Here is a 229,481-nt window from a genome sequence, read left to right on the forward strand (position 1 = left end):
CGCCCATATGCCACTGCCGGGGGAATCCCTGGTGGCGTTTCTGTCCGATGGCGCCGCGGAAGAGCAGCGGGGCAGCGACTGGATACCGCGTTGGTGGCGAGCCGAAGACTGCGGCCTGGTGATGCCGATTATGATCGCCAACGGCCGGCGTATTGAGCAGCGCACGGAACTCGGAACCCGAGCCGGCCTTGAACGTTTCGAAGAGCATCTGGCGGCGCGCGGCTTCGATCCCTACCCCTTCGACGGCCGGGATCCGGCGGCCTTTGTCTGCGCGCTGTTTGAAATGGAACAGTCGCTCAAGGCAAGCGGAGAGAAAGCGCTTCAGGGCAAGATCCGTTATCCCGTGCGCATACCCTACGGGATTGCAGAAACGGTCAAGGGCTTTGGCTTCTACGGTGCCGGCAGTAACGCGGCCCACAACCTGCCATTGCCCGGCAACCCGCGCCTGGACGCACCCGCTCGGGAACTCTTCAACCAGCACGCAGCCAGGCTCTGGGTAGCACCGGACGAGCTGAACCTGAGCATCGCCCGCATTTCCGAGCACGCCCGGCAATGCCGGCCTCTGGAACGAGACCACCCTCTGGCTTTGCGGAATCCGCAGGAGCCCACTTATCCACACCTGCCTCCCTGCGAAAACCGACGCTCCCCCATGAGCGCGGTGGACGACTTCTTTTGCGCTCTGGTCGACGCCAATCCCGAACTACGGGCCCGGGTTGGTAATCCCGACGAATTGGCCAGTAACCGGTTGAACGGCGTACTGGCAGCGCTCAAGCATCGGGTCCTGGAGCCGGAAAACGAACAGGAATCCATTCACGGCAAGATCATCACCGCGCTGAACGAAGAGGCAGTGGTATCCGCTTGCCTGGCCAACAAGGCGGGGCTGAATCTGGTGGCGAGCTACGAGGCCTTCTGCGTCAAAATGCTCGGCGCCATTCGTCAGGAACTGATCTTCTCACGCCATCAGAAGGAAATCGGGCGGCCAGCACAGTGGCTCGGCGTTCCCGTGGTTGCCACCTCCCATACCTGGGAAAACGGCAAGAACGAGCAATCCCACCAGGACACCACCTTCTGCGAAAGCCTGTTGGCCGAGATGAATGACGTCTCCCGCGTGCTGTTCCCTGCCGATTACAACAGCACCCTGGCCCTGCTACCCAGCGTTTATCGTCGGCGCGGGCAGATTTCCACCCTGGTGATCCCCAAGCGGGAACGCCCGTGCTTGTTCTCCTGGGATGAGGCTGAGGCGCTGTCCGAACGGGGAGCCATCGTGGTGGACGAGGATACCTCTGGCGGCGAACCACTTTTGCTGATGGCCAATGGTGCCTACCAGCTGGCCGAGGCGATTCGGGTGTGCGAGCGGCTACGAGAAACAGGCACGTCATTCCGGCTGGTTTACATTCAGGAACCCGGACGACTCCGCCAGCCCAGAGACGCCATGGAGGCGGAACAAACACTGCCTGACTTTGCCCGGGAACAGCTATTCCCCGCCCAGATCACTCGGCGCGTGGCGCTAACCCATATGCGACCGGAAGTGTTCAGGGGACACCTGCACAGTTTGTTTCCGAAAACCAAGCACAGTCGGGTGCTTGGTTATCTCAATCGCGGCGGTACGCTGGATACTGCGGGCATGCTGTTTACCAACCGGTGCTCATGGGCGCACACTCTGGCGGCCTGTGCGCAGGTGATGGACAAGCCTCCCGGCGAGTGGCTGTCGGCAGCGGAACTGGCCGCCGTAGAGGGCCGGGGCACCCCTGGGGTGATCACCGGGGTTTAGCGCCCTGACACGAAAAAGGGAGCTCCCAAGCTCCCCTCTTTGATTACGATCATGGTAAACCGGCGGCACGGCCAGGCTCTTCCCGATACCCGACCGGCCTCACGTCACCCGCTAACGAACACCGGGCCAACACCCCAGTTCCAAAGGATCACCGAGCCAACCCGTGTGGTGACCAGAATCACCAGAGCCACGGTGAGGATTGCACCACCGTAGAAGACCGCGCGGTCTTTTTCTACGCCCATGACGATCGGCAAGCCGTCATACATGAGCCACGCCCCGTAACAGGCCGCCGCCAGAAAGACGATGGCGTTGAACCAGGGCACCGGATAAAGGAGGGCAAAGCCCGCCAGGAACAAAGGCGTGCACGAATAGGCCGCCAGCGCGATACCGTAGGAGGGCACGTGTTCTTCCCTCGCTCCGTAGGTTTTGGCCATCCAGTTAACGGCATAACCGAGGGCAAACACACCGACCAACATGGCGATGTAGGTCAGGACGCTTAACTGCAGCGCACTTATTTGAGTCAACTTGATCAAGCGATCGTTTCCGACCGTCCAGCCAAAGAAGGCGGTCGAGATGTAGGCACAGATTGGAGCAATGGCTGCGAGAACAACCACGTAGGCCACGTACAGTCGGCGAGGAGTTTCGTGTTCTTTTCGAATGGAAGCCCACTCTTCGTCCGGGTGGGTGAATAAACCAAACGCGTGAGTCAGGAGCATGGACGACCCCCTTTAGAGACCTATTGTTAATATTATGAGATACGGGTAGGCAAATTGCTCAGATCAACCCACCTCCCTCAATTTAAATATAGACAAGATCAAAGGAGCCGAAAGGGAATTCGGTAAAAATTTGCTGCCTGTCTCACCTCACGGCAAGTGATCGCCCGATGGAGCTCCATGGGCGATCGGCAGGATCACAATCAGCCGCGTGGATCGGTACGGGCTACCCAGGGCTCGTCCTGATGGCGATCCCGGAATGACAGCAGACTCTCGATGCCGGTCCACTCCACGAGGCTGCGGAAATCCAGCCAGTCGACCAGGCAATACAGGCACATGGAGGGATAATCCCAGTCGTCGAAGTGCCCATCATCAACCATGGCGGCGAGGGTGCGCAGCGTCGTCAGGATGCGCTCCCGCTGCAGGTTGTAGAACATCAGGTCCTGCCCCGTGTCGATACCCGAGCGCTCGGACAGCAGCATAATGACGGCCGAGTCGTTGGCACCATCGATCAGCGTCAACTGATTTTGCTGGTCCCAGGTCAGCGGATCCCGGCCCTGCTTTGCGCTGATGTACCGGGCAATGATCCGGGAGTCATAGATCTCCTGCCCTTCGTCCTCCAGCACCGGAATTTTCAGGGTTGGATTGGTTTTTCGCAGTTCATCCCGGCCTTCACCATAAATATCCAGATTCACGAACTCGTGGGGCTCTTCCCCCAGCAGGATTCGAATACGCCGGACGTAGGGCGAGGTGGTCGATCCAATCAGCTTCATCATGCCTCCCAGTGGATTACAGCTTATATTCCCAGCAGGGATGCCGGGTTGGTGTACGAATGCCCGGTGGCCTCAGCCACTTCCCGATAGGTGACCTTGCCATCGTAGACGTTCAGACCGGCGAGCAGATGCGGATCATCTTTCATCGCCTGATCGGCGCCCTTGTTGGCAATGGCTGATATAAACGGCAAGGTCACATTGTTCAGAGCCAGGGTAGAGGTTCTGGCGACAGCCCCGGGCATATTCGCAACGCAGTAATGTACCACGCCATCAACAATATAGGTGGGATCTGCATGAGTGGTCGGTTTCGAGGTTTCCGCACAACCACCCTGATCGATGGCCACATCCACCAGCACACTGCCCTCCGGCATCCGACTGATCATGTCCCGAGTAATCAACTTCGGGGCCGACGCGCCCGGAATCAGCACACTGCCTATCACCAGGTCCGATCGGGTGACGGCCTGATCCAGCGTATGCGCGGTGGAAAACAGAGTCGCGATCCGGTTGCCATAGCGGTGGTCGAGGCTGCGCAGAACCTCCATATCACGATCCAGTACTGTCACCTGGGCGCCCATTCCCACCGCCATCGCCAGGGCGTTCTGGCCAACTACGCCTCCACCCACAATGGTGACATGGGCGGCCTCGACCCCCGGCACACCACCGAGCAGAACACCGCGGCCACCCACGGACCGTTCGAGGCAGTGGGCACCCGCCTGGATCGACATTCGGCCAGCCACCTCGGACATAGGGGCCAACAGGGGCAGCCGCCCCCAACGGTCGGTCACGGTTTCATAGGCAATGCAGGTTGCCCTGGAAGCCACCAGGTCATCGGTTTGGGGCTTGTCCGGCGCCAGATGCAGGTAGGTGAACAGTGTCTGACCGGCAGTCAATCGGGCCCGTTCTTCAGCTTGCGGTTCTTTGACCTTGACGATCAGTTCCGCCGCCTCAAACACCTCTCTCGCGGTATCCAGAAGGCAGGCGCCTGCCTGCTGGTAGTCTTCGTCGGTAAAGCCAATCGCATTGCCTGCGTTTGCCTCGACGAATACCTCGTGCCCCTGACCCACCAGTTCATGCACAGCCGCTGGCGTCATGCCCACCCGGTATTCGTGATTCTTGATCTCTTTCGGCACCCCAATTTTCATGGCTCACCTCTAGAATTCGACAAATTCGTGTACCTGAGCCTCAATTGTAGTCAAAAGGCACAACATCGAAGCCCTCCTGAATGGGCAGAGGTCCGGGCATCGGATGCGCCCTTTTGCTCGTATCAGACTCTCGCAAACAGGATGAATCACAAGGAGCAGGATCATGACGAGACTTACAGCACTTGCCTCCGCCGCAACCCTGGCTATGGCATTGATCGGCCAACAGGCAACGGCAGCCATGAAAACCGAGACCATCGAATACCGGATCGGCGATGAAACCTTCTCGGGATTCATGGCCTGGGATGACGAGTTTGACGGCAAGCGCCCCGGCATACTGTTAGTCCACGAGTGGTGGGGGCACAACGAGTTTGTTCGGGAGCAGGCCCAGAAGCTGGCCAAAGAGGGCTATACCGCCTTTGCACTGGACATGTACGGCAAGGGCAAGCTCGCGGAGCATCCGGATACGGCCAAGCAGTTCATGCAGGAAGCCACGAGCAACTTCGAACAACTCAAGGAGCGCTTCCTCGCGGCCAAAGGCCTGCTCGAAGAACATGACACTGTCGATGGCGGCAAGATTGCCGCCCAGGGATATTGCTTTGGTGGCGCAGTGGTGCTGAATATGGCCCGTAGCGGCGTGGATCTGGACGGCGTGGTCAGCTATCACGGCTCACTGGCCAGCCCGATCAAGGCGGAACCGGACAAGGTCAAAGCCCGGGTTCAGGTGTACACCGGGGGCGCAGACCAGATGGTGCCGCCCGAACAGGTAGCCGGACTGGTGGAGGAAATGCAACTGGCCGGCGTGGACCTGACCCTGGTCACCTTCCCGGACGTTTTACACTCGTTCACCAACCCCGGAGCCGACAAGATTGCCGAACAGTTTGGCCTGCCCATTGGCTACGACAAAAATGCCGCCATGCGCTCCTGGCAAGGCACACTGGATTTCTACAACGCCATATTCAGTCAGTAAGCACCGACCCTGGCCGTCCCCCGGCCAGGATTTCCTTACGACAAGGCAGAGCCAATGGTGTCCCGCACCGCTTTCATGAGGGGCTCGATTGGCTCGTCCCCCACAACCACCGGCGGGTGAATCACAATGTCGATAACACCGGGGCTGAACGCCGCATGCCCTTTCGGCAAGCGGTCGTGGGAACCTCTGACGGTGACCGGCAGAATCGGCAGTCCGCTCTGACCGGCGATCACAAAACCGCCCGGTTTGAACGGCAGAAGCTCTCCGTCCCAGGATCGGGTGCCTTCGGGGAACATCAGGATACTGGTGCCATCCGGCAACTGAGCCACGCCGTTTTTGATACTCTCCAGAGCGTCACTGCCCTTCGAGCGGTCAATAAACAGATTTCGTGATGTCTCCAGTGCCAGCCCGAACAGAGGCACCTTGCGAAGTTCCTTTTTGATGACCCAGCGATATTGCAGCCCAAGCGATAACACCAGCGCGGGCGGGTCGAAGTAGGAGGCATGGTTGCTCAAGATAACGTATTTCTGGTCAGGCTGGATGTGCTCCTTGCCGGCAACCCGCAGCCGGATGCCGCACACCTTCAAAATACACCAGGCAAAAACCTGAGTTCCGTGAAAGGCGGCGTCGCCACGTTTGCCCAGCAAGGCCGCGACAACAATCGGACCAAACAGCGCAAGCGTGAGCACAACAGCCCAGCTACAAATCCACACCGCTTTTAGCAGATTCAGCATGAAGAGATTCCTGCAACTCTCGACAACGTAAGCAAGCTACACGGTAACAAGCTTGCTCAGAGCTTACACAGGAAATATAAAGCGGCACAACCGACAACATGCCAAAAGACAGGCATTAAAAAAGGCAGCCGAAGCTGCCTTTTTTCAAGCGGTTACTGCCTGTAATCCATTAGGAATTACAGCGCAACAACGTTCTCCGCCTGAGGACCTTTCTGGCCCTGGGTAATAGTGAATTCAACCTGCTGGCCTTCTGCCAGAGTCTTGAAGCCGCTACCTTGAATAGCGCTGTAGTGAACGAATACGTCCGGGCCGCCTTCACGAGTAATGAAACCAAAGCCTTTTGATTCGTTGAAGAACTTAACGGTGCCGGTAGTAGTAGACATACTTAATTTTCCTGAAATCAATCACATAATCTATAGCCTGACGCCTTCATGGCTCAGACCGGGGGTAGGGAAAAACTGAAATCGCGGAATCAAAAACAGGGACGGTCACTACTAACTGCGGAAGTACGCCTTATTCATGAAGTGCATTACTAATCTTTCCTTACTGAGCCACTCTACTCCTGAACCAAAGTGATGCCAAGAGATATTTCAATAATTTAAGTACGTACTCGTACCCATGACAGGGAGGCCTCTAGGTCCTCAACAGACCATAGCTGTACAGACCAAGAGCCGTCATAATCAGCGAGCCAACCACGTGAGCCAGAACACCGGCCAGCGCCATTCCCCACTTGCCTTCCTGAAGGGCGGAAAACATTTCCAGTGAAAAGGTCGAGAACGTCGTCAGCGCCCCGCACAGGCCGGTGATGGCGAACAGCCGCCACTCCGGAGAGAGGCTGCTACCCGTGCTGAAGTAGCCGATCAAAAAGCCAACAAACCAGCCGCCGGCCAGGTTGGCCACCAGAGTACCCAGGGGAATCGGGTGGTAATTGCTGTTCAGCCAGAGTCCCAGCGCCCATCGCAGATTGGCACCTATGACCGCTCCGGCACTCACCGCCAATACGGAAAGCCACATGCGTCTGATATCCATTCACGTTGAAACTGCACCGCCGGGCGGCAACCAGATTTCAGTATGCCGACATAAAACCAACAAGTTAAGGCCAAAAAAAGAGGGGCACCGATCGGTGCCCCTCCACTGACTTTCAATGCCTTGCCATCAGGCTGCGTTGTGTTTGATGACCGCTTTCTTGTTACTGGCGAACTCATCAAAGGCAAAGTCGTCCACGGTCAGCATTTCAAGCACCACCGCCTCGTACTTGCGCATGAACTCAGCCTCTTCTTTGCTGAACACGCCTGCTTCCAGAGCCGCCTCGAAGCGATCCTCAGGGTGCAGCGCGGTCATTGGCAGTTCACCCTTGGCGTAAGCTTTGGTGACCTTGCGATACAGCTTTTCGGCCCGGTCGTAATCTTTAAGCAGACCATTGTACTGTGCCAGCGGGTTTTCAATGCCACCCGCACCTTCGGTCGTCCACACGCCCGCCAACAGCTTGGAGCGGATGGGCGTATCGGTGGAGACCGCACGGGCGATCTTGCGGGTCAGATCGTCAGCCGGCCCATGCCAACGGCGCCCAAGAGGCAACGTGATGCCCCGAAGCACCAGAGCTACTGCACGGTTTGGCATGTTGTTCAGGAACTCATCCAGGGCCCGCTCAATACGGTTCAGCAACAGCGTCATGCTGTACTCCATAAGCTCGCGCTCACCCTGAGCCGGCTGCCCCTCATGCCAGTTCTTCAACACCATCGAACCCAGATACAGGTTCGACAGCATATCGCCCAAGCGTGCAGAGATCAGCTCGCGCATTTTCAGTTCACTGCCCAGCGTCGTCATGGCGGCATCCGAGCAGAGGCCAAAGGCCGCACTGAAGCGGGACAGCGCCTGAGCATATCGACGGCTGGCACTGTCAAACGGAACCTCCGCACGCCCCAGACCCAGTGCCTGGGTGAAGGAACGGGCGGCGTTGCCGAAGATCAGGCCGGCATGGCCGAAGAAGGCCTTGTCGAATGCCTGGATGTCATCGGCATCTTTGGCGGCCAGTTCCTTCAGCACATAGGGATGGCATCGGATTGCACCCTGACCGAAGATCATCAGGCTGCGGGTCATGATGTTGGCACCCTCAACGGTGATGGACACCGCCGCACCACTGAAGCTGGTGCCCAGGTAGTTGCGGGGACCCAGGGTAACCGCCTTGCCACCATGGACATCCATGGCGTCCGTGAGCACGTCACGCTGGAACTCGGTCAAATGGTATTTCAGGATCGCAGACGGCACTGCCGGCTTCTCACCCTGATCAATCATGTTCGCGGTGTGATTGACCGCGGACTGGGCGATGTAGGTTTTGCCCGCAATACGAGCCAGTGGCTCCTGCACGCCCTCCATGTCGGCCACCGGCGTATTGAACTGGCGGCGAACCCGGGTGAAGCCACCCGAAGTGCCCGCGGTATAGGCTGCAATGCCGGCCGCGCCGGATGGCAGCGTAATGCAGCGACCCACCGACAGGCACTCAACCAGCATACGCCAGCCTTCGCCCGCCATATCCTGCCCACCGATGATGTAGTCCAGCGGGATGAACACGTCCTTGCCCTTGATCGGGCCGTTCATGAACGGCTGGCCGATCGGGCAATGACGGCGACCGATCTCCATGCCCTTGGTATCCCGGGGGATCAGGGCACAGGTGATGCCGATGTCTTTCTCTTCGCCCAGGAGGCCGTCCGGATCAAACATCCGGAACGCCAGTCCAACCACCGTGGCAATCGGCGCCAGGGTGATCCAGCGTTTTTCGAAGTTGAGCTTGATACCAACGACTTCCTTGCCATTGAACTTGCCCTTGCACACGATGCCGGTATCCGGAATGGAGGTCGCATCGGAGCCAGCCCGCGGGCCAGTCAGGCCAAAACAGGGAATGTCACGCCCGTCGGCCAGACGCGGCAGGTAATGGTTCTTCTGCTCATCGGTACCGTACTTGACCAGCAACTCGCCCGGGCCGAGTGAGTTGGGCACACCCACGGACACCATCAGCATTTCGTTGGCGGCCAGTTTCTGGAGCACAGCTGTCTGTGCCTTGGCAGAGAAGCCCAGCCCGCCAAATTCCTTGGGGATGATCATGCCGAAGAACTTCTCTTTCTTCAGAAAATCCCACAGTTCCTTGGGCAGATCAGCACGCTCGATGGCCAGGTCCCATGCGTTACACATGGAGATCGCCTCGGTGCACTGGTTATCGACGAAGGCCTGCTCTTCTTCCCGCAAGCCGTCGTGGCGGTTGGACAACAGGCTGCGCCAGTTGGGCTGCCCGGTGAATAACTCGCCATCCCATCCAACAGTGCCGGCCTCAAGGGCCACTTTCTCAGTGGCGGATACCTTCGGCGCCACCTTCTTGAACATGGCGAAAATTTTCGGCGTCAACCACCCCTGACGGAAGCCTGGCAGGCCTGCTGCTGCCGTTGCGCCGGCACCCAGGAACAGAACCAGGGTCAGCCATCCAGAGCCAAAGATCCACGACACAATGCCCACCGCGACCATGACACCAATGGCCGGCATGGCTCCGGCCTCACGGCGCATGACGATCAGCAGACCAGCCAGCGCCACCAGAAAAAGAATGAAAGTCATCATAGGTTCTCTCTGTCACCCGTATTTCGGAAACACATTAAGACTAAAGTTGGTACGCCAACAGTACCGCATCAGATGAAAGCTGAACAGCCAGCGATCACCAGAGAGCCAAGCGGCTCACACTGATCAGGAGGTCACGATAACGCGGATGCCTTCCAGTGCCAGAGTGGCATGGCCGATGGCATCCCGGGCCGCTGCCAGCTGCTCGCGGAAGTAGTTCACCTCTTCCTCGCGGATGGCGGGGTTCACGGCCTGCAGGGCTTCCAGCCGTCGGATTTCCGGCGTGAAATGGGATTCCACCTGTTCCAGGGCTTTCTGTCGCATGGGTTCCAGATGCGGCCGGGACAGAGTCTCTGCATGGCCGACCAGGGTTTCCACCTGGCTACGGATTTTCGGCACGATGGCCTGGGCCGTGCGGCGGCGGATGTTGGAGCACAGATCATTCAGGCGATCATGGGGTAACGCCGCAGACAGATCCTTGCCGGTCACATCCACCAGCAGGCGCAGCGGCGACACCGGCAGGTAACGGGTCAGCTGAAGCGTTTCCGGTGCCGGGCAGTGGACGGAGAACAGGGCTTCCAGCAGCAACGTGCCGGGCGGCAACGCCTTGACGCTGAGATTCGCCAGCGCCGCCTTACCCAGGCCACTGCTGATGACTGAGTCCATCACCCCGGTCACCATGGGGTGCTCCCAGCTCATGAAACCCAGGTCCTCCCGCTCAAGGGCGTCCTGACGGTCCCAGGTAACAGTAATACCGTCTTCCGGCAGTTCTGCCACATGTCCCGCCTGGTACTGCTCGCCGGGCTTGAGCACGTCGGAATGCTCGCCATGGTCCTCGACATCCACCCCAAGAATGTCAAAGGCTTCCAACATATAGTCACGGACCCGGGCGGATTCTTCCTCGGTCTCAATCGCCTCAATCAGCGACTGGGCCACCTCCGGGCGGCAGGAATTCAATTCAATCAGGGCATCACGGCCCTTCTGCAGCATGGCTTTCAGGCGTGCAGTTTCCTCCGCGGACACGGACACCAGCCTGTCCACGGCGGATAAATCCCCATCAATGGCGGCCCGCCAGTCGTCCTGAACCTTATCCTGCACACTGACGCCAACCGCACAACTTTCAGCAAAGGCGTTCAGGCCTTCATCAAACCAGCGGTACTGAACTTCCTGCGCGGTGCCCTGAAGGTACGGGATGTGTATCTTGATGGTCTCGGTCTGGCCAATACGATCCAGGCGACCGATGCGCTGTTCCAGCAGGTCCGGGTTAGCGGGAAGATCGAACAGCACCAGATGGTGGGCAAACTGGAAGTTACGGCCCTCGCTACCGATTTCCGAACAGATCAGCACCTGGGCACCCTGTTCGCTGTCGGTGAAATAGGCTGCGGCGCGGTCGCGTTCAATCAGGCTCAGGTGTTCGTGGAAGGCAGCGCTCCGAATACCGGCCCGCAACTGAAGGTAGTGTTCCAGTGCCATGGCCGTCTCGGCCCGGGCACAGATGACCACCACCTTCTGTGGTCGCAGTGAGGCAAGGGTTTTCTCCAGCCAGGGAACCCTAGGATCGTCTGCCAGCCACATGTCTTCAGTGACTTCCTGCTCCGGCGCCAGTCCGGTTTCGCCCCAGGCGTGGGGTCGATACATCTCCGGACAGGGTATCGCAGCCGGCCTGGGTTCTCGTTTCGGAAAGCCCTGTATCGCCGCACGGGTATTCCGGAACAGTACGCGCCCGGTACCATGCCGATCCAGCAATGCATCAATGATGGCCTGCTCCGGGGCCTCTCCCGCCAGCAACTGATCCAGTTCGTCGCCCAACCAGCCTTCCAGCGCCTTGCGATCCTCTGCCGTCAGCTCAGACGAGCCGGATTGCAGATGGCGGACCACACGGTTGATCGCTTCGTACTGCTGCTCTTGCTTCTGGAACGCCTCCAGGTCGTGAAAGCGGGCCGGATCCAGCAACCGGAGACGGGCGAAATGGCTGGCCACCCCAACCTGCTCGGGTGTGGCTGTTAACAGCAGCAGCCCCTGGCTTTCCGCTGCCAGTTCCTCAACCACACGGTATTCAACGCTTGGCTCTTGCGGACTCCAGGCCAGGTGATGGGCCTCGTCTACCACCATCAGATCCCACCCGGCTGCGCTGGCATGTTTCTGGGCGCGGGTGCTGTTGGTCAGAAAATCCAGACTGCACAACACCAGCTGCTCGGACTCGAAAGGGTTTTCGTCGTCATCATCGCCGAAGATATGACTGACCAGCGCATCGACATCGTCTTTCTGCGCGTCCAGAGCCTCGTAGCGCTGCTGGTCGATGATGGAGAAACGCAGGTTGAACCGCCGGAGCATTTCCACCAGCCACTGGTGGATCAGGGAATCAGGCACCACAATCAGGGCACGCTTGGCCCGGCCCGTATGAATCTGGTAGTGCAGGATGAGGCCGGCCTCGATGGTTTTGCCAAGCCCCACTTCATCCGCCAGCAGCACCCGGGGCGCATGGCGCTTAGCCACCTCATGGGCGATATAAATCTGGTGCTGCAGATGCTGGGTTCGCGCCCCGATCAGCCCCTGGGCCGAGGAGGCCCGCAGGCGCTCCAGATGCTGCATGGTCGCCACCCGAAGCCGGAACGCCCCATTCCGATCGAACTGGCCGGCAAACAGGCGCTGGTGGGGGGCCGAGAAATTGACCGCGCCACTCAACTTCACTTCGGAAATCTGGTGCGTCTGCTCACCATCGTCAGCCTCGTACATCAGCACACCAGCGGCTTCCTCGACCGCCTGCACCACGTAGCGGCTGCCGTCATAGATTTCAATTTCCTCGCCAACCTGAAACATGATGCGAGAGAGCGGCGCGTTATCAATCGCGTAGGTGCGCTCCTCGTCGGCCGAAGGAAAACCCAGCGTGACTCGGCGGCCAGAAATGTCCGTCACGATACCAAGCCCCAATCCGGTATCGCTGTGGCTGACCCAACGCTGACCTATGACAAAATCCAGTTTTTCCAAGTAACCTCCGATCAGACAGACTTGCGGGCAGCGCCTTTTTCACGCACCCAGTAAGCTGTGCCGCCACACACCGCAGCCGGCACGACAATAAGATTAAGCAAAGGAACCATGGCCGCCAGGGCGACCGGCAGCCCAAACCCGAGGGCGGACAACCGCGTTTCACCCAGCAAGCCTCTCAGCCCCTTGAAACTGACCTTGTGGTTATCTGCAGGATAGTCCACATACTGCAGAGCCATCATCCAACTGTTGAACAGGAACCAGAGCACCGCAGCCACAAGATTGACCACTGGAATGATGCCGATGATAAAAAGGCCCAGTGCACGCGGAAGGTAATAGAGAATTTTCTGAACTTCGCGACCAAGGGCCCGGGGAATGTCTTTCACGATCGCCTGCCAGCTGTCGTCCGTATTCAGCTCTTCTCCGGTCAGGTGTTTTTCCGTCAGTTCTGCCAGATAGCCGTAGAAAGGAGAGCCGATCAGATTCGCGACAATGACAAAACCGTAGGCAAGCATCAGCAGAATGACGGCGCCGTACAGTATCCAGAACAGCCAATCCAGGGCTTGCAACCACGTCCAGTCAGGCAGCCAGGCCATGGCGCCGGCAATCATGACGGTGAACAGTTCGGCAAGGAAATAGAACAACAGACCAAACAGAACGATATTCAGAACCAGAGGAATGATGACAAACAGGCGCAGGCCGGGCTGGCGAATCAGGCGAAATCCCTCGCCGAGGTAACCCAGTCCACGAAAAAAATTTCCTTTCAGCATACTTGGCTTACGCTCCCCTTCGATGACAGTGGCGGGGCGCAGAGCATATCATGTTGGTGTTATTCACACAGCCAGCCAGCAGTAGCGGGATTCCCCCATGGTGCCAGTAAAAGCGCTTGTTCTTGATGTTCTTAATTGCCGTCCACTCTGGCGAGCGGCGCTTGCTCTGTCCGTGCTGGCCATTGCGATCCTGGCCACAACCAGCAAGCCCTACCTTATGCCGGCACAGGGCCACGACAAACTAATCCACCTGCTGGCTTTTCTGGAACTTACCATCCTGATCCGGCTGGCCTGGCCCAAACCCCATCCGCTGTTGTATGCCCCGGTGCTGCTGGCCTTTGGACTGATCATCGAAGGCGTGCAGGAAACGCTGCCCTACCGCGTTTTTTCCACATCGGATCTACTGGCAGGTGCTGCTGGTGTGGCGCTGGGAATGCTGCCGTGGCCACGCAGCCTGTTGCCCGCCACGGATGCCGAATCGCATGGGTAGGAAATCCCCCACTCATCTTGTGCGATATTTCCCACAAACATGTGAGAAGTTCCTGATACGTGTCGTACGAAACGTGGAGAAAAAATCCGACACCACTCTGTAACTCCCTGTAAATAAGGGTTACACAATATGTCAGCTTTCTTTACCGACCGTTACAGGGCGTTTTGTCACACACATGCAATCTAGCCCTTGCTATATTGAAAGCGTCAGGGATGACAGGGAAAAGGAAGACGCTAGGAAGCACCCCGGCAAGGAATGCAGGGAGAAGCAGGGACACAAGGAATAATCGCTTAGGGATAATTTTTCGGATGACCGGCTAGGATGCCGGCATCAGGGAAGATCAGGGATACCGGCGACAAGGTTGTTGCCAGGCGCAGGAACGCGCTACCCGCTTAAGAAGGGCAATCCAACTGGATTGCCCTTTTCTTTTCTGCCAGACATTACTCACCCGCGAGATAAACGCGTACCCGGTTGAACTCTTCGAACTCGTTCAGATCTGGCCAGGTACGAGCCTCCACTGTGGTCAGCAGCCGGTAGGCCTCATCGCCGAGGTTCTTTACCCGGGAATCCGCCAGCAACACCCGGGGCGCGGCTGACCGGAACACCTGAAGCAGAGGCCGGTTGTCCGGATCGTAGAGCACATCCGCCGCGGTAATTACCTCAATATCCTCAGGTCGCACATCCCAATCCCGACACAAGGACACCGACACGCCATTCAGTTCGGCATTGGCCGCCACGGCATCCAGAGCTGCCTCATCGAGATCACAGGCAATCACCTCGCGGGCTCCTGCCTTTGCCGCCGCCACCGAAACAACCCCGGACCCGGCACCGAAATCCAGTACTCGCTTGCCGGCCACCCACTGCGGATTGGCCAGAATCCAGCTCGCCAATACCTGCCCGCTGGCCCAGCAGAAGGACCAGTAGGCCGGCTCGGCCACAACCGCCTGAGCTTCGTCGTGGCTTAATGGACCTTCCAGTACCGAAGGGTCGAACAGGTATAACGGCAACTGCTCGCATCCCGCCGGCCGGGACACGGCAACCCGCCCACGACTCAGTGTTTTTTGTAAGTGACGATCTAAACAATCCAACGCCATCGACTCCCCTGCTACCCCGGTAATTGGCCTGTCCGCTATTGTAGCGGCGGCTCTCGCCGGATTCAGCGCCGGTGAGCGTTGGAATGGCATTTTCGGTATACTGCCGCCTCCGCTGTCGTTCACCAATCAGATACCCCAATGGCCACCAGACCTGACACTGACGATTACCTGTCGCTGTTCCTGAACGATGTCCCGCTGATGGACGTTCGAGCTCCCGTGGAATTTACCAAGGGCAGTTTCCCGTGCGCGATCAACGCCCCTCTGATGAACGACGAGGAACGTCGCCGGGTTGGCATCTGCTACAAGGAAAAGGGGCAGGATCAGGCCATCGAGCTGGGTCACCAGCTGGTATCCGGCGACATCAAATCACAGCGTCTCGAAGCGTGGAAACGCTTTGCTGCCCAGCACCCCGAGGGCTACCTGTTCTGTTTCCGGGGAGGGTTGCGTTCCCGGTTGACCCAGCAATGGATCAAAGAAGCAGGCATTGATTACCCGCTGGTTAAGGGCGGCTACAAAGCGCTGCGCCGGTTTCTGATAGACAGCCTGGAAGCCCAGATTGCCGAGGGGCAATTCCGGGTGCTCAGCGGAAAAACCGGCACCGGCAAGACCCGGGTTCTCCAGCAGCTTCCCAATCCGGTCGACCTCGAAGGCCTGGCCAACCACCGGGGTTCCAGTTTTGGCCGCCAGGTAACGCCCCAGCCATCCCAGATTGATTTCGAGAATCGTTTGGCTGTGGCCATGCTCAAGGCACACCATCACATTGGTGGTCCCATCTATCTGGAAGACGAAAGCCGTCTGGTGGGCCGTTGCGCCCTGCCAGAAACCCTGAAGAATCGCATGGGTGAAGCGCCACTGCTGATTCTGGAAAGACCGCTATCCGATCGTATCCAGATTATTCGCGAAGACTATGTCGAGGGCATGCTCGCCGATTACCTTGGCCGGGATGGCGAACAGGCGGGCTGGATCAATTTCCGCGATTATCTGCTCAGCGCCCTGGATCGCATTCGCAAGCGACTGGGCGGAGAACGGCATCAGCATCTTCGAAACCTGATGGAAGACGCGCTGGACCATCAGCACGACAGTGGCGAGACCGACCGCCACGACCGGTGGATTCAGGCGCTGCTCCAGGACTACTACGACCCCATGTACGACTATCAGCTCGGCCAGAAAGAAGGCCGGATCCTGGTGCGGGGTGAGCCCGACGAGCTGTTGGACTGGGCCAGCCACAGCGGTTGCGCGTAATTATTCCCCAATCACCACCAGATTTGGCAAGTTATTCCTTTGCCTGCTATGGCCGCCTTGGCTAAAGTGGTGGCGTTTACGCTGTTTGCTTTGATACAACCTTTCCGTGACAACCCAAGAACAAGGAGTTCTGGTAATGGACGATCTTTTTGGCGCCGACGGACGCGCCTCAGAATGGATGGATCAGGCGGTCAGCATGGTGATGGCCTACGCCCCGAAAGTGTTGCTGGCCATCGTCACCCTGATCATCGGTCTCTGGATCATCAATCGCTTTGTCGCGATTCTCGACACGAAGCTGAGCAACAAAGACCCTTCCCTGAATAAATTCCTGTGTGGCCTTGTCAGCGCCATCCTGAAAGTCCTGCTGCTGATTTCCGTAGCCTCCATGGTCGGAATTGCCACCACCTCCTTTGTCGCCATTGTCGGTGCCGCCGGCCTCGCCGTGGGCCTGGCACTGCAGGGCAGTCTCGCCAACTTTGCCGGCGGCGTACTGATCCTGATCTTCAAGCCGTTCAAGGTGGGAGATGTGATCGACGCCCAGGGCTACGTTGGAACGGTCCGCGAAATCAGCATCCTCTACACCATCATGGACACCTTCGATAATCGCCGCGTCATTGTCCCTAACGGGCAACTGGCCAATTCCAGCCTGACCAACAACAGTGCCTACGAAACCCGCCGCTGCGACCTGACCTTTGGTATCGGCTATGGCGACGATATCGACGCCGCCAAAGCCATCATCCAGCGGCTGATTGATCAGGACGAACGAGCCCTGAAAGAGCCGGAGCCTGTGATTGTGGTGGGCGGACTGGGGGAGAGTTCTGTAGATCTGACCGTTCGGGTATGGACCAAATCAGCCGATCTCTGGCCCTTCTACTGGTCTATGCAGGAAAGCGTGAAGAAAACGTTTGACGCCGAAGGCATCAGAATTCCCTTCCCCCAACGGGATGTTCACCTGTTCAAGACCGAATGATGACCGGAACTGATGTCTCAAATTTAAAGCCAGTCATTCGAAAACTGCGCAACCCCGAACTAAGCTGACGGTGAATGGCGGGCGGACGAGGCCCCGCCAGGCCGTCGGGGCCTGCAAACCAACAACGATCGGCCCCGTGACGCTGTCATTGCTGGTAGGAGGTTGTCACTATGCCGGTACAGCAGTTAAAAAAGTTCCTTGATGAGGCAGGCGTCGAATACATGTGCCTCTCTCACCCGCCCGCTTTTACCGCAAAAGAACTTGCCCACCATGTTCAGATTGCCGGAGACCGCGTCGTCAAAACGGTCATCGTCGAGCTGGATGGAAAGATGGCCATGCTGGTCATGCCCGCTACCTGGCGCGTACGCTGGGACCGCCTCTCACGCACACTGGATACCGACTTTGTCGATCTGGCTGACGAACAGGAGTTTCAAGACCGCTTCCCCAATTGCGAGGTGGGTGCGATGCCTCCCTTCGGCAATCTCTTCGGCATGTCGGTCTATTGCAGCGAAGTGCTGACCGAACAACCGGAACTGGCGTTTGCCGCAGGAACCCACACTGAATCTGTGCACATGAAGACCGGGGATTTTTTGAATCTGGTACAACCCATGGTGCTTAATCAGGGTTTCGTGAAGCCGGGCGCGAAGAAGCCCGCCTGGCTCGCCAAGGGCCGACGACGGCCCGACGATGTGGAAACGGGCCTGACCGGTGCCGCCGGTTACTGATCCTTGACTGAACGCAATTTCGGGCCGTTTGTCTGAGCGCTGCCATCGCGTAAACTGTTGGCATCAGACAGGAACCCGATATGACACACGCTTATGACATTGCGGTGGTTGGCGCAGGCATGGTTGGCGCTGCGCTGGCCACTGGCCTGGCACAGGATGGCTTCACGGTTGCGCTGATCGACCGCGCGCCAGCCCCAGAATTCGCACCGGACGCGGCTCCCGATATTCGCGTCTCCGCTCTGAGCGCCGGTTCAGAGCGTTACCTTCAACAGTTGGGCGCCTGGCCACAGATAACCGGCATGCGGGCCACCCCCTATCGGCGCCTCGCCGTCTGGGACCAGACCCCCCATCCACTGAGCGGCCTCGTTCCCCGCAAATTCACGGAAGTGGAGTTTGATGCTACCGGCCTGGGTACCAGCCACCTCGGGCACATCGTGGAAAATGCGGTCACCCAGCAGGCACTCTGGCAGGTGGCCGGAGCAACGGCCGGCGTGACCTTTTTTACCGGTCACGGCGTGTCGGCACTGACGGAACGTCAGGACAAGGTCACGCTGGCACTGGATAACGGAACACAAGTTGACGCGAACCTGGTGGTTGGCGCTGATGGCGGGCAATCCAAGATCCGTGAGCTGGCCGGCATCGGGGTCAGCCGTGACCAATACGCCCAGCAAGCCATGGTGTTGTCCGTGCGTTACCAGGGCCCGGTGGAAGACATTACCTGGCAGGGGTTTTATCCCTCCGGTCCGCGAGCGTTTCTGCCCCTGCACAGCGCGGGCCCTGAACATCCGGATGAAAGCTGGGCTTCACTGGTGTGGTACGACTCGCCGGAGCAACTCGCCCGCCTGAAGGCGATGCCTGACAGCGAACTGCTGGCAACCATCCAGAAGGCGTTTCCTGCCACTTTGCCGTTACTGACCCACCTGGACAGCAAGGCCAGCTTCCCCATCGCCCGCCAGCATGCCTCACGCTATTTCTCTGGTCGTGTGGTACTGGCCGGTGACTCTGCTCACACCATCAACCCATTGGCGGGCCAGGGTGTCAACCTGGGCTTTCAGGATGCCCAATGCCTGCAGACTGTGCTCAAAGAGGCCCGGCGCGCCAACCAGGACCTGGCGGATCCCGACCGACTGGCTCAGTATGAACGGCAACGCCGGCCGGCCAACCGCCGGATGATGCTGACCATGGATCTGTTCTACCACCTGTTCAGCAACCGGATTCCGCCGGTGCACCTGCTGCGCAACCTGGGCCTCGGCGCCGCTCGCGCTCTGCCCTTTGCCCGCAACCGGGTGGCGCGCTACGCCATGGGCATCGACGACCAGTTACCAGCCGTGCTGACCCAGCTGGCGAATCGCATTCCCGGCCTGAACCAGCTTTAGTGTGCCGGCTACATCACGTACGTCACCGACTCAGGAGCCATCATGTCAGAAACGATTTTCACCAAGATCATCAACCGGGAGATTCCCGCCGACATCATCTATGAGGATGACATCAGCCTGGCGTTCAAGGACATCAATCCCCAGGCGCCCGTGCACTTCCTGGTGATTCCCAAGAAAGGCATTGCCACGATTAATGACGTAGAGGAAGGCGACCGGGAACTGGTCGGGCACCTGTACTGGGTTGCCAGCAAGCTGGCCAGGGAGATGGGCTTTGCCGAGGACGGCTACCGCACGGTGATGAACTGTGGCGAGAATGCAGGCCAGACCGTGTTCCACATCCATCTGCACGTGCTGGCGGGCAAGCCCTTCGGCTGGCCGCCCTACACCGATCGAATGAAACAGGCCTGATCCTGTCAGGGTGTGGGGCTCAGCGCCCCACCACCCGCTCGGCCTCTTCAACGGAGGTATGGCGAACGTCTTCGCCTTTGACCATGAAGATCACGTTTTCTGCAATGTTACAGGCATGATCGCCGACCCGCTCGAGAGCCCGCAGCACCCACATCACGGACATGCAGCGGGAAATATTGCGGGGATCTTCCATCATGAAGGTCAGCAAGGCCCGGGTGGCGGCCTGATACTCTTCATCCACCCGCTTGTCTTCCTTCATGATGCGCAGGGCCTGCTCTGAATCCAGGCGGGCAAAGGCGTCGAGGGCATCCTGCAGCATGGTTTTCACATGCTGGCCAATGTGGCGCACTTCCACATAACCGCGAGGGGCCTGCCCCTCTTCGGACAGTTTGATGGCCAGTTTGGCGATTTTCTTGGCCTCGTCACCGACACGCTCCAAATCCGCCACCATCTTGATGACGGAAATCACCAGGCGAAGATCCCGGGCGGTGGGCTGACGACGGGCGATGATCAGCGTGGCTTCCTCGTCGATGTCCATTTCCATCTTGTCGACGATTTTATCCCGGGCGCGGATTTCTTCAGCTTCATGCGCATCTCCCTCAATCAGCGCATGGATAGCTCCGTCGACCTGCGCTTCAACCAAACCGCCCATCTCAAGGAACTCGGTCTTGAGCTCCATGAGTTCGGTGTTGAACTTGTGAGAGATGTGGTCTCCGTACACATTGTCCTTATTCACTGGCATAACCTTGATCTCCAATAATGCTTTGCCCAGACATCAACCGAAGCGGCCGGTGATGTAGGATTCAGTCAATTCGTGCTCGGGCGAGGTAAAGACCTTACTTGTCTCATTCACTTCCACCAGATTACCCAGATGGAAATAGGCAGTGCGGTGGGATACCCGCGCGGCCTGCTGCATGGAGTGGGTAACGATCACGATGGTGTAGCTTTCCGACAGCTCTGCGATCAGCTCTTCCACCTTGGCAGTGGCGATCGGGTCCAATGCCGAACAGGGTTCGTCCATCAGCACCACCTCGGGGCTGACGGCAATCGCACGGGCAATGCACAGACGCTGCTGCTGACCACCCGACATGCCGGTGGCGGTGGCATCCAGGCGATCCTTCACCTCGTCCCACAGGCCCGCCTTGCGCAGGCTGTTCTCAACGATCTCGTCCAGGTCCGCCTTGCGGTTCGCCAGGCCGTGGATACGCGGGCCGTAGGCCACGTTCTCATAGATCGACTTGGGGAATGGGTTTGGCTTCTGGAACACCATGCCCACACGGGCGCGCAGTTCAACCACATCCCGCTTTGGGTCATAGATGTCGATATCATCCAGCATCAGGGAGCCGGTGACGCGACAGCTGTCAATGCTGTCATTCATCCGGTTCAGGCAGCGCAGGAAAGTGGACTTACCGCAACCAGATGGACCAATAAAGGCGATAACCTCGTTGCGGGCGATATCCAGGCTGATGTTCTTAATCGCCCGGTTTTCGCCATAGAACACCTCGACATCGCGAAGCTTGAACTTGGCTTTGTCGCTGAACGGCTTACCAACCGTTTTGCCTTCCTCGACAGAGCCATGGGCCGGCTTGCTTGCTTCCACTGCAACTACCGGCGTGGCCTGATCGGCTGTTTCACGGGCAACAGTTTGATTCATATTTGTCATGGGACTTCTCCTTACCACCGGCGCTCGAGACGTTTGCGCAGCCAGATGGCTAATGCGTTCATACTAATCAGGAAAGCCAGCAACACCATAATGGCGGCTGAAGCTCGTTCAATAAAGGCCAGTTCCGGGCTGCCTGCCCACAGAAAAACCTGCACGGGCAACACGGTGGCGGAATCGAAGAAACCGTTCGGGACATCCACGATGAAGGCCACCATACCAATCAGCAGCAACGGCGCGGTTTCCCCAAGAGCCTGCGCCATGCCAATGATGGAACCGGTGAGCATGCCGGGCATCGCCAGCGGCAACACATGGTGCAGGACAACCTGCATTTTGGAGGCACCCATGCCCTCGGCCGCTTCCCGGATTGATGGCGGCACACTCTTGATGGCCGCCCGGCTGGAAATAATGATCGTCGGAAGCGTCATCAGTGTGAGTACCAGGCCACCCACCACCGGCACCGACCGTGGCATACCAAACAGGTTGATAAACACCGCCAGACCCAGCAGACCGAAGATGATCGACGGAACCGCCGCCAGGTTGTTGATGTTCACCTCAATAAAATCAGTGAACTTGTTCTGGGGCGCAAACTCTTCCAGGTAGATCGCGGCTGCCACGCCAATGGGGAATGACAGTGCCAGGGTCACGAACATGGTCAGCAGGGAGCCAACCACCGCGCCGAGGATGCCCGCTTTGGAGGGATCTCGGGAATCACCGCCGCTGAAGAACACATCGTTGAACGAGGTATCCACAATGCCACGGCTCTCAAGCTCATCCACCCAGGCCTTTTGCTGATCATTGAGCTTGATGGAGTAGCCTTCGTCACCGGCGTGCTTCACGTAAACGTCCACATCGGTATGGGTGAGGAAGGTCATGATCCGGGTGGTTCCGAGCCAGCCTGGATTGGCTTCCAGCGCCTCTCGCAGAGTCACAGACGCGTAGGGATTGATCAGGTCCTTGATGGCATCCCGATCCTCTTCGGTCGCATCTGGAATTTCCTTCATCAGGGCCAGAACCAGGGGCTCCACGAAATCCGCCATTTTAAGCTGGCGTTTATCCGTGGCGTCGTCCAGGTACATGATCTCTCCATCCAGATCCACGTTCAGGGTAACCGTGGTTTTCTGGAAACCGGTGTAGCCCTTGCCGATGATATCGGCGAACAGGGTTACCAGGGCGGCCAGTGCAATGGCGATGGCAATAATTCCGTAAGCACGGAAGCGACGTTCCTTGCGATAACGCGCCTTCAGTGACTGGCGGACGAGTTCCGCCTGTGAGTGTTGATCAGTCATACTGTTCCCGATATTTACGAACAATTTTCAGGGCGATTACGTTGAGCAGCAGGGTCGCAATGAAGAGCATCGCGCCCAGGGCAAAGGCTGCGAGTGTCTTGGCACTGTCGAACTCCTGGTCACCGGTCAGCAGGGTGACAATCTGCACCGTCACCGTGGTTACGGTTTCCAGAGGGTTGGCCGTCAGGTTGGCCGCCAGGCCAGCAGCCATTACCACAATCATGGTTTCACCAATGGCCCGGGATACCGCCAGCAAAATCCCCCCCATGATGCCGGGCAGCGCAGCCGGGAAGATTACCTTCTTCATGGTTTCAGACTGGGTAGCCCCCAGCGCCAAAGAGCCATCCCGCAAGGACTGGGGCACGGCGTTGATCACATCGTCAGACAGGGACGACACAAACGGAATGATCATGATGCCCATTACTGCACCGGCCGCCAGCGCACTCTGGGAAGACGCCTCAATACCGATGGACGCCGCCAGATCGCTGATAAACGGCGCAACGGTAAGCGCGGCGAAGAAGCCGTATACCACGGTGGGAATACCGGCGAGCATTTCCAGCAGGGGTTTCACGATCCCGCGCACCCGCTTACCCGCGTATTCAGACAGGTAGATTGCCGACATCAGGCCCACCGGCACCGCCACGGTCATGGCGATGGCAGAAATCAGCAGGGTGCCGGTGAACAAGGGAATCATGCCGAAAACCCCTTCGGCGGCAACCTGGTCAGCCCTCAGCGCCGTTTGCGGGCTCCACTGACTGCCGAAGAAAAATTCGGTGAACGGCACCTTACCGAAGAAACGGAAGGTTTCGAACGCGACCGAGAAAATAATGCCAACCGTGGTCAGGATGGCCAGTGCGGCACAGGAAAAGAACAGCCATTTGAGAATCGATTCCACCTGAACCCGAGCGTTCAACTTCGGTCGGATTTTCAGCCACCCGAGGAAACCCGCCAGCACGGCAACCGACACCACCAACGCGGTCATCAACATCCGGCTCTGTTCACGCAGCGCTTCCAGCCGATCGGCGGCTTCAGCAATGGGCGCCTCTACAAATCCCGCCGGCAATGCCCCGCTGGCTACGTTGCTGATTTTGCTCAGCAACAGGCTGGCTTCCCCGGCGCTACCTGGCGCCAGTTCTGCAGGCAATGAGCCAAGCACCAAGGTCTGAATCACTTTGCCCTGAAAGGCCGCCCAGAGCGCCAGTACAACCAACGCGGGGATCGCACACCACAGGGATGCCCGCGCACCGTAATAAAACGGCAAGGACTTGAGGTGGCGTATACCGCCTAGAGGCGTGGCCAGTGTTCGTGACCTCGCATAGCCAAAGCCATAGGCAACAAAGGCCAGCACGACGGTCAGTAAGAGCAGGTTTGCCGGTTGCATGAAATTTCCTGTCTAAACCTTCTGTGTGTTCAATTCCCATCCCAGATAAGGCTTTAATGGGATGGTTTTAAATAAGCGAAAGGGCACGGGCCGTTTGACTGGCCCGCACCCCTCGGATTGACCGGTAGAGCCGGTAATTACATCAACTCTTCCTTGGTCAGATTCGGCATAGTTTCTGCCTTATCCATCAGATTCATCAACTGATCACGGGGCGGCACAATCAGGCCAACATCTTTCAGGTAACCATTGCGCCCCATTGCTGCGTTGCTGGTGAATTCGGAGACAAAGTCCTGCATGCCTGGAATGACGCCCACATGGGCTTTCTTCACATAGAAGAACAGGGAGCGGGCGACCGGGTAATCATCGCTAGCGATGGCCTCGGCCGTCGGGATCATGCCATTGAGCGTGGCCGCCTGCAGACGGTCCACGTTCTCTTCCAGGAAGCTGTAACCGAACACGCCGTACATGCCGGTATCACCGATCAGCTTCTGCACGATCAGGTTGTCGTTTTCACCGGCTTCAATGAAGGCGCCGTCTTCACGAACACTCTCGCAGATCGTCTTGTGCTGGTCTTCGTTCAGATCCTTGGCTTCCGGCAGAGCGTCACAGCCAGCAGCAAGCGCCAACTCATTGAAGGAGTCACGTGTGCCGGAAGTCGGGGGCGGGCCCATGACACGAATCGGCTTGTTGGGCAGGCTGGCATCAACGTCACTCCAGTTCTTGTTTGGGTTAACCACCCATTCGCCGTTCACCGGGACCTTGGCACCCAGGGCCAGAAACAACTGTTCCAGGGTGAGCTCAAGGTTTTCTGCTTCTTTGGAGCTGGCAATCACAATGCCGTCGGAACCAATACGGAACTCGGTAATGTCGGCTACGCCGTTCTTCTGGCACAGATCAAATTCAGAGGCCTTCATCCGGCGAGAGGCATTGGTGATGTCCGGATGCTGGGTACCGATACCCTGACAGAACAGCTTCATGCCACCACCGGAACCGGTGGATTCCAGCTTCGGAGTCCGGAAATCGGTCTTGGTACCAAACCGTTCAGCAACCACCGTGGCGAACGGGTAAACAGTGGAGGAACCCACGATGCTGATGGTATCGCGGGCCATGGCCGGCGCAGAGACTCCGGCAACAGAGCCAGCCAGGGCAAAGGTGGCGAATGCTTTTTTCAGTGTGTTCACGTTGAACCTCCAGTTCAGTGTGGAAAACCCAGTTTCTGTCTGTTTTTCGATAGGGCCAGATTACGGAGGGTCTGTGACAGGTTTGTTACAGCAAATGAAAAAAACAAATTTGAGACTTTAATCTGCTTGCAGCCGCCCCAAACATCGCTACCATGCGTTGAAAACAACTCTAAATGCAGTACAAGGCGAGCCCCATGATGGCATTTGATGATGACAAGCCCACACCCAGAGGCGAACTGACGCTCCAGATCGTCCCTCTTCCATCGGACACCAATCCTAACGGGGATGTGTTTGCCGGCTGGCTGGTAAAGCAGATGGACATCGCCGCCGCCACCGTTGCCGGCCGGGTATCCCGGGGCCGCAATGCCAACGTGGCCATGGATCGCATGGAGTTCCTGTCACCACTTCGGGTGGGCTCTCAGGTAAGCCTTTACTGCGATCTGGTCGAGATCGGGCGCAGCTCCATGAAGATCAACGTGGAAGTCTGGACCCTCGACCGCAACGACCAGCAGGCAAGAAAAGTGACCGAAGGCCTGTTTGTTTATGTCGCCATTGATGAGCAGGGACGGATTCGCGAAGTCCCGAGCAAGACATCGGATCTCACTGAACCCGCCCTCTAGGAAACCTACGCCGGCGGGGCATCTGGCCCAAGTTTGCGGAACGCCATTAATCCGAGCACCGGGCCGGGCAGCAGCCAGGCCACCACCCAGACACTTTGCTCCGCCCACAGCGAGCTGGTCAGCCAGATGGCTGGCAACGTCACGCCGAAACCCACCGCATTCATCACCGACAACGACGAACCCACCAGCTCCGGTGGTGCATTGGCCGCCGCCAGCGCTGAAAACTGTGGCGAATCGGCGATCACCGCCAGCCCCCAGACAAACAGAAGCACCAATAAGATGAGGGATGGGGCACCGGACAACAGCGGGTAACCCAGGCAGACCAGGCCCGAGGTGGTTAACGCCCGCCGGGCCACCCAGGCGCTACCCAGGCGCCGGCTCAGGAAGCCACCGAGCACACAACCGATGCTGCCCGTGGCAATAATCGCGAAAGCCAGCCAGGGAATGATCTGATCAGAGTGGCCAAGACGTTCAAGCTCCCGCCCCACCAGTAACGGCACCAGCATCCAGAACGCATACAGCTCCCACATGTGGCCAATGTAGCCTCCGGCCACCGCCCGGAAGCGGGTTACACGCAGGGCCGCCAACCCCTGAGTTAGCATCATCGAGCCAGCACGCTTGGGCAGGTGGGGCCCATCCCCCAACAGCCAGATGAGCAGCCCACCCACCAGCGCCAGCATTGAGGCACCCAGCAATGGCCACTGCCAGGGCATCCCCAGCGTCGCCCCTCTCATCAGGTGGGGCAGCGCCGTGCCCAGCGTGAGCATACCTACCAGCCAGGCCAGGGCCGCACCGGCGTATTTGGGGGTCCAGGCAATGACCATTTTCATCCCCAGCGGGTAAATCCCCGCCAGGCACAGACCGGTGAGAAAACGAAGCAATAACGAGGCCGGCAAGAAATCAGCGACCAGGATGAATCCGGCATTCACCAGGGCGCCCAGCAAACTGGCCAGGGCGAAGATCCGGCTGGCACCGAACCGGTCTGCCAGACCCGTAATGGCCAGCGCCAGGGTTCCGCTGATGAAGCCCGCCTGCACGGCCAGAGTCATCCAGCCAAGCTCGGTTTCCCCGAATCCGAGATCCCGGGAAAAAGACAGCCATACCCCGTTTATACTGAACCAGAGCGAGGTACCGAACAGCTGAGCCAGCACAATTACCAGTAGAGGGGAACGTGTCAGCAGGTTGGTCATTATTGTTCTCTGTTATCCTTTCGATGGCCACGGTCCGGCCCCGGGAAAATACTTCGGCGGTTACTGCAAACCATTGGCAAGAAAAGAGTAATATGCAAGGTTTCCATCGTTGCACGGAATCGTGCCAACCACCACCCAGCCCCGGAAAACGTGTATGAACCTCCGAAGTCGCACGGCCATCCTGTTCGCTCTGCTCTTAACCGCGCCACCGGTGATGGCTGACATTGGCCTGTCACCTTTTGCCGGGTATCGCATCAGCAGCTCCGTGGATGTTGAGACGGCCGGTGCCAGCACCAGGGACCAGATCGACTTTCGGGATTCCGTCAGCCACGGTTTGGTGCTCAATTTCGATCTTGAGGAACCGGGCAAACAGGGAGAGCTGTACTTCGGCCGACAAAGCACCTCGGCACGGCTGGACGACGGCCTTTTCGCCCCAGGCATGGACGCCATCGACCTGACGATTTACCAGCTCCAGTTCGGTGGCCTTTATTTTCCCGGCGGTCAAAACCATGGCGGCTTCGTATCCGGTGTGCTGGGAATGACACGGCTGGAACCGGAGGATTCACGATTTGAGACCGACCACCGTCTGGCGCTGTCTATCGGGGGCGGCTATCAGTTCTTTCTGACCGAAGCACTGCGCCTGAGGCTGGATCTTCGAGGGGTGTACACCGCCCTGAATTCGGCAAGCTCGGTATTCTGCTCCGGCGGATGCGAACTTCGGTTTGCCAGCAGCGGCTACCTGCAGGTTGAGGCGGGCGCGGGGTTGGTGGTTCGTTTCTGAGATCGGGTGGCCGGGGCCAGTCACCCGATCTGTTCACCCCACCCCCACCCTGCTACTATCGCAGCCTGCTGATTCTCCACGCCAGTTCGACAACGGATACACCACATGGACTTCTTCCAGGCCTTCTTTCTTGGTCTCCTGCAGGGGCTTACCGAGTTTCTCCCCATTTCCAGCTCGGCTCACCTGATACTGACCCCGGCGTTTTTCGGCTGGACCGACCAGGGCGTGGGCTTTGACCTGTCCGTTCACCTGGGCACCCTGCTGGCTGTGGTGTTCTACTTTCGCGAGGATGTGTTTGGCATTGCCCGGGACGGACTCATTTCCATGGGCCGGCGCAAGGTGGTTGGTCAGGGTGCTTTGGCCCTGTATCTGGTGATCGGCACCATTCCGGCAGGCCTGGCTGGGCTGGCTTTGCTGGATCTGGTCGACAGTACTCTGCGAGCGGTGGAAGTGATTTTTACCACCACTCTGGTCTTCGGGATCCTGCTGGGCATCGCCGACCTGCTGCCCAAACGCCAGCGAACCCTGGACACCCTGAACTGGAAAGATGCTCTGCTGGTGGGTATCGCTCAGGCGATGGCACTGGTGCCCGGCACCTCTCGTTCCGGCGTTACCATCACCGCCGGGCTGTTCCTGGGCATGTCCCGTGAAACCGCCTCCCGGTTTTCCTTCCTGCTGGCCATTCCCATCATTGTGCTGGCATCGTCCGTCAAATTGCTGGAGGTCGCCACGTCGGATGTGGTGGTGGACTGGAATGGCTTTCTGATTGGCGGCGTTACGTCCTTCCTGATGGCCATTACCGCTATCCACTTCTTCCTGAAGTGGCTGAATACTGTGGGTATGTGGCCCTATGTGATCTACCGGATTGTTCTGGCTGGGGTTATTTACGCGGTTTTGATGTAATCCGTCGGTTCCTTAACACTGGAGCAGCGGGGCTTGGGAATAACTTTCCAAAACCCGCTCGAGCACATCCCTGTGACGCTTGAGCTCCGCCATCCATGGCTCCGCACAGTTTTGGAAAGTTATTCCCAATCCCCATCAAACTCCTGAGTTGGTCTTTAAGACCTCACGGGCTACGAGTAGATGCCTGACGCAGGACGGGGGGTAAGGATTAACAATGTGCGGAGCCATGGATGGCGGAGCCCAAGCCGCACAGGACGTCTTGAGGCGTTTGTTAATCCTTACCCCCCATCCTGTGCTTCCCGATATCACCAAGAAAAATAAATCAGCATGCCTCCAACGGCGCGTAAGCCAGCACCAACCACTTGGCGCCATCATCAAAGTTCACCTGCACCCGCGCATGGGCACCACTGCCTTCACAGTTGAGCACGATACCTTCACCAAACTTCGGATGGCGAACCCGCTGCCCCAGGCTGAAGCCAACCTGTTGAGCGGCATCCTGACTGAACAATCCCTCGTTGGGACGCTCTACCATGGCCGGACGGGTCACCGTGTTACGCAGGCGGACTTCCTGCAGGCAATCGCCGGGTATCTCCCGAACAAAGCGGGACAACGCGTGAAACTTCTCCTGCCCGTATAAACGACGGGATTCGGCGTAAGTGAGCACCAGCTTTTTCATGGCACGGGTGATACCCACGTAGGCCAGACGGCGCTCCTCTTCCATCCGCCCCGGTTCCTCAAGGGACATGCTGTGGGGGAAAAGTCCCTCTTCCACACCGGCCAGAAACACCATGGGGAACTCCAGCCCTTTGGCCGAGTGCAAGGTCATCAGCTGGACACTGTCTTCATGCTCACTCGCCTGCGCCTCGCCGGCATCCAGAGCGGCCTGGGCAATAAATTCGGAGAGCGGGTCCACGCCGTCCTCCACCTCAAAATCCGACAGTGCGTTGACCAGTTCTTCCAGGTTCTCCACCCGGGCCTGGCCTTTTTCGCCTTTCTCACTCGCGTGGTAATCCTTCAGTCCGCTGTCTTCGATAGTCTGCTTCATCAAGCCCTGCAAGGTGGCGTTGTCGGCCATGCCTGAAAGGCCTTCGATGATGGCCAAGAAGGTCTGCAAACCGGTTTTCGCCCGGCCCTTCACCTGCCCGGCTTCCAGCAGGCGTTCGGCGGCTTCCCACAGGGAAACACCCTGTTCGGTGGCGTATTCCCGCAGGTCCGCCAGGCTCTTGGCGCCGATACCCCGAGGCGGCACATTCACCACCCGCTCAAAGGCGGCATCGTCCCGCCGGTACTGAACCAGACGCAGATAGGCCAGCGCGTTACGGATTTCCTGACGGTCGTAGAACCGCAACCCTCCATATACCCGGTAAGGAATGCCCTGACGCATCAGCGCTTCTTCCAACACCCGGGACTGGGCATTGGAGCGATAGAGAATGGCGGTCTCGCTGCGCAGGTTGCCTTCCTGTACCCAGGCGGAAATGCTGTCAGCAATGTAGTTGGCTTCGTCCTGTTCGTTGAACGCGGCGTACAGGCTGATGGGCTCGCCGTCCACTCCGTCGGTCCACAGCTCCTTGCCCAGACGACCCTGGTTGTTGGCAATCACCGTGTTGGCTGCTTTCAGGATGGTCTTGGTGGAGCGATAGTTCTGTTCCAGTCGCACCAGCCGGGCGTTGGGGAAGTCCTGCTGATACTGCTGGATGTTCTCCACCTTGGCGCCACGCCAGCCGTAGATGGACTGGTCATCGTCCCCGACCACGGTGAGCGGGACCCGGTTGCTCGCCAGTACCTGAAGCCAGGCGTACTGGATGGTGTTGGTGTCCTGGAACTCGTCCACCAGAATGTGCTGAAACCGCTTCTGGTAGTGGGCCAGCAGTTCGGGCCGGTGCAGCCAGAGTTCGTGGGAGCGCAGTAACAGTTCGCCAAAATCCACCAGCCCGCCCTGCTGGCAGAGTTTTTCGTACTGGCGGTAGATCTTCACCATGGTGGAAGTGAAGTGGTCACCCGGATTTTCCTGGATGTGATCGGCCCGCAGCCCCTCGTCCTTCTGGCTGTTGATGAACCATTGGGCCTGCTTGGGTGGCCAGCGAGTCTCGTCGATCTGGTTCTCCCGCATCACCCGCTTAACCAGCCGAAGCTGATCGTCGCTGTCCAGCACCTGGAAATTCTCCGGCAGGCCTGCGTCCTGCCAGTGCGAACGCAGCAGACGGTGGGCTATGCCATGGAAGGTACCGAACCACAGGCCGCGGGCAGGAATGTTCATCATCTGCTCAATGCGGTAACGCATTTCCTTGGCGGCCTTGTTGGTAAAGGTCACCGCCAGGATGCCAGTGGGCGGCACCCGATCCACCGTCATCAACCAGGCAATCCGGTGCACCAGCACCCGTGTCTTGCCGCTGCCCGCTCCGGCCAGCACCAGCAGGTGATCGTTCTGGGCGGTAACGGCCTCGCGCTGGGCGTCGTTGAGGGGATCGATAATGTGGGAGACATCCATAGCTGAAATAAGACCTGCGGCTGGTGAACTTCGGACAGCGAAGTATAACAGGCCACCGAAAGCCATTTCAGGGCTGGCCTGAAAAACACCGAACACGCTGGCTCAAACCGTGCCATCATAGAACAAACGTGTCCTATGCTGTGACATAAAACCAAAGGCAATAACGACAAAAACAACAACCCGACAAGGGCTGGGACCATGGCGCATTACGACTTCATCGTCACCGGCGGCCGCTATTTCGACGGTACCGGTGCTCCCTCTTCGATCCGCAACGTGGCCATCCGTGATGGCCGGATTGCCCGGGTCAGCAGCGATCCGATTCCCGAAGACCTGGCTGATCGAATCATTGATGCCACTGGAAAATGGATCACGCCAGGCTTCCTGGACACCCACACCCACTACGATGCCGAGATGCTGGTGAGCCCCAGCCTGTCGGAGTCCATCCGTCACGGAGTGACCACTGTGCTGGTGGGCAGTTGTTCCCTGAGCATGGTGTGTTCGGACTACGAGGACGCCTCGGACATTTTCACCCGGGTGGAAACCGTGCCCCGGGAACGGGTGTTGCCCATCCTGCGGGACAATAAATGTTGGTCTACCCCCAGGGAGTGGGTGGAGTATGTTCGCCAGCTACCTCTGGGCCCCAACGTGATCAGCCTGCTGGGCCACAGTGACCTGCGTGTCGGGGTGATGGGCCTGAGCCGGGCCACAGATCTTTATGAGCAGCCCACCGAGCCCGAAATGCTGCACATGGAAGGCTTGCTGGAAGAAGCCCTGGAAGCGGGTTTTCTTGGGCTATCCACCATGTGCCTGAAGTGGGACAAGGTGGACGGAGACCGGGAATGGTCCAAGAGCCTGCCCAGCACATACGCCCATTGGAAGGAAGTTTCCCGTCTGAACAAGCTGGTGCGCCGTTACGGGCGGGTGCATCAGGGTGCACCCAATGCCGCCACCCCCCTGCAGATTACCCAATACATCCGCGAGTGCCTGGGATGGCTGCGCAATCCGCTGAAGACCACCCTGATCAGTCAGATGGATCTCAAGGGCAGTGGTTACCTGAATTTCCTCACCAAACTCACCTCCAAAGTCACCAACCTGCTGCGGGGGGATTTCCGCTGGCAGGTGCTGCCTACCCCGTTCACCGTCTACGCCGACGGCATCGACGTGGTGTTCTTCGAGGAATTCGGCGCCGGCGAAATGGCCCTGGATCTGAAAGACGAGATGGAGCGCAACGAGCTGTTGCAGGACGAGTCCTATCGCCGACAGTTCCGTAAATTCTACGGCGAGAAACTCAGCCCCCGGGTCTGGCAGCGGGACTTCGGCGACGCCATGATCATTGACTGCCCGGACCAGTCCCTGATTGGCAAAAACTTCGACGAAGTGGCCCGCGAGCGGGGCATTCATGTGGTGGACCTGTTCCTGGACCTGGTGGTGGAGCACGGCAAGGCCATCCGCTGGTACACCACCGTGGGCAATCACCGCAAAGACGTGCTCAAGAAACTGGTCAGGGATCCGAGATCACTGATCACCTTCAGCGATGCCGGCGCCCACATCCGCAACATGGCGTTCTACAACCTGCCGCTTCGGATGCTCAAACTGGCCAAGGAAGCCATCGACGAAGGCAACCCCATCATGACCATGGAGCAGGCGGTGCACCGGCTCACTGGCGATCAGGCCAACTGGTTTAATGTCGATGCGGGTACGATTCGCGAAGGGGACCGGGCCGATGTGGTGGTCATCGATCCGGACGGATTCGATCAGAACCTCGAAGCCGTGCATTGGGCAGAGATGGAGAACTTCGGACTGAAGCGGCTGGTGAACCGGAACCCCGGCATCGTGAAGTACGTTCTGGTGAACGGACAGATGGCGGTGGATAACGAGGAAATCGTGCCGGAGCTGGGCAAGGCGAAAGGCTTTGGTAGCTTTATTCCCGCACAACGCTTTTGATTGCCCCGCCCGGCCAGTGAGCGGCGGACGGGGCGTTTGCCAGACGAATCAGAATCCCCGTGGGACGGTCTGCGCCTCAACAAACTCGAACAGGCCTTCCAGACCGCCTTCGCGACCAATGCCCGAGGCCTTCATGCCGCCAAACGGCGCTTCCGGGGTCGGGCCGGTGCCGGTGTTCCAGCCACAGTGGCCAAAGCGCAGACCCGCCGCGACCCGCTGGGCCCGCTTGGCATCATTGGTGAACACGTAGGACGCCAGCCCGAATTCGGTATCGTTGCCCGCGTCAATCACTTCCTCTTCTGTCCTGAACAGGGCCATGGGCACCAGCGGGCCAAAGGTTTCTTCCCGATAGCAGCACATGTCCCGGGTCACGCCGGTCACCACCGTCGGTGGAAAGAACAGACCATCCCCCAGATCCTGCGGTGACTTGCCGGCCACCAGATCGGCACCCTTATCCAGCGCGTCCTCCAGGTGACGTTTGACCTTATCGAACCCGGCCTTGTTAATGAGCGGGCCTATATCCACATCGCCGTTGATGCCATTACCCACGGTCATCTTTGCCACGCGCTCGGCCAGTTTCTCGCCGAAAGCGTCGGCTACGGCTTCATGCACGAAAATCCGGTTGGCACACACGCAGGTCTGGCCACCACCCCGGAATTTGTTGGCGATCAGGTTGTCCGCCGCGGCGTCCAGGTCGGCATCATCGAAGACGATAAACGGCGCGTTGCCACCCAGCTCCAGAGCGAGCTTCTTGACCTGTTCAGCGGTATCCAGAATCAGCTTGCGCCCCACTTCGGTGGAACCGGTGAAGCTCAGCATCGGTACGTCTGGGCTCTCACACAGCACCTTGCCGATCACGCTGGCCTTACCCATCACCAGGTTGACCATACCCTCGGGCAGGTCCACATGCTTATCCAGCAGGGAGAACAGGGCGATCATTGTCAGCGGGGTTTCACTGGCGGGCTTGATGACTGACGGACACCCGGCCGCCAACGCCGCCGAGAGTTTCTTGGCGATCATGCCAATCGGAAAGTTCCAGGGGGTAATCAGACCGGCCACGCCAATGGGACGATAGTGCACGGTCCAGGAACAGCCCCGCGCCTTGTCGGGCAGCTCATGGGCGTCCAGCGCCTGCACGTGCTTGGCGCAGTAATCGAAAAAGCCGGCAGCGTAATCCACCTCGCCCTGGGCTTCCTGCAGGGGTTTGCCATGTTCCATGCAGAGAATCCGGCCGACTTCCTCTTTATTGGCTTTCAACGCATCACGGATGTCTTCCAGCCACTTCTTTCGGGTGTCGATGCTGTAGGGCTCGGTCAGCCTGAGAGCCGACTTGCCAGCCTCGACAGCGGCCTGCACGTTGGCTTCAGACAGAGAGGCCACCTGTGCAATGACGTCCCCGGTCGCCGGATTGTAGACATCGAAGGTATCCCCCGGTGCATCCTCGATCCATTGACCACCGATATAGCCTGTCAGCTTTTCCAGCAGTGGTGACTCGATCATCTCGCATTCTCCTCCGTAACTGACTGAATCCCTGTGGGGGATGCAGTTGCGTTGATTCCAAGTGTCTTCCATAGTGGATGCTGAATCAGGGGCTGTAAAGTCATCACCGGGGCTTTTGATACCCGGGCGTCCGGGCCTATACTCGGAGACAGAAAACCAAGGAGGTCGGATTTATGAAAGCGTTTTTTCATCCTGCACAGGATCAGCACATCCCCAAGACCTACTTAACCCGTGGCCAGATGCGTCAGCCACAGGAAGTGCCAGACCGAACCGGACACATGCTCGAAGGTCTCAAGGAAATGGGCATTCCCGTGCTGCAGCCATCCGACCAAGGCGCCCGCCCGATCTCCAAAGTCCACGACCTCGGTTACCTGCGATTCCTGGAATCCGCTCACCGACGCTGGAAGGAGATGGACGACTGGGGTGACGAGGTCATTTCCAATATTTTCGTGCGCTCGCCCAACCACCTGACCGGCATTCTTGCAGAGGCGGCCCGCTACCAGGCCGACGGCAGCTGCCCGATTGGCGAGAACACCTGGAAAGCCGCTTACTGGTCTGCGCAGACCGCCCTCGGTGCTGCCGACGCTCTGATCGCCGGCGAACGCCATACCTACGCTGTCTGCCGCCCGCCCGGCCACCACGCCCGCCGGGATGCCGCCGGCGGTTTCTGCTACCTGAACAACTGCGCGATTGCCGCCGAGCACCTGAAAACCCGTTTCCCGCGCATCGCCATCCTGGATACCGACATGCATCATGGCCAGGGCATTCAGGAAATCTTCTACGATCGCAGCGATGTGCTGTACGTCTCCATCCACGGCGATACCACCAATTTCTACCCGGTGGTCACCGGTTTCGAGAACGAGCGGGGTGAAGGCGAAGGCTTCGGCTACAACATCAACCTGCCGATGCCCCATGGCTCATCGGAAGACGATTTCTTTGCCAGGCTTGAGGAGTCGCTGGCCGCGATCCGGCTGTTCCAGCCAGACGCCCTGATTCTGGCGCTGGGCTTTGATGTGTACAAAAACGACCCGCAGGCCAAGGTGTCGGTGTCGTCGGAAGGCTTCCGTCGGCTGAGCACCCATATCGATCATCTGGGCTTGCCCACGCTGGTGGTTCAGGAAGGAGGGTATGATCTGGACGCCCTCAGCGAGAACGTCCAGCAATTCTTCAAAGGCATGGCCGGCTAGTCCATCAGGACGCCGGCGCGTACACCTTGATGTTTTCGTAGCCGTCGGCCTTCAGGTGGCCGGCGTGCATACGGCTCATGGTGCCCCGGTCACAGTACAGCAGGTACTGCTGGTCCGCAGGCAGGTCGGCCACCTGCTCATTCAGTTCGTAGAACGGAATCTGCATCACCCGGTTATTGGTGAGCATCAGGGGTGACTGCTCGCCCTCGGACGGGTGGCGCACATCAATGATCACATCATCCAGGGACGGCGTCTGCACCAGCTCCACCTCTTCCGGTGTGGTCACCGAATCCAGCAGGCGGGCGATGGGGGTTTCGTCCCTGTCATCAATCGCCTTTTGCAGAACAGCGGGATCCATCTCAGCCTCATCGGTTTCAATCCGGTGCAGCTTGGCCCGCGTCACCGGCTTCTGGGAAATCACACCACAGTACTCCGGCATGTTACGGGCGAAGGACTCGGTGCCGATGTCCTTGGCAATGTTAATGATGCTTTCTTTGTCCATGGAAATCAGCGGGCGCAACACCACCTCATCGCTGGCGCGGTCCACCACGTTCAGGTTGGTCAGGGTCTGGCTGGACACCTGGGCCACGGCATCACCCGTCACCAGACCGGCAACATTGTATTCCTTGGCAATCTGAGCCGCGGCTTTCAGCATCTGGCGCTTGAGTACCACGCCCCAGTGCCGATGGTTCACCGAGCGCATGATTTCCGCCACCACACCATCGAAGGGCACGGAGATAAATTTGACGCTGTGGGAAGCGCCATAACGATCCCACAGGTAATGTGCTACCTGACGAACGCCCACCTCATGGGCCGTGCCGCCCAGGTTGAAGAACAAGTAGTGGTTTCGCAGGCCCCGGCGCATCATCAGGTAAGCCGCCACGGAAGAGTCGTAACCACCGGAAATCAGGGTCATCACGGTCTCGACACTGCCTACAGGGTAGCCACCCATGCCCCGATGCTTGCGATGGGCAATGTGGAACTCGTCATCCCGAACTTCAATCCGCACTTCTTCGTCCGGCGTTTTCAGGTCAACGCCTTTTGCGTTGGACGCCTTCAACAGGGCCGCGCCCACGTAGCGTTCCAGATCGATGGAACGGAACGAGTGGTCGCCCTGACGACGGGCGCGCACGGCAAACGTTTTACCCTCCAGCCGGTCAGCGAAAGCCTCTACCGCCTTGGCACCAACGTCGTCCATATCCACGAACGGGAAGGCCGCGATCTCCTGAATGGTCGAGATTCCCGGGATACGGAACAGCGCCTCCAGCACCGGAGCGAGCAGGCCCTGATCCTCGGGCAGATCGACCGTCACCCGGTCCCAGCTGCCGTCCACCACAATGGCCTGATCGATACGAACAAGTAGCTTGCGAATGTTCTGGCGCAGTTGGCGCATCTGCTGGCGACGGACGGGTTTGCTTTTGATAGCGACTTCCGACGCCGGACGAATAAGAAGTTTCATAATCAGAATGTACAGTGGTTAATGACTGAAAGAGGCCGTAGTGTATCCTCAGAGTAACAGGCATCAAAATCAGGCATTGCCGAAATATTGATCAATTCGGCGATATGCCAGTGATAACAACAGCGACAATAAGCATTGCCAGGAGCAGCAACGTCCATGCGCGAACCGACTATTAATGCCCTCGTGTCCCCCGAGGGCAGCCTGGAAATACTTTCCAGCCATGAAGTGAACCGCCTCAAGGACCGCAGCGAGGGCGGCCTGTACCGACTGTTCCGGCAATGCGCCCTGGCCGTTTTGAATACCGGGGTGGAAACCGACGACTGCAAAGCCCTGATGGAGTCCCACGCCGACTTCGACGTCCGGCTGGTTCCCCAGCCCCGCGGGCTGAAGCTCGAACTGATCAACGCGCCCGCCCATGCCTTCGTGGATGGCGAAATGCTGCGGGCCATCCGTGAACACCTGTTTTCGGTGCTGCGGGACATTGTCTACCTGCACTCGCTACCGGAAACCGCATCCGGGTTCCGCCGTGATAACCCGGAAGACATTACCAACCTGGTGTTTCACATCCTGCGCAATGCCCGGGTACTGGAACCCGGACGCCAGCCGGACCTGGTGGTGTGCTGGGGCGGACACTCCATCGGTCATGACGAGTACCAGTACAGCAAGGAAGTCGGGCATCAGCTGGGACTGCGCGGCCTGAGCATCATCACCGGCTGCGGCCCCGGCGCCATGAAAGGCCCGATGAAGGGCGCCACCATCGCCCATGCCAAGCAGCGCATCAAGAACGGTCGCTACGTCGGCATCACCGAGCCGGGCATCATTGGTGCAGAAGCCCCCAATCCGATCGTCAACGAACTGGTGATCATGCCGGATATCGAAAAGCGCCTGGAGGCCTTTGTGCGCAGCGGACACGGCGTGATCGTATTCCCGGGCGGGGTCGGCACAGCGGAGGAAATCCTTTATCTGCTGGGCATTCTGCTGCATCCCAATAATGCGGACCTGCCCTTCCCCGTCGTGTTTACCGGCCAGAAGGAAAACGCCGAATATTTCGAGATGATCGACAAGTTCATCCGCAACGCACTGGGCGATGAGGCCGCAGCCAAGTACGACATCATCATCGACGACCCGGTACGCGTCGCCCAGACCATGAAGCAGGGTATGAAGGATGTGGGCACTTTCCGCCGTGCCATGCAGGACGCGTATTACTTCAACTGGATGCTGGAGATCGATCCGGTCTTCCAGCTGCCATTTGAACCCACCCACGAGAGTATGCTGGCACTGCCACTGCATCGGGACCAGCCGCCGCACCTGATCGCCGCCAACCTGCGCAAGGCGTTCAGTGGCATTGTGGCGGGGAATGTGAAGGAAAACGGAATTCGGCAGGTTCAGGAGAAAGGGCCGTTCGAGATCTCCGGAGACCCAACCCTGATTGAACCGCTGGAGGCGATGCTGGAGCAGTTTGTCGCTCAGAACCGGATGAAACTACCTGGCTCCACGGGCTATAAGCCCTGCTATCGCATCGTCGGCGGGCCGGCCTGAGCCGCCCGTCAACGATGGCAGTCGGGTTACTTGCCGCCGGCCGGCAGACTGGCGTAGTACGCAGCCAGGTTGGCAATATCCGTATCGCTCAGAGCCGCGGCCTGGCCCTGCATGATAGCTGCCTGGCCACCACTGCGCTGCTTGTTCTTGTAGGCCTTGAGAGCAGACACCAGGTACTGCTCGTTCTGGCCCGCCAGATTCGGGTAGGTGGGAATCTGGGCTATACCGTTCTGACCGTGGCAGGCAGCACAAACCGCAGCCTTCGCCTTGCCCGCCTCCACATCAGCGGCCGAAGCCACACCGGAAACGGCGGTACCGAGTGCGAAAAGTCCAACCATGGCGTAGTGTTTCACTCTCATCGTCTTTACCCTCTCATCGTCCTTTTGTGGTGTTTGCATTCCAGCCTTACCTGCCGGACTGTAAACTGTCTAGCACTTATAGCACAGTTATTTACTGAGCCAAATGTGTCAAATCAAAGCCTTGGGTGTACCACCGAGCCGACTCACCACGCTTTAAATTCCAAAGATGGTACGGTTCACGCCCGGGCCCAGATTGTTTTAACACCCCGGAGACTTGCCTGATGTCGGTAGAGGTACAGGAAATCGAATGCATGGAAGGTCGGCTTGGCCTGATCTCTCTGAATGCTCCCGAGACAATAAATGCACTTTCGGAAGACATGCTGACCGAGCTTCAGAGCACGCTGGATCGATGGGCAGACGATGACCGGATTTATCTGGTCGCGCTCCAGGGTAGAGGCGAACGGGGCTTTTGCGCCGGGGGCCAGCTGCGGGACCTGCATGAAACGCTCACCGCCGGATCGAAAGAACAGGCCATCCGGCAGTTCGCACTGGAATACCGGCTGATCTTCAGTCTGCACCGTTTTCCGAAACCGGTGGTCGGCATCGCCCATGGCATCACCATGGGGGCCGGCCTCGGGCTGCTGTCCGCATGCCGTTATCGACTGGCGACGCCGGATATCACCCTGGCGATGCCGGAAATATCCATCGGCCTGTTTCCGGATGTCGGAGCCAGCTGGTTCCTGAACCGCCTGCCCGGACGGATCGGGCTGTTCATGGGACTGACCGGCGCCCGTCTGAACATCACCGACGCCATTCGCATCGGCCTGGTGGATATGGCCATCGAGCCGGAGGAAAGACCATCACTGCTGGGCCAGCTGCAGGATCAACGCTGGACCGGTGAACCCGCCGCCGACGACAATCGCCTGTTCCGGCTGCTCAACCAGACCTCCGTGCCGGATTACCACTCCCTGCCCCCCAGCCACTTGGCACAGCATGAAAAAGACATCGCTCGCCTGAGTGCGGGGGATGCGTTACCGGAGGTAGTCGATCAGTTGCTGTCTGCGGAGATCGACAGCGAATGGTGGCATGCCTGCATGAGTACCCTCCGGGAAGGCTGCCCGGTGTCTGCCTGGCTGGTGTGGACGCAGCTGCAAAAGGCCCAGCAACTGTCCCTGAAAGACATCATGAACATGGAGCTGGGCATGGCCGCCGAATGCGTGCGCCGGCCCGACCTGGCCGAGGGCATTCGCACCCGACTGATGGAAGCGCATCAGCCGCCGGCCTGGTCATTCAGCCGGGTGGATGAGGTGCCCACCGAGGTGGTCGAGGCCCACTTCCAGCCCGCTCGGATCGACGGGCAGGACCCGATGCCCCTTGACTGAGAAAGAGAAGTGCTGGCGCCTCAGAGTGCCGCTCCGGCCTGGATCAACAGCATTTCCAGATCGCGATTGTTGTTGGCCCGGGCCACGTCCAGTGCGCTGCGACCGTCTTCGTTGTCATAATTGACGTCTGCACCAGCGGCCAACAGCATCTCAGCGGTGAGCATGTCGCCACTGTTGACGATTTTCATCAACAGCGACTCTCCACCCTGGCTTACATTGACGTTGGCACCAGCAGCCAGCAACACCTTCACCACCGACAGGTTGCCGGCCTCCGCCGCACGAATCACCGGGGTGTAGCCATTCACATCCTTTGCGTTGACGTCCGCTCCCGCTGACAACAGCAACTGGACCAGCCGCCGACTGCCCTGACCGGCAGCTACCATCAGAGGAGTTTCCCCGGAACCGGTGGCCAGATCCGGTGCTGCGCCCTCTGACAGCAGGTACAGCGCCACCTGGTCCTGACCGGATGCGACTGCCGCCATCAGCGGAGACCCGGCTTCCGTCAGGGTGTTCAGGGAGGCGCCCGACCCGGTCAGCCTCTGAACCTCCGCCAGATCCCCGTCCGCGGCTGCCTGTATCATGGGCGTGGCCGATTCCGTTGCGGTTTCCTGAGTCAGATTGGCGGGCTGGTCATTGAAAGCGCAGCCGGCGAGAAGGGGAAAGGTGAGCGCAGAAGCAAACAACAGGTGACGGGGCAAGCCGGATCCCTTGGCCATAACAGTCAGTCTCGATGGGGAATTTTTGCTCTATTCTGCGCAGCGCGCCGGCACAATTAAATCGAGCCGGTCACATCTCCGGCGGATGTTCCAGCAGACAGCGCACCAGGGCACGTAACCGGTCCTCGCCATCCCGCTGCCCGGTGCAAAGCCGATCGGCCTGCATGTGCGCCCAGGGTTGCTGGCGCAGCACCGCCGCCACCCAGAGCGGTAAATCCGGCTGCTCACGCAGCCAGTCCATCACGCCGGGAACCTGGTTGAGTTTACCAAGGACCGGTAACGTGAGCAGGAAGCCCCGGTGACCGTGGGCAAAGCTCACCAGATCACGTCGATCGTCACCGGACAGCCTGACCTCTGCCGGAAGACTGCAGGTCAACGCGGCCAGCAAGCGGGCATCCATGTCGACCCAGGCCAGCGGCACCAGGGTTTGCCAGTGTTCCGTCAATCGCTGTTTCAGCCGTTGCTGCAGCGCTTGGCCAGCCGGCGAAACGCCCCGCAGCATCTGCAACGGGTACTCTCCACTGGTCGCCTCCCGGCCCAGGCCCACCCGAACCACATCGAGGCCACAGGATTGCCAGAACGCCAGTAAATCCGGGCTGCCACCAAAGCTGGTACCCAGGGAATCCAACTGCGCATTTCCGGCATACTCGGCGGCTACCTCGACCAGTCGCTGGCCTACACCCAGGCGTCGCACCCCTTCCGAAACGGCCACCCGAACCACCCGAAGACAGCACTGGGAAGCGGCTTCCGGAAACCCACTGTGACTGGCCAGGGACTGGGGCAGCATATGACCACGAGGACGCCGTGTACCGAGGGTGACCTGCTCTGCCAGCCCTGCATCGAGTCCCCCTTCAACCGCCGCCCACAATACGCCAACGGTGTGCCCTCCCCTTCGAGCACGCCAGCAGACGACACCCGGCGCATCCATCCACTGGCGAAGATCCGAGGGGGTGGTCCGGTAATGGGCGTTTACCAGCAAGCCAAAAGCTTCTGCCAGCTCGGACTCATCGGCGGTGCCGGGCGACCAGGACTCGACCAAAATCGATGGCTTACCCGAGGCCTGAACGTCAGCCGGTTCACTGTCGGCCGCCAGTAAAAACAAATCCGAGATCAGCGGTTCCAGCGGGTCCTGGTCAGACCACCGGACCGGAGCGGTCAACGAGACCGGCTGCCAGTGGGGTGTTTCCCGATCCAGAACCTGCCGGAAGCGGATCGCAAATCCCCGGCCCGAACCCTCGTACCCGTGAACAGTTGAAGCGAAGATCACTCTCGGCCAACCCAACAGGACCTGCCTGAGAAGCGGAGCGGCAATGGCGGCGGCTTCGTCCACCATCACCACCCCGGCCTCGGGTTGTTGAGCCAGCAGTTCCCGAACCGGCAGGAAACACATACGCCCCCCCGACCGGGTGGTCAGTTCATGATCCGATTCATGGAGCAACTCAGACCCCAGAGCTTCCCGGGCATGCCGGAACAGGGTAGAGACGTTATCGACCAGGGGCGCCGAGATCACAATCCGCGTTCGCCCCTGCCGCAGAAGTTCCGCCGCCGCCATCCCGAGGGCGGCGGATTTGCCGCGTCCCCGGTCGGCGGTCAGCACCAGAGGCCTGCGGCGACGCCCGAGTCCACACTGCACCAGCCGATCCACCAGGACTTGTTGTTCCCGGGTGGTTTGCACGGTGAACGGGGATTCGGGCTCAGGAAGGTCCTGAAACGGTACCTGATCGCCGTGCTCCGGATTGATGCGCAGGACCGAGGCATCCGCCGCGAGAATACGGGCCAGACGAGCGGCGAACGGGTGGGCCTGACGCCCATCCAATCCGGTCCGGGCATAGTCGGGGTCGTCGAAGTGAGGCCAGTGTTCAAGCGGAGGCATTAGCCAGAAAAACAAACCGCCGGTGCGCAGGGTTCCAGACAGCGCTGCAATGCCATCCGGCGGATTCCCCTGCCAGCCATCCCAGACCACCACAGACAATTCTTGCCCCAGCCATTGATCCGCCCTGCGCGGCGGTACAGTGACCAGGTGGGCGGCAGGACACTCCCCGGACGGGCCAGTCCACAGGCCGGCCGGCTCGGGCAACGCTGCCAACACCTGGCGGACCCAGGCCACGGTTTGGGAGCGCTCACCCTCGACCAGCACCAGGCGGCGTTCGCCCCGCTGTTGCAGGCGCTCCTGGAGCAGCCGCCATCGCGCTTTTACGGGCGTTGCGGCAGGCTCTGCTGGCATTAACTCAAGTCCACCGCGTGGCGCTTGAGATCCGCCAGCTCACACATTTCCAGCGTTGCCTGATGGGTCGAACGCAGCCGGACGCGGGGCGCCATGCCGGCCTCGAACGCTTCCTGCCAGCGAGCCGCGCACAGACACCAGGCATCGCCCGGTTTGAGACCCGGAAAGCCGTATTCGGGTCTGGGTGTGCTCAGATCGTTGCCCTGGTTCTGGGAGAAAGCCAGAAAATCTTCCGTGACCACCGCACACACCGTGTGAAAACCGAGATCATCCGGCCCGGTGTTGCAACAACCGTCCCGGTAAAAACCGGTCACCGGATCGTTACCACAGGTTTCGAGCGGTTCGCCCAGTACATTAACGGATTCGGACATCTGCATCGTGCTGATCCTTGTTTGGCAGACCAGAGTTTGCCGACCCTATGGCCGGTGGTCTGCATTGCATGGGGTATTCTCAATCGCTGCAATTATGCGGGACAGGTATCCGCACTACCAGTTGGCCAGTACAATAGGCCCATGCCAACCGAACCCACATCGCCTATCCCGCTCGAGCTTCCTGACTTCCTCACCGACGAACAGCGCGCGATCATTACCGCGGGCTACGAGCATTCGGTGATCACCGCGGTAGCCGGCAGCGGCAAGACCTCCACGCTGGCTTGGCGGATCCGCTACCTGCTTCAACAGGGCCACGATCCTGACCGCATGCTGGTGCTGATGTTCAACCGCAGCGCGAAAGAGGACTTTGGCCGCAAGCTCCAGCAAATAGGTAATCAGCAAGGCCTGGCCCTGCCGGAAATCCGCACCTACCACGCCATGGGTTTGCGACTGTACAAACGGTTCGTGCGGGAAGGCTACCTGCCCGGGTTTTCCGACAAGATTCTGACTGAGCAGGAAATCAGCTTTCAGGCCTGGCAACTGACTCGGCGCCTGGCCCCGGAAGATCTGGCCGATGAAATCCGCCGGAATAAAAAGGACTTCGTGGAAACCGCCACCGGTTTTATTGATCTGGTGAAAACCACCCTGTCACCCGCCGAAACGGTGTTCGAGGAACTGGGCTATGCCGACAAGCACCGGTATCTGATCGATCTGTTCCACAGCTTCGAGCAATGGCGCAAGTCCGAATCCCGAATCAGCTATGCCGACATGCTGTACGAGCCGGTAATGGCGATTCACCAGAACCCGCCGCTGCAGCGCCTGGTGAGCAACAAGATGGATCTGATTCTGGTAGACGAATACCAGGACACCAACGAAATCCAGCACTTACTACTGCGTTACGTGGCCGGTGACCGGGCCCGGGTTACGGTGGTAGGTGATCCGGACCAGACCATCTACGAATTCCGGGGCGCCAAACCTGAGTTCATTCTCAAACGTTTCAGCGACGAATTCGAAAGCCCGCTGGAACAGACCCTCAGCTACACCTTCCGGTATGGTCACCGGGTGGCCCTGCTGGCCAATCATCTGATCTGCCACAACACGGGCCGAAAGGATGTGCTGTGCCATGCGCACCCGTCCACGCCGGCCACCGAGATTGAGCTGCATCGGGTGGATAACGACGCCGACACCATCATCCGGATACTGCAGCAAACCGCCACACCCGGCGCCATCCCGCTGGCCGACACCGCCATCCTGTTCCGGGTATGGAGCCAGAGCGTTCCCATCGAACTCAAGCTGCTGGCCCGACAGATTCCCTACCGGATCGATGCCGGTAAAGGCGCCCTCGTCAGTCGGGAAGTACAGGCCATCATTGCTCTGCTGCAGGTTACTACAGGCAGCCTGGCCCGGATGCCGACCGAGGACCGCGTGGATGTGGCCCGCCAACTGCTGCGTTTTCCCCATGTTGGCCTGAAGGAACCGGAACTGGAGCAACTGGCCCGTTTCCTGTCCGGTTTTGCCAGCGACTGGCACGAACGCCTGCTGGCGATGGACTTCGATGCCCTATCCCCCATGGCAGGTCGAAAGCTGCGCAAACTGGGGGAAATTCTGGCGCGCCTGAGAGACTACACTGGACCTGTCGCCGGCCTGATCACGGTGTATGCCGAACACACGGATCTGTACGACGGCATTCGCAGCCTGGCCCTGACCCACGAAAGCGCTGACGAACGCATCGACACCATTCACGGCTTCAGGCAATACCTGAAAAGCCTGGATGTGGACGCCAACCATGCCCTGGATCACCTGAAAGCCCTCAAGCAGCAGGCCGGAGAAAAGCGCGACGGCGGGGTGTTGCTGTCCACCATCCACCGCACCAAGGGACTGGAGTGGCCGCAAGTCATCATTCCCGGTCTGCAGGAAAAATACCTCCCCTACAGCCCCCGTTCTCAGGACGATGCCCGCGCCTTCCTCGAGAGTGAGCGTCGGTTGTTGTACGTGGCGATGACCCGTTGCCGCCAGCAGCTGCATCTGATCAGCCGTCCCGTCAGCAACCAGCCCCATCTCGAGGGTGAGCAGGGACCCAGCCGGTTTGTCCAGGAGTTCTGCTTTGACCTGGCCTCGGAGCTGGGTCAGAGGCTCGACACCAGCGTCCATCAGGTCAATGCAACCCTCACGCTGAATGCGCCCCTTACCCCGGTCAGCCTGCGATACGCTGACCGCGAGGGTGTCACTCTGGAAGGCGCCACCACGGTCAGCCCCGATGACAGCGCCATTCTCTGGCACCAGAAACGCCTGAACCACGCCATCCTGGGCCCGGGCGATGTGGTTGGCGAGGACGAGAGTTCGTTCGAAGTCCGTTTCGACACTGGCGAAGCCCTCAATTTCAGCAAGAAGAGCGCCCACCTGTATTTCACCCTCCTGAAACCGGCGGGCTGAAACCAAACCTGACGGGGCGTCGTATACATCGCGGGAAAGTTGCCAGGGAATTTTGTCTTTTTCCGATCCCTGGCCTAGATTTCCGTATGATCAGCGTTCCCCCAAGTGCAGTCCCCTTACGAAATACAACAGGAGGTATCGCATGAACATCATGCGCTCGTGTGCGGTGGCAGCCATCGCATTTGCTCTTGTGCCCGCGGCTTTTGCCGATGTTCGTCGGGACACCATCTACATAAACCCCTTTGCGGCCTACCAGTATTTTGACGACAAACGGGAATTGAGCGAAAGCGACGTCTATGGCGTTGGTATCGAATACCGTTTCACCGATCGATGGGCACTGGAGGGCGTCTACTCCCGGGGTGATATTGATCGCAAGAACGCCCCGGGTGATTCCGAGTTCGACGAACTCCGGCTCGACGCCACCTACTACTTCGCCGACCCGGACCAGGCTTTCAATCCGTATGTGTCCTTCGGTGGTGGCCATGCCGACTTCGGAGACGATCCCACCGGTCCACGAACTTCGGGCAGCAACCATGACGAAACCCGGGTCAACATCGGTGCCGGCTTCCGGTACAACGTTAGCGACATGATTTCCCTGCGCGGTGATCTGCGAGAATTCCATGGCATCGACGAAAGCACCTTCGACACCCAGGTCGCTCTGTCCTTCAGCCTGGCCTTCGTCCGCAATGTGGTCGAAGAAGTGGCGGACCGGGACCGGGACGGCATTCCGGATGATCGCGATGCCTGTCCGGATTCCACACTGGCCGCCGAGGTGGACAGCCAGGGCTGTGAATTCGACGGCGATAACGACGGTGTTGTGGACGGCGTAGACCAGTGCCCCAGCACCCTGCCTGGAGCCGAAGTGGACGAAAAAGGCTGCTCTGGCATCGTCGAAACCATTGAAACCATCGAAGTGGACGTTCAGTTCACCTTCGACAGCGATGAAATCGACAGCGTCTACGAGGAAGACCTTCAGCGGGTTGCTGAAATCATGGAAGAAAACTCCGTAGCCTTCGTTGAAGTTGCTGGCCACACCGACGACAGTGGTGATCCCGCCTATAACGTGGATCTGTCCCAGCGCCGCGCCGAAGCAGTGGCTTCACGCCTGGTCGAACTGGGTATTGATGAAGACAGGGTCAGCGCCACCGGCTACGGCGCCCAGCGCCCGGTCGCACCAAACGACACCCAGGAAGGCCGTGCGGCCAACCGCCGGGTAGAGGCACTGATTCAGCTTCGTCGCTGATCCGCCAACACCCAAAAGCAGCCATCAGGGGCGTCCTCAGGGGCGCCCTTTTTATTGGATCCCCTCCCAATCTTTCAACCCGCAACCGTCAGCGAAGGTACCGGTTTTGCGCTCTGGTTCCTTGGTCTCTCACCAGCAAACGTGCATGCTAGTGGCAACAGAGAATCCACCGCTTAGAATTCCATTGCTCAAGGAGGAACCATGCGAATTTCCGTTTTACCGTTGATCGTCCTGTGTCTGTTCGTGGGTTATACCGGCTGGACAATGACCATAGCCGACGAATCGCTGCTGGATTTCGGTGCCCGGTTGATGTCCAGCCCGGACACCGCACAGGTGGTCATTGATCTTTATATTCTTGGGGCAATGGCGTGCGTCTGGATGTATCAGGATGCCAGGGCCCGCGGCAAAGGACTGGGTTATTTGATGCCGTTTTTCGTACTGACGGCAATCTTCGTGTCGGCTGGCCCGTTGCTGTATCTGGTTCTGCGGGGCAAGCAAAGCGCAACATCCGACTCTGAGACTCCTGACGCTGCCGGGCAGACTGGGACGCCGTAGGCGAGAGGGAAATTCTGGGACCGATCATCGTTACCGCAGTGCATCAATTAACAAATTCCGGGGCGTCAGTGAACGGTCACAGAACTCACCGATTTGTACCCGGTACCCCTGCTCTTCCAGATACAGCCCGTAATCCAGCACCATCCAGAGCTCCAGCGGGCGCCGGAACAGATGGCGGACCAGTTCGTACTGTTTGACCTCCTTCCAGCGGCGCTCGCCCACAGCCTGCCAGTGACCGTAATCGGTGGCTGGGGGCAAGGTCAGTCCTTTCTTGTGCGCTGCCCATCGGCAGAAGCCTTCAAAGTCGCCATTGAGCAGACGTGAAGGGTGTGACGGCACAGGCAGGTAGTCATCACGACCCCGAAGCTGACGCTGCAGGGCATCGAAGCCCAGCCGCCACTGACTGATCCGCCGGGTTTGCTCCCTCACCCGCTCCGGCGCGGTCACGGTTTCCTGCACGGCCAGCCGCAATTCATTTCGGGCAAGGCGCAGGCATCGGGGGTTCTCGGCGGCACGGAGGGACAAGGGCTGATAACGGTCCTCTGCTGTCAGGTGGTAGCAGCAGGGAGAGATACTCAACCGGGACAGGCCGGCCTCACTCCCCCGGCGAATCAGTTGGCGGTGGAGATCCCCGCAGGCGTGCAGCGCCACGCCATGAGCCCCACCTTCAAGCGCAAGCTCTGTATCCATCACATCCTGGCATTGAAGCAACACCGGATCACCGAAGCGTCTGGCGAGTCGATTACCGTCCTGTACCAGCTCATCGTTCCATTCCAGCCCCGTGACGGGCCGACCGCTGGCGGCGGCCAGGGTTCGGGCAAGGTGGCCCTTGCCACAACACCAATCAAGAATCGAATGAGGTAACGGTTGCACGGCAGCGGAGAAAGCACCAGCCTGCAGCCGCTTGCGGCCCGGCATGTCCACCGCCCGGATTTCCGGCAGTGTCGCCTGCTCAGCCTGCTGAGCGTCGGCCAGTTCGGCAACATGCACCAGCTCATCGTATCGGCCCAGGGAAGACAGGTACCCGCTGGCCTGTTCCGCCAGCAGTGAGGGATCGTCGTCCAGGTTCTGGCAGCTCGCTTCGCTCAGCCCGGCCAGCCAGTCGGCCAGCGCCGGATGGCTCAGCGTCCAGCCCGGCACCGGTTCCATAAACGGTGCCGACGCCCACAGTTCGCGGTGCTCCGCCAGCCAGTCGTTCAGCGGCTGCCACCGGCTATAAACAGATTCCGTGCTGTCGTGTAAACTCGCGGCCGGAGGTAATGTCATGCAACTGGCCTTTGTACTTGTCGAACCCAAGGTTCCGGAAAACGTCGGCGCGGCCGCCCGTGCTTTATGCACCATGGGATTTGGCGAGCTCTGGCTGGTCAATTCCGACCTGCACACCAGACCCGAAGCCCACTGGCTGGCCCACGGCAGCGACCACATTCTGGATAATGCACGCATTTTCCCTGATCTGCAGGCGGTGCGAAACTCCGTAGACCTTCTGATGGGTACCTCCGCCAAACCCCGCCACAACCGCCAGGACTGGCATCCGCCCGGTCAGTTACGAGAAGTGTTGATCAGCAAAGGCAGCTCGGTGGCCACCGCCGCCCTGGTGTTCGGCCGGGAAGACCGCGGGCTGGCCAACGAGGAACTCGCACTGTGCGATCTGCTCACCGGTATTCCCATGAAAGTGGCCTACCCGTCCCTGAATCTGGCGCAGTCGGTGATGCTCTATGCCTGGGAAATGTCCGGCCTGTCGGCACTTGAGCCGGGCGAAACCGGTTCGTCCGCAGCCCCTCAAGCTCGTCTGGGCGCCTTACGAAGCCGTTTGGAAACGATGCTGCCACAGGTGGATGCGCCGGCCGATGGCAAGCTCTACCAGTGGGCGATGGAACGCCTGCCAATGCTCAGTGAGCGGGACATCGGGTTCGTGCACACCCTGTGTGGGAACATCGAACGCCTTCTCAAGCGCAAGTAACGCCCGCCTCTACTCACTGAAACGTCCGGGCCGGAAGGCGTCCAGGCACACAGACGGCTCCCTGCCTTCCATTATCTCGGCAATGGCGTCGGCACTCCCGGCGGACAGTGTCCAGCCGAAGGTGCCATGGCCGGTGTTCAGGTACAGATTTTCCCGCGGGCCACGCCCGATGATGGCCGGGCCGTCCGGGGTCATGGGCCGGAAACCGGTCCACGGCTCGGCGCTGGACAGGTCGGCGCAGCCGGGAAAACGGGATTCGACAGATTTACGGATAGTGGCCAACCGAGCCTCGGGAATATTCCGCCGAAAGTCGGCCAATTCCACAAAACCGGTCGCCCGCAAACGATCACCAAGACGAGTAGACACCACTTTGTAATGGTCATCGTGCACCGTGGACACCGGCGCCCGATCAGGGTCTGTGATGGTGGCGGTCAGGCTGTACCCCTTGACCGGATAGATCGGCAGCTTCAAGCCAAGCGGCTTGACCAACTGAGCGGACCAGCAACCGGCACAAACCACTACCGCATCGGCCTCCAGGGTTTCCTGCCCCCCTCGCTCGTTTTGGAACAGGACCCCATTTACCCGACGCTCATCCGCCAACAACCGGCGAACGTTCACGCCAAACCAGATCTTCACCCCTTCCTGCACACAGGCCTGGGCCAGCGAACGGGAAAACAGGTGGCAATCACCAGTGCCGTCCAGATCGTAGCTGAGCGCACCGGCAAGCGGTCCCGACCCGATGAGCCCCGGCTCCGTTGCCCGCACTTCATCCGGCGACAGCAGACGCGACGGAACGCCAAACTCGTTCAACAACTGATGAATCGCCTGGTAATGTTCCAACGCCCCGGGCTTGCTGGCCAACTGCAATAAACCCCGGTGATCGCCATCAAATGACAACTCGAGTTCATTTTCCAGGGCGAAGAAACGGGTTCGGCTATGGAGGGCCAGGCGCAGCATGGCGCGGCGATTCAGGCCATACAGCCCGGGCGAGTACGCATAGCGAAGTGTGGAAACCAGGAAACGAACAGTCGCTGACGATAGCGGCATCGGAATTTTCAGCGGGCCATCGGCTTTCAGCAGCCAGGGTAACGCTTTACGGACCATGGCAGGGTCTGCCCAGGGGTACACCACGCCATAGGAGCGCTGGGCCGCATTGCCCTTGCTGGTTTCATTGCCAGCAACGTCATGCTTTTCCAGCACGGTGACCCGGTACCCTCGACGCCGAAGCTCATACGCCGTGGTGACACCCACCACGCCGGCACCGACAACGACAACATGCATATGTGCCTCCGTTCGAACTACGTCACTCCGTGGTCTTCCAGTAGCTTGCGGTACTCCTCCAGAACCTCCGGATCCTCCTCGGGATACTCTGGCGCCAACCGCTTCAACTGGTCCGCCACGATAGAAGCTACAATAGCCCTGGCCTGGGGTTTTTCATTCCCCGGCACCATGAACCAAGGAGCATCGTCCGTGTGCGTCTCCTCCAGAGCCTCTTCGGCATACTTTTCATACGTGCGCCGTTTTTCCCAACCCGCGATATCTGAACGCTCAAACTTCCAACGCTTTCGGGGCTTGTCCAGACGTTTCAGCAACCGGCGCGCGTGTTCTTCCTCAGACAGATTGAGCCAGATCTTGACGATCTGGGTGCCCTCCGCCACCAGATGCCGCTCGAAATCCCGTATGGAACGGTAGCGGCTGCTCCAGTTGTAATCGTCGGGATGGAGCACCAACCAGATTCTTTCGGCAATCACCGCCTCGTGATGGCTCCTGTTAAAGGCCACCAATTCACCCCTGGCCGGCAGCTTACCACCCACCCGCCACAGAAAATGATGGCTGGCCTCAAGCCCCTCCGGCCGGCCAAAGGACCAGGCATGGAAACCGGCGGGATCGGCGTAAGTGGCCAGGGTCCGGATCAGGCTGTCCTTGCCGCTGGTATCGGGCCCGTGGATCACCAGCAAAAGAGAGCGACGCTTGTTGGCCCAGAGCCTCCGCTGGTATTCGCCGATGTCTTTCAGGCTATCCTCAAGGTCCGGCAAATCCTCATCCTCGTCCAACTCAGTCGGGTAATCCCGGAATTTGGTTTTAACGGGGTCATACAGCCACTGGCGGGCAAAGGAAGATATGTTCATTCCGGTAACTCCCTATCGTTCGGGCTCAGGCCAAGCCTCGTACAAACTGGTAGACTTGCACGATCAAATTTTCAGCATAGCAGGCCGACTTTGGCTGCAGAGGAGCAAATACCCGGAATGAGCAAGAAACGCCGCGACATTCCCGTTTTTGATCACCCGATCATCGAGACCCACTGCCACCTGGACTACCTCAAGGATCGCCCGCTGGAGGAAACCCTGGAGCAGGCGCAGCGGGTCAACATCGAAAAGGTCATCACCATTGCGGTGTCACCGGACAATCTCGCCCAGGTCCGGGAGCTCAGTCAGATCGCGCCCTGGGTCTACGGCACCCAGGGTATTCATCCCCACGATGCCGAAAGTTACTCGGATGAGGTGGAGGCGGAAATCCGCCAGCACGCGAGCGACGAGAAAATCGTCGCGGTGGGCGAAATCGGGCTGGACTATTTCTACGACAACGCCGACCGGGGCGTGCAGAAAGAAGTGTTCCGTCGACAGCTGCAGATCGCCTGCGACCACGACCAGCCAGTAGTGATTCACAGCCGGGACGCGGACGACGACACCATCACCATCCTGGGTGAGTTCGAAGACACCCTGAAGCGCCGTGGCGTGATCCACAGCTTCACCTCCGGCCCGGGGCTGGCACAATACGCGCTGGATCAGGGCTGGTGCCTGGGCTTCAACGGCATCACCACCTTCAACAAGGCCGAAAACGTACGGGACATCGTGCGCATGGCGCCGATTGAGCAAATCCTGCTGGAAACCGACTCGCCGTTCCTGACGCCCGTTCCCTACCGAGGCCGCGAAAATGCCCCGTTCTACCTGCCCTTCGTGGCGGAGAAGATTGCCGAAGTGAAGGAACTGCCGCTGGAACAGGTCATCAAGCAGACTTATCAGAACAGCCTGCGGACGTTTTTCGCCTGATACCTGCGCGCTGGGCTCAGCCCAGCGACAGGAACACCCCCATGAACACGGGGGACAGGAAAGACAGCATAAAGCCTGATGCGATGGCCACCGGCACGCATGCCAGACCACCGCTGCTGCGAATCACCGGCAACGTGAAGTCCATGGCCGTGGCGCCACCGTAGCCAATGGCCATGGCCGGACGGCTGCCGATCAGTACGGGAATAATGGCGAGGGCAATGATTTCCCGGAGCACGTCATTCAGGAATGCCACCCCGCCCCAGGCAGGCCCCAGGGCATCGCCGATCACGATGCCGGAGAGCGAGTACCAGCCGAAGCCCGACGTCAGCGCCAGCACGTCATGCCACGGCAAGGCCATGAACGGGATCAGTACCGCGCCCGCCAGCAGGGAGCTCAGGGTCAATGCCAGAGCGATGCCCACGCCTTGTCGGTTCATCAGCAGCTTGCGCAGGGACAGGCCCGCATTGCGCAACTGCAGGCCGATCAGGAACAGCAACAGCATCAGGGCCCAGGTGGCCACGTCTTCCACTAGCGGCAGTTTGGGCAACAGGTAATAACCAGCGAGCAATCCCACCAGCACGGCCATCAAGGGCTTGAGGCCCGCCATGAACAGGCGTCCATAGCCCTTGCTACCCTCCATGGGTGTCTGTTCGGCGGCCATCGGCTGCCAGCGATGAAACAGCCACAGTCCCAGCATGTTGGCGCCAAACAACACCACCACCAGTACCAGTACCTGGAGCGCCATGCCACCAAGCTGACTGGCCAGACCTTCCATCTGTCCCAGGCCAAGCCCGAGCAGGGCGAGGATGAAATACACCAGGCCTTCCACGGTGTAGTGGATAACCGTCATCGCCCGGCGGTTTTCCAACGACAAGGCAAAACCCAGAAACAACGGGGCAAGAATCAACAACGCGCCGGTTAGCATGATGGCCTCAAACAGGAAGGGATTGGAAAAAGAAATGCCGCCCCAAACAAGACCGGCTTGTATCAGGGCAACTGCATCGGATTAGTGAAGGTTCTGGTCCGAACGATCCTGAACCAGCACCCAGGGAGCGATCACCACCGCCCAGAGTTCGGCGTTGCGGTCGTACCAGGCCTGGGCCACATCGGGGGCCACTTCCCCCACCTGCCCCTGGGTCATCCACTGTTCGAACTGGGCTTTGTTATCAGCGGTAAGCTCTGCCGCCACGTCCAGCAGATCCAGATCCGACGAGACCCGCACCACCTGACCACGGGCAAAGTACGTTTGCAGCTCATGCCAGTGTATCCGGGAGGTTTCAAGGTTCAGCTTTGCTTTCAGCTCATCGCGGGGAGTGTCAGATGCCATGACGATGCCTCGGGGTCGATTGGAGAGTTGCTTGGTCAGTTGCCTGGTGAATCGGGGCGCCAAGGTTACCGAAATGCGGGGGCGGACACCAGCGTCTGTACAGGCTCGCGCCCGTCCTCCCCGTTAGCCGGCGGTGCCAGACCATAGGCTCTGGCACCGCATCTCACAGTCAGGCGGAGCGAAGCATCTCCCGCACCACGTAGTGCAGGATGCCACCGTGCTTGAAGTACACGGCCTCGTTGGCGGTATCGATCCGTGATTTCAACTCACAGGTTTCAGTGGAGCCATCCTTGTAGGTCACCGTCATGGTCAGGGTTTGCCCGGGCTTGATGTCACCCGACAACCCCTCGATGCTGATGGTTTCCTCCCCGGTCAGCTTCAGGCTCTTGCGATCCGTGCCTTCGGGGAACTGCAGAGGCATGACCCCCATACCGATCAGGTTGGAACGGTGAATCCGTTCGTAAGATTCGGCAACCACCGCACTGACCCCGAGCAACCGGGTTCCCTTGGCCGCCCAGTCACGACTTGACCCCGTGCCGTATTCCTTACCGGCAATCACCACCAGCGGAGTACCGTCTTCCTGGTATTTCATGGCCGCATCGTAAATGGCCATTTGCTCGCCGGACGGAACATGGCGGGTGTAGCCACCTTCCACATCATCCAGCATTTCGTTACGGATACGCACGTTGGCGAAGGTGCCGCGCATCATCACCTCGTGGTTCCCCCGACGGGACCCGTAGGAATTGAAATCCTTCGGTTTAACACCTTTTTCCTGCAGGTATTTGCCTGCTGGGGTGTCCGGAGCAAACGACCCGGCTGGAGAAATATGGTCGGTAGTGACCGAATCCCCCAACAAGGCCAGGATATTGGCATCCTTGATGTCCTCGATGGCGTCAGGCTCTTCGCCCATGCCCTCGAAGAACGGCGGATGCTGGATGTAGGTGGATGCATCCGTCCACTCGTACACCTTGCTCTCGGGCACCTTGATGCCTTGCCAGTTGGCGTCGCCGTCGAATACTTCCGCGTATTCGGAGCGAAACATCTCGGTCTTCACCTTTTCCACCGCCTCGGCGATCTCCTGCTGGCTGGGCCACAGATCCCTCAGGTACACCAGGTTGCCGTCATGGTCTTCACCCAGTGGATCCTTGGTCAGATCCAGCCGGACATTGCCGGCCAGCGCGTAGGCCACCACCAGCGGTGGCGAGGCCAGCCAGTTGGTTTTCACCAGCGGGTGCACCCGGCCCTCGAAGTTACGGTTGCCCGACAGCACCGACGCGACCGTCAGGTCGCCGTCCTTGATGGCTTTTTCCACGGCATCCGGCAGGGGTCCGGAGTTGCCGATGCAGGTGGTGCAGCCGTAACCCACCAGGTTAAAGCCCAGCTCGTCCAACGACTCCTGGAAACCGCCCACCCTCAGGTAGTCGGTCACCACCTTGGAACCGGGTGCCAGGGAGGTCTTCACCCAGGGCTTCGTTTTCAGACCCTTGTCCACAGCCTTCTGGGCCATCAGCCCGGCTGCCATCATCACACTGGGATTGGAGGTGTTGGTACAGGAGGTAATGGCGGCAATCACCACCGCCCCCGGATCCAGCCGGGTCGGGGTGCCATCCAGTTCCAGCATCTGACTGGACGCATGATGGTAACTGTCGTCCACGCCCACGGCGGTCTGGCCACCTTCGGACGTCATCTTGGGGTCCGGCTCGGCGTCGGCGGGCCCTTCGGCGGTTTCCATCAACAGTTCAAAGGCCGCTTTCATGTTCTTCAGGGCGACCCGGTCCTGGGGACGCTTGGGTCCGGCCAGGCTGGCTTCCACCTTGCCCATGTCCAGTTCCAACATGTCGGTGTAAACCGGCTCATGGCCGGGGTTGCGCCAGAGTCCCTGGGCTTTGGCATAGGCCTCTACCAGTTCAATCTGCGAGTCTTCTCGACCCGTCAACCGCATGTAGTTGAGGGTCTGCTCATCCACCGGGAAGAAGCCACAGGTCGCGCCGTACTCCGGGGCCATGTTGGCGATGGTGGCCCGGTCCGCCACGGGCATATCCTTGAGTCCGTCACCATAGAACTCCACGAACTTGCCCACCACGCCTTTCTTGCGCAGCATTTCGGTGACCGTGAGCACCAGGTCTGTGGCGGTGATGCCCTCGCGCAATTTGCCGGTCATCTTGAAGCCGATGACTTCAGGGATCAGCATGGACACCGGCTGCCCCAGCATGCCGGCCTCCGCCTCGATACCACCGACACCCCAGCCCAGAATGCCCAGGCCATTGATCATGGTGGTGTGGGAATCGGTGCCCACCAGGGTATCGGGATAGGCCAGTTGTTTGCCGTTCTGCTCCCGCGACCAGACGGTTTTACCGAGATACTCCAGATTCACCTGATGACAGATACCCGTGCCGGGAGGCACGACGCGGAAGTTATCAAATGCTTTCTGGCCCCAGCGCAGGAATTCGTAGCGCTCGTAATTGCGCTCCATCTCGATGGCGACGTTATCCTTGAAGGCGGACGCATCCCCGAAGTGGTCCACCATCACCGAATGGTCGATCACCAGATCCACCGGCGACAGCGGATTGATCAGCGCTGGGTCCTTGCCAGCCGTCTTCACCGCTTCACGCATGGCTGCCAGATCCACCACGCCGGGCACGCCGGTGAAATCCTGCATCAGCACGCGGGCAGGGCGAAACTGGATTTCGGTATCGGAGCGCCGATCGTCCAGCCATTGCACCATGGCATCGATATGGCTGCGGTCGACCGTGGTGTCGTCCTCGTTACGGAGCAGGTTCTCCAGCAGAACTTTCAGGGAAAACGGCAGGCGATCGAGATCCCCAAGGGTCTTGGCCGCTTCGGGTAAGCTGTAGTAGTGATAGGTCTGCCCACCTGCCGAGAGGCTGGTCAGGGCGTTCAGGCTGTTCTTTGCCGGTTGATCCGTACTCATGTTGCGCCTCCTTGTCGTCACTATCCGAACTGTCGGAAGGGCATTGAGGCTGCTGTGCAGGGTGTTCACGCACACCCCACTCGCTCAGCCACGGGTCGGGCGCCTGACGCAAACGCTGCGAGCACCCAAAAAGAATGGACTGCTTATTACTATCGCAGCGCACGAATAAAATTCAACCAGCTCAGAATGATATTCGATATAGGCGCGGTGAATATCCGGATGCGGTGGACCGATCGAAAAGCGGCTCTTAATGCTGCCGCTCGCCATACAGCTGCGCGTAAAGACCGTCACGACGAATCAACTCGTCGTGGTGGCCCTCCTCAATGATCCGGCCGTCCTCGAATACACAGGCGCGGTCGGCCTGTTTCACCGCGCTCAGCCGGTGGGCAATGATCAGAGTGGTGCGCTGGCGCAGGAAGTCTTCCAAGTCCTTGTGAAGCTGGAATTCGGTTTCCGCATCCAGGGCCGAGGTGGCTTCGTCCAGAATCACCAGAGCCGGGTCGGACAGCACCATGCGGGCAATGGCCAGACGCTGGCGCTGTCCGCCGGACAGGCGCACACCCTGGCGACCTACCACGGTGTCCAGCTGCCGGGGCATGGCAGCCACGGTGCGATCCAGTTGAGCGATTTGCAGGGCGTGCCAGAGTTCCGACTCCGGCTTGTCCCGGCCCAGGGTCAGGTTCTGGCGCACCGTGGTATTGAACAGCGCGGGATGCTGAAGCACCGTGGCAACGTGCTCCCGCAGGCACGGCAACCCGATGCGCTGGACCGGGACGCCTTCAATCAGCACCTCCCCCCGCTCCGGCGTGTACATGCCCAGGATGACCTGCACCAGCGTGGACTTGCCACCCCCGCTGGCGCCCACCACCGCGACTTTTTCGCCCGGTTTCAGATCCAGGTTGATGCCCCGCAGGACGGGCTCGTCACCGTAGCTGAAATGAATGTCCTGCAGGGTCAGGCCAACGGTGTGACGATCCCGAAACGGGTTCTCCAGCGCGGGATAGCGGGGCTCTTCTTTCAGGTCCAGCAACAGATTGATGCGTCCCAGCGCGGCATTGGCGGCAAAGTAGGCGTACTGCATGTTCAGCATTTCCTGCACCGGCGTGAGCATGAACCACAGGTAGCCGAAGATGGCGAACATCATGCCGATACTGAGGTCACTGAGCAGGACGGTGACCATGGCCGCGCCCCGGAACACATCCACACCGAACTGGAACAGGGCAAAGCTGCCCCGGGCTGCGGCATCGCTGCGCCATTCGAACTGGATAGCGTGATCCCGGACATTGCGGGCCCGGTCAATCAGTTGCCGCAGGTAGTGTTTTTCCCGGTTGGCGGCCCGCAATTGGTGGATGGCATCGAGGGTTTCGGTAAGCTCGCCCTGAAAGTCCTCGTAGGCGGCGTTTTCACGGCGTTTGAGTTCCTTGACCCGCTTGCCGATCTGGATCGTGGCGAATATCACCAGCGGGTTGAACAACAGGATCAGCAGCGCCAGTTGCCAATGGACCCACAGCAGCACAAGGGCAGTGCCCAGAACAGTCAGGCTGGCCACCAGGAAGCGGCTGATGGTGGTACCGAGGAACTGATCGATGGTGTCCAGATCGGTGATGAAATGACTGCTGATGGCGCCGGAGCCCCGCGTTTCGTATTCCGACATGGCCAGGCGCTGCAGCCGGCCCAGCATCCGCGAGCGGAGCCGGAACACCACGTCCTTGGATACCTTGGAGAACTCCCGCGACTGCAGCACGTTGAACGCCAGCGCCCCGAGCCGAAGAACAAACGCCGCCAGCACCATCAGCCCGATGTACACCACCGGCTTTTGCCAGGCCTGAGGCAACATGGCATCCATCACCGGCAGCACGGGCCCGCTTTCCTCGAGTAGCACCTCATCCACCAGCACCGGCAACAGCAGGGGCACGGGTACGCTCAGGACGGTGGCCATGATCGCCAGCAGGTTGGCCCGAATCAGCCGGGGCTTGTGCCGGAGCGCCAGTTCAAACAGATCCCGCCAGCAGTAACGGTGCCTGCTGTTATCGGTGTCGGTTTGCGACGCGGATGGATTACGGTGGTTCAAATCGCCTCCTGATCAACTGCCTGTGAGAGCCATACGTGCTGTATCTCTCCTCAGTCTACCTCCATCCGTGGATGCTGCGCACAATCACAACTTCTGTCATTATGAGCGACTCGTTTTTCTGACGGATCAGAATAAAGGTCAGCTGTGAAACACGATTGCGATTATCACCCCGGCGATCCCGCCAAATGGCACTGCGGCGAATGCCAGAAGCATTACTGCAGCCGCTGCATGCCCGACGCCAACACCCGCCAGCGTCGGGGGCAGTGCCCCAACTGCAATCAGCTTATGCGTTACCTGGGTGCAGCCACCCAGGTGGAGCCCTTCTGGAAGCGGGTGGGGGCCTTTTTCCGCTACCCCTTCTACAGTGACCCGCTGATTGTGATCGCCATCTGCACCCTGGTGCCGGCCCTGGCCCCGGCCAACTTTATTGGCTGGTTTATCTGGGCAGTGCTGGCGATCGCCCTGCTCAAGTACACCTATGAAGTGATCAGTCACACCGCCGAGGGTCACCTGAAACCACCGCCCGTGGCCGCAGCCTTCACGGGTAGCGGATTTGAAATCGTGTTCCAGCAATTCCTGGTGTTTTTCCTGATTGGCGCGCTGGTCACCTCCGCTGGCATGGTCGGCGGGCCATTCCTGGCCCTGGCGGCAATGGCCTTTGTGGTGCTGGTGCTGCCCGCCAGCATCATGGTTCTGGCAACCGAGCGGTCGGTGGGCGCGGCGGTGAACCCCCTGAACCTGATGGCGATCATTTCCAGAATCGGCACGCCCTACTTCCTGCTTTACGGATACCTGATTCTGCTGACCATGGCGTCCGGTACTGCCCAGCAGTTTGCCCTGATTCACCTTCCGGACTGGGCCGCCCAATCCCTGGCGGGTTTTCTGAACAGCGCCTTTACCCTTGTCCTGTTCCACATGCTGGGTTATCTGCTGTTCCAGTATCAGGAGGAACTGGGTTTTGCCGCTGACCATCAGGATGGCGACCTCGGGGAATCATCGGATAACCGGGATCGGGCCGCACGCTTCGATGCCGATCTCGATATCAACCTGAAAGACGGCAACTACGACCGCGCACAGTCCATGCTGAAGGAGGCCCTGCGGCGGGAACCGAACAACCAGCAGCGTGTTGGCCAACTGTATCAGTTGCTGACCGCCAGGAACGACCTCACCGAGCTGTATCGCTACCACCCCCGCATTCTGGAGTGGCTGTCCCAGCGTAACGATGCCGGTGGCATGGCGGCCCTGTTGCGGAGTTTGCAACAGGCCGAGCCCCAGTTCCGCCTGGACGACCCGGAGCTGACCCTGCGCTGCGCACGAACGCTCTATCAGCGCAGCCAGTTCAAACCGGCCCTCAAGCTGCTGCAGGATTTTCACAAACGGTTTCCGCAGAGCGAGCACCTGGCCCCGGCGTACCTGTTAGCCGCCCAGGCGCTGGCGAATGGGTTGGATCAGTGGGAGAAAGCCAAAGCGTTCCTGACCTTTGTTCAGAAGCGCTGTGCGGATCACCCGCTGCATGAACAGATTGCGGAAAACCTGCTGCAGGTGGAACGACGGGAGCCCATCAAGGAACCGCGCGCCACCTTCGCGGCACCCTGATGGCAAAGTCCTAGCAAGCCTACAGCAATTGCTGGTAGTGGCGGGCCTTTTGCGTCATCTGGCGCTTTTCGAACTCGGACGCCAGCAACCGGCAGGCTTCCGAGGCGAGAATCTGATCTCCCGCAGTGCGCAACCGTTCGAACGCTTTCTCTGCCGCTTTCAGGTCATCGTGTTTGATGCTCAGGAACAGAACCCGGTTGTGGTCCTTGGCACTTAACGGCTGATGGACCTCCCCCTTGCTGAGGTACTCCTGCCAGAGGGCAATCACACGCTCGGGCTGGCGCCGGGCAATGGCGTCGTCCATCAGCTGCCGGGCCCGGTCCCTGTACGCCGGCAGATCCGGCCGGAGCTTGGCCAGTTGGTACAGGTGCTCCAGAAGGATCGGGCGATCCGGATAACGGGCGTACAGTGCCTCGAACTGGCGTTGCGCCACCTCGAACTCCATACGACTCAGACTGCCCATGGCCTGTGCATAGCTGCTGGTGAAGCGGGCGTCCTGCTCTTCCTGCTCGGGCTCGAAAAATTCCTCCCGCACCTGCAGCCAGCTCTTGCCCAGCAGCCACACCAGCGCCGCGCCGGCCACCAGGCCACCTGCGTGAGCCATGTAGGCAATACCCGTGGCACCGGCAAACCAGTAGTCGTAGAGCTCCTTGCCGAGCCACACCGGGAACAGGGCAATCGCCGGCGCCCGGAAATAATTGAAATAGACAAACAGGAAGTAGAAAAAGCGGATTCTGCGCAGGCCAAAAATGGCCATGTACATGCCCATCAGGCCCGATATGGACCCGGACGCACCTACAAGAGGCACCGAACTGCCCCAGGAAAAGGCCGCGAAGGTCAGGCCGGCAACGGCACCACACAGCAGATACGCAATCAGGAAACGACCGGGACCAAGCGCCTTTTCCACCGTGAACCCCAGCAGAAACAGCATGACCAGATTACCGATGATATGGCCCCAGCCACCGTGCATGAACTGATAGGTGATCAGGGTGTACAACGACATCTCGGCGGGAATCAGGCCAAAGGCGAAGGAGCTGAGCTTGCTGACGTACGCCTGCTCGATGGGCAATCGCTGCTCGTTCCAGAGCCGACGCTCCCGGGGTGTCCAGACGATGTCCTGACTGTACTCCAGGTACCGGAAGAAGTCCCGATCGCTCAGTAGCAGGAACGCCACAAAATGGTCTTCACCGCTTTCCCGCAGCTCCCGGAACTGTTCCAGTTCGATCCGCCGGTCAGTTTCGCCCTCGAACTCAATCTGGCGCTGGAGAAAATCCTCGTAGACTGGCGCTTCCAGGGACATCAGGTCGGAGGCCAGGTAGGCCTCGGTGGCCTGTTCGATTTTGTCGCCGTCGTCCGACTGGTAAAACACGAACACCAGAAAGCACGCCAGCATCAATCCCAGGGTCACTATCGGCGGACGCTTCCAGTCCAGACGCTTTTCGGCGGGAATTAACAGCATAGTCGTTCACAATTCATCATTTTCTGTCCTTGAAGATCCGTTTTTTACCACAGTACCGGCATCTTTTCGCGCTGAAATGGGCCTCAAGCGAAGAGAAACGATGGCGTCACATTTCTGAACGTTCGCTCATCGACCTTTCGCCAATTGCCGTTATTCATGCCAATCTCAATAGTGAGCGTGAATAACAACAAAAACAGGCCGTTGCACTTGAGGATTTTTCCGATGACCGTACTTGTTCTGGACAACCCATCGCTGTTAGCCCAGGCCGCCAACCTGGTGGCGAACAGCACCCCCGGTAAAGCCGATGGCGCGCAACGCCGTCCCCACCGGACCAAATTTCACTATGGCTTTAACAAGCATGGTCTCAGCGACGCCGATACTGGGATGATTGAGCAGCATGCCGTGTACCTCCGGCAGAACCCGTCCGTACGGGTTCGGATTCACGGGCATTCCGATAACTTTGGCTCGGAAGACTACAACCAGTTCTTATCCAGGCTGCGCGCCAGTAACCTCGCCCGGCTGTTGATTCAGGCGGGCGTGCAGGAATCCCAGATTCTGCAAACAGGCTGGGGCTCCTGCCGCCCCCTGGCCACACCGGACGACCATGCTGCCAATCGCCGGGTGGAACTGGAGTACCTGACCAACGACGTCTCCCAGGCCCTGCAGGGTTAATCCCATAAAAAACGGGGCCAGATGGCCCCGTTTTTGACAACTGACAACAATACCTTACCCATACACCTGCCAGACATTCCACATCAGCAGGATGGCCACCACCAGAATGGCGAGCCAGGTGACAATAATGCCAGTGAAGCGAGCCCAGTGGGTTCTACCCTGGCCCTGGAACATGCCATAGGCGTGCAGGATCCGGCTGGTGACAAAAGCCATGCCGACCCAGTAAATCACCCCGCCGGGCACACCATTGATCTCCGCAATACCCAGCATCAACAGCGCCATGGGCGCGTATTCCACCAGGTTGGCCTGAGCTCTGACCGCCACCTGGAACTCACGATCGTCGGTCCAGCCTAGCCCTTTCTTGTATTTAAAACGACACCTGACCACCTGCATGGACAACACCAGCAACAGGATGCCGGTTACCGCTGCGAAGACGCCGGTAATTGGTACGATCATTGTCAGCCCTTTTTGATTTTATTGACAATTGCCAGCAGGATGATGGCCCCCACCGTCGCCGTCACCAGCTCGCCAACGGCGCCCTGCGCCGCCAGTCCCAGCAAACGAAACACAAAGCCGCCAATAAACGAGCCAACAATACCGATACCCACATTGGCCAGTACACCGAATCCCCGGCCCTTCATGATCAGGCCCGCCAACCAGCCGGCCACACCACCGATAATCAGAAACAGAATCAGATTCATCTTGGGTCTCTCCCTGAAAGTCATTGAACGAGGCGTTCAGACAGGCAAAGACTGCCCGGTTTGCCGGGGGGCTTCAAGCGGTTTGTCAGGGCTTGGCGTTCTTGTCGAGGTCGGCGATGGCCTCAGCCATCAGGCGATGACATTTATTCATCAACTCGGGAAGGTTGCTGGTGTTTAACTCGCTGGTCTCAATCGGCGGCAGAATGCGAACCGGAACGGTTTCCCTTCGACCGGTCCAACCGATGGTTTTGTCCTCGTAGTGGGCGGCGCAAATCATGGTAATGGGCGCACCCGAGGCGATGGCGGCGTGGAAGGCCCCCTTCTTGAAAGGCAGCAGACCCCGGCCCTTGCTGCGGGTTCCTTCCGGGAACACCCAGAAGCTCTTGCGGTCACGAGCGATTGCCTCACTGGTGGTTTTCATCAGTGCAACGGCCTTGTGGGAACGTGAGCGGTTCAGAATCACATTGCCCCCGAGCCAGAAGACCTGACCGAAAAACGGTATCCAAACCAGCGACGATTTACCCGCAACCACCCCACGTTTGGGCAGAAGGTCTGCCAGTACGAACAGGTCATCGTTGTGCTGATGGTTGGCGATGACCACCGTCGGGCGATCGGTTGGCATGTTTTCCATGCCTTGAAGCGGGCGTTCCATGCCCAGAATCCAGCGGCCGAAGCGCGCGACCGTGCGCCCCAGCAAACGGTTATTATCTGGATTGAACGGCCGGGCAAGGTATGGAATCAGCGCAAAAAAACAGATAATCGGGACACTTAACCACGCCAGTAATTTTCGAATAATACCCATTCAAACCGCTCTTACAAAAATTTTGGTGCACAAGTGTACGCCATAGCTAGAGCCCGGCAACAGTATCAATTGGTAACAGATTACTCGGGGGCGAATCCGTGCCAGTGGTCTCCTCGTGATGGGGTGCGCGGGCCTCCACCACGTATCGCAGAGGGCCACCGGCGGTCATCCCGTCAAACGGGTAACAGGTCACCAGAGTCAGGCTGTTGCGGGCAAGCTGTCCGGTATTCAAACGATGTTTTCGACTGTCGATCACCCGACTCGAAATCACCCGGTAATACCGCCAGCGCCCGTCACGGCTCTGCAGCTGCACAAGGTGCCCGGGTTCCAGTTGCTGCAGTGATTTGAAATGCGTGTCCCGATGGCCAGCGATCACCACCGGCCCGGAGCCGTTCTGATAACCGTAGAACCAACCCGGCCCAAACGCCAGACTCTCGCCATCACTGCCAGACAGCACAATCATGGACTGCGCCTGCTCCGGCAGGATCAACCGTGCCACCGGCCAGGTATCCGCCCAGGGCCAGGGGCGCACATCGGTTTGTCTCGCCTGGCTTTCTGCCCAGGCCATGGTGAGCAGTTCCTGAGCCACAAGCGCCTTCAGAGGCACCCAGAGCCCCGCCATCAGTAATCCCGATGACAGAACAAACAGTGTCAGCCACACCCGCTTCATTGCTCTGCCCTCCCCCGTAACCAGGCGAACACCAGCGCCAGCGTTCCACCGATCAGCCCCAGCAAGGTAAACAGGGGCCAGCCCGTAGCGGTCTGGGGGTAACGCAACATCCCCGGCTGTGTGCCGGCTGGCAACAGGGTCGGCACAGGGTCGGTGGAGAGCGTCGCGCCGGAGGGGCGCACCGGCTGCCGGTCGACGGCAACGAAGGCGGTGTAGGGCGACAGCACACCATGGTCCATTGAGGCCCGGGTGATGCGCTCTCTTTCCGGTTCCACACCCGCCAGATGCGCGCTATCGAGCAGGTACCCGATTTTCTCCCTGGCCCACAGTCGCTGAATGCCGTCCGATCTGCTGGCCTGCTGCAAATCAATTACCTGCTCCCACTGTCGACCTCCGGGCACGCGGCCAGAGATCCTCATTTCACCCGCCGGGGCCTGGCCCCGGATCACCTGCACGAGGGGCTCCCCGAGGTACAGGTCCCCCGGGCGATCAGGAAAGCTCTCAACAGACGAAGCCTGCGAGGGCCATCGTACCTGCAGATCCGTCAGCACCGGGGCTTCCATGGCGGCAAACAGCCTCTGCAGTGGCTTGCTCACATCGGTCGGGTCTGCAATGGCGGTGTATTGTCCACGCCCCCAGCGGGCCGCCTCGCGCATGAAGTGCATGTTGGGCGCGGAGCCAATACCCACGGTAAACAGACGCTGATCACCCAGGGACCGGCGGATCTGGGCAAACAACGCCGCCTCGTTGCCCACCGCACCGTCGGTCACGAAAACCACCTGACGAACCCGCTCGCCCGGTTCGTCCACGGACCCACCTGAGCCCTGCAGCGCCATACGCAACGCCGACGCCATTTCCGTACCGCCGTCAGCGTACAGGCCATCCACGTAACGCCGTGCCCGGGCCAGGTTCTGTCCGGTGGCCGCCTGTGGTTGCATGAAGAGCGAATGGGCCTGGTTGTTGAAGTGAATGACATTAAACCGATCATCCGGGCTCAACGTGGACAGGCCCCACTGCATGGCCGCCTTGGCCTGACGTAAAGGCGCGCCCGCCATGGAGCCGGAAGTATCGATCACGAACACCAGGTCCCGGGGCAGGCGGGCCGACTGCGATGCACCGGGCACCACCATCGCCATCAGAAAATCCTCGTCCAGCCAGCGCTGGTGGAAAACAGCCACCTTTGGTTCCTGGCCCGCCATGGCCTGCCAGCGCACCACCAGGTCCCGATCCATCACAATCGCCTCCTGCTCCGGCCGGACCTCCACCCGCGAACCATCCGTCCGGGTGCTCAGCCGGTGTGTCGGGCTGTCTACCGAGGCCAGTGGCATCCCGGCATTGATACGCAGTACCAGCGAGGCCCGGTGGCTGTCCGGGGCGACGTCGCTGGTGCGAACGGTAAACGGACTGATGCCATGAGCATCCGGCACCTGGGTGGTGGCGGGCGCCCAACCACCCTCCGGCAACGTCGCCATGACCGGCTGCCCGGGCATGTAGCGAGGCGTCAGTGTGGTCGGTACACGAAGTTCGAAAACACCGGCCTGGTAGTCGACTTGCTGCTGGTAGCGCAACTCTACGGTGATGCCTTCACCCGGGGGAATATTGGCGACCCGCGCGGTAAACAGATTGGGCCGCTGCTGCTCCAGGTTGGCGGCCTGCTGGCCTGCTGCTTTGGCTGTTTCATAACGTTGCCGGGCCTGGGCTTTGGGCTGGATGTCGCCCTCGATGGTTCGCTCAGCGACCGTCATGGTCAGGCCGTGGACGCTGGCGTTTTCCGGCAAGGGAAACACAAATACCCCTTCCTGCCAGTCATCGCTGGTATTGAGAAAACGGCGAGTCAGCCGTGTGGACGCCATCAGCCCGCTGACCTGAATATCGAAGTCGCTGTCCAGGGTCAGCGCTGGCGCCTGCCACTGGCCTTTCTGGTCAACAAAGTACAGCTCGCCTCCGCTCGTCATCGGTGCCTGGCTGGCTTCCGCATAGAGCGGGTGAACGAACAACATGAGAGAAAACGCCAACCAGAGACCGAGCCCCTCGGCGATGCGTCGCAGCATGCCCCGGGAACCCGGCACAGCCGCCGAAGAACGTGTAAGCCGTTCCGATGCCATCATGACCGTTTCCTTTTTCTGCACTGATGAATGGATGTACTGCCATCTCATCAGCCGCAAAGGTCACGACCATGACCAAAGCGGGCATTCCCGGGGCCAATCGTGATCAATTGTGGCAATGCCAACCCGATTCTTGTGCTCAGCGTCCGCCGTGTTTAAATAGGAACCTGGGTAGTTAGGGAGTGTTAAGGCCATGAAAAAACACATTGTTCTGGTGGAAGATGAACCGGCCATCCGGGACAACTACCGGGTGGCGCTGGAGCGCCGGGGGTACCGGGTGTCTGCCCATGGCGACCGGCCCGCTGCCTGGCAGGTGTTACGCCAGGAACTGCCGGATCTGGCCATCATTGATGTGGGCCTGGGCGACGAGCCTGAGGGTGGCTTCAGCCTGTGCCAGGAACTCCGGGGCCTGTCCCAAACCGTGCCGATCATTTTCCTGACTGCCCGGGACAGCGACATCGACTCGGTGCACGGCCTTCGGCTGGGGGCCGACGACTACGTCACCAAGGACATGAGCATGGAGCACCTGCTGGCCAGAGTCACCGCCCTGCTCCGCCGGGCCGATGCCTGGGCCGAAGCGCTCCAGAAAACCGAAGAAGTGATTCAGCGGGGCCGCCTGTCACTGAATGTCGACCGGATGACCGTCGACTGGGACAACCAGCCCATAGACCTTACCGTCACCGAATTCTGGATGCTGCATTCGCTGGTCCAGCACCCCGGCCATGTGCGCAGCCGCGACCAGCTGATGGATGCCGCCAACACCGTGCTGGACGACAACACCGTCACCTCCCATATCAAACGCATCCGCAAGAAATTCATCCAGGCCGATGCCGCGTTCGATGGCATTCAAACGGCGTATGGCATGGGTTACCGGTGGAACGCCCATGAGGCCTGAGTCTTGAACCTCAAGCGCCAGCTGCTGGTCACCAGCCTGCTGATGCTGCTGATTCCGTGGGCAGGGATTCAGTTTGTCCTGGAGCTGGACCAGGCCCTTCGGGAGCAGGCCCGGGAGCAGTTACACATTCAGGCCGGTCGGCTGGCCAGCCTGAGCGGGGACGCACTGATCGGGCAAGCACCGGTGACCACCGACCAGCCGGCTCTCTATGTCTCTCCCGTGCAACGCTCACTGAATCCCGATGGCTACGCCGACGACTGGCCGGGCTATGAAGAGGGAGAGACCGATCAGCCCTGGCAAACAACCACGGACCAGCCCGATCCACAGGCCCCGGGACTTCGCTGGCAGGCGGCCGCCAACGGCCGTGACCTGTACCTGATCATAGGAATCACCAACCGCCAACCCCGGCTGTTCGATCCCGGTAACCCCAACGCCCCCCATAATGGCCTGATGCTCTGGGCTCAGGAACCGACCACCACCGTGGATGGCGACAGATCCCGCCGAAGCTGGCTGATACGGATCAGTGCACCCGGAAAATTCACCGCCCTGACCGGTCGCAAATACGACCAGACCGATTACTTTGTCGCCGGAAGCTGGCAGCCCGTACCGGCCGGCTGGCAACTGGAAATCCAGATGCCAAGGCCGGATGCCGGCGCCCGGCTGGGGTTTGCGGTGGTCGACAACCAGAAAACGCCGGTTCCCGGCCTGTCCACCTCCCTGGATCCCTTGCCCGTTCTGGTTGCACCCGAGCGGGGATTGGAACGACTGCTGGCAACGCAGCTTAATCCGGGTCAACGAATCCGGGTGCTCGAGCCCGCTGGCTGGGTTACTGCCAGCGCCCAGCAAGCGACCGAACAACAGCAGCCTGAGTTCGACCAGCTCGGTCCGCTGCAGATTGTCGAGCAGATCAGCCTGAACGCCCTGCGGGCCCTGATCCGGCGGTTCCAACCTGAACCATCCCCCGCGGCAGACGACTCCCACCGAATCCCGCCAGAATCCCTGCCTGCCGACGGGCTGACCCAAACCGGCGACGGGCAGCTCTGGCTGCAAGCAAGGGCGGAGGTATTTGGCGGCAGGACACTGGTTCTGGAACAGTCGCTGGACCAGCTATTAACCCTGTCAGGCTCTGCGCTGGGGTCGGTGCTGGCCCGCAGCCTGCTGGTCATCGGTGGGCTGACCCTGGTGTTGCTGGGTTACGCCAGCTGGCTGTCCTGGCGCATCAGTCGGCTACAAAAGGCCGTCAGTGCCTGCGTGGATGACGACGGCAGGATCAGCGGAACCCTGCCCAGCGCCAGTGCCAAAGACGAACTCGGCCAGCTCCAGAATCACTTCGCCCAGATGGTCGACCGGTTGCAGGGTTACACCGGCTACCTGGAAAGCTTCTCGCGGCGCTTGTCCCACGAACTGAAAACACCGGTGGCCATCGTGCGCACCTCCGTGGACAACCTCGAGCATACCGAGCCCTCCGAGGACCAGCGCGCCTACCTGAACCGGATCAGCCAGGCCACCGGCAGGCTCAGCCATATCCTGCAATCCATGAGCGAAGCATCGCGCCTGGAACAGAGCTTTGACCGGGCCGAACACGAACCTTTCGACCTGGCACAGGTCATTGCCGAAACAGCCAGGGCTTACCAGGCCATGGACAGCGCTCACCAGATCACCTACCAGGGACCACCCGCCGGCTGCGATATGCAGGGCTCGCCCGAGTTACTGGTCCAGATGCTGGACAAGCTGGTGGACAACGCCCGGGATTTCACCCCGCCACAGGGACAGATTGAAATCCGCCTGAACGCCGACGAGGGCAGGAAGGTGTTCGAGCTGGGCGTATTCAACGAAGGTTCGTCCCTGCCCGAGGACTTGTCCGGCGACATCTTCAGCCCCTTCGTGTCAGTGCGAAGCGACTCCCAGGAAGGCCACCTGGGCCAGGGGCTGCTGATCGTTCGTCTGATCGCAGAGCATCACCGGGGCCGGGTTGACGCAGAAAACGTGGATGGGGGCGTTTTGTTCCGGGTGATCCTGCCGGCGCATGCGTGAAAGGCTCGCTCGGGCAGGAATATGCTGGCCGCCTTGCTCAATTTGCCCAACTAATTAAACAAAAGCGGACATTCCTGCAGCTCCATTTGAAGCCCCCCTTTAAATCCGCCTAGGCCGCCAGAATTTCCTAAACATCTGCGTACATCCACTCGAAAGAAGCCTTGATCTTGGTCAAGAAGACACCACGGGCGACTGGCAAATTTGTCATTGCTAACTAAGCTGGTGCCGATCAAGAAACTTCTCCACTTCACTTGTTCCGCTTCGTGCATTACCGAATGCGCTCGCTCTTGGTGGCGATGAACATCAACGACATCGCCGCAACTGGGGTGGTAAAAAAGCTAGAGGACTAACCCCATGAAAAAAGTCACACAGATAATGCTGGTTTGGACTGGCCTGATACTGGCGTTGGCCACGCCTGTCATAGCGCAGGAAGCCCAGCCGGTGAGTCGGGTGCTATTCACCAATGCCAATATCTTCGACGGCCAGCATGAGAAGCTCGTTACCGGCATGGACGTGCTGGTCGAGGGCAACAGGATCAGCAGGATTACAAAATCTATCCCGGCCCCCACGGGGACGACGGTGATTGATGCCAAGGGAAAAACTCTGATGCCTGGGCTCTCGGATATGCACTGGCACGTGATGTTCAATGCTCCGTCTATGCCTGTGCTGCTTACAGCCGACATTGGTTACCTCACGCTGGTCGCTGCCCAGGCCGCACAAGACGACCTGATGCGCGGCTTCACCACGGTCCGCGATGTTGGAGGGAATTCCTTCGCCGTCAAGCGTGCAATCGACGAAGGCCTGATAGCGGGGCCGCGCATCTATCCCTCCGGTCCAATGATCAGCCAGATTTCCGGTCACTCGGACAATCGTCCTTCCAACGAGCCCGGGCATGAGACCTACCTCGAGAAAAACCACATGCTCGCGGTCGCCGACGGGGTGCCCGATGTAATAAGGGCCGTGCGCGAAAACCTACGAATGGGAGCGACCCAAATCAAAATTGCAGCTGGAGGCGGGGTCTCATCCAATTACGATCCCTTGGACGTGACGGAATATACGTTCGAGGAGATGAAAGCCGCCGTGGATGTCGCCAAAACCTGGAACACCTATGTCGCAGTCCACGTCAATACGGACGCCGGAGTGCGCCAAGCTATCGCTGCGGGAGCGATGTCGATCGAGCACGGCTTCTTAATGAATGAGGAGACTGTGAAACTGATGGCCGAGAAGGGTGTCTGGTTCAGCATGCAGCCGCTGCTCAACGACGAGGACGCGATCTCTTTCCCGCCAGGGTCGGAGAATGAGAGAAAGTGGATACAAGTGACTGACGGTACCGACAAGGTCATTAAACTGGCGAAGAAGTACGGGGTCAAGACGGCCTTCGGCACTGACGTGCTATTCGACCCAGCGCTCGGCGCAAAGCACGGCAGGCTGCTGGCCAAGCTAAAGCGCTGGTACACGCCCCACGAGGTGTTGAAGATGGCGACCTACGACAACGCCCAGCTGGTCAAACTGAGCGGGCCGCGAGATCCATATCCAGGCGAACTGGGTGTGGTAAAAGAAGGGGCGCTTGCGGACCTGCTGCTGGTAGACGGCAATCCGCTGGAGAACCTTGATCTTGTGGCCACCCCGGACAAGAGCTTTGTCCTGATCATGAAGGACGGGAAGATTTACAAGAATAGTCTTCCCTAAATGGGGATGCCTGACAATCGGTTGCAGCGCGCCGCCGCCGAACCGTAGCGTTGATTGCTCATCCTAAATGTCCGCTTTGCGACCTATCGGACAATAAATAGTCAAACTCTGCTGCCCCAACAGCGCGTGAATACTACAACCCAGCGGCGCCAAAAGGTTCTGTTCCAGGACATCCCCTCAGGCGCCGCTGAACATCAATCAGCCCGAACCTTAGTCGGCCCGGTGATCGTAAGTGGCGTTCAGTCGTGACGCCAGATAATCAGCGAAGGCGATGGGCTCGTACTTGGGGGTGTCGTCTGGCGCGATGTCCCGTGGGTCCACCACCGATTCCGGCCCCACTTCCAGGAAGAATGGGATGGAATAGCGCTCGCTTTCAGGTGGGCGCACCCGGTGCGGGGTGGATACATACACGTCGTTGCTCCAGCGCATCAGGCAGTCACCGATGTTGCAGACAAAGGCGCCCGGTACGTGGGGTGCCTGAATCCACTCACCCTGACGGTTGGACACCTCCAGGCCCGCCACTTTATCGGTCGCCAGGATGGTGATGTTGCCATAATCGGTGTGGGTGCCTGCGCCACCGTCCTGCCTGTCGATCTGATCCGCACTGGCGGGGTAACGGAGCATACGCAGGGTCGCGATCGGCTCTTTCAGATGAGGCTCGAAGAAGTCCTCGGGGCAGCCCAGATCGAGGCTCAGGCCCCGATGGATGACCCGCCCCATGTCCAGGCAGGCGTTGAAGTATTCCAGTGCACGCTCACGCCAGCCGTCGATCTCCGGCCAGAAGTTCACACCGCGGAACGGTTTTCCCGCCAGCACATCCGGGTGATCGGCCGGAAAATCGGTACCAATGTTGAAGCCTTCCTTCATGTCCGCACCGGATTCCGGATTGAGCTTCTCGTCCGCCATGGCCACATAGCCCCGGTTATGGGGCGAGTTCTTGATGGACATTGCCTGCTTCTGGTCTTGCGGCAAGGCAAACAGCTGCCGCGCCAGTTCAAAGGCCCCCTCGGAAACCGACGCCGGGATACCGTGATCCTTCACGTAGAAAAAGCCGACCTCCCGGCAGGCACGGCCCAGTTCGGCGGCCGTTTCTTTGCGTTGATCCAGGTCGTCGCTCATCAGGCCGGTCAGCGAAATGATGGGTAATGAAGACATTCAGGTTCTCCGGATGTTTCTGTTAATCAATTCATTGCAGTTCGGGTGTGGGACAGGTCCCGGCAGGCCTGGTGCAGGGCCAGTCCCTGACTCTGGGCCTCGGTGATCAGAGTATGCTGGTTTACCTGCGTACTCTCACTGTCCTGGATCAAGCGGCGGCCATCGACCCAGACACCCGCCACGTTGCTCTTGTCGGCGGCAAACACCAGGTTCCAAAGCACGTTTCCGCCCTGCTCGTTGACGCTGTAGGGCGTCATGTTGGGCCGGTCCAGCCTTAGCAGCAGCAGGTCGGCCTTCTTGCCCACCTCAAGGGAACCCACTTCGTTATCTATTCCCAGGGCCCTGGCGCCATTGATGGTGGCCATTCGCAAAATCTGGTCGGCCGGCAGGGCCATGGCGTCCAGCCGGCTGGCCTTCTGGATCAGCGACGCAAACTTCATTTCCTCGAACAGGTTCAGGCTGTTTTTGCAGACCGGGCCATCGGTACCCAACCCCACATTAATGCCGGCCGCCAGCATTTCCGGCACAGGTGCCACACCGCTGGCCAGCTTGGCGTTGGAAACCGGGCAATGGGCAATGCTGGTTCCGGTGTCGGCGACCCGGGTAATTTCCTCCGGATTCAGCCAGACGCAGTGGGCCAGCAAGGTTCGCTCGCCAAGAATGCCGTAGCTGTCGAGCACCGCCAGGGATCGGCGACCAAACTCTGCGGTCACCGCCTGTTCTTCTTCCTTTTGCTCACAGGCGTGGGTGTGAATACCCACGCCGTATTCCTTGCTGAGCTGCACCGCCTCGCGGTAAGCGTCTTCGGTACAGTAGAACAGGTGCTCCAGCCCCATCCATACCTTTACCCGGCCACTCTGGCTGTCGTGGTGACTTCGGATCAGCCGGCGGTTTTCCTCCCGGGTTGAGAAGAAGTCCTTACCGGGGCGGTCCGCCACATAGGGGGCCAGATGAACACGCAAGCCCAGCTCGCCGGCCGCATCCGCGCAGCGGTCCATGTAGCGAAACATGTCCATCACACAGGTGGTGCCGGACTGCAGAGCCTCCAGGTAACACAGGCGCGCCGAGTGGTAGGCAAATTCCTCAGTCATCGCCCGATGTTCAAGCTGGTACCACGGCAGCCAGTCCATCAGCTGCATGTTTTCGGTGACACCTCGCATCAGGCTGGAGTGGGAGTGACTGTCAATCAACCCCGGCATCAGGGCATGGCCGCGTCCATCCACAACCTCGGAGTCGGCCGGGATGGTGACCTCCCGATCATCGCCGATCTGGGTGATGACACCGTTTTCGACAACCACGGTGCCATCCGGAATGACCCGGTTTTCCGGATCCACCGTGAACACAGCCGCGTGGCGAATGGCAAAGCTAGACATAGTTTCTCCTGATACTGACCGGGCTCATGCCCCGTCCGGAAAGACCGGAACGATGGGCTGGGAAAGAACATGCTCATCGCAATTGTTTCCCGGCCCCTGGCGATCCACCACCAGGTACTCCGAGTCCGGTTGCAGAGGCAGCAAGGGGGCGTGCCAGGTGCCAGCCAGGTAATTCACACCTTGATGGCCTTGAACCAGGAACGCCTTAACTCTGGATTCATCCAAATCTCCCGGCGGAGCAACAACCGCAAGAAACGGCTGCCCTCTGAGGGGTACGAAAGCCTGACTGCCCTGTGGATGCCGCTCCATCATGGTAATGACGAGGGGGTTCAGCGGCTGGCCGCGAAAGATGGACAGGATTCCCTGAGCCCCCTCCCCCAATGCTTCAACCTGCGCCAGAGCATGGAAGCGCTCGGTGCGACCCTGGTTGATGGGAAACGCGCTGGCGGCATCTGCCTCAATAACCTGACCAAAGGGTGCAAAGGCACTCGCAGTCAGTGGCTGAACCCTCAACTCTCTGGGCTGGCTCATGGCACCGGCTTCCCGAACAAACGAACACGGCTGACACCGCCATCCGGAATGATGTTAAAGCGGATGTGGGTAATAGGCCCCAGATCGTTCAAGGACAGGAACTCATGAACGCTATCCGCAGTCAGCGGCTGCTCTTCCATCAGGGTATGCCAGAACATGCTCTGGGTTTTTATGGACTGCGGGGTTCCCGCCTCCACACAGGCGGCCTGGATGCTGCAGGCGGCCGGATAGTTGCCTTTGAAATGGGCGGTGTCCACTTCTATCCGCTGGGCAATGCCTTTATGGCCCAGGGCCAGAATGCACCAGTCGTTGCCCGGCTCCCGCCGGCGACGGGTTTCCCAGCCATCCCCCATGTTCACGCCACGGCCAGGCCGCAGGAGTTTTCGGGGCTCGCCGTAATGGGCATCGCTCCACGCCACCTGGTCGGCCCCGTGCTCCAGCGCCAGCAGGTTCAGAGTCTCACTGACCGCCAGCCCGGACCAGTCACAGAAGGCTTTGCCATACACTCGCAGGCGCGCCATGCCACCGTCGGGGTAGAGATGCAGGCGCACGTGGGTGCAGGGCTGATCGAAGCGAATCTCGCAAAACCGGTGATCGTTACCGTTCAACTCGGTCGCTGGCACCAGTGTCTGCCAGTCAGCGTGTTCATCGGGGTCGCCATCCGGGCAATAGCAGCCCTCCAGGGCCGCCGCCGGGGGAAAGTTACCGGTAAAGAAGCTGGTATCGAAATCCACGCCCCTCAGGATGCCGGGCAGTGCCAGGCGTATTACGCACCAGTCGTGCCCCGTGGTGCGACGGCGGCGGGTTTCCCAGCCATCCATCCACTTGCCGTGATCGTCATATTTGTCCGGGTAGAACACCGGCTGACCGGGGTTCAGCATGCGCTCCCGAGGCGCAAAGAACTCGTCGGTCACCCAGAGCACCTCAGCACCAAGGCTGGCGTCGGCCAGGTTCAGGCCCTGGCGGGTAAAGTCGGGGCCTTCAACGGCAGGAGCCACCACAAAATCACTCATTCTTTGTCTCCCGGGTCAGTCAGGCTGGTAAGGGTGTACCTTTTTCCAGTGGCGGGCGATATCAATCCTGCGACACACCCAGACCTGTTCGTGGGACTGGATGTAATCAAGGAAACGTTGCAGTGCCCGGAATCGGCCGGGGCGACCCACAAGCCGACAGTGCAGCCCGACCGACATCATTTTCGGGCTCTCGGCCCCCTCTTCGTAAAGGACGTCGAAGCTGTCCCGGAGGTACTGGAAGAACTGCTCTCCGGAATTGAAGCCCTGGGGCGAGGCGAAGCGCATGTCGTTGGCATCCAGGGTATAGGGCACGACAAGATGCGGTTCTACTGCCCCCTCTGACGTTTCTACCGTCGTCCAGAAGGGCAGATCGTCGCCGTAGTAGTCGCTGTCGTATTCGAATCCGCCCTGCTCGACCACCAGCCTGCGGGTATTGGGACTGTCTCGCCCGGTGTACCAGCCCAGGGGAGGCTCACCGGTCAAACGGGTATGCTGTTCAATAGCCTCCTGCAGGTATCGACGCTCGCCGGACTCGCTCATGTCCTGATAGTGGATCCAGCGTAACCCATGACAGGCAATCTCGTGGCCATCGTCCATGAACGCCTTGACGACGTCGGGATTACGGGCCATGGCCATGGTGACACCGAACACGGTCAGCGGCAGTCCACGCCGGCGAAACTCCCGCAAAATCCGCCAGACGCCGGCACGAGAGCCGTATTCGTACATCGACTCCATGCTCATGTGCCGGTCCCGGTAAGCCTCGGCACCAATGATCTCGGACAGGAAGGTTTCCGAGTGCTCGTCACCGTGCAGCACACAGTTCTCGCCGCCCTCTTCGTAATTCAGGACAAACTGGACGGCGATCCGGGCCTTACCCGGCCACCGGGCATGGGGCGGCTGGCCGCCGTAGCCCCGCATATCCCGCGGATAGGGGTGCTGTTCATTCATGCTGGTTTCTCAAGGCCGCAGCCACGCAGGATGACGTCAATGAGGAACTCGGCAGCGTGATCAAAATCCCGTTGCTCATATTCTGCCTTGTTCTCCACCATCAGGATCTGCACCTGGAAGTCGGCGTAATGTTGGGTGGATGACCAGATCAGGAAAATCAGCTGTACCGGATCCACCGGCGCCATTCTGCCCTCGTCGATCCACTGCTGGATAACGGCCGCCCTGCCCCGGACCCACTCCCGCAGATCCGTTCGCAGGTGATCCATCAGAAACGGTGCGCCCTGAATGATTTCGGTGGCGAACAGACGCGATGCCAACGGAAATTGCCGGGACATTTCTACCTTGGCGCGGATGAAGCTGGCCAGTGCCCTGGCCGGATCGTCCTCGGGGCGAATATCGGAAAACACCTGGTTCCAGCGCCCCAGAATGTCATCAAGCATCGCGCTGTATATCCGGTCCTTGTTACTGAAATAGTACAGGACGTTGGATTTGGGCAGGACTGCCCTTTCCGCGATGCTCTGGATCGTCGCCCCCCTGTATCCGTGGAGGGCGAACTCCTGTTCGGCTGCCTGCAGAATCTTTTCCCGATTCCGCTCGCGGATTCTGCCCGGTCGGTACTTGCGTCCGTTACCCCCCATATCATCGGGGGTGTCGAGGCCTGCATCGGCAACTGAATGATCGGTCATGACATTCTCACCCGTCGTCCATGTCGTCGGGAATCCGGCTGATGAAACCGGCCGGATTCCCTGGCCAGATCAGAAGTGGAACTGAGCCAGCGCACTGATGGAACTCTGGGTGTCGATCAGCTCATCACCCAGACCATACTTGTTGTTCCAGTACTGATACTCAATGCCCGCATAGAGCACGCCCGGCGCGCCCCAGAAGTTGCTCACGTCCAGCTTGACCTGCGGCACGAACTGGAACTCGGATTCGTGGTCATCTTCGGCGGTAGACCAGTCGATGTAGCCATCCACCAGGAACCTGGCCGGGCCTACTGCGAAGGGCGCAGCCCAGGCGACGGTCAGCTGGAGGTCATCGCTGATCTGCTCGTTATCAACGTAATAGAAGCCGGTGGTGAAGAACAGGAAGCCCGGCAGGTCCCATGCCAGACCGACGCCTGCCATGTAGTTGTCTACCTCTGTACTGCCGCCGAACTCGTACTGAGCACCCAGGAACACATCCTTCACCGCTCCGGCACTGAGGTCGGCGCCGGTCAGCCAGCTGCCGCTCAGCGTCGGCGCGAATTCGCCGTAGGTTTCGTCTTCGTCCGCAATGTCACCCTGACCCTGAGTGCGGTCGATGAAGAAGAAGGTGCCACCCCAGTTGTGGGCGGTGGCATTTTCAAAGGTGAACACGGTCGCTTCGACTTCTTTGCCACCGTTACCGGCAGGATCGAACTCGACGCCCTGGTACTGGTCACTGTGCAGAAGACTAATACTGGACCCGCCAAAATACTTCTCGGCGTAAGCAGAAGGTGCAACAGCAGCCGCGACGCAACCGGCAATGAGTGTCTTACGAAATGCAGTCATGGAAATTCCTTGGTAATTACTGTCTGTTGGAGTCGTTGTTGGGCTCGCACTTTCTTATTGTCAGTGGCTTGGCCGGTAGGGCTGGCCAAGCGAAAGAGGGGTGTTCAACCGGGTACGCGCCGGGTCCCAGGACAACAGAACCAGCATCAGAATCGTGACCACATAAGGCAGCATCGCCAGCAGTTCGGTGGGGCTGTTCCAGCCCAGCCCCTGCAGCACCAGATGCAGGATACTGGCGGCGCCAAACAGATAGGCGCCCAGCAGCAGGCGGCCCGGACGCCAGGTGGCAAAGACCACCAGCGCGAGGGCGATCCAGCCCCGGCCAGCCGTCATGTTCTCGGTCCACATCGGGGTGTAAGCCAGTGACAGGTAGGCGCCGGCCAGACCAGCCATACCACCGCCAAACGCCACCGCCATGTAACGTACGGCCTGCACCTTGAGTCCGTTTGCATTGGCCGCGTCGGGATCTTCACCCACGGCCCGGAGAATCAGCCCGCCTCGTGTCCGACTGATAAAGAACGCAACACCCGCACAGGCAATGAAAGACACGTAAACCAGCGGATCCTGATCAAACAGAACCCGGCCAATCACCGGAATATCACTGAGCACGGGCAAGGCGACACGGGTAAACCCTTCAATGGAGTTGCCCACAAAGCCAGAACCTACGAAGGCACTCAGGCCCGTGCCGAAAATGGTCAGGGCCAGGCCAGCTGCATACTGGTTAGCCGCCAGGGTTATCGCCATGAAGCCAAAGAAAAGTGACATGGCCACACCGGTGGCAATGGCCGCAATCAGGCCAACCAGCAAGCTACCGGAGCTCAACGCGGCAATAAAGCCTGCCACCGCTCCCATCAGCATCATGCCTTCCTGGCCCAGGTTCAGAATCCCCGAGCGCTCACAAATCAATTCACCCAGCGCAACCAGCAGCAGGGGGGTACCCGCGACCACGGTGGCAGCGAGGATATTGGTCAACATTTCCATCTCAGGCCTCCCCGGCTGCAGTAGACGGTGTCATCACTTTCGACTCACGGGCGCGGTGCCGGAAGCGAATCCGGTAATGGATCAGCGCGTCACAGGTGAGCAGATAGAACAGCAGCAGTCCCTGGAACAGGCCGGTCACCGCCTTGGGCATGTTCATGGCGATTTGCAGCATTTCGCCACCCAGGAAGGTCAGTGCCAGCAGCGCACTGGCTGCGATGATGCCGAGGGCGTGCATGCGCCCGAGGAACACGACAATGATCGCGGTATAGCCATAACCCGGAGAGACCTGCGGAACCAGCTGACCGATGGGCCCGGTTACTTCCGAGGCGCCGGCCAGACCGGCTGTGGCACCACCGACCAGGAAGGCAAGCCAGGTCAGCCGCCGGGCACTGAAGCCGGCAAAATCCGCAGCACGGTGATCCTGCCCGATGACGTTGAGCTGGAAACCAACAAAACTGCGGGCGAACATCACCCAGACCGCCACCGCAGCCAGCAAGCCAAACGCCAGACCGATGTGCAGCCGGGTCCCCGGTATCAGAGCCGGCAGGAGCGAGGAATCACCGAACATCACGGACTGGGGGAAGCCAAAGCCGTAAGGGTCTTTCAGCGGACCATGCACCGCATACAGCAGGAAGTTCAGGGCAATGTAGTTGAGCATGATGGTGGTCAGGATTTCATTGCAGTGCAGATGGGTCTTGAGACCGGCGGCAATGGCCGCCCACAGGACGCCAGCCAGCACCCCCGCCAGCAGAACCAGAGGCAGGACCCAGAAACCATCGGCCTCCAGGAACTGCACGGCGACCACACTGGCCCCCAGCGCTCCCATAAGGAAGTGCCCTTCCGCACCGATGTTCCAGAGCCTTGCCCGGTAACAGACAGTCAGACCGGCCGCGCACAGAAGAAGCGGTGCCATCTTGAGGCCAAGTTCCGCCAGCCCGATCACATCGCTGATGGGGGTAATGAAGAAGAAACGCAGACCTTCGACCGGGTCCCTGCCCATGGCCAGGAACAGGACGAAGCCGGTAATCACGGTCAGCACCAACGCCAGCACGGGCGAGGCCCAGCGCATCAGTGTGGAATCAACGGGACGACGCTCAAGCTGCAACATGGCTGGCCTCCTCGGATCCGAACTCACCCGCCATCCATTGCCCCAGCTGCTCGATACTCAAATCCGACGCCTCGGCAAGGGGCGATAGCCGGCCGCCACACAGGGCGCCCATACGATTGCAGAGCTGATACAGCTCGTCCAGATCCTCGGAGATCAGCAGAATCGCCGCACCTTCATCCCGCAGGCGAATCAGCGCTTCATGAATGGCCACGGCCGAGCCGACATCCACGCCCCAGGTCGGGTGGGAGGCCACCAGCAGCTTGGGATTCTGCAGCGCTTCGCGACCAATGATGTATTTCTGGAGGTTGCCGCCGGACAGGCTGCCGGCGGTGCTGGTTTCGCCATTGCAGCGGACATCAAAACGCTCAATCACGTTCCGGCAGAATTCCCGGACCCGACCGAACCGGATCATGCCTTTCTGGACAAGGCCCTGTCCGGACGCCGTCAGCAAGGCGTTATCCGCCAGCGTCATGCCCGGTACCGCGCCACGACCGAGGCGCTCTTCCGGCACAATAGCAACACCACTGCCCCGGCGCTGATCCGGGGTCAGCGTTTCAATGCGCCGGCCATCAAACTCCAGGCTGCCGGCATCCACCCGCACCTCGCCGGACAGCGCTTTGAGCAACTCGTCCTGTCCATTTCCTGCCACGCCGGCAATACCGACGATCTCACCCCGGCGTAAATTGAAGCTCACCTTGTTCAGACTGGTGCCAAAAGGATCATCGCACCGCCAGCTCAGGTTTTTCGCCTCCAGCAGCAGCTCGCCCGGCTGGGCGCTGGTGACCCGGGTCGAAATGGGGGTGTCCTCCCCCACCATCAACCGGGCTATGTCGGTGGCTGAGATTTCGGCCGGACGGCAGTCGCCACTGACCCGCCCGTGCCTCAGAACCGTAGCGTTGTCACACAGGGCCCGAACCTCTTCAAGCTTGTGGCTGATGAACAGGATGCTGCAGCCCTCGGCAGACAACTTCCTCAGCGTGGCAAAGAGCGTGGTCACTTCCTGCGGCGTCAGAACGGACGTGGGCTCATCCAGGATCAGGAGCGTACTTTCCTGGATCAGGCAGCGAACAATCTCAACCCGCTGACGCTCCCCGACCGACAGGGTGCTCACGTAACGCCGGGGGTCCAGTGCCATGCCGTAGTGTGCGGAGACCTCACGGATTCGCTCTTCCAGTTTCGCCCGGTCCCGTGCTTCGTATGCGGGTAACCCAAGGGCTATGTTTTCCGCCACCGTCAGGGTTTCAAACAGGGAGAAGTGCTGGAACACCATGCCGATGCCCATGCCCCGGGCTTCCGCCGGGTTGGCAACCTGCACCGGCTTGCCGTTCCAGAACATTTGCCCTTCGTCCGGCTGGACAAGGCCGTAGATGACTTTCATCAGCGTACTCTTGCCGGCGCCGTTCTCGCCCAGCAAGGCATGTATCTCACCCGCTTCCACAATCAGGTCTATACCATCGTTCGCCCGGCAGCCCGGATATTCCTTGACGATGTTTTCCAGTTTCAGGCGCTGTGTCGCGCTCATAAAGAACCCCGCGGTATTCCTGCTTCTCTTTTGGCCCAAAAGAAACTGACCAATCAATCAATATTTAGTCAGTCAGCAATAAACTTGCCAATTAAGCGACGGCATTATAAATGATGGGACTGAACCGATTGGTCAGTTTTTTGCAACTAAACTTTAAGAGACAGGGACAGCCCGACGGACAGTCCAGACATGACCCCTGAAACAGTGTGATGCCGGAGAGAACCGTGATTGAATTCCTTCTGAACGGTCGAATGGAAAAAGTTGACCAAGCCGACCCAAACTTGAGCGTTCTTGAGTGGCTACGCACCAAAATGCGGCTCACGGGCACGAAAGAAGGCTGCGCCTCCGGTGATTGCGGCGCATGCACGGTCATTACCGGAACACCTGACCAAACCGGCAAGATTCACTATCAGGCGATTAACAGCTGTATCACGTTACTGGGCAGCCTGCACGGCAAAGAACTGATCACGGTGGAAGCCTTTCAGCAGGAGCCCGGCCATCCGGCTCAGACCTGCATGATGGAAAAACACGGGGCTCAGTGCGGTTTCTGTACACCGGGCATCATCATGTCTCTGATCGCGTTACACGCGAACCACCAGTCAGCCACACCGGACGACCACAAACTGCTGGAAGCCTTGTCGGGCAATCTGTGCCGCTGCACTGGCTACCGTCCCATTGTGGATGCCGGACGCGAAGCCATGGTTCAGGCTTGGAGCCCGGACGCTTCACACCCTGCGGCAGGCCTGAAGAACGATCGCTCTGCCAATGCCCTGGCCAGTATCCACACCGGCGGCATTACCCTGAAGGCAGCGAACGACGGCCCCCGCTTCGATGCACCCGCCAGCCTGGCCGAACTCCGCGAGCTACGTTCCCGATTCCCTGAATCCCGCCTTGTGGCAGGCAGTACCGATCTGGCTCTGGAAATCACCCAGCAACTTCAAACCCTCGATCACCTCATCAGCGTAGAACGGGTGCACGAACTCAACGGCTGCAGACGGGACAACGACGAACTGGTGATCGGCGCCGCCACACCCTACGAGGCATTCCGCAAGCCCTTGTCGGAGCTCTGGCCCGCCTTCAATCCGATGCTGGAGCGCCTGGGCTCGTTACAGATCCGGAACCGCGGCACCCTGGGCGGAAACATTGCCAATGCATCCCCCATCGGAGACATGCCCCCGCCCTTGATCGCCCTGGCCGCCACACTGGTTCTGGACGGCCCGGACGGAGCACGGAAACTGCCGGTGGAAGCCTTCTTCCATGACTACAAGCAAACCGATCTCAAGCCCGGGGAGTTCATCCACTCGATACGAATTCCGGTGCCGAAGCCCGGCGAAAAACTCTTCATTTACAAAGTATCCAAACGCCTGGATGACGACATTTCTGCGGTACTCGGCGCCTTCAAGATCACCTTGGAAGCCGGCATCGTCAGCGACTGCCGGCTGGCGTTCGGCGGCATGGCCGCAACCCCCGCACGGGCACGGGAGGCCGAAGCGGCACTCCGTGGTGCCCGCTGGGACGAGGCCAGCGTAAAAGCCGCTGCCGAGGCACTTAGCCGTGATTTCAACCCTCTGAGCGATGTCCGCGCGTCCGCAGCTTATCGTTTGCAGATCGCGGGCAACCTGCTTCAACGCGCGCTGCTGGCGTCGGACCCCCTTGTCCGCGATGCTCTGACGGTGACCGACTATGCGTAGACTGCCCCTCAATACCCCGACACCGCGTCACAGCGCCAAAGGGCTTGCAGGCCAGGGCGCCAGGCACGACAGTGCCTGGAAACACGTGAGCGGACAGGCCCGTTACATCGACGACCTGCCCGAACCACAGGGATTGCTGCACGCAGCGGTTGGCCACAGTGAACAAGCCCACGCCAGGATTGTGTCCATGGATCTGGAGGCGGTTCGCCAGTATCCGGGCGTGGTTGCGGTCATCACCGCCGGCGATGTCCCCGGCCACCTGGATATCGGCCCGGTGTTTCCCGGCGATCCGGTTCTGGCTGACGACCTTGTGGAACACATTGGCCAGCCGATCTTCGCGGTCGCCGCCACCTCCCATGACGCAGCGCGCAAGGCCGCTCGCCTGGCGAAGGTCGAGTATGAACCACTGGCAGCGACGGTGACGGTCGAGCAGGCTCTGGACGCACAACTGTTTGTGCGGCCCACCCAGACCCAGTGCCGGGGCAATCCGGATACCGCCCTTGCCGGTGCGCCGAACCGGCTTCAGGGCCAGCAGCGTGTCGGTGGCCAGGAGCACATGTACCTTGAAGGTCAGGCGTGCCTGGTGGAACCTACCGAGGACCGGGGGGTGTTCGTGCACACCTCCAGCCAGCATCCCTCCGAGGTGCAAAAACTGGTGGCGGAAGTGCTGGGCCTGCCGATTCACGAGGTCCAGGCCGAAGTCCGGAGAATGGGTGGCGGTTTCGGCGGTAAGGAAACCCAGGCCGCCGCGCTTGCCTGTGTCGCGTCGCTTTTGGCCAGGGCCACCAACCGACCGGTGAAGTACCGGCTGTCCCGTGGGGATGACATGATCCAGACCGGGAAACGCCACGACTTCCTGAACACCTACGACATCGGCTTCGATAACGACGGCACCATCAGGGGTGCCGATATTATGGTCGCAGCCCGCTGTGGGTATTCGCCCGACCTGTCTGACGCCATCGTCGACCGCGCCATGTTCCATGCCGATAACGCCTATTTCCTGGACCAGGCGCGTGTCACCGGCCACCGCTGCAAGACCCACACGGTCTCCAACACTGCCTTCCGCGGGTTTGGCGGACCTCAGGGCATGATGATCATCGAGCAGGCCATGGACGATATTGCCCGCCATCTTGGCCAGGACCCGCTCGATATCCGAAAACGTAACCTGTACCGCCCCGGCCGGGCTACCACCCATTATGGCCAGACCATCGAGCAGCATGTTCTGCCCCAGCTTCTGGAGCGACTGGAAGCCAGTTCCGATTACCGCCAGCGGCGATCCGACATCGAGGACTTCAACCGCACAAGCCCGGTGCTCAAGCGTGGCCTGGCGCTGACCCCGGTCAAGTTCGGCATTTCCTTTACCGCCAAGCACCTGAACCAGGCCGGCGCGCTGGTGCACGTCTACACCGACGGCAGCATTCACGTGAACCACGGTGGCACGGAGATGGGCCAGGGACTCTACATCAAGGTGGCCCAGGTGGTGGCTTCTGCCTTCCAGGTGGATATCGATCGAGTCAAAGTCTCCGCCACACGCACCGACAAGATCCCCAACACATCCCCGACGGCCGCGTCCTCCGGCTCCGACCTGAATGGCATGGCGGCCCTGAATGCCTGCGAGAAGATTCTCGATGGTCTGATCCGGTTTGCCAACGATCACTGGTCAGTCGCACCCGACGACGTGGTATTCGGGGAAAACCGGGTACGGGTGGGGAAGCTTTCGGTCCCCTGGGCGGAGTTTGTCCAGACCGCCTACATGAACCGGATCCCTCTCTCGTCCTCTGGCTTCTACGCGACGCCAAAGATTCACTACGACCCCAGCACCGGCACCGGTCGCCCGTTCCTGTATTACTCCCACGCGGCGGCCTGTTCGGAAGTGGTGGTGGATACCCTGACCGGCGAGTACCGGGCCATCCGGACCGACATCCTGTTCGACGCCGGCCGCTCCCTGAACCCGGATATTGACCTGGGCCAGATCGAAGGCGGCTTCGTCCAGGGCATGGGCTGGCTGACCACCGAGGAGCTGGTCTACAGCGACGAAGGTCGTCTGCTCACCACCGGCCCGGCCACCTACAAGATTCCGGCGGCGTCCGACTGCCCGCCCGATCTGCGAGTCACTTTGCTGGAGAACAGCCCCAACCACGAGGCCACCGTGTTCCACTCCAAGGCCGTCGGCGAACCCCCACTGATGCTGGCCATCTCGGTCTGGAGCGCCCTTCGCGATGCGGTGTCCAGTCTCACGGACTACCGTTTCAGCCCGCCTCTGGACGCCCCGGCAACGCCCGAGCGTGTCCTGGCTGCCGTCAACGCGAGCAAAGCCTGGCTGACTGACCGGAAGGAGAGTGCGTAATGGAACGTCGTCTGAACTGGTACCAGGCCGTGGCGCAGTGCGAAGCCCGGGGTGAGCCCTATGTGCTGGTTACCGTGCTTGGCGTCACCGGCTCGGTCCCCCGGGAGCCGGCCAGCAAGATGGTGGTGACCGGCGAACACTGTTACGACACCATCGGCGGCGGTCACCTAGAGTATCGAATTTGCGCTCAGGCCCGGGAACGCCTCGCCCGCCGGGATTACACCAGTGAACTGGCTCATTTTCCCCTCGGCGCCCGCCTTGGCCAGTGCTGCGGCGGCAGTGTGTCGGTCCTGCTGGAAGCCCAGCCCGGCTGCGAACAGGAACTGGTGATCTTCGGCGCCGGCCATGTGGCCCGGGCCCTGGTATCCATACTCGGGGAGCTCCCCTGGCGGGTAACCTGGGTGGATGAGCGGGCGAACCAGTTCCCGGCACAAATTCCCGACAATATTCACATTCACCACACCGATGATCCGGTGGGTGACGCGCCCGCACTCTGCAGCGGCAAACAGGCGCTGATCCTGACCCACAAGCACCAGCTGGATTTCGATCTCTGCCGCGCCCTTCTCACGGCCGGAAACTGCGCGGGCATTGGGCTGATTGGCTCCGACACCAAGGCCGACCGCTTTCGCCAGCGGCTCGATCACCGCGGTTTCAGTGCCGAACAGATCCGTACCATCCGCTGCCCCGTGGGCCGTACCGACATTCCGGGCAAGCGCCCCATGGAGGTGGCTGTCTCCATTTGCGCGGAGCTGCTGACACTTGGGGCAAGTCCGGGTCAGCAATCCTCGCGGCGCGGGCTGCCGTGGAGGGAACTGCGCGGCCTGATTCAGAAAGACGATGCCGGAGAACTGCAGGAATGAGCCTCAAGGAACTCAACCTCGCGCCACACGAACAGGCCTATGACCTGTTCCAGTCGTGCTGTGCCGCCCCCGGCTGGATTCAGGGCATGATCGATGGTCGCCCCTACGCCAACCGCGACGACATGATCGATCATTGCCTATCACTCTGGCCCACCCTTTCCGAAGCCGACTGGCTGGCGGCCTTCGAAGCTCACCCGAAGATCGGTGACGTAAACAGCCTGCGCGCCAAATACGCCAACACCAAAGCGCTGGCCAGCGGCGAGCAGGCCGGTGCCAAGTCGGCACCCGATGAGATTCTGGCCCGATTGAAAACGGGCAACGACCAGTACCTAGAGAAATTCGGCTTCATTTTCATTGTCTGCGCCACGGGAAAATCCGCCATGGAGATGCTCACCCTGCTCGAAGCCCGGCTACCGAACACCCGGCAAGAAGAGCTGAAAAACGCCGCGAAGGAACAGGCCAAGATTACGGAACTGCGACTGGAGAAACTGGTATGACCGCCAAAAGCCCGATTACGACCCACATACTGGACCTTGGCAGCGGCAAACCCGCCACCGGTGTGACCGTCGTGCTGTATCGAGTCACTGAAGCCCGGGAGCAGCTGGTTGCCACCGGCCGGACCAATAACGACGGCCGCATTACCGACTGGTTTGCTAGCGACCTCGAAGCCGGCCAGTATCGCCTGAGGTTCCAGACTGGCGAGTGGTATCAGGCACAGGGGCTCGACACCTTTTTCCCGGAGGTAAACCTGGATTTTCAGGTCAGCGACACCGGGGCCCATTACCACGTTCCCCTGCTGCTCAACCAGTGGGGCTACTCGACCTACAGGGGGAGCTGATGGCCAACACAGCCCCTCTCCCCCTGCCCGAAGGCATCGAGGCCCATCGCGGTGCGGTACTTCACTTCCTGGACGATCCCGGTAATGACAGTGACCCGGCCAGTGGCAGCATTGAATACTTCGAGGACGGCCTGCTGCTCGTTCACGACGGCAAGGTGGCAATGGTGGGCGACGCCGAGGCACTGCTTCCCCGGCTGCCGAACGCAACCAGACTGACCGACTGGGACGGTGGCCTGCTCATGCCCGGGTTTATCGATACCCACGCGCACATGCCCCAGCTTCCGGTTATGGCCAGTTACGGCACCCAGCTTCTGGACTGGCTGGAAAACTACACCTTCCCCCACGAGAGCCGCTTTGCGGACCGGGACTGGGCCCGGACACAGGCCGATCAATTTATCCAGCTCCTGCTGGCCCATGGCACCACGTCGGGCCTGATCTTCTGTACCTCTCATCCGGCGTCCGTGGATGCCCTGTTCGAGGCGGCCGAGCACCAGGGTATGGCCATGAGCGCCGGCAAGGTGATGATGGACCGGCATGCCCCCGACACACTGACCGACACGGCTCGATCGAGTTATGACGACAGCCTGGCACTGCTAGAAAAATGGCATAACCGTGGGCGACAGCGTTACACCATCACCCCGCGATTTGCCGCCACCTCCAGTCCGGAGCAACTGGAACTGGCCGGCCAGCTTGCACAGGCTCACCCGGATGTCCTGGTACAAACCCACTGGGCGGAGAACGAGGGCGAAATCCAGTGGACCCGGGAGCTGTTCCCGGATCGTTCCAGTTACCTCGACGTCTACGACCATTATGGCTTGCTCGGCGCAAACACCGTGCTCGCCCACGGCATCCACATCGACGATCGCGACCGCCAGCGCCTGGCCGAAACCGGCAGCCGTATTGCGTTCTGCCCCACGTCCAACACCTTCCTTGGCAGCGGCCTGTTCGATCTGGCGAGTGCCCGTTCCGCGGGGGTGAAGGTCGGACTGGCGTCTGACGTGGGCGGGGGCACCAGCCTGTCCATGCTGGCCACCATGGCGGAAGCGTACAAAGTGTGCCGGCTGCGGGGCCAGACACTGACGCCCTGGCAGGCCTTCTACCTGGCGACACTGGGCAACGCGCGGGTCCTGCATCGAGACCAGGAGATGGGTAACTTCCGCACCGGACAGCAGGCAGATTTCATTGTGCTGGACCAGAGCGCATCACCCCTGCTGGCCATGAAAGCGCCCTACTGCCAGACGCTGGCCGAGACCCTGTTCAATCTGATGATCCTCGGTGACGACCGGGCCATCGCGGCAACGGCCATCAGCGGCACCATCCGGTATCGCCGGGCTACTGCGGCTCTTCCCGAATCGTCGTCCATTCCGTCCCGAAAGCCACTGAGTACCCACAAGGAATTTGAGTGATGGAAGCGTACCTCTACGAGTGGCTGGGGCTGATCGTCCGCTGGCTGCACGTCATTTTCGGCATTGCCTGGATCGGGGCGTCGTTTTATTTCGTCTGGCTGGACAACAATCTCCGGGAGCCGCCGGAATGGAAGAAGCAACAGGGCATCAAGGGGGATCTCTGGGCCATCCACGGTGGCGGCATCTACGAAGTGGCCAAGTACCACCTGGGCCCCGACCAGATGCCCACCCAGCTGCACTGGTTCAAGTGGGAAGCCTACAGCACCTGGCTCAGCGGCATGGCCCTGTTGGTTCTGGTGTACTACCTGGGCTCAACCGGTTACCTGATTGATCCCGCCAGGGCCGACATATCCACCACCACCGGTATCGTGATTGGACTGGGCACGCTGGTCGCCGTTATGGCCGTCTACGAGGCCATGATCAGAAGCCCCCTGGCCGATAATGGGAAAGTCTTTGGCCTGATGCTCTTTGGCATTCTGGTGCTGGTGGACTGGGGCCTGTTCCAGGTGTTCTCCGGGCGGGGCGCGTTCATCCATGTGGGCGCCGTGATCGGCACCATTATGGTGGCCAACGTTTTCCTGGGCATCGTCCCGTCCCAGCGCGCACTGGTCAGCGTTCTGGAACAGGGGCGTGAACCGGATGAGCGCGTCACTCGCCTGGCGGCACTGGCCAAACTGCGCTCGACCCACAACAACTACCTTACCCTGCCGGTCCTGTTCATCATGATCAGCAACCATTATCCGCTCTTGTACGGGCACCCCCATGGCTGGGCCATTCTCGCCGCCATCGGCTTCATCACGGCGTTTGCCCGCCACTACTTCAACCTGCGCCACCGCCAGATCAACCGGCCGTCCATCCTGGTGACCGCGGCCGTGATGACGGCGCTCCTGATCTGGGTGATTGCCCCGCCGGGCTCCACATCCATGGCAAAGAATGGGACCCAGGTCGACGATGCCACGGTGACCACCATCGTGGAAACCCATTGCCTGGCCTGCCATGCTGCCAACCCGAGCCATCCTGGCTTCCAGTCGGCGCCGGCCGGTGTGCGTCTGGATGAGCTGTCGCTGGTGATGACCTTCAGCGACAAAGTTCGCCAGGCGGCGGTTCTCTCCCATTACATGCCGCTGGGCAACAGCACCGGGATGACAGAACAGGAGCGTCAGCAACTGGGCCAATGGCTCGACGCCCAGCAAGCTGTGGATTAGCCCAATTCAGTGCATGGAAGCACTTGATTGCACCACCATGGTGCGCTTCGCATGAGATTTCCCAGACTGTCGGATTTGACCACTTGGTCAGATATCGCACAAAAGCCCGTTCACCGCCGTCAGCAAGCGTCGAAGGTGGGCAGGCCGGGGCTTGCTGCCTGCCTCCCAACAAAAAAGGCCGGCAGGTAAAACCCTGCCGGCCTTTTCGGTAACGTATTAAGCTTACTGCGGCAGCGTAGCCGTGATGCCCTCAACGTACCAGTTCATGCCTGCCAGCTCTTCGTTGGTCATGGTCACGCCTTCAGGCACGCGCAACTCGCCACTCTGGTCTTTCAGAGGTCCGGTGAACGGATGGAGTTCGCCCTTGTCGATGGCTTCGATGGCCGCATCGACCTTGGCCTTCTGCTCGTCGGTCAGACGATCGCTGACGCCAACAATCTGGATCACGTCCTCGGAGATACCACCCCAGTAGTCCTGAGATTCCCAGGTGCCGTCCATCACCGACTGAACGGTGTCGATGTAGTACGGTGCCCAGTCGTTAACCACCGACATCAGGTGCGCGTCACCACCGAACTTACGCATGTCGGACGCCTGGCCCACACCCCATTTGCCGCGCTTGTCAGCCGCCATCAGAGGCGCAGGGCTGTCGGTGTGCTGGACGATAACGTCCACACCCTGGTCCATCAGAGCGCTGGCGGCGTCGGCTTCCTTGGCCGGATCAAACCATGTATTCACCCAAACCACTTTGAGTTCAATGTCCGGGTTTACTTCTTTGGCACCCAGGTACACCGCGTTGATGTCGCGGATCACTTCGGGAATCGGGAAGGACGCGATGTAGCCCAGCGTGTTGGTTTCCGTCACCATGCCGGCTGCCAGACCCGTGACGTAACGCCCCTCGTAGGTCACAGACAGGTAGGTGCCAAGGTTCTCAGCACGCTTGTAACCGGTGGCATGCAGGAAGGTGATGTCCGGGAACTGCTCCGCCACCCGAGCCGTCGGGTTCATAAACCCGAAGGATGTGGTGAAGATGACATCGTTGCCGGCCTGGGCCAGACGGCGAATGGTCCGCTCAGCGTCTGCGCCTTCGCTTACGTTCTCAACGTAGGTTGTCTCCACCTTCTCACCGAAGTGCTCCTCGACGGCAAGACGACCCTGGTCATGCTGATAGCTCCAGCCGTGGTCACCAATGGGACCAACGTAAACGAAGCCGACTTTCATGGGGTCTTCCGCCATCGCACCCGCAGACAGGGCGAGGGAGGCAACTAAGGCCAGGCCGGGTTTCAGATTCATGTATACATCTCCTAAAAGGGTTATCGTTTTGCTGTTTCCGTCAGCGCGGATCACTACAAGTGTAGGAGCAAAAAGCTGGCCAAGTATTCAGGTTTTTTATTTCTCTGTTTTTATTGAATATTTTATTTAACCAGCTGCTTTGCTCCACCGGTCATCGGCACTACTTTGAGGCACAGTAAAAGCCCTACCGCACCCTGCATGAGTCCGACGAAGGAGGGCTCTCAGAGCCGCTCCCAACTCTCCACCGATGCTTGCGTCAAAGCAGGTCACAGCAACCCATCGGTTTAAACGGAAAAGTGCCGGAAAAACTGCTGCGCCGTGCGACCATTCCGGACGCCCCGCGAGGTCGCAAACTGAATCGCCTCCCGATGAAGTGTTTCCCGGTCCGGAAAATCCGGGAACAACGCATCAATGGCCTGCAGGTAGACATCCTGGGAGAAGGCATAAAAAGACAGTTGCAGCCCGAACCGATCCGCCAGCGACAACTGCTCTTCAATTGCTTCGGCCGGATGAAGCTCGCCATCGTGCCTCTCGCCTCGCAGGTTATCGGACATGAACTCGGGCATCAGATGCCGACGGTTCGAGGTGGCGAATACCCGGACATTCTCAGGAGGCAATTCCAGCGAACCTTCCAGCACGCTTTTCAGTGCCTTGTAGCCCGATTCTCCCACATCGAAGGACAGGTCGTCGCAGAAGATGACAAACCGGAAACGCAGATCACACAGGTCATCGACAATTTCCGGCAGGTTTACCAGGTCATCCTTGTCCACCTCGATCATACGCAAGCCTTCACCCTGGTAACGATTCAGCAGCGCCTTGATCAGGGACGACTTGCCAGTGCCCCTGGCACCCCAGAGCAACACGTTGTTGGAGGGCTCTCCCGCCAGAAAACGCTCGGTGTTCCTGGCCAGCGCCTGCTTCTGCCGGTCGATGCCCTTCAGGTTTTCCCACTGCACCGGATCCAGCCGTCTGATGGCGCGCAGTCCTGCCCGGTGACGCCGCCAGATCGCCGCAGGTGTGGTCACCCAGTCTATGTTTTCCATACCGCTCACTACCCTCCCGGTGCCTCATTTTTCCTTTTGGAACGTATCAGTCCCTAAGCGTTGTAGAAGGCTGTTACTGATTCTTGCCAGGGGCCAGGCCGTTAGGCAAAGGCCTGTGCACCAACTACACTGATTCCGTAACCGTGTCCAACAAATTACATAATAATGCGCGACCGCCGCTTACCCGATGATACAACCCTCTCCACTCTGCTTTGGGCGACCTGTCTGGTGCTCGCTGCACTGCTCTGGCCGTGGTCCATTGCCCAGGCGGAGGCCGTCGGTGAAAGCGATAAAATTTCGATCGGTGTGACGGCCGACAACGCCCCCTACTCGTTTCTGGAAGGCCGCGCACTGTCCGGCTATTCGGCGGACATCCTCCGGGAGATCTCGTTCAACAGCGGACTGGAATTCGAGTTCCGGGCCGGCAGCTGGCCCGAACTCTATGAGGCCTTTGTGCGTGGCGAACTCGATGCCATTGACGCCATTTCCTACCGGGGCTACCTGTCTGACAAAGTCCTGTTTACCGATCCCTATCACATCCGGCAAACCTACATGATGGAAGACAGCGGTCGCCCCACCGGCCCGATCGAATCCATCGATGACCTGAAAGCAGTCCGGCTGGGTGTTGTTGAAAGCATGTTTTACCTGCCTTATCTGGAGGACCAGGACGTCGATATGGTGACCTACGACTCCATACCCAGCATGGTGAGAGCGCTGGCCTTCGGCTGGGTGGACGTCATCATCGGGCCGCGACTCAGTCTCGAATACCATGCCGACACCGCCGGCTTCTATTTTCTGAACGTTACCGGGGCCGTACCGTTTAATCAGCGTTCCCTGGAAGATCTGCGCATCGGCGTGCAGAAGGACCAACCTGAACTCTTCGAAACCATCCAGACCGCCCTGAAAAAAATCCCGGAATCCCGAAAGGTAGAACTGCTGCGGCGCTGGCAGGAGTTTGGCGGTGCCCAGGTGGGTGACCGGCCCGCCATGCAGCTGAACGATCGGGAGCAGCGATTCCTGCAGGAGCTTGGCCCGATCCGGGTCGGCATTGTACAGGATTATGCCCCCTTCAGTTTTCGTGAGGGTGGCAGGCTGCAGGGATTTTCTGTGGATGTCATCAACCGTCTGGCGGAGATGACCGGCCTGCAGATCATCCCCGTCAGCGGACAGTGGTCCGACCTTCTGAACATGTTCCGGGAGGGCCGGATCGACATCCTGGCCAACATGTCCCTTGATCAGGAGCGCTTGTCGTTCACCCAGTTCACCGATCCCTATTACATCATTCCCAATGTCGCCTTTACCCGGGATGGCGGCGTTTCAATGACCAACATCACTGACCTGAAGGGCTACGACGTGGCTATTACCGGGGGCATCTTCTATGAAAAGGATTTGAAAAACGCTCTGGGTGACGCCGTCAAGGTTTTCACCTCTCAGGAGGCCATGTTCCAGGCGCTGGAACATGACCGGGTAGATGTAGTGCTGTCGTCCCTGCCCAATGGAAACTACTGGGTTCGACAGCTCAACATACCCGGCGTACGAATCGCCGGAGAGGTAAACTTCGAGGATCAGACCGGTGAAGACCTTCGCTTTGGCATCCAGACCAGCCTTGACCCCCTGGCTGAGATCCTCAACAAGGCAATGGCGTCCATCAGCACCACCGAAATGCGCAGTATCGAGAACCGCTGGCTTGGGGCGTCAATGGACATCAATACTCCCGGGCCCTCGAACCTGAACCTTTCGACCGAGGAACAGGCGTGGCTGGAAGCTCGTGAGTACACTCTGCCCTACTGTGTTGACCACGACTGGATGCCCTTGGAGGGCATTGACTCGGCGGGGAACCACACGGGTTTGTCCGCTGAGGCCCTGCGAATGTTCAGCGAACGGACGCAGATTCGATTCAAGCTCGTTCGCACCAAGTCCTGGCAGGAAACCCTGGAAGCAGCGCAGGAGCGAGAGTGCGACCTGCTGCCCCTGGCCATGAAAACACCCGAGCGCTCGCGCTACCTGAGTTTCACCGATCCCTATGTGCAAGTACCGAACATCGTGCTGGGGCGCATTGAAACGCCTTTCATCGAAGGATTGGGCGATCTCCGCAATAGAAAAATCGGTGTGGTGAAGGGCTACGCGTTTGCCGAGCTGCTCAAATACCGATATCCCAGTCTGAAACTGGTTGAAGTAGAGAACGAAAGCGTAGGACTCAAACTGCTGCAGGAAAATGAACTGGCCGGTTACATCACCACACTTCCCACCGCCAGTTACCACATGCAGGATCAGGGACTGGCCGACCTGAAGGTGATCGGGCGCATCCCCGCCGACTGGTCTCTGTCAGTCGCCACCCGAAACGACGAAGCGATACTTCTGAGCATCATGCAGAAAGTGGTGTCCAGTCTGTCACCAGAGGAGCGAAGGAACCTCGAAAGCTACTGGCGAGATGTTCGTATCGAGCAGTCGGTGGATTACACCGTGTTATGGCAGGTACTGGCCATTGCCCTTATTGGCGCCTCGTTGCTGGTGTACTGGAACCGAAAACTGGACCGGCTGAACCGGGAACTGGCCGTTGCCAACGATACCCTGGCACGCCTGAGCGTCACCGATGACCTCACCCAGCTTGGCAACCGCAGCTACTTTGACCGGGAATTCCGCAAAAGCTTCCAGTGGTGCCAGCGTAACGAAACCGGCCTGGCGGTGGCCATGGTCGACGCGGACCACTTCAAAGCCATCAATGATACCTACGGTCACGAAGCCGGGGATCACTGCCTGATTGCCCTGGCGGATGTCATGCGGAGGAATTTTCGCCGGGAAACCGACCGCTTATCCCGTTTTGGTGGCGAGGAATTTGTGATTTTCACCAGTTACCATCACCCGGAAGAAGTCATCGAACGGCTTGATCGCTTCCGCGAAGCGGTAGCAGACAGCGCAACCGTTTATTCCGGCAAGACCATTCATCTGACCATCAGTATTGGCCTGGCAACGGGCGTTCCCGACCCGTCGGACACCCCCGCAGAATTCCTGCGACTGGCGGACCAGGCGTTGTATCAGGCCAAACAGAATGGCCGGAACCGACTGGAGGCTCGCGCCGTCAAAGAATAGGCGGTTCCAGAGCCCCCGATAACAACAAGGAGCGCACCATGGCACGCATTTATGACGACAACTCGTTGTCCATTGGCAACACCCCGCTGGTTAAACTGAACCGAGTTAACGAAGGCGCCACCATCTGGGCCAAGATCGAAGGCCGTAACCCCGCGTATTCGGTCAAGTGCCGCATTGGCGCCGCCATGATCTGGGACGCCGAAAAACGCGGCGCGCTCACACCCGGGATGACCATCATCGAACCCACCAGTGGCAATACCGGCATCGCCCTGGCGTTCGTTGCCGCGGCCCGCGGCTATAAACTGGTGCTGACCATGCCGGCATCCATGAGCCTCGAGCGTCGAAAGGTGCTCAAGGCACTGGGTGCAGAACTGGTTCTGACCGAGCCGGCAAAGGGCATGCCCGGGGCCATTGCCAAGGCAGAAGAGATTTTCTCCAGCGACCCGGATAACCATTTCCTGCCCCAACAGTTCCAGAACCCGGCCAACCCCCGTATCCACGAGGACACCACCGGCCCGGAGATCTGGAACGACACCGACGGGGAGATAGATATTTTCGTGTCCGGCGTCGGGACAGGCGGTACGCTGACTGGCGTGTCCCGCTACATCAAGGGAACCCGCGGCAAGAAGATCACCACCGTGGCCGTTGAACCGGCAGACTCCCCCATCATCACCCAAACACTGAACGATGAAGAGCTCCAACCCTCCCCCCACAAAATCCAGGGCATCGGAGCAGGTTTCGTGCCGAAAAACCTGGATCTGGAGATGGTGGACCAGGTGGAAACCGTCACCAACGAAGAATCCATGGACATGGCCCATCGCCTGATGCAGGAGGAAGGTATCCTGTGCGGTATTTCCTGTGGCGCCGCCGTGGCCGCGGCGGTGCGCGTTGGCCAGCAGCCGGAGCACAAGGGCAAAAACATCGTGGTGGTACTACCGGACTGCGCCGAGCGTTACCTGTCGTCGGCTTTGTTTGCCGATCGGTTTGGGGATCTGGAGAACAAACAGTAGGCTCTCGCCACTGTTCTAATTGCACACAACGAAGCGCGCTGCGATCTGGAAATCGCAGCGCTTTCGCAGATTACATTTTCCAGGCTAAACCGCCTTGATGATGAGCGCGGCTGCCGCATGGAGTCCCTGGGTGCCAACCTTCACCGGAACCGGCCAAGCCGCGACCAGCCGATCCAGGACTTCAGACAGCACACACATGGAAACAGCAAGAGGGCTTCGGCGGCGGTTCGGGATGTTTCTGGAGCCGGCTTGGGACCAAAGCTGCGTCAGCGGAACACATGCCGCCAAGCAGGGCCTGTCACCAGAATGCGCAATGCGTCGTTTACCGGCGCTTCGGTGTCCAGGCCCAGATCATCGCCAGCTCGATGGGCTCCTTGCCCTCACTGTCTCGGATAGTCACCGGCACAGTCACCTCGCCCTTGTCCTCCATGCGAATCCGCTCGCGCTGCTCAGCCGTCAGGTAAGCCTCGACGGTCATGTCTCCCTTGGCCCGACGGGTATATTCGGCGTGGGCAGTCTTGATCACGGGAACCTTGTCATCCGACACATTCATGCCCACCAGAAACCCGGTAGCGGACTCGGCCAGCAACAGGGAAGCAACGGCATGGACACCGCCAATGTGATTCTGTACCCGACGCTTGTTGACCAGACGGATCACGCAGCGGTCGTGATCCAGCGACTCAATACGAATGCCTGCGGTGCCGGTAAACGGAACCACCTTGCCGAAAAACAGGGTCAATGCCCGGGACCGGGCAAACTCGGGCAAGGTGTTAATCTTGTCCACAATACCAGACAGCTTATTGGTGCCAGCCATAAATAAATCCCCATAAAAACAGCTTTTTGGCTCCGGACGATACCCCATTCCCCGGCGTAAAGGAACGCCCGGTCATGACGGGATGAAAGCAGGCCGGTATACTCAGCAAGACTTCTGTGGGATACCGCACTGACCGATAAGGAGATGGAAATGAGTGACCTGAAAGCCCAGTTTGATGAGGCCGTTAACTACATCCAGACAGCCGAAGGCGATTTTCAGCCGTCAAACGAAATGAAGCTTGAGTTTTATGCTCTGTACAAGCAGGCCACCGAGGGCGACGTGTCTGGTAAACGTCCGGGCATGATGGATTTTGTGGGCCGTGCAAAATACGACGCTTGGGAAAAGCTCAAAGGCCTGTCCAACGAGGACGCCATGCAGCAGTACATCGATAAGCTCAACGCCCTGAAGTAATCCTGCCGGATCCCGGCTGCCCCTGCCGGGATCCAACCACAACTGCCATTTTTGCGTCCGCTAAACGTTTGTCATAGAATCCGCGGCATATAATAAAAACGCACAACAAGCACGACAGAGATCTACCATGGAGAATACCCAAGCGCTGGACCAATCCCAGCCGGGCCTTTCAAAGCGCGTCAAAAAAGCCATTGAACGTCAGCAGCTGAGTCAGCGAACCGAACAAAGTTACCTGCACTGGATTACCCGATTCATCACATTCCACGATTGTCAGGATCCAGAGATGCTGGCCGAGGAGGAGCAGCACGCATTTCTGCGCTATCTGGACGAACGAGCCCAGGTATCGAGGGCAAGGCTGAATCAGGCGAAACAGGCACTCGTCTTTTTCTACGAGGATGTTCTGGACAAGGTCGAGTCAAGGGATACGGCTGCAGCTTGAGGCAGCCCTGCCTTCAGTGCGGCCTAGCGCTCCATCATATTGATATTCTGGTTTTGGATGGTTCGGTTCTGCGGCAAGCGAAGTTGGAAGCCCGTGGTGTGATTGACGCCCGGAATTGATTTCGGGTTAGCAAATTGGAATTCCACGGGAACCTCGGAACGGCCAAGATCGGTTCGGCGATCCCGTGGCTCCAATGCCAGCGGATCCAGATAGAAATCGTCGTCCGTTGCTGGTTTCACTGGCACACCGGCAGCCGGCGCCGACAGCCCACCTTCAATCACCGTATCCGCCAGCGCGTCCTCCTCTATGGAACGAAACGGGATGGTATCGATGGTTGAACGCTCTTCGTACTCAAACACCCCATCGTCAACGAAAGGGCTCTCACTCTGAGCAATTGCGATAACCGAGCAACCGAATAAGCCGGCAATCAGTCCCGATTGCCAAAGTCGGTTTCTACTCCTACGTGACCGTTGTTCTGTGTCCTGTTCCATGACTCAATCCCTGGCTGACAATTCCCTTCAAGCCTAGCATGCCAATTTCCGGACATATTATCGCCTCAGCGGCCAGAATGCTCAAAAAAGCGTCAACGATGTGACGCTTTTCACCCAAGCCGATCCGGTGACTGGTATCGAATCGCCGAAATCACCACGGTTTTCCATCCTTCCGGAGTGCGTACACTGACCTCATCGTCCAGGCGCTTTCCAATCAGCGCCCGGGCCATAGGCGAGTTGATACTCAGATAACGTCTGGTCAAATCAAACTCGTCAGCGCCGACCAATCGATATTCCTGCTCCTCACCCGACTCCTCTTCGATCGTTACCCAGGCACCGAAGAACACTTTCTCCTGATCATCAGGCAAACGGTCAACCACCGTGACTTCTTCCAGGCGCTTACTCAGAAACCGAACCCGGCGATCGATCTCCCGCAACTGTTTCTTGCCGTATATGTATTCGGCATTCTCGGAGCGGTCACCCAATGCGGCCGCTTCTCGCACAGCCTGGGTCACTTCAGGCCGTTTCGTTTTCCACAAATACTGCAATTCCTCGCGCAGGGCCCGTTCACCTTCCGGCGTGATATAGCGCGGCCGATTGCCGCCGGCGTTTGATGTGTTACTCATCAATCCTGACCTTGTTCTGGGTACCGAAAATGCGGGCAAAAAAAACCCCGTAATCCACGGGGTAAGGCTAGCGCTGTGCTGGAGGGGTAAGCAAGAAACCTAGAGTTCTCGCTTTGGTGAGTCCAGTATCTATTATGCACAGCCAGCGTTACCGCCGAATGGCTCATTGATTACCTTTTAGACAGAGATTAGCTAATGTGGAAGGAAATTAGGTTGCACACTCTAGGGACCAGAGTTAGGTTGCGGGATAATTGATCTTCCACGCTTGTCTGTCACGGAGTTTCCCGATGAACACCCAGAAATTACTGAACCTTGCCCTCGAGGGCATCGACAACCTCGGCTATCACCTCGATCAGTTCGGTGTCACCGGTAAGGTTAACCGACACAACATCGCGGCCTTTCTGGCGGCAGAGCAAAAGCATCTTGAGGGCGAATGGGACAGCCTGCAGGCCAAGTTCGGTCGCCGTCGTTCCCAGGTTGAGCAGCTTACCCATGGGTTGGAAAGTCGAGCTGAAAGCCTGATCGCCCCTGTACTGGAGCGGGTTAACAGCTTCCGCGCCAAGTCCTGATATCAACCGTCACTGGTTTCAGCCGGGTGGCGGGTTTCAGAGTTGCCCGCCGGCGCGGGCAACTCGGCTGACGTTGTCTTGATGCGCTTTCGTACGCCGGTGAATGCCGGCATATGCACGGATACCGTCAAACCTGGCGGATTTTTACCTGGATAGGTATCGGTCAGGACAATCTGGCCCTGATGAATCTCCGACACGGCACTGACGAGGCTCAAACCCAGGCCATTGCCGGGGAGCGACCGGCTTTTGCCCACCCGGTAAAAGCGCTGGAATATCTGGTCCTTCTCTTCATCCGGAACACCAATCCCGGTGTCACTGACCTCAAACACCGCATCACCACCGGACTTCCTTACCACGACGCCTATCGTGCCTTTTTCCGGCGTGTACTTGATCGCGTTGTCGATAAGATTGCTGACCATCTGGAACAGCAAATCCCGGTCGCCCTCGATCATCACGCCTTTTTCCAGTTGCTGCTCGAACACCTGATCCTTGTCTTCTGCCAGCGCCTCGTAAAGTTCGCAGGCGTCAGTGACCAGCTCATCCAGCGACACCACCTTCATGTCGGCAGTGTTGCCGCGGGTTTCCAGGCGGGCAATCCGTAACAACGCATTGAAAGTAGACAGCAGCTGATCCGCCTCTGCAACGGCTCGACCAGCCTGCTCCCGGGCTTCGTCGTTGTCTACCGACAACAAGGTATTCTCCAGCTGGTTACGCAGGCGGGTCAGCGGCGTGCGCAGGTCATGGGCAATGTTATCGGAGACATGCCGAATACCTTCCATGAGATACACGATACGGTCGAGCATCCGGTTAAGGTTGTCGGCCAGCTGATCAAAATCGTCATCCGTGCCCCGGGTAGGAATCCGCAACGACAGGTGGCCATTCATGATCCGGCGGGAGGTGTTGTTGATGACCTCAATTCGGCGAGTGGTGCTTCGGCTCATCAGGAACCCGCCCAGCAGAGCCAGCGCCAGAGTGATGCCCATCCCCCAGTTGATGGCGGTTTCAATAACCCGCTTCAGGCTGGTGAGATCATCCACATCCCGTCCCACCAACAGGCGCAAACCGCCCTGCACTTCAAAGATCCGGGCACGGGCAAGCCGTTGCGGCCCACTCCAGCCAACACTTTCGTCGAGGGTAAAGTTGATCCAGCCGCTTTCCGAGCGCGTGCCCTGAGGCCAGGATTCGATGTTTCCCGCCAGCTTCAGGAAGTCGTCGGTCGTCAGGAGATAAATGGATTTGGCGTTGGGGTCGCGGGCCACGCGTTCACGGATGATGGTAATCAGACCATTCACGCCCCGGCCCCGATACTGCTCGGCCAGCCCGGCCACTTCCGCCTCGATGGTTTCATCAGTCTGGGCGGTCATGAACCCGGCCGTTCGCCAGTATATGAATGCGAGCAACAGAAAGACCGAGGTGGCAAACACCACCATGTAAAGAAGGGCAAGCTGGAAGGAAGACGTCCGAAGCTGGCTAAGCAGTTTCACGAAGCATGTACCCGGCACCGCGTACGGTTTGCAGCAGGGGTGTGTCGAACTCCTTGTCGATCTTTGCCCGCAGACGACTGATGTGTACGTCAATCACGTTGGTCTGGGGATCGAAGTGGTAATCCCACACCTTCTCCAGCAACATGGTCCGGGTAACCACCTGGCCGGCATTCCGCATCAGGTATTCCAGCAACCGGAATTCCCTGGGCTGAACATCAATGTTTTGCCCGGCTCGCTTGACGGTTCGAGCCAGCAGATCCATTTCCAGATCCGCGACCCGCAGAACCGTTTCCGTCTCCGCTGCCTGACGGTTCCGACGGACCAGGGACTCAATACGTGCGAGCAGTTCCGTAAATGAGAAGGGCTTGGTCAGGTAATCATCCCCACCACCGCGCAGGCCTTCAACACGATCATCCACATCTCCCAGGGCGCTCAGAATAAGCACGGGCACCTGATTCCCGGTGGCTCGGACCGTCTTGATAATTGACAGGCCGTCCATACCCGGAAGCATGCGGTCGACGATCATGATGTCGTATTCCTCACTGGCCGCCATCATCATGCCTTCCTTGCCATCGGCAGCATGATCAACAACAAAATCAGACTCCCTGAGCCCCTTCACCAGATAATTGGCTACGTCCTGGTCGTCTTCGATTACCAGCGCTTTCACCGGCCTATCCTCCCGATATCGGATTACGTTCAATGGCAACAAGGGTACGAAGAACTCCGGAATCCGGCCAGTTACCATCTTGTAAGAGGGTGTCGCCTAAAGCGACGGGCGAAATCAGCCCTCCAGCCACCCCAGACTGGCCCCGGTATCGCCCGAAGGCCGGTATTCTGCGCTGACCCAGCCGTCGTAATCCAGCCGATCAATGGCGGCAAAAACATTCGAAAAGTTAATCTCTCCGGTGCCCGGCTGGTGGCGCCCCGGGTTATCGGCGAACTGGATATGACCAATCCAGGGCAGCAGACACTCCATGGACCGGATAAGATCACCTTCCATGATCTGCATGTGGTACAGGTCATACTGCAGACGCACATTGTCGGCATCCACCGCCTCCATCAGGGCGAGGACTTTTCCGGAGGTGTCCAGCACAAATCCCGGCATGTCCACCCGGGAATTGATGGCTTCCAGGCACAGGGTGATGCCTTCCGCGGACAGCTTTTCGGCCGCATAACTCACGTTGGCCTGCAACGTCTGCCACGCGTCTTCCTCTGACAACGATGGGGGTCGAAGACCCGCCAGACAATTCACCTGCCGACAATCCAGTGCCCGAGCGTATTCTATGGCCTGGTCTACGCCTTCACGAAACTCCGCCACCCGGTCTGGCAGACAGGCGATGCCCCGCTCCCCGGCATCCCAGTCACCGGGCGGCAGGTTGAAGAGCACCTGGGTTAGCCCATGGTCCTTGAGGAGAGAAGCAAGCTGCTCCTTCTGGTAGGGATAGGGAAACAGGTATTCCACGCCCTCAAAGCCCGCATTCCTGGCATGAGCAAAGCGCTCGGTAAACTCGAACTCCGTGAACAGCATAGACAGGTTGGCAGCAAATCGCGGCATAACGCTACTCCTTAGGCCCCCGGCCAATGGATCCCATCAAAGCACCGTTCAGGTGCTCCAGTTCCAGAAGCAGGCCACTGTGGTCGACGTCGCTATGGCCATTGGCCACCAGGGACAAATATTCATTATGGACCTGCTGGGCCAGTGGCAGGGTCAAGCCTTCAGCCCGGGCTTCATCAAGAATCATCCGCATGTCCTTGAGTTGGATCCGTGCCGGTGCGCCAGGCGCGAAATCCCGGTCAATCATGCGCTGACCATGCAGCTCCAGTATCCGGCTGCCGGCGAAGCCGCCCATCAACGCTTCGCGCACGGCAGCGGGGTCGGCGCCACCTTTCGCCGCCAGCAACAGCGCCTCGGATACGGCACCGATGGTAATTCCGACAATCGCCTGGTTCGCCAGCTTGGCCAGCTGCCCTGAGCCAACGGGTCCAATTCGAGTACAGCGTCCAAGGGGGGCAAACACCGGTTCGGCCCGGGCAATGCTCGTCTCATCACCACCAGCCATGATGCTCAGTCGCCCTTCGGCAGCACCCACCGTTCCCCCCGATACTGGGGCATCAATATAGTGCCCACCCTGAGCCTCCACCAGCTTGCCATGGCGACGGGCCACCGTCGGTGTTACGGAGCTCATGTCGATCACCAGGGTGTCGGGCCTGATCGCCTCAATCGCCCCCTGACCAACGAGCACCTGTTCGACGACGTCGGTGTTCTCCAGCATGGTGATAACCACATCCGCCTCGGCCACCGCCTCGGCAGGAGAAGTTGCAAGAACGGCTTCTTGGGAAAAAGGCTCACACTTGGCAGCGGTCCGGTTCCAGAGCGTCATGGAAAAGCCGGCATTCAGCAGGTTACGGGTCATGGGGGCGCCCATCAGGCCGATTCCAAGAAACGCTATACGGGCAGTGGCGGTGGTCGTCATGAAAGCTCTCGCAGGGCTATGGCGTTATTGAAATGTGCTTGATTATACAAACAAAAACGCCACCAACCGGAAGGGTGGTGGCGTTTTCGATCATCGACGGATCAAACCCTGACTGGCGTTACATCACGCCGCGTCATCGATTTGCTTCCGGATCTTCTTCATGGCGTTTTTTTCCAGCTGGCGAATCCGCTCTGCTGAAACACCGTATTTATCGGCCAGCTCATGCAAGGTGGACTTGCTTTCGGACAACCAGCGTTCCCGCAGAATGTCCTGACTGCGCTCGTCGAGGCTGCTCAGCGCCTCCATCAGGCGGCTGTTGGAATCCTCAGTCCAGTCGGCCTTCTCCAGCTGAGTGGCCGGGTCTGCCCGACGATCCTCCAGATAATAGGCTGGCGCCTGATACGCGGATTCATCATCGTCATCCATTGGCCCGTCGAAGGAGGTGTCCTGAGAGGCCAGACGACCTTCCATTTCACGAACCACTTTCGGTTCAACACCCAAGTCCGCCGCCACGGCCTTCACTTCCTCGTGGTTCAACCATGCCAGACGCTTCTTCTGACTACGGAGGTTAAAGAACAACTTGCGTTGCGACTTGGTGGTAGCAACTTTTACGATGCGCCAGTTGCGCAGGATGAATTCGTGAATTTCGGCTTTGATCCAGTGCACGGCGAAGGAAACCAGCCGGACACCATACTCCGGGTTGAACCGCTTTACGGCTTTCATCAAGCCCACATTGCCTTCCTGAATCAGGTCGGACTGGGCCAAGCCATAACCGGAATAGCTGCGCGCAATGTGAATCACGAAACGCAGGTGGGACATAACGAGCTGACGGGCTGCTTCAACGTCGCCCTCGTAGTGAAGTTTTTCTGCCAGCTCGCGTTCTTCATCGACTGAGAGCACCGGAATGCTCGATACAGCCTGAACGTAAGACTCGAGATTTGCACCTGGAACCAGTTTGTCGACCAGCTGTAAACTCGTACCCATACTTTGACCTCCGAACCAGACAGCCGATAAATATAACAACTAAGTTTTCGACCGCCAAGAACCTGATAAGTTCCCGACCCACCCGCAAAAACGGTACAAATTCAACGACCTGAGGGGATCGACTTGGTTTTGGTTGTTCTCGACACTACTCGATGAATCCTGCTGCTCTCAATACGGTTTTTCCGTTATCAGGCTCATCCGCCGGTAATTTCTCCCGGCTCAATGTCGTCCATATGACGCTTGACCGCCAGCCAGGCTCCTAGCCAGCCTAGCACCATTGCGGCAATTATCAATGCGAGCCCGCCGACAAGTCCCGGACCGGACAGAGAGAATTCCGTCCGGTACAGGTCGGCGAGACGTTCGATCGGACCGCTCAGCCACCAGAGCGACACCTCCAGCACAATCCAGGCAAGAATTCCGCCGCCAAGACCAAACCAGGCGCCAGTGTACAGGAAGGGTCGACGCACAAACGCTTCCGTCCCGCCCACGAGCTTGGCGACCAGAATTTCATCCCGCCGGCTCTCTATCGCGAGACGCACCGTATTGCCAATCACCAGCACCACCACGGCGGCCAGCAACAGGGACAGCACCCAGACCGCTCGCACCAGCAGATCGGTGACCGCATTCAGGCGCTGAAGCCAGCCAAGATCCACCTGAACACGCTCAATACCTTCGATGGCCTCGATGAAACGGATTAACCCCTGCATTCCCGCTTCGGACCGGGCACTGGCTTCCGGGGTAATCAACAGGGCATGGGGCAGCGGGTTCTCATCCAGGAAATCCAGCGCATCCTCAAGGCCCGACGACACCCGGAATTCCCTGAAGGCGTCATCACGATTGACCAGTTCGACCGCGTCGATTCGGCCATCCGAAGCGACCCGCCCGGCAATCGCCTCGGCGTCCTCCAGGGGCGACTCAAGCTCGACGTAGGCCGTTAGCCGGGCACTGCTGTCCCAACCGGCACTGACCCCTTCCAGGCTGCTCAGCAACAGTAACAACGCCACAGGCAGTGCCAGGGCCACACCGATGACCGCCCAGGTCATCAAGCTGGCAACGGGGCTTCGCCACAAACGCTCCGCACTGTCCCGGGCGACCTTGCGATGGTGATTGACATAGCCTTCCATCAATTGACGCCCGGCCGACCTGGACACTCTGGCGCCCCGGCTCACTTCGTGTTTGCGCTGGGACTCAGGCACCATGAACACCTCCCTGGAATGGCGTGCCGCCAGAAACCAGGCGACCGTGATCCAGCGTCAGGGTCCGGTGTCCCATCTCGTTGATCAGTGCGATATCGTGGGTGGCAATCAGTACGGTCACGCCCACCTGGCTGAACTGACTGAAAAGATTCATGATATCGGCGGACAGCTCAGGATCGAGGTTACCGGTCGGCTCATCCGCCAGCAGCACCGGTGGCTTGTTGACCACCGCCCGGGCAATACCCACCCGCTGCTGCTCACCGCCGGAGAGCTGGATGGGGTTCATTTTTTCCTTGCTCAGCAACCCGACCTTATCGAGTGCTGCCCGCACCCGGCGGCCCGCCTCTTTTGGCGGTACGCCCATGACTTCCAGCGGCATGGCCACGTTATCGTAGACCGTCCGGTCGAACAGCAGCTGGTGATTCTGAAATACCACGCCGATGTGCCGGCGCATGTAGGGAACCTGCCGCTTGGGCAGTTTGTTCAGGAGTTGCCCCCCGACAACAAGTTCTCCGGCGCTGGGACGCTCCATCACCATGATGAGTTTCAGCAAAGTACTTTTTCCGGCCCCGGAGTGACCAGTCAGAAACGCCAGCTCACCCCGGTCCAGCCGGAAGTTAACCTGACGCAGGGCAGTATGGTCACTGTCGTACCGCTTGGTGACCTGACGAAACTCAATCATGGGCGGCTACTACTCCAAAAAGCCGGCGTTTAGTCAAACAGTGCTTCCACAAACGTTTCCGCGTCGAAGCTGCGCAGGTCATCCACCTGCTCTCCCACACCGATGAAGCGGATCGGAAGCTGCAACTGACGGGCAATGGCAAATACGATACCGCCTTTTGCCGTGCCGTCCAGTTTCGTCAATGTAATACCGCTGACGCCCACCGCCTGCTGGAACACCTGGGCCTGACTCAGGGCATTCTGCCCGGTACCCGCATCCAGCACCAACATGACCTCATGGGGTGCCGAGTCATCGAGCTTTTTCATGACTCGCACAACTTTTTCCAGCTCGTTCATCAGGTTGTCTTTGTTCTGCAAGCGCCCGGCGGTATCAGCAATCACCACATCGGCGCCTCGGGACTGGGCCGACTGGATGGCATCGAAGATGACCGAGGCACTGTCGGCACCCGTTTGCTGGGCCACAACCGGCACATTGTTACGTTCACCCCACACCTGCAGCTGCTCCACCGCCGCCGCCCGGAAGGTGTCGCCGGCCGCCAGCATGACGGACTTGCCTTCGCTCTGGAATTTCTTGGTCAGCTTGCCGATGGTCGTGGTTTTGCCCACGCCGTTGACACCCACCATGAGAATGACATAGGGCTTCTTGCCCGCATCGACGGTCAGCGGCCTGGTAACACCCTCAAGAAGCCCACGCAGCTCGCCCTGCAGCGCCTTTCGCAGAGCTTCACCATCCTTCAGCTGGTTGCGCTCCAGCTTGTCGGTGAGAGAGTCGATGATTTCGGACGTGGCAGTTACGCCAACATCTGCCGTGAGCAGAGAGGTCTCGATTTCTTCCAGCAAGTCTTCATCGATCTTCTTGCCCACCGAGAACAGGTCTGCCAGGCCACCCGTCAGGCTCGCCCGGGTTTTCCCCAGGCCCTGCTTGATCCGCTCGAAAACACTGACCTGAGGCTCTGGCTCAGGTTCGGGCACCGGCTCAGGCGCTGGGGCCGGCTCAACCTCGGCTGGCGCCTCGACAATTTCGGGTGTTTCGTCAACGGCTGCTTTAACGTCTTCCGCCGGGGCCTTCGCCTGCGGCTGCTCGGGCTCAACGCCTCGCGCAACGTCCGGTTTGCGCTGTGGGACCGGCTTCGGTCTCGGCGCACGGCGACGATTGCCAACGATATCCAGGACAAAAACAAGGACAAGAAGGGCCAGGAGGCCGACTGAAATCCATTCTGCCGTCATAGAGTCATTACCATCATTCTGAATGGGCGGGACAAAGAAAGGGCGTATTCTAACAGACTGTCCCGGGCAAGTGGGGAGCGCGCGTTATCACCCACAACCGCCTTTCGGCTACCATTTGCCCAGAAACAGCCCCGACGGCAAAGCCAAACCAGATACCAGGAGTGCACCCAGTATGGCGCGCAGAAAATCCGCCCGACCTCAGCGCAACACCGGCCAAAGCCACAGCAAGGCCAAAGCCACTGGCACGGGCGAACTGAGGATTATCGGCGGTGACTGGCGGAGCCGGAAGGTCCGCTTCCCCGATGCGGGCGGCGTTCGGCCAACACCGGCAAGAACCCGGGAAACCCTGTTCAACTGGCTGAACTTTCAGGTACCCGGCAGCGCCTGCCTGGATCTGTTTGCCGGTTCGGGGGCACTGGGACTCGAAGCCCTGTCACGGGGCGCATCCAGCACCACCTTTGTTGATCACACTGCGGAACTGGTACAGGCACTCAGAAGCAACCTACGGCTGCTGGAGGCAACGTCAGCAGAAGTGATTTGCGCCAGTGTGGACAGCTTTCTGGACCAGCCGGCCCGACAGGCTTTCGATATCGTGTTTATGGACCCACCGTTCCGGCAGGGTTGGCTGGACACGCTGTTACCGTCACTGAGTGGGCAGGGATGGGTCAAGCCCGGCGGCTGGGTGTACGTGGAGCATGAAAGCGAACTGGCAACACCAGCAACGCCTCCGGACTGGCACCTGCACCGGCAGAAGACCGCCGGGCAGGTGAGCTACAACCTGTATCGGGTTCAGGAAGCAGGGCGCAGTGAGTAGGCCCGCAGGTGTGCGGCGAACTCTTCCAGATAGCGAATGCCACTGGCCTCCGCTTCCTTACACCACTGCATCAGCGCCTGCAGCTTGTCCTGGGGCTTGAGCCCCCGCTGCCGCCAGAGCGCCTGGAGTTCATGACTCTTGTCGTAGATTTGCCGCAGGATCTCGTGCTTCTCGAGCACGGATTCAAGGGTTTCCTGTTCCCGGGGGTGAATCAGCGAGGCCTCCCGTGACAGCAGCTGACGCAGCTTCCGGTAACGGGGGCGAATGCCCTCATCCATCAACGCCTTCTGCTGGCGAAGAACCGGTTCCATCACCCGCTTGCGGTACTGGCGCATGATGTCGAAACGGTTGTTGGCAATCGCCTGCACGGTTTCCACATCCACCTCCTGCTTGCCCGGGACATGATGGGCAATCGGACGGTAGCCTTTCGGAGTGGCCAACCCGAACAACTGGAACAGGCGAATGTAGCCCCAGCCGATGTCGACTTCATACCAGCGCCGGGACAGCTTGGACGAGTTCGGATAGGTATGGTGGTTGTTATGCAGCTCTTCACCACCAATAAAAATACCCCAGGGAGAAATATTGCGAGCGTTATCGGCGCATTCGAAGTTGCGGTAACCAAACCAGTGACCCAGCCCGTTAATGACGCCTGCCGCCCATACCGGCATCCACATCATCTGCAGGGCCCACATCCAGATACCGTGCACGCCAAACAGGGCAAGGTCGATGACTGCCATCAGCACAATGCCCAACATCTTGTATTTGCTGTACACATTACGCTCGACCCAGTCCTCGGGCGTGCGCTGGCCGTATCGCTCCAGGGTTTCCGGAGTAGCGGCATCGGCGTAGAGCTCGGCCCCTTCCAGCAAGACTTTTCTGATGCCCAGAACCACCGGGCTGTGGGGATCGTCTTCGGTTTCGCACTTTGCGTGATGCTTGCGGTGGATGGCAGTCCACTCTTTGGTGTTCTGTGCCGTGGTCAGCCACAGCCAGAACCGGAAAAAGTGCTTCAGTGCCGGATGAAGGTCCAGCGAGTTGTGAGCCGAATGGCGATGCAGGTAAAGCGTCACACTGATAATGGTGACGTGGGTCATGCCCAGCAGCACCAGGATCATCTGCGTTACCGAAAGATCCAGCAGTCCGTTAAACCACATACATATTCCTCAATCGTAAATCATGGCTGGTGAACTTCGGCGTTTGCCATTGCAAGCCCTTCCTGCAGGCATGAGAACCAAACCAGCGTGGCCACTTTAGCGTACAGATGTTCGCCGGAACAACCGAAGTTAAACATCGTTTTGTTACCAATTACACCGATTGCCCCAACTTTGTGACTGTGCTCATATTGCCAATCTTGGAACCAGCCCCGGAGAACCCTGACGTGCCCGAACTGCCCGAAGTCGAAACCACCCGCAGAGGCATCGCCCCGCACTGCGAGGGGCAGGTCATTTCCGCCGTGACCGTTCGCAACCCCAGCCTTCGGTGGCCGGTACCGAGCGATCTTGCCGAACGAGTCAGCGGCAAACGCATCCAGAGCGCGGATCGCCGGGCCAAGTACCTGCTCATTCATCTGGAGGATGGCACCCTCATCATCCATCTGGGCATGTCCGGCAGCCTGAGGGTCATCACCGACAACGCGCCGCCCATGACCCACGATCACATCGACCTGACGCTGGAATCCGGAACCGTGCTCCGATTCAACGACCCACGCAGATTCGGCTGCTGGCTCTGGACCGACTCTGTGGACCGCCACCCGCTCATCGAAAGCCTTGGGCCAGAACCTCTATCAGAGGCATTCAACGGCGAGTTGCTGTTCCAGCGTTCCCGCTCGAAAAAGACGCCCATCAAGAACTTTATTATGGACAATCATGTCGTCGTTGGCGTCGGAAATATTTACGCCAACGAAGCCCTGTTCAAAGCGGGCATTCACCCCAGACGGCAGGCTGGTCGCATCAGCCTTGACCGGTACCGACGTCTGGCCGAAGCGATCCGGGAAACCCTGAGCGCCGCCATCCTGATGGGAGGCACGACACTGAGGGATTTCGTTAACAGCGATGGCAAGCCCGGTTATTTCGCCCAGGTATTGCTGGTGTATGGCAAAACCGGCTCACCCTGTACCCAATGTAACACGCTTCTCAAGGAAATCCGGATGAACAACCGATCAACGGTGTACTGCCCGCGCTGCCAACGCTGATTTGCCGACACAGTTTGCAACGTAAAAGTCGTTGAAAATACTGAAACATGCTTCATAGTTAACGAAGAATCTGACGCCAATCTCTACCATACCAAGGCACACAGAACGCTCGGCCCGGCACCCTCAGGGGCTTGAGCCAAAACGTTGAGGAGACCAACAATGACACAAAAACTATCTCGCACGCTCATCGCCGCTGTGGCTGCCTGCCTGCTGGCTTTCTCATCCATCGGTCACGCCCGGGCCATCGATGAATCTCCTTCCGCCCTGGCCATGACCGGCGATGCCCTGTTTGCCCGCCCGGTACTATTCGCCACGACACTTGTGGGCGGGGCGGTGTACCTGGTCTCCCTGCCGTTCTCCCTGCTCGGTGGCAACGCCGATGAAGCCGGCGAAACCCTGTTCCTCGGCCCCGCCCGCGCGACCTTCGTTCGCTGCCTTGGTTGCGCGCGTTCTGGCCGCAAAGACGAGCAGGCAAGCTACGCGTCCAACTGATATCCCCGGACAGACGTCCGTAATATCCCAACTTGTCAGAAGGCGGGATCTCCGGCAGCCTGAAGAAAATTCTTCAGGCTGTTTTTTTTATGGTGAACTGGTCCTCTCTGAACACAGTGTTTCTCGACATGGATGGAACGCTGCTGGATCTGCATTTCGACAATCACTTCTGGCTTGAGCACCTGCCTCTGCGCTATGCGGAGCAGCACAACCTTGCTCCCCAGGAAGCGAAAGACCGGCTGATCCCCATGATCATGGCGGAACGCGGTTCGCTGAACTGGTACTGCACCGATTACTGGAGTGAACGGCTCAACCTGGACATCACCGCCCTGAAGGCAGAAGTAGGCGAACGGATCGGTTATCGCCCGCACGTGGTTGAGTTCCTGCAAACGTTGAAGGCAGGCAGGCTCCACTCGGTGATTGTCACCAACTGCCACCCGGATCCGCTGGCGCTCAAGCTCGAGCGCACAGGGCTGGCCGACCATGTGGAGGGGATCGTCTCCAGCCATCAGTTCGGTAAAGCCAAGGAAGATCCCGAGTTCTGGCAGGATCTGCAGAATGCCGTTCCCTACAATCCCGCCTCAACACTCATGGTGGATGACAGCCTGCCGGTGCTGGAAAGCGCCCGCCGGGCCGGCATTGGCCAGTGCCTGGCGATCCTCGCCCCGGACAGTCAACAGGCACCGCGGCCAGCACATAGCGAGATCCCCGGCATTCGCCATTTCGATGAGATTCTGCCGGGACTTCGCCGGCAACAGTCTCTGCAATCGGCCCGTTGAGCAGGTTATAATCCGGGCATAACCCCATCAGGTGAGGAGACATGGCGGCAACGGCTAACGACCCGCGGGTCCGACTCGACAAATGGCTCTGGGCAGCGCGCTTTTACAAGACCCGCACGCTGGCCAAGGAAGCCATTGAGGGCGGCAAGGTGCACTACAATCATCAACGCAGCAAACCCGGCAAACTGGTCGAAACCGGAGCGACCGTCACCCTTCGCCTGGGCTGGATGGAAAAGGTGATTGTGATCGACGCTATCAGCGACCGTCGCCGGGGCGCACCGGAAGCCCAGAAGCTCTACCACGAAACCGAAGAAAGTGTGAAAAAACGCGAAGAACTGGCGTGGCAACGCAAAACCATGCAGGCCGCCCAGCTTCCACCGGCCCGTCGGCCGTCCAAAAAGGACCGGCGCGATATCCAGCGGTTCCGCGAACAGAACAACCTTTGAATTCCGATAAGCGCCAGAACCTACCAGCTGGCGCCAGACCAACGTCTACCAGCATCTCCAGGAGAAAAAACCATGGCATCCCGCGACCAGTTCCAGCGCTTTATTTTTGAGGACAGTCATGTCCGAGGCGCCTGGGTTCAACTCGGCGCCAGCTACCGCGAAATCGGCAGCCAGGCCCCCTACCCCGATTCCGTGCGGGGCCTGTTGGGCGAGGCACTGGTGGCCAGCGTACTGATGAGCAGCACCCTGAAATTCGAGGGCACACTGTCGCTGCAAGCCCAGGGCCAGGGCCCACTGAGCACACTGATGGCGGAGTGCTCCCACGACCGCTTTATCCGCGGCCTGGCCCGATTCGATGAACAGGCTGTCGGTGAAGAAGCGTTCCATGATCTTCTGGGCGAGGGACGCATGGCCATCACCATCACACCGGAAAAGGGCAACCGTTACCAGGGCGTGGTACCCCGGGAGTCGGATTCCCTGGCCGGCTGCCTGGAAGAATATTTCGAGCGCTCCGAACAGCTGGCCACCAGCCTGATTCTTTTTGCCTCAGAAGAAGGCGCTGCCGGGCTTCTGCTGCAGCGGCTGCCGGGCGCGACCGAGGAAGACGATGATCTGTGGGAACGCGTTAACCACCTCGCCCGCACCGTCAGCGAGGCGGAACTGCTGGAACTCGACAGTGAAACCGTACTGCATCGGCTGTTCCACGAGGAAACGGTTCGCCTGTTCGATGCAGAACCCGTGGCCTTCCGCTGCAGCTGCTCCCAGGAGCGCACACTGGGCGCACTGGAGGCCATCGGCAAGGAGGAGTGCTACAGCATCCTTGATGAGCAAGGCTCGATCGAAATGGATTGTCAGTTCTGTCACGCACACTATCGATTCGATAGAAACGACATTGATCATCTTTTCACCGGTCATACGTTACACTGAAACCCATGTAGAACCGGCGTTAGGCCAGACGTGGCGCGGATTTTCGGCCAGTCGTTTTTTACGATCTTCTCTGGCATAATAGCGCGCCTGAATTGACCCGATTGCTCAGTTTTCCATCAATCATGGGGGCGTGGGCCTGAGCAATCACGAAGACACCCCGAGGGCGAGGTCGAAGTGAGCAACACTTATACTGATCTGAGTTCAGCACGACTGGTCGAGCTGGCACTGGAACGCAACGAAGGCCAGCTGGCAGCGAACGGATCGCTGGTCGTCAAAACCGGTGAACGTACGGGCCGGTCACCAAAGGATCGTTTTATCGTCGAGGAGCCGAGCACCGCTGACGATATCCATTGGGGCCCGATCAACCGCCCCTTTGATGCGGACAAATTCGATGCCCTGTGGGATCGTGTTGAGGCCTACATCGCTGAGAAAGATCAGTTCGTCTCCCACGTTCACGTTGGCTCCGATCCCGAGCACTACCTGCCGGTCAAGATGACCACTGAGACCGCGTGGCAGAACCTGTTCGGTCGCAACCTGTTCATTCGTCCGGAGAGCTACAACCCGGCCGACAAACAGGAATGGCAGATCCTCAACGCCGCCAATTTCGAGTGCGATCCCGAGCGCGATGGCACCAACAGCAACGGCTGCGTGATGATCAATTTCGCCAAGCGCAAGGTGCTGCTGGCCGGCATGCACTACGCCGGCGAAATGAAAAAGGCCATGTTCTCCGTGCAGAACTTCCTGCTTCCGGAAAAAGACGTGCTGCCGATGCATTGCTCGGCGAACGTGGGCGAGGACGGTCAGACCTGCCTGTTCTTCGGCCTGTCCGGCACCGGCAAGACCACCCTCTCCGCCGACCCGCACCGTTTCCTGATCGGTGACGACGAGCACGGCTGGGGCCCGGGTACGGTGTTCAACCTGGAAGGTGGCTGCTACGCCAAGTGCATCGACCTGTCCAAAAAGAACGAGCCGATCATCTGGGACGCAATCCGCTTTGGTGCGATTGTCGAAAACGTGATGATCGATCCGGACACCCGTGAGCCGGACTACAACGATGTGTCCCTGACCGAAAACTCTCGCTGTGCCTACCCGCTTGAGCACGTGGAAAAGCGCGTGGAAGAGAACCGCGCTGGCGAGCCGTCACACATTGTGTTCCTGACCTGTGACATGACTGGCGTACTGCCGCCTGTATCCATCCTGTCCAAGGAATCCGCGGCGTACCACTTCCTGAGTGGCTACACCGCCCTGGTAGGCTCCACCGAGATGGGCTCTTCCTCCAAGCTGAAGTCCACCTTCTCTACGTGCTTCGGCGCGCCATTCTTCCCGCGTCGCGCCGGCGTCTACGCCGAGCTGCTGATGAAGCGGATGGAAGAGTTTGGCAGCAAGGTGTTCCTGGTGAATACCGGCTGGACCGGCGGTCCCTACGGTGAAGGTCAGCGGTTCAGCATCCCGACCACCCGTGCCATCATTGCCGGCATCCAGAACGGCGATCTGGACGATGTGGAAACCGAGCACCTGCCGGCCCTGAACCTGGACGTGCCCAAGCACGTCCCGGGCGTCGACTCCAACCTGCTCAACCCGCGCAACACCTGGGTCAGCCCGGACTACTACGACGGCAAGGCAGCCGAGCTGATTGCTCAGTTCGTCGAGAACTTCAAGAAGTTCGACGTTTCCGAGTCCATCGTTGACGCCGGACCGAAGCTGGCCAGCTGATTCGGCTTCGGCCAAAAAAGCGCCCTGCAACCGCACGGCGCTTTTTTTGTGCCTGCTGACTCATGCCTGCACAAGGACCTCCAGCTCCCTTCTTCCTCAGGTTTGTGGCACAGTTAACCGGTACCTCTCAGTCACCCTTTCGACCAGGCACGATCACGGCATGAAACAAGCTATTCGAAAACTCTTCTCCCCACTGCTCAAGCGCTTGGAATCCGGGGAAGTTGGCCCCAACTACAAAGCCTCACACCGAACCATTCTGATCGCTGTCGGCACGCTGTTTATGATTCTGGGCACCATTTCCCTGGTGGCCATGGTTTACACGGGACAGCTGGGTGCCTTTGTTCCGGTAGTGGCTTTCCTGGGCCTGGGAGGGGTTTGCCTGATTGTTGGCAGTGTAGGAACCGATGCCGCAGTCTCCAAGTTGTGGGGGCATCGATAAATCCGGTGTGAATTTACCGGACGGCTGACAGTACCCTGCAAATCGCGAGGCACTGCCAACCTCACTGAAATGGCACTAGACGACACCATTTTCTGGGCGTTTACTCTTCACTCCCGGCATCCTCCAGCGCTTCCAGGAACTCCCGGCCCATCGCCATGCTGGTTCCCGCGGGAAATGCCCCCTGGTAACCGGTTCCATCGGCTCGGTAAACCACCTGCCCTTCCTTGATGGTCTCCATTACCTTGAGCTGGTCCAGATTCTCCGGATCCACCGCCAGCGGGTTTTCAGACAGGATCACAAAGTCAGCCAGCTTGCCCACCTCGATAGAGCCCTTCTCATCCTCTTCGAAATGCTGCCAGGCAGGCCAGATGGTCATGGCCTTCAACGCCGTCAGCACATCCACCCGCTGACTCGGTCCCAGAATATCGCCGGATCGGGTACGCCGGGTTACCGTTGCATCCAGCACCCGCATGCTGTCGGGGAAGGCCACCGGGGCATCGTGGTGGGTGCCGAACTTCATGCCCCGGCTCCGGATCCAGCCCGTGGGCGAGATGTTTTCAGCGTTTACCGGTCCAACGGTATGGTCTCGATGCCAATCGCCCCAGTAAAACGTGTGCATGGGGAAAACCGACGGAAAGACATCGAGAGCCTGCAGACTGTCGACCTGATCCTCCCGGAGGAACTGACCGTGAATCAGCACCGGCCTGCGGTCTTCGCCTTCGCTCTCCTTGCTGGCCGCCTTGATTGCGGCCAGTAGCATGTCGGATGCACCCTCACCGTTGGCATGAGTGATTAACTGGATATCATTGTCAAAAGCCCAGTTAACCGCACTGATCACTTGCTCCATGGTAGCGGCTGCGTAGCCGGCATATCCGGGCGGGTAATCCCCCACCGGGTCGTAATAAGGGCGATCCCGCAACGCGGTAAATCCCTGAGGCGAACCATCGATGGTCAGTTTTGCCCCCCCGACCCTGACCCGGTTGTCGTAGGCAAGAGACACGCTCTCGGCAATATAGTCCCTGTCCACCAGAACATCGGGGTAGATCACGATGTCGACCGGCAGTGCCCCCTCCGCGCCAAAGGCCTTAACAATCTCCGTGGTCTGCGGAGTGGCTCGCCCTTCCTGCGCCGTGGTGTAGCCGTAGCTTGCCCAAAGGCCTGCCCCCGCCTTCACAAACGCCTGGAAGCCCTCGGGGCCGATGCCTCCGAACAGTTTCCCCAACGCCATGAAAAAGGCATTCTCCTCCAGGACGCCGTTGGGCCCGCCATCCTCGCCGCGGCGTATCAAACCGCCATCGGGATCGTCGGTGCTGGCATCAATGCCTGCTGCCTCCAGCCCCGGGCTGTTCAGCACACCGAAGTGCCCGGACTGGTGGATGATCACCACAGGGATCTCCGCCGATACCGCATCGAGGTCCTTCCGGATTGGGTGTCGTTGTTCAGCCAGCTGCGACTGGTCGTAACCAAAGCCCGCAATGAGATTCACCCGCTGAGCGATCTCCGCGTTTTCCTCAACCCAGCCATTGAGGGTTTCAATCAAACCGGCTATATCCCGCACCTCGCCGTCGGGAGGGGCCAACAGGTTGGCGGAAAGGGCTTGCAAACCACCAACAACCACATGGCCATGACTGTCGACAAAGCCCGGCAGCAGCGCCCTCCCCTTGAGGTCATGGATCTCGGTGTTGGCGCCCTTGCGGTCCATCACTTCCTCTTCGGTCCCAACCGACAGGATACGACCGCCTTTAACAGCCACCCCCTCAACCTGAGGCTTTCGGTCTTCCATGGTTAACACCGGGCCGCCGATAAAAATACTGTCTGCGAACTCGACTGCGGATACAGGGCTGATGAGTAATGTCCCGAGAAGGAGCACGGAGAGCGCTCCCCGTGACGTGCGCTTTTCGGCCATGGTGCAATTCCTTCTGATGAAATGACGTCAATGACAACAAGATTAGAACCAGACCGGTCATCCTGCCCACCGTGGCTGAAGCGGGCCGGGCAGGAGACTTATTCGGGAGAAAGGAATCGCGACCTCCGATCAACGGGGATCTGTGACGGAATGCGATCAGGCGTAGAACATAAGCGGAACAAAGGCCACGATCAGCAGGGAAATGCCCATGGCGATCAGCGGCATAATGATCCGTTCATGACGCTGGTAGAAGGTGCCTTCTTCCTGCAAGGCCAGAGTCACCTCCGCCTCACCGACCACCTGACGGGTGAGCAGATGATTAAGTGCGACCGGCGGACTGAGATACCCCAGCTCGAACGCCACCAGGGTCACCATCCAGAAGTGGATCGGGTGAATCCCACTGCTGTAGGCAATGGTCGCTACGGTAGCCGTCACCAGGATGACGGCACCAAAAGCGTCCATGATCATACCCAGAACGACCAGGATCATTACCATCAACAGCATGGCAGACCAGGCGCTATCGAATGACTGCGGGAAGGTTTCCATCAGGTGAGAGCGCTCGATCACACCGCCGATACTGACCGACAGGCCCAACAGGAGCAAAAGCGCACCGATTTCCGCCGTGGTATCGTTGGTGGCCCCTCGCAGGCTCTTCTCAAGACCTTTGACATCTTCTACCTTTGCAGAGGCATGGCCAGGATCCTTCTTGAACCGGAAATGCTCGTATACAAGGATGCCGAGCATGATGACCGGCAACAGCCTGGGCGCGGAGAACTCATCCATCTGCACATTAAGGGCGAAGCGGTAGAACAGCACCACCGCTGCAATCACCACAACGTATGGAACCAGCGGCTTGAGCGCCTCAAGCATGGCGGGCAGGGCCTGATTCGCAGGCGCCAGATCAATCTTGTTCTCGCGGTTCACCGTCAGCGCCACCAGCATGAACATGGTTGCAGTGAGCACAAATACCCACAGGCCCCAGCCAAACAACTCATCGGTGGTCACTTCACGGTTCAGATAGGCGATCACGACCACCAACAGGCAGGGGCGAAGGACCACACCCAGGGAACCGGACATCGCCGTGGCCGCCAGGGCCAGCTGCCGGCGGGCACCGGCAGCCCGCAGTTCGCTGTAGATAACGGCACCGGCCGCGATGACAAAAATGCCCGAGGCACCGGTATAGGCCGTTGGCACTGCCGCCACCAGCACAGCCACCACAGCCAGCATTTCCGGCGGCATCCGCCAGGGCCGGAACACGTTGAAAACCAGCGTGGCCAATTGCGTCTGCTTTAGCATCATGCCGACCCAGACGTACAGGCCCACATTCAGGAACATATCCGCCAGTTCCATCATCTTGCCAAGATAGATACCGATGCCAGAGGAATGCCCGATCAGCGAGAAGTAGGTGCCGGAAATCAGACACATGACTGTATACAGGGGGACAGACAGGAAGGCCTTGTTGAGGGTACCGCCAAGCTGGAGATCATTGGGCACCCGCAACAGCCGGTAAACGCTTGCCAGGGTCAGACAGGCAAAGCCGATAATCCAGAAATTGTGCAAGAGCATTTCTTCCTGGGTTACCCGGGTTTCCGCCGCCAGGGTTGACTGGCGAAAGATAAAACTGGAGCCAAACAACATCAGGTTGGCGACGGTCTGCAGACCATGGGAGACCATGTAATCAAGACGGGTTTCCATGGCCCGCATCGCAATATGGTGGCGGGTAAGCGTGGCGGTTACCGCACACAGCATCACCAGAATAACCAGAATGTAGCGTTGGGAAGTCAGGCCAAAAGCGATCAAATCCGCCACGAAGAGTTCGACCGCGCGGTAGGCTTGGACTCCGACCGTAAGCTTGCCCTTCAGGCTGTCGTAATTGAGGTGCGCCTCGCGGCAATCCTTGACGGCCCGCTCAATGGCAGTCCGAACGTCCGCCGGATTTTTCTCTTCCACACCCAACAGGGCCGCCATCGGATCATCGGCCGCGGGAGCCTCTGCCATTTCTGCAGCGACGGCAGCGTCGATATTCCGATCAGGATTACACGTGGGCTCCACCGGATCCATTCGCAGCTGATAATAGCCGCTCCAGAAATACTCACCGGCGCGCAGCATCTGGTTGTGAATATCACTGCTGGTGGAAAATATGACCACGGCCAGCAGTAGCAAACAGGCTGGCAGTGACGAAAACCACTCCAACCCGCTACGACGAAAACCGGCCTTGGACATCACTGCATACTCTGAGGTACCCGACATAACAACACACTCTGAGCTATCCGGTTATTACAAAAGATCATCCAGATCCATGGTTTCAACTTCTTCCTGCTGGTCGTCCCAGAAACTGCCAAGCTGACCGAGCGGGGTACGATGTCCGGTGTTCTCTACCCACATGCGGTCGGAAATCGCAACGATCATGTCGGTGGCCATGGCATCGACGAACCGCCAGTCCCAGTCGGCCGGGCGATCGTTGATCGCCTCAGCATGGTCCCGGATGACGGCCTTCACTTTCTCAGAATCGCCCTGGTTCAGGGCAGCAATGGCGTGGAACACATGGGGCAGTCGGACGCCAGCCGCTTCGCCCTGTTTATCAGCACGCTCCAGTCGCTCGAAGGCATTTTCACCTTGTGGAAGGGCTCCCGGGATCATGGCCCAGACCGTGGCTCTGAGCGCCATCGGAGCCCCCCACCATTTCTCGTTGTCCAGGCAACTGGTAGCGCGCGCAACGATGGAGCCGATGTTGGCCGGAACCCCCAGAGAGGCGGTTGACTGTACCTGGGCGTTCAGTGCCTGCAGTCCTGACATCAGGCCAGCCATGTAGATAAACTCGTCCATGTCGTCATCAAAACCCGGACACTCCCCATCATCAGGCTTGCCGTAGAAGGTGTTATGGTGCTGCCAGGCCTTGTGATACCGTTTGGCCGCCAGCACGTAAGCACGCTTCTGACGAATCATGGCGTCTTCCGCTTCCACCGCTTTCAGGCTGTGCATGGCTGCAAGCCCTGCCAGCTCGTGTTCGCGCGCTTTTTCCTCAGCGCAACCACCGGCAGACAGGTAGAGCATTACTGCCAGCTGATCAGGTTCTGAGGTTACCCGGCCAAAGGACATCAGAAGCGGGGCGGTGGCCTCGCTCATGGCACAGCCCATGGCCAGATCATCACTTTCCAGCAGATACGGCACGGTATGGTCGCGGGAAAACCCCTGCATCACATCTCCGGTGGTCTTGTAGATCATGTTGTTGACCACCCCACAGCCACTCAGAGCCGCACTTGCTATCAAAGCCGCAACAACGGTCTTGAAGCGTTTGAGGACCTGGAAACTGTCCAGTGTCAGGTTTGGAGAGACTGTCATCGCTGCTTCACCTTCGGATGTTTTCTTGGTTTTCACTTGCTAACTGTCTGGCCAAGCAAAGGAAAACTGATGTTACAAACCGTAACCAGAATCAAATTATGTCTGATAACCCGCTGTTTTTATGCGACCAAAGCCGCAAATGCCGCTGTTGGCTCCAGATCCAGCTGCAGCGTCTGTTTGCACAATGGCAGCGGACCCTCTATAGATGGTCCGAGTCGCCGCCCGCCGGGCGTCGCATGCACGTCAAAAAACACAACAAGAAGGAGTTCCAAATGCGCAAACCCGAACTAGCCGCTGCGGTTGCTGATCAGACCGGCCTCAGCCGGGATAAGGCCAGTGAAGTGATTACGGCTTTCACCGACCAGATTTCGGCTGCAGCTGCCCGGGGTGAGGATGTCTCCCTGATTGGCTTCGGAACCTTTAATATCCGTGCCCGTGAAGCACGCAATGGCAGGAATCCGCAGACTGGCGCATCCATCCAGATTCCCGCCAGCAAAACTGTAGGTTTCAAAGCTGGCAAGGCCTTCAAAGAACAGATCGGCTGACCGAAATCAGGGGCCGCCTTCGCCGGCCCCAATCACTGCTACCGGATCAGGAAGCGCACTCGGAACGGGTGGCATCAACCCGGCAACGAATCGCCTTCATCAACTTGATGGCGCGCTCGTCAAACACCCCATCTTCCAGCAACGACAGCCGCACTTTCTGCAGCATTTTGTCGTACTTGGCGGTGTCTGCAGTTGGCAGACTCATCCAGACATTTGACGGAATCTCGGCTTCCGCCTTGGCGATGATGTCGTAGGCTTCGTCAATACGCTTGATGGCTTCGGCTCGAACCATCTGAGCCGCGTCGTCGGGAAAACGGTCACGGTGAATAATGACCTGGAAGTTCATGTAACCAAGTGCGTATTTCACGACCGCGCCATTCGGCTCCACGCCCTTGTACAGTTCCAGCGGTGTGTAGGCCACGGCCGGGGCGTAGGCAAGGTCCACGCTGCCGTTGTTGAATTTGCCGGCAAAGTTGGCGGAGTTCGAACCAACTACCGATGCCCCCACGTGACGCACCATGCGTACAGAGGCTTCATCGTAATCGAGGGTCGCAATGCGCTTGCCCTGCAGCTTCTCGACCGAATCGATGCTGCGATCACGGGTATGAAGATAGATGGCACCACCCGGGAACACGCCAGCCACTTCATACGGACCGTCGACCAGGAAGGGTCGCGCTTTCTCCTGACTCAGGGTGTTGTAGAGCAGACGCATCTCCTCCTCACCCGGTACCGCACCCATAGCCTCCAGACTGCCAGTAAACTTGTTGAACTCACGGGCCCGGGTGCCGGTCAACAGAACCGCATCACACTGCCCTGCCTTGAAATCCTCGGCAGCGACTTTTTCATCGGTGTAAGCACGCAGATTCAGCTTGATGCCCTTCTTCAGGGCAACCGGCTTGAAACTCTTGGTGATGGCGAACAGCGGGCCATTAGCACCCACAGGATCGAATACACAGAAACTACGTTCGAGGGGCTCATTCTGCGCAGATGCCAGGGATGAGAACAACAGGCTGGCACACAGGGCAGCAGCCACAACGACCCGTTGCGGGAAGGTTGTTGGTTTCACGGGATAACTCCTGAATTATTGTCGTCGAGAACCGGCACGTCCAGATGTACCGGTTGCGCTCTTCCTTGGTCGACAGTAGACCGACGATCACTAGGATACGTTGGCACAGATGCCGCTCTTCAAGCGCTTTTGAGGGAAAAAAGGGAATCTGTGATGAAGTCGACAGGGGCCCTATTACCCCTGCCGCATTTTAAGGAAGGCGCCCTATTGAGGCTCGCTGCCCCAGGCAATGGACCCGCCAACGAGGGTCATGCGAACCACACCGGGCAAGGGTCGGTCGGAAACCGGGGTATGCCGTCCGGTAGAGACGATGCTGTCATGTGCGGGGATCCATTGGTCGGCGGGATCGAACATGCACAGGTCTGCCAGCTCCCCCTCGCCCAGACTCGCACTCCGACCAATGACAGAAGCCGGGCCGCCGGTCAGCCCACGGATCAACTCGGCCAGTGACAGCTCCTTGCGGTTGACCAGTTCCAGACCCAGAGACAGGACGCTCTCGACAGTGGACAAACCCGGTTCGGTGGCTGCCAGCGGCGCCTGCTTGGCTGCCGTGTCATGGGGTTGGTGCTGACTGACGATGGCATCAATCACTCCCTCGCGAACACCGGCAATCAGAGCCAGCCGGTCCTGCTCACTGCGTAGTGGCGGACGCACGTGGAACCGGCTGTCGAACCCCGCGAGGGCATCTTCGGTGAATGCCAGCTGGTGCATGGCAACGTCCGCGCTGACGGCTATTCCCCGCCGGCGTGCATCCGCAAGCATTTCCACACTGCGAGCACTGGAAATCTGCCCCAGATGCAGGCGGACGCCAGTCTCTTCGGCCAGCAGGATCATTTCCATTACGGCCGTGGTTTCAGCGACTTCCGGAATACCCAGCAGACCGAGACGGGATGCCACCAGGCCATCGTGGGCATAGCCATCCGCCGCCAGGGCAGCGTTTTCCGGGTTCAGAATCACCGTCAGACCAAAGGTCTTTGCATAAGCCATGCAGCGGCGGAGGGTGCGCGCGTTGCGCACACCACGGGAGCCATTACCCACGGCGACACAGCCGGCAGAGGCAAGACCCGCCATGTCACTGAGCAGATCCCCTTCCAGACCCCGAGTCAAAGCTCCTACAGGCAGTACGCGGATGGGAGACCGACACGCAGCCACATCCCGGATCAGGTGGGTCACCGCCCCCGAATCGTTCACAGGTGAGGTTTCCGGCGAGGTGCATACCGAGGTAAACCCGCCGTGGGCGGCAGCCCGGGTCTCTGAGGCGATGCTGCCTTTCTGCCCGTTGCCGGGTTCCCGCAGGTTACAATGCAGGTCCACGAAACCCGGTGAAATGACGCAGCCCTCGGCGTTGATTGTGCCATCGGCCTTGGCCTGCCGGGCGGCCTCGCCAACTGCCGCAATGCGGCCATCACGAATCAACAGCGCGGCGTTTTCCGCGTCTACGCCCTGCCCATCCAGCAGTCGTCCACCAACAATCTTGAGGGTAGCCACATTGGGTGATGCACTCAGGTTCATGGCTGGACTACCTCACTTTGCTTCCGGTTGCGATCCGCCAGCTGGCCACCCATGGCCATGGACATCACGGCCATACGAATGGCAATGCCGTTGGTCACCTGGTTGAGAATCACCGACTGGGGACCATCGGCCACAGCAGACTCGATTTCCACACCTCGATTGATGGGGCCCGGATGCATAACAATGCAATCCGGTTTGGCCAGGGCGAGCTTTTCCTGACTGAGACCATACAACCGGTAAAATTCACGCTCACTGGGTAGCAGGGCCCCCTCCATCCGTTCTTTCTGAAGACGGAGCATGATCACCACATCCAGATCCCGCATGCCACGGTTCATATCGAACTCCACAGTGCAGCCCAGGCTTTCCACATCCCTCGGCAACAAGGTGCCCGGAGCAATCACCCGGACTTCTTCCGCACCGAGTTCGTTCAGGGCGCGGATCTGCGAACGGGCGACCCGTGAATGCAGAACATCCCCCACGATAGCCACCTTCAAGCCCTCGAAGGTGCCCTTGTGCTGTCGAATGGTCAGCATGTCGAGCATGGCCTGGGTGGGATGGGCGTGGCGGCCATCGCCGGCGTTAATGATGGCAACGCCCGGCGTCACATGCTCAGCGATAAAATGGGGGGCGCCACTCTGGGAATGCCGAACCACGAACATGTCGCTGGCCATGGCCTCCAGGTTCAGCAGGGTATCGGACAGGGACTCACCTTTGGAGGTGGCCGAGGTACTGATATCCAGGTTCAGCACATCCGCGGACAGGCGCTTGGCAGCCAGCTCGAAGGTACTGCGGGTGCGGGTGCTGGACTCAAAGAACAGGTTGACCACGGTTCGCCCCCGAAGCAGAGGAACCTTTTTGATGGTTCGCTCGCCCACTTCAATGAACGAATCGGCGGTATCCAGAATGTCGGTCAGCAATTGCCTGTCGAGGCCGTCCAGAGTGAGAAAATGCCGCAACTGACCGTCGTCGGTCAGCTGCAGGTTGTGGAAGGATTGACCTTGGTCAGTCATGAGTAGCCTGCTTGAAGTTCATCGGTATGGTGTCGCCAGCAACTGAGCGCAGGGGTTATGCGCCGCCCTCCTGCACCTCGATACGCAGCGGGTCGGGCCCCCTGAGTTTCACCCGCTGGCTTGATGCCAGGGTCATACTCCGGCCGACCACATCGGGTTGAATGGGCAGCTCGCGGGCGCCGAGGTCAACCAGGGTGGCGAGTATGATACTGTCGGGACGCCCGTAATCGAAAATTTCATTCATCGCCGCCCGAATCGTCCGGCCGCTCATGATCACATCGTCCACAAGGATAATATCGCGCCCTTCGGTATCGAACGGGAGGCTGGACGGCCGGACCCGCGGGTTCAGGCCAATGCGGCTGAAGTCGTCGCGATAAAAAGAGATATCCAGTTCGCCGGGAGCCGTCTCGAGCTGTAGCCGCTTGCTGAGCAAATCTGCCAGCCAGACACCGCCCGTGCGAATGCCCACCATCAGGGGGGCATCAATGTCGCGCTCATTGAGCACCTGACGCAATCCCGTTTCCAGCTTATCCAGCAGTTGATCGATATCTAGCTGTGCAGTCATTACATCCTCGCTGTAGAAGAAAGCATTCCCGAACTCAGTCGGGCCGGGTTTCCTGAAGCCCGAACCAGGTTTCCAGAATCAGAACCGCAGCGCGGTCATCCACACCATGCCGGCCAAAATCCCGGCTACCACCACCGGCCATCACATCACCCTTGGCTTCGAAGCTGGTCAGCCGCTCGTCCACCATCTCCACGGGCAGGTGATACCGCCCGTGCAGGCGCTTGCCAAACTTCCGGGCCCGGGCACACATCTCGTTCTCGGAATCATCCATATTGAGGGGTAACCCCACGACCACCACATCCGGGCGCCACTCCTCCAGCAAACGGCCTATGGCCTGCCAGTCGGGAATGCCATCCCGGGCCGGCAGCATGGTCACGGGTTGGCCGGTGCCGAGCATTTCCTGGCCGGCGGCCACACCAATCCGGCGTGTACCGAAATCAAATGCCAGGACCCGGCGTTGCCCTACTTCAGGCATGGCCAATGGAATCACTGAGCTGGTTAAGGTCGATACCAATCAACTCGAGGACGGCCCGGTAACGGTCACCCCAGGGCGTTCGGAACAACAGATCGGTGGTGGCCGGGCAGGTGAGCCAGGCATTGCTGCCCAGTTCTTCCTCCAGCTGGCCCTCACTCCAGCCGGAATAGCCCAGGGCCACCAGAAACTCGTCCGGCCCGTTATTCTTGCCAATCGCTGACAACACGTCCCGGGATGTGGTTAACAGGACCTCATCGGTCACCTTGGCGGTGTTCTGCCAGTTGGTGCCCGGCGGGTGAAGCACAAAGCCACGTTCGGGCTCCACCGGTCCGCCACTGTATACGGGCAGATCAAGTTCGCCTCCCGACATGTCGAGTTGCTCAAGAATCTCCCCCAGATGAATCTGCAGGGGCTGGTTGATCATGAGGCCGAAGGCCCCTTCATCCGAATGTTCGCACAGATAGATCACCCCACCGTGAAAACGGGGATCAGCCAGATAGGGCGATGCCACCAGGAAGTGGTGGCGCAGGCTGTTGGGTGAATGCTTGGATGCGGTCATCCCGATGTGAGCCCCCGTCGCTGGAAAGACCAGGTTCGTATAATTTCCAGTTCATCGACCTCTTCCCGCATTTGTGGCGGGAAGGGCGCAAATGGCGAAGCCATCCGGACTATCCGGATGGCCGCGTCGTCCAGAACGGTGCTACCGGACGATTCAAGCACGGCCACTTTCTTGATCGAGCCATCCTTCTTGAGTGAGACCAACACACGAACCGTGCCGTGAATACCGGCCCGCCGCGCCTCTGTAGGGTAGTTGATGTTGCCTACACGGGTCACTTTATCGACCCAGCTTTTTACATAATAGGCGTTCGAAGATCGGAGCGTGGAAGCCGAGGTCACCCTCATCACCCGGGGCTTGCGGGCGTAAGCCTGTTGTTGGGCCGCAAAGCGGGCTTCCAGGCTGGCAATTTCGAGGCTGCGCTCCATCAGGCTCTTTTTACGGTTCTCCGGCAGGGGCTCTTCCATGGGGTCGGTACGGGTTTCAGGCCGGCGGGCACTCCGACTGGAAACGCCTTCCGTCTGAATCACCCGCTGTTCACGGTCAGGCTGGGGCCGTGCCTGTGACGGTGGCTCGGGCTGGACCTGTGCCACCTCCGGTTGACTGATCTCGGCCGGATTCGGCGTTGTCAGCTCTTTCACTTCGTCTTCGGTACCACTGCCCTTTTGACTGGTCTGCGCCAGGAAATCCGCATCGTCCGGTGCCTCTTCATCGTCGAACTGCGACAGGGTAATTTCCATGGTTTGTGCGGAGGCCTGAGGGTCCTCCGGCGCAAAGCTGATGCCCAGGACGATCATCGCATGGACCGCCAACGCCACGAAAAGGGTGAAAGAAAACCGGTCGAAGTCGCTTACCTGTACTGCCATTACTGATCCTGGTTACCTTACTTGCTCTGCTTGCCGGCAATTACGCCCGCTTTTCGTTGCCCAGACGCCTGGCAATGGCTTCCATCAACATACCGGCAATATCGATACCGAACGCGGCATCCAGTTCCCGGATGCAGGTGGGACTGGTGACATTGATTTCGGTCAGGTAATCGCCGATCACGTCCAGACCGACAAATATCAACCCTTTTTCCTTGATGACTGGCGCCACACGGGCACAGATTTCCCGGTCCCGGTCGGTCAGCTCACGTCCTTCCCCGCGACCACCGGCCGCCAGGTTGCCGCGATTTTCACCGTGCGAGGGGATTCGCGCAAGCGCGTAGGGCACCGGCTCGCCTTCGATCAGCAGGATGCGTTTGTCGCCATCCCGAATTTCCGGGATGAACTTCTGCGCCATGGCCTGATGCTCACCGTAGTTGGTGAGGGTTTCGATAATGACGCCCAGATTGGCGTCGTTTTCCTTGATCCGGAAAATGGAATGGCCGCCCATGCCATCCACCGGTTTCATGATGACATCGCCGTGCTCGGCATAGAACTCGCGGAAACGGGACGCAGAGCGACTCACCAGCAAGGGCGGCGTGAGGTCTTCGAACTGGGTGGCGAACAGCTTCTCGTTGCAGTCCCGCAGGGTCGCCGGAGGGTTCACCACCAGGGCACCCTGCTGCTCGGCCGCATCAAGAATGTACGTGGCCATGATGAATTCGCGGTCCACGGGCGGGTCCTTGCGCATCAGGATGACATCCAGATCCCCCAGCGCCCGGTCCTGGGTCGATCCGAAGCTGTACCAGTTCTCCGGATCGGCGTGGACGGTCAGTTCGCGGGTACGGGCCATGGCCTTCCCGCCGTCCAGGTACATATCAGGCAGCTCCATGTACTCCAGCTCCCAGCCCCGCTGCTGCGCTGCCAGCAACATGGCCAGTGAACTGTCTTTCTTGAAGTGGATATCCTCAATCGGATCCATCACGATGCCAAGTCGGACTGTCATGAGTCTCCCGAGCTCCCGAGGTTGGATGTACCAAATTGAGTGTGCCAACTCGCTCGCACACCCGATGATTGACTGCGTTGAAACGCAATCCCGAATGGTATTGTAACCGGACAGCAAATGCACCCGTAGCCGCGTTCTGGGAATTACGTGAGGGCTCATGCAGGGGTACATTTGGTCACAAAGAAGTGCTTTTTATAGCCCCCTTTATCCTCTATAAATGGGGAGGTTAATAGAACATCCTGTACAAGTGTGTTAAAAACCCCATCGAAAAATAATGACAGTAGCTGAGCGCAAGGCAGTTGGATAATGGATGACAACTTCGAGAATCTGAAGATCATGGTGATCGACGACAGTAAAACCATTCGTCGCACCGCAGAAACCCTCCTGAAAAAGGTTGGCTGTGAGGTCATCACCGCAACTGACGGCTTTGACGCTCTGGCCAAAATCGCCGATTCCCAGCCGGACATCATTTTTGTGGACATCATGATGCCGCGACTGGATGGCTACCAGACCTGCGCACTGATCAAGAACAATTCCTCTTTCAAAAAGACGCCGGTTATCATGCTCTCCAGTAAGGACGGTCTGTTCGACAAGGCCAAGGGTCGCATTGTGGGCTCTGACCAGTACCTGACCAAGCCGTTCAGCAAGGATGAGCTGTTGAACACGATCCGCCAATACGTCCCCCAGGCGGAACAGTAAACCTGCTGAAACCCAGAATTTTTCGAGGAAACCATGGCTCGCATTCTCATTGTTGACGATTCCCCTACCGAGGTTAAGAAGATCTCCACCATCCTGGAGAAGCACCAGCACGAAATCCTGACGGCTGATAACGGCGCAGACGGCGTTGCCAAGGCCCGCGCCGAAACTCCGGATCTGGTCCTGATGGACGTGGTCATGCCTGGCCTGAACGGCTTCCAGGCCACCCGTCAGCTGACACGCGCGCCTGAAACTGCCTCCATCCCGGTGGTCATTGTCACCACCAAGGATCAGGAAACAGACCGTGTCTGGGGTACCCGTCAGGGCGCCAAGGGTTACCTGGTAAAGCCGGTTAACGAAGACGATCTGATCAAAACAATCAATAGCCTGATTGCCTGATCCCAACATCATGGAGTAAGCATGTCCGCCCAGACCGCCCCCTTTGCTGTTCTGACGGATATCGCCCGACGCAGCCGGTCCCTTTCGGCCGGCTTGCCAGAGCAACAAGAAGCCGTAGAACTCTGGAATGGTATCGGATTCATCCTTGCTGGGGAGCGCTATGTAGCACCCATGGGTGAAGTGACCGAAATCCTCCATGTCCCCCGATTCACCCGCATTCCCGGGGTTCGTCCCTTTCTCCTGGGTGCGGCCAATGTCCGCGGTCGTCTCCTTCCCCTGCTGGATCTGCCCCTGTTCTTTGATATTCCCCGTTCCTCGCGCAGTCCGCGTGACCGGCGGGTTCTGGTTGTTGAAGAAGGGGATGTTTTCAGTGGTCTGGTGGTAGACAGCGTACTGGGCATGCAGTACTTCGCAGCCGACAGTTTCAAGGACACGCCGGACGGTGTGCCTGAAAGCGTTCGCCCGTTCGTCACCGGCGGATTCGAGCGCAACGACGAAGTCTGGAAAGTGTTTTCCGCCGTCGACCTGATCGACGACGAACGCTTCCTGGACGTCGCACAATGGTAAAGGGTGTTGAAACTGGCAGGAACTTCACCCTGACCGCCTGATACCCGTACGAAAAACAAACTTGCCAAACCTATGTTGAAGAGGCCGGGAGCCAGAAAATGAAAAACAGAGCCGGAAGTTTCAGTCTGGACCAGGGGGGCAACAAGCTTGTTGCCGGCCTGATCGCTGCACTGATCGCACTTACCATCCTGCTCGTTGTAGTCCTGTTCATGATTAACAGGAGCAGCCAGCACGACCAGGAATACATCGCCCACACCGCTGAATTGCGGGTTCTCTCGCAGGCCATCGCGAAGAACGCCACCGAGGCCGCTGGCGGTACCGCCGAGGCGTTCAACCAGCTTCGCCGGTCACGGGATGAGTTCCAGCAGCTCTGGACCAACATCACCAAGGGCAACCCGGAAACCGGCCTCCCGGCCAGTGAACTCGCTCAGGAAAGCGGCGTTCAGGACAACTGGAACACGGTTCGGGAAAACGCCGACAAGATTCTGTCCACTCAGGACGCAGTACTGGGCCTTCACGAAGTAGCCCAGACCCTGAACGAGACCATTCCCAGCCTCCAGGTAGAATACGACGACATCGTTCGCATCCTGCTGGATAACGGCGCTCCGGCCGAACAGATTTCCCTGGCACAGCGCCAGTCACTGCTGGCCGAGCGGATCGTGCGCTCGGTTAACAACGTACTGTCCGGTGACGAAGAAGCCGTTATTGCCGCCGACCGCTTTGGCCGCGATGCCAGCCTGTTCGGTCGCGTTCTGGAAGGCCAGCTCAACGGCAACCAGGGCATGGGCATTTCCAAGGTAAACGACGAAGATGCCATCTACGGTCTTGAGGCCGTCGACGAGCTGTTCGAATTCGTTAACCAGAACGTTGACGCAATCCTTGAAGCCTCTCCCGACCTCTTCAAGGTTCGTACTGCTGCCAGCGACATCTTCCAGAATTCCGAGCTCCTGCTGACCGAACTGTCCACCCTGGCCGGCAGCTTCCGTGCCAACTCCAGCGCCCGCTTCATCGGACCGACCCTGGCCTTCATCATCCTGGCCGCCATGATCGGTATCGTTATCTTCATCGGTCTGGCCCTGTACCGCGACGCCCGCGATCGCCTGGCCACCACGGAAGAGCAGAACGAGCAGAACCAGAACGCGATCCTGCGACTGCTGGACGAACTGGCTGACCTCGCAGACGGTGACCTGACCACCGAGGCCACGGTAACCGAGGATTTCACCGGTGCCATCGCGGACTCTATCAACTACGCGATCGACCAGATGCGCGGACTGGTAACCGCCATCCGTGGAACGGCGGTAGGCGTTGCCTCTGCGGCCCAGGAAACCCAGGCCACAGCGATGCACCTGGCGGACGCTTCCGAGCACCAGGCGCAAGAGATTGCCGGAGCTTCTGCGGCGGTTAACGAGATGGCGGTGTCCATCGACCAGGTATCCTCGAACGCTGCGGAATCCTCCGCGGTTGCGGAGCGGTCGGTTGCGATCGCGAAGAAAGGCGCGGAAGTGGTACAGAACACCATCCGCGGCATGGACAACATCCGTGAGCAGATCCAGGAAACCTCCAAGCGGATCAAGCGACTGGGTGAATCTTCCCAGGAAATCGGTGACATCGTATCCCTGATCAACGACATTGCCGACCAGACCAACATCCTGTCTCTGAACGCTGCGATCCAGGCCTCTATGGCCGGTGACGCGGGTCGAGGCTTCGCGGTGGTTGCGGATGAAGTTCAGCGACTGGCGGAACGTTCTTCTGCAGCAACCAAGCAGATTGAAGCCCTGGTTAAGACGATCCAGTCGGATACCAACGAAGCGGTAATCTCCATGGAACACACCACCGCCGAGGTGGTCCGTGGTGCACGCCTGGCCCAGGACGCGGGTATCGCGCTCGAGGAAATCGAGAACGTATCCATGAGTCTGGCGGAATTGATCCAGAACATCTCCAACGCGGCGCGTCAGCAGTCGTCCTCTGCGGCACACATTTCCAACACGATGAACGTCATCCAGGAAATCACCTCGCAGACCTCGTCTGGTACCAACGCGACCGCCAAGTCTATCGGTCACCTGGCCGAGATGGCGTCCGAACTGCGGTCTTCCGTTGCCGGCTTTACCCTGCCGGACGAAGAGGCCGTCGAGCAGGAAGAACAGGAAGACGCCGACGTTCCGGTGGTGGGCTGATTTTCGGTCTCGGGCTGTTGACGGTTTATGGCGCACATGCATAACAACCTGTCTGCTGACGAGGGCATCTGGTCCCTGCGCCGACTCCCGGATATGGATGAGGCGCAGTTCAGTCAGTGGCAGACCTTGCTGGAGCACCGAACCGGCATGACCCTGTCGGCCGACCGCCGCTCATTCCTGGAAACCAACCTCGGGATCCGGATGAGGGAAATCGGCTGCAGCAGCTACCAGGCCTATTACGAACAAATCGTCTCAGGCCCGGATGCCATTCGTGAATGGTCGACCCTGGTGGATCGGCTGACGGTGCAGGAAACCCGGTTTTTCCGCGACACTGATGCTTTTCGCCTGGTGTCAGACTATGTGCTGACCCGCCCCCGGGAGGCGCTTAAAAAGCGCCCCCCGGAAGTGTGGAGCGTCGGGTGCTCAACCGGTGAAGAACCGTACACCCTGGCCATGGTACTGAACGAATGCATGACCCAGCTTGAGTTGCCGCCACTGTTTGGCGTCACCGGCTCGGACATCAGCAAGCCCGCTATCGAAAAGGCCCGTCGAGGCCAGTTCAATCCCCGCAAGTTGATGGGAATGGACGAGACACTGAAAGCCCGGTATTTCCGCCCCGCCGAGCGGAACACCGTTGAAATCGTCGACAGTATCCGGGATCGGGTCTGCTTCGCCGGGCTGAACGTGCTCAACCTCGCCAAGGCACCGATGCACGGCATGAACATTATCTTCTGTCAGAATCTGCTGATTTACTTCCGTCGCTGGCGCCGGCGGGAAATAGTCAGACGACTAGCAGAGCGACTGGCGCCCGGGGGGCTGCTGGTACTGGGCCAGGGCGAGCTGACGGATTATCAGCCGCCGGGCCTGCAGAGGGTACCCTCGGAACATGTACTGGCGTGGATCAAGCGCCAGACTGACGAAGAATAACCGGAGTGGTTATGGGCAATCACCATGACAGCATCGCTCTCGACTGGGTTCGAGGCGAAATACAGGACACGCTGACTCAAGGACAGCATGCACTGGAAGCGTACGTCGAAAATCGTGACGACACTACGCGCCTGCGCTTCTGCCTGAATTACCTTCATCAGGTGCATGGCACCTTGCAGATGGTCGAGCTCTACGGCGCAGCACTGCTGACCGAAGAGATGGAAAAGCTCACCCAGGCGATCCTGAATGAGTCGGTGGCCAATATTGATGAGGCCATCGAAGTTCTGATGCAGGCCATCTTGCAGCTGCCCCAGTATCTGGAACACCTGGGCAGCAGCCAGGACGACTTCCCGATGGTGCTGCTGCCGTTGCTGAACGATCTGCGTGCCGCCCGCGGGGATACCCTGCTGTCCGACACCTCGCTGTTCAAACCGGATCTGAGCCGCTCGACGATGAGCGTCCCGGTAGAGATTTCCCAGCGCCTGCAGGACCCCAAGGTTCTGGGCCATGTTCGCAAGCTGCGCCAGATGTATCAGTTCGCCCTGGCCGGCGTGGTTCGCGAGGAAGATCTCGACGCCCAATTCGAGTACTTGCAGAAAGTCATCTCTCGCCTGAACCGTCTGTGCCAGAAAACGCCCCGTGGCGAACTGTGGAAAGCCGCCGGAGCGTTCATAGAGACCCTGCAGGCGCACGTGAACCCGGTCAATGCCGCGGTTAAGTCCCTGCTCCGTGAACTCGACAGCGAAATCCGCCGTCTGGCTGACCAGCACACCGACATTCTCCGGCAACCGGCGCCCGAGGCACTGCTCAAGCACCTGCTTTACTATGTCGCCCGCGCTCGTGAGCTGAACACCCCGCTCGTCACGGCCCTGCGCAACGAATACAGCCTCAACCAGGCGCTACCGTCGGAAGACGATGTGGACGCTGCCCGCACACGGGCCTCCGGCCCTGGTCGGGAGGCCATCCAGTCGGTGGTTGGCGCGCTCAATGAAGAACTCGCCAAGCTCAAGGACCAGCTCGATCTGTTTGTACGCGCCGAACTGCGCCAGAATCATGAACTGGAAGAGCTGCTGCCCGGTCTGAAACAGGTCGCCAATACCCTCGCGGTTCTGGGCCTGGGGATTCCCCGCAAGGTTGTGAACGAACAGATCGACCTGGTCGAAAAACTGATCAACCAGCCCGATCCGGTGGACGACGGCACCATGATGGATATCGCCGGCGCCCTTCTCTATGTGGAAGCCAGCCTGTCCAGCCTGGAGCAGGACGGCCAGACCAGCGAAGTCAGCATCGGTTCCGACCAGACACCACAACTTGGCTCCCGGGAACTGGGCGATGCCAGCGGGGCGTTACTGCGTGAATCCCGGAACACCCTGGAGCAGGTCAAGTCCTCGATCGTGAACTTCATTGCCTCCCAGTGGGATACCCGGGAAATCGAACACGTACCCGGGCTGCTGCACAGCATTCGGGGAGGTCTTGGGCTGATTCCTCTGGATCGGGTGTCAGACATGCTGGCCTCCGCCGAGCGCTACATCACCGATGTACTGTTGACCGGCAAGCAGATTCCCGACTGGCGTCAGCTGGATACACTGGCCGATGCCGTCACCAGCATAGAGTACTACCTGGAACGTCTGGTGGAAGGCAACGGCGAAAACGACGTCATTCTGCAGGTCGCCGAAGAAAGTCTGGCTTCTCTTGGTTTCCCGGTAGGCGCCGAACCCACCTGGATCGCCAGTGCCGACGTCGATGACATTCCGACCATTGATGCGGCGGCCCTGGAAGAACCGGCGCCCGAACCGGAAACCGCCAAGGAATCCGACCAGGAGCTGCTGGATGACGAAATTCTCGGCATCTTTATCGAAGAAGCCGAGGAAGTACTCGAAACCATCAACGAGTTCTACCCGCGGCTCCGGCAGGATCACGATGATCGCGAGGCCCTGTCTGAAGTACGTCGCGCTTTCCATACGCTCAAGGGCAGCGGCCGCCTGGTGGGTGCCACCAGCCTGGGTGAACTCGCCTGGGGCGTGGAAAACCTGCTGAACCGGGTCATTGACCAGACCATCAAGCTCAACGACGAACTGTTCGCTCTGGTGGACGAGGCAATCGCCCGTATCCCGGCCTTGATCAGCGACTTCCGTTCTGGCCAGGCAGACGCCGATGTGTCTGAACTCACTCAGCGCGCCGAAGCAATGGCCGACACCCGCCGCGCTGAAGCCGGCGGCAACCAGCAGATGGAAGAAGCGGCCGAGGCAACAGGGGAAGAAATTACTCTGGAAGCGCCGGCCGACAGCACCACCGACGAGACTGATGCAACCGATCTGGTCGAGCCCATTGGCGAAGCCCCTGCTGAACTTGCACCTGTGGCAGAAGAAGCCGCCGATGAAGACGATCTGATTGATGACGAAATCCTCGAAATCTTCATCGAGGAGGCCGGTGAAGTTCTGGAAACCATCCGGGAGCACTTACCGACCCTGCTCAACCAGTTTGACGACCGCACCGCGTTGTCCGAGGTTCGCCGGGCCTACCACACACTGAAAGGCAGCGGCCGTATGGTTGGCGCCGAGGTGGTTGGGGAGCTGGCCTGGTCCGTTGAGAACATGCTGAACCGGGTAATCGACGGCAGTATCCTGATGAACTCGGACCTTGCAGAGCTGCTCAACGAGGTCACAGGAGTCCTCCCCGGCCTGGTGGAAGACTTTGAACAACGTCGGCCAGCAGGCTTCGACACGGCAAGCCTTGAGGCCCGAGCCGAGGTGTTGGCCAAGGGTGAAATCCCGGTGGCCAGCAGCATGCCTGCCACGGAAACCGCGCCCGCTGGCAGAGAAGCCGAACCCGACGACCTACTGGACGAGGACATTCCGGCAGGTGGAGTCGATCCTGTTCTGCTGGACATCTTCGAAAGCGAAGCCGAAACCCATCTGCAGACGCTGCACAACTACCTGGAAGCAGCGGGTGACAAGGCGACCGTCTCTTACACCGACGATCTGTCCCGTGCCCTCCATACCCTCAAGGGAAGTGCGCATACCGCTGGCATTGCCCCGATCGCGGCTGTCATCACCCCGCTGGAGCGATTCGTCAAAGAATCCAGGGCACAGAACAAGCGTGCGGACCGGGACGTTCTCGCTCTGCTGCACGATGCCTGCCAGTTCCTGAGCCAGGGACTGGAGCAGTTGCGTTCGAACCCTCAGGCAAGTCTCCCGGGTACCGAGGAGTTCCTCGCCAAGCTCGAGGTTATTGCCGCCGCAACCCTGCGCGTCCTGGCCGGCGAGCATGGCGAGGACAGCGATCAGCAACCGGCCTCCCAGCTGGTTCAGTTGTTCCTCAGTGAAGGTCTCGATATCGTCCTGGATGCGGACCGCATTCTGGACCAGTGGGTTGATGAGTCAACCAACCACGAACTGCTCACTCCCCTTCGTGCCGAGCTTGATCAGCTTACCGATGTCTCCGCCGACGCGGGGCTGTCCGATGTGTCTGCCCTGTCCGGCGCACTGCGCGATATCTACAACCAGCTCGTGCGCACCGACGAAGCACCGGAGCCGGCACTGATCGAAACACTGCACAGCGCCCACGACCACCTGATCAACATGATGGATCAGGTGGCTGCGGGTCTGGCGACCGAGACCAGCGACGATATCCTGGCTCGCCTGGATGCACTCGCGCCGACGCCGATAGACACGCCAGAAGTCGAGGAAGAGGCCGGACCCGACGCCTTCGAGCAGGCATTCACCGGTGACCTTGAAGCCATTGATCTGAGCTTTGAAGAAGACGACATCGAACTGACCACCGGCGACGATCAAACCGCGGCAGCCGGGCAGCCCCCGCTACCCGAGGCCTTCGAGACCGACAGCGAGCTCGACGAGGAACTGGCCGAAATCTTTCTGGAAGAGGCGAGAGACCTGATCGACAGCACCGCCGAGGCGCTTCAGAACTGGAGTGAGAACACCAGTGATCTGGACATCCTTCGCCTGCTTCAGCGGGATCTGCACACCCTCAAGGGTGGCGCACGTCTGGCCGGTGTCGCCGCCGTGGGTGATCTGTCCCACGAACTGGAAACCCTGTTCGAGGGACTGACTGAGCAGCGCTTGTCCATCAATGACCAGCTATCAGACCTGCTGTTCCGTTCCCATGACCGCCTGGCCCACATGGTCGATGCACTGGAAGCCCAGGAGCAGCCTGAAGCAGCACCGGATCTGATCGACGAGCTCCGTAACTATATGACGTCGGCAACGGCATCGCGCCCGGTGACCGACATTGTTGATAAAGACGAGCCGGAGCAGGAAGCGCCCACGGACTACCTCGTTGAGGAAGAGGTTCCCGAGCAAGCGGGCACTGAAGCGGAGACCGAAGAGTCTCCCGAACTGACCGGGGAAACCGCTCCGAAAACCGAAGCGGAGCCCGAAGCTGAAGTGACGGCAACCGACCTGTCCCATCTGGATCCGGAGCTGGTCGGCATCTTCCTCGAAGAAGCGTACGACCTGATCAACTCCACCGGCAGTGCCCTGCACACCTGGAGCGAAGATCCGTCGGACCGCGCCATTGCCGCCGAATTGCAGCGGGACGTGCACACCCTCAAAGGTGGCGCCCGGATGGCCGGTGTCGAGGCCATTGGTGACCTGACCCACGTACTGGAAGACCTGTTCGAGAAAGTCGCTGAAGGCCAGCTGGCAGCCAGCGACGCCATGAACGACCTGTTGTTCGCCTGCCATGACAGGCTGGCCCAGATGGTCGATCAGGTTGCCGGCCAGGCGCCCTGCCCACCGGCCGTTGAACTGGTCACCAAGGTTCAGGCCATTTTGCGCGGCGAAACTCCGACTGACGAAGCGGAAGAAGAACCGGTCCCCGAGACGCCAGCAGTCAGTGAAGAGGCCAGCGAAGACGACCTGATCGGCATCTTCCTGGACGAAGGTATCGAGATACACGCCACCATTGGTGAAAGCCTGGCCCAGTGGCGGGAAGAACCTGAAGAGCTGACCGGTGTTACCCAGCTTCAGCAAGAGCTTCACACCCTCAAGGGTGGCGCCCGGCTGTCGGATATCGACACCATTGCCGAACTGGCCGAAGCCTGGTCCGACGCACTGGACCCGCTGATTGCCGGTGCCGATAACCAGAGTGAACTCTTTACGTTGAGCGACAGGGCCCACGACGCCCTGCAGACAATGCTCAGTTCGCTGGAAGATGGCAGCAAACCCGCACCTCAGTCCGAGTTGATTGCTGCGCTTAAGGCAGCATACAAGGATGCTGAGGCGGACACTCTGGCCACCGACGAAAGCGCATCAGCAACCGCCGGGGATGTGGACCCTGAAGTTCTGGAGATTTTCCTGGAAGAAGCCGGGGAAATCATGGATCAGTTGGAGCAGGTCCTTGAGGACTGGCGCAAGGAACCGGCCAACCACGGCTTCAACCGGGAAGCTCAACGTGCCCTCCATACGCTCAAAGGTGGTGCACGCCTGTCCCAGCTCACACACCTCGGTGACAAGGCCCATGCCTTGGAGACTCGCCTGATTGATCTCGGTGGCAACGCACCGACCGAAGACCAGTGGCAGAGCATTACGGCGGACCACGATGAAATCATCAAGCTGGTTTCCGATGTACGGGAGAAAGGGGTAGCGGCGGTAGCCGAAGCACCTGCAATCGAACCCGAGCGAAAGCAGGACATCGAAGCCAAGCCTGAACAAAAGCAGGAAGAAAAGGCCAAGTCGGAATCTCAGCAGGCCAGCGTCGAGGCAACGGCAGAACCGAAGGTCGAGCCCAAGACAGCTGCTAAGCCAGAGCCGTCGAAGGCCAGCAAGCTGCCCGACCAGCGCAAAGACAAAACCGGCAAACGAGCCGCGGAGAAGCAGCGGGCCGCCCAGGAAACCATCCGGGTATCGGCATCTCTGCTGGATGACCTGGTTAACCTGGCCGGTGAAACCAGTATTACCCGAGGCCGTCTGGAAACCCAGACCAGTGATTTCGGCCAGAACCTGGAGGAAATGGCCGCCACCATCGAGCGTCTGCGTGAGCAGCTGCGGCGGATGGAAATTGAAACCGAAACACAGATCCTGTTCACGGCAGAAAAAGAGCACGGTCCGGAATACGGCGAGGACTTCGATCCGCTGGAGATGGACCGTTACTCGTCGATCCAGCAGTTGTCCCGGGCCCTGTCCGAGTCGGCATCGGATTTGGCCGACCTGCGGGAAACCCTGGGTGACCGGATTCGCGATACCGAAACCCTGTTGCTCCAGCAGTCGCGGATCAACACGGAACTGCAGGAAGGTCTGATGAAGACCCGAATGATTCCGTTCTCGTCCACCGTTCCTCGTCTGCGCCGAATCGTCCGCCAGATCAGCGGCGAGCTGGGCAAGAAGGTCGAGTTTGACGTTCGCAACGCCGAAGGCGAAATGGACCGCAACATCCTGGAACGGATGATTGCCCCTCTGGAGCACATGCTCCGGAACGCCCTCGACCACGGTATCGAGATGCCGGAAGACCGCAAGAAGTCCGGTAAGCCGGAAACCGGTGAAGTCATCCTGTCGCTCACCCGGGAAGGCGGTGATGTGGTACTGCGCATGATGGACGACGGTAAGGGTATTCCCTCCAGCGTCATCCGCGACAAGGCCATCCGCCAGGGGCTGATGAGCGAGGACGAAGACCTGACCGAGCGCGAGATACTGCAGTTCATCCTGCAGCCGGGCTTCTCCACGGCCCAGCAGGTGACGCAGATTTCCGGCCGGGGCGTGGGCATGGACGTGGTCGCCAGCGAGATCAAGCAGCTGGGCGGCAGCCTGGACATCGACTCGGCACTGGGTCGGGGCACTACCTTCACCGTGCGCCTGCCGTTCACCGTGTCCGTTAACCGGGCCCTGATGGTCTCCAGCGGTGACGACTTCTACGCCATCCCGCTGAACACCATCGAAGGTATTGTGCGGGTCAGCTCCTACGAGCTGGAAGAGTACTACAAGCCGGATGCACCGCTGTATGAGTACGCCGGCCAGGATTACCGGCTGCAGTACCTGGGCAGCCTGCTCAACACCGACCACCAGCCCAAGCTTCAGGGCCATATCCTGCCGCTGCCAGTGATTCTGGTACGGGGCGCCGAGCAGCCGATGGCGTTGCAGGTGGACAACATCCTCGGTAGCCGGGAAATCGTGGTTAAATCCCTCGGCCCTCAGTTCGGTACCGTCCGGGGTGTGTCCGGGGCGACCATTCTGGGTGACGGTAACGTGGTGGTGATTCTCGACCTGCCGGCGATGATCCGTTCCGACATTCTGTCCGAGCGTCAGCGCCTGGTGAACCTCGAGAAAGCCCGCGAAGCCGCCCGTTACGAAGAGACCATTACCAAGGTGATGGTGGTGGATGACTCGGTGACGGTCCGTAAGGTTACCTCCCGCCTTCTGGAGCGGAATGGCATGGAAGTGGTGCTGGCGAAAGATGGTCTGGATGCGGTGGCACAGCTGCAGGATCACAAGCCTGACATCATCCTGCTGGATATCGAAATGCCGCGGATGGACGGCTTCGAGGTGGCCAGCTTCGTGCGCCATGACGATACACTGCGGGATACGCCAATCTGCATGATCACCTCCCGTACCGGTGACAAGCACCGTGACCGGGCGATGGCCATCGGCGTGAACGAATACCTCGGCAAGCCGTTCCAGGAGAGCGAACTGCTCGCCACCATCAAACGGTTGACCGGTAATCAGTGATGGTCGGCCACACTGGCCGGCCCCGGGTCGGGATCGTTTCGGACATCGTGCTGCAGCGCCATCGCCTGCAGAACGCCAGCTCGAAGGTGGGGCTGGATGTCTGTTTCTCCGGCGACCCGGGGCGGTTGCTGGACTACCCGGGTTTTCCGGACGCCAGCCTCTGGCTGGTGACGCTGGAAGACGACGCCGATCATCCCGGGTTGTTCGATCACCTGTTCAGCAACACCGACGCGCCGGTGCTGTTCGGCCTGGATCTGGCCCCCAAAACCGGGGGCACGGACTATTTCCGCTGGGAACGCCGGTTGCTGGCGAAGCTTGAACAGGAGCTGGGGCCGCTGGAAGAGCTGGATTCAGAACACGCCATCCAGCAACTCGAAGAACAACCACCCACCGAGGTAGTCACGCCCACCCTGCCCCAGTGGATTCCGCCCGCCTCCAATAGCGCACCGGCCGAAGAGGTCTGGATTCTGGGGGCCTCCCTGGGCGGGCCGGCCGCTGTGAAGACCTTCCTCGACCAGCTGCCGCCGGGATTGCCCGTGGGGTTTATCTACGCCCAGCATATCGACGGTAACTTCACCAGTGTGCTCACCCGTGTGCTTGGCCGACACGCCCATTACAAACTGAAACGGGCAGAGGAAGGCTATCGGGTACACAATGGCGACGTGGTGCTGATGCCCGTCGAACACGAATGGGCGTTCAATGAAGCCGGTGAACTGACCGAGCTGAACAGGAAATGGCCGGGGCCCTATGGCCCGTCCATCGATCAGGTTTTACTGAACGTCGCCGACCATTACGGGTCACGCTGCCACGCCATTCTGTTCTCCGGCATGGGCAACGATGGCGCCATTGCCGCGCCCATGCTGAAGGCCCATGGCAGCAAGATCTGGGTGCAGGAAAGTGACAGCTGTGGCAACAGCTCCATGCCCGACTCTGTGGCCGCCACCGGTTGCACCACCCAGAGTGGCACCCCGGAAGCACTGGCCCGGGAACTGGTCAAAACGATAGAAGAATCCTGCCTGCTCAAGGGCAGACAGAAACGGGACTCCGCCTGAGGAATTAAGCAATGAAAGACAACAGTCAGACCCTCGCCTGCGTTCTGATCCCCATGAACGAGCGGCAACTGTTGCTCCCCAACGTCAGCATTGCCGAGGTAGTGGATTTCGCCAGCACCGAAGCCGGTGCCAACACCCCGGACTGGCTGGCCGGCTACCTGGACTGGCGTGGCCTCAAGCTGCCGGTGATCTCCTACGATGCGGCCAACGGCGGCACCTTCCTGGTACCCGGCGACAACCGGGGCCGTATCGTGGTGCTCAACACCATCGGCGAGCAGCATGAACGTGCACCCTTCCTGGCGTTGCTGACCCAGGGTATTCCCAGTCAGACACGCCTGGCGGAAGACCAGGTTATCCAGACCGACGGCGACACCGGCCCGGCCGACCTGATGAAAGTCGAGGTCGACGGCGATACCGCCTGGATTCCCAACCTGGAATACCTCGAGTCACTGGTGCTGGAAGCTCAGTAATTCCCCCTTCGGCCATGGTGGCCATTCTGCAAAATGTTATAATGTTTCAAATTTTGCAGGACACCCACCATGGTTACCCAATCCCTGCCCTACCACCCCCATGATCATGACGCCTGTGTCAGCCAGGCACTGGCCGACGCCCGCACCATCTGCCGGGAACGTGGCACCCGCCTGACCCCCACCCGGGAGCGGGTGCTGGAACTTGTCTGGCAGTCCCATAAGCCACTAGGGGCCTACGATGTGCTGGCCCAGCTTTCCGATGAAGGGCAGAGCGCGGCACCGCCGACGGTTTACCGTGCGCTGGATTTTCTCCTGCAGAACGGACTGGTGCACCGGATTGCCTCGCTCAACGCCTTTATTGGCTGCACGCACCCCGGCGAACACCACACCGGGATGTTCCTCATCTGCTGTAACTGCGGGAACGTTCTGGAAGTCTCGGATCCCTCGGTGTCAGCGGCGATTCACTCGGCCGCCAGGTCCGAATCCTTTGAACTCAATGACCTGACCCTGGAAATGTCCGGAGTCTGTCCCCGATGCCAGGCGAACGCTGATCATGACTGACCCGCTTGTAACCCTCGATGGCCTGACCGTGGCCTTCGATGACCGTCCGGTGGTTGATCAGGTCAATCTGAGTGTTCACCGGGGAGACATCATTACCATCATCGGCCCCAATGGCGCCGGGAAAACCACCCTGATCAAGTCGGTACTGGGCATTCAGAAGCCCAGTGCCGGGGAAGTCCGGCTGGTGCCTGGCATGGTGATTGGCTACGTACCCCAGCACCTTGTTCTGGAGTCCACCCTGCCCCTGAGTGTCAAACGGTTCATGATGCTGACCGGCCACTCGGTGTCGGAGTGTCGGGCCGCACTGGACAAAACCGGCGTGGGTCACTTGCTCGACGCCTCCGTGCATCACCTGTCCGGCGGTGAACGGCAGAGGCTGCTGCTGGCCCGGGCACTGGTTCGGCGCCCGGACCTTCTGGTGCTGGACGAACCCGCTCAGGGGGTGGATATCAATGGTCAGGCCTCCCTGTACCAGCTGATCCGCCAGCTACGGGATGAGCTGAATTGTGGGGTGATCATGATCTCCCACGACCTGCATCTGGTGATGGCGGCTACCGACCGTGTCATCTGCCTGAACCAGCACATCTGCTGCAGCGGCCACCCGGCGGATATTTCCCAGGACCCGGCCTTTATCGAAACCTTCGGCCACGACGTCGCACGATCACTGGCGGTTTATCACCACGATCACAACCACGCCCACAACCTGCACGGCGATGTGGTGGAAGGCGACGATGGCCATCTGGCCCACAAGGAGTGCTCCGGCTATGCCCATCCTTGATGCCATTCTGGACGATTTTTTCTGGCGTGCCCTGCTGGGCGGCCTGGGTATTGCGCTGGTCGCCGGGCCATTGGGCTGCTTTGTGGTGTGGCGACGGATGGCCTACTTCGGGGATACCCTGGCGCACTCCGCCCTGCTCGGCATTTCGCTCAGTTTCCTGGTCAGCCTGCCGCTGCATGTTGGCGTCATCATCACCTGTGTGGTGCTCGCGACGGCGCTGGTGCTGCTGTCCCGCACCCGGGCGCTCGCCACGGACACGCTACTGGGTATCCTGGCCCACAGTGCCCTTGCCATAGGCCTGGTCACCCTAAGCTTCATGCCGGATGTGCGCGTTGATCTCACCGGGCTGCTGTTTGGCGATCTGCTTGCCATGAGCCGGGGCGACCTGGCGTGGATCTATGGTGGCGCTGTGGTGATCCTCACCCTGCTTGCACTGCTCTGGCGCGGGCTCCTGATGAGCACCATCCACGAGGAACTGGCTCGAGTCGAAGGTCTGCCCGTCGAGCGCCTGCGCCTGGCATTGATGCTGATGTTTTCCCTGGTCATTGCCGTTGCCATGAAGATCGTCGGTGTACTGCTGATCACCGCCATGCTGATTATCCCTGCAGCCACCGCTCGCCGGCTGGCCAGGAATCCGGAGCATATGGTGGGCCTGGCCATGGTCTTTGGTGCCATCGCAGTAACCGGTGGCCTGATCCTGTCCTGGTACCTCGACACACCCGCCGGTCCGTCCTCGGTAGTCACCGCCTTCCTGACCTTCCTGCTGGTGTATGGCAGCACGGCACAAACCCGGGCCTGAATCTGGCCCAGGATTCCCCACGCTGGACTACAGTTAGGAGGTACGGCAACACGTTGGCATTGCCCGCATACGTCAGGAATCTCCCATGGAACGCACCAATGGCTCACCTCCGCCTCCCGGGAAGACCTCGCCCGGGCTCTGGGTGCCGCTGGTGATTCTTCTGGCTGGCCTGGCAACCACCACGCTGACGGCCCATCTGGAGGCGGAGCGCGCCCGCAGCCAGGCCGAATCCCGCTATCAGGCCCAGCACCAGATGCTGGTGAATCTGGTTCGTGCCCAGCAATGGGAAAAGACCAATAGCAACGATGGCGAAGCCGGCCAGAGCAACGACTGGCTCCGGCCCGTGATTCATCAGGCACTGCCGGAGAATATGGGCGTGCGGGTGGATACCCTGGCCCGGCACACCAAGCAGCCACTGCTGCATATCCGGGCCGGGACCCCCGTCGATGCCAGCCGAACACTGCGCAGCGAGATCCGTTCCGGCGATAACAACTGGATGCTCACCACTCTGCCCGCCGAACCCTTTCTCGAAGGCGATGCGACCCAGGCCGCCACCCGTATCTGGGCCAATGGCCTGCTGATCACCTTGGTCGGCGTCGTGTTGTCGTTGTGGCTGTGTCGCCGCCTCAAGCTGGCGACAAGCCTCGGTTACAAGCTGCGTGAGCAAACCCGTCATTCGGACCAGCAAATCAACAACCTGCAAACCGAAAAAAACATCCTCCGGCAGGCACTGAACGACAGCGAGCTGCGCAGCCGGGATCTGGTTGCCTTATCCGGAGGGATGATCTGTGAACTCGATGAGCAGGGAACCATTGGCTTCGCGTCCCCGCAAACCGCGGAACTGATCGGCGAGGCTCCGTCCGACCTGATCGGGACGCCCTTTGAGCAACTGGTGGAAACAACGGGCCAGGAGAATTTCAGGCTCGCCCTGGCGTCGGCGCGCAGCGATCATGCGGTAGAGCGTGTGGATGTGTCATTGCGACACAAAGGCACGGAAACGTCCATCCCGGTGACGCTGCGGATTCTGGCCCTGCAGGACCCGCTGCACGGCCTCGCCGGCTTCCGGATCAGCGCCTCGCCTACCCAGGGACATTAATCCAGGGTCTTGTGGGTGCCATCGCACAGGGGCGGATTGCCGGTCTGCTTGCAGCCGCAGAACCATACCCACTCTTCTTTTTCTGCCGTGTATTTGACCGGCGTGAACCCGGTGCCTTTATGGGACCCGTCGCAGAAAGGCTGTTTCTCGCTACGCCCGCAGGCACACCACATGTAGTTCTTACCCGGCTCCACGAGTACAGAACAGGGGGTTTTGCGCGCTATGTGCGGCTTTTCGTCAGCCATGATCAGATCCCTCCATGTATTGGTATCACCCTGGCTCAGTATAGATGGGCCACTGCCCTTGTCAGGTTTCTGTCACAGGCTTATGGTTTAATGCTTCCGCGCGCCGCGACAGGTGACTTCAGCAGACAATCTGGATAACGGAACCATGAACCGAATCAAAGTAGGCATCAACGGATTTGGCCGCATCGGGCGGCTGACCATGAAAGCGGCCTGGGACTGGCCCGAGATCGACTTTGTCGCCATCAACGATCCTGGCGCCGATGCCGCCACCCTGGCACACCTGATGAATTTTGACAGTGTCCACGGGACCTGGGATCGGGAAGCCACCTCCGATGGCACCCACCTGCTGATCGACAACCGGAAAATCCGGGTGACCCACAATCGGTCGATCGGCGAAACCGACTGGTCCGGTTGCGATGTGGTGATCGAAGCCAGTGGCGTCATGCGCAAGATGGACCTGCTCCAGGGCTATCTGGGTCAAGGGGTCAATCGTGTGGTGGTGACGGCCCCGGTGAAAGAAGCGGGCGCCAAAAACCTCGTGATGGGTATCAACGACGACCTGTTCGACCCCACCACCGACCGCATCGTCACGGCCGCGTCCTGCACCACCAACTGCCTGGCTCCGGTGGTCAAGGTGATTCACGAAAAGCTGGGTATCAAGCATGGCTCGATGACCACCATTCACAGCCTCACCAACACCCAGACCATCATTGACGCTCCCCACAAGGATCTTCGCCGTGCCCGCTCCTGCGGCAGCTCGCTGATCCCGACCACCACCGGTTCGGCCACCGCCATCATCGAAATTTTCCCGGAGCTGAAAGGCCGACTGGATGGCCATGCCGTCCGAGTACCGTTGACCAATGCCTCGCTCACGGACTGTGTGTTCGAGGTAGAAACGCCCACGGATGTAGCCACCGTGAACAGTCTGCTCCGGGACGCCGCCGAAGGTGAGCTGGAGGGCATCCTGGGCTACGAGGAGCGGCCACTGGTGTCGATCGACTACCGCACCGACCCCCGCTCGGCAATCATCGATGCCCTCTCCACCCTGGTGGTGAACGATACCCAGGTGAAACTGTACGCCTGGTACGACAACGAATGGGGCTACGCCAACCGGACCGCCGAACTGCTGCGCAAGGTGGGCCTGGCCTGACGTGACACCCGCTACTCGCCAGTACCTGATCATCACCGGTAATTACTGGGCCTTCACCCTGACCGATGGCGCCCTGCGAATGCTGGTGGTACTGCATTTCCACCAGCTCGGGTATTCCCCGCTGGAGCTGGCCCTGCTGTTCGTGTTCTACGAGTTCTTTGGCGTGCTGACCAATCTCGCCGGAGGGTATCTGGGCGCCCGGTTTGGGCTCAACCGGACCATGAACCTGGGTTTGCTGCTGCAGATTGTGGCTCTGGGCATGCTGGCCGTGCCCGCCAGCTTGCTGACCATCCCCTGGGTGATGGCCGCTCAGGGTCTGTCCGGTATCGCCAAGGATCTGAACAAGATGTCGGCCAAGAGCGGTATCAAACTACTGGTCGATGAAGCCCAACAGGGCAAGCTGTACAAGTGGGTCGCGTTACTGACGGGCTCCAAGAACACGCTCAAAGGGGTGGGCTTTTTCCTCGGCGGCGCGCTGCTGATGACCATCGGGTTTGCTGGTGCGGTGGCCAGCATGGCAGCGGCGTTGCTACTGATCTGGCTGAGCAGTCTGTTCCTGCTCGGCAAGGACCTGGGCCGAAGCAAGGCCAAGCCGAAATTCAAAGACCTGTTTTCCAAGAGCCCGGCCATCAATCTGCTGTCAGCCGCCCGACTGTTCCTGTTTGGCGCGCGGGACGTATGGTTCGTCATAGCCCTGCCGGTCTACCTGAAAACCGTTCTAGGCTGGGATTTCTGGCAGGTGGGTACGTTCATGGCCTGCTGGATCATTGGCTATGGGTTTATTCAAACCATCGCCCCCCGGTTTACCGGTATGGGCTCACAGGCTGCCGTTCGTTGGGCGGCCATGCTCAGTGTGGTCCCCGCGGGCATTGCCCTCGCCCTGTGGCTGGGCATCAACGCAGAACTGGCGCTGGTTGGCGGGCTGCTGCTGTTTGGCGCGGTATTCGCCGTCAACTCCTCACTGCACAGCTATCTGATCGTGAGTTTTGCCCGTGCTGATGGGGTGTCACTGGATGTGGGTTTCTACTACATGTCCAACGCTGCCGGACGGCTGCTGGGCACGGTGCTTTCAGGCTGGATTTACCAGGTTTATGGACTGGAAGCCTGTCTGTGGGTATCCACCGGCATGGTAGTGCTGGCCACCGTTTTTGCCGCCGGGCTGCCCGCTCGACAGCCCGAAACGGCCTGACGCCCTACAACGGGCGAATCACCTCGGCGAGCTTGCCGGATTCAGTCAGTTCCAGGAATTCATCCCCCAGTCTTTCGCTTTCCGCCACCGCCTTGCGCCAGGCCTTCTCCCGGCCAGCATCATCACCAGCGTACTTCTCGAAATCCTTCCGATCAGGCAGTTTCCGATCCGGGAGTGATTCCAGGTACTCGCGAGAAGGCGCCACCAGCACAACATCCTGCAGGCGCGTGGCATCGCCACGGCGCCAGGGCAGGCTCTTGTCGAACCAGCCTGGCACCACTTTGTCGGTAAAGTGAGGGTAGAGAATCACCCCGGGTTGTTCGTAGGGCAAATCCAGGTGGTAATCCAGCAGGCCGCCATCCCGATAAACCCCTTCAGGGGCACCGGGCAGGTTCCTGACACCGGACATCACCATGGGAATCGAGGCCGAGGCCAGCAGCGCTGGCAGCAGGTTTTCCCGGGTCAGCGCCACCTGGTGGCTGGGGAAATCCACCAGTTTAGCCACGGGCAAAGGCAGGCGGGCGTCGTGGATAATACCCCGCTCCATGAACCGACCCAGGTGTCGCCGGCTGACCATGTTCGCACTGATCACCTGCATCAGGCCCAGCGCCAGACGCCCCCGGCTGTCGTGTTCCAGCATCCCGCGACTTCTGACCACCACCACATTCAGCCGATACCAGGGGTGATTGAGGATCTGGTCCTGGTGGCCATCCAGCAACTCATCCAGGAACTGCACACTCTTGCGGGTCACCTCGGCCGCGCTGACACCTTTGGCAAAGCGTTGGGATGTGTACAACTCCGCCAGCTTATCGAGCTGGGCCTTGGGATCGTCGGTCGAAGCCACCGCAGCAAACCGCCAGCTGCCAATAGACGAACCAATCAGTGCACGCTCCTGGGGAACCCTGGGCAGCCAGTCACCAAAAACAGCCTTGTCCAGCCCATTGATGCCCAGCGCCTTGGGGCCACCGGCGGCACCGGGAACAACATGAACATCGGCCGGTGTCAGCGGGGTGTCTTTCAGTCGCTGCAAGGCCCGGCGGCCGGCCCGGATGGTCAGCGACGGCGTCCTGGTATGAATGGCGGTCATAAAGCTCTCCCTAAGTGAATCCCGGAGTGTAACCAAGCGCGAAGGTGGCGGCCAACTGAATACAACGCCCTACCTGTCCATTAACGAATCGAAACGGACCGGCTTAACGTAACCCATGCTAGACTTTGGAGATCCAACAAGATCTGTCCCGGAAGCGGACAGACGCTGTATCTTGCGGCCGGAGAATGCTGTGGACCTTGCCAATAACCCTTACTCGCCATCCTCAGGGCCGACACTTGCAGTTCTCAAATTCAAGCAGAGACTGGTTTTTCATCTGTATTCCTGGACCCTGATCGCTGCGGCACCGCTGTTGATAATCCGATGGCAGCAAGACCACCTGCTGCTGACTGCGCTGCTCCTTCTTTTCTGTCTAAACGCCTTGCTGGTCATGGGTTTTCTGCATTTCCGCGGCACCTATTTTCTGAAAGGCCGCCTGTTCCCTCTGCTGGCCATAATGTGCTCGGTCTATTCCACAGCCGTCAACGGCCATATCGGCCTGTACTGGGCCTATCCGATTGCAGTCGTGTTTTTTTTCCTGTTGCCACTGAGAGAAGCCATCGCCAGCAATATTCTTTTCCTTATCCTGTTGGCCGTGGTGTCGTACCTCACTTTTCCGGAAGCCGACGTCTGGCGAATCACTTTTTCCCTGGCGCTGACCTGCCTGTTCGCCCTGGTGTCTGCCTGGCTGGTGGGCAAGATTCAGCAGGAGCTGGTCCGCCTGGCGACCACCGACCCACTCACCGGGTGCCTGAATCGATCACAGCTTTCCGATCTTCTGAACAACCAGATCCAGATGCGGGAACGCTACGAACGGGTATCCAGCGCGATACTGATCGATCTGGATTTTTTCAAAGCCGTGAATGACCAATGGGGTCACCTGGCAGGGGACAGGATTCTGCAGGAGCTGGTGACTCGAATCCGTGGCCGGCTTCGGGAAACCGACCAGCTGTTTCGAATCGGCGGCGAGGAATTCATGGTCCTTTTGCCAGAAACCCGACAGAAAGACGCCGAAAATCTCGCAAACCAGTTGCTTCTGACCATACGGTCAAAACCGTTCTTCAACGAAATACGGGTAACGGCCAGCGTGAGTGTGGCGGAAGTCTGCCGGGGCGAGACCTGGTCCGCATGGCTGAATCGCGCTGACCAGGCGCTTTACGAAGCGAAAGCGCGGGGCCGTAATCGCGTTGAGATCGCACCCAACAGCCCTTCAGATCAGGCACCGGATCCTTCAGGCCAGCCTGCCCAGGCCACCAGTTAGGGTTGATTCAACCCTCCCGGGCAATGTCTTTTCTGAAATCCCGGTAATGGGTGAATACCTCCCAGGGGCACTCGACATGGGGGTAGTGCCCGACGTTTCGTAAACCGACCACATCCGGATTCTTCACCAGTTCCCGATAACGCCTTGCCATCGCCACCCCGGACACCGGATCGGCAGTGCCCGAGATCAGTCTCATGGGCTGGGAAGTTTTCTGCAGTGCCCCCACCCAGCGGTTGCGGTGGCAGCGACGCTCCTCCATAAACTGGATCAGGTGGTGCAGAATGCCCCGGCCGTTGTTGTAAGTGATCAGGTACCAGAAATCGTCCAGATCGATCCGACCGGGCGGATTCTGGCTGCCAAACAGGCGGAGGAAATTGCGTTCGAAGGTACGGCGGGTCAGTCCCCGGCTGATGAGCCCACCGAGAGGGCTCTTCAGGAGTTTCTGTATCAGCAGGGGCGAATGCACCTCGGGGAAAAGGGCACCATTAAGGAAACACACGCTATCAATGCCAAAGGGCAGCACGCCTTCCTGCTCCCGGGCCATCAGCTCCTGCGCCACGCTACAGCCGTAATCATGGGCAAACAGGTGCACCGATCTCAGTCCAAGTCCGTCGATCCAGCCCTGGAAAAGATCGGCCTGATCCTCGATGCTGTAGGTGTAATCAATGGGTTTGTCGGAAAAGCCAAAGCCAAGCATGTCCAGCGTCAGAACGTTGAACTGCTGACTGAGCATGGGCCATATCCGGCTCCAATCCCAACTGGAGGTCGGAAAACCGTGCAGCAGGACCAAAGGATCGCCCTGCCCCGCCATGCGACTGAAAATGGCGTGGCCATCGTAACTGAACCACTTGCCTCCCTGCTGCCACCACTCCAAGGTGCCCGATTCCCGCACCGTCTGAGCAGCGCCAGGGTCATCGGTGAATACCTGTTCCATGCGTTATCCCCGGCGAGGTTCCAAAGTTCAGACTGTATAGCATTCCACCGCCACCTTCTACAGCCCTTCCGCTGGCCGTCAAAGACGCCTAAGCCAGGGGAATTTTCATAGGTAACAACCGTTGCAGGCGTGGAGATACAGATCAAATTGGCTTAAGCTTGCCCCCCGAACGACACAGCATCGGAACAGATTATGAGCACCCCTCTAGACGACCTTGCCGGACACTTCAAAGCCATTATTGATGGATTGGGTGAAGACACCGACCGCGAGGGTCTGCAAAACACGCCCATGCGTGCGGCCAAGGCCATGCAGTTTCTCACGCAGGGTTACAACCAGAGCCTTGACGAGTTGGTGAACAACGCAGTTTTCGAGTCCGCCATGGATGAGATGGTGGTGGTGCAGGACATCGAGCTGTATAGCATGTGCGAACACCACATGCTGCCGTTTATCGGCAAGTGCCACATCGCCTACCTGCCTCAGGGCCGGGTTCTGGGGCTGTCCAAGTTCGCCCGTATTGTCGATATGTATGCCCGCCGGCTGCAGATCCAGGAAAACCTGACCCGCCAGATTGCCGAGGCCATCGAAAATGTGACCAACGCAAAGGGCGTCGCCGTGGTGATCGAAGCCCAGCACATGTGCATGATGATGCGGGGCGTGGAAAAACAGAACTCGAAGATGAAAACCTCCGTAATGCTGGGACAGTTCCGCAAATCCCAGGCAACACGCAACGAGTTCCTGCAGCTGGTTGCGCAACGGGGCTGAGACCCCGGTGACCACCGTCAGCGTGCCTGATGGTGGTCACTTGCCCGAGGCTTTCTCGCCGCCAAAATGTGACGCGTATCACACCTATTCCTACTGACAATGACACCCGCTAGGTCTCTGCCATACTTTGGATAAACATCTAATAAGACTGGTAGAGCCATGTGGTTCCGACGTAAATCCAGCAATGCTGCCACACCCGCAGCCCACACCAAGCCATCCCAAGTCCGGAAAACTGGTTCGCAACAGAGCCAGGAACCGACATCCTCTCTTCGCCGCGTCCGCCTGCCCGTCGATCTGCTTGAGCGCGGAATGATCATCATCAAGCTGGACCGTCCATGGAACGAGGTACCTGTACTGTTCCAGGGGTTTGTACTGTCGGACGATTCCCAGGCGGACATTCTCCGGCAATACTGTGACTGGGTGCTTGTCGAAGACGAGGAAGAACGGCTGAACCCCATCCTGGACCGCGTGGTCCTGCGCAAGGAAATGGCCACCAGGCCACTGCCCGAAACGCGCTCTCTGGCCGAGGAAATGCCCCGGGCCCGGGCAGCCTGGAACCAGGGCCAGCAGTTCATCGACAAGGTGACCCGGGACCTTGAGTCGGGCAACGATCTGGACTTCGACGAAGCCCGGCCCATCATCAAGCATTGCGTCGAGAGTATTCAGGCCAACGCCAGTGCCATGTTCTGGATGAGCCGGATTAAAAGTCGGGATGCCTACACCGCCGAACACTGCCTGCGGGTTGCCATTTTCTCCATCGCCTTTGCCCGCTTCCTTGGCATGCCGGACAAAGATCTGGAAACCGTCGGGATGTGCGGCCTGTTGCACGATCTGGGCAAGCTCAAGGTGCCCCAAAGCATTCTGAATAAGCCCGGGACCCTGACCCAGGAAGAAATGCAGATCATGCAGGAGCACACCATCCTGGGCTATGAGCTGTTGAAAGCCGACAGCAAGCTAGACCCGATTATCAGCGACGTGAGCAGCCATCACCATGAACGCATGGATGGCCAGGGCTACCCCCATCAGTTGGCGGACTGGCAGATCAGTCGTTACTCCCGCCTGGTGGCTATCGTGGACTCGTTCGATGCCATCACCAGTGACCGCTGCTACAAGGATGGTCTGTCTGCCTCCGACGCCATGTCCATCCTGTACAAAAACCGCGGGCAGCAGTTCGACGCCGGCATGGTGGAAGGGTTCATTCGCATGATCGGCGTGTATCCGCCCGGCAGCCTGGTGGAGCTGAACTCCGGCGAAGTCGCGCTGGTGGTGGCCACCCATCCTGGCCGAAAGCTCAAGCCCCGGGTGGAAATCCTACTGGATGCCAACAAGAACCCCATAACCCCACGGGTTGTGGATCTGGCGGCCCAGACCGCTGAAGGGGACATGGTGCGGGAAATTGCCCACCCTCTCGCTGACGGCGCCTTCGGTATTTCCCTCCGGGGACGAATCCAGCAGCTGACGGCAAAATCCTTCTCAGACGCCTTTTAGCCCTTCCACCAACCAGACACAGCGTACCGGCTGGCCGCCATGACCAGCGATGCCCAGATTGCCGGAGCCACGGCCGATTCCGGATTGTAATCCGTCATGGGTGCCCCCACTATTGGGGCACCCACATCAGGAATCGTGAGCTGGAACCGAACCTATGACCCCGAAATACCTGACTCCGGAACAGGACTACCTTATCCGGCGCTGGGAGCGCTGGAACCGGAATTATTTCATTGTTGCCTTCGTTGCTCTTGTCATCCTGCTGGTGTTCAGCAGCCAGCTCGGACTGTCCAGCGGTGACAGCTGGGGTCCCCTTGGCGTACTGATTGCGCTCATCATAACCCCCATCATCATTCTGCAGCTCCGGCTGGCCTGCCCAGCGTGTGGCCAGAAAATCGGCTGGCAGGCCAAACTGATGGCCCCCGACCAGTGCAAAAGCTGCGGTACCTTCCTGCACTCCCGGTAATCAGCGCTTAATTACATGCTTGACCTGTGAGTTACTCACAGGTTTTACGCTATGCTTACTGAGTGCTCCGAGGCTGGCACATTGGTCACCCCTCGGATGCTTTACGACTGCCATACAAGGGGAGCCGCCCCATGAAAGTCAAAGACATAGCGCAAGCCGCAGAGGTCAGTCCGGACACCGTCCGCTTCTATACCCGCGAGGGTCTGCTAACGCCACAGCGGGATCCGGACAACAATTACCAGTTGTTCAACGCCGACGACCTCCGCCGTCTCAGGTTCGCCCGCAAGGCCCGGCAACTGGGTTTCTCGCTTCCGGAAATCCGAACCATCATGGCGCAGGCCGATGATCACCACTCCCCCTGCCCCATGGTGCGGGACGTATTCGAGGAGCGCCTGACTGAAGTGGAGCGCCAGATCGAGGAACTTCAGCAATTGCGCGAACGCATGCGATCAGCCTTGAGTGCCTGGAAGGATATGCCCGATGGCACCCCCGATGGCCATACCATCTGCCAGCTGATTGAACACTGGGACGACGCGCCAGACAGCAGGGAGTGCGCATCATGAAAACGTCCGTCACATTGCATCCGGCATTATCGGTGTCCGGCGCCACCTGCCAGGGTTGCGTGAAGAAAATCCGTGCCGCGCTGGAGCCCCTGACCGGGGACGTCGAGCTGATCGAGGTGGACCTCCAGAATCAGACCATCGCCCTGCCCGAAGACATTGATCCGGAGCAGGCCGCTAAACGGGTGTCCGAAGCCGGGTATCCGGCCAGCCCACTGACGGAGACCGACCGCCAGCCAGCGGCCTGTTGTGCCAGCAAAGCGGAGAAGGTCGGGGAAAAGCCCGAGTCCGGGGCCAGCAATAGCCACGACTCGCACCACGATCACGGCAGTAGCGATGACTCTGGAGATCAGATCACCCTGGCGGTCACCGGAGCCACCTGTGCTTCCTGCGTGAACACCATCGAGAAGGCACTCAACTCGGTGCCCGGAATCACCGGGGCGCACATGAATCTGGCCGATAACACCGCCTCGGTGCGCGGTCAGGCTGACCCGGGCGCGCTGGTAAAAGCCATCGAGCGGGCTGGCTATGGCGCATCGGTGATTGAGGATGCCGACGAAGCGGATGCCGAAAAGCAGCAGAAGGACCAGGCTGAGTACCGTAGCCTGCTGGTCAAGATGGCCATCAGTCTGTCACTCGGGCTGGGGCTGATGATCTGGGGTATGGGTTTTGGCTCCATGATGATCACCGAAGCCAATCAAGGCACCTGGTTAATCCTAGGCGCATTGACGCTGGTGGTCATAGTTGCCACTGGCGGACACTTTTACACCGGTGCCTGGAAAGCCTTCCGCAACCACAATGCCAACATGGATACCCTGATCGCCCTGGGCACCGGGACCGCGTGGCTCTATTCCATCGTGGTGGCCAGCCTGCCAGCTCTGGTTCCCGAAGCCGCGAGGCATGTGTATTTCGAAGCATCAGCCATGATCATTGGCCTGATCAACCTCGGCCAGGCACTGGAACTGCGCGCCAAGGGCAAAACCTCCGAGGCGGTCCGGCGGCTGCTGGATCTGCGCCCCAAGACAGCCCGGGTTATTCGCGATGGGGACGAACGTGAAGTTCCTGTGGCCGAAGTGAAAGTCGGAGACCATATCCGGGTTCGGCCCGGCGAACAGCTGCCGGTGGATGGCGTGATTACCGAAGGCGAAACCCGCATCGATGAGAGCATGCTGACCGGTGAACCCATGCCGGTGACCAAGCAGACCGGTGACGAGGTATCCGCCGGCACCCTGAACACCCATGGTGCCATCGTGTTCGAGGCCACCCGGGTCGGATCGCAGACCGCCCTGGCGCAGATTGTCCGGCTGGTCAAACAGGCCCAGGGCTCGAAACCGGCCATCGGTAAACTGGCCGACAAAATTTCCTCGGTGTTCGTGCCCGCGGTCATGCTCATTGCTGTGGTCGCGGCGCTGGCCTGGTACAACGTGGGCCCGGAACCGGCGGTCGCCCATATGATGGTCGCCGCCACCACCGTGCTGATCATCGCCTGCCCCTGTGCACTGGGGCTGGCAACCCCCATGTCGATCATGGTGGGTGTTGGTAAAGCCGCCGAATACGGTGCACTGATTCGCCAGGGTGATGCGCTGCAGACCGCCAGCAAGCTGGATCTGGTGATCCTCGACAAGACCGGCACCATCACCGAGGGCCATCCCTCCGTGACCAAGGTGCACGCCGTCGATGGCGATGAGGACACCCTGCTGAGCCTGGCAGCGGGTCTGGAACGACATTCCGAGCACCCGCTGGCTGACGCCATCGTGCGCAAGGCCGAAGAGTTGAATCTCCAACCCGAGGACACCGAGGGTTTCGAGGCTCTGAATGGCCAGGGCGTCCGCGCCCGGTCACAGGGTGAGGTCCTCCGGCTGGGTAATCGCCGCTGGCTGGAATCCGAAGGCGTGGCACTGACTCAGCTGGACGACGCAGCCCAAACCATCATCGACGACGCCGGTACCCCGCTGTTCCTGGCACTGGGCGATAAAGCGCTGGGGGTGATCGGTGTGGCCGATGCCATCAAGGAGGATTCCCGGGACGCCATCGCCCGACTGCACGACGCAGGCGTTCGGGTGATGATGGTCACCGGTGACATCGAAGGGACCGCCCGCGCGATCGCCGCACAGACCGGCATCGATGAATTCCGGGCCGAAGTGATGCCCGAGGACAAGGCGGAAGTGGTGAGCGCCATGCGGGGCAAGGGCTACACCGTGGCCATGGTCGGTGATGGCATCAACGACGCGCCAGCGCTGGCCGCCGCCGATGTGGGCTTTGCCATTGGCACAGGCACCGATGTCGCCATCGAAAGCGCGGGCATAACACTGATGCGGGGCTCCCTGCACGGCGTGCCGGATGCCATCGAAGTTTCCCGGGCAACCGTACGGAATATTCATCAGAACCTGTTCGGCGCGTTTGCCTACAACACCCTGGGCATTCCGGTCGCCGCCGGTATCCTGTACCCGATCTGGGGCATTCTGATGAGCCCGATACTGGCGGGTGCGGCCATGTCGCTGTCTTCGGTGACGGTGGTGTCCAATGCCAACCGGCTGCGCTGGTTTCGAACCAGCGGGGACTCACAGGGTCACAAGGAGACTCAATCATGATTGGAACGTTACTGGTTAATGCCGCAGGTATTGCCCTGATGGCGGCCATTGTGTGGTGGTTCTGGCTGGCGCCCTCAGCCGGCACCGGAGAACAGCACCACGATCACCACTGAACAACCGATGGGATAAAACCGATGAAAAAACCATTTGCGAGTATTGCCCTGACCCTCAGCCTGGGTCTCAGTTCACCACTGATGGCCGAGGAGACCATCAACGACATCCATGTGTACAAGTCCCCGACCTGTGGCTGCTGTGCTGACTGGGTCGAGCATCTGGAGGCCAATGGCTTCGATGTGGAAGTGACTGACACCAACGATCTCAACCCCATCAAGGTTGAGGCGGGCCTGTCCCGTGGCCTCGCCAGCTGCCATACCGCCTTCGTGGGTGATTACGTAATCGAAGGCCATGTTCCGGCCAGCGATATCCACAGGCTGTTGAAGGAGGCCCCTCAGGCCCGCGGGCTCACCGTTCCCGGCATGCCGGTGGGATCACCGGGCATGGAGATGGGCGATCGCAAAGACCCCTATCAGGTCCTGCTGTTCAATGAGCAGGGACAGACACGGGTATTCGCCGACTATCACTGAGGGTCCGGATCGAGAGCTGGTGACGCCTCGACCGGCGTCAAAGCACCCTTTCCGTCTTTCTTAAGGTGCCATTACCTGTCAGTTTTTCTACATGGTGCTCAGTAGCTGTTCTATGCTTACCAGTGTTAGAAGAGAAACTGACGGGAATTCCTTCTTGAGCTTGCAAACCCGCCTTCTGGGCCTGATCGCCGGCCTGCTGTTTGCCGCGTCGGGCGCGTCCTGGCTCGCCTATCAACAGCTCTCAGAACATCTGGTCCAACGCTGGGGCCAGCAGGTGGCCGAAGTACAGGTCCGCTACGACAGTGCACGCCTGGTACAATCACTGGAGCGTGAAATCAGCCTGGCCCAGAAGATGGCCAACGCTCCGGTCATGATTCAATGGGCGCACCAGCCAGACGATCCGGCCCTCAAGGCGAAAGCCCTGGGCCAGCTGAAAGAATTCCGCTCCAGCGTCAGTGACAAGAGTTACTTCGTTGCCCTGCTAGCCAACCGTCATTACTACTACAACGCCGGTAACGATACCGACACCCCGTTCAAGTACCTGCTCGACCCCGACGACGCCGACGACAGCTGGTTTTTCACCTTGGTTAATGAAGCGCGGGATCTGAGCCTGGACGTCAATCACGACACCGAACTGGGAGTCACGAAACTTTGGATCGACGTCCTGATGAAGGACGAGAACGACCAGATCCTCGGCGTCATGGGTACCGGCGTTGAGCTGGCTACCCTGCTGGAGGACATCGGTGATGTGGGCCAGCAGGGCCTGACCACCCTGTTCGTCAATTACAACGGTACCATTGAACTCTACCGGGAGCGCAATTACCTGAATGTCGCCGGCCTGATCGGCAACACGCCCAACGCAACCATCGACGGGCTGTTCAACGATCCGGAGGACAAGCAGCAGATACTGGGCATGCTCCAGATGCTGAAACAAAAACCCGGCACCGAAGGTGAGGTGGAAAGCGGCCTGGTCACCGTAGACGGCCGGACCCAACTGGCCAGCGCCGCCTTCCTGCCTTCCATTGGCTGGTTCGAAGTCACCCTGCTGGACCTGGAAACCCTGTTGCCCCGCAGCTACCTCTGGCCCCTGATTGGCATTTTCCTGGCGTCTCTGCTTCTGAGCCTGCTGGTCCTGCACATTGTGATCCGCTCACGGATCCTGAAGCCAATCGTGACTCTGGAAGGCGCCGTGAAAAAAGTGCGCGAAGGCAGCTTTGAATTACCGAGACTGGACAAGCCCGACAACGAAATTGGTCGCCTGGCCGATCACTTCGAGAAAATGACTCGCTCTCTCGAACAATCCAACCGGGAACTGGAGCGCAAGGTCGCAGCCCGCACGGACGAACTGAGTCGCCTTGCCCGCATTGACCCGCTCACCGGGCTGAAGAACCGGCGAGGTCTGGACGAAGTCATGGAAGAGGAAATCGAACGCGCCAAGCGGCAGGGCACGGGCTTCGGCGTGCTCTGGCTGGACATTGACCATTTCAAAACCATTAACGATCAGCATGGCCACCAGGTCGGCGATGAAATCCTGTGCCGGGTTTCCCTGTGGCTGAAAGTCGGTGTTCGGCCCTACGATCACCCGGGACGCTGGGGCGGTGATGAATTTGTGGTGGTGCTCTCACCTTGCGACGAACAGACCCTGGAACAGATAGCCGCGCGGATCCGTTTGCTGGTGGAACAGGAAAGCCGGAAAACCGGCCTGGCGGTGACCGTGAGCGTGGGTGGTTACCTGTGCCAGCCAGACGACAACTGCGACGCCATTCTCCGGCGGGCAGATCGCGCGCTCTATCAGGCCAAGGAGAAAGGCCGAAATACCGTGTGCATCAGCGGAATGGATGGCGAAAACGAAGCGATAGTGGATTGAGCAGCGTTGTCGAAGCATAAAACCGGGGCACTGAATGCCCCGGTATTCCCTCCGGATCAGTAAAGGTAAGGTGCCAGAGCCAGCTCCAGGCGTGCCTGAGCCGAGTAAAGCTCTGATGCCTCCAATACCGGTTTCTTGGGCGGTACAGCCGTCGGCCAGGCTTTCTGGAGGTTATCCAGCGCCTTATTGGCGTCGCGCCAGGCTTCCTTGTTGGCGTTTGTGAGAACACTCTGCCGGTCATTCAGGTAATTCCGGGCCGCCTCAACGAAGCCACGTCCATCCTGGTATTCGTGAACAGCTACAAACTCACCGTCTTCCAGCGCCTCATCGTACTCAAGCACGGCCTGCTTGGTCAGGGCCAGCACCACCCTGGAGACGGTCGCCGGGCTAACCTCGCCCCGATCATTCACGCCATTCAGCGCTTCCTCAGTGGCCACCCAGGCAGTCTGGAAATCGCCCTGAATGTCATCCCAGCTGTTTGCATCGCCAGCTTTTTCGGCCAGGCGCTCAAGCTTCGGCCCCATGCCCTTCTGACCGCGATGCTCAAGGCCCTCTTCCACCATCGGATACACTTCAACCCAAGGGTGGGTCAGATGTGGGCGGCCCTCGGCCACCTCACCCGCCTTGATCAGTTCGCGGGCCGCCATCATGTGACCTTGCATCATTGAAATCATGGCGGTGTAGGCGCCATCGGAGCTAACAGCGGATACAGAGTTGCCGGCCTCTCCGCCTTCTCCGCCTTCTCCGCCTTCTCCGCCTTCTCCGCCTTCTCCGCCTTCTCCGCCTTCTCCGCCGCTGGCAAAGTAGCTGAATGCAGCGCCAGCTTCACCACCATGGTGTTCACCGCCTTCGCCGCCGTGGTGCCCACCTTTTTCACCGCCTTCACCGCCATGGTGCTCGCCGTATTCGCCGCCATGGTGTTCACCGCCTTCACCGCCGTGGTGCTCGCCGCCTTCACCGCCATGGTGTTCGCCGCCTTCGCCGCCATGGTGTTCGCCGCCTTCGCCGCCATGGTGTTCGCCACCTTCGCCGCCATGGTGTTCGCCACCTTCGCCACCATGGTACTCGCCGCCTTCACCCCCGTGGTGCTTGCCGGAGGTCATCATTTCTTCGTCCTGTGCATTGCCGTGTTCATCAGCAACAACACCGCCGCTGGCCAGCATCGTGGCTACACCGATGCCTGTCCACAATTTCAGCTTCTGGTTTTTCATCAAAATCTCCTGAATCACGTTATTTGGCACCCGGAAATGAACCGGCTATTTATTGGAGGCAGATAATGCGGCATCATATACCCCAATTGCAAATAATTCTTATTTACGAGGTATTCCCATGATCTTGTGCATCGGCAATATTCTTTCGGACCAGCAGTTGCGTGAGGTTCGAGCAGCGCTGGAGTCAGGTCAGTTTGAGGATGGTCGAAAAACCGCGGGTTGGCACGCTCGGCTGGTCAAGAACAATGAACAAATGCAGGTGTCCGATGATTCGGCAAAGGCCCTGCGGGCCAGTGTGGAGAAGTCATTGACCGAGCACCCCTTGTTTCAGATGGCTGTTCGGCCCGCAAAAATGACACCCATTCTGTTCAGCCGCTACCGGGACGGCATGACCTACGGCAATCATGTAGACGACCCGGTTATGGGACGTGGCGCCGGGAGGATTCGCACCGACGTTTCGTTCACCCTGTTCCTCGATGATCCTGAGACGTACGACGGTGGCGAGCTGGTGACGGAGACATCAGCAGGGGAACAGTCTTACAAGCTACCTGCCGGGTCTGCCGTGGTGTACCCCTCATCGACTCTGCATCGGGTAGCGCCAGTAACCCAGGGTCAACGTCGGGTTGCCATTGGCTGGATCCAGAGCACCATTCGGGACCCGGCCCAGCGGGAAGTGCTGTTTGACCTGGATACCGCGCGGCGCAAGCTGTTCGAACGGGAAGGCAAAACCACCGAGTTCGACCTGCTGACCAAGTCACTGGCCAATCTCCAACGCTTCTGGGCCGAGGTGTAATTTAGGAAGTCCGCTATCTGACGCCTGACGCCAGAACCGGTATACTCCGGCCCAACACTCATTATCTATCAGCCAGGTTTTTTCATGCTCAATGCCGACGCCCTCAGCCAGTTGCGCCAGCTAAAATCCGACATCAAGGACAACAAGGTGGTTTTCCCAGGCACCGTCAAGGCCACCAACGGACGCTTCGGTTTTGTCGCCCTGGATGAAGGCCGGGACCTGTTCCTGCCCCCCGAGGAAATGCAGAAAGTGTTGCCCGGGGACCGTGTTAAGGTGACCGAGCACGAGGTAGACAAGGGCAAGACCCAGGGCATCGTGGACGAACTGCTTTCCAGCAGCCTGACCCGGTTTGTTGGCCGATATCAGATCAAGGGCAAGGGCCACTTCGTGGTGCCGGAAACACCGGGCATCAACCGCTGGATATTCATTCCCCCCAAGGAACGAAAAGAAGCCAAGCCGGACGACTACATCTACTGCGAGATTCACCGTCACCCCATCAAGGACGGTAAGGCCCAGGCCAAAGTCTTGCGGGTGATCGGAAAGGCTGGCGAGCCGGGCATCGAGCGTTCCATGACCCTGGCCACCTTCGATCTGGGCGACAATTTCCCGGAAGCCGTCCTCCAGCAGACCGAACAACTGACCGAACAGGCCATTGAAGAGCGCGTGGCAGGCCGCACCGATCTGACCGATCGCCCCTATGTCACCATCGACAGCCCGGGCACCCAGGACATGGACGACGCCCTGCTGGCCGAACCCAACGCCACCGGCTGGACGGTGTCCATCGCCATTGCCGATCCGACCGCCATGATCGAGCCGGGCAGTGCCGCCGAGCAGGAAGCCTTCAACCGCGCTACCGCGATTTACTTCCCCGGTGAACCGCTGCCCATGCTCCCGGACAGCCTCAGCACCCGCCTGTGCTCGCTGGTGCCCGGTGAAAGGCGTCTGGCGCTGGTGTGCGATCTGCAGGTCAATAACGACGGCAGTCTGGGGGAATACAGCTTCCACAGTGCGGTGATCAAGTCCCAGCGCAAGCTCAGCTATGAGCTGGTGGCCAACCTGATCGATGGTCGCGAGGACGAGGATATCAACGCCCTGCCGGATGCCGTTGCCAACAGCCTGGACCAGCTGCATCAGGTGGCCACGGTATTGCGCAAATGGCGCAATGAAAACGCCCTGCTGAGCACTGACCGCCCGGAATTCCGGCTGCGTCTGGATGAAAACAAGCGCATCCGCCAGATCGAGCCAGCGCTGCAAACCGAAGCTCACAGACTGGTGGAAGAGTGCATGGTCGCAGCCAACCGCTGCGCCGCCGATTTCCTGAGCCAGAAGCCCTCTGGCCTGTTTATTCACCACCCGGGTTTCCGGGAGGACCGGCTGGACAATATCCGTACCCTGCTGAAGGATCACGCGCCACAGCTCGCCGAGGTGGACATTGCCAGCCCCGCCGGATTCCGCCAGCTGATGAAAGACACCGAGGCACTCGAGGCCCAGGTTCCGGTAAAAGCCGTCGTCTCCCGCCAACTGGCCCGCGCCGAGCTTCGACTACAGCCGGCACCGCACCAGGGTATGGGGCTGGACGCCTACACCACCTTTACGTCACCGCTGCGCAAGTTTTCCGACTTCTACGTGCACCGTCTGATCAAATCGGCCCTGTGGGATCACCCGATCAAGGCCCTGTCCAACGAGCAACTTGAGCAACTCCAGCAGGCCCAGATCCGCGCCCGACAGGCGGCCAACAGCCTGGAGGCCTGGCTGAAGAGTGATTTCGCCAAGACGCTGGGCGACGAGGCCCTGCCGGGGATCATCAGCCGCACCATTCCCGCCGGCTTTTTTGTGCGGCTGGACACGAACGGTCTGGAAGGGTTTGTCAGCTGCAAGGACCTGGATGGCAAGTACGGTTTCGACCCGGTCACCCTGCGCCTTGTGCACAACAAGAACGGGCGGATTTTCCAGCTGGAACAGACCGTCACCGTACGCTTTGCCAGCGTCGACGAGGAAAAACGCCAGATCAGCTTCCAGCTGGTAAGCGCGGACGAGGTGACACCGCCAGCCGGTGACAACGAACCGGCCGGTTGAAAAACCGGCCGGACGGGCGCATCGTAATCTAGTAGGCCATTGTGTCTAAGGGAGGTGCGCCATGCCCATTTCGCCCGACGAATTCCTGAAGAAATACGGCTTCGACAAGGAAGACGAAGAGCGGGACCACAGCTTGCGTCATAACGCCATGGAACACGCCAAGCACCTGCGCCGACCGCACGCCGGCACGCCCCATGACTGGGAGGATTGGGAGCGTTTCAAGGAAGAGCACCCGGAGGATGTTGAAGAAGAGGGCGACGAACACTGACCGTCGCCCCCGGCTCAGCCCAGCATCCGCTCCAGCCGTTCGTCTTTCGCCCGCCACTGCTCAGCCAGCCATTCCTTGACGTTGCGACGATGCTCGGCGTCCGCTGAATAATCCTTGCCCCTCAATTCCTGCGGGATCGCCACAGTGTCGATCTCCATACGGATGGTCTCAACCCGCCCACACAGGAAATCCCAGAACGTGGGTGCACCGCCCGGGTAAGCAATGGTGACGTCCACCAGGGTCTGGATGGAATCGCCCATGGCATCCAATACGAAGGCCACGCCGCCCGCCTTTGGGGTCAGCAGGTGCTGGTACGGGGATTTCTGCTTGTCGTGCTTGGCCTGGGTGAACCGGGTGCCTTCCACAAAGTTCATCACGCTCACCGGCGTGTAACGGAATCGCTCGCAGGCGCGTCGGGTGGCCTTCAGGTCTTCACCACGCTTCTCCGGGTGCTTGATCAGGTACTCCCGGCTGTAGCGCTTCATGAACGGGAAATCCAGGCCCCACCAGGCTAGCCCGATCACCGGCACCCAGATCAGCTGCTGCTTCAGGAAGAATTTCAGGAACGGCGCGCGGTGATTGAACACCCTCTGCATGGCCAGAATGTCCACCCAGCTCTGATGGTTACTGAGCACCAGATACCAGCCTTCCCGCTTGAGTTGCTCGTCGCCGGAAACCTCCCATCGGGTGGACTGGGTCAGTTTCATCCAGCCCACGTTACAGGCTACCCAGGCCTCAGCGATGGCAATAATGACCTTGGTGCAAAGCACCTGAAAGCCCTTGATCGGTATGATCAGTTTCAGGATGGCGGGGATGTAGAGAAGAAGGCACCAGAACAGCGTATTAATTCCGAGCAGGATGGCATTCAGAACACCAATCACCGGGGCGGGCAAAAAACTGAGCATGTCATTCCTATTATTTTGTTGTCTGCAAGCGGGGGCAATCATACCAATCGCATACGCCAATGGGCAGTGGCCGAAAGTGACTTCATTGCCAGAGAGACAGGACAGTTTTGCCATAGTGCTGTCCAGACTGGCCAGCTTATTGTTGTGGAGCCCTTTTTTGCTCCATACTTCCGGGCTGATTTGCTGTGGGAACCAACATGCCGAACTTCCTGACGTCTGTTACCAACCAAGCCTCGCAACTCTCACGGGCCACCAGGCACGCCGCAAGCTACGCTGGCAATGCTTTTGACCGGGTCTTCCGCCCCGAGCGCCTGGTGCGAGCCGGTAAGACATCCTATGAGGTCATTCACCGGGATGGGCTGGTCAGCCTGCGTTACTACCCTCCCCTTCAGGAAACAAGCATCGAACTGGATGACCTCACCATTCCGGTGGAGCAGGAGACCCATCGCACACCGGTGGTCATCATCCCGCCCCTGGCGGTGAATATGCTGATCTACGATCTGCTGCCCCAGCGCAGTCTGATCCGTTTCCTGCGGGCCCGGGGATTCGAGGTGTACCTGATCGACTGGGGCGTGCCCACCCGGGAACACAGCCATTACAACATGCACACCTATGTGGCCGAGTTCCTGCCGGCGTTTCTGAACAGGGTGCGTAAGCACAGCGGGGAACAGGAGCTGTCACTGCACGGCTGGAGCATGGGCGGCATGTTCACCCTGTTTTATTCCGCCCTCAGCAAGGACCAGCACGTGCGCAACGCCATCGTGGTGGGTTCGCCCATCGACAGCCACGCCTCCGGTATTATCGGAGTGCTGAACCAGCGCATGGCGGACGTTGCGGAAGTTATCCACAAGCGAACGGGGTTTCGCCTGCACGACGTCCGGCCGGACTGGCTGCACACGCCGGGCTGGGCCAACTCCATCGGGTTCAAGCTGACCAATCCCATGGCCACCGCCCGGAGCTACTGGGAACTGCTGGTTCGCCTGGGCGACCGGGAGTTCGTGTCCGACCATACCAGTACGGCGGCGTTTCTTGATCGCATGGTGGCCTACCCCGGCGGCATCATTCAGGACACCGTCGTCCGGGTGTGGCTGGATAACCAGTTATCCCGGGGCCGGATCCGCATCGGTGACGACGTTGCCTTGCTGGAAAACATCAACGCCAACCTGCTGGCCATTGCCGGAGAAGACGACACCCTGGTAACACCGGATGCCGCCGGCAATGTGATGGACCACGTCAGCTCGAAAGACAAAACCTTCCGGGTGGTACCCGGTGGCCACATGGGCATTCTCGCCGGCAGCCGGGCGCCCAAGGCCAGCTGGCTGGCACTGGCGGACTGGCTGGCCGAACGCTCTGATTAGGACGCGCTGGCCAATCAGCCACTGTCAGGAGCCCTGATTCAGTAAGGTTTTCAGGGCGTCCGGCAGCTCACCAAGGCCACCAATCACCGCCGAGGGCTGGATGTTCCAGTCCTCGAACACCCGCCGGTTATCCCGTTGCACCCACACCGCCTGCAAGCCGGCGGCACGGGCGCCGATCACATCCCAGGCATTGCTGGACACCAGACACAAAGGTTCATCCCAGGCCCCGGTAGCCCGTCGGGCATAGGCATACACCGCCGGGTCCGGCTTGAAGCTTTTCACATCGTCCACCGACACCAAACCATCAAACAGCGGCAACAACTGGTTGTGCCCGAGCACCTTTTCCAGCGCCGAATAGCTGCCGTTGGAAAAGGCAAACATCGGGTAAATCCCTTTCAGGGCCTTGAGCGTTGGCAGGGCATCGTCGAAGGCGGGCAGGGACAGGTAACTGGCCATCAACTCGTCTTCCCGTTCACCGGACAGCGAGAGCCGGTAACTCGCCATGGCAAAGCGCAACGCCTGCCGGGTGCATGCGCCAAAGTCCTCGTACGCCCGCATCAACCCTTTGCGAAAGGCAAACTCCACCTGCTTTTCGCGCCACAGGGCCGCCACCCCCGCCGCCGCATCGCCGGCATCCTGCTCGAGAAGGTCTGCCATACTCAAGGGATCGACCAGGGTACCGTAGACATCAAAGGCGAGTCGTAAGGTCATAACAAGTCTCCGTCATCCAGTTATTGCCAGCAGGGCGTACATACAGGGACACGATGTCACGCTTCCGAAAACCCTAACACACAGTGCTGCCACATGGCCCAGACAACCGGCCCATCAATCTGCTCATCATGGACGGGGAGCATCGGTATTTTCCTGATCCTGCTGCTGGGTATTGCCATCACCGCCTGCGCCCAGAACCCGGCGCTGTACAGCCCCGGGGACGACCAGCTGGACGCCGAACCTTTCAGCGATTTCGCCGACTACCAAAACCGTGCCCGGGCGTATCTGGAAGCCAATCTGACCCCGGTCGAGGGCTTCCCGCGCAGCGACCAGGTGGACTGGAATCTGCCCTTCTCGCTACCACCCGCTGATCACTGCGCCGAGGCACCGGAGACCGGCCTGTTGCTGATCCATGGCCTGAGCGACTCACCCTTCGTGTTCCGGGATCTGGCCCGGGCCCTCTCGGTTCGCTGTATCGGGGTTCGAACCCTGTTGCTGCAGGGCCACGGCACACGGCCAGGGGATATGGTCAAAGCCAGCGCCGACGTCTGGCGGGAACAGGTTCGCCAGCATATGGCTGACCTGGCCAGGGAGGTGGACCACCTGTTTATCGGAGGCTTTTCCCTGGGCGGGGCCCTGGCCACCGAGTATGCGCTGTCCGGCCAGCAGCCACAGGTGGAGGGGATCATTGCCCTGGCCCCGGCCTGGCGACTCAATGGCCTGGACGATTACCTCTGGCTGGCCGGTATTGCCGATCTGTTTGCAGACTTCGTTGAGGAGGAGCCGGAACTCAACCCGGTGAAATACGAGTCGGTGACGCTCAACGCCGGCAGCCAATTGGCCGATGTGCTCGGCCAGACCCAACGGTTGCTCGAACAGCCGGCAGCCCCCCTGCCTCCGTTGTTTCTGGTGGCCACCGAAGCCGATTCCGTGATTGATCTGGGCTATCTGGTGCAGACGTTCCGCCAGCGGTTCCGGCATCCGGACAACCGGATGCTGGTCTTCCGGGATCTGCGTAAACCCTGGCCCGACAACTGGGCCGATCCCCGCATCCAGTCACTGGACAGCTACCTGCCTGAAGAAAACATTCTGGAGTTCTCCCATCAGGCACTGGCCATCGCCCCAGACAACGAACTTTACGGGCGGGGAGCCCCGCTTCAGCGTTGCGTGGAACCCAACAACCTGACTCTGGCGGAGTGCCGAAAACTACCCGCAGGCCAGCTCTGGTTCAGTGCCTGGCACGACGACCCCCGGCCGGTGCCCACCAGCAGGCTTACCTACAACCCCTGGTTTGATGTGTTGTCCGGGCACATGGCCGCCTTTATCCGCCGCCAGACCCCACACTAAGCGTTTCCGCAGCCTGAGCTCTGGGGTAGACTGCGATTCATGAACCCTGTTGATACATTGAATCTCGACCTGCGGGCCCTCGGCACCTTCATTGCAGTGCTGGACGAGGGCAGCGTATCCAAGGCTGCCATCAAGCTGGGCGTCAGCCAGTCGGCGGTCAGCCACACCCTGGACCGCCTGCGCCAGGCCCTGGGCGACCCCCTGTTTGTGAAGTCCGGCCGGGGCATCACGCCGACCCGCTACGCCCAGCAGGTCGGACCGCACATCCGGCAGATTCTGGACGATCTGCAATCCCTGGCGTCAGGACCGTTCTTTACCCCGCAAAGCGCGGAATTCACCTTCACTATTGCCGCCAACGACTACCAGCGGGATCTGCTGCTGCCGCCCCTGGTGGAGACCCTGCGGCGCGAGGCTCCGGGTATCCGGCTGCAGGTCATTCCCTCCGGCATCCCCAGCGCCGATATGCTGCGCAAAGATCTCTGTGATCTGATTATTTCCCCCCACGCGCCAGAAGCCACCGACATCATGCAGCGGGGGCTGATGGCCGACCGCATGGTGGTGTTCTACGACCAGAACGTGCGAGAAGCCCCGAAAGACCTGGCGGAGTACCTGCAAGCCGACCACATCGCCCTGCTGTTTGCCTCCGGGGAAAAACCGGCCCTGGAAGGCGCCATGTCAGCCCGGGGCCTGAGCCGCCGGAACGTGGTGACCGTTTCCAACTTCTCCGGCCTGCCGGAATTCCTGCGCGGCTCCGACCTGCTGGCCACCGCTCCGGAGCGGATGAGTAATCACTTACTGCGAGACTTTGCCTGGACCCCGCTGCCCTTCGAGTTCAAGCCTTTTACCCTGCTGATGCTGTGGCACCGGCGCAACCAGAACGACCCGGCCCACCGCTGGCTGAGAAACCAGGTCAACAGCGTGGCTGCCACCATGAATGGCCTGAATCAATAATTCATCAATTTCATTCATATATGGTATGAGCCCGCCGGTTGTTATCTTCTGCCCCGCCGGCCACTAGACTCCGTGTCCTGCCCACTAATTCCAGTGGACTTAAGGGATTACGGAACACACCATGCTCGCACTGACCAGTGTCTGGACAACCATTCTGCTTGCCGCGGCGGTCGCCCTTGGCCCGCTCGCCACGGACATGTATCTGCCGGCCCTGCCGCAGATTGGCAGCGATTTTGGTGTGGGCACGGACAAGGTCCAGTTAACCCTGAGCCTGTACCTGGCCGGCTTCGCCCTTGCCCAACTGATCTGTGGTCCCCTGTCCGACCGGTTTGGCCGCAAGCCGATCATGGTCGGTGGCCTGATTCTGTTCGCCCTGGCCAGCATTGGCTGCGCCATGGCCACCTCCATTGAAACCCTGATGGTGTGCCGCTTCCTGCAGGCGGTCGGCGGTTCCGCCGGTCCGGTCCTGGGCCGTGCCACCATCCGCGATATCTACCGCCCGAGGGACGCTGCCCGGATCCTGGCCATTGTCGCCAGTATCATGGCCCTGGCCCCGGCGATCGCGCCGACCGTGGGCGGTGTGCTGGTTTCCGGCCTTGGCTGGCATTCCATCTTCCTGGTCCTGGGTGCCTACGGCCTGCTGATGGCCCTGGTCGTGGCCTTCGGTATTCCCGAGCCCATGCGTCCGGAATACCGACAGCCCCTGCGCCTGTGCTCCCTGATGCGCAACTATCGCCGTATTGGTACCGACATCAGCTTTGTGGGCTACACGCTGACCAATGCCATGGTGTACGGCGGCCTGTTTGCCTTCCTGTCCGGCTCCTCGTTCGTACTGATCGAATTCCTGGGTGTGGCGCCCGAGCATTTCGGGCTCTACTTCGCCTGCATGGTGGTGGGCTATGTGGTGGGCAATCTGGCCGCCGTTCGCCTGGGACGCACGCTTATGCCAGACCAGATTCTGGTCCGCGGACTGGTGATTGCCGTCGCCGGGGGTGGCCTGATGGCAGCCCTGGCGCTGTCCGGCCTCTACAATGTGTGGGCGGTGGTCCTGCCCCAGGCGCTGTTCATGGTGGGCACCGGCCTGTTGCTGCCCCAGACCATGGCCGGCGCGCTGGCTAACTTTCCCCGTATGGCCGGCTCGGCCTCGGCCCTGTTCGGTTTCGTCCAGATGGCCACGGCCGCCGTCGCCGGGGTACTGGTGGGCTACCTGCACGATGGCACGTCCATGGTCATGGCCACCATCATCGCCATCTGCGCCTGCGCGGCGCTGGCCAGCCATCTGCTGCTGGTACAACGGCATCCCGCCCGCGGCTTCGAGCCACAGGGCGCGTCCGCTAACTGATGACCTGCCACCAGAGCCTTTGCAAGAGGCTCCGGTGGCCTTCCGCCGTCCTTTTGATTTGGCTCAGGTTTTCGGCAAATTCAGCGTCTCCGGCCGGTTTTTCGATTGAGCAAACCGGCGCAAGCCTTTAGTTTCCCCGCGTTACTCAAAGTCCGGGCCAGTGATCACACTGGCTGAGTTGTTGTAGGAGGGGGAACCATGCGTCTGACCATTGGCGGACTGATCATTGCCTGCAGTGCCTTGTGCGCAAGCGCAACAGCTCAGGCCCAGAACTATCCACACATGCTGGACCGCATGAACGAGATACGCCAGCATCCCGGACAAACCGCCGACGCCATTGCCGCCGGTCAGGAACGCGCCCAACTGTGTGGCTACTGTCATGGCAGGGACGGCAACAGTGTCCGCAACCACATCCCCAACCTGGCCAGCCAGAACCCCGAATACCTGCTCAAACAGTTCCACCTGTTCGCCACCGGTGAACGGGAAAGCTACGTGATGGAGCAGGTGGGCCGGATGCTGACCGCCGATGAAATGGTTAACCTGTCGCTGTTTTTCGCCAGCCAACCCGTCACCGCTCAGACCGCGGTATCAGCGTCGAAACTGGGCCGGGAAAAATACCAGAACTTCTGTTTCGCCTGCCACGGCGAACAGGGTGAGGGCAACCGTGACATGCCACGTCTGGCGGGGCAGAAAAAGGAATTCCTGATCAAGGCACTGACCGATTTCAAACAAGGCAAGTCAGCCCGCGCCAACAGCCCGATGGTGAAGATCATGCGCGCGGTGGACAGTGGAGACATCGAGCCGCTGGCCGACTACATCGCCGCCATGCCCTAGCTTGACTATACTTTCGCACAGGTAGTCATGGAGCAGACAGGGTCCCGGACGGCAGTTCAGGCCCTGTTTTTGTTATGAGCAACGGCTGGAGCCCCACTGAATGAGCAAGGTCACACTCGACGGTAACCCCCTGGAACTGAGCGGCCATTTCCCGGCTGCGGGAGAATACGCCCCGCCCTTCACCCTGACCAACAGTGCACTGGAAGAAGTAAAACTCGAAAGCTGGGCTGGCCAGCGCAAGATACTGAACATCATTCCCAGCATCGACACCAGTGTGTGTGCGACCTCTACCCGCAAGTTCAATGAACAGGCAAGCAACCTGGAGAACACCGTTGTGCTGGTGGTCTCGGCCGACCTGCCCTTTGCCGCGTCCCGGTACTGCGGTGCGGAGGGCCTTAAAGACGTGGTCACCCTGTCCACCTTCCGCAATTACAGTTTCCAGCAGGATTACGGCGTAGCCATCCAGAATGGCCCGCTGGCCGGACTCTGCAGCCGGGCCGTGGTGGTGCTGGACGAAAACAACCGGGTTCTGCACAGCCAGCTGGTGCCGGAAATCAAAGACGAACCGGATTACAACGCCGCACTGGACGTACTCTGAGCCCATCAATCCACCGCCTTCGCGGTTCGCTTCGCCGGCCGGGTCCGCATAACCCACGACCCGGCTCAGCAGGCATGCACCGGCAGACCTGTTAAAATCCCGGCCCCATTTGCCAGCAGAGCCCTCAAGCCGAATCGTGAGCAGCCTCCCCGAAAACACCAGCCTGTCCCGCCAGCTCTACTCCATGACCTGGCCCATGCTGTTTGGCGTGCTGTCGCTGATGACCTTCCAGCTGGCCGACAGTGCCTTCATCGGTCAACTGGGGCGGGATCCCCTGGCCGCGCTGGGCTTTACCCTGCCCATGCAGCAGCTGATCATCGGCCTGCAGGTGGGCCTTGGCATCGCCACCACGGCGATCATTTCCCGCACCCTTGGCGCCGGGGATGAACTGCGGGCCTTCCGGCTGGGTGGTCTGGTGATCACCGTCGGTGGTGCGCTGGTACTGCTGCTCTGTCTGGGCCTGTGGCTGTTCCAGTCACAGATCATGACCGCATTGGGCGCCGAAGCGACCCTGCTGCCCATGATCCGCAGTTACTGGCTGCCCTGGCTGATCGCCGCCTGGACCGGTGCCGTGTTGTACTTCGGCTACAGCGTGTGCCGCTCCCACGGCGACACCAAGCTGCCCGGCTACATGATGATGGCCACCAGCCTGCTGAATATTGCGCTCGACCCACTCTACATATTTGTTTTTGACTGGGGCCTGCCCGGCGCCGCCTGGGCCACGGTGACCTCCTTTGCGCTGGGCTGCCTGGTGATTTACCCCAAGATCCTGAAACGCCAATGGGCCCGCTTCGATCTGGGCCAGCTTGCCCTGGGGCGGGCACTGAGGGAATTGAACGGCATTATGGCACCGGCCATGGTCAGTCAGCTGATGCCGCCGTTGTCCGCCATGCTGGCCACCGCCCTGGTGGCCGGGTTCGGTTCGGCCGCCGTGGCTGCCTGGGGCCTGGGCACCCGCCTGGAATTTTTCTCCATTGTGGTGGTGCTGGCCCTGACCATGTCCATGCCCCCCATGGTGGGCCGGATGCTCGGTGCCGGGGACATCGAACAGATCCGCAAGCTGGTTCGGATTGGCGTTCGCTTCGTGGTGGTCTGGCAGCTGGCCATTGGCCTGATCTGGCTGGTGGCGTCCGGCCTGGTGTCGGAGCTGTTCAGCAGCGATGGGCAAGTCCAGGACGTTCTGGCGGGCTACCTGGTACGGGTTCCACTCAGCTACGCCGGCCTGGGGGTATGTATGCTGATGGTCTCGGTGTGCAACGCACTGGGACTGGCCATGCGGGCCCTGCTGGTGTCCACCCTGCGGCTGTTCCTCTGCTTCCTGCCATTGCTGTGGATCGGCAGTCAGCTCGGGGGCATTTACGGACTGATGACCGGGGCGACCATCGGCAACCTGTTCGCCGGCGCGATGGCCTACAGCTTTTACCGGGCCGGCATGAACGGCCTGCGGACCCGGGTTGCCTCAGCCCAAGCGTGAACGGAAGTCTTCAGGCATGGGGGAAACCTGCTTTTTCCGGTAGTCAAAGAAAACAAACCCGTATTTTGCCATGGCCACCGGCTGACCGCTCTGGGCCTTGGTCACCCGGAACACGAAATCGCCCCCGTACTTGTTGAAATCCATAACCCCAACCTCGAACCGGAGCATCTCCGGAAAGAAGGACTCGGACTGATACATGGTGGCCAGATCCGTGACGATGATACCGATACCGTCCTGGCCGGCTTCCTGAAGGCCAAAATTCACCAGAAACTGCGCCCGGGCTTCGGACAGCATGGAGATCAGGGCATCATTGCCCAGGTGATTGGCACCGTTGATGTCGGTGATGCGAACCGGCATGCAGGTTTCGAAACGGAACACCTCATCGGGGAATTCGAGCTGGACTCTGGCCACTGCAACGTCCTTTCAGGCGGATAGGGAGGAGGCCGCATCATACCCACTTGGTCCCCGAGGTTCATCCCGCGCCCCCCTTTTACCGGTCAGACATGGCCCTGCCCTTCGCTTTACCGGCCTTGAGACGCCACGGGCTGACCCGCCGGAAGCCCGCACCAACCAGTTCGCGGAAGGAGGCGCTTTTCAGCCGCTCACGACACGGCAGTTCCACCCTGTGGTACGTCCAGTGGGAGATCAGGATAACCAGACCGGGAACCAGCAGAAACATGGCCCATTGGGCCGGCGCTGGCAGCACCTCGTAGATATGACGGCCGGTCAGGAACAGGCTGGCATCCCTGAACAGGTCGATAAACAGCCAGTGCACCAGATAAACCGAATACGAAATCTTGCCCAGGTAATGCAGCCACGAATGGTTGAGAATATGGCCCGATTGCGCGGGTATCCGCGCTGAACACAGCACCAACAGGGCAAAGCCCGCCACAGACAGAACGTGTGAAACAGGAAAGTACAGCAGCACCAGATTCACTGCCAGTACCGGCAGGGCCAGCTTCGCGGACGCGAGCCGGGCGAACCGGCCAGCCTTGAACCACCGGAACATCACAATGCCGAGCACGGCCCCGGCCAGGCACCGGAGCAGCATGGGCCAGCCGGCGAACAGAATCCCAAGATCGCCAAACCGTTGCTCGATCCAGACCAACGGCGCAAACGCCAGAGCCGCCAACAACACCAGCCAGGGCTGCCTCAGGCCGCCCATGCCCACCAGCACCAAGGGCATGATCAGGTAGATCAGCCATTCGGCACTGATCGACCAGGCCGGCTCGTTCCAGTACGCCTCCCAATGGAGGGTCTGGACCAGAAACAGGTTGGTCATGAGGCTTTCAATGCTCTGTTTGCCGGTAAACGGTGTCGCCAGGTACTGCATGCCGTCGGCACCTACGGCGGTCAGCAGCCACTGCACACCTTCGTAAACAACAAACAGGCCCAGCATAAACAGGTGAAGCGGATAAACCCGGGCGAATCGCGATTTGATGAACGACCGATAAGTGGGTCGGTTCTCCGCGCGCCGGAACCGGTGTTGATAGACATAGGCGATGACAAAACCACTGAGAATAAAAAACAGGTCAACCCACAGATAGGACTTGAGGAACAACTCGCCGGGCATGGAATACCCGATGTTCGGCAGCAGCACGTACATGAGGTGGTGGTAAATCACGAACAAGGCTGCCACGCCCCGGAGGGAAGTCAGCGCGATGAGCTCTTGATTGGCCGTCCGTTCCATGAGAGCAACCCGACGTTAGGAAACAAGCTGATTTTCGCCACCCGAGGCGATCGGTGTGATTGCCGAAGTCAACGAATATAGTTCAGTACGCGCGAATGGCCACCGTGGTTCCGGTTCTTCCCTGCAACAGGGTAAATCCCGAGCCAATTCCTGTTATCTTGTGGCAAACCACCCGTTGAATGTCTGGCCCAGAGGTTCGCTATGGAAATCCGTCCCGCCGCCACACTGATTCTTACGCGAGATAGCGCTGAAGGGATCGAAGTGCTGTTATTACAGCGCTCCTGGGACGCGATTTTTCTGCCCGGCTACCATGTGTTTCCCGGCGGGGCCCTCGATCCGGCGGAATCCGATGCCCGTCACCACACGGCCGGACCGGACGATTCGGACATCAGCCAGATCATGAGTCTCAGCGAAGGCGGGCAGGATTACATGCTCGCCGCGGTGCGGGAGTGCTTTGAAGAAGCCGGCATCCTGCTGGCACAGGACCAAAGCGGGCAGTTGATTTCCGGCAATCACCCGGTACATGAACAGCGCCAGGCCGTGTTCATGGGCGAACAGACCTTGGCCGGGGTTTGTCAGCATCATGGACTGACCATCCCGCTGGATCGCCTCGCCTACCTGAGTCACTGGGTCACCCCACCTGGCCCACCGCGCCGCTTTGATACCCGCTTTTTCGTCACCGCCGCACCAGAAGGTCAGATGGCCTCCCACGATGGCCAGGAAACCATCGACCACCTGTGGATCAGTCCAGCACAGGCACTGGAGGATCACCGTTCCGGCACACGGCTGCTGGGCCTGCCCACCCTGCGCACGCTAAGAATTCTGAGCGATTTTGACAACACCAGCGCCCTGATGCGTTATGCCCACGCCAACCCGCCCGAAGCCAATCCGGAGTCGCCCTGGCCTGCCCTGCGAAAAGGTAAGCCGGTCATGCTGGAACCAGGGGCGCCGGCGTACGACGAAGCCGCCAAACTGGATCCGGAAGGCGAAGGCTCGGTGCGCGCCGAAATTGTCCCCGGCGAGCCTGTGGAGATCGCCGCCCGGGTGCGCCGGCTGACCGCCCCGAACGCCGGCCTGATGACTGGCCCCGGCACCAACACCTACATTCTGGGGCACGACCGGTTTACCGTCATCGATCCGGGTCCGGATAACCCCGACCACCTGCAGGCCATTCTGGCGCTGACGAACGGACGCATTGATCAGGTCCTTGTGACCCACACCCACCGGGACCACTCACCGGGGGCCAAGGCCCTGCGCCGGGACACCGGATGTACCCTGGTGGGCATGCATGCGCCCGATGACGGCCTGCAGGACAGCGACTTCAGTGCCGACGAACAGCCCACCCATGGGCAAATCATCATGACCGATGCCGGCCCACTGAAGGTGCTGCACACCCCCGGGCACGCCTCCAATCATGTGTGCTTTCTGCTCACCGAGCAGGAGCTGCTGTTTGCCGGGGATCACATCATGCAGGGTTCAACGGTGGTTATTAATCCGCCGGACGGCGATATGAAAGCGTATGTGGAATCGCTGTACGGCCTGCTGGCCGAACCCATCCGCTACATTGCGCCGGGGCATGGATTCCTGATGGCCCAGGCCGAGGCGGTGATTGACTACCTGATCACCCACCGGCTGACCCGGGAACACAAGATCGCCAGGGCGCTCGAAAGCCTGGCGCCAGCCGACCTGAAGGCCGTGACTGCCAGGGCCTATGACGATCTACCGTCGATCATGCACGGCCTGGCGGCCCGATCCGCCCTGGCGCACCTGCTGAAGCTGGAGGCCGAAGACCGGGCCCGGCAGCAGGACAACCAGTGGTACAGCACCCGTCACACCTGAGATACCGCTCCAGCAGACCCCATGGAAGGGGTCACTTCTTGGCGATGATATACACCGCATGCACGATGCCGGGTATGTACCCGAGCAAGGTCAGCAGGATATTGATCCAGAAATGCTTGCCGATCCCCTCCTGTAAAAACACACCCAACGGTGGTAACAGAATCGCAATCAAAATTCGCAAAAGGTCCATATTCTTCAATGCCTCCCCGGGCTATAACAAGCTCATTGATTAAAAAATAGCAGCTGCCGGTCTCCCGGCCAGCCTGCCAGAAACTTGTTACCCGGCTTTTCATGAAGGTGGCATTACGGCTTTGTCACAGCAGTATTCATGACCGCCAGCAGCGCCCTATGCTTGGCGCATTCTGTCGACCCGTGAGGACCTATGCTGTTACCCCGTCACCGTGCAATGACCCTGTTTCGATCACTGCCTCTGACACTGCTGCTGGGCTCAGCCGCCCCGGCTCTGGCGAACCTGGATTCCGCGCAGGAAGAGCCGGACCGGGTCACCCCGATTATCAACGAACTGGAAACGGATGAAAGTGTTGAGGAAGTTGAGCAGTCCACCCTGCGCGGTGAACCGGTCGCACCTCCCGAGATAGGCACCCTCACGACAGGCCCCGCCGAACGAACCGCCGCCGAGTTGACGACACCTGGCAGCCAGAGCCCAGCAGATCTGGCCGCCAATCCTGTCGCACAGATACCGGATGAATCCCTGGCGATCGTGATGGAGGCCCTGCCCTCGCCCCAGCCCGCAGCCCCCCTGTCGCTGCTTGGCAGCGAGGTGCTTCCGGGTTCCTCGGCAAGGCTGGCCTGGTCACCGGGCATCCAGATTCCCGGGTTGTCCCAGCCTACGCCGGTTCTGGCGGTCAATGGCATCCATGCCGGCCCGACCCTGTGCCTGACCGGTGCCATTCACGGCGACGAACTCAATGGTATCGAAATTGTCCGGCGCACCATCTACGACCTGGACCCGGAAGAACTGTCCGGGCGGGTGATTGGTGTGCCCATTGTCAATCTGCCGGGCTTCCAGCAGGGCAGCCGCTACCTGCCGGACCGACGGGACCTGAACCGGCATTTTCCCGGCTCCCCCGACGGCAGCCTGGCCGACCGCATTGCCCACTCACTGTTCGAGAACGTCATTCGCCAGTGCGACATGCTGGTGGACATCCATACCGGCTCGCTCAAGCGCACCAACCTGCCGCAGCTGCGGGCCGACATGAACAATCCGGACGTCGCCACCTTCACCCAGGGCTTTGACCGCATGGCCGTTGTCCACAGCTCAGGCTCCTCGGGCATGCTCCGCTCGGCAGCCGTAGCCGCCGGTATTGTGGCGGTGACCCTGGAAGCCGGCGAGTCCCATCGCATCCAGGAACATCAGATTGAAGCCGGGGTAAACAGCCTGACCAGTCTGATGGAAAAACAGGGCATGACCTCGCGCATGTTTGTCTGGGGTGAACCGGAACCGGTGTACTACGATTCCGACTGGATCCGCGCCCAGCACGGCGGCATCCTGTTCAGCGAAGTGGATCTGGGCGCCCACGTCTCGGAAGGTGAAGTCCTGGGCTACGTGGCCGATCCGATCACCAACGCCCAGTACCCCATTCGCGCCCACAGCAATGGCCGGGTGATTGGCATGGCGGTGGATCAGGTGGTGATGGCCGGCTTCGCCGCCTACCACATTGGTACAGAGGCAGAAATCCCGGCAGAGTAGTACCCTGTGCGTTTTCCTAACCCCCTGACCTGAGAGGATTTGTGTGGCTTCGGAAAACGCAGAATCACTGAGCGGTAAACTTCGCCTCGCCTACGCCGGACTGGTGGTCACGCCACTGTTCTGGGCCGGCAACGCGGTGGTGGCCCGCAGCACCGTCGAGCAGATACCGCCGCTGTCGATGTCGTTCTGGCGCTGGGTCATAGCCCTGGCCATCCTGCTGCCATTTGGCCTGCCCGGGCTCTGGCGCCATCGCCTGGTCATCCGGCAACACCTGGGTTCCATGCTGGCGCTGGCCACCTTCAGCGTCGGCGCCTTCAATTCCCTGCTGTACTTTGCCGCCGTCAGCACCACGGCCACCAACATTGCCCTGATCAACGCCACCATCCCGATTTTTGTCGCGCTTCTGGCCTGGCTGCTGCTGGGCGACCGTACCCGGCCCATTCAGGTTCTGGGCATCGCCCTGGCGGTGCTGGGTATTCTGGTGGTGGTATCCCGGGGGGATATCACGGTGCTGACCGGGCTGGATGCCCAGCCGGGTGACCTGATCATGGTGGCGGCGGTGTTCAGCTGGGGACTGTTTTCCGTGCTGCTTCGGCGCCAGGCCGTGCCCCTGCCCGCACTCACCTTCCTGACCGCCCAGATTTTGCTCGGCACGCTGGTCATTCTGCCGTTCTATCTGGTCGATCTGATGTTCTTTTCCGGTGGTTTTACCGTGTCGGGCGACACCACACTGCCTTTGCTGTACGTGGCCATTTTTCCAGGCATTCTCGCCTTTGCCTTCTGGAACCACGGTGTGCACCGCATTGGCCCCTCAAGGGCTGCTATCTTTATGTACCTGACTCCCGTCTACGCAACCGTGCTGGCCAGTGTGTTTATTAACGAATCGCTTGGCCGGTTTCATGTTCTGGGCGGACTGCTTATCCTGACAGGATTGGTGCTGGCGACCCGGCTTGGCCGACGACCGCCCGCCAACCCTCTCTCGGAGTAAACCAAGGAGGCCAAAATGTCTGGCATTGTCGCTCGACAGTCTCTTGTTACCACCCTTCTCCTGTTCCTCGGTCTGGGGCTGACGACCGCAGCACTCGCAGAACCCTGCGATCCCGACGACTCCGCCTGGGATCCGAGCCGTTACTACAAGGCAGGCACTGCGGTATTTCACAACGACCGCTGGTTTGAAGCCCGTCTGGTGAACGAGGGCAAGGAGCCGGGTATTGCCTTTGACTGGAAGGCCCTGGACGAGGTGCCGGAGTGCGATTCTGAACAGAAAGCCAAGCAGGAGGCCGCCGAAGCCACCGAACCGGGCAAGCAGCCGGCCGCACCGGCACCGGGCGAAACCGCGCCCGGCGTGTGTGAGCGTCCCGAGCAGTGGCGGTTCGCCGCGGAATATGAGCCGGGCAACCTGGTGATGCACGGAGGTATGGTCTGGGAGGCGATTGAAACCACCGGCGGCGATATGCCCGGCATGGAGGAGCCACCGTTATGGCAGGAAGTGGAAGACCACTGCGCCCTGAAAATGGCCACCGAGGGGTAATGATCAGCCCCGGGCGGTGATCAGCCCCTGGCCCTGAGCGCAGCCTCGATCCGGTCGAGTACCTCGGTCAGAACCGAGCGTGGGCACCCCATGTTGAGTCGCATATAGCCGGACCCCGGTTCGCCGAAGGTGATGCCGGGGTTCAGCCCGACACCCGCTTGCTGGACAAAGAACCGCTTCAGTTGCGCATCGGAAAGGCCCAACTCCCGGCAATCGAGCCACATCAGATAGGTGGCCTCCGGCGCGGTACACCGAATGCCCGGCAGACTTTCCCGCACCCGTTGCACCACATAATCCCGATTCCCCTTCAGGTAGTCCCGCAGTTCATCCAGCCAGGGAGCCCCTTCCCGGTAGCCGGTTTCGAACCCGACCGCACTGAACGGGTTGCACTGCAACACATGCAGGCGCTGGAATTCCGCCAGCATGGCTCTGCGACAGGCCTCGTCCTCAATGACCAGAGCCGACAGCCCCAGCCCCGGAAGGTTGAAGCTCTTGCTCGGAGCCACCGCCGTGACCAGCTTGTCGCCGGGCCTGGCCAGGGTTGCCAGTACGTGGTGCCTGGGGCTGTCGTCGAAGGTCAGGTCGCAATGGATTTCATCGGACAGCACCACCAGATCGTGGCGGCGAGCGATATCCAGTACCGCCTCCAGATCCTGGCGGGACCAGACACGGCCCACAGGGTTATGGGGAGAGCACAACATCAGCATCCGGGCGTCCGTTTGAGCGGCGCAGGCCTCCAGATGGTCCAGATTCATGCGGTACTGCCCCGATTCTCCATCTACGCCCGGCTCCTGAATCAGCGGGTTTTCGATCACGGTGCGCCCGGTCTGCCGGATGGAATTGAAGAACGGCGGGTACACCGGCGGCTGGATGATGACGCCCTCGCCTTCTTTCGCAAAGGCCAGGCAGGCTGCGTTCAACGATGGCACCACGCCGGGGACCATCAGGATCCACTCCTTTTCAATACGCCAGCCATGCCGGGTCTGGTACCAGTCCATCATTGCCTGGTACAGGCTGTCTGGGAACAGGGTATAGCCGTACACGGGGTGCCTTGCCCGCTCTACCAGGGCACGGGTGACCGCCTCCGGCGCCGCAAAGTCCATGTCCGCCACCCAGGCCGGAATCACATCCTCCCGTCCGAACACGGTCTTGCGGGCATCAAACTTCACCGCACAGGTCTGGTCGCGGTTGACGGACTGGTCGAAAGGACTGCTCACGATCTGATTCCCTCTGTAAACGATGGACGTTCTGGCTGAAGCTGCCGGTATTGTGGCGAGCGGCGATCGCTGCCGCAACCGCCAACAGAATCGCCCAGGAGTTTCTTAGGCTTTGGTCGAACAGGGCGTGTTAAGTGCTTGCCGAAGCAGCACAATACTTGCGAAGCTAACGGTTTTCGCCCCTGTTTTCGGAGTTTCGTCGGAGCCTTTTTGATGGTTGGTCAAATCCTGTCCACCCTGCTGCCGGTGTTTTTGATTGCCGGCTGTGGCGCACTTTACGGTCGTTACCGCACCCCGGATATCCGGGGCCTGAACGTGCTCAACATGGAGCTGTTCGTGCCCATGCTGGTGTTCTCCGTACTGGCGGACCAGAAGGCGCCGTTGCAGGACTACGCCCATCTGGCGCTGGCGGGCGCAGTGGTGGTTCTGGGCTCCGGCATCGTGCTTTACCCGCTGGCCAAAGTCCTGAAGCTCAACCTCAAGACCTTCCTGCCGCCGATGATGTTCAACAACTCCGGCAACATGGGGATTCCTCTGCTGGTGTTTGCCTTCGGAGACGCAGCGCTGCCGGCGGCCATCGTGTTGTTCATTGTCGAGATGCTGCTGCATTTTTCCATCGGGTTACACATGCTGGACCCGCATACCTCCCTGCTCAAGCGCCTGCGGCTGCCGATCGTTTTTGCCAGTATCGCCGGCCTGTCGGTCAATCTTGGCGGTGTGCCCTTGCCGGAGTGGTTGTTGGAAACCCTGAACATGCTCGGTGGCGTCTGCATTCCGCTGATGCTGTTTGCCCTTGGCGTGCGGATGCTGGAAATCGACTTCAGTGACTGGAAGATCGGCCTGCTCGGAGCGATTGCCTGCCCTGCCAGCGGTCTGCTCCTGGCCTGGCCGATGATCGAACTGATGGATCTGCCCGGCCTGCAGGTGGCCTGTCTGTGGGTGTTCGCCGCCCTGCCCCCGGCGGTGCTCAATTACATGGTGGCGGAGCAGTACCAACAGGAACCCCACAAGGTGGCCTCGCTGGTTCTGCTCAGCAATCTGGGCAGTCTGGTGGTGATGCCCATTGTACTGGGGCTGGTGTTTGCCCAGGGCTACCTCTGATTCCCGTAACGAAAAACACCACCGGCCGCCGTTTCTGGCGAGCGGTGGTGTCGGGCTCTCAAACCGTGACGTTAATGCCCGGTGACGGAGGACTTGGCCTTCTCGATGGCCTCGTTGATATTCAGTGAGGCGGCTTCCTGACGTGGCGGGAACTCCTTGAACGACTCCAGGTGCCTGGTCAGGGCAGCAATCACTGGCTGGATCACCCAGCTCTTGCGCATGATCTGGTGGAAACCGGTCACGCCATCGTAATGCTCGAACGGATCTTTTCGCAGGTTAAACAGCTTGGGCATGGTGTGGAACACCAGATCCTCGTAATAGCGACCGCCCGGCTTGGTGGCAAAGTGGATCTTCCAGGGCCCGGCACGAACCGCCGTCAGGCTGGACTCGTAGTAGTACAGGTAGAAGTTACGGGCGGACTCGTCCGCCTCACCCATCCAGTAATCCAGGTTATTGAAACCGTCGATCTTTACCTTGTGGGATTCCGCCAGCTCTTCACCGATGTTCGGGCGACCGACTGCCGCTGCGATGGTGGGCAAGACGTCCTCGTGGGATGAAATCCCGTTCAGCTTGAGGCCGGCCGGGATCTTGTCCGGCCACCTCACCAGGAAGGGCACACGCACCCCACCTTCCCAGGTGGTCATTTTCTCACCCCGGAACATGGTGGTGCCGGCATCGGGCCAGCTGCTTTGTTCAGGACCATTGTCGGTGGTGTAAATCACGATGGTGTTGTCGGCAATGCCCAGATCCTCAAGCTTGTCCAGCAACTGCCCCACGTGACCATCGTGCTCCATCAGGCCACTGCCGAAGATGTCTTCCGCCGAGCTGATGGGCGTGGCCAGGTTGCGATTCTCTTCCTTCAGATGGGTATACACGTGCATCCGGCTGGTGGCGTGCCAGATAAAGAACGGCTTGTCGTCGTCCTTCGCCCGCGTCATGAAATCGATGCTACGTTTGAGGATTTCCTCATCGAAGGTCTTCATCCGCTCGCGAGTGAGCTGACCGGTGTCTTTTACCGTCTGACCGTCTTCGGTGGCGTAGGACTCAATCACACCCCGGGGATAGAACTGTTCCCGGAACTCCTCATCTTTCGGGTAGTCCGCCTGTTCCGGCTCCTCGGACACGTTCAGGTGGTACAGGTTGCCATAGAACTCATCAAAGCCATGGAGTGTCGGCAGGTGCTGGTCCAGGTCCCCCAGGTGGTTCTTGCCGTACTGGGCGGTCATGTAGCCTTCTTCCTTAAGGATTTCTGCGAGCGTCGGGTCTTCCTCCCGAATGCCCAGCGGGTTGCCCGGCTGGCCAACGGTGGTCAAACCCGTCCGGATCGGCAGCTGACCAAAGAGGAAAGCCGCCCGGCCAGCGGTGCAACTGGGCTGGGCGTAATGATCGGTAAACAGCGCGCCTTCATTGGCGATGCGATCAATGTTCGGGGTCGGATACTGCATGCCAAAGGTGTAGGCACTCAGAGAATTGGGTGCCACATCGTCCACCATGATCACCAGTACGTTGGGCTTGTCAGCCGCCAGCGCATGGACGGACCAGAGCAAGGCAAACAAAACGATGGAAAGAGGGCGCAAGGACCTTGCCCCGGATAATTGACGTTTCATGTAGTTCTCCCTAACTAGCAGTGCTGGTTTGAGGTCTGCGGGCAACGTTATGCGCCCGCTGGCAATCCGTCGCTGGCGAACCACACAATCGGGCGAGGGAGTGAGTATCTATAACACTAGATCGCCGGATAGCCCTGTCAAATTGCCGGGAAAGTCCGCTCTGGTGCCGGCTTCAACACCGGGAGAATTTTCAGCCGCGCGGTGACTGCCGCAACAAAACCGGGCGGGTGGAAACGGTTGCACCAGATCAAAATTTGATCGATGGTAGGCACATAGCGCACCCAAATCACCGCGACTGGGAGGTCCCCGATGAGTGTTCTGCTTCTGCTGATCAGTGCCCTGGTACTGATTTACTTCAGTATTGGTGGCAAAACCGCCGCTGCTGTCATGGCCGTTGCCACCCTGGTAGGGGTCATTCAGGACGACTGGCACCTGGCCAGTGTTCTGATCGGCGGCGTGCTGCTCGCGCTGGCCCTGGTACTGGTCATCCCCGGAGATCTCCGCCTGGATAAACTGAGCCGGCCCCTGCTTGGCTGGGTTCGCAGCCGCCTGCCAACCCTCTCCGATACCGAGTCGGAAGCCCTGAAATCTGGCTCTGTCGACTGGGATGGCGAGCTGTTTTCCGGCCAACCGGAGTGGAACAAGCTGCTGGACGCTCAGCCGGCATACCTGACCAGTGAAGAGCAGGCCTTTATCGACGGGCCGGTTGAAAAGCTCTGCGCCATGCTCGACGACTGGAAAATCACCCACGAACATTACGACCTGCCTGAGAAAGTCTGGAAATTCATGAAGGACAAAGGATTTTTCGGGCTGGTGATCCCCAAGGATGAAGGCGGACTGGGTTTTTCCAACACCGCCCACTCTGAAATCGTGATGAAGATTTCCACCCGCAGCGTGTCTGCGGCGGTCACCGTCATGGTGCCCAATTCCCTCGGCCCGGGTGAGCTGCTGATGCATTACGGCACCGACGAGCAGAAGCATCACTACCTGCCCCGCCTCGCCAAGGGCGAGGAGATCCCCTGCTTTGCCCTGACTTCTCCCGTGGCGGGTTCGGATGCCGGCGCCATTCCCGACAAGGGCATTGTCTGCAAGGGTCAGTGGAACGGCGAGGAAGTGCTGGGCCTGAAGGTTACCTGGAACAAGCGTTACATCACCCTGGCCCCGGTGGCTACGCTGATCGGCCTGGCCATCAAGGTCTACGACCCGGACAAACTGCTCGGAGAGAACGACGACATCGGCGTGACCTGCGTGCTGGTGCCGCGGGACACCGACGGGGTCAATGCCGGCACCCGGCACCTGCCGATGAATACCGTGTTCATGAACGGGCCGACCTGGGGCACCGAGGTGTTCATCCCCATGGAACAGGTCATTGGCGGCCAGGACATGCTGGGCAAGGGCTGGACCATGCTGCTGGAATGCCTGTCCATTGGCCGCTCCATTTCCCTGCCGGCTCTGGGCACCGGCGCCGGCAAGGTGGCGTGTCTGGCCACCGGAGCCTACGCCTATACCCGTGAACAGTTTGGCCGGTCCATCAGCCAGTTCGAAGGTGTTCAGGAAGCCCTGGAGCCCATGGCCGGCTATACCTACATGATGGACGCCGCCCGCCTGCTGACCTCCGGCATGCTGGACCGGGGCGTGCGGCCTTCCGTGCCTTCGGCGGTGCTGAAATACCGCAACACCGACCTGATGCGGGAGGTAATTAACCACGCCATGGACGTTGCCGCTGGCCGGGCGGTCATTACCGGCCCCCGCAACTTCCTGGCCCGGGCCTATCAGGCCGTGCCCATCGGCATTACCGTGGAAGGCGCGAACATCCTGACCCGCAGCCTGATGATCTTCGGCCAGGGCGCCATTCGCTGCCATCCGTTCATCGTGGAAGAAATCGAAGCGGCTGGCATGACCGATGAGGACAAGGCCGCCAAGAAATTCGATGGCATCTTCTACCGGCACCTGGCCCACACCACCCGCAACGCCCTCCGGTCCCTGGTACTCGGGTTGACCCGGGGCCTGCCGGAACCCGTGCCCGCGGAGGGCAACATCAAGCCCTGCTACCGGCAGCTGGCCCGGTTCTCGGCCGCCTTTGCCCTGATGACCGACGTGACGCTACTCACCGTTGGCGGCGGACTGAAGGCGCGCCAGCGGTTGTCTGGCCGCATGGCGGACTGCCTGACGCATCTGTATTACGCCACTGCGGTGATCAAGCAATGGCACGAGGAAGGCTACCCGGATGACCAAAGGCCCCTGGTGGAATGGTGCCTGCACACCTGCCTGAGGGATCTGCAGTCGTCCATGCGGGACGCCATCATCAACTTCCCGGTACCGGCACTTCGCTGGCCGCTGCGGCTGCTGGTGTTCCCTCTCGGCGCCACCGGCCTGAACGGCCCCGACGACACCCTGGGCTCCAAGGTGGCTCGCACCATTGTTGATGACACGCCCGTGCGCCACCGCATTGCCCGTGGGACCTATGTGAACGAAAGCCCCGATGATCCGCTGGGCCGTGTGTTGAATGCCTACCGCCTGGCCCACGAAACCGCCGGCATGCGTGACCGTCTGCACCAGGCCATCCGCAACCGGGACGAGGATGAGCTGGACGGCATTGCCCTGCTGATGGGCCATCAGCGCAAGGAACTGGTGGACTGGGCCTGTGCCCAGGGCATCGTTAAGGCCGATGAATGCGACAAACTGGAGGAAGCGCTGACCGCCCTGTACGACGTACTTCGGGTAGACGCGTTCGACAGCGAGGGGCTGAAGGCGCTGTCGCGGTGCGCGAAAGGCAAACGGAAGGTGGTGGAACGACCGGCCAGGAAATGACCGGGGGGCCGGGCCAGATACGTGTCTGGCCCGGACTTTCAGCCATCAGCGCCGGTTGAGAATATCGATGATTTCCCGGGTATCCTTGATGATGGTGTAAACACGGTCCTCAATTTCCACCCGCTGGCGGCCATTGCCCATGTCGTAGATATCACCGTAATGATAATGATCGTGGTCCAGGCGATCACCGCGGTGGTAACCATTGAGCTTTTTCTGCCAGCCCGGGGGCAGCTGTCCGCCCTTTGCTACCTTCTTCTGCAGGCCCGGAGGCAGTTCATTGTGAGAGGACTTGGCCAGGGCCGGCGCTGCGCCCACCATCATGCCCATCAGGGCGATCAACAAAACGGATTTCATAAACGTTACCTACTCCGAACTTCAGGTTTGTAGCGAAACTACCACGTTGGTGGCCTTTCATCAGTTAACGCTCGTTCATGCTTTGAGGTTTCATGTAACTGGCAACTCATCCCCCCGCAGCCCCGACTGAATGGCCTCATCGACCAGCCAGCGCCGCAGCAACTGCAAGCCCCGTTCGCCTCGTCGACTGGTTTTCCAGGCAAAGTAGAAGCTGTCGCCGGTCATGACCGAGTGGCAAGGCAAGCGAACGAAATCTTCCGAATCGCTGCGGGTACTGAGCATGTAATCGTTGGTCAGGGCAATGCCCTGATGAAACCGCGCCGCTTCCAGTGCCAGCAGCATGTGGCTGAAATGCTGGATCTTGGCTTTTTCCGGAATCACCTCGCCCACCTCCCGGAACCAGGCCTGCCAGTCGCCGGCGGCTTTATCAAAAATGCTGTGGGTGGACAGCAACGGGAATTCGCTGATGGCGTCGCATGAGATCGGCAGTGCTTCGTCTTCCGGATTCTCGCGCCCGAGGTGCCGGCGAATCCTCATCCAGTAATCCTGGCTGCACACCGGGAACAGACGTTCGACGTAGAGCAACTCGTAACTGTAGGCCGGGGACCCCTTGTTCACGGTAATAAAGCAGTCCGCCACCCGATCCGACAATTGCGGATTCTCGGTGCTCATCTCCAGCGCCAGGTCCACCTGGGGTTGCAGCCGTTTCAGCTCCGGCAACCGGGGCACCAGCCAGCGCACGGCAAAGGAGCTGAACACCGACAGCCGCAAGCGGGACTCCTCGTGCCCCAACAGCTGCTCGCTGGCGCGCTCGATCTGGAGCAAGGCGGAACTGATGGCATCCAGGTACTGGCGGCCCTCGTCCGTCAGGGTCAGCGTACGGCCACTGCGCCAGAACAGGCGTTCACCAAGGTAGGTTTCCAGCTGTTTGATCTGGTGGCTGACGGCGCTCTGACTGACCGCCAGCTCCTCCGCAGCGAGGGAGAAGCTGTTCAGCCGGGCCACAGACTCGAACACCGGAAGCGCTTTCAGGGGAGGCAGTTTCATTATCTAATTTTCTAATAATTGAATAATAAAGATCATTTTATCGGATATTAGTTCAACCCTACACTTCTCGTCCCTGGAATACCCAATCGGTGCTTTTCCAGGCTGGTTGGATCTTCAATGCAGAGAGGTGAGGGTATGTCAGGCAAAACTGTCCACGGCGCAATTATCCTGCTGGTCATCGGCAACGCCCTGGCGTTGATTTCGGATGTGTTCGTAAAGCTGTTGGAACCGGAGGCCCCGGTGTTCCAGTTCGCGTTCCTGCGATCGCTGATCACCCTGCTTCTGCTGCTGCCCCTGGCGAAGCAGGTGAGCCGCCGGCACCTATTCACCGGCCTGAAAATCCATGCCCTGCGGGCGCACATCCAGCTGGGCGGCATTCTGTGCATGGTGGTCGCACTGGGCAACCTGCCGCTGGCCACGGCCAACGCGGTGTTCTATGCCGCGCCCATTCTGGTGATGGTGCTGGCCGCCGCCCTGTTCCGGGAGCGCCTGACACTGCTCAGCACCGGTGCGGTGGTCAGTGGTTTTCTGGGCATTGTCGTGATTCTGCGCCCGGTCGAATTTAACTGGGCAGCGATCGCGGCCCTGGGCGCGGCGCTGGCTCTGGCTTTGGCCGCCGTACTGGTGCGTCGGCTCCCGGCAGAGCAGTCCACCGTCCACAAGCTGTTCCTGAACTACCTGCTGCTGTTGCCCATGGCCGGCGCCCTGGCCCTGTGGGAAGGCGCACCGATGGATTTCAGCATGCTCACCAGCGCCCTGGGCTCGGCACTGTTCATTCTGGGCTACAACGTGACGGTGTTACTGGCCTACCGGCAGGTGGATGCCAATCAGGTAACCAGTGCCGAATACACTGGCCTGATCTGGGCGGTGTGTATTGGCTGGATCGGGTTCAGCGAAGTGCCGGACCTCTGGTTCGTGGCGGGCAGCCTGATGATCGTGGTGCCCCTGCTGATGATTGGCTGGCGGCACAGAACGATTCGCCAGCCATCCACAGATTCAAAGCGTAATTGCCAGGTTGCGGCCTGACCCAGATGGCCCTGAAGCTAAATATGCGAAACTAGGTTCAGGGCCTGTTTCTGTTCGAAGAACGCATTGAGCGGGCACCTGCTGGCTTTTGACTCGTTGAGGCTGTCTACTGAAATGAGAGTACTGTTGTTAGCGGCATTACTGGCCTTTTCCCTGCCCGCCGCAGCGTCTTGCGTGGTGCTTCTGCATGGTCTTGCAAGAACCGCAGGCTCCATGGAAACGCTTGAACACGCCCTGCTCGATGCGGGCTTCTTCCCGATCAACGACACCTATCCGTCCCGGGACCATCCGATTGAGGAACTGACGCAGTTGGCCATACCTCCGGCACTCGAAAAATGCCCCGAGGGCATGGCGGTAAACTTCGTCACCCACTCGCTCGGCGGGATTCTGGTGCGCCAGTATCTTAGCGAGCACAGTATCGAGAACCTTGGCCGGGTGGTGATGCTGGGCCCGCCAAATCAAGGTAGCGAAGTGGTCGATGAACTGCGGGATGTACCGGGCTTTCACTTTATTAACGGCGATGCCGGGCTGCAGTTGGGCACAGGCGAGCTAAGCGTGCCGAAGGCGCTGGGCAAGGCCCGGTTCGATGTTGGCATTATTGCGGGAACACAGAGCATCAACTGGATTTTATCGACCCTGATCCCTGACACGGATGACGGGAAAGTGTCCGTTGAAAACACCAGGCTTGAAGGGATGAACGACCACATCACAATGCCGGTTACCCATCCTTTCATGATGGAGGACGATGAGGTCATTGCCCAGGTCATTCACTACCTCAAGAACGGTCAGTTTTTTGAGGACGAATCCGTGCCAGTGCGGGGGCTTTAAACGATAGCTTTCGATGCCCCCAACTTCCGGGGGCATCCCTGCACCACACTGTTTTCAGCGATGGGAATCCCGTATAAGCTCACGGGTATTGTGGATAATTCTCGCTACCCGAAATTCGGGGGAAACAGAGTGGTGCCCACCGGTCCGGTAACCGTGCCGGTGACCATGATGGCCATGGTGCCATTTACCATAGTGGCGGCGGTCATGGCGGTAGTGACCTTTGCGATGCCCATGCCCGTGCCGATGACGGTCGTGGCGGCTATAGCCGTGATGCTTGCGATGGTGATGGCCATCACGGCTGTGGTGCCGATCGCGGTCCCGGTAATGGTCCCGCTTGTGAGGACGGTGACTGTCATGCCGGTCCCGGTCATGATCCCTGCGATCACGGTGGTATTCAGCCTTCAGAATAGTGAGCTGTTTGTGCGCGTTCTGCAGGGCTCCATCCCGACCAGAATGAGCACGCTCACCAGCCAGTGCCGATGTCCCGCTGGCCAGCAGGGCAACCATGCAACTGCTCATCAATAGGTGCTTCACCTTCATAGCGGTTCTCCTGTCCATCAAGAATCTGAACCTGCGTCCGGTCACGTTCCGGTCGCCTCGTGATTTCAGGTTATCGAACCGTCAGGGAATGTCAGCAGCGGCGCCCCGGCTTTGCATAATCTTTACGGAAAGCGGCGCGCCCTTGACGTTACGAGGACTATTCGTCGTCGAATGGGACCGTTTTGAGGTGGCGTTCGATGGCAAAGGTGTGTGTACAGTCGTCTCCCAACTGCCGCAGGGAGTCGGCAAGCCGCAGGAGGTATTCGGAATTGGGTCCGCTGGGGCCGGATGCCCGGGCAATCTGCCGGGCAATGTCTTCGTCCGGTGCGTGGCCCAGGAAGGCCTCGTTGTCCTCCGTAGCGATGTACACCACACCTTCGCCGTGGCTGCCGTCGTCGAAGGTAAGCCGGGTGGTAAAGCGCAGGTAACCGTTCTTCTCCCGCACATCCAGATGCTCGAACACCGCAGGCGACACCCGGTACGCCATACCCTTGCACACCGCATCCGGCTGTTCGACCAGCGTCACCACCCTGCCGGGCGCTTCCGGGGTACCGCGATGGTCGTGAGAGCCCTGCCAGAACCGGCGCTGCCAGCCCCGGATGGTGGCAGGACGCTGTTCCAGAAACGGGAAATCCACTTTGTAGATCAGCGAACCGTAGCCAAACAGCCAGATCGCCGAAACGCCGGCAAAGCTCTGGCGGGCACGGTTGATTTCAATGGTGTTGGCGGACATACGACTCCGTTGGCGGATCATTCACCCCCACTCTATGTGGAGGCAATAAACCCGGCAATACCCGTCAGAACAATCTCCGCCGCCATGGCAGATACGATCAGACCCGTGATCTTCGACAAAACGTTCAGCCCGGTCTTGCCCAGAACCCGTTCCAGATAACCGGACAGGTGCAGCAACACCGCCATGATGATCAACGCAGCCACCAGCCCCAGCAGGCCACCCGCCACGGCTGGGAAGGCCTTGAGCTCAGCCCCGTAGACCATGATCGCACCGATGGTGGCCGGACCGATCATCACCGGAATCGCCAGCGGGACCACCGCCACATCGTCGCGGTCCTCATCTGGCAGGCCGGTGGCGTGGTTCCGGGTACCACTGGTAACCAGGCTGATGGCGGTCAGGAAAAGCAAACAGCCGGCGCCGATCCGGAACGAATTCAGCGTGATGCCGATGGCATTGAACAGCAGGGGCCCGGCGAAGAACAGAATCACCCCCAGCACAAACGCCGAAACGGTGGCGCGCCGGATGATCGAGGACTTCTCCGCTTTTGGTGCTCCCCGGGTCAGGGCGAGGAACATGGTCACCACAAAAAAGGGCGCCAGAAGAAACAGAAAACGGATGGTACTGCTGACAAAAGTCGAGACAAACGCGTCAAACATCGAGTGGGTTCCAGCCAGAAAGAATGGGCGTAACTGTACACGCTCAAAGGCTTTTTCACCGTACGGAAGTTAACCTATCCGGCCTGTACCGTGTCTGGTTAGTGTTAGAACCCCAGTATGGCAGGACGATGACGACAGAGTTTAGCCGCTGGGGCCGCAAAGCGGACATTCAGATTGGGCGATCAACTCTTTGGTTTAGCGGCGCCCTGACAAGGGCGTCCGGTGTAGGCCGGAACAAACTACAACTATTTGTTAGGGAAGTGCCCCGAGAATCTGAATGCTCATGACAAACATACAGACAACCCCAACTGCATACGCCACTGTTCTCCAAGGCTGAATTCCGCACAGATAGAAGAGAGTGTGGAGGTAGCGTGCGGCCGTGAACACGAGGAAAAGCCATACCGCCATGCCTGGGGCCGCACCGGCCCAAACGTATGCAATGCCGAGGGCTAGAAAAATGGGAATATTCTCTAGGTCATTCAACCAAGCTCGCGCAGCTCTCTGAACTTGGGGCAATTCCTCTTTTGCGGGCTCACGTCCGACGAAAGCAGCATCCTCAGGAGTCTTAAACGTGCCCTTCCCGATTCGATGGAACCCTTGATAGAGGGAGATAGCAAACATTTTGAAGAACAGCAGCACTGAAGCGACCGCGTACCAATATTCTGCCTGATCCATGGTATTTCCTTACTCCCTAACAGCCTTTTAGTTTGAATTCGCATTAAACCGCAACGACATCGTCCCGTCCAAACCTGGATCTCAGCGCCAATTTCTAATCTAATTCATGGAGATAGAAGAACACCAGCACGGATTTCCAGGCGCTCCGTCCTGCAAAAAATGTGCATCGGGCTAAACATGGAGGAGCGGGCAAAAACGGACCGAAGAGCGAGACGCGTGAACGCTCGCTTTTGTTTAACTGCTCTGCCCAGAGTCCATGCAAGAGCGATTTGGGTTATGGATTCGCATTTGTTAGCGTGGATTTGCTGCTTTTTATTCCCACCCCAGACGCAAGGGGGATCCCTATGCATGCCCGTTCCGACTTTCTGAAGAGCATTTCTCCCCATCATGGTGAGGTAGTACGCAAAGTACTCAGCGACGAGACACGAGAGAAACTGGCGGCCAGGCTGCACGCCATGCCAAATGGGGAGACCTGGTACGCAGACATCTACAACAAGGCGATCTATGGCCCGATGGTGTTCCGCGACCCGGAATTAGACATCACCGGCATCATCGAAAAGCTGTTGCCCAACTACCGTATTCTGGCCGATCTTTACCTGGAGAAGAAACCCGAGGACCAGGGGTTCCCGTTCCATACCGACTTCGACTCCATCGGCTTCATGGAGCACCCCGAGGATATGCTCACGGTCTGGATACCGCTGATGCCGGTCAGGGAGGCGGGCTCCGGACAGCTGTCGATTGTCATGGAGGAAGGGGCGGTTCGATTATCGCTCATTCGCGAAGCCAACCAGCTGCACAGCCTGGTTCGAGTCGTCGACCCGTCGGTGCCCCCACATCCCCCGTTTCAGATCACCGAGCAGGAATACGCTTACCTGGAGCGGACCAAGTTCACGCCGTCGCTCGACGCCGGCGACGCGCTTCTGTTCTGCAACGCTTTTTTCCACAAGTCAGAGGATGTGCATCAGGGCAGTCGCGCCGCCTATATTTTGCGACTTGTGCCCAGGGACGCCAGGTTCAGCCGGACACGCCTGCTGGGTCTCAAGAAGCTTGGCCAGAACCTGGCCGTGGTGAACGAGTTGCTGGAGGAGCACTACCCGGACGCTTTGGAGGCCGGCGATGCTTAACGGCCCTCCTGCACGTACACCCAGTTGGTTCGCACGTTATCGCACACGATGATGTTCCGGTTGATCACCTGGCACTGCTCCAGGCGCTCTGGCAGGTTGTCATGGTAGCGGGCCTTCACGGCCAGGGTCTTCTTGTCCTGCTTCAGCAGACGAAAGGTCTCTTCCATACGGGCCGCGAAGTCCACGCCGCCGTCCTCCAGGGTGTGAAATGCGTTGTGGAACGCGGTGAAGCTCATGGTATTGGCGCCCAGCCCGATGCTGAGCATGGCAGGGATGTAACGGTCATAGGCGGTGGACAGATACTGGCGCACGGCGTCCGGGTCCTGCCTGTTGCCCTCAAAGGAAGTCAGTCCCAGACGATTCTCGTCCCCGAGTACGCCAGGGGCGAGCCGGTTGTTGGGCTGATTTTCCGCCAGCAGGAAAGAGCTCTCGGGGCAGCGGATGTGATCCCCGGCCAGCTGGCAATCCGATAAGGATAAGGACGGGGCCAGACCAGGCAAAGCCGGTGGTTCCACGGGGGATACTGGCCGCGAACCAGTCGCAGCCGTGGTATTGGGTTCCGGTTTCGGCTCCGGTGTTTCGAGTTCCGCCACGGCGTCAGGCACCGTCAGCCCGTGGCGCTGGGCCGGCCGGCGCAATAACAGGGCCTGTACGCCGGGATCGTTGCGCCGGAAATCCACAGGCGATGGTAAACGAGCGCCCTCACCCCGGGCGACAAGATCACAGTACAGCTGGTCCAGCTCCGTCCGCACCTCCAGCCCACAGGCGGGTTCAGCCGCCCGGACAGTGGCTGACAACATCAGCACAACTGCTACGCCTGTCCGCCATGTACCACCAGCCATACTCTGCCCTGCCTCCTTCGTCCGTTGCTAACGAGTCGTCCGGGCAGTTTATATCAAGCGTCAGAAGGGCGCCGCACCGCATTTTCTGCCGGGCGAACATCCGGCTCCAGCCGGGATTCTGTTCGAAGGCAAAAGAGTACAGCGCGGACTGCACGTCCCTGGCGCAGGGGGCATTGGCGGCATGTCAGAGGAGCGGGCAAACGGGTACTGGCGCACAGGATGATGACTGCAGGTCGCTAAAAGCAGGCAGTTTTTTCAGCTTGCACTAGGCTTCAGAGGTGACACCTGGTTCATCGATTCGGCCGGAGGAGGCGGGCAAAATGAAACTGGGCATCCCGAAGGAGATTTTCACGGACGAGAAACGGGTCGCCGCAACCCCACCGTCCGTCCACAAGCTGATCGACCTTGGTTACGAGGTGATCGTCGAACCCGGCGCCGGCGAAGCCGCGCACTACCAGGACGACGCCTACGAGCACGCCGGCGCTACTCTGGCGGCGGACACCAAATCCCTGTGGCAGGAAGCGGACTTTATCCTGAAAGTCCGCGCCCCCATGGAGAACCCGGCGCTGGGCGTACACGAAGCGGATCTGATGAAAGAAGGCGCTTACCTGGCCAGCTACATCTGGCCGGCCCAGAACGCCGATCTGCTGGAGAAGCTCGCGGCACGACACATCACCAGCTTTGCCATCGACAGCCTGCCCCGCATCAGCCGGGCCCAGAAGATGGACGCCCTGAGCGCCATGGCCAACATCGCCGGTTACCGTGCGGTGATTGAGGCCGCCAACCACTTTGGCCGGTTCTTCACCGGCCAGGTCACTGCCGCCGGCAAGGTACCGCCCGCCAAGGTAATGGTAATTGGTGCCGGTGTGGCCGGTCTGGCGGCCGTGGGCGCGGCCAACAGCCTGGGCGCGGTGGTTCGCGCGTTTGACACCCGGCTGGAAGTGAAAGAGCAGATCGAAAGCATGGGCGCCCAGTTCCTGGAGCTGGACTTCGGTGACGAGGACGGCAGCGGCTCCGGCGGCTACGCCAAGCAGATGAGCGATGAATTCATCCAGGCGGAAATGGCCCTGTTCGCCGAACAGGCCCAGGAGGTGGACATCATCATCACCACCGCCCTGATCCCCGGCAAACCGGCACCCAAGCTGATCACCGAGGACATGGTGAAATCCATGAAACCGGGCAGCGTGATTGTCGACCTGGCCTCCGAGCGGGGTGGCAACTGCGAGCTGACTGAGCCCGGCAAGGTTGCCCAGAAACACGACGTCACCCTCATTGGCTACACCGACCTGCCCAGCCGCATGGCCAAGGTGGCCAGTGACCTGTACGCCACCAACCTGTTCCATCTGATCACCGAGCTGACGCCAGAGAAAGACGGCGTACCGGTGGTGGATATGGAAGACGAGGTCATCCGCGGACTGACGGTGGTCAACGGCAAGGACATCACCTGGCCGCCACCGGCCCCCAAATCAGCGGTCAGCCCCAAACCCGCTCCGGGTACTGAAGAACCCGCCGTGCCGGAAACGAAGAAATCGGGCAAAGCGGCAGCGACCGGCAAAGTCATTGGCAAGCTGGCGTTGCTGGCCGTGACGGCGGCCGCACTCTACGGAGTCGGAGCCTATGCCCCCGAAAGTTTCCTGAGTCACTTCACCGTGTTCGTGCTGGCCTGCTTCATCGGCTGGCAGGTGATCTGGAACGTGACACCGTCCCTGCATACGCCCCTGATGAGCGTGACCAACGCCATCAGCGGCATCATCGTGATCGGCGCCATGCTGCATCTGGCGCAGGCTGAAAACATTGCCGTCGGGATCATGGCGTTTGTGGCGGTGCTGATTGCCAGCATCAATGTGGGCGGGGGCTTCCGGGTCACCCACCGCATGCTGAAAATGTTCCGTAAATAGGAGGCACAACCATGAGCACCGGACTCGTCAGTGTCGCCTATGTGGTGGCCAGCGTTCTGTTCATTCTCAGCCTGGGTGGGCTCAGCCACCAGGAATCCGCCCGTCGGGGCAACTGGTACGGTGTGGCCGGCATCCTCATCGCCCTGGTGGCCACCGTCGCCGGGGTGACCGGTGGTGGCCTGATCGCCATTGCCATTGCCGTTTTGCTGGGTGCCGCGGGCGGCATCCTGATCGCCAACCGGGTCGAAATGACCCAGATGCCACAGCTGGTGGCCCTGCTGCACAGCTTTGTCGGTCTGGCCGCTGTGCTGGTGGGTTTCGCCGGTTACATCGAACCCCTGAAAGCCACCACCGGCACCGAACACACGATCAAACTGGTGGAGGTGTTCGTGGGCATCTTCATCGGCGCCATCACGTTCACCGGTTCGCTGGTGGCCTGTGGAAAACTCGATGGCCGCATCGACAGCAAGCCCCTCACGCTACCGGGCCGGCACCTGATGAATCTGGCGGCGGTGATCGCCTCCGTGGCACTGGGCGCGTGGTTTCTTGGCACCGACAGCATGACCCTGGGCATCGTCGCCCTGGTCGTGATGACGCTCATAGCCTCTGCCCTGGGGGTTCACCTGATCATGGCCATCGGCGGTGCCGACATGCCGGTGGTGGTGTCCATGCTGAACAGCTATTCCGGCTGGGCGGCGGCATCCATCGGCTTCATGTTGGGCAATGACCTGTTGATTGTCACCGGCGCACTGGTGGGTAGCAGCGGTGCCATTCTCAGCTACATCATGTGCCGGGCGATGAACCGCTCGTTTATCAGCGTCATTCTGGGTGGTTTTGGCCAGAGCGGCGGCAGCAGCGCAGCGGTGGATGGTGACCAGTCGGTCCAGGAGATCAGCGCCGACGATGTGTGCGAGGAACTCCGCAACTCCGACTCGGTGATTATCGTGCCGGGTTACGGTATGGCGGTGGCCCAGGCCCAGAATGGCGTCAGCGACATGACCAAGATCCTTCGGGACAAGGGTGTGAACGTCCGTTTCGGCATCCATCCGGTGGCCGGGCGGCTACCCGGGCATATGAACGTCCTGCTGGCCGAAGCCCATGTTCCCTATGACATCGTGCTGGAAATGGACGAGATCAACGAGGATTTCCCGGAAACCGACGTGGTGCTGGTGATTGGTGCCAACGACACCGTGAACCCGGCCGCCGCGGAGGATCCCGGCAGTCCCATTGCCGGCATGCCGGTGCTGGAAGTCTGGAAGGCGCGAACCGTGGTGATCCTCAAGCGGGGCATGGCCACCGGCTATTCCGGCGTGGAAAACCCGCTGTTCTTCAAGGATAACGCCCACATGTTGTTCGGGGATGCCAAGGACAGCATCGACAAACTGGTCAGCGGCCTGCGGGGTTAATCCGCAGGCAAAGAAAGCCCCGGGATTACCGGGGCTGAAGAGGTACGCAGATCAGTACAGTTTGGCCAGTGACTTCCTGGCGAAGGCCTCGACTTCACTCAGCCGGCCTTCCTTCACTTTGACCAGCCACTCCGGGTCCTGCAGCAGGGCCCGGCCTACAGCAATCAGTTCAAACTCCCGGTTGTTCATCCGCTCAACCAGTTCGTCGATACCGGCCTGCTCCACCGCCTCTTTCTTGCTGGCGAAGGTGCCACTGATGAAGTCCTCGGTCAGGCCGACACTGCCCACCGACATGGTCGGTTTGCCGGTCAGCTTCTGGGTCCAGCCGGCCAGGTTCAGGTTGGAACCTTCAAATTCCGGCTCCCAGAATCGACGGGTGGATGCGTGGAAGATGTCCACGCCGGCTTCCACCAGCGGCTTCAGGAAGGCGTCCAGCTCGTCCGGGCTGTTCACCAGACGGGCCTCGTAGTCCTGCTGCTTCCACTGGGAGAAACGCAGCATGATCGGGAAGTCCGGCCCGACCTGATGACGTACCGCCTCAACGATTTCGACCACGAAGCGCAGACGGTTTTCCATGCTGCCGCCGTATTCGTCGTCACGTTGGTTGGTGCCTTCCCACAGGAACTGGTCCAGCAGGTAGCCGTGGGCACCGTGAATCTCGACACCGTCAAAGCCAATGGCCTTGGCGTCCTGAGCGGCGTCGGCAAACGCTTTGATCACATCATCGATGTCGTCCTTGGTCATCGCCTTGCCATTTGGCTTGCCTGGAGCAAACAGGCCGGACGGGCTGTAACCAGGCACGGACGGATCCGGCTCGGTGCCTTCTTTACGCACCGCACCCACATGCCAGAGCTGGGGGAAAATCTTGCCGCCCGCGTCGTGCACCGCGTCGACCACCTTCTTCCAGCCGGCCAGCGCTTCATCGCCGTGAAACGCCGGTACATTCGGATAACCGTTGGCGCCGTCATGATTGACCGTGGTGCCTTCTGTGATCAGCAGACCAACCCCACCCTCGGCGCGGCGAAGGTAATACTCCACCACTTCATCAGTAGGCACGCCACCGGGTGAAAAATTCCGGGTCATGGGCGCCATGGCCACACGGTTGCGGAGCTTCAGGTTCTGAATCTCAAACGGTTCGAACAGGGGACCCAGATTCATGCTCATCAAAAAAACTCCTTCATAAGGATTCAGGCTGTGGATGAGGGCTCGAAAACAAAGTAGCTACCTCATCAATTTGGTTTCTTAACGCAACCCTATTCAATTTGGTTTTAAAATGCAACCCTATTCGCTACACTGCCCTACATGGCCAGAAAACGTTTTGATGACTCCAATTGCTCCGTCGCCCGCGCCCTGAATGAGGTCGGTGACTGGTGGTCCCTGCTGATTGTGCTGCACGCCATGTACGGCACCCGCCGGTTCGTGGATTTTCAGCAGGAACTGGGCATCGCCAAGAACATTCTGTGTGATCGCCTGGCTCGCCTGGTGGATAACGAAGTACTGAAGAAGGTGGATGTGGGTGAGCATGGCTCACGCTTCGAATACCGCCTGACCGACAAGGGCCGGGATCTGTTCCCCGTGGTGATCGCGCTGCGCCAGTGGGGCGACAAGTGGAACCCGGCGCCGGACGAACAACCGCTCGATCTGCGCGATCGCACCAGCGGCCAGCCTATCGGCCCGGTACAGGTGCAGGATGCCCAGGGGCAGCCACTGTCCGTCCGGGACGTTTTCATTCCCGAGGAATCCCTGCCGGGGAACAAAAAGCGCCCGGCCTGACAATCCGTAAAAGCCCGCCAGCGCTACTTTTATTGAGTTATATCAAGCCCTCAGATGCAGCCACCTGCGGCGCTGGCGAATCTTGCCTCAGATCAATTTTCCCGTCTCCTTGAGGAGTAACCTGAACCCATCAAGACTTTCAGGTACAGGAGACGAACATGTCCAAAGCATTCAAACTCAGTGTTATTGCCGCCAGCTTGCTGGCTGCTGCGCCCATTGCCAATGCCTATGAGGCTGGCGACTTCATCGGTCGCGCCGGCGCTGCCACCGTGGACCCGGATTCATCCAGCAGCAACCTGCGAACCTCCCTGCCCGGGCTGGAGGTCGTTGACGGGGCTCAGGTCAGTGTCGATAAGGACACCCAGCTGGGGCTCACCCTCACCTACATGATGACCGACCAGATTGGTCTGGGCGTGCTGGCCGCAACGCCGTTCAAGCACGACATTAAAGGCGACGGCGCTGCCCTGAGCGGCACCGGCAAACTGGCCGAGACCAAGCATCTGCCGCCAACCGTTACCGTACAGTTCTTCCCCATGCCCTCTGGCAGCAAGTTCCAGCCGTACGCTGGCCTCGGCGTGAACTACACCAACTTCTTTGAAGAGAAGACCACCCAGACACTGACCGATACCCTGGATGGTGCGGCGCAGGCGGTGCTGGGAACGCCAGCCGGCACCGTCGACCGGACAGATATCAAGCTGGACGACAGTTTCGGCCTGGCCGGTGAACTGGGCTTCGACTACCTGATCACCGACAACCTGGGAGTCAACGCGACCGTCTGGTGGATTGATATCGACACCGACGCCGATATCGGTGTTTACGCCGCCGACGGCAGCAAAATCACCACCGGTAAGCTGGACGTCGAGATCGACCCCTGGGTTTACATGGTGGGTCTGACCTACAAGTTTTAAGTCTGTACCGTCCGGCCGGCTGACCGGGGGGTGCAAGCAAGCCGACGGTACACTCCCCTCGCGGGGCCTTGATGGCCCCGCTTTTTTAATCCGACACAAACAAAAAGGCGGAGCATGTGCTCCGCCTTTTTGGCTTTCCTTTATGGCAGGTCAGGCACTGGCGCGCTGACTGCGGCCACGCTGGCCGCCACCGCCATTACCATTATCATTACCACGGTTACCACTGCGGCCGCCGGGCTTGGCACCAAAGCTGCGCGGTTTGCCGTTACCGCCACCCGGGCGCTTGCGCGCCTTGCTCGGATCGGCCTTGGCCTTCGGCTTGAGCGGCAGGTTGTTGGTCGGTTCAAAACCGTCCACCACCGTACGCGGCAACTGCTTCTTGATCAGCTTTTCGATACCCGCCAGCAATTTGCCTTCGTCAGCACTCACCAGTGACAGGGCGTGGCCGCTCTCGCCGGCACGACCGGTCCGACCGATACGGTGCACGTAGTCTTCCGGCACATTGGGCAGCTCAAAATTCACCACCTGCGGCAACTGCTTGATGTCCAGGCCCCGGGCAGCGATGTCGGTGGCCACCAGGACACGAATATCCCCTTGCTTGAATTCATTCAGGGCCCGGGTACGTGCGCCCTGGGACTTGTTGCCGTGAATCGCTGCGGCGGTGATGCCATCGCGCTCCAGCTTCTGGGTCAGGCGGTTGGCACCGTGCTTGGTGCGGGTAAATACCAGTACCTGTTCCCAGCTGTGATCGCGAACCAGCTTGCTCAGAAGTGCCGTTTTCTGGCTCTGATCCACCGGGTAAACCGACTGCTTCACCCGCTCTGCGGTGGTGTTGCGAGCGGCCACTTCCACTTGCACGGGGTTATCCAGCAGGCCCTGCGCCAGTGAGCGAATCTCGTTCGAAAAAGTGGCGGAGAACAGCAGGTTCTGACGTTTTTCAGGCAACAGCGCGAGAATCTTGCGGATGTCGCGGATAAAGCCCATGTCCAGCATCCGGTCGGCTTCGTCCAGCACCAGCACTTCCACCTCGTTCAGGCGAACGGCGTTCTGCTGGTACAGATCCATCAAACGTCCCGGCGTTGCCACCAGAACGTCCAGACCCTTGCGCAGCTTCATCATCTGCGGATTAATTTTCACCCCGCCAAACACCACGGCGGAACGGGTGGGCAGGTACGCACTGTAGCGGGCTACGTTGTCGTGTACCTGAGCCGCCAGTTCGCGGGTCGGTGCGAGGATCAGGGCACGAGGCCCCTTGCCGGTGCGTGGCTTTTCCGACAGGCGCTGCAGCAGCGGCAGGGTAAAGCCGGCGGTTTTGCCGGTTCCTGTCTGTGCGGCGGCCATAACATCCTTGCCGGACAGTACCGCGGGAATCGCCTTGGCCTGGATGGGGGACGGGGTTTCGTAACCCTGCTCGGAAGTGGCACGTACCAGCTGCTCGGACAAGCCGAGTGAAGAAAAACTCATATAAGATCAACTCTTGATTATTCTGCCTCCACGAACGCCGGGACCGGTGAATGCGGGCAGATGCCATGATGATTCATGGAAAAAAGACGACTACGGTCACGCGCCGTTCAACGGGGTGACGTCCTCTGACAGGTCGTATGGAGGTTCGCATGGCGGTCATTCGCCAAAAACTGCGGAATCCCTAGAGGCAGGATGCAGGCACACTAACAGAGCACTGGGGAATAAGCTATAGGTGTTTTTATTCACCCCAGCGCTAAAGAAACCAAATGGCGGCCAGATTCAGTAAATGCTGGGGGCGCCTTCGGGGCGGGTTTTGAAACGTTTGTGCAGCCACAGGTACTGGTCTGGCAACTCCCGAATGGTGCGCTCGATAAAGCGGTTCCAGGTTTCCGCATCCTGTTTCGGATCGTCACCAAACCCTTCCTGAATGGGCGAAAACTCGACCCGGTAGCCACCATCGGGCAGCCTCAGATGGCTGACACAGATAATCGCCGCTCCGGATTCCCGGGCGATGTAACTGGGGGTGGTAATGCACCCGGCCTGAATCCCGAAGAAAGGCGCAAACACTTCGGTCTTGCGACCAAAATCCTGGTCACACGCATACCAGACCTGCCCCCCCTCTTTCAGGAACTCCATCATCGGGCGCAGCTCGCGCTTGGTAAACGGGCGAATGTTGAAATGGCGACGCCGGCCCCGCTCGATCATCCGGTCAATCACCGGATTGTTGTTCGGGCGATACATATAGCCGGGCTTATCCAGGTTGCTGGCAACCAGCGGAAGGGCAAAATCAAAGATGCTGTAATGGCCACCAATCAGCAGCACCCCCCGGCCCTGCTCCCTGGCCTCTTCCAGGTGCTCCCGACCCAGAACGATCTCGCTTTCGCAGTAGGGAGCGACATCCCGCCACCAGGCGTGGGTGCTTTCCAGCATACCGCGGGTTGACGCAACGAACGTATCTTCAACCAGCCGCTTCCGGGCAGCGTCATCCAGTTCTGGCAGGCAGGCCTTCAGGTTGGCATCCACGACCCTGGCCCTGGATTTCAGTTTGCGCGCCAGTTTACGCCCCAGCCAGTCACCGAAACGTTGCTTGGTCGCCATCGGCAATAAGGACACCAACCAGAGGATGAAAACCGTGATCCAGGCACCCAGAAAGGCCGGATGCCATAAAGGACGCTTTGAATTCTTTCGACGTGAAGCCATACCACCATCACCTTTTACCGTAAGAAAAACCGGTCATCCCCGAGCTCCGGAGGACGCCAATCGGTTCGAGAGCTGCGCAGCCTGCCACAGTCACTCGCGGTTTGGTGTAAAATTTTGCAGCAACGCCCGGCCGGGCGCGGTTGCCTCAAGCGTCGAATCAGCGCGTGGCCATACTGGCAAAATTATCCAGGGCAGCTTCCACTTTCGCCAGAACCTCATCACAGCCTTCGATCCCGTGGCGCACCTTCAGATAGGCGGGATCGTTGTATCCCAGCCAGACCTGCCCCTCGTTATCCTCCCAGATCAGGGCCTTCTGGGGCAGATCCACCGCCACGCTCTGGGCACACTGCATCAGGGGCGTCCCCACTTTCGGGTTGCCGAAAATCACCACCTCGGTGGGTCGCAACTCGGCGCCCACCGATCCGGCGCCAGCGGCGTGATCGATCCGGTTCATGACCATCATGCCTTTGTCCTGCAGGGCAGCAACCAGCCTTTCCGTGGTGTCCGATACGCTGTGGTTACTTTTGACCGCAATCAGGCCATCAGCCGCCTGCGCCAGACCAGAAAACAGTAGCGCGGAAACCACGAACACCAGCTTCCTGAACAGAGTCATTGTCACCATCCTTTATCCGGGAATAGACCAACAATACTAGACCACCAGATCCGTCCATGATCCCTGGCACTGGCTTCCGTTGATACTCTATGCTCAGTCACTCATGACCGCCCGTCACTCACCGGTGCCGGTGTAATGGCTGATTGGCGATTCGCTGCTACGTTTATTAGATAGCCAACAACTGAACAGCTGGATGTTCGCTGGCCGTTTCAGGACAGGCTGCAAACCTTATTGCACATCAACGCAGCAGGTTCCTAAATGACCGATCCCAAAACATTATCCACCGCCTTGCTTGCGATTGGCCTGAGCTTTCCGGCGGTTGCCGCCGAACCCGATCTGAATCCTCAGAACGATGTGTATTTCGGCAATTTCCACATTCACTCAAGCTGGTCTTTCGACGCGTACATCAATGGCGCCGCCACCGGCCCGGATGGTGCCTACCGGTGGGCCAAGGGTGAGGAAATCCCCGGGGGTGGTGATGGCACGCCTCTGAAAATCAAAGTTCCCCTGGACTGGTACATCGTGGCGGACCACGCCGAATACCTCGGCGCCCTGCCGATGATGGCCGATGAAGACAGCCCCGCCAGCAAGCATCCACTGGCGGACGCCATTACCGGGGATGATCCCAAGGCCTCGTTCGACGCCTACACCGAAATACTCGATGGCATCTCTAACCGGAACAAGGATCCGATACTGGGCAGCGACGAAATCAGCACCGATATTTGGTCAAAGGTGATCAAGAACGCGGACAAGCACTACGAACCCGGCAAGTTCACCACCTTTGTCGGGTTTGAATGGACCTCCAACCCCAGTTGGCAGAATCTGCATCGGATCGTGTTCTTCAAAGGCTCGGAAAACCTGCCCGACAAGCCACTGTCGGCGGTCGACACCGATGTGCCCGAAGAGCTCTGGGCGTGGATGAATCAGCAGCGGGAAAACGGAGCCGAAGTACTCGCGGTACCCCACAATGGTAACGCAAGTAATGGCCTGATGTTCCCGACGGAACAGTCATACGGTGGCAGTGCCCTGACCGAAGACTATGCCGAAAACCGCATGCGTAACGAGCCGGTATATGAGATCACGCAGATCAAGGGCACCTCGGAAACTCATCCGAAACTCTCACCGAACGATGAGTTTGGCGGTTTTGAGCTTTGGGATTACACCCTCGCTTCAACCGCAACCCCACCTGAGAAGAAAAAGGGCGGTTACATGCGTGAAGCGCTGATCCGGGGTCTGAAACTGGAAGCCGAAGGCAACGGCAATCCGTTCAAATACGGTTTCATCGGTGACTCGGACACCCACAACTCGGCCGCGACCATTGAAGAGGACAACTACTCCGGCAAGTTCGGTTTCGAAAACGACCCCAAACACCGCCTTGAAGGCCCGCCCGGAGTCAGTGAAGCCGCTGCCAAGCAGGTTCGGCAATTCAGCAGTGGCGGTGTCGCCGGTGTCTGGGCCGGAGCTAACACTCGCGAGGAGATTTTTGAGGCAATTGCCCGAAAGGAAACCTACGCCACATCGGGCCCGCGCCTGAAGGTAAGATTCTTTGGCGGGTTTGATTACGGCGAAAACAGCCTCGCAGAAAGCGACTGGTTAAAAGCGGCCTACGACAAAGGTGTGCCTATGGGCGGCGACCTGACGGCAGCACCCGATGGCAAAGCCCCCAGTTTCCTGATCCACGCCATGAAAGAGGCCAACGGCGCCAATCTGGATCGCATTCAGATCATCAAGGGCTGGCTGGATGAGAACGGCGAACCCCAGGAGACAATCTACGATGTGGCCCTGTCCGACGGACGCAAGGCCGCCGAGGATGGCGATGTTCCTCCGGTGGGTAACACCGTCAACACCAGGGACGCCACCTATACCAACGACATTGGCGATACCCAATTAGCAACCGTATGGACGGACCCGGATTTCCAGGCCGATCAACGGGCGGTTTACTACGCCCGCGTGCTGCAAATACCTACGCCGCGCTGGTCGTTGTATGACGCGGTGAAACTCGGGGTCGAACCGCCGAAGGATCTTCCGACCTCGATACAGGAACGGGCATGGACCAGCCCGATCTGGTACACACCGTGATCAGCCCTTGAAGCCCTTGCCCAGAATATAAACCTCCCGGGAGCGGGCGCGGGAGGAGTCCGGCTTGCGCACCACCACCTTGTCGAACGCGGCGCGTACGGATTTGAGGTACTCGTCGTAGCCCTCGCCCTGAAACACTTTGGCCAGGAAGTCGCCTTTCGGCTTGAGCACCTGGCAGGCCATATCCAGCGCCAGTTCCACCAGATACATGGAGGACGCCTGGTCCGCCACGGCGATGCCGCTGATGTTCGGCGCCATGTCCGAGATCACCACATCCACCGGGGTATCACCGAGGGTCGCCATGATCTCATCAAACACCTCGTTCTCGGTGAAATCGCCCTGGATGAACTCCACGCCGGCAATCGGGTCCATCGGCAGGATGTCCGAAGCGATGACCCGGCCCTTGTGCCCAACCAGGTCGGCCGCCACCTGGGACCAGCCGCCAGGCGCCGAACCCAGATCCATCACTACCATGTTGGGACGGATCAAGCGATCCTTCTTGCTGATTTCCAGAAGCTTGTAGCTGGCTCGGGAACGATAACCATCCAGCTGCGCCTGTTTCACGAAGGGATCGTTGACGTGCTCTTCAAGCCAGCGGTTGCTACTTTTTGATCGGGCCATAGGGATTCTTCAAACCGGAGGAGGACAGTCTCATATTGTACGTGTCGCCTCCGTGCCCGGCAAAACCCTGACAGCCGCCCCGGCCCCACGTACAATCAACCCGTCGTACCGCCAGCCTGACCTGCCGCTGGAGCCCCCACGAGACACACAGGCCATCACCGTGAAACTGAATGACATCCGGAAACTGCACCAGAAAAAATACCGCAATGCGTTCAAACATTATCTGGTGGAGGGTGAACATCTGGTGCATGAGCTGCAGAAGGCGGCAGCACACCAGCCAGCGTTGCGCAACGCCGAACTCTACGTGACGAAGGCCTACGAACACTGGCAAAGCCCGTTTACCACACACGTCGTCGGCGATCGCCAGATGGCGCAACTGGCCGATACCCAGCATCCCCAGGGGATTCTGGCGGTGGTGCCCATCCCCGACGGGAATCAGGAAATAAGCCCGGTTGACGGGGAACGGGCAATTTACCTGTATGAAGTTCAGGACCCGGGCAACCTGGGTACCATTCTGCGCACCCTTGCCTGGTTCGGGGGCTTCCGCTGCCTGCTCAGCCCCGGCAGTGTTGATCCGTACAATCCCAAGGTGGTACGGGCAAGCATGGGCGCCCTCTTCCACCTGCCTCTGGAAACCGACGTACCTCTGGACATCCTGGCCAGACGGTACAGCAACATTGCCAGTCTCGACCTGAACGGCAAACAGCTGACCAGCGAAGGGTTTCACCGGCACGATTGCTACCTGTTCGGTAATGAAGCCCGGGGTGTACCACGACAGGCACTGGAAAAGCTCGGAACAACGGCCTACACCATCGAGGGACGCGGCGATATTGAATCCCTGAACCTGGCCACCTCGGTCAACATCTGCGCCTACGAACTGGTCCGGAAACCGTCAGACTGATCAGGTTGAGCCCTCCCGGCAGTCAATGTGGCAGATTTTGTCATTGCCAGTAGCTTGCTCATTGAAGACGATGGTGGCCCGATGTCGCCAATCCGGAATACGCCTGCATGGAATCCTATCTTCAGAGCACCACCTTCTTTGACTACCAGCACCCGGCCATCCGTGACTGGATGGAAAAGCAGCTTGCTGGCGTGCCAGAAGACCCCATTGAGCGGATCAAGACCCTGTACCTGGCGGTGCGGGACGGCATCACTTATAACCCCTACGTGTTCAAGACTGACCCGGTCACGCTCACGGCCAGTTACGCTCTGACCTCGGGCGAAACCTACTGCATCCCGAAGGCGGTATTACTTGGGGCTGCCGCCCGTGCCCTGGGCATCCCCAGCCGCCTGGCCCTGGCAGATGTGCGCAACCACCTGTCGAGCCCGAAGCTGATCGAGTACCTGCAATCTGATGTGTTCTGCATGCACGGGTTTATCGAGCTGTTCCTGAACGGGCAGTGGGTGAAAGCCACGCCGGCCTTTAACCGGTCACTGTGCGAACTGATGAACGTGGAACCACTGGCCTTTGACGGGGTGAACGATTCGGTGTTTCAGGAATACACCGAATCCGGTCAGGCTCATATGGAATATGTGAGGGATCACGGGGTGTTCGGGGATGTGCCACACGAGTTCATAGTGGCTGGAGTACAGGCGGCTTACCCTCACCTGTTCGAGAGTCGCCAGCTCATTGCTGCCGGGCCTCGCACCCTGGCATCGGAAGTCGGCTGATCAGCCACCAGCGGGCTCCGGCTCGGCGCGGGTGACCTGCACATCTTTCGCACCACTGCCGGCCAGGGCATCTGTGAACGCATCCAGCAATTGATCGGCACTGTTCAAGGCGCTGGCCTGCTCGGGATGATGCACCCGGCTGAACCGGCGGAAATCCACCGCCTGCCAGTTATCCGGATTCAGCAGGCTTTGCACCTGTTCCACATTCTCACGGGTCACTGCGTGCAACTTGTACTGCAGCACGGAGTCCTCGGGCTGACTCGCAAAATCCTGGCCGTGGTGATAATCGTGCAACAACACCATCAGTAACCCGCCGGCCATAAAGTGGCGCCCCAGGCTCACAGCCATTTCGCCACGCTCGATGGCATCCAGCGCCCTGGGCTCCCAGTCAACGCCACCGACCAGTATGTCCTTACCGGGCACCAGGCCAACCTGTTTCACCGCATCCAGGGCTCCCAGCGCCATTCCGTCGCTGGCGCTCCAGACCGACCGGGTATCCGGATAACGCTTTAGCAGGATGCCGGTCTTGTACGCCGCTGCATCGCCGTTCCAGTCCGCGGAGACCAGTTGGGCAAGGTCAATACCCTGGCCATCGGCCGCTGCCATAAGGCCCTGGCTGCGATCCTTGGAGGCTGACGAATCGAGCGTACCGCCGAGGGCAATCAGCGGGACCGGCTGGTCCGATTGCACGATACCCTGCTGACGAACCTGTTGCTCCAGGAACCGGGTCAGCATCTCCCCAGCAGCGACGTTGTCCGCACTGAGGTGACCCAGCCAGCCAAGCATGCTATCCCGGGGCGAACCCACCGCCGCTCTGGTGTCTTCCGGCACCTGTGTATTGAAGGTAAAGACCTTGACGCCCACAGCGTTGGCCAGGCTCAGCATCTGGGTCGTTACATTTTCCTTGCACATAAACACCAGATAATCCGGTTTTTCGGGCCGGTTCAAAACCTTCCTGGCCAGTTTCAGGTAACTGAACCGGTGCTCTTCCTCATCAACCAGCACTTCCAGGTCCATCTCCAGATCAGTGGCAACGGCGGTCATGAACCCGGACACCAGGTTCCAGAAACGGGAGTCATCAGGGGAAAGGAAAACGACGTTCGGTCGGGTACCGCTTGCCGAAGCCAGAAACGAATAGCAAAACAGCACTGCCAGCAGGGTCGAGCGAGTAACAATCTTCAATACAGGCACCCAGAACTCCTGGTCAATGGCTTAGGAAGCGCCATAACTTACTGCAATAGCAGGGTGCCAACAAGCAAAGGGGGCCAGTACTGGCCCCCTCTTCAGGTTCCACGCCCGGGCAACATCAGGCCGCCTGGACATCCTCCTCGTCATCCTGAGCGGAATTCCGGATCAGGAAGTCAAAGGCACTCAGGGCGGCCTTGGAGCCTTCCCCCATGGAGATCACGATCTGCTTGTAGGGTACCGTGGTCGCGTCACCTGCTGCGAACACACCCGGAATGGACGTTTCGTTCCGATCGTTCACCACGATTTCTCCGTGCTGGCTCAGCTCAATGTCGCCTTTCAGCCACTCGGTGTTGGGCACCAGGCCAATCTGAACAAACACACCCTCGAGGGCAACGTGGTGGTTATCACCGGTGTTGCGATCGGTGTAGCTCAGGCCATTGACCTTGCCGTTCTCACCGGTGATTTCGGTGGTCTGGCCGGAGGTAATGATTTCCACGTTCTTCAGACTGCGCAGTTTCCTCTGCAGTACGTCGTCTGCACGCATCTCGGCACCGAATTCGATCAGCGTCACGTGGCCGACAATCCCGGCCAGATCGATGGCCGCTTCCACGCCGGAGTTACCGCCACCGATGACTGCGACACGCTTGCCCTTGAACAGCGGGCCGTCACAGTGCGGGCAGTAGGCGACGCCCTTGTTACGGTACTCGTCCTCACCCGGAACACCCAGCTGGCGCCAGCGGGCGCCGGTGGACAGGACAAGGGTCCGCGCTTTCAGGGATGCGCCATTGGCCAGGCGCACTTCATGCAGGCTGCCAGTCCGGGCAGCAGGAATCAGCTTTTCCGCCCGCTGCATGTTCATGATGTCGACATCGTACTCATTAACGTGCTGCTCCATGGCAGCCACCAGCTTGGGACCCTCGGTGTAGGGCACGGAAATCAGGTTCTCGATACCCATGGTGTCGGCCACCTGGCCACCAAAGCGCTCTGCTGCAATACCGGTAGAAATGCCTTTGCGGGAGGCGTAGATAGCGGCCGCAGAACCGGCCGGCCCACCACCGATGACCAGCACCTCGAACGGATCTTTCTGGTTCAGCTTCTCAGCCTCTTTCTCGTCCGACTTGGTGTCCAGTCTGGCGACAATTTCTTCCAGGGTCATCCGACCGGAACCCCAGGCTTCACCGTTCAGGTAAACGCTGGGCACCGCCATCACCTCGCGCTGTTCCACTTCGTCCTGGAACAGGGCGCCATCGATGGAGGTGTGTTTGATGTTCGGGTTCAGCACACTCATCAGGTTGAGGGCCTGTACCACGTCCGGGCAGTTCTGGCACGACAGGGAGAAGTAGGTATCGAACTCGAAAGCGCCTTCCAGCGCCTGAACCTGTTCGATGACGTCCTGGGACACCTTGGGGGGGTGACCACCCACCTGCAGCAGAGCCAGCACCAGCGACGTGAACTCGTGGCCCATGGGAATACCGGCAAACCGAACACCAATGTCCGTGCCGACCCGGTTGATGGCGAAGGATGGCCGACGGACGGTGTCGCTGTCCTCGGTCCGCAGGCTGATTTTATCGGACATCGCCGCCAGTTCTTCCAGCAGGCCCTTCAGTTCCTGGGACTTGGCGCCATCGTCATAGGCCGCCACCAGCTCGATCGGCTGCTGCAGTTTTTCCATGTAGGCGTTCAACTGCGCCTTGATGTTCGCGTCCAACATACGGTTAGTGCTCCCCTACTCGATGCGTTAGATACTTTCGTTGTTAACGGAAACTGTTAATAACAACGGGTTTGAACTTGAATGTAACGATAAGGGTGCGCCACCTTCGGCTCAAATTGATTGACCTTAATAGATTGATAGGCGCTTGCTATTCAAACACCATAGATTTCATTAATGAACAGGCGAAGATCCCGGCGCCGATAGGACGAATAGCGCATATCAGGGTGTCAGGGCATTCCATTATGATGAGAGGAGGTAACTCATTCGCACAGCCTCTGCGATAATCAGGTAAAACCATTCATGTTTCTAGACCGCTTTCACTCCGTTCAAAATGGATTCGTTCGGATTACTCCTGTGCAAGCCAGCCAGTTTGCCAAGGAAATTGCCGGGGACTTCAACCCGATTCACGACCCCGATGCCCGCCGTTTCTGCGTACCCGGCGACCTTCTGTTCGCGCTGGTACTCTCGCGCTTTGGCCTGTCGGAGCGGATGAGTTTCTGTTTCAAGGCCCTGCTGGGCAAAGACGTGGGCCTGGCATTTCATGCCCCCTCGGAGGAACGGATTGAAGTGGCGGACGCCAGCGGAAAGGTTTACCTGGAGGTAGACCGAAGCGGCGACACGGTTCGGGATCCTGAGGTGATTGAAGATTTTACCCGCTGTTATGTGTCGGCATCGGGCAAGAACTTTCCCCATACGCTTCAGCCGCTGATGGAATCCAAGGGCGTGATGTTCAACCCGGAACGGCCCATGGTGATGTACGAGAGCATGAGCCTGGCACTGGACAGCCTGGCCATCACATCACCGGATCTGGAACTGGAGAGCGCGGACCTGCAGGACCATGGCAAACGTGGCCAGGTGTTTCTGAATTACCGGCTGCTGTCCGGCGGACAGGTCAAGGGGGAGGTCACCAAGAGTCTGGTGCTGAGCGGACTTCGCCCCTACAACGCCGATGACATGGCCAAGGTGCTCGACCATTTCTACCAGCTCAAGGCAAGAGACGTGGATTACGGCAGTACTGTCTGATGTACCATAGCTTTACCAAGACCAGACATCCCATTTCCATAGCGAAAAACGGAGAACCCATTCATGACGATTCAGGTAGGCGACAAGGTCCCGGATATTGAACTTCGGGTCATGGGTAATGATGGCCCCCAGGCGGTGCGCACAGGCGAACTGATGGCTGGCAAGAAGGTGGTCCTGTTTGCGGTCCCCGGCGCCTTCACCCCCACGTGCTCGGCGGCACACCTGCCCGGTTTTGTGGTGGACGCGGACAAGATCAAGGCCAAAGGCGTCGACAGCATCATCTGTACGTCCGTGAACGATGCCTTTGTGATGGACGCCTGGGGCAAGGCTCACAATGCCGATCACATCGTGATGCTGGCCGATGGCCTGGGCGAATTTGCGGCTGCGCTCGGCCTGACCCAGGACCGGACCGCCGGGCAAATGGGCATCCGTAGCCAGCGTTATGCCATGGTGATCGACGATGGCGTCGTCTCGCTGTTGAACATCGATGAAAAAGGGCTGGAAACCACCAGTTCGGAGGCCATTCTGGCGGCGCTCTGAACGGGTTTTATCCCGGCCGATTTTCACGGGCCGAGAAACAACAAACCCCGGCACAAGCCGGGGTTTGTTTTTGGCGCAGGGCCCGCCTGGCGGGCCCTTGTCCAGGGTAGTCCGGGTTACGGCTACCTTAGATCTTGCCAACCAGGTCCAAAGACGGAGCCAGAGTCTCTTCGCCTTCTTTCCACTTGGCCGGGCACACTTCACCCGGATTGTTGCGAACGTACTGAGCGGCCTTGATCTTGCGGACCAGGTCGTCTGCGTCACGGCCGATGCCTTCAGCAGTGATTTCCATGGCCTGGATAACGCCGTCCGGGTCGATCACGAAAGTCGCACGATCGGCCAGGCCCTGGCCTTCACGCATCACACCGAAGTTGTTGGTGATGGTGCCGGTCTGGTCGCCAACCATGTAGTAGTTGATCTTGCCAATGGTTTCGGAAGTGTCGTGCCACGCCTTGTGGGTGAAGTGGGTGTCGGTAGACACGGAGAATACTTCAACGCCCATCTTCTGCAGCTCTTCGTACTTGTCTGCAACGTCGCCCAGTTCGGTCGGGCAAACGAAAGTGAAGTCAGCCGGGTAGAAGAAGAATACAGCCCACTTGCCTTTCACGTCTGCTTCAGAGATCTCTACGAACTCGCCCTGTTTGAAAGCGGTTGCATTGAACGGCTTGATCTCGCTGTTGATGATGCCCATTAAGAACACTCCTTTCTAAAAAGGTGGATGTATATATGAATTAACGACGCCTAGATTACGGATCCGGGCCGTCATGATGAAATTGATAATTCCCAAACCAAAGATAGGCATTGGCTATTTTGATCCGTGGACACGAAAACTCCCCACTATAGCCGGCAGTAAGTCTTTGTTCTTTCTACCGACGTGTTCCTTAATGGAGACGGAATCCGCCACTTCAACAGGCTGGGCGGTATTCATGATCTATTCTTAATGCTCTGCCGGGAGGACAGGGCTTATGAAACATTGCCTGTATCTGATTTTCTTCCTCGCGCTGGCCGGTTGTGGTGGAGGTTCAGGTAACGGTTCCGGAACAGGTGGTCTGAACGGACGTCCGGCCAACGCCGAGTGTGTGGCTTTCTCTCCATCCGCCGATGTCCGGCTGACCCCCGTTGCCGGGGACCTGTCCTTCAGCGCCCCGCTGCTGATGCTACAGCACCCCTCCCTGGACAATATCTTCTATGTGGTGCAGCAGGGCGGCATCGTTTACCGCCTTGATACCGGCGCCAATACCCGCAGCGAACTGGTGGATCTGTCCGAGGTGTACCCACTCGCCAACTGCGAGGAATGCGGCCTGCTGGGCATGGCCTTTGACCCCGATTTTGCCAGCAATGGTTTTGTCTACCTGTCGTTCACAGAACAACGGGGTGGCATCACCTCCTACGTCGCGCGCTTCGAATCCCTCGATAACGGCCGTAGCCTGCGCCAGAGTGCCGCCGGCGGCCTGCTTCGGACTAATCTGCTGGAGCAATCACAGCCCTTTGCCAACCACAATGGCGGGCATATTGCCTTCGGGCCCGACGGGCTGCTGTACATCGGCCTCGGCGACGGCGGCTCTGCCGATGACCCGGGTAACCGGGCCCAGAGCCTGTCTACCCGGCTGGGCAAAATCCTGCGCATCCGGCCTGACGGCACCCCGGCGGACAACGGCGTTTCCGGTTCCGTGCCGGAGATCTACGCCTACGGCCTGCGCAACCCCTGGCGCTGGAGCTTTGACCGTGCCACCGGCGACCTGTGGGCCGGAGACGTGGGCGAAACCCGATTCGAGGAAATCAATCGCATCACCCTCGGCGGAAACTATGGCTGGCGCTGCTATGAAGGTTTCGAGCGAACCAGCAACAGTTGCAGCACCACCGGCCCGTTCACCGACCCCGTCGCCGCCTACGGGCGCGGGGACGGTGTATCCGTTACCGGCGGCTATGTGTACCGGGGCAGTACCATGCCCGCCCTCCGTGGCAGCTACCTGTTTTCCGACTTCGGGACCGGCACCCTGTGGGCGCTGGACCCGCAGGGTGATGGCAGTTATCAGCGCCGCACTCTGCTGGAAACCGGCTACAACGTGGCCTCCTTTGCCGAGGACCGTGACGGCGAACTGTATCTGGTGACCTTTCAGGGGCTGTTCCGGATCGATCCGGTACTGGAGGAGACCGAACTGCCTCAGCGACTGTCAGATACCGGGTGCGTCCAGAGCAACGATCCAACGCAACCCGCTGACGGGCTGATTCCCTACACCGTCATCGAACCCTTCTGGTCCGACGGGGCCGACAAGACCCGCTACTTCGGCCTGCCCGACCGAACCACCATCGAGGTGGACGCCAGCGGTGATTTCCGGTTTCCCCGGGGCACCGTACTGGTCAAGAATTTCACCCTGGATCAGCGCCTGATCGAAACCCGGTTTTACCTGCATAATGTTGATGGCAGCTGGTCCGGCTACAGCTATCAGTGGAACGACACCGGATCGGACGCCACCCTGGTGACCGGCGGCCGGGATGTGGATGTCGGTGGCCAGATCTGGCACTACCCCTCCGCGGGCGAATGCGCCCTGTGCCACACCTCGGCGGCCGGCAACAGCCTGGGACTGGAAGTGGCGCAGCTGAACCGGAATTTCACCTACCCGCAGACCGGCCGAACCGCCAATCAGCTAAACACGTTCGCCGCTATCGGCCTGCTGGAAAATACTCCGACCTCCGCCCAGCGCCAGACCACACTGACCCGCAGCACCGATACCGAGGCCTCGCTGGACGCCCGGGCCCGAAGCTACCTGCACACCAACTGCAGCCATTGTCACCGGCCCGGAGCCAGCACCCAGAGTGCCATGGATTGGCGCATCACCACCTCACTCAGTCAGACCGGCACCTGCGAAACCGAACCCCGTAATGGCAATCTGGGACAGACCGGTGCCGTGTTGCTGCGGCCCGGAGATGCGGAGAATTCGTTGCTGTACCTGAGGATGGTGGCTGAGCGGGAGGTGCGTATGCCACCGATCAGCGTACACGTGGTGGATCGTCGGGGAGCCGAGCTGATTGAGGACTGGATCAATCAGCTGGACAGTTGTAACTGAGTGTCCTCCGTTCAGGGACAAAAAAAGGGTTGGCCCGCCAGGACCAACCCTTTTCTCACATCAGGCCGCTTGATCAAGCGCTTGAGTGGGCTTCATCCACTTCGTCCACCCGGTGGAAGTCGAGGATATTTTCCTTCGGCGACGAATCGATGCTGAACACATCCCGGCTCTTGGTCGACAGGATGAAAGCAAAGCAGCCGAAGTACAGCGCGATAACCAGCGCACCGACCCACTGGATCTGCAGGAACTCCAGCTTGAACAGCATGGTCAGCCCTGCCATGGCAATGAAGTTGAACAGCAGGTAGTTGAACTGGCCAAAGCGCTCGGCAGTCAGGTTCAGGTTGTCGGTGTACAGGCGGATCAACGAATCCAGGGAGTTGATCACCATCAGTACCCCCACACTGATCATCGCGATGTTGGTCAGCGCCATCACCTCAAGACCCTCTCGGTGATACTGGTACAGCACGGTGAACCAGACACCAATGGCGACGGACGGAATCACCAGCATGGCGATCAGCAGCTGCCAGGTACGAATACCGCTGACGAAACGGGCGGTAAACTGACCGATCATGATGCTCCAGGCGAACCACCAGAACAGGTAGAACTCGTGGTAATCGTTAATCGGCAGGATGAACTCATGGATGTTGGTGAAGTACTCAGTCAGCAGTCCGGCGGTACCGAAGAAGTCACCCGGAGAGCCCTCCCCAACAACGAATGCCCGAACCCACATGAACGAAATCAGGCCAATAAACAGCGCACTGGAGCCAACACTCAGAATGCGCACGTACTTCAGCTTGGAGCTGGAATACACCGCCAGCGCAATCGAGATAAACACAATGATGTAGAAGGCCGGCACCACGCTTTCGCCGTCGCCCAGTTGTGGCAGATACCAGGGCAGGTTCGCCAGCAGCAGGTAGGCGGTGAAGGCACAGGTGCCGATGATCACCACGTTGTTGATGATCTTGACCGGCAGAATTTCAAAGAACTTCACCCGCGGTTCGATGATGGCGAAGTAGAAACAGGTCAGGAAATAGAACCCCCAGATCAGGAAGGCCCAGAACCCGAACTCGATGGCGAGCGGATTGGCAAAACCGTATTCCGGGTTTTCAGTTACGTTGGCATAACCGCCAAACTCGGTCAGCGGGAACATGATCAGTCCCACGTCCAGACCGGAAGTAAACAGGATAGCAATGAACGTCAGGGTGTGAACCGGGGTCACACCGATCACCTTCATATTGCCCCACTTCAGCAGAATCACTGCAATGGCGGCAAAGGTGAAAATCATGCCTGCGGATAACCAGAGTGTCATGACAGCACCCTCCGGTTGGTTTTCTTACTGATGAACAACATGTGCGTGTTCCTCCTCTACTTTTACTTGTCGAATTTCGAATCGGACACAAACCCAGGGCTTGCCTATCTGCACCCCAACACGGCGTTCGCCGTCGCGCTGATAGGGAAATCCTGAGGGCTTGCTAGGCCGGGGCTTGCGCCCCGGCACCTGGACTTCGGTGCAACGTAAAAACTACGTAAGCGCCCGCTTCGGCTGTCCCGGCCGTTGACGTGCCTGCCACTGGTCGTCCATGACGACGGGCGCATCGGAAGGTTTCAGCGGTTCCATACCGCGGATCATATCGGCTGCCCGCTCGGCCACCATGATGGTCGGCGAGTTCAGGTTGCCATTCGGGATCGTCGGGAAGATGGACGAATCCACCACCCGAAGATTCTGGATGCCGCGGACCCGGGTTTCGGGATCCACCACGGCCATATCGTCCGTGCCCATCTTGCACGAGCAGGACGGGTGATAAGCGCTTTCCACCGCCTGGCGAACGAACTTGTCGATCTGCTCGTCGGTGGTGATGTCCTCACCGGGCTGGATTTCCGCACCACGGTACTCGTCCATCGCTGGCTGATTGATGATTTCCCGGGTCAGGCGCACGCAGTCCCGGAAGCCTTCCCGGTCGTCCTCGTGCTGCAGGTAATTGAACAGGATGCGCGGATGGTCTTTCGGATCCGCCGATTTCACGTGCACAAAGCCACGGCTCTTGGGCTTGTTGTGCCCGATATGCAGCTGGAAACCATCACCCTTGAAGGCTTCCCTACCGTCGTAGCGCATGGCGGCCGGCAGGAAGTGATATTGCAGGTCCGGCCATTCGACACCCGCCTTGGAGCGAATGAATCCACAGGATTCGAAGTGGTTGGTGGCGCCCAGGCCGTCCTTCTTCAGAATCCAGCGCACGCCGATCTTGAGCTTGCTCCAGGGGTCCAGCTTGCGGTTCAGTGAAACCGGCTGCTTGCAGCGGAACTGGAAGTAGAACTCCAGGTGATCCTGCAGGTTCTCACCAACACCGGGCAGCTCGTGCTTCACCTCAATACCGGCTTTTTCCAGAACTTCCCGGTTACCAATGCCGGACAACTGCAGCAGGTGCGGGGAACCGATAGAACCTGCCGACAGGATGACTTCATCACCAGCATGAGCTTCGTGCACCTGACCGCCTACTTCGTAGCGGACGCCCGTCGCAGTTTTACCATCCAGCAACACCTTGTGAACCAGCGCGTGTGTGACCACCGTGAGGTTCGGACGCTTCATTGCCGGGCGCAGATAGGCATTGGCGGTGGACCAGCGGCGACCGTGCATGACGGTCATGTGCATGGGGCCAAAACCTTCCTGCTGCGCACCGTTGTAGTCGTCGGTCTCGAAGTAACCAGCATCCTTACCCGCTTCAATGAACGCTTTGTACAGCGGGTTTTGCATATTGTTGCCGTTATTCACGCCCAACGGGCCCTTGTCTCCCCGGTAGGGATCACCACCAAACGCCCAGGTCTCGGCCTTCTTGAAGTAGGGCAGCACGCTGGTGTAATTCCAGCCGTCCGCGCCTTCCTGTTCCCACTCGTCGAAATCCCGGGCGTGACCGCGCACATACACCATGCCGTTGATGGACGAGGAACCACCCAACACCTTGCCCCGCGGACAGTGCATCCGGCGATTGTCCAGATAGGGCTCCGGCTCGGTCTCAAACTGCCAGGCGTACTTCTTGGTGTTCATGGGAATGGACAACGCGGTGGGCATCTGGATGAAGATGCTCTTGTCGCTGCCGCCGGTTTCCAGCAGCAGCACCGACTTCTTGCCGTCCTCGGTCAGGCGGTTGGCCAGCACACAGCCGGCCGAGCCCGCCCCTACCACAATGTAATCGTATTGGTTTTCTTTCATACCAGACCTCCCGGTTGGATCGCCCGTTTAGAACGGGGCGTCCAGATCCTCCATGCCGACATACACGGATTTGATCTGGGTGTAATGATCCAGGGTGACTCGGCCGTTTTCCCGACCAACGCCTGACAGCTTGTAGCCACCGACCGGCATTTCTGCCGGGGATGCGCCGTAGCTGTTGATCCAGCAGATACCGGCATCAATCTGATGAATCACCCGATGGGCACGACGAATATCGTTGGTGAACACGCCGGCAGCCAGCCCCGTCTCGGTGTCATTGGCGCGGGCAATCACTTCGTCTTCGTCGGAGAAGGTGAGCACGGACATCACCGGGCCAAAGATTTCCTCTTTGACGATGGTCATGTCGTCGGTGCAGTCGGTGAAGATGGTCGGCGCCACAAAGAAGCCCCCTTCGGCCGATGCCGGAGCCAGGGTATGGCCGCCTTCGACGAGCGTTGCGCCCTCGGCCTTTCCTTTGGCGATGTAATCGAGCACCAGGTCCCGGTGCTTGGCAGAGATGAGGGCCCCGTAATTGGTGGCCGGATCCATGGGATCCCCAGGCTTGATGTTATTTCGCGTACGTTCCAGCAGCCGGTCCATGAAACGTTGATAGATGCCTTCCTGAACAAATACGCGCGTGCCGTTGGTGCAGATCTCACCCTGAGTGTAGAAGTTACCTACCATGGCGGCCGACACCGCGTTCTCAAGATCCGCATCATCAAAGATAATCAGCGGGGACTTGCCACCCAGTTCCATGGTGACGTCCTTGAGCGTGGAGGCCGCTGCGGCCATCACTTTCTTGCCGGTTCCCACTTCGCCGGTGAAGGACACTTTCTCGATGTCCGGGTGGTGAGTCAGCCACTGGCCGACTTCGACCGCGCCCTGGACCACGTTGAACACCCCGGCCGGTACGCCCGCCTCGATGTAGATTTCGGCCAGCTTGATGGCGCCCATTGGCGTTTCTTCCGAAGGCTTGAAGATCAGTGCGTTACCCGCCGCCAGCGCCGGGCCGGACTTCCAGCAGGCAATCTGGATCGGGTAGTTCCAGGCACCAATACCGGCACAGATGCCCAGCGGCTCCCGGCGGGTGTAGTAGAAATCACCACCAAGATCCTGCTGTATACCCTCAACCGATGGCGCCAGACCGGCGAAATACTCGATCACGTCCGCCCCAGTGGCGACATCCACGGCCTCGGCTTCCTGCATGGGCTTGCCGTTATCCCGGACTTCCACTGCTGCGAGCTCATCGTTACGCTCGCGCAGCAGCGCCACCGCCCTGTTCAGAATCCGGCCACGCTCGATCGCCGGCATGGCAGACCACTCGGCAAATCCGGCCTTGGCACTTTCGATGGCCGCTTGCTGGACGGACTCGTCCGCCACTTCCACTTCATAAATGACTTTACCGGTACCCGGGTTCACCACGGGAAAGGTTTCACCGCTGGTGTTGGCCAGGAAACGACCGTGGACAAAGTTCTGGTAACGAGGGAGTGATTCAGACATAACGAGTGTCCTCGCGTTTACAAGTTCGTGTATTGGTCCAGCGCGTCTTTCACGAAACGCTTGCACAGTAGTTCGCCCGCCTCGAAGCTTTCTTCGGGGTCCAGGCTCAGGGCGCTGCGAAGCCAGAAGCCGTCAATCATGGCTGCGGTCTGACGCGCGACTGCGGTTGCCCGTTCCGGCTCAAGCACCTGCGCCAGTGAATAGCGCAGGTTGCTGTACAGCCGGGCATTGTTGATCTGCTGGAGGCGCTTCAGGCCGGGTTCGTGCATGGACCGGGCCCAGAAGCTCAACCAGGTTTTGGCCGCCAGGGACGAGCGCTGAAATTCCGAAAAGTTCGCTTCGATAATGCAGTTCAGCCGCTGCTGTGGGGATCCATCCGCCCTGGCCATTCGCTCCCTCAATTCCCCACCCAGCTGATTGAGCATGTAGCGCAATGCCGCCTCAATCAGCCCCTGCTTGCCACCGAAATAGTGGCTGATAATGCCCGACGACATGCCAGCCCGTTTGCTGATGCTGACAATCGTGGTGTTCTGCATACCCAGTTCAGCGATGGACGCCATGGTGGCATCGATCAACTGCTGTCTGCGGGCGTCTTTGACTCCAGTTTTTGGCATTTTAACGTCGCCGTCGCTGCTTCGCCTTTAGTTAATTGAACGTTCAATTAATAAAATGATAACGAGCAGGTAATGTGATTTCAACCTTGATCACATTCTGATCGACTTGTCGCGCATTCGGGATTTCCGAAGAAGCCTTCGGAATGGGTCAGGGTTTTCGCCGGTAGTCGGGATCCGTCCAGCACCGGGGCAAGGCCTCACCAGACGGAAAGCTGAGATCGGATTTGTCATACATTTCAGGGTCCTGTGCCTCTTCACCGTAATGGAGACTGCCCTGGATTTGGGTCTTGTGCGGGTCAAACAGGCTCTGGGCGTCCAGCACCTCGATGAGATGCCCTGTTGATGTCTCTGCCACAAACATAGTGCCCTTCCTCAACCGTTATCGGACAAAAAATAACCAGCGGTTAACACAGCATAGACACTGCCAGCTCAACCGGACAGAAACGATCACCGGGAATCGGTCCCGGCCAGGGGTCCTCAAAAGATGCCTTAAAAACACCACAAAAACCGTTGAAAACCCTGCAAACAAAGCTTTTCAGATATTTTCCCGTTCTATTCGACAAAACGGGAACCATCGCCTAGTTTTTAACCGTCAAAACCGCTTAGCACAGGAGGCTAAGACCATGAAGAACCCCCTCCCCTTAGCTCTTGCTGTATCTTTGGCGGCCGTGTCCGGCACCGCATTTGCGGGTAGCGACAGCGGCTTCTACGTGGGTGCGTCGGTGGGCCAGGCAAACCTGGAACTGAATGAATCGGACCCGGATTTTGGCTCCATTGATTTCGACGACGACGATACCGGCTACAAGATTTTCGGTGGGTATAACTTCGGTTTGATTCCACTGGTGGATCTGGCCGTTGAGGGTGCCTACGTGGATTTCGGCTCCTTCGGGGGCAGCGCAGGCCCGGTCAATGCCGATCTGGACGTGACTGCCTGGACTGGCGCTGGACTGGCCGGCATCAAATTGGGTCCGGTCGGTATATTCGGCAAGGTGGGCGCTGCGCTCTGGGATAGCGAGTTCAGCGGCGGCCTGGGCGACGACGATGGCACCGACCCGCTGTACGGCATCGGCGCCCGCTTTACCTTGTTTTCACTGCAGGTCCGGGCGGAATGGGAACGTTACGACCTGGACAATGCCGATATCGATTACTTCTCGGTTGGCGGTGCCTTCACCTTCTGAGGCCGGATGGATTGCATAGCCGGGCAGTGCTCAGGCACTGGCTGTCCCGGTGGTTTTCCACCCTCCAGTTCGTTCGTTTAACGACGCCCGCCGCCCAGCAACCCGCCAAGTAACCCCCGCAGAATCTGACGTCCCAGTTGGCTGCCCACCGATCGGGCTGCCGATTTCGCCATGGCTTCCACCACGCCCTGCCGACGCCCTGTACCCCACAACACCTCGCTGAGCGGATTACTGTCCGGGTTTTTCTTGTCGGAAACGGATGCTTTGGCCTCTTCCGCCGCCTTCACTGCGGCCTCGGCACGTGCGGCCAGAATTTCATGGGCCGATTCCCGGTTGATGGGCGTGTCGTACTTGGTTCCGACCGGACTTCGGCTCATGCTCGCAGCCCGCTCGTCCGCCGTCACCGGCCCCATCCGGCAGCGTGGCGGCGCAATTCGGGTTCGCTCGACCGGCATGGGAACCCCCTTGTCCTGCAAGGTGGACACGAGCGCCTCCCCCACTGCCAGCTCCGAGATAACGGATGCCACATCCAGTGCCGGGTTGTCCGGAAAGGTTTCCGCTGCCGTCTTTACAGCCTTCTGATCCCGGGGCGTATAGGCCCGCAGTGCATGCTGAATCCGGTTTCCAAGCTGGCCCAGTACTTCCCCCGGCAGGTCGTCCGGGAACTGGGAACAGAAATAGATGCCCACACCTTTGGAGCGGATCAGCCGGACCACCTGCTCGATACGCTTGAGGAGCACCGGCGGGGCGTCATCAAACAGCAGGTGTGCCTCATCAAAGAACAACACCATGCGGGGCTTGTCCGGATCGCCCACTTCGGGGAGGTTTTCAAACAACTCGGACAGCAGCCAGAGCAGGAAACAGGAATACAGCCGGGGCTTGAGAATCAGCTGATCCGCCGCGAAGATATTGATCACCCCGCGCCCGCTGAGATCGGTCCCCATCAGGTCGTTCAATACCAACGCCGGCTCGCCGAACAGGAGGTCACCACCCTCCCGCTCCAGGGTCAGCAGGTCACGCTGAATGGCGGCAATGGACTGGGGGCTGACCAGACCGTATTGCTCCGAAATCTCCTTGCGCAGCTCCGACACCAGGCCGAGCATGGCCCGGAGGTCTTCCAGATCCAGCAACAGCAGACCCTGGTCGTCCGCCACCCGGAAGGTCACTTCCATCACACCGGTCTGGGTGTCGTTCAGCTCCAGCAACCTGGAAATCAGTGCCGGCCCCATCTCGCTGATGGTGGTGCGCACCGGATGCCCCTGCTGACCATACAGATCCCAGAACACCACCGGATTGGCTTCGGAGGCATAGCCCTCCACTCCAAGTTCGGCAGCCCTGGCCTGAAGCTTTTCACTGGCTGCCCCGGGTTGTGAGATGCCGGCCACATCACCCTTTACGTCGGCAAGAAACACGGGCACCCCCATACGGGAAAAGCCTTCCGCCAGCACCATCATGGTCACGGTTTTGCCTGTACCCGTGGCACCGGCAATCAAGCCATGGCGGTTCCCATAGCGACCAGACAGCCACACGGGCTGTTCGCCTTTTCCGACCAGTATCTGATTCACAGGGGTCTCCCTTCAGGGTTCAGTAAACCGCATTCTGAAGGGAGTATAGTTGGCGTGCCGCCAGAACAAGCAGGCTGTTCTGGGAAACCTGAATTTGCCGGGTATCAGCGTGGCGTCACGCCGTTCCCCTTGACACCCAGGCGGTCCAGATAGAGATGCAGCTCCGCCTCGCTGAGGTTCACATATTCCAATACGCGGCCGTAGAGCATGGCGGTGGGCACATTGCGCCCGCCCAGCTCTTTCTGGGTTTGGTGAATGAGGTACAGAATCAGGCGTTCGGTACGGGTCAGGCCATCGCGCACATCGGGAATGGCTTCCAGCACCGCCGCCCACTCTTCCGGGCTCATGGAATCTTCTGTCATCGCTGTGCTCCCTGAAGACGGTTAATGGCTTGAGGGAACAGCCCCATGTGGTTCAAACTGATAGCGTCATCCTCACTCCGGAGCTCGTGCCATGCCAGCCATTGGGTGGATTATTGTTATCCTCGCCGCCGCCATGATCATCGGCAGCCTGATGTTCTTGCGCGACTCGGCCAACATGCGGATTCCACCAGACAAACTGGAGAAAATCCGCCAGCGTAAAGCGGAACTGGACGCCCAGGAAAAAGACGAGGACAACTGACCCCCGATCAGTCCTCGGAACGGAACAGGCAGTTCTTGGCATACTCTTTTGCGTCGTTGGCCGTCCACTCACCCTTGGGTGTTTCGTCCATATCTTCACACCAGGCGGTGCTGCCGACTTCAGGCGAACACCCGGTGAGCAGGAAAAGTGCAGCGACCAGACTGACAGACAGATAATTTTTCACGGATTGGTTCCCGGTTTAGCGTGTAAATTTCAGAGTTAGGATGTCAGAACGCCGGTTTCAAAAAAGCGTTCCAACTGTTTTTGGTAGGGCCTTGTATCGAAGCCGTTGTTCGCAAGCCAGTGCTCGTTGTAGTAGGTATCCAGGTAGCGTTCGCCGCCATCGCAGATCATCGATACCACGCTGCCGGACTCTTTCCGGGCAACCATCTCGGAAATAATCTGGAACGCCGCATACACGTTGGTGCCGGTGGAACCACCGCACCGGCGGCCCAGCATCTTCTCCAGCTCATGGATGGTCGCGAACGCGGCTGAATCGGGTACTTTGCTCATGCGGTCGATGACCGATGACACGAAGGATGGCTCGACGCGGGGTCGGCCAATGCCCTCGATCATGGAACGCCGTTGAGTCGTCAGGTTCGAGTCACCGCTCTGGTAGTAATCGAAAAACACAGAATTGTCCGGGTCTGCCACACACAGCCGGGTTGGGTGGCACTGGTAACGAATGTACCGACCAATGGTGGCCGACGTTCCACCGGTGCCGGCGCTGACCACAATCCAGTCCGGCACCGGGTGCGGTTCGGCACTCATCTGCTGGAAAATCGACTCGGCAATGTTGTTGTTCCCACGCCAGTCCGTCGCCCGCTCGGCAAAGGTGAACTGGTCCATGTAGTGGCCCTTCAACTCCTGCGCCAGCCGGGCCGCCTCGGAATAGATGTCGCAGGCCTCCACCAGGTGGCACTTGCCGCCGTAAAAAGCGATCTTGTCGATTTTTTCCTGCGAGGTCCCCCTGGGAATCACGGCAATAAACGGCAGGCCGAGCAGCTTGGCGAAGTAGGCCTCGGAAATGGCGGTACTGCCGGACGACGCCTCGATGATCGGCGTGCCCTCGTGAATCTGGCCATTGCACAGGCCGTAGAGGAAGAGCGATCGGGCCAGGCGGTGCTTGAGGCTGCCGGTCGGATGGGTGGATTCGTCCTTGAGGTACAGGGTGATATCCCCGCACGCCGGCAAATCCAGCTTCAGCAGATGGGTATCGGAGGAGCGGCGAAAATCCGCTTCGATGGCGGCAATCGCCTGATTGATCCAGTTCTGTCCCACAATCACTCCTCGTCGGCACGGTCGAATTGCCGAAAAGTACCACATGCCGGGCCCTGGCGGGCACCGAGACACATTTTTATACATAAACCCGATTCCGGACCAACCATCCCGGCGTTAGCATGAAGAAAACACAAGTCACAACAACAAGTATCCATGGGACAAGGTGATCCTCGTCAGACCGGACAGAAACCCACGCTTTCCCCGTGTCTGTCCCGAATCGTTTTGACGTCGAAACCGGCTATATGATCGTGACAAAGTCTTCGGCACTTCGTTTTGTTTTCCTGCTTCTCGGCGCGCTGATCTGCCAACCAGCGCTGGCCGACGCCGAAGCCGTGATCGTCTCATCAAGCGGCCAAATCGAACCGTATTTCGACGTCTGGGAAAACCCGAACGGCGAGGCAACGCTCGAAGAGGTCATGGCCCTGGACGACAGCCAGTGGCGGCATGTACCAGAGGGCAGCGCCACCTTTGGGATCACCCAGTCAGCCTACTGGCTCCGATTCTCTGTTCAAAACCAAACAGCACAGACGCTCAACCTGGTGGCCGAACTCGGCTACTCCCAGTTGGACGATGTCATTTTCCATGTGATCTCAAATGGCGATCCGATCCGGGAAGTGCGCACGGGTGATCGGCGCCCGTTCCATCCCCGGGAAATCGATCACCCGAACATGCTGTTGCGGTTCACTCTCAGCCCGGACGAATCCAAAACCCTGTATGTACGTGTGCAGACCGAAGGCTCGCTGGTCGTTCCACTGGACCTCTGGCACGAGCACGAATTCTTCGGGTCCGCGTCCGCGGAGCAAAAGCTGCACTTTTTCTACTACGGCTGTCTCTCGGTCATCATTCTTATCAACCTGGCGGTGTTCCTGACCCTCAGAGAGAAGCTCTACCTGTACTACGCCCTCGCGATCAGCGGGTATCTGCTGTTCTTTGCCTCAATAAAAGGGTTCAGTTTCCAGGTGCTTTACCCGGATTTCCCGGCCTTACACGCCCGGATGCTGTTACTGTCCATGCCAGTCCTCGGACTGTTTTCCCTCTTGTTTTGTCGGGAATTCCTGAAGACAAAGGAACACAGCCCGCGCCTGGATTTTGCCATTCGCCTGTTGATCTTCGTTGAAACACTGAATTTTGTTACGGCGCTGGTTGCCGGATACAACTGGGCAATCCTCAATTTCAGCATCGTTGCCATCATCTTTTTCGGCTTGCTGTTTGTTGCTGGCCCTGTCTCATGGGCCGAGGGTGTCCGCGCTGGCAAGTTCTTCACCCTCGCCTGGACACCCCTGACCCTCGGCGTGCTGGCCACTGCGGGACGGGCCATGGGCTTTCTGCCGGTAAACTTCCTGACCGAACACGCCATGCAGATTGGCTCCGGACTGGAGGCCTTTATCCTGACCCTCGCCCTGGCCGATCGCCTGTATCTGGAGCGAAAAGATCGCTATGAAGCCCAGGAAAACAGTCTGCGCAAGGAGAGGGCCCGCAACCTCGCCCAACAAAGACTGACCGAGGCTATGACCCACGATCCGGTCACCGGGCTGCCAAACCGAAACCGTTTCGAGCGAATGGCCAATCAGGTGATCAGCCAGAACCCGGACGACGAGTACATAGTCGGCATTGTCCGTATTACCCGCATGGAAGAGATCCACCGCACCCTCGGGCTGGCCCGGAGTGAGCGGTTAATGAAAATGCTTGCCCAGCAGATGACGGAACTGGCCAGGGAACTGCCCATGGTCCGCTGCCGGAAAGACGATCAGGGCCGCACCGAATGCGTTTACCAGCTATCCGGCGACTGCCTGGGGCTGTTGATTGATGCGACGGCGGTCACCGATCAGTTTGCCGGCATGAACAAGGCCATCCAACTGCTGTCAGAACCGGTAACCATTGATCACCTGGCGATTGAGCTGGACCCAACATTCGGCGCAGCCCACTACCCTTACCACGGCGATTCTGCCGCCCTGCTGATTCGCAATGCCCACATTGGCATGGAGAATGCGCCAAGAGGGGTAATGGCTACCGGCGTGTATTCCCCCCAGCACGATATCTACAGCGAAAGCCGGCTGACTCTGATGTCTGACCTGAAGGAAGCCCTTCAGCGGGATCAGACCTGCCTCCATTACCAGCCCAAGATGTGCCTGAGAACCGGCCGCGTGGTGGGACTGGAAGCGCTCGTGCGCTGGCACCACCCGGAAAGGGGCTGGGTCTTCCCATCCGACTTCATTCCGCTGGCAGAAGAAACCGGAGTAATCACCCAGCTGACCCGCTGGGCCGTGGAGCGTGGGCTAAAGGATCTGGCTGCGCTGGCGGGGGACTACCCCGACCTGGAGCTGTCCATCAATATTTCCGCCCGGGACCTGACGGATAAGGGACTGGTGCAATCCATTCAGGCAGCGTTGAGCCAACACGGCATCCGCCCGAACCAGCTCACGCTGGAACTGACGGAAACCGCCGCGATGGAAGACCCGGAAACCGGATTCAAGGCCCTGCAGGCACTGGCCGAAGCTGGCTTACAAATATCAATCGATGATTTCGGCAGCGGTTACTCGTCGCTGTCGTACCTGAAACAATTGCCAGCTTCCGAAATAAAACTGGATCGCTCCCTGATCATCGACATCCTTGAAAGCGACAGCTCCCGCGTGATCGTGGAGACCGCCGTCAACATGGTCCACGGCCTTGGCTATGCGGTGATTGCGGAAGGTGTGGAAAACGAGGACGCAGCACAGTTGCTGA

At 59.6% G+C, this 229,481-nt stretch carries 206 protein-coding genes (2 of these 206 running past the window's edge); 100 read left to right on the forward strand and 106 right to left on the reverse strand.

The features are described from left to right. Positions 1-1,771, forward strand: the 3' portion of a protein-coding gene (locus tag QVZ43_RS05355) for a phosphoketolase family protein (protein WP_302909145.1). The gene continues 644 nt to the left of window position 1, outside the view; only the last 1,771 of its 2,415 coding nucleotides appear in the window; its start codon lies off the left edge, out of view; it ends in the stop codon at positions 1,769-1,771. A 104-nt stretch (positions 1,772-1,875) separates the two neighbouring features. On the opposite strand, the gene QVZ43_RS05360 is transcribed toward QVZ43_RS05355, so the two are convergent. From QVZ43_RS05360 to ald, 3 genes are all read right to left on the reverse strand, one after another. Then, positions 1,876-2,487 (reverse strand): Yip1 family protein, encoded by a 612-nt coding sequence (locus QVZ43_RS05360; RefSeq protein ID WP_223794781.1) that lies wholly within the window; start codon positions 2,485-2,487, stop codon positions 1,876-1,878. A gap of 200 nt (positions 2,488-2,687) precedes the next feature. Next, positions 2,688-3,257: a glutathione S-transferase family protein gene (locus tag QVZ43_RS05365; protein WP_223794782.1), complete on the reverse strand. Its 570-nt coding sequence runs from the start codon at positions 3,255-3,257 to the stop codon at positions 2,688-2,690. A gap of 23 nt (positions 3,258-3,280) precedes the next feature. Then, a complete protein-coding gene (gene ald, locus QVZ43_RS05370; protein WP_302909146.1) occupies positions 3,281-4,399 on the reverse strand; it encodes an alanine dehydrogenase in 1,119 nt (372 codons plus the stop codon). A 163-nt stretch (positions 4,400-4,562) separates the two neighbouring features. On the opposite strand from ald, the gene QVZ43_RS05375 reads away from it, so the two are divergent. Then, positions 4,563-5,366, forward strand: coding sequence for a dienelactone hydrolase family protein (locus QVZ43_RS05375; protein WP_302909147.1), 804 nt, complete (start codon positions 4,563-4,565; stop codon positions 5,364-5,366). 35 nt (positions 5,367-5,401) lie between these two features. Here QVZ43_RS05375 and QVZ43_RS05380 read toward each other — a convergent pair whose 3' ends face one another. The 6 genes from QVZ43_RS05380 to cysZ form a co-directional block, all read right to left on the reverse strand. Then, a complete protein-coding gene (locus QVZ43_RS05380) occupies positions 5,402-6,100 on the reverse strand; it encodes a lysophospholipid acyltransferase family protein (RefSeq protein ID WP_302909148.1) in 699 nt (232 codons plus the stop codon). 176 nt (positions 6,101-6,276) lie between these two features. After that, positions 6,277-6,483, reverse strand: a complete 207-nt coding sequence (locus QVZ43_RS05385; protein WP_223794786.1) for a cold-shock protein — start codon at positions 6,481-6,483, stop codon at positions 6,277-6,279. Between the two features lie 250 nt (positions 6,484-6,733). Beyond that, positions 6,734-7,114: a fluoride efflux transporter CrcB gene (gene crcB, locus QVZ43_RS05390; RefSeq protein ID WP_223794979.1), complete on the reverse strand. Its 381-nt coding sequence runs from the start codon at positions 7,112-7,114 to the stop codon at positions 6,734-6,736. 141 nt (positions 7,115-7,255) lie between these two features. Beyond that, positions 7,256-9,706: an acyl-CoA dehydrogenase gene (locus QVZ43_RS05395; RefSeq protein WP_302909149.1), complete on the reverse strand. Its 2,451-nt coding sequence runs from the start codon at positions 9,704-9,706 to the stop codon at positions 7,256-7,258. A 123-nt stretch (positions 9,707-9,829) separates the two neighbouring features. Then, entirely contained in the window at positions 9,830-12,691 is a 2,862-nt protein-coding gene (gene rapA / locus QVZ43_RS05400) for an RNA polymerase-associated protein RapA (RefSeq protein WP_302909150.1), read from the reverse strand. Positions 12,692-12,702: 11 nt separating this feature from the next. Then, complete coding sequence (gene cysZ / locus QVZ43_RS05405; protein ID WP_223794789.1) at positions 12,703-13,458, reverse strand: sulfate transporter CysZ; 756 nt, start codon at positions 13,456-13,458, stop codon at positions 12,703-12,705. A gap of 97 nt (positions 13,459-13,555) precedes the next feature. On the opposite strand from cysZ, the gene QVZ43_RS05410 reads away from it, so the two are divergent. Beyond that, positions 13,556-13,948, forward strand: coding sequence for a VanZ family protein (locus QVZ43_RS05410; RefSeq protein WP_302909151.1), 393 nt, complete (start codon positions 13,556-13,558; stop codon positions 13,946-13,948). A gap of 440 nt (positions 13,949-14,388) precedes the next feature. Here the strand turns inward: QVZ43_RS05410 and QVZ43_RS05415 are convergent, their stop codons facing one another. Beyond that, entirely contained in the window at positions 14,389-15,042 is a 654-nt protein-coding gene (locus tag QVZ43_RS05415) for a class I SAM-dependent methyltransferase (protein ID WP_302909152.1), read from the reverse strand. Positions 15,043-15,180: 138 nt separating this feature from the next. Between QVZ43_RS05415 and mnmH the strand changes: the two genes are divergently transcribed. The 5 genes from mnmH (at position 15,181) to QVZ43_RS05440 (ending at position 19,763) form a co-directional block, all read left to right on the forward strand. Then, positions 15,181-16,284, forward strand: a complete 1,104-nt coding sequence (gene mnmH, locus QVZ43_RS05420; protein ID WP_302909153.1) for a tRNA 2-selenouridine(34) synthase MnmH — start codon at positions 15,181-15,183, stop codon at positions 16,282-16,284. Positions 16,285-16,420: 136 nt separating this feature from the next. Continuing rightward, on the forward strand, positions 16,421-17,254 hold the full coding sequence (locus tag QVZ43_RS05425) for a mechanosensitive ion channel family protein (protein ID WP_302909154.1): 834 nt from the start codon (positions 16,421-16,423) through the stop codon (positions 17,252-17,254). 170 nt (positions 17,255-17,424) lie between these two features. Continuing rightward, positions 17,425-17,979, forward strand: coding sequence for an aminoacyl-tRNA deacylase (locus QVZ43_RS05430; protein WP_302909155.1), 555 nt, complete (start codon positions 17,425-17,427; stop codon positions 17,977-17,979). Between the two features lie 80 nt (positions 17,980-18,059). Continuing rightward, a complete protein-coding gene (locus tag QVZ43_RS05435; protein ID WP_302909156.1) occupies positions 18,060-19,355 on the forward strand; it encodes an FAD-dependent monooxygenase in 1,296 nt (431 codons plus the stop codon). A gap of 42 nt (positions 19,356-19,397) precedes the next feature. Next, positions 19,398-19,763, forward strand: a complete 366-nt coding sequence (locus tag QVZ43_RS05440) for a histidine triad nucleotide-binding protein (RefSeq protein ID WP_223794796.1) — start codon at positions 19,398-19,400, stop codon at positions 19,761-19,763. Between the two features lie 19 nt (positions 19,764-19,782). On the opposite strand, the gene phoU is transcribed toward QVZ43_RS05440, so the two are convergent. From phoU to QVZ43_RS05465, 5 genes are all read right to left on the reverse strand, one after another. Beyond that, on the reverse strand, positions 19,783-20,505 hold the full coding sequence (phoU, locus tag QVZ43_RS05445; protein ID WP_223794797.1) for a phosphate signaling complex protein PhoU: 723 nt from the start codon (positions 20,503-20,505) through the stop codon (positions 19,783-19,785). A gap of 33 nt (positions 20,506-20,538) precedes the next feature. Next, complete coding sequence (gene pstB, locus QVZ43_RS05450) at positions 20,539-21,426, reverse strand: phosphate ABC transporter ATP-binding protein PstB (RefSeq protein WP_302909157.1); 888 nt, start codon at positions 21,424-21,426, stop codon at positions 20,539-20,541. Positions 21,427-21,437: 11 nt separating this feature from the next. Beyond that, positions 21,438-22,712 carry a phosphate ABC transporter permease PstA gene (gene pstA / locus QVZ43_RS05455; protein WP_302909158.1) on the reverse strand — a complete coding sequence of 425 codons (1,275 nt, stop codon included), beginning with the start codon at positions 22,710-22,712 and terminating at the stop codon, positions 21,438-21,440. Next, positions 22,705-24,093, reverse strand: coding sequence for a phosphate ABC transporter permease subunit PstC (gene pstC / locus QVZ43_RS05460; protein ID WP_302909159.1), 1,389 nt, complete (start codon positions 24,091-24,093; stop codon positions 22,705-22,707). Before pstC ends, pstA begins: the two co-directional genes overlap by 8 nt. A gap of 137 nt (positions 24,094-24,230) precedes the next feature. After that, the gene (locus QVZ43_RS05465; protein WP_302909160.1) at positions 24,231-25,274 is read right to left on the reverse strand and encodes a substrate-binding domain-containing protein; all 1,044 of its coding nucleotides are present in this window, start codon (positions 25,272-25,274) and stop codon (positions 24,231-24,233) included. 194 nt (positions 25,275-25,468) lie between these two features. On the opposite strand from QVZ43_RS05465, the gene QVZ43_RS05470 reads away from it, so the two are divergent. Then, positions 25,469-25,894, forward strand: a complete 426-nt coding sequence (locus QVZ43_RS05470) for an acyl-CoA thioesterase (RefSeq protein ID WP_223794802.1) — start codon at positions 25,469-25,471, stop codon at positions 25,892-25,894. 5 nt (positions 25,895-25,899) lie between these two features. Here QVZ43_RS05470 and QVZ43_RS05475 read toward each other — a convergent pair whose 3' ends face one another. Then, positions 25,900-27,084, reverse strand: coding sequence for an MFS transporter (locus tag QVZ43_RS05475; RefSeq protein WP_302909161.1), 1,185 nt, complete (start codon positions 27,082-27,084; stop codon positions 25,900-25,902). A 154-nt stretch (positions 27,085-27,238) separates the two neighbouring features. Between QVZ43_RS05475 and QVZ43_RS05480 the strand changes: the two genes are divergently transcribed. Both QVZ43_RS05480 and QVZ43_RS05485 read left to right on the forward strand, forming a co-directional pair. After that, positions 27,239-27,865 carry a hypothetical protein gene (locus QVZ43_RS05480; protein WP_302909162.1) on the forward strand — a complete coding sequence of 209 codons (627 nt, stop codon included), beginning with the start codon at positions 27,239-27,241 and terminating at the stop codon, positions 27,863-27,865. A 105-nt stretch (positions 27,866-27,970) separates the two neighbouring features. Continuing rightward, positions 27,971-28,768: an undecaprenyl-diphosphate phosphatase gene (locus QVZ43_RS05485; protein WP_302909163.1), complete on the forward strand. Its 798-nt coding sequence runs from the start codon at positions 27,971-27,973 to the stop codon at positions 28,766-28,768. A gap of 322 nt (positions 28,769-29,090) precedes the next feature. On the opposite strand, the gene uvrD is transcribed toward QVZ43_RS05485, so the two are convergent. Continuing rightward, on the reverse strand, positions 29,091-31,256 hold the full coding sequence (gene uvrD, locus QVZ43_RS05490) for a DNA helicase II (protein WP_302909164.1): 2,166 nt from the start codon (positions 31,254-31,256) through the stop codon (positions 29,091-29,093). Between the two features lie 198 nt (positions 31,257-31,454). Here uvrD and QVZ43_RS05495 point away from each other — a divergent pair, with 198 nt between their 5' ends. Beyond that, positions 31,455-33,200 carry an N-acyl-D-amino-acid deacylase family protein gene (locus QVZ43_RS05495; protein WP_302909165.1) on the forward strand — a complete coding sequence of 582 codons (1,746 nt, stop codon included), beginning with the start codon at positions 31,455-31,457 and terminating at the stop codon, positions 33,198-33,200. A gap of 48 nt (positions 33,201-33,248) precedes the next feature. Here the strand turns inward: QVZ43_RS05495 and QVZ43_RS05500 are convergent, their stop codons facing one another. Further along, entirely contained in the window at positions 33,249-34,700 is a 1,452-nt protein-coding gene (locus QVZ43_RS05500; RefSeq protein ID WP_302909166.1) for an NAD-dependent succinate-semialdehyde dehydrogenase, read from the reverse strand. A 173-nt stretch (positions 34,701-34,873) separates the two neighbouring features. Between QVZ43_RS05500 and QVZ43_RS05505 the strand changes: the two genes are divergently transcribed. Further along, positions 34,874-35,887 (forward strand): histone deacetylase family protein, encoded by a 1,014-nt coding sequence (locus QVZ43_RS05505; protein WP_223794809.1) that lies wholly within the window; start codon positions 34,874-34,876, stop codon positions 35,885-35,887. Positions 35,888-35,891: 4 nt separating this feature from the next. Here QVZ43_RS05505 and thiI read toward each other — a convergent pair whose 3' ends face one another. Then, positions 35,892-37,346, reverse strand: coding sequence for a tRNA uracil 4-sulfurtransferase ThiI (thiI, locus tag QVZ43_RS05510; protein ID WP_302909167.1), 1,455 nt, complete (start codon positions 37,344-37,346; stop codon positions 35,892-35,894). Between the two features lie 156 nt (positions 37,347-37,502). Between thiI and ppnN the strand changes: the two genes are divergently transcribed. Next, positions 37,503-38,885, forward strand: coding sequence for a nucleotide 5'-monophosphate nucleosidase PpnN (gene ppnN / locus QVZ43_RS05515; RefSeq protein WP_302909168.1), 1,383 nt, complete (start codon positions 37,503-37,505; stop codon positions 38,883-38,885). 26 nt (positions 38,886-38,911) lie between these two features. Here ppnN and QVZ43_RS05520 read toward each other — a convergent pair whose 3' ends face one another. Continuing rightward, positions 38,912-39,244: a c-type cytochrome gene (locus QVZ43_RS05520; protein WP_302909649.1), complete on the reverse strand. Its 333-nt coding sequence runs from the start codon at positions 39,242-39,244 to the stop codon at positions 38,912-38,914. 221 nt (positions 39,245-39,465) lie between these two features. Between QVZ43_RS05520 and QVZ43_RS05525 the strand changes: the two genes are divergently transcribed. Continuing rightward, positions 39,466-40,566: an enoyl-CoA hydratase/isomerase family protein gene (locus QVZ43_RS05525; protein ID WP_302909169.1), complete on the forward strand. Its 1,101-nt coding sequence runs from the start codon at positions 39,466-39,468 to the stop codon at positions 40,564-40,566. 20 nt (positions 40,567-40,586) lie between these two features. Here QVZ43_RS05525 and QVZ43_RS05530 read toward each other — a convergent pair whose 3' ends face one another. From QVZ43_RS05530 to QVZ43_RS05540, 3 genes are all read right to left on the reverse strand, one after another. Next, the gene (locus tag QVZ43_RS05530) at positions 40,587-41,282 is read right to left on the reverse strand and encodes an ankyrin repeat domain-containing protein (RefSeq protein ID WP_302909170.1); all 696 of its coding nucleotides are present in this window, start codon (positions 41,280-41,282) and stop codon (positions 40,587-40,589) included. A gap of 70 nt (positions 41,283-41,352) precedes the next feature. Then, complete coding sequence (locus QVZ43_RS05535) at positions 41,353-43,506, reverse strand: tRNA(Met) cytidine acetyltransferase TmcA (protein ID WP_302909171.1); 2,154 nt, start codon at positions 43,504-43,506, stop codon at positions 41,353-41,355. Then, positions 43,506-43,883, reverse strand: coding sequence for a DUF2237 family protein (locus QVZ43_RS05540; RefSeq protein WP_302909172.1), 378 nt, complete (start codon positions 43,881-43,883; stop codon positions 43,506-43,508). Before QVZ43_RS05540 ends, QVZ43_RS05535 begins: the two co-directional genes overlap by 1 nt. 135 nt (positions 43,884-44,018) lie before the next feature. Between QVZ43_RS05540 and QVZ43_RS05545 the strand changes: the two genes are divergently transcribed. The 3 genes from QVZ43_RS05545 to QVZ43_RS05555 all read left to right on the forward strand — a co-directional run bounded on the left by QVZ43_RS05545 (position 44,019) and on the right by QVZ43_RS05555 (position 48,108). Then, on the forward strand, positions 44,019-46,310 hold the full coding sequence (locus tag QVZ43_RS05545) for an ATP-dependent helicase (protein WP_302909173.1): 2,292 nt from the start codon (positions 44,019-44,021) through the stop codon (positions 46,308-46,310). A gap of 142 nt (positions 46,311-46,452) precedes the next feature. Continuing rightward, positions 46,453-47,553 (forward strand): OmpA family protein, encoded by a 1,101-nt coding sequence (locus tag QVZ43_RS05550; protein ID WP_302909174.1) that lies wholly within the window; start codon positions 46,453-46,455, stop codon positions 47,551-47,553. 201 nt (positions 47,554-47,754) lie between these two features. Then, positions 47,755-48,108: an ABA4-like family protein gene (locus QVZ43_RS05555; protein WP_302909175.1), complete on the forward strand. Its 354-nt coding sequence runs from the start codon at positions 47,755-47,757 to the stop codon at positions 48,106-48,108. A 30-nt stretch (positions 48,109-48,138) separates the two neighbouring features. Here the strand turns inward: QVZ43_RS05555 and QVZ43_RS05560 are convergent, their stop codons facing one another. Continuing rightward, on the reverse strand, positions 48,139-49,374 hold the full coding sequence (locus QVZ43_RS05560; RefSeq protein ID WP_302909176.1) for a methyltransferase: 1,236 nt from the start codon (positions 49,372-49,374) through the stop codon (positions 48,139-48,141). Between QVZ43_RS05560 and QVZ43_RS05565 the strand changes: the two genes are divergently transcribed. Continuing rightward, positions 49,373-50,068, forward strand: a complete 696-nt coding sequence (locus QVZ43_RS05565) for a tRNA/rRNA methyltransferase (protein WP_302909177.1) — start codon at positions 49,373-49,375, stop codon at positions 50,066-50,068. The genes QVZ43_RS05560 and QVZ43_RS05565 overlap by 2 nt on opposite strands. A gap of 9 nt (positions 50,069-50,077) precedes the next feature. On the opposite strand, the gene QVZ43_RS05570 is transcribed toward QVZ43_RS05565, so the two are convergent. Next, entirely contained in the window at positions 50,078-51,349 is a 1,272-nt protein-coding gene (locus QVZ43_RS05570) for a D-amino acid dehydrogenase (RefSeq protein ID WP_302909178.1), read from the reverse strand. 17 nt (positions 51,350-51,366) lie between these two features. Beyond that, on the reverse strand, positions 51,367-52,197 hold the full coding sequence (locus QVZ43_RS05575; RefSeq protein ID WP_302909179.1) for a polyphosphate kinase 2 family protein: 831 nt from the start codon (positions 52,195-52,197) through the stop codon (positions 51,367-51,369). 117 nt (positions 52,198-52,314) lie between these two features. Between QVZ43_RS05575 and QVZ43_RS05580 the strand changes: the two genes are divergently transcribed. Next, positions 52,315-53,118 (forward strand): TatD family hydrolase, encoded by an 804-nt coding sequence (locus tag QVZ43_RS05580; RefSeq protein ID WP_302909180.1) that lies wholly within the window; start codon positions 52,315-52,317, stop codon positions 53,116-53,118. A 16-nt stretch (positions 53,119-53,134) separates the two neighbouring features. Here QVZ43_RS05580 and QVZ43_RS05585 read toward each other — a convergent pair whose 3' ends face one another. The 4 genes from QVZ43_RS05585 to QVZ43_RS05600 all read right to left on the reverse strand — a co-directional run bounded on the left by QVZ43_RS05585 (position 53,135) and on the right by QVZ43_RS05600 (position 59,448). After that, the gene (locus tag QVZ43_RS05585; protein WP_302909181.1) at positions 53,135-54,043 is read right to left on the reverse strand and encodes a LysO family transporter; all 909 of its coding nucleotides are present in this window, start codon (positions 54,041-54,043) and stop codon (positions 53,135-53,137) included. Positions 54,044-54,124: 81 nt separating this feature from the next. After that, positions 54,125-54,445, reverse strand: coding sequence for a DUF2288 domain-containing protein (locus QVZ43_RS05590; protein WP_223794826.1), 321 nt, complete (start codon positions 54,443-54,445; stop codon positions 54,125-54,127). A 169-nt stretch (positions 54,446-54,614) separates the two neighbouring features. Then, on the reverse strand, positions 54,615-57,377 hold the full coding sequence (acnA, locus tag QVZ43_RS05595) for an aconitate hydratase AcnA (RefSeq protein WP_302909182.1): 2,763 nt from the start codon (positions 57,375-57,377) through the stop codon (positions 54,615-54,617). Between the two features lie 247 nt (positions 57,378-57,624). After that, complete coding sequence (locus QVZ43_RS05600; protein ID WP_223794828.1) at positions 57,625-59,448, reverse strand: ABC transporter ATP-binding protein; 1,824 nt, start codon at positions 59,446-59,448, stop codon at positions 57,625-57,627. Between the two features lie 144 nt (positions 59,449-59,592). On the opposite strand from QVZ43_RS05600, the gene QVZ43_RS05605 reads away from it, so the two are divergent. Beyond that, a complete protein-coding gene (locus tag QVZ43_RS05605) occupies positions 59,593-61,044 on the forward strand; it encodes a hypothetical protein (protein WP_302909183.1) in 1,452 nt (483 codons plus the stop codon). Between the two features lie 19 nt (positions 61,045-61,063). On the opposite strand, the gene QVZ43_RS05610 is transcribed toward QVZ43_RS05605, so the two are convergent. Continuing rightward, entirely contained in the window at positions 61,064-62,503 is a 1,440-nt protein-coding gene (locus tag QVZ43_RS05610; protein WP_302909184.1) for a rhomboid family intramembrane serine protease, read from the reverse strand. Positions 62,504-62,725: 222 nt separating this feature from the next. Between QVZ43_RS05610 and QVZ43_RS05615 the strand changes: the two genes are divergently transcribed. Then, entirely contained in the window at positions 62,726-63,175 is a 450-nt protein-coding gene (locus QVZ43_RS05615; RefSeq protein ID WP_302909185.1) for an OmpA family protein, read from the forward strand. A gap of 54 nt (positions 63,176-63,229) precedes the next feature. Here the strand turns inward: QVZ43_RS05615 and QVZ43_RS05620 are convergent, their stop codons facing one another. The 5 genes from QVZ43_RS05620 to QVZ43_RS05640 all read right to left on the reverse strand — a co-directional run bounded on the left by QVZ43_RS05620 (position 63,230) and on the right by QVZ43_RS05640 (position 67,456). After that, on the reverse strand, positions 63,230-63,631 hold the full coding sequence (locus tag QVZ43_RS05620; protein ID WP_223794832.1) for an MAPEG family protein: 402 nt from the start codon (positions 63,629-63,631) through the stop codon (positions 63,230-63,232). A 2-nt stretch (positions 63,632-63,633) separates the two neighbouring features. Beyond that, on the reverse strand, positions 63,634-63,876 hold the full coding sequence (locus QVZ43_RS05625; RefSeq protein ID WP_223794833.1) for a GlsB/YeaQ/YmgE family stress response membrane protein: 243 nt from the start codon (positions 63,874-63,876) through the stop codon (positions 63,634-63,636). 85 nt (positions 63,877-63,961) lie between these two features. Further along, positions 63,962-64,678 (reverse strand): 1-acylglycerol-3-phosphate O-acyltransferase, encoded by a 717-nt coding sequence (locus QVZ43_RS05630; protein WP_223794834.1) that lies wholly within the window; start codon positions 64,676-64,678, stop codon positions 63,962-63,964. 46 nt (positions 64,679-64,724) lie between these two features. After that, positions 64,725-65,348 (reverse strand): class GN sortase, encoded by a 624-nt coding sequence (locus QVZ43_RS05635; protein ID WP_302909186.1) that lies wholly within the window; start codon positions 65,346-65,348, stop codon positions 64,725-64,727. After that, the gene (locus QVZ43_RS05640; RefSeq protein ID WP_302909187.1) at positions 65,345-67,456 is read right to left on the reverse strand and encodes a marine proteobacterial sortase target protein; all 2,112 of its coding nucleotides are present in this window, start codon (positions 67,454-67,456) and stop codon (positions 65,345-65,347) included. The genes QVZ43_RS05635 and QVZ43_RS05640 overlap by 4 nt, the downstream gene beginning before the upstream one ends. A gap of 190 nt (positions 67,457-67,646) precedes the next feature. Here QVZ43_RS05640 and pdsR point away from each other — a divergent pair, with 190 nt between their 5' ends. From pdsR to QVZ43_RS05655, 3 genes are all read left to right on the forward strand, one after another. Further along, positions 67,647-68,348, forward strand: a complete 702-nt coding sequence (pdsR, locus tag QVZ43_RS05645; protein WP_302909188.1) for a proteobacterial dedicated sortase system response regulator — start codon at positions 67,647-67,649, stop codon at positions 68,346-68,348. 3 nt (positions 68,349-68,351) lie between these two features. Continuing rightward, a complete protein-coding gene (locus QVZ43_RS05650; protein WP_302909189.1) occupies positions 68,352-70,382 on the forward strand; it encodes an ATP-binding protein in 2,031 nt (676 codons plus the stop codon). 354 nt (positions 70,383-70,736) lie between these two features. Further along, positions 70,737-72,071, forward strand: a complete 1,335-nt coding sequence (locus QVZ43_RS05655; protein ID WP_302909190.1) for a metal-dependent hydrolase family protein — start codon at positions 70,737-70,739, stop codon at positions 72,069-72,071. A 210-nt stretch (positions 72,072-72,281) separates the two neighbouring features. Here QVZ43_RS05655 and QVZ43_RS05660 read toward each other — a convergent pair whose 3' ends face one another. The 10 genes from QVZ43_RS05660 to QVZ43_RS05705 all read right to left on the reverse strand — a co-directional run bounded on the left by QVZ43_RS05660 (position 72,282) and on the right by QVZ43_RS05705 (position 82,231). Further along, positions 72,282-73,226, reverse strand: a complete 945-nt coding sequence (locus tag QVZ43_RS05660) for an isopenicillin N synthase family dioxygenase (RefSeq protein WP_302909191.1) — start codon at positions 73,224-73,226, stop codon at positions 72,282-72,284. A gap of 26 nt (positions 73,227-73,252) precedes the next feature. Further along, positions 73,253-74,599, reverse strand: a complete 1,347-nt coding sequence (locus tag QVZ43_RS05665; RefSeq protein ID WP_302909192.1) for an amidohydrolase family protein — start codon at positions 74,597-74,599, stop codon at positions 73,253-73,255. 24 nt (positions 74,600-74,623) lie between these two features. Beyond that, entirely contained in the window at positions 74,624-75,130 is a 507-nt protein-coding gene (locus tag QVZ43_RS05670; protein ID WP_302909193.1) for an ureidoglycolate lyase, read from the reverse strand. Continuing rightward, on the reverse strand, positions 75,127-76,143 hold the full coding sequence (gene alc, locus QVZ43_RS05675; RefSeq protein ID WP_302909194.1) for an allantoicase: 1,017 nt from the start codon (positions 76,141-76,143) through the stop codon (positions 75,127-75,129). The genes QVZ43_RS05670 and alc overlap by 4 nt, the downstream gene beginning before the upstream one ends. Before the next feature lie 15 nt (positions 76,144-76,158). Next, on the reverse strand, positions 76,159-77,091 hold the full coding sequence (gene puuE / locus QVZ43_RS05680; protein ID WP_302909195.1) for an allantoinase PuuE: 933 nt from the start codon (positions 77,089-77,091) through the stop codon (positions 76,159-76,161). After that, a complete protein-coding gene (locus tag QVZ43_RS05685) occupies positions 77,088-77,729 on the reverse strand; it encodes a TetR/AcrR family transcriptional regulator (RefSeq protein ID WP_302909650.1) in 642 nt (213 codons plus the stop codon). The genes puuE and QVZ43_RS05685 overlap by 4 nt, the downstream gene beginning before the upstream one ends. Positions 77,730-77,846: 117 nt before the next feature. Further along, positions 77,847-78,620: an outer membrane protein OmpK gene (locus QVZ43_RS05690; protein ID WP_223794850.1), complete on the reverse strand. Its 774-nt coding sequence runs from the start codon at positions 78,618-78,620 to the stop codon at positions 77,847-77,849. Positions 78,621-78,680: 60 nt separating this feature from the next. Continuing rightward, on the reverse strand, positions 78,681-79,601 hold the full coding sequence (locus tag QVZ43_RS05695) for an ABC transporter permease (protein ID WP_302909196.1): 921 nt from the start codon (positions 79,599-79,601) through the stop codon (positions 78,681-78,683). 1 nt (position 79,602) lies between these two features. Then, positions 79,603-80,709: an ABC transporter permease gene (locus QVZ43_RS05700; protein ID WP_302909197.1), complete on the reverse strand. Its 1,107-nt coding sequence runs from the start codon at positions 80,707-80,709 to the stop codon at positions 79,603-79,605. Then, positions 80,696-82,231, reverse strand: coding sequence for an ABC transporter ATP-binding protein (locus QVZ43_RS05705; RefSeq protein WP_302909198.1), 1,536 nt, complete (start codon positions 82,229-82,231; stop codon positions 80,696-80,698). The genes QVZ43_RS05700 and QVZ43_RS05705 overlap by 14 nt, the downstream gene beginning before the upstream one ends. A gap of 224 nt (positions 82,232-82,455) precedes the next feature. Here QVZ43_RS05705 and xdhA point away from each other — a divergent pair, with 224 nt between their 5' ends. Genes xdhA through QVZ43_RS05740 form a run of 7 tightly spaced genes read left to right on the forward strand, consistent with a single transcriptional unit; the run spans position 82,456 to position 90,578 of the window. Continuing rightward, positions 82,456-83,922 carry a xanthine dehydrogenase small subunit gene (xdhA, locus tag QVZ43_RS05710; RefSeq protein WP_302909199.1) on the forward strand — a complete coding sequence of 489 codons (1,467 nt, stop codon included), beginning with the start codon at positions 82,456-82,458 and terminating at the stop codon, positions 83,920-83,922. Next, a complete protein-coding gene (xdhB, locus tag QVZ43_RS05715) occupies positions 83,915-86,269 on the forward strand; it encodes a xanthine dehydrogenase molybdopterin binding subunit (RefSeq protein ID WP_302909200.1) in 2,355 nt (784 codons plus the stop codon). Before xdhA ends, xdhB begins: the two co-directional genes overlap by 8 nt. Continuing rightward, complete coding sequence (xdhC, locus tag QVZ43_RS05720; RefSeq protein WP_302909201.1) at positions 86,269-87,129, forward strand: xanthine dehydrogenase accessory protein XdhC; 861 nt, start codon at positions 86,269-86,271, stop codon at positions 87,127-87,129. Before xdhB ends, xdhC begins: the two co-directional genes overlap by 1 nt. Further along, entirely contained in the window at positions 87,126-87,626 is a 501-nt protein-coding gene (gene uraD / locus QVZ43_RS05725) for a 2-oxo-4-hydroxy-4-carboxy-5-ureidoimidazoline decarboxylase (protein ID WP_302909202.1), read from the forward strand. The genes xdhC and uraD overlap by 4 nt, the downstream gene beginning before the upstream one ends. Beyond that, a complete protein-coding gene (uraH, locus tag QVZ43_RS05730) occupies positions 87,623-87,967 on the forward strand; it encodes a hydroxyisourate hydrolase (RefSeq protein ID WP_223794858.1) in 345 nt (114 codons plus the stop codon). The genes uraD and uraH overlap by 4 nt, the downstream gene beginning before the upstream one ends. Continuing rightward, positions 87,967-89,373 carry a guanine deaminase gene (guaD, locus tag QVZ43_RS05735; RefSeq protein WP_302909203.1) on the forward strand — a complete coding sequence of 469 codons (1,407 nt, stop codon included), beginning with the start codon at positions 87,967-87,969 and terminating at the stop codon, positions 89,371-89,373. The genes uraH and guaD overlap by 1 nt, the downstream gene beginning before the upstream one ends. Continuing rightward, positions 89,373-90,578: a urate hydroxylase PuuD gene (locus tag QVZ43_RS05740; protein WP_302909651.1), complete on the forward strand. Its 1,206-nt coding sequence runs from the start codon at positions 89,373-89,375 to the stop codon at positions 90,576-90,578. Before guaD ends, QVZ43_RS05740 begins: the two co-directional genes overlap by 1 nt. Before the next feature lie 222 nt (positions 90,579-90,800). On the opposite strand, the gene QVZ43_RS05745 is transcribed toward QVZ43_RS05740, so the two are convergent. Together QVZ43_RS05745 and QVZ43_RS05750 are read right to left on the reverse strand one after the other, a co-directional pair. Next, on the reverse strand, positions 90,801-91,868 hold the full coding sequence (locus QVZ43_RS05745; RefSeq protein WP_223794860.1) for a BMP family ABC transporter substrate-binding protein: 1,068 nt from the start codon (positions 91,866-91,868) through the stop codon (positions 90,801-90,803). 284 nt (positions 91,869-92,152) lie between these two features. Then, on the reverse strand, positions 92,153-92,911 hold the full coding sequence (locus QVZ43_RS05750; RefSeq protein ID WP_302909204.1) for an ATP-binding protein: 759 nt from the start codon (positions 92,909-92,911) through the stop codon (positions 92,153-92,155). A 165-nt stretch (positions 92,912-93,076) separates the two neighbouring features. Here QVZ43_RS05750 and QVZ43_RS05755 point away from each other — a divergent pair, with 165 nt between their 5' ends. Then, positions 93,077-96,001: a transporter substrate-binding domain-containing diguanylate cyclase gene (locus QVZ43_RS05755; protein ID WP_223794862.1), complete on the forward strand. Its 2,925-nt coding sequence runs from the start codon at positions 93,077-93,079 to the stop codon at positions 95,999-96,001. 38 nt (positions 96,002-96,039) lie between these two features. Then, entirely contained in the window at positions 96,040-97,011 is a 972-nt protein-coding gene (gene cysK / locus QVZ43_RS05760) for a cysteine synthase A (RefSeq protein WP_302909205.1), read from the forward strand. 322 nt (positions 97,012-97,333) lie between these two features. Here the strand turns inward: cysK and QVZ43_RS05765 are convergent, their stop codons facing one another. Beyond that, positions 97,334-97,825, reverse strand: coding sequence for a DUF4442 domain-containing protein (locus QVZ43_RS05765; RefSeq protein WP_302909206.1), 492 nt, complete (start codon positions 97,823-97,825; stop codon positions 97,334-97,336). A gap of 150 nt (positions 97,826-97,975) precedes the next feature. Here QVZ43_RS05765 and QVZ43_RS05770 point away from each other — a divergent pair, with 150 nt between their 5' ends. Both QVZ43_RS05770 and QVZ43_RS05775 read left to right on the forward strand, forming a co-directional pair. After that, a complete protein-coding gene (locus tag QVZ43_RS05770) occupies positions 97,976-98,236 on the forward strand; it encodes an acyl-CoA-binding protein (protein WP_223794869.1) in 261 nt (86 codons plus the stop codon). Positions 98,237-98,363: 127 nt separating this feature from the next. Continuing rightward, complete coding sequence (locus tag QVZ43_RS05775; RefSeq protein WP_223794870.1) at positions 98,364-98,675, forward strand: site-specific integrase; 312 nt, start codon at positions 98,364-98,366, stop codon at positions 98,673-98,675. Positions 98,676-98,698: 23 nt separating this feature from the next. On the opposite strand, the gene QVZ43_RS05780 is transcribed toward QVZ43_RS05775, so the two are convergent. Both QVZ43_RS05780 and greB read right to left on the reverse strand, forming a co-directional pair. Continuing rightward, complete coding sequence (locus QVZ43_RS05780; protein WP_223794871.1) at positions 98,699-99,166, reverse strand: hypothetical protein; 468 nt, start codon at positions 99,164-99,166, stop codon at positions 98,699-98,701. Between the two features lie 110 nt (positions 99,167-99,276). After that, positions 99,277-99,792, reverse strand: coding sequence for a transcription elongation factor GreB (greB, locus tag QVZ43_RS05785; protein WP_302909207.1), 516 nt, complete (start codon positions 99,790-99,792; stop codon positions 99,277-99,279). Between the two features lie 287 nt (positions 99,793-100,079). Here greB and QVZ43_RS05790 point away from each other — a divergent pair, with 287 nt between their 5' ends. Continuing rightward, a complete protein-coding gene (locus tag QVZ43_RS05790) occupies positions 100,080-100,361 on the forward strand; it encodes a hypothetical protein (protein WP_223794873.1) in 282 nt (93 codons plus the stop codon). A 2-nt stretch (positions 100,362-100,363) separates the two neighbouring features. On the opposite strand, the gene QVZ43_RS05795 is transcribed toward QVZ43_RS05790, so the two are convergent. From QVZ43_RS05795 to ftsY, 8 genes are all read right to left on the reverse strand, one after another. Beyond that, positions 100,364-101,845: a sensor histidine kinase gene (locus QVZ43_RS05795; protein WP_302909208.1), complete on the reverse strand. Its 1,482-nt coding sequence runs from the start codon at positions 101,843-101,845 to the stop codon at positions 100,364-100,366. After that, complete coding sequence (locus QVZ43_RS05800; RefSeq protein WP_223794875.1) at positions 101,832-102,512, reverse strand: winged helix-turn-helix domain-containing protein; 681 nt, start codon at positions 102,510-102,512, stop codon at positions 101,832-101,834. The genes QVZ43_RS05795 and QVZ43_RS05800 overlap by 14 nt, the downstream gene beginning before the upstream one ends. A 114-nt stretch (positions 102,513-102,626) precedes the next feature. Next, entirely contained in the window at positions 102,627-103,400 is a 774-nt protein-coding gene (gene hyi / locus QVZ43_RS05805; RefSeq protein WP_302909209.1) for a hydroxypyruvate isomerase, read from the reverse strand. A 4-nt stretch (positions 103,401-103,404) separates the two neighbouring features. After that, positions 103,405-104,319: an NAD(P)-dependent oxidoreductase gene (locus QVZ43_RS05810; RefSeq protein WP_223794877.1), complete on the reverse strand. Its 915-nt coding sequence runs from the start codon at positions 104,317-104,319 to the stop codon at positions 103,405-103,407. Positions 104,320-104,442: 123 nt separating this feature from the next. Further along, a complete protein-coding gene (rpoH, locus tag QVZ43_RS05815; protein ID WP_223794878.1) occupies positions 104,443-105,303 on the reverse strand; it encodes an RNA polymerase sigma factor RpoH in 861 nt (286 codons plus the stop codon). 194 nt (positions 105,304-105,497) lie between these two features. Next, on the reverse strand, positions 105,498-106,502 hold the full coding sequence (gene ftsX / locus QVZ43_RS05820; protein WP_302909210.1) for a permease-like cell division protein FtsX: 1,005 nt from the start codon (positions 106,500-106,502) through the stop codon (positions 105,498-105,500). Further along, the gene (gene ftsE, locus QVZ43_RS05825) at positions 106,492-107,181 is read right to left on the reverse strand and encodes a cell division ATP-binding protein FtsE (protein WP_302909211.1); all 690 of its coding nucleotides are present in this window, start codon (positions 107,179-107,181) and stop codon (positions 106,492-106,494) included. The genes ftsX and ftsE overlap by 11 nt, the downstream gene beginning before the upstream one ends. A 29-nt stretch (positions 107,182-107,210) precedes the next feature. Beyond that, positions 107,211-108,407, reverse strand: coding sequence for a signal recognition particle-docking protein FtsY (ftsY, locus tag QVZ43_RS05830; RefSeq protein ID WP_302909212.1), 1,197 nt, complete (start codon positions 108,405-108,407; stop codon positions 107,211-107,213). A 172-nt stretch (positions 108,408-108,579) separates the two neighbouring features. Here ftsY and rsmD point away from each other — a divergent pair, with 172 nt between their 5' ends. Beyond that, complete coding sequence (gene rsmD / locus QVZ43_RS05835) at positions 108,580-109,221, forward strand: 16S rRNA (guanine(966)-N(2))-methyltransferase RsmD (RefSeq protein WP_302909213.1); 642 nt, start codon at positions 108,580-108,582, stop codon at positions 109,219-109,221. On the opposite strand, the gene QVZ43_RS05840 is transcribed toward rsmD, so the two are convergent. Next, positions 109,197-110,375 (reverse strand): DesA family fatty acid desaturase, encoded by a 1,179-nt coding sequence (locus QVZ43_RS05840; protein WP_302909214.1) that lies wholly within the window; start codon positions 110,373-110,375, stop codon positions 109,197-109,199. The genes rsmD and QVZ43_RS05840 overlap by 25 nt on opposite strands. Before the next feature lie 224 nt (positions 110,376-110,599). Here QVZ43_RS05840 and mutM point away from each other — a divergent pair, with 224 nt between their 5' ends. The 7 genes from mutM to QVZ43_RS05875 all read left to right on the forward strand — a co-directional run bounded on the left by mutM (position 110,600) and on the right by QVZ43_RS05875 (position 116,208). After that, positions 110,600-111,412 carry a bifunctional DNA-formamidopyrimidine glycosylase/DNA-(apurinic or apyrimidinic site) lyase gene (gene mutM, locus QVZ43_RS05845; RefSeq protein ID WP_302909215.1) on the forward strand — a complete coding sequence of 271 codons (813 nt, stop codon included), beginning with the start codon at positions 110,600-110,602 and terminating at the stop codon, positions 111,410-111,412. Positions 111,413-111,571: 159 nt separating this feature from the next. Then, entirely contained in the window at positions 111,572-111,904 is a 333-nt protein-coding gene (locus QVZ43_RS05850; protein WP_223794885.1) for a hypothetical protein, read from the forward strand. A gap of 89 nt (positions 111,905-111,993) precedes the next feature. After that, positions 111,994-112,683: a GMP/IMP nucleotidase gene (gene yrfG, locus QVZ43_RS05855; RefSeq protein ID WP_223794886.1), complete on the forward strand. Its 690-nt coding sequence runs from the start codon at positions 111,994-111,996 to the stop codon at positions 112,681-112,683. A gap of 41 nt (positions 112,684-112,724) precedes the next feature. Continuing rightward, a complete protein-coding gene (gene hslR, locus QVZ43_RS05860) occupies positions 112,725-113,129 on the forward strand; it encodes a ribosome-associated heat shock protein Hsp15 (protein WP_302909216.1) in 405 nt (134 codons plus the stop codon). 72 nt (positions 113,130-113,201) lie between these two features. Continuing rightward, positions 113,202-114,056 (forward strand): Hsp33 family molecular chaperone HslO, encoded by an 855-nt coding sequence (gene hslO / locus QVZ43_RS05865; protein ID WP_223794888.1) that lies wholly within the window; start codon positions 113,202-113,204, stop codon positions 114,054-114,056. Between the two features lie 174 nt (positions 114,057-114,230). Next, positions 114,231-115,769 (forward strand): phosphoenolpyruvate carboxykinase, encoded by a 1,539-nt coding sequence (locus QVZ43_RS05870; RefSeq protein ID WP_223794889.1) that lies wholly within the window; start codon positions 114,231-114,233, stop codon positions 115,767-115,769. Positions 115,770-115,929: 160 nt separating this feature from the next. Then, positions 115,930-116,208: a hypothetical protein gene (locus tag QVZ43_RS05875; protein WP_223794890.1), complete on the forward strand. Its 279-nt coding sequence runs from the start codon at positions 115,930-115,932 to the stop codon at positions 116,206-116,208. A 100-nt stretch (positions 116,209-116,308) separates the two neighbouring features. Here QVZ43_RS05875 and QVZ43_RS05880 read toward each other — a convergent pair whose 3' ends face one another. The 3 genes from QVZ43_RS05880 to QVZ43_RS05890 form a co-directional block, all read right to left on the reverse strand. After that, positions 116,309-118,114: an amidohydrolase gene (locus tag QVZ43_RS05880; RefSeq protein WP_302909217.1), complete on the reverse strand. Its 1,806-nt coding sequence runs from the start codon at positions 118,112-118,114 to the stop codon at positions 116,309-116,311. Between the two features lie 156 nt (positions 118,115-118,270). Then, the gene (locus QVZ43_RS05885; protein ID WP_338140890.1) at positions 118,271-120,337 is read right to left on the reverse strand and encodes a TRAP transporter large permease subunit; all 2,067 of its coding nucleotides are present in this window, start codon (positions 120,335-120,337) and stop codon (positions 118,271-118,273) included. A gap of 54 nt (positions 120,338-120,391) precedes the next feature. Further along, entirely contained in the window at positions 120,392-121,456 is a 1,065-nt protein-coding gene (locus tag QVZ43_RS05890; RefSeq protein ID WP_302909219.1) for a hypothetical protein, read from the reverse strand. A 236-nt stretch (positions 121,457-121,692) separates the two neighbouring features. Here QVZ43_RS05890 and QVZ43_RS05895 point away from each other — a divergent pair, with 236 nt between their 5' ends. Then, positions 121,693-122,001, forward strand: coding sequence for an HU family DNA-binding protein (locus tag QVZ43_RS05895; protein ID WP_223794894.1), 309 nt, complete (start codon positions 121,693-121,695; stop codon positions 121,999-122,001). Between the two features lie 46 nt (positions 122,002-122,047). Here QVZ43_RS05895 and QVZ43_RS05900 read toward each other — a convergent pair whose 3' ends face one another. The 8 genes from QVZ43_RS05900 to gshB all read right to left on the reverse strand — a co-directional run bounded on the left by QVZ43_RS05900 (position 122,048) and on the right by gshB (position 129,054). Then, entirely contained in the window at positions 122,048-123,067 is a 1,020-nt protein-coding gene (locus QVZ43_RS05900) for a putative solute-binding protein (protein WP_302909220.1), read from the reverse strand. Positions 123,068-123,271: 204 nt separating this feature from the next. Then, positions 123,272-124,579 (reverse strand): dihydroorotase, encoded by a 1,308-nt coding sequence (locus QVZ43_RS05905; protein WP_223794896.1) that lies wholly within the window; start codon positions 124,577-124,579, stop codon positions 123,272-123,274. Then, on the reverse strand, positions 124,576-125,589 hold the full coding sequence (locus QVZ43_RS05910) for an aspartate carbamoyltransferase catalytic subunit (RefSeq protein WP_223794897.1): 1,014 nt from the start codon (positions 125,587-125,589) through the stop codon (positions 124,576-124,578). Before QVZ43_RS05910 ends, QVZ43_RS05905 begins: the two co-directional genes overlap by 4 nt. Before the next feature lie 55 nt (positions 125,590-125,644). Beyond that, positions 125,645-126,154, reverse strand: a complete 510-nt coding sequence (pyrR, locus tag QVZ43_RS05915) for a bifunctional pyr operon transcriptional regulator/uracil phosphoribosyltransferase PyrR (RefSeq protein ID WP_223794898.1) — start codon at positions 126,152-126,154, stop codon at positions 125,645-125,647. Positions 126,155-126,188: 34 nt separating this feature from the next. Further along, positions 126,189-126,629 (reverse strand): Holliday junction resolvase RuvX, encoded by a 441-nt coding sequence (ruvX, locus tag QVZ43_RS05920; protein ID WP_223794899.1) that lies wholly within the window; start codon positions 126,627-126,629, stop codon positions 126,189-126,191. Then, positions 126,622-127,188, reverse strand: a complete 567-nt coding sequence (locus QVZ43_RS05925) for a YqgE/AlgH family protein (RefSeq protein WP_302909221.1) — start codon at positions 127,186-127,188, stop codon at positions 126,622-126,624. The genes ruvX and QVZ43_RS05925 overlap by 8 nt, the downstream gene beginning before the upstream one ends. Continuing rightward, positions 127,185-128,051 (reverse strand): energy transducer TonB, encoded by an 867-nt coding sequence (locus QVZ43_RS05930; RefSeq protein WP_302909222.1) that lies wholly within the window; start codon positions 128,049-128,051, stop codon positions 127,185-127,187. The genes QVZ43_RS05925 and QVZ43_RS05930 overlap by 4 nt, the downstream gene beginning before the upstream one ends. Positions 128,052-128,091: 40 nt before the next feature. Then, positions 128,092-129,054 (reverse strand): glutathione synthase, encoded by a 963-nt coding sequence (gene gshB, locus QVZ43_RS05935; protein WP_223794902.1) that lies wholly within the window; start codon positions 129,052-129,054, stop codon positions 128,092-128,094. 306 nt (positions 129,055-129,360) lie between these two features. Here gshB and pilG point away from each other — a divergent pair, with 306 nt between their 5' ends. The 12 genes from pilG (at position 129,361) to QVZ43_RS05995 (ending at position 146,252) form a co-directional block, all read left to right on the forward strand. Then, positions 129,361-129,753, forward strand: coding sequence for a twitching motility response regulator PilG (gene pilG, locus QVZ43_RS05940; RefSeq protein ID WP_008175635.1), 393 nt, complete (start codon positions 129,361-129,363; stop codon positions 129,751-129,753). A 33-nt stretch (positions 129,754-129,786) separates the two neighbouring features. Further along, entirely contained in the window at positions 129,787-130,149 is a 363-nt protein-coding gene (gene pilH, locus QVZ43_RS05945) for a twitching motility response regulator PilH (protein ID WP_213476920.1), read from the forward strand. Between the two features lie 21 nt (positions 130,150-130,170). Then, positions 130,171-130,716 (forward strand): chemotaxis protein CheW, encoded by a 546-nt coding sequence (locus tag QVZ43_RS05950; protein ID WP_223794903.1) that lies wholly within the window; start codon positions 130,171-130,173, stop codon positions 130,714-130,716. A 98-nt stretch (positions 130,717-130,814) separates the two neighbouring features. Then, positions 130,815-132,890 (forward strand): methyl-accepting chemotaxis protein, encoded by a 2,076-nt coding sequence (locus QVZ43_RS05955; protein ID WP_223794904.1) that lies wholly within the window; start codon positions 130,815-130,817, stop codon positions 132,888-132,890. A 27-nt stretch (positions 132,891-132,917) separates the two neighbouring features. Then, positions 132,918-133,817, forward strand: a complete 900-nt coding sequence (locus QVZ43_RS05960) for a CheR family methyltransferase (RefSeq protein WP_223794905.1) — start codon at positions 132,918-132,920, stop codon at positions 133,815-133,817. Positions 133,818-133,828: 11 nt separating this feature from the next. Further along, on the forward strand, positions 133,829-141,496 hold the full coding sequence (locus QVZ43_RS05965; protein ID WP_302909223.1) for an Hpt domain-containing protein: 7,668 nt from the start codon (positions 133,829-133,831) through the stop codon (positions 141,494-141,496). After that, the gene (locus QVZ43_RS05970; RefSeq protein WP_302909224.1) at positions 141,496-142,548 is read left to right on the forward strand and encodes a chemotaxis protein CheB; all 1,053 of its coding nucleotides are present in this window, start codon (positions 141,496-141,498) and stop codon (positions 142,546-142,548) included. The genes QVZ43_RS05965 and QVZ43_RS05970 overlap by 1 nt, the downstream gene beginning before the upstream one ends. An 11-nt stretch (positions 142,549-142,559) precedes the next feature. Continuing rightward, positions 142,560-143,018, forward strand: a complete 459-nt coding sequence (locus tag QVZ43_RS05975) for a chemotaxis protein CheW (protein ID WP_302909225.1) — start codon at positions 142,560-142,562, stop codon at positions 143,016-143,018. A gap of 69 nt (positions 143,019-143,087) precedes the next feature. After that, positions 143,088-143,579, forward strand: a complete 492-nt coding sequence (locus QVZ43_RS05980; RefSeq protein WP_223794909.1) for a Fur family transcriptional regulator — start codon at positions 143,088-143,090, stop codon at positions 143,577-143,579. Next, positions 143,572-144,357: a zinc ABC transporter ATP-binding protein ZnuC gene (gene znuC, locus QVZ43_RS05985; protein WP_302909226.1), complete on the forward strand. Its 786-nt coding sequence runs from the start codon at positions 143,572-143,574 to the stop codon at positions 144,355-144,357. Before QVZ43_RS05980 ends, znuC begins: the two co-directional genes overlap by 8 nt. Beyond that, complete coding sequence (locus tag QVZ43_RS05990; protein WP_223794911.1) at positions 144,344-145,156, forward strand: iron chelate uptake ABC transporter family permease subunit; 813 nt, start codon at positions 144,344-144,346, stop codon at positions 145,154-145,156. The genes znuC and QVZ43_RS05990 overlap by 14 nt, the downstream gene beginning before the upstream one ends. An 85-nt stretch (positions 145,157-145,241) precedes the next feature. Continuing rightward, positions 145,242-146,252, forward strand: coding sequence for a PAS domain-containing protein (locus tag QVZ43_RS05995; RefSeq protein ID WP_302909227.1), 1,011 nt, complete (start codon positions 145,242-145,244; stop codon positions 146,250-146,252). On the opposite strand, the gene QVZ43_RS06000 is transcribed toward QVZ43_RS05995, so the two are convergent. Continuing rightward, on the reverse strand, positions 146,249-146,497 hold the full coding sequence (locus QVZ43_RS06000) for a CDGSH iron-sulfur domain-containing protein (protein WP_223794913.1): 249 nt from the start codon (positions 146,495-146,497) through the stop codon (positions 146,249-146,251). The genes QVZ43_RS05995 and QVZ43_RS06000 overlap by 4 nt on opposite strands. Before the next feature lie 145 nt (positions 146,498-146,642). Between QVZ43_RS06000 and QVZ43_RS06005 the strand changes: the two genes are divergently transcribed. Next, a complete protein-coding gene (locus QVZ43_RS06005) occupies positions 146,643-147,647 on the forward strand; it encodes an ArsJ-associated glyceraldehyde-3-phosphate dehydrogenase (RefSeq protein WP_302909228.1) in 1,005 nt (334 codons plus the stop codon). 1 nt (position 147,648) lies between these two features. Beyond that, positions 147,649-148,836 carry an organoarsenical effux MFS transporter ArsJ gene (gene arsJ / locus QVZ43_RS06010; RefSeq protein WP_302909229.1) on the forward strand — a complete coding sequence of 396 codons (1,188 nt, stop codon included), beginning with the start codon at positions 147,649-147,651 and terminating at the stop codon, positions 148,834-148,836. 4 nt (positions 148,837-148,840) lie between these two features. Here arsJ and QVZ43_RS06015 read toward each other — a convergent pair whose 3' ends face one another. After that, entirely contained in the window at positions 148,841-149,923 is a 1,083-nt protein-coding gene (locus tag QVZ43_RS06015; RefSeq protein WP_302909230.1) for a patatin-like phospholipase family protein, read from the reverse strand. Between the two features lie 190 nt (positions 149,924-150,113). On the opposite strand from QVZ43_RS06015, the gene QVZ43_RS06020 reads away from it, so the two are divergent. Further along, positions 150,114-151,181, forward strand: coding sequence for a GGDEF domain-containing protein (locus QVZ43_RS06020; RefSeq protein ID WP_302909231.1), 1,068 nt, complete (start codon positions 150,114-150,116; stop codon positions 151,179-151,181). A gap of 7 nt (positions 151,182-151,188) precedes the next feature. On the opposite strand, the gene QVZ43_RS06025 is transcribed toward QVZ43_RS06020, so the two are convergent. Further along, the gene (locus QVZ43_RS06025; RefSeq protein ID WP_302909232.1) at positions 151,189-152,115 is read right to left on the reverse strand and encodes an alpha/beta fold hydrolase; all 927 of its coding nucleotides are present in this window, start codon (positions 152,113-152,115) and stop codon (positions 151,189-151,191) included. 192 nt (positions 152,116-152,307) lie between these two features. On the opposite strand from QVZ43_RS06025, the gene folE reads away from it, so the two are divergent. From folE to QVZ43_RS06060, 7 genes are all read left to right on the forward strand, one after another. Next, a complete protein-coding gene (folE, locus tag QVZ43_RS06030; protein ID WP_223794919.1) occupies positions 152,308-152,877 on the forward strand; it encodes a GTP cyclohydrolase I FolE in 570 nt (189 codons plus the stop codon). Between the two features lie 159 nt (positions 152,878-153,036). Beyond that, positions 153,037-154,365: an HD-GYP domain-containing protein gene (locus QVZ43_RS06035; RefSeq protein ID WP_302909233.1), complete on the forward strand. Its 1,329-nt coding sequence runs from the start codon at positions 153,037-153,039 to the stop codon at positions 154,363-154,365. Positions 154,366-154,519: 154 nt separating this feature from the next. Further along, positions 154,520-154,828: a hypothetical protein gene (locus QVZ43_RS06040; RefSeq protein ID WP_302909234.1), complete on the forward strand. Its 309-nt coding sequence runs from the start codon at positions 154,520-154,522 to the stop codon at positions 154,826-154,828. Between the two features lie 131 nt (positions 154,829-154,959). Then, positions 154,960-155,391: a MerR family transcriptional regulator gene (locus QVZ43_RS06045; RefSeq protein WP_302909235.1), complete on the forward strand. Its 432-nt coding sequence runs from the start codon at positions 154,960-154,962 to the stop codon at positions 155,389-155,391. Next, positions 155,388-157,979, forward strand: coding sequence for a heavy metal translocating P-type ATPase (locus QVZ43_RS06050; protein WP_302909236.1), 2,592 nt, complete (start codon positions 155,388-155,390; stop codon positions 157,977-157,979). The genes QVZ43_RS06045 and QVZ43_RS06050 overlap by 4 nt, the downstream gene beginning before the upstream one ends. A 134-nt stretch (positions 157,980-158,113) precedes the next feature. Further along, a complete protein-coding gene (locus QVZ43_RS06055) occupies positions 158,114-158,563 on the forward strand; it encodes a DUF411 domain-containing protein (RefSeq protein ID WP_302909237.1) in 450 nt (149 codons plus the stop codon). A 154-nt stretch (positions 158,564-158,717) separates the two neighbouring features. Beyond that, complete coding sequence (locus QVZ43_RS06060) at positions 158,718-160,430, forward strand: sensor domain-containing diguanylate cyclase (protein ID WP_302909238.1); 1,713 nt, start codon at positions 158,718-158,720, stop codon at positions 160,428-160,430. 56 nt (positions 160,431-160,486) lie between these two features. Here QVZ43_RS06060 and QVZ43_RS06065 read toward each other — a convergent pair whose 3' ends face one another. Continuing rightward, positions 160,487-161,641 carry a hypothetical protein gene (locus tag QVZ43_RS06065; protein ID WP_302909239.1) on the reverse strand — a complete coding sequence of 385 codons (1,155 nt, stop codon included), beginning with the start codon at positions 161,639-161,641 and terminating at the stop codon, positions 160,487-160,489. A 118-nt stretch (positions 161,642-161,759) separates the two neighbouring features. On the opposite strand from QVZ43_RS06065, the gene QVZ43_RS06070 reads away from it, so the two are divergent. From QVZ43_RS06070 to QVZ43_RS06080, 3 genes are all read left to right on the forward strand, one after another. After that, the gene (locus QVZ43_RS06070; RefSeq protein WP_302909240.1) at positions 161,760-162,434 is read left to right on the forward strand and encodes a Fe2+-dependent dioxygenase; all 675 of its coding nucleotides are present in this window, start codon (positions 161,760-161,762) and stop codon (positions 162,432-162,434) included. An 84-nt stretch (positions 162,435-162,518) separates the two neighbouring features. Next, positions 162,519-164,510 (forward strand): ribonuclease R family protein, encoded by a 1,992-nt coding sequence (locus tag QVZ43_RS06075; RefSeq protein ID WP_302909241.1) that lies wholly within the window; start codon positions 162,519-162,521, stop codon positions 164,508-164,510. Positions 164,511-164,571: 61 nt separating this feature from the next. Next, a complete protein-coding gene (locus QVZ43_RS06080) occupies positions 164,572-164,778 on the forward strand; it encodes a hypothetical protein (RefSeq protein ID WP_223794929.1) in 207 nt (68 codons plus the stop codon). A 14-nt stretch (positions 164,779-164,792) separates the two neighbouring features. Here QVZ43_RS06080 and QVZ43_RS06085 read toward each other — a convergent pair whose 3' ends face one another. Then, positions 164,793-165,683, reverse strand: a complete 891-nt coding sequence (locus QVZ43_RS06085) for an acyltransferase (RefSeq protein ID WP_223794930.1) — start codon at positions 165,681-165,683, stop codon at positions 164,793-164,795. Positions 165,684-165,880: 197 nt separating this feature from the next. Between QVZ43_RS06085 and QVZ43_RS06090 the strand changes: the two genes are divergently transcribed. Next, on the forward strand, positions 165,881-167,041 hold the full coding sequence (locus QVZ43_RS06090) for an alpha/beta fold hydrolase (protein ID WP_223794931.1): 1,161 nt from the start codon (positions 165,881-165,883) through the stop codon (positions 167,039-167,041). A 24-nt stretch (positions 167,042-167,065) separates the two neighbouring features. Here QVZ43_RS06090 and QVZ43_RS06095 read toward each other — a convergent pair whose 3' ends face one another. After that, on the reverse strand, positions 167,066-167,752 hold the full coding sequence (locus tag QVZ43_RS06095; protein WP_302909242.1) for a haloacid dehalogenase type II: 687 nt from the start codon (positions 167,750-167,752) through the stop codon (positions 167,066-167,068). A 93-nt stretch (positions 167,753-167,845) separates the two neighbouring features. Between QVZ43_RS06095 and QVZ43_RS06100 the strand changes: the two genes are divergently transcribed. The 6 genes from QVZ43_RS06100 to QVZ43_RS06125 all read left to right on the forward strand — a co-directional run bounded on the left by QVZ43_RS06100 (position 167,846) and on the right by QVZ43_RS06125 (position 174,298). After that, on the forward strand, positions 167,846-169,099 hold the full coding sequence (locus QVZ43_RS06100) for an alpha/beta hydrolase (protein ID WP_302909243.1): 1,254 nt from the start codon (positions 167,846-167,848) through the stop codon (positions 169,097-169,099). A gap of 39 nt (positions 169,100-169,138) precedes the next feature. After that, on the forward strand, positions 169,139-170,050 hold the full coding sequence (locus QVZ43_RS06105) for a LysR family transcriptional regulator (protein WP_223794934.1): 912 nt from the start codon (positions 169,139-169,141) through the stop codon (positions 170,048-170,050). A gap of 121 nt (positions 170,051-170,171) precedes the next feature. Then, positions 170,172-171,392 (forward strand): Bcr/CflA family multidrug efflux MFS transporter, encoded by a 1,221-nt coding sequence (locus QVZ43_RS06110; protein ID WP_302909244.1) that lies wholly within the window; start codon positions 170,172-170,174, stop codon positions 171,390-171,392. 198 nt (positions 171,393-171,590) lie between these two features. Further along, positions 171,591-172,226, forward strand: coding sequence for a c-type cytochrome (locus QVZ43_RS06115; RefSeq protein ID WP_223794936.1), 636 nt, complete (start codon positions 171,591-171,593; stop codon positions 172,224-172,226). Positions 172,227-172,326: 100 nt separating this feature from the next. After that, positions 172,327-172,824, forward strand: a complete 498-nt coding sequence (tpx, locus tag QVZ43_RS06120; RefSeq protein WP_223794937.1) for a thiol peroxidase — start codon at positions 172,327-172,329, stop codon at positions 172,822-172,824. Positions 172,825-173,008: 184 nt separating this feature from the next. After that, complete coding sequence (locus QVZ43_RS06125; protein WP_420890904.1) at positions 173,009-174,298, forward strand: MATE family efflux transporter; 1,290 nt, start codon at positions 173,009-173,011, stop codon at positions 174,296-174,298. Here the strand turns inward: QVZ43_RS06125 and QVZ43_RS06130 are convergent. Continuing rightward, entirely contained in the window at positions 174,284-174,709 is a 426-nt protein-coding gene (locus QVZ43_RS06130) for a thioesterase family protein (RefSeq protein ID WP_302909246.1), read from the reverse strand. The genes QVZ43_RS06125 and QVZ43_RS06130 overlap by 15 nt on opposite strands. 79 nt (positions 174,710-174,788) lie before the next feature. Further along, on the reverse strand, positions 174,789-175,988 hold the full coding sequence (locus tag QVZ43_RS06135) for an acyltransferase family protein (RefSeq protein WP_302909247.1): 1,200 nt from the start codon (positions 175,986-175,988) through the stop codon (positions 174,789-174,791). Positions 175,989-176,189: 201 nt separating this feature from the next. On the opposite strand from QVZ43_RS06135, the gene QVZ43_RS06140 reads away from it, so the two are divergent. Then, entirely contained in the window at positions 176,190-177,827 is a 1,638-nt protein-coding gene (locus tag QVZ43_RS06140; protein WP_302909248.1) for an MBL fold metallo-hydrolase, read from the forward strand. A 31-nt stretch (positions 177,828-177,858) separates the two neighbouring features. Here QVZ43_RS06140 and QVZ43_RS06145 read toward each other — a convergent pair whose 3' ends face one another. Beyond that, positions 177,859-178,017: a YqaE/Pmp3 family membrane protein gene (locus QVZ43_RS06145; protein ID WP_223794942.1), complete on the reverse strand. Its 159-nt coding sequence runs from the start codon at positions 178,015-178,017 to the stop codon at positions 177,859-177,861. Between the two features lie 192 nt (positions 178,018-178,209). Here QVZ43_RS06145 and QVZ43_RS06150 point away from each other — a divergent pair, with 192 nt between their 5' ends. The 3 genes from QVZ43_RS06150 to QVZ43_RS06160 are packed head-to-tail and all read left to right on the forward strand — an operon-like array spanning position 178,210 to position 181,069. Further along, complete coding sequence (locus QVZ43_RS06150) at positions 178,210-179,538, forward strand: succinylglutamate desuccinylase/aspartoacylase family protein (RefSeq protein ID WP_223794943.1); 1,329 nt, start codon at positions 178,210-178,212, stop codon at positions 179,536-179,538. Between the two features lie 43 nt (positions 179,539-179,581). Continuing rightward, on the forward strand, positions 179,582-180,526 hold the full coding sequence (locus QVZ43_RS06155; RefSeq protein ID WP_302909249.1) for a DMT family transporter: 945 nt from the start codon (positions 179,582-179,584) through the stop codon (positions 180,524-180,526). A gap of 15 nt (positions 180,527-180,541) precedes the next feature. Then, complete coding sequence (locus QVZ43_RS06160) at positions 180,542-181,069, forward strand: carbohydrate-binding protein (RefSeq protein ID WP_302909250.1); 528 nt, start codon at positions 180,542-180,544, stop codon at positions 181,067-181,069. A gap of 20 nt (positions 181,070-181,089) precedes the next feature. On the opposite strand, the gene QVZ43_RS06165 is transcribed toward QVZ43_RS06160, so the two are convergent. Then, a complete protein-coding gene (locus QVZ43_RS06165) occupies positions 181,090-182,289 on the reverse strand; it encodes a MalY/PatB family protein (protein WP_302909652.1) in 1,200 nt (399 codons plus the stop codon). A gap of 210 nt (positions 182,290-182,499) precedes the next feature. Here QVZ43_RS06165 and QVZ43_RS06170 point away from each other — a divergent pair, with 210 nt between their 5' ends. Continuing rightward, positions 182,500-183,387 (forward strand): AEC family transporter, encoded by an 888-nt coding sequence (locus tag QVZ43_RS06170; RefSeq protein ID WP_302909251.1) that lies wholly within the window; start codon positions 182,500-182,502, stop codon positions 183,385-183,387. 71 nt (positions 183,388-183,458) lie between these two features. Here the strand turns inward: QVZ43_RS06170 and QVZ43_RS06175 are convergent, their stop codons facing one another. Beyond that, entirely contained in the window at positions 183,459-184,994 is a 1,536-nt protein-coding gene (locus QVZ43_RS06175) for an arylsulfatase (protein ID WP_302909252.1), read from the reverse strand. A 309-nt stretch (positions 184,995-185,303) separates the two neighbouring features. Between QVZ43_RS06175 and QVZ43_RS06180 the strand changes: the two genes are divergently transcribed. Continuing rightward, entirely contained in the window at positions 185,304-187,805 is a 2,502-nt protein-coding gene (locus tag QVZ43_RS06180; protein WP_302909253.1) for an acyl-CoA dehydrogenase, read from the forward strand. 45 nt (positions 187,806-187,850) lie between these two features. Here QVZ43_RS06180 and QVZ43_RS06185 read toward each other — a convergent pair whose 3' ends face one another. Together QVZ43_RS06185 and QVZ43_RS06190 are read right to left on the reverse strand one after the other, a co-directional pair. Beyond that, complete coding sequence (locus QVZ43_RS06185) at positions 187,851-188,159, reverse strand: hypothetical protein (RefSeq protein ID WP_223794949.1); 309 nt, start codon at positions 188,157-188,159, stop codon at positions 187,851-187,853. A 90-nt stretch (positions 188,160-188,249) separates the two neighbouring features. Then, complete coding sequence (locus QVZ43_RS06190; protein ID WP_302909254.1) at positions 188,250-189,206, reverse strand: LysR family transcriptional regulator; 957 nt, start codon at positions 189,204-189,206, stop codon at positions 188,250-188,252. A 135-nt stretch (positions 189,207-189,341) separates the two neighbouring features. Between QVZ43_RS06190 and QVZ43_RS06195 the strand changes: the two genes are divergently transcribed. Continuing rightward, a complete protein-coding gene (locus tag QVZ43_RS06195) occupies positions 189,342-190,232 on the forward strand; it encodes a DMT family transporter (RefSeq protein ID WP_302909255.1) in 891 nt (296 codons plus the stop codon). A gap of 114 nt (positions 190,233-190,346) precedes the next feature. Then, entirely contained in the window at positions 190,347-191,060 is a 714-nt protein-coding gene (locus tag QVZ43_RS06200; RefSeq protein WP_302909256.1) for an esterase/lipase family protein, read from the forward strand. Between the two features lie 54 nt (positions 191,061-191,114). Here the strand turns inward: QVZ43_RS06200 and QVZ43_RS06205 are convergent, their stop codons facing one another. The 4 genes from QVZ43_RS06205 to QVZ43_RS06220 form a co-directional block, all read right to left on the reverse strand. Further along, positions 191,115-191,600: a hypothetical protein gene (locus QVZ43_RS06205; protein WP_302909257.1), complete on the reverse strand. Its 486-nt coding sequence runs from the start codon at positions 191,598-191,600 to the stop codon at positions 191,115-191,117. Positions 191,601-191,757: 157 nt separating this feature from the next. Then, on the reverse strand, positions 191,758-192,333 hold the full coding sequence (locus QVZ43_RS06210; RefSeq protein WP_302909258.1) for a gamma-glutamylcyclotransferase: 576 nt from the start codon (positions 192,331-192,333) through the stop codon (positions 191,758-191,760). A gap of 32 nt (positions 192,334-192,365) precedes the next feature. Next, complete coding sequence (locus QVZ43_RS06215; protein ID WP_302909259.1) at positions 192,366-192,989, reverse strand: MarC family protein; 624 nt, start codon at positions 192,987-192,989, stop codon at positions 192,366-192,368. A gap of 252 nt (positions 192,990-193,241) precedes the next feature. Next, complete coding sequence (locus QVZ43_RS06220; protein WP_223795003.1) at positions 193,242-193,664, reverse strand: MAPEG family protein; 423 nt, start codon at positions 193,662-193,664, stop codon at positions 193,242-193,244. 344 nt (positions 193,665-194,008) lie between these two features. Here QVZ43_RS06220 and QVZ43_RS06225 point away from each other — a divergent pair, with 344 nt between their 5' ends. Further along, positions 194,009-194,788 (forward strand): phytanoyl-CoA dioxygenase family protein, encoded by a 780-nt coding sequence (locus tag QVZ43_RS06225; protein ID WP_302909260.1) that lies wholly within the window; start codon positions 194,009-194,011, stop codon positions 194,786-194,788. Here the strand turns inward: QVZ43_RS06225 and QVZ43_RS06230 are convergent. Then, entirely contained in the window at positions 194,785-195,588 is an 804-nt protein-coding gene (locus QVZ43_RS06230; protein ID WP_302909261.1) for a hypothetical protein, read from the reverse strand. The genes QVZ43_RS06225 and QVZ43_RS06230 overlap by 4 nt on opposite strands. A gap of 362 nt (positions 195,589-195,950) precedes the next feature. On the opposite strand from QVZ43_RS06230, the gene QVZ43_RS06235 reads away from it, so the two are divergent. Further along, on the forward strand, positions 195,951-197,528 hold the full coding sequence (locus tag QVZ43_RS06235; RefSeq protein WP_302909262.1) for a Re/Si-specific NAD(P)(+) transhydrogenase subunit alpha: 1,578 nt from the start codon (positions 195,951-195,953) through the stop codon (positions 197,526-197,528). Positions 197,529-197,539: 11 nt separating this feature from the next. Then, positions 197,540-198,934, forward strand: coding sequence for a Re/Si-specific NAD(P)(+) transhydrogenase subunit beta (gene pntB, locus QVZ43_RS06240; RefSeq protein ID WP_223795007.1), 1,395 nt, complete (start codon positions 197,540-197,542; stop codon positions 198,932-198,934). A 51-nt stretch (positions 198,935-198,985) separates the two neighbouring features. Here pntB and QVZ43_RS06245 read toward each other — a convergent pair whose 3' ends face one another. Next, complete coding sequence (locus QVZ43_RS06245; RefSeq protein ID WP_302909263.1) at positions 198,986-200,098, reverse strand: NADH:flavin oxidoreductase; 1,113 nt, start codon at positions 200,096-200,098, stop codon at positions 198,986-198,988. Positions 200,099-200,236: 138 nt separating this feature from the next. Between QVZ43_RS06245 and QVZ43_RS06250 the strand changes: the two genes are divergently transcribed. Both QVZ43_RS06250 and QVZ43_RS06255 read left to right on the forward strand, forming a co-directional pair. Then, on the forward strand, positions 200,237-200,707 hold the full coding sequence (locus QVZ43_RS06250) for a winged helix-turn-helix transcriptional regulator (RefSeq protein WP_302909264.1): 471 nt from the start codon (positions 200,237-200,239) through the stop codon (positions 200,705-200,707). Between the two features lie 158 nt (positions 200,708-200,865). Continuing rightward, positions 200,866-201,615: an OmpW/AlkL family protein gene (locus tag QVZ43_RS06255; protein ID WP_302909265.1), complete on the forward strand. Its 750-nt coding sequence runs from the start codon at positions 200,866-200,868 to the stop codon at positions 201,613-201,615. A gap of 150 nt (positions 201,616-201,765) precedes the next feature. On the opposite strand, the gene QVZ43_RS06260 is transcribed toward QVZ43_RS06255, so the two are convergent. The 3 genes from QVZ43_RS06260 to QVZ43_RS06270 all read right to left on the reverse strand — a co-directional run bounded on the left by QVZ43_RS06260 (position 201,766) and on the right by QVZ43_RS06270 (position 204,892). Then, positions 201,766-203,079 (reverse strand): DEAD/DEAH box helicase, encoded by a 1,314-nt coding sequence (locus QVZ43_RS06260; RefSeq protein WP_302909266.1) that lies wholly within the window; start codon positions 203,077-203,079, stop codon positions 201,766-201,768. Positions 203,080-203,358: 279 nt separating this feature from the next. After that, a complete protein-coding gene (locus tag QVZ43_RS06265; RefSeq protein ID WP_302909267.1) occupies positions 203,359-204,279 on the reverse strand; it encodes a lysophospholipid acyltransferase family protein in 921 nt (306 codons plus the stop codon). A 157-nt stretch (positions 204,280-204,436) separates the two neighbouring features. After that, positions 204,437-204,892, reverse strand: coding sequence for a DUF302 domain-containing protein (locus QVZ43_RS06270; protein WP_302909268.1), 456 nt, complete (start codon positions 204,890-204,892; stop codon positions 204,437-204,439). A 258-nt stretch (positions 204,893-205,150) separates the two neighbouring features. On the opposite strand from QVZ43_RS06270, the gene QVZ43_RS06275 reads away from it, so the two are divergent. Beyond that, positions 205,151-206,971 (forward strand): DUF3604 domain-containing protein, encoded by a 1,821-nt coding sequence (locus tag QVZ43_RS06275; protein WP_302909269.1) that lies wholly within the window; start codon positions 205,151-205,153, stop codon positions 206,969-206,971. On the opposite strand, the gene rlmE is transcribed toward QVZ43_RS06275, so the two are convergent. Beyond that, positions 206,972-207,592: a 23S rRNA (uridine(2552)-2'-O)-methyltransferase RlmE gene (gene rlmE, locus QVZ43_RS06280; protein WP_223795015.1), complete on the reverse strand. Its 621-nt coding sequence runs from the start codon at positions 207,590-207,592 to the stop codon at positions 206,972-206,974. Positions 207,593-207,752: 160 nt separating this feature from the next. Between rlmE and QVZ43_RS06285 the strand changes: the two genes are divergently transcribed. Both QVZ43_RS06285 and QVZ43_RS06290 read left to right on the forward strand, forming a co-directional pair. Continuing rightward, positions 207,753-208,493, forward strand: a complete 741-nt coding sequence (locus QVZ43_RS06285) for a TrmH family RNA methyltransferase (RefSeq protein WP_302909270.1) — start codon at positions 207,753-207,755, stop codon at positions 208,491-208,493. A gap of 107 nt (positions 208,494-208,600) precedes the next feature. Next, on the forward strand, positions 208,601-209,263 hold the full coding sequence (locus QVZ43_RS06290) for a transglutaminase-like domain-containing protein (protein WP_302909271.1): 663 nt from the start codon (positions 208,601-208,603) through the stop codon (positions 209,261-209,263). On the opposite strand, the gene QVZ43_RS06295 is transcribed toward QVZ43_RS06290, so the two are convergent. Next, positions 209,264-210,454, reverse strand: coding sequence for an ABC transporter substrate-binding protein (locus tag QVZ43_RS06295; protein WP_302909272.1), 1,191 nt, complete (start codon positions 210,452-210,454; stop codon positions 209,264-209,266). It lies immediately after the preceding gene. A 115-nt stretch (positions 210,455-210,569) separates the two neighbouring features. After that, positions 210,570-212,162 carry an alkyl hydroperoxide reductase subunit F gene (ahpF, locus tag QVZ43_RS06300; protein WP_302909273.1) on the reverse strand — a complete coding sequence of 531 codons (1,593 nt, stop codon included), beginning with the start codon at positions 212,160-212,162 and terminating at the stop codon, positions 210,570-210,572. A gap of 300 nt (positions 212,163-212,462) precedes the next feature. On the opposite strand from ahpF, the gene QVZ43_RS06305 reads away from it, so the two are divergent. Then, on the forward strand, positions 212,463-213,185 hold the full coding sequence (locus tag QVZ43_RS06305; protein ID WP_302909274.1) for a DUF3581 family protein: 723 nt from the start codon (positions 212,463-212,465) through the stop codon (positions 213,183-213,185). Positions 213,186-213,248: 63 nt separating this feature from the next. After that, positions 213,249-213,725 carry a peroxiredoxin gene (locus QVZ43_RS06310; RefSeq protein WP_302909275.1) on the forward strand — a complete coding sequence of 159 codons (477 nt, stop codon included), beginning with the start codon at positions 213,249-213,251 and terminating at the stop codon, positions 213,723-213,725. A gap of 127 nt (positions 213,726-213,852) precedes the next feature. On the opposite strand, the gene ahpC is transcribed toward QVZ43_RS06310, so the two are convergent. Beyond that, positions 213,853-214,416, reverse strand: coding sequence for an alkyl hydroperoxide reductase subunit C (gene ahpC / locus QVZ43_RS06315; RefSeq protein ID WP_223795022.1), 564 nt, complete (start codon positions 214,414-214,416; stop codon positions 213,853-213,855). A 274-nt stretch (positions 214,417-214,690) separates the two neighbouring features. On the opposite strand from ahpC, the gene QVZ43_RS06320 reads away from it, so the two are divergent. After that, the gene (locus tag QVZ43_RS06320; RefSeq protein WP_302909276.1) at positions 214,691-216,793 is read left to right on the forward strand and encodes a PQQ-dependent sugar dehydrogenase; all 2,103 of its coding nucleotides are present in this window, start codon (positions 214,691-214,693) and stop codon (positions 216,791-216,793) included. A 73-nt stretch (positions 216,794-216,866) separates the two neighbouring features. Here QVZ43_RS06320 and QVZ43_RS06325 read toward each other — a convergent pair whose 3' ends face one another. The 5 genes from QVZ43_RS06325 to QVZ43_RS06345 form a co-directional block, all read right to left on the reverse strand. Next, positions 216,867-218,102: a BCCT family transporter gene (locus tag QVZ43_RS06325; RefSeq protein WP_302909277.1), complete on the reverse strand. Its 1,236-nt coding sequence runs from the start codon at positions 218,100-218,102 to the stop codon at positions 216,867-216,869. A 213-nt stretch (positions 218,103-218,315) separates the two neighbouring features. Further along, a complete protein-coding gene (betA, locus tag QVZ43_RS06330) occupies positions 218,316-220,001 on the reverse strand; it encodes a choline dehydrogenase (RefSeq protein ID WP_302909278.1) in 1,686 nt (561 codons plus the stop codon). A gap of 27 nt (positions 220,002-220,028) precedes the next feature. After that, positions 220,029-221,498 (reverse strand): betaine-aldehyde dehydrogenase, encoded by a 1,470-nt coding sequence (betB, locus tag QVZ43_RS06335; RefSeq protein ID WP_302909279.1) that lies wholly within the window; start codon positions 221,496-221,498, stop codon positions 220,029-220,031. Positions 221,499-221,515: 17 nt separating this feature from the next. After that, positions 221,516-222,112, reverse strand: a complete 597-nt coding sequence (gene betI, locus QVZ43_RS06340; protein WP_302909280.1) for a transcriptional regulator BetI — start codon at positions 222,110-222,112, stop codon at positions 221,516-221,518. Positions 222,113-222,260: 148 nt separating this feature from the next. Then, complete coding sequence (locus QVZ43_RS06345; protein WP_302909281.1) at positions 222,261-222,473, reverse strand: acetyltransferase; 213 nt, start codon at positions 222,471-222,473, stop codon at positions 222,261-222,263. A 262-nt stretch (positions 222,474-222,735) separates the two neighbouring features. Here QVZ43_RS06345 and QVZ43_RS06350 point away from each other — a divergent pair, with 262 nt between their 5' ends. Then, positions 222,736-223,290, forward strand: a complete 555-nt coding sequence (locus QVZ43_RS06350) for an outer membrane beta-barrel protein (protein ID WP_223795029.1) — start codon at positions 222,736-222,738, stop codon at positions 223,288-223,290. A gap of 77 nt (positions 223,291-223,367) precedes the next feature. Here QVZ43_RS06350 and QVZ43_RS06355 read toward each other — a convergent pair whose 3' ends face one another. Beyond that, positions 223,368-224,855, reverse strand: a complete 1,488-nt coding sequence (locus QVZ43_RS06355) for a helicase HerA-like domain-containing protein (protein ID WP_302909282.1) — start codon at positions 224,853-224,855, stop codon at positions 223,368-223,370. Between the two features lie 104 nt (positions 224,856-224,959). Then, positions 224,960-225,217, reverse strand: coding sequence for a hypothetical protein (locus QVZ43_RS06360; RefSeq protein WP_223795031.1), 258 nt, complete (start codon positions 225,215-225,217; stop codon positions 224,960-224,962). Positions 225,218-225,308: 91 nt separating this feature from the next. Between QVZ43_RS06360 and QVZ43_RS06365 the strand changes: the two genes are divergently transcribed. Continuing rightward, entirely contained in the window at positions 225,309-225,476 is a 168-nt protein-coding gene (locus QVZ43_RS06365; RefSeq protein ID WP_223795032.1) for a DUF2897 family protein, read from the forward strand. A 7-nt stretch (positions 225,477-225,483) separates the two neighbouring features. Here the strand turns inward: QVZ43_RS06365 and QVZ43_RS06370 are convergent, their stop codons facing one another. Then, positions 225,484-225,660 carry a DUF3012 domain-containing protein gene (locus tag QVZ43_RS06370; protein ID WP_223795033.1) on the reverse strand — a complete coding sequence of 59 codons (177 nt, stop codon included), beginning with the start codon at positions 225,658-225,660 and terminating at the stop codon, positions 225,484-225,486. A gap of 35 nt (positions 225,661-225,695) precedes the next feature. Continuing rightward, the gene (locus tag QVZ43_RS06375) at positions 225,696-226,802 is read right to left on the reverse strand and encodes a PLP-dependent cysteine synthase family protein (RefSeq protein ID WP_420890892.1); all 1,107 of its coding nucleotides are present in this window, start codon (positions 226,800-226,802) and stop codon (positions 225,696-225,698) included. 197 nt (positions 226,803-226,999) lie between these two features. Between QVZ43_RS06375 and QVZ43_RS06380 the strand changes: the two genes are divergently transcribed. Further along, on the forward strand, positions 227,000-229,481 hold the 5' portion of the coding sequence (locus QVZ43_RS06380; RefSeq protein WP_420890893.1) for an EAL domain-containing protein. The gene runs 134 nt beyond the window's last position; 2,482 of the gene's 2,616 nt are visible here — the first part of the coding sequence; the start codon lies at positions 227,000-227,002; the stop codon falls past the right edge of the window.

The organism is Marinobacter suaedae, from assembly GCF_030519635.1.
In the GTDB taxonomy this organism is placed as follows: Bacteria; Pseudomonadota; Gammaproteobacteria; order Pseudomonadales; family Oleiphilaceae; genus Marinobacter; species Marinobacter suaedae.

What these genes read in the sequence shown, in the direction of transcription:
- QVZ43_RS05360 (WP_223794781.1), bottom strand. Translation starts at nt 2,487, where the DNA reads ATGCTCCTGACTCACGCGTTTGGTTTATTCACCCACCCGGACGAAGAG.
- QVZ43_RS05365 (WP_223794782.1), bottom strand. Translation starts at nt 3,257, where the DNA reads ATGAAGCTGATTGGATCGACCACCTCGCCCTACGTCCGGCGTATTCGA.
- ald (WP_302909146.1), bottom strand. Translation starts at nt 4,399, where the DNA reads ATGAAAATTGGGGTGCCGAAAGAGATCAAGAATCACGAATACCGGGTG.
- QVZ43_RS05375 (WP_302909147.1), top strand. Translation starts at nt 4,563, where the DNA reads ATGACGAGACTTACAGCACTTGCCTCCGCCGCAACCCTGGCTATGGCA.
- QVZ43_RS05380 (WP_302909148.1), bottom strand. Translation starts at nt 6,100, where the DNA reads ATGCTGAATCTGCTAAAAGCGGTGTGGATTTGTAGCTGGGCTGTTGTG.
- QVZ43_RS05385 (WP_223794786.1), bottom strand. Translation starts at nt 6,483, where the DNA reads ATGTCTACTACTACCGGCACCGTTAAGTTCTTCAACGAATCAAAAGGC.
- crcB (WP_223794979.1), bottom strand. Translation starts at nt 7,114, where the DNA reads ATGTGGCTTTCCGTATTGGCGGTGAGTGCCGGAGCGGTCATAGGTGCC.
- QVZ43_RS05395 (WP_302909149.1), bottom strand. Translation starts at nt 9,706, where the DNA reads ATGATGACTTTCATTCTTTTTCTGGTGGCGCTGGCTGGTCTGCTGATC.
- cysZ (WP_223794789.1), bottom strand. Translation starts at nt 13,458, where the DNA reads ATGCTGAAAGGAAATTTTTTTCGTGGACTGGGTTACCTCGGCGAGGGA.
- QVZ43_RS05410 (WP_302909151.1), top strand. Translation starts at nt 13,556, where the DNA reads ATGGTGCCAGTAAAAGCGCTTGTTCTTGATGTTCTTAATTGCCGTCCA.
- QVZ43_RS05415 (WP_302909152.1), bottom strand. Translation starts at nt 15,042, where the DNA reads ATGGCGTTGGATTGTTTAGATCGTCACTTACAAAAAACACTGAGTCGT.
- mnmH (WP_302909153.1), top strand. Translation starts at nt 15,181, where the DNA reads ATGGCCACCAGACCTGACACTGACGATTACCTGTCGCTGTTCCTGAAC.
- QVZ43_RS05425 (WP_302909154.1), top strand. Translation starts at nt 16,421, where the DNA reads ATGGACGATCTTTTTGGCGCCGACGGACGCGCCTCAGAATGGATGGAT.
- QVZ43_RS05430 (WP_302909155.1), top strand. Translation starts at nt 17,425, where the DNA reads ATGCCGGTACAGCAGTTAAAAAAGTTCCTTGATGAGGCAGGCGTCGAA.
- QVZ43_RS05435 (WP_302909156.1), top strand. Translation starts at nt 18,060, where the DNA reads ATGACACACGCTTATGACATTGCGGTGGTTGGCGCAGGCATGGTTGGC.
- QVZ43_RS05440 (WP_223794796.1), top strand. Translation starts at nt 19,398, where the DNA reads ATGTCAGAAACGATTTTCACCAAGATCATCAACCGGGAGATTCCCGCC.
- phoU (WP_223794797.1), bottom strand. Translation starts at nt 20,505, where the DNA reads ATGCCAGTGAATAAGGACAATGTGTACGGAGACCACATCTCTCACAAG.
- pstB (WP_302909157.1), bottom strand. Translation starts at nt 21,426, where the DNA reads ATGACAAATATGAATCAAACTGTTGCCCGTGAAACAGCCGATCAGGCC.
- pstA (WP_302909158.1), bottom strand. Translation starts at nt 22,712, where the DNA reads ATGACTGATCAACACTCACAGGCGGAACTCGTCCGCCAGTCACTGAAG.
- pstC (WP_302909159.1), bottom strand. Translation starts at nt 24,093, where the DNA reads ATGCAACCGGCAAACCTGCTCTTACTGACCGTCGTGCTGGCCTTTGTT.
- QVZ43_RS05470 (WP_223794802.1), top strand. Translation starts at nt 25,469, where the DNA reads ATGATGGCATTTGATGATGACAAGCCCACACCCAGAGGCGAACTGACG.
- QVZ43_RS05475 (WP_302909161.1), bottom strand. Translation starts at nt 27,084, where the DNA reads ATGACCAACCTGCTGACACGTTCCCCTCTACTGGTAATTGTGCTGGCT.
- QVZ43_RS05480 (WP_302909162.1), top strand. Translation starts at nt 27,239, where the DNA reads ATGAACCTCCGAAGTCGCACGGCCATCCTGTTCGCTCTGCTCTTAACC.
- QVZ43_RS05485 (WP_302909163.1), top strand. Translation starts at nt 27,971, where the DNA reads ATGGACTTCTTCCAGGCCTTCTTTCTTGGTCTCCTGCAGGGGCTTACC.
- uvrD (WP_302909164.1), bottom strand. Translation starts at nt 31,256, where the DNA reads ATGGATGTCTCCCACATTATCGATCCCCTCAACGACGCCCAGCGCGAG.
- QVZ43_RS05495 (WP_302909165.1), top strand. Translation starts at nt 31,455, where the DNA reads ATGGCGCATTACGACTTCATCGTCACCGGCGGCCGCTATTTCGACGGT.
- QVZ43_RS05500 (WP_302909166.1), bottom strand. Translation starts at nt 34,700, where the DNA reads ATGATCGAGTCACCACTGCTGGAAAAGCTGACAGGCTATATCGGTGGT.
- QVZ43_RS05505 (WP_223794809.1), top strand. Translation starts at nt 34,874, where the DNA reads ATGAAAGCGTTTTTTCATCCTGCACAGGATCAGCACATCCCCAAGACC.
- thiI (WP_302909167.1), bottom strand. Translation starts at nt 37,346, where the DNA reads ATGAAACTTCTTATTCGTCCGGCGTCGGAAGTCGCTATCAAAAGCAAA.
- ppnN (WP_302909168.1), top strand. Translation starts at nt 37,503, where the DNA reads ATGCGCGAACCGACTATTAATGCCCTCGTGTCCCCCGAGGGCAGCCTG.
- QVZ43_RS05520 (WP_302909649.1), bottom strand. Translation starts at nt 39,244, where the DNA reads ATGAGAGTGAAACACTACGCCATGGTTGGACTTTTCGCACTCGGTACC.
- QVZ43_RS05525 (WP_302909169.1), top strand. Translation starts at nt 39,466, where the DNA reads ATGTCGGTAGAGGTACAGGAAATCGAATGCATGGAAGGTCGGCTTGGC.
- QVZ43_RS05530 (WP_302909170.1), bottom strand. Translation starts at nt 41,282, where the DNA reads ATGGCCAAGGGATCCGGCTTGCCCCGTCACCTGTTGTTTGCTTCTGCG.
- QVZ43_RS05535 (WP_302909171.1), bottom strand. Translation starts at nt 43,506, where the DNA reads ATGCCAGCAGAGCCTGCCGCAACGCCCGTAAAAGCGCGATGGCGGCTG.
- QVZ43_RS05540 (WP_302909172.1), bottom strand. Translation starts at nt 43,883, where the DNA reads ATGCAGATGTCCGAATCCGTTAATGTACTGGGCGAACCGCTCGAAACC.
- QVZ43_RS05545 (WP_302909173.1), top strand. Translation starts at nt 44,019, where the DNA reads ATGCCAACCGAACCCACATCGCCTATCCCGCTCGAGCTTCCTGACTTC.
- QVZ43_RS05550 (WP_302909174.1), top strand. Translation starts at nt 46,453, where the DNA reads ATGAACATCATGCGCTCGTGTGCGGTGGCAGCCATCGCATTTGCTCTT.
- QVZ43_RS05555 (WP_302909175.1), top strand. Translation starts at nt 47,755, where the DNA reads ATGCGAATTTCCGTTTTACCGTTGATCGTCCTGTGTCTGTTCGTGGGT.
- QVZ43_RS05565 (WP_302909177.1), top strand. Translation starts at nt 49,373, where the DNA reads ATGCAACTGGCCTTTGTACTTGTCGAACCCAAGGTTCCGGAAAACGTC.
- QVZ43_RS05560 (WP_302909176.1), bottom strand. Translation starts at nt 49,374, where the DNA reads ATGACATTACCTCCGGCCGCGAGTTTACACGACAGCACGGAATCTGTT.
- QVZ43_RS05570 (WP_302909178.1), bottom strand. Translation starts at nt 51,349, where the DNA reads ATGCATGTTGTCGTTGTCGGTGCCGGCGTGGTGGGTGTCACCACGGCG.
- QVZ43_RS05575 (WP_302909179.1), bottom strand. Translation starts at nt 52,197, where the DNA reads ATGAACATATCTTCCTTTGCCCGCCAGTGGCTGTATGACCCCGTTAAA.
- QVZ43_RS05580 (WP_302909180.1), top strand. Translation starts at nt 52,315, where the DNA reads ATGAGCAAGAAACGCCGCGACATTCCCGTTTTTGATCACCCGATCATC.
- QVZ43_RS05585 (WP_302909181.1), bottom strand. Translation starts at nt 54,043, where the DNA reads ATGCTAACCGGCGCGTTGTTGATTCTTGCCCCGTTGTTTCTGGGTTTT.
- QVZ43_RS05590 (WP_223794826.1), bottom strand. Translation starts at nt 54,445, where the DNA reads ATGGCATCTGACACTCCCCGCGATGAGCTGAAAGCAAAGCTGAACCTT.
- acnA (WP_302909182.1), bottom strand. Translation starts at nt 57,377, where the DNA reads ATGAGTACGGATCAACCGGCAAAGAACAGCCTGAACGCCCTGACCAGC.
- QVZ43_RS05610 (WP_302909184.1), bottom strand. Translation starts at nt 62,503, where the DNA reads ATGCTGTTAATTCCCGCCGAAAAGCGTCTGGACTGGAAGCGTCCGCCG.
- QVZ43_RS05615 (WP_302909185.1), top strand. Translation starts at nt 62,726, where the DNA reads ATGACCGTACTTGTTCTGGACAACCCATCGCTGTTAGCCCAGGCCGCC.
- QVZ43_RS05620 (WP_223794832.1), bottom strand. Translation starts at nt 63,631, where the DNA reads ATGATCGTACCAATTACCGGCGTCTTCGCAGCGGTAACCGGCATCCTG.
- QVZ43_RS05625 (WP_223794833.1), bottom strand. Translation starts at nt 63,876, where the DNA reads ATGAATCTGATTCTGTTTCTGATTATCGGTGGTGTGGCCGGCTGGTTG.
- QVZ43_RS05630 (WP_223794834.1), bottom strand. Translation starts at nt 64,678, where the DNA reads ATGGGTATTATTCGAAAATTACTGGCGTGGTTAAGTGTCCCGATTATC.
- QVZ43_RS05635 (WP_302909186.1), bottom strand. Translation starts at nt 65,348, where the DNA reads ATGAAGCGGGTGTGGCTGACACTGTTTGTTCTGTCATCGGGATTACTG.
- QVZ43_RS05640 (WP_302909187.1), bottom strand. Translation starts at nt 67,456, where the DNA reads ATGATGGCATCGGAACGGCTTACACGTTCTTCGGCGGCTGTGCCGGGT.
- pdsR (WP_302909188.1), top strand. Translation starts at nt 67,647, where the DNA reads ATGAAAAAACACATTGTTCTGGTGGAAGATGAACCGGCCATCCGGGAC.
- QVZ43_RS05655 (WP_302909190.1), top strand. Translation starts at nt 70,737, where the DNA reads ATGAAAAAAGTCACACAGATAATGCTGGTTTGGACTGGCCTGATACTG.
- QVZ43_RS05660 (WP_302909191.1), bottom strand. Translation starts at nt 73,226, where the DNA reads ATGTCTTCATTACCCATCATTTCGCTGACCGGCCTGATGAGCGACGAC.
- QVZ43_RS05665 (WP_302909192.1), bottom strand. Translation starts at nt 74,599, where the DNA reads ATGTCTAGCTTTGCCATTCGCCACGCGGCTGTGTTCACGGTGGATCCG.
- QVZ43_RS05670 (WP_302909193.1), bottom strand. Translation starts at nt 75,130, where the DNA reads ATGAGCCAGCCCAGAGAGTTGAGGGTTCAGCCACTGACTGCGAGTGCC.
- alc (WP_302909194.1), bottom strand. Translation starts at nt 76,143, where the DNA reads ATGAGTGATTTTGTGGTGGCTCCTGCCGTTGAAGGCCCCGACTTTACC.
- puuE (WP_302909195.1), bottom strand. Translation starts at nt 77,091, where the DNA reads ATGAATGAACAGCACCCCTATCCGCGGGATATGCGGGGCTACGGCGGC.
- QVZ43_RS05685 (WP_302909650.1), bottom strand. Translation starts at nt 77,729, where the DNA reads ATGGGGGGTAACGGACGCAAGTACCGACCGGGCAGAATCCGCGAGCGG.
- QVZ43_RS05690 (WP_223794850.1), bottom strand. Translation starts at nt 78,620, where the DNA reads ATGACTGCATTTCGTAAGACACTCATTGCCGGTTGCGTCGCGGCTGCT.
- QVZ43_RS05695 (WP_302909196.1), bottom strand. Translation starts at nt 79,601, where the DNA reads ATGGAAATGTTGACCAATATCCTCGCTGCCACCGTGGTCGCGGGTACC.
- QVZ43_RS05700 (WP_302909197.1), bottom strand. Translation starts at nt 80,709, where the DNA reads ATGTTGCAGCTTGAGCGTCGTCCCGTTGATTCCACACTGATGCGCTGG.
- QVZ43_RS05705 (WP_302909198.1), bottom strand. Translation starts at nt 82,231, where the DNA reads ATGAGCGCGACACAGCGCCTGAAACTGGAAAACATCGTCAAGGAATAT.
- xdhB (WP_302909200.1), top strand. Translation starts at nt 83,915, where the DNA reads ATGCGTAGACTGCCCCTCAATACCCCGACACCGCGTCACAGCGCCAAA.
- xdhC (WP_302909201.1), top strand. Translation starts at nt 86,269, where the DNA reads ATGGAACGTCGTCTGAACTGGTACCAGGCCGTGGCGCAGTGCGAAGCC.
- uraD (WP_302909202.1), top strand. Translation starts at nt 87,126, where the DNA reads ATGAGCCTCAAGGAACTCAACCTCGCGCCACACGAACAGGCCTATGAC.
- uraH (WP_223794858.1), top strand. Translation starts at nt 87,623, where the DNA reads ATGACCGCCAAAAGCCCGATTACGACCCACATACTGGACCTTGGCAGC.
- guaD (WP_302909203.1), top strand. Translation starts at nt 87,967, where the DNA reads ATGGCCAACACAGCCCCTCTCCCCCTGCCCGAAGGCATCGAGGCCCAT.
- QVZ43_RS05740 (WP_302909651.1), top strand. Translation starts at nt 89,373, where the DNA reads ATGGAAGCGTACCTCTACGAGTGGCTGGGGCTGATCGTCCGCTGGCTG.
- QVZ43_RS05745 (WP_223794860.1), bottom strand. Translation starts at nt 91,868, where the DNA reads ATGAATCTGAAACCCGGCCTGGCCTTAGTTGCCTCCCTCGCCCTGTCT.
- QVZ43_RS05750 (WP_302909204.1), bottom strand. Translation starts at nt 92,911, where the DNA reads ATGGAAAACATAGACTGGGTGACCACACCTGCGGCGATCTGGCGGCGT.
- QVZ43_RS05755 (WP_223794862.1), top strand. Translation starts at nt 93,077, where the DNA reads ATGCGCGACCGCCGCTTACCCGATGATACAACCCTCTCCACTCTGCTT.
- cysK (WP_302909205.1), top strand. Translation starts at nt 96,040, where the DNA reads ATGGCACGCATTTATGACGACAACTCGTTGTCCATTGGCAACACCCCG.
- QVZ43_RS05765 (WP_302909206.1), bottom strand. Translation starts at nt 97,825, where the DNA reads ATGGCTGGCACCAATAAGCTGTCTGGTATTGTGGACAAGATTAACACC.
- QVZ43_RS05770 (WP_223794869.1), top strand. Translation starts at nt 97,976, where the DNA reads ATGAGTGACCTGAAAGCCCAGTTTGATGAGGCCGTTAACTACATCCAG.
- QVZ43_RS05775 (WP_223794870.1), top strand. Translation starts at nt 98,364, where the DNA reads ATGGAGAATACCCAAGCGCTGGACCAATCCCAGCCGGGCCTTTCAAAG.
- QVZ43_RS05780 (WP_223794871.1), bottom strand. Translation starts at nt 99,166, where the DNA reads ATGGAACAGGACACAGAACAACGGTCACGTAGGAGTAGAAACCGACTT.
- greB (WP_302909207.1), bottom strand. Translation starts at nt 99,792, where the DNA reads ATGAGTAACACATCAAACGCCGGCGGCAATCGGCCGCGCTATATCACG.
- QVZ43_RS05790 (WP_223794873.1), top strand. Translation starts at nt 100,080, where the DNA reads ATGAACACCCAGAAATTACTGAACCTTGCCCTCGAGGGCATCGACAAC.
- hyi (WP_302909209.1), bottom strand. Translation starts at nt 103,400, where the DNA reads ATGCCGCGATTTGCTGCCAACCTGTCTATGCTGTTCACGGAGTTCGAG.
- QVZ43_RS05810 (WP_223794877.1), bottom strand. Translation starts at nt 104,319, where the DNA reads ATGACGACCACCGCCACTGCCCGTATAGCGTTTCTTGGAATCGGCCTG.
- rpoH (WP_223794878.1), bottom strand. Translation starts at nt 105,303, where the DNA reads ATGGGTACGAGTTTACAGCTGGTCGACAAACTGGTTCCAGGTGCAAAT.
- ftsX (WP_302909210.1), bottom strand. Translation starts at nt 106,502, where the DNA reads ATGGTGCCTGAGTCCCAGCGCAAACACGAAGTGAGCCGGGGCGCCAGA.
- ftsE (WP_302909211.1), bottom strand. Translation starts at nt 107,181, where the DNA reads ATGATTGAGTTTCGTCAGGTCACCAAGCGGTACGACAGTGACCATACT.
- ftsY (WP_302909212.1), bottom strand. Translation starts at nt 108,407, where the DNA reads ATGACGGCAGAATGGATTTCAGTCGGCCTCCTGGCCCTTCTTGTCCTT.
- rsmD (WP_302909213.1), top strand. Translation starts at nt 108,580, where the DNA reads ATGGCGCGCAGAAAATCCGCCCGACCTCAGCGCAACACCGGCCAAAGC.
- QVZ43_RS05840 (WP_302909214.1), bottom strand. Translation starts at nt 110,375, where the DNA reads ATGTGGTTTAACGGACTGCTGGATCTTTCGGTAACGCAGATGATCCTG.
- QVZ43_RS05850 (WP_223794885.1), top strand. Translation starts at nt 111,572, where the DNA reads ATGACACAAAAACTATCTCGCACGCTCATCGCCGCTGTGGCTGCCTGC.
- yrfG (WP_223794886.1), top strand. Translation starts at nt 111,994, where the DNA reads ATGGTGAACTGGTCCTCTCTGAACACAGTGTTTCTCGACATGGATGGA.
- hslR (WP_302909216.1), top strand. Translation starts at nt 112,725, where the DNA reads ATGGCGGCAACGGCTAACGACCCGCGGGTCCGACTCGACAAATGGCTC.
- hslO (WP_223794888.1), top strand. Translation starts at nt 113,202, where the DNA reads ATGGCATCCCGCGACCAGTTCCAGCGCTTTATTTTTGAGGACAGTCAT.
- QVZ43_RS05875 (WP_223794890.1), top strand. Translation starts at nt 115,930, where the DNA reads ATGAAACAAGCTATTCGAAAACTCTTCTCCCCACTGCTCAAGCGCTTG.
- QVZ43_RS05880 (WP_302909217.1), bottom strand. Translation starts at nt 118,114, where the DNA reads ATGGCCGAAAAGCGCACGTCACGGGGAGCGCTCTCCGTGCTCCTTCTC.
- QVZ43_RS05885 (WP_338140890.1), bottom strand. Translation starts at nt 120,337, where the DNA reads ATGTCCAAGGCCGGTTTTCGTCGTAGCGGGTTGGAGTGGTTTTCGTCA.
- QVZ43_RS05890 (WP_302909219.1), bottom strand. Translation starts at nt 121,456, where the DNA reads ATGACAGTCTCTCCAAACCTGACACTGGACAGTTTCCAGGTCCTCAAA.
- QVZ43_RS05895 (WP_223794894.1), top strand. Translation starts at nt 121,693, where the DNA reads ATGCACGTCAAAAAACACAACAAGAAGGAGTTCCAAATGCGCAAACCC.
- QVZ43_RS05905 (WP_223794896.1), bottom strand. Translation starts at nt 124,579, where the DNA reads ATGAACCTGAGTGCATCACCCAATGTGGCTACCCTCAAGATTGTTGGT.
- QVZ43_RS05910 (WP_223794897.1), bottom strand. Translation starts at nt 125,589, where the DNA reads ATGACTGACCAAGGTCAATCCTTCCACAACCTGCAGCTGACCGACGAC.
- pyrR (WP_223794898.1), bottom strand. Translation starts at nt 126,154, where the DNA reads ATGACTGCACAGCTAGATATCGATCAACTGCTGGATAAGCTGGAAACG.
- ruvX (WP_223794899.1), bottom strand. Translation starts at nt 126,629, where the DNA reads ATGCCTGAAGTAGGGCAACGCCGGGTCCTGGCATTTGATTTCGGTACA.
- QVZ43_RS05925 (WP_302909221.1), bottom strand. Translation starts at nt 127,188, where the DNA reads ATGACCGCATCCAAGCATTCACCCAACAGCCTGCGCCACCACTTCCTG.
- QVZ43_RS05930 (WP_302909222.1), bottom strand. Translation starts at nt 128,051, where the DNA reads ATGGCAGTACAGGTAAGCGACTTCGACCGGTTTTCTTTCACCCTTTTC.
- gshB (WP_223794902.1), bottom strand. Translation starts at nt 129,054, where the DNA reads ATGACAGTCCGACTTGGCATCGTGATGGATCCGATTGAGGATATCCAC.
- pilG (WP_008175635.1), top strand. Translation starts at nt 129,361, where the DNA reads ATGGATGACAACTTCGAGAATCTGAAGATCATGGTGATCGACGACAGT.
- pilH (WP_213476920.1), top strand. Translation starts at nt 129,787, where the DNA reads ATGGCTCGCATTCTCATTGTTGACGATTCCCCTACCGAGGTTAAGAAG.
- QVZ43_RS05950 (WP_223794903.1), top strand. Translation starts at nt 130,171, where the DNA reads ATGTCCGCCCAGACCGCCCCCTTTGCTGTTCTGACGGATATCGCCCGA.
- QVZ43_RS05955 (WP_223794904.1), top strand. Translation starts at nt 130,815, where the DNA reads ATGAAAAACAGAGCCGGAAGTTTCAGTCTGGACCAGGGGGGCAACAAG.
- QVZ43_RS05960 (WP_223794905.1), top strand. Translation starts at nt 132,918, where the DNA reads ATGGCGCACATGCATAACAACCTGTCTGCTGACGAGGGCATCTGGTCC.
- QVZ43_RS05965 (WP_302909223.1), top strand. Translation starts at nt 133,829, where the DNA reads ATGGGCAATCACCATGACAGCATCGCTCTCGACTGGGTTCGAGGCGAA.
- QVZ43_RS05970 (WP_302909224.1), top strand. Translation starts at nt 141,496, where the DNA reads ATGGTCGGCCACACTGGCCGGCCCCGGGTCGGGATCGTTTCGGACATC.
- QVZ43_RS05975 (WP_302909225.1), top strand. Translation starts at nt 142,560, where the DNA reads ATGAAAGACAACAGTCAGACCCTCGCCTGCGTTCTGATCCCCATGAAC.
- QVZ43_RS05980 (WP_223794909.1), top strand. Translation starts at nt 143,088, where the DNA reads ATGGTTACCCAATCCCTGCCCTACCACCCCCATGATCATGACGCCTGT.
- znuC (WP_302909226.1), top strand. Translation starts at nt 143,572, where the DNA reads ATGACTGACCCGCTTGTAACCCTCGATGGCCTGACCGTGGCCTTCGAT.
- QVZ43_RS05990 (WP_223794911.1), top strand. Translation starts at nt 144,344, where the DNA reads ATGCCCATCCTTGATGCCATTCTGGACGATTTTTTCTGGCGTGCCCTG.
- QVZ43_RS05995 (WP_302909227.1), top strand. Translation starts at nt 145,242, where the DNA reads ATGGAACGCACCAATGGCTCACCTCCGCCTCCCGGGAAGACCTCGCCC.
- QVZ43_RS06000 (WP_223794913.1), bottom strand. Translation starts at nt 146,497, where the DNA reads ATGGCTGACGAAAAGCCGCACATAGCGCGCAAAACCCCCTGTTCTGTA.
- QVZ43_RS06005 (WP_302909228.1), top strand. Translation starts at nt 146,643, where the DNA reads ATGAACCGAATCAAAGTAGGCATCAACGGATTTGGCCGCATCGGGCGG.
- QVZ43_RS06015 (WP_302909230.1), bottom strand. Translation starts at nt 149,923, where the DNA reads ATGACCGCCATTCATACCAGGACGCCGTCGCTGACCATCCGGGCCGGC.
- QVZ43_RS06025 (WP_302909232.1), bottom strand. Translation starts at nt 152,115, where the DNA reads ATGGAACAGGTATTCACCGATGACCCTGGCGCTGCTCAGACGGTGCGG.
- folE (WP_223794919.1), top strand. Translation starts at nt 152,308, where the DNA reads ATGAGCACCCCTCTAGACGACCTTGCCGGACACTTCAAAGCCATTATT.
- QVZ43_RS06035 (WP_302909233.1), top strand. Translation starts at nt 153,037, where the DNA reads ATGTGGTTCCGACGTAAATCCAGCAATGCTGCCACACCCGCAGCCCAC.
- QVZ43_RS06040 (WP_302909234.1), top strand. Translation starts at nt 154,520, where the DNA reads ATGACCCCGAAATACCTGACTCCGGAACAGGACTACCTTATCCGGCGC.
- QVZ43_RS06045 (WP_302909235.1), top strand. Translation starts at nt 154,960, where the DNA reads ATGAAAGTCAAAGACATAGCGCAAGCCGCAGAGGTCAGTCCGGACACC.
- QVZ43_RS06050 (WP_302909236.1), top strand. Translation starts at nt 155,388, where the DNA reads ATGAAAACGTCCGTCACATTGCATCCGGCATTATCGGTGTCCGGCGCC.
- QVZ43_RS06055 (WP_302909237.1), top strand. Translation starts at nt 158,114, where the DNA reads ATGAAAAAACCATTTGCGAGTATTGCCCTGACCCTCAGCCTGGGTCTC.
- QVZ43_RS06065 (WP_302909239.1), bottom strand. Translation starts at nt 161,641, where the DNA reads ATGAAAAACCAGAAGCTGAAATTGTGGACAGGCATCGGTGTAGCCACG.
- QVZ43_RS06070 (WP_302909240.1), top strand. Translation starts at nt 161,760, where the DNA reads ATGATCTTGTGCATCGGCAATATTCTTTCGGACCAGCAGTTGCGTGAG.
- QVZ43_RS06075 (WP_302909241.1), top strand. Translation starts at nt 162,519, where the DNA reads ATGCTCAATGCCGACGCCCTCAGCCAGTTGCGCCAGCTAAAATCCGAC.
- QVZ43_RS06080 (WP_223794929.1), top strand. Translation starts at nt 164,572, where the DNA reads ATGCCCATTTCGCCCGACGAATTCCTGAAGAAATACGGCTTCGACAAG.
- QVZ43_RS06085 (WP_223794930.1), bottom strand. Translation starts at nt 165,683, where the DNA reads ATGCTCAGTTTTTTGCCCGCCCCGGTGATTGGTGTTCTGAATGCCATC.
- QVZ43_RS06090 (WP_223794931.1), top strand. Translation starts at nt 165,881, where the DNA reads ATGCCGAACTTCCTGACGTCTGTTACCAACCAAGCCTCGCAACTCTCA.
- QVZ43_RS06095 (WP_302909242.1), bottom strand. Translation starts at nt 167,752, where the DNA reads ATGACCTTACGACTCGCCTTTGATGTCTACGGTACCCTGGTCGATCCC.
- QVZ43_RS06100 (WP_302909243.1), top strand. Translation starts at nt 167,846, where the DNA reads ATGGCCCAGACAACCGGCCCATCAATCTGCTCATCATGGACGGGGAGC.
- QVZ43_RS06105 (WP_223794934.1), top strand. Translation starts at nt 169,139, where the DNA reads ATGAACCCTGTTGATACATTGAATCTCGACCTGCGGGCCCTCGGCACC.
- QVZ43_RS06110 (WP_302909244.1), top strand. Translation starts at nt 170,172, where the DNA reads ATGCTCGCACTGACCAGTGTCTGGACAACCATTCTGCTTGCCGCGGCG.
- QVZ43_RS06115 (WP_223794936.1), top strand. Translation starts at nt 171,591, where the DNA reads ATGCGTCTGACCATTGGCGGACTGATCATTGCCTGCAGTGCCTTGTGC.
- tpx (WP_223794937.1), top strand. Translation starts at nt 172,327, where the DNA reads ATGAGCAAGGTCACACTCGACGGTAACCCCCTGGAACTGAGCGGCCAT.
- QVZ43_RS06125 (WP_420890904.1), top strand. Translation starts at nt 173,009, where the DNA reads ATGACCTGGCCCATGCTGTTTGGCGTGCTGTCGCTGATGACCTTCCAG.
- QVZ43_RS06135 (WP_302909247.1), bottom strand. Translation starts at nt 175,988, where the DNA reads ATGGAACGGACGGCCAATCAAGAGCTCATCGCGCTGACTTCCCTCCGG.
- QVZ43_RS06140 (WP_302909248.1), top strand. Translation starts at nt 176,190, where the DNA reads ATGGAAATCCGTCCCGCCGCCACACTGATTCTTACGCGAGATAGCGCT.
- QVZ43_RS06145 (WP_223794942.1), bottom strand. Translation starts at nt 178,017, where the DNA reads ATGGACCTTTTGCGAATTTTGATTGCGATTCTGTTACCACCGTTGGGT.
- QVZ43_RS06150 (WP_223794943.1), top strand. Translation starts at nt 178,210, where the DNA reads ATGCTGTTACCCCGTCACCGTGCAATGACCCTGTTTCGATCACTGCCT.
- QVZ43_RS06160 (WP_302909250.1), top strand. Translation starts at nt 180,542, where the DNA reads ATGTCTGGCATTGTCGCTCGACAGTCTCTTGTTACCACCCTTCTCCTG.
- QVZ43_RS06170 (WP_302909251.1), top strand. Translation starts at nt 182,500, where the DNA reads ATGGTTGGTCAAATCCTGTCCACCCTGCTGCCGGTGTTTTTGATTGCC.
- QVZ43_RS06175 (WP_302909252.1), bottom strand. Translation starts at nt 184,994, where the DNA reads ATGAAACGTCAATTATCCGGGGCAAGGTCCTTGCGCCCTCTTTCCATC.
- QVZ43_RS06180 (WP_302909253.1), top strand. Translation starts at nt 185,304, where the DNA reads ATGAGTGTTCTGCTTCTGCTGATCAGTGCCCTGGTACTGATTTACTTC.
- QVZ43_RS06185 (WP_223794949.1), bottom strand. Translation starts at nt 188,159, where the DNA reads ATGAAATCCGTTTTGTTGATCGCCCTGATGGGCATGATGGTGGGCGCA.
- QVZ43_RS06190 (WP_302909254.1), bottom strand. Translation starts at nt 189,206, where the DNA reads ATGAAACTGCCTCCCCTGAAAGCGCTTCCGGTGTTCGAGTCTGTGGCC.
- QVZ43_RS06195 (WP_302909255.1), top strand. Translation starts at nt 189,342, where the DNA reads ATGTCAGGCAAAACTGTCCACGGCGCAATTATCCTGCTGGTCATCGGC.
- QVZ43_RS06200 (WP_302909256.1), top strand. Translation starts at nt 190,347, where the DNA reads ATGAGAGTACTGTTGTTAGCGGCATTACTGGCCTTTTCCCTGCCCGCC.
- QVZ43_RS06205 (WP_302909257.1), bottom strand. Translation starts at nt 191,600, where the DNA reads ATGAAGGTGAAGCACCTATTGATGAGCAGTTGCATGGTTGCCCTGCTG.
- QVZ43_RS06210 (WP_302909258.1), bottom strand. Translation starts at nt 192,333, where the DNA reads ATGTCCGCCAACACCATTGAAATCAACCGTGCCCGCCAGAGCTTTGCC.
- QVZ43_RS06215 (WP_302909259.1), bottom strand. Translation starts at nt 192,989, where the DNA reads ATGTTTGACGCGTTTGTCTCGACTTTTGTCAGCAGTACCATCCGTTTT.
- QVZ43_RS06220 (WP_223795003.1), bottom strand. Translation starts at nt 193,664, where the DNA reads ATGGATCAGGCAGAATATTGGTACGCGGTCGCTTCAGTGCTGCTGTTC.
- QVZ43_RS06225 (WP_302909260.1), top strand. Translation starts at nt 194,009, where the DNA reads ATGCATGCCCGTTCCGACTTTCTGAAGAGCATTTCTCCCCATCATGGT.
- QVZ43_RS06230 (WP_302909261.1), bottom strand. Translation starts at nt 195,588, where the DNA reads ATGTTGTCAGCCACTGTCCGGGCGGCTGAACCCGCCTGTGGGCTGGAG.
- QVZ43_RS06235 (WP_302909262.1), top strand. Translation starts at nt 195,951, where the DNA reads ATGAAACTGGGCATCCCGAAGGAGATTTTCACGGACGAGAAACGGGTC.
- pntB (WP_223795007.1), top strand. Translation starts at nt 197,540, where the DNA reads ATGAGCACCGGACTCGTCAGTGTCGCCTATGTGGTGGCCAGCGTTCTG.
- QVZ43_RS06245 (WP_302909263.1), bottom strand. Translation starts at nt 200,098, where the DNA reads ATGAGCATGAATCTGGGTCCCCTGTTCGAACCGTTTGAGATTCAGAAC.
- QVZ43_RS06250 (WP_302909264.1), top strand. Translation starts at nt 200,237, where the DNA reads ATGGCCAGAAAACGTTTTGATGACTCCAATTGCTCCGTCGCCCGCGCC.
- QVZ43_RS06255 (WP_302909265.1), top strand. Translation starts at nt 200,866, where the DNA reads ATGTCCAAAGCATTCAAACTCAGTGTTATTGCCGCCAGCTTGCTGGCT.
- QVZ43_RS06260 (WP_302909266.1), bottom strand. Translation starts at nt 203,079, where the DNA reads ATGAGTTTTTCTTCACTCGGCTTGTCCGAGCAGCTGGTACGTGCCACT.
- QVZ43_RS06265 (WP_302909267.1), bottom strand. Translation starts at nt 204,279, where the DNA reads ATGGCTTCACGTCGAAAGAATTCAAAGCGTCCTTTATGGCATCCGGCC.
- QVZ43_RS06270 (WP_302909268.1), bottom strand. Translation starts at nt 204,892, where the DNA reads ATGACTCTGTTCAGGAAGCTGGTGTTCGTGGTTTCCGCGCTACTGTTT.
- QVZ43_RS06275 (WP_302909269.1), top strand. Translation starts at nt 205,151, where the DNA reads ATGACCGATCCCAAAACATTATCCACCGCCTTGCTTGCGATTGGCCTG.
- rlmE (WP_223795015.1), bottom strand. Translation starts at nt 207,592, where the DNA reads ATGGCCCGATCAAAAAGTAGCAACCGCTGGCTTGAAGAGCACGTCAAC.
- QVZ43_RS06290 (WP_302909271.1), top strand. Translation starts at nt 208,601, where the DNA reads ATGGAATCCTATCTTCAGAGCACCACCTTCTTTGACTACCAGCACCCG.
- ahpF (WP_302909273.1), bottom strand. Translation starts at nt 212,162, where the DNA reads ATGTTGGACGCGAACATCAAGGCGCAGTTGAACGCCTACATGGAAAAA.
- QVZ43_RS06305 (WP_302909274.1), top strand. Translation starts at nt 212,463, where the DNA reads ATGTTTCTAGACCGCTTTCACTCCGTTCAAAATGGATTCGTTCGGATT.
- QVZ43_RS06310 (WP_302909275.1), top strand. Translation starts at nt 213,249, where the DNA reads ATGACGATTCAGGTAGGCGACAAGGTCCCGGATATTGAACTTCGGGTC.
- ahpC (WP_223795022.1), bottom strand. Translation starts at nt 214,416, where the DNA reads ATGGGCATCATCAACAGCGAGATCAAGCCGTTCAATGCAACCGCTTTC.
- QVZ43_RS06320 (WP_302909276.1), top strand. Translation starts at nt 214,691, where the DNA reads ATGAAACATTGCCTGTATCTGATTTTCTTCCTCGCGCTGGCCGGTTGT.
- QVZ43_RS06325 (WP_302909277.1), bottom strand. Translation starts at nt 218,102, where the DNA reads ATGACACTCTGGTTATCCGCAGGCATGATTTTCACCTTTGCCGCCATT.
- betA (WP_302909278.1), bottom strand. Translation starts at nt 220,001, where the DNA reads ATGAAAGAAAACCAATACGATTACATTGTGGTAGGGGCGGGCTCGGCC.
- betB (WP_302909279.1), bottom strand. Translation starts at nt 221,498, where the DNA reads ATGTCTGAATCACTCCCTCGTTACCAGAACTTTGTCCACGGTCGTTTC.
- betI (WP_302909280.1), bottom strand. Translation starts at nt 222,112, where the DNA reads ATGCCAAAAACTGGAGTCAAAGACGCCCGCAGACAGCAGTTGATCGAT.
- QVZ43_RS06345 (WP_302909281.1), bottom strand. Translation starts at nt 222,473, where the DNA reads ATGTTTGTGGCAGAGACATCAACAGGGCATCTCATCGAGGTGCTGGAC.
- QVZ43_RS06350 (WP_223795029.1), top strand. Translation starts at nt 222,736, where the DNA reads ATGAAGAACCCCCTCCCCTTAGCTCTTGCTGTATCTTTGGCGGCCGTG.
- QVZ43_RS06360 (WP_223795031.1), bottom strand. Translation starts at nt 225,217, where the DNA reads ATGACAGAAGATTCCATGAGCCCGGAAGAGTGGGCGGCGGTGCTGGAA.
- QVZ43_RS06365 (WP_223795032.1), top strand. Translation starts at nt 225,309, where the DNA reads ATGCCAGCCATTGGGTGGATTATTGTTATCCTCGCCGCCGCCATGATC.
- QVZ43_RS06375 (WP_420890892.1), bottom strand. Translation starts at nt 226,802, where the DNA reads ATGTGGTACTTTTCGGCAATTCGACCGTGCCGACGAGGAGTGATTGTG.